Annotated in this window: 226 protein-coding genes, 5 tRNA genes and 3 pseudogenes (2 of these 234 cut by a window edge); 137 read left to right on the top strand and 97 right to left on the bottom strand. The window is 62.4% G+C overall.

Annotated features, from left to right (window positions below):
- From ppsA to N430_RS02730, 8 genes are all read left to right on the top strand, one after another.
- Positions 1-1313 carry the 3' portion of a phosphoenolpyruvate synthase gene (gene ppsA, locus N430_RS02770; RefSeq protein ID WP_110631088.1) on the top strand. 1063 nt of this gene lie to the left of the window's left edge, so 1313 of the gene's 2376 nt are visible here — the last part of the coding sequence; its start codon lies off the left edge, out of view; its stop codon occupies positions 1311-1313.
- A gap of 101 nt (positions 1314-1414) precedes the next feature.
- Positions 1415-2407 carry an alpha/beta fold hydrolase gene (locus N430_RS02765; protein WP_256592048.1) on the top strand — a complete coding sequence of 331 codons (993 nt, stop codon included), beginning with the start codon at positions 1415-1417 and terminating at the stop codon, positions 2405-2407.
- A 213-nt stretch (positions 2408-2620) separates the two neighbouring features.
- Positions 2621-3112: a ribonuclease E activity regulator RraA gene (gene rraA / locus N430_RS02755; protein ID WP_054883439.1), complete on the top strand. Its 492-nt coding sequence runs from the start codon at positions 2621-2623 to the stop codon at positions 3110-3112.
- 27 nt (positions 3113-3139) lie between these two features.
- On the top strand, positions 3140-4135 hold the full coding sequence (locus N430_RS02750; RefSeq protein WP_110631097.1) for a zinc transporter ZntB: 996 nt from the start codon (positions 3140-3142) through the stop codon (positions 4133-4135).
- Positions 4136-4228: 93 nt separating this feature from the next.
- On the top strand, positions 4229-4492 hold the full coding sequence (locus tag N430_RS02745) for a CrfX protein (RefSeq protein WP_110631100.1): 264 nt from the start codon (positions 4229-4231) through the stop codon (positions 4490-4492).
- Between the two features lie 2 nt (positions 4493-4494).
- Positions 4495-5319, top strand: coding sequence for a mechanosensitive ion channel domain-containing protein (locus tag N430_RS02740; RefSeq protein ID WP_110631103.1), 825 nt, complete (start codon positions 4495-4497; stop codon positions 5317-5319).
- Positions 5320-5432: 113 nt separating this feature from the next.
- Positions 5433-5999 carry an RNA polymerase sigma factor SigX gene (gene sigX, locus N430_RS02735; RefSeq protein ID WP_033696348.1) on the top strand — a complete coding sequence of 189 codons (567 nt, stop codon included), beginning with the start codon at positions 5433-5435 and terminating at the stop codon, positions 5997-5999.
- Positions 6000-6109: 110 nt separating this feature from the next.
- Entirely contained in the window at positions 6110-7147 is a 1038-nt protein-coding gene (locus N430_RS02730; RefSeq protein WP_110631106.1) for an OmpA family protein, read from the top strand.
- Positions 7148-7224: 77 nt separating this feature from the next.
- Here the strand turns inward: N430_RS02730 and N430_RS02725 are convergent, their stop codons facing one another.
- From N430_RS02725 to N430_RS02710, 4 genes are all read right to left on the bottom strand, one after another.
- Positions 7225-8892, bottom strand: a complete 1668-nt coding sequence (locus N430_RS02725; protein ID WP_110631109.1) for a bifunctional protein-serine/threonine kinase/phosphatase — start codon at positions 8890-8892, stop codon at positions 7225-7227.
- Positions 8893-8901: 9 nt separating this feature from the next.
- The gene (locus N430_RS02720; protein WP_110631112.1) at positions 8902-10113 is read right to left on the bottom strand and encodes a NarK/NasA family nitrate transporter; all 1212 of its coding nucleotides are present in this window, start codon (positions 10111-10113) and stop codon (positions 8902-8904) included.
- A gap of 156 nt (positions 10114-10269) precedes the next feature.
- Positions 10270-10845 carry an ANTAR domain-containing response regulator gene (locus N430_RS02715; protein WP_110632488.1) on the bottom strand — a complete coding sequence of 192 codons (576 nt, stop codon included), beginning with the start codon at positions 10843-10845 and terminating at the stop codon, positions 10270-10272.
- Between the two features lie 11 nt (positions 10846-10856).
- Positions 10857-12059, bottom strand: a complete 1203-nt coding sequence (locus N430_RS02710) for a CmpA/NrtA family ABC transporter substrate-binding protein (RefSeq protein WP_110631115.1) — start codon at positions 12057-12059, stop codon at positions 10857-10859.
- A gap of 127 nt (positions 12060-12186) precedes the next feature.
- Between N430_RS02710 and N430_RS02705 the strand changes: the two genes are divergently transcribed.
- Positions 12187-13212, top strand: coding sequence for a quinone-dependent dihydroorotate dehydrogenase (locus tag N430_RS02705; RefSeq protein WP_110631118.1), 1026 nt, complete (start codon positions 12187-12189; stop codon positions 13210-13212).
- A gap of 96 nt (positions 13213-13308) precedes the next feature.
- On the opposite strand, the gene rmf is transcribed toward N430_RS02705, so the two are convergent.
- Positions 13309-13524, bottom strand: coding sequence for a ribosome modulation factor (rmf, locus tag N430_RS02700; protein WP_079227119.1), 216 nt, complete (start codon positions 13522-13524; stop codon positions 13309-13311).
- A 563-nt stretch (positions 13525-14087) separates the two neighbouring features.
- Between rmf and rlmKL the strand changes: the two genes are divergently transcribed.
- Both rlmKL and N430_RS02690 read left to right on the top strand, forming a co-directional pair.
- Positions 14088-16280 carry a bifunctional 23S rRNA (guanine(2069)-N(7))-methyltransferase RlmK/23S rRNA (guanine(2445)-N(2))-methyltransferase RlmL gene (gene rlmKL / locus N430_RS02695; RefSeq protein ID WP_110631121.1) on the top strand — a complete coding sequence of 731 codons (2193 nt, stop codon included), beginning with the start codon at positions 14088-14090 and terminating at the stop codon, positions 16278-16280.
- A gap of 94 nt (positions 16281-16374) precedes the next feature.
- Positions 16375-18768 (top strand): diguanylate cyclase, encoded by a 2394-nt coding sequence (locus N430_RS02690; protein ID WP_110631124.1) that lies wholly within the window; start codon positions 16375-16377, stop codon positions 18766-18768.
- Between the two features lie 106 nt (positions 18769-18874).
- Here N430_RS02690 and dacB read toward each other — a convergent pair whose 3' ends face one another.
- Positions 18875-20338 carry a D-alanyl-D-alanine carboxypeptidase/D-alanyl-D-alanine-endopeptidase gene (gene dacB, locus N430_RS02685; RefSeq protein ID WP_110631127.1) on the bottom strand — a complete coding sequence of 488 codons (1464 nt, stop codon included), beginning with the start codon at positions 20336-20338 and terminating at the stop codon, positions 18875-18877.
- A 187-nt stretch (positions 20339-20525) separates the two neighbouring features.
- Between dacB and N430_RS02680 the strand changes: the two genes are divergently transcribed.
- Positions 20526-20870: a YggL family protein gene (locus N430_RS02680; protein ID WP_027919421.1), complete on the top strand. Its 345-nt coding sequence runs from the start codon at positions 20526-20528 to the stop codon at positions 20868-20870.
- 38 nt (positions 20871-20908) lie between these two features.
- On the opposite strand, the gene N430_RS02675 is transcribed toward N430_RS02680, so the two are convergent.
- The 6 genes from N430_RS02675 to N430_RS02650 all read right to left on the bottom strand — a co-directional run bounded on the left by N430_RS02675 (position 20909) and on the right by N430_RS02650 (position 27877).
- Positions 20909-24508 carry a transporter substrate-binding domain-containing protein gene (locus tag N430_RS02675; RefSeq protein WP_110631130.1) on the bottom strand — a complete coding sequence of 1200 codons (3600 nt, stop codon included), beginning with the start codon at positions 24506-24508 and terminating at the stop codon, positions 20909-20911.
- An 8-nt stretch (positions 24509-24516) separates the two neighbouring features.
- Positions 24517-25137 (bottom strand): response regulator transcription factor, encoded by a 621-nt coding sequence (locus N430_RS02670; RefSeq protein WP_110631134.1) that lies wholly within the window; start codon positions 25135-25137, stop codon positions 24517-24519.
- Positions 25138-25417: 280 nt separating this feature from the next.
- Positions 25418-26749: a deoxyguanosinetriphosphate triphosphohydrolase gene (locus tag N430_RS02665; RefSeq protein ID WP_110631138.1), complete on the bottom strand. Its 1332-nt coding sequence runs from the start codon at positions 26747-26749 to the stop codon at positions 25418-25420.
- A gap of 103 nt (positions 26750-26852) precedes the next feature.
- Entirely contained in the window at positions 26853-27182 is a 330-nt protein-coding gene (locus tag N430_RS02660) for a hypothetical protein (protein WP_110631141.1), read from the bottom strand.
- Positions 27179-27553, bottom strand: coding sequence for a phage holin family protein (locus N430_RS02655; RefSeq protein WP_110631144.1), 375 nt, complete (start codon positions 27551-27553; stop codon positions 27179-27181). Before N430_RS02655 ends, N430_RS02660 begins: the two co-directional genes overlap by 4 nt.
- Positions 27554-27562: 9 nt before the next feature.
- A complete protein-coding gene (locus N430_RS02650) occupies positions 27563-27877 on the bottom strand; it encodes a YqjD family protein (RefSeq protein WP_110631147.1) in 315 nt (104 codons plus the stop codon).
- A 320-nt stretch (positions 27878-28197) separates the two neighbouring features.
- Here N430_RS02650 and N430_RS02645 point away from each other — a divergent pair, with 320 nt between their 5' ends.
- The 5 genes from N430_RS02645 to N430_RS02625 all read left to right on the top strand — a co-directional run bounded on the left by N430_RS02645 (position 28198) and on the right by N430_RS02625 (position 31576).
- On the top strand, positions 28198-29406 hold the full coding sequence (locus tag N430_RS02645; protein WP_110631150.1) for an ammonium transporter: 1209 nt from the start codon (positions 28198-28200) through the stop codon (positions 29404-29406).
- Positions 29407-29482: 76 nt separating this feature from the next.
- Positions 29483-29722, top strand: coding sequence for a glutaredoxin family protein (locus N430_RS02640; RefSeq protein WP_110631153.1), 240 nt, complete (start codon positions 29483-29485; stop codon positions 29720-29722).
- Positions 29723-29830: 108 nt separating this feature from the next.
- A complete protein-coding gene (locus tag N430_RS02635; protein ID WP_110631156.1) occupies positions 29831-30262 on the top strand; it encodes a D-Ala-D-Ala carboxypeptidase family metallohydrolase in 432 nt (143 codons plus the stop codon).
- Between the two features lie 70 nt (positions 30263-30332).
- Positions 30333-30662: a transcriptional regulator gene (locus tag N430_RS02630; protein ID WP_110631159.1), complete on the top strand. Its 330-nt coding sequence runs from the start codon at positions 30333-30335 to the stop codon at positions 30660-30662.
- 29 nt (positions 30663-30691) lie between these two features.
- Positions 30692-31576, top strand: a complete 885-nt coding sequence (locus N430_RS02625; protein ID WP_110631162.1) for a pseudouridine synthase — start codon at positions 30692-30694, stop codon at positions 31574-31576.
- Between the two features lie 156 nt (positions 31577-31732).
- Here the strand turns inward: N430_RS02625 and N430_RS02620 are convergent, their stop codons facing one another.
- Entirely contained in the window at positions 31733-33298 is a 1566-nt protein-coding gene (locus N430_RS02620; RefSeq protein WP_110631165.1) for a PAS domain-containing methyl-accepting chemotaxis protein, read from the bottom strand.
- A 307-nt stretch (positions 33299-33605) separates the two neighbouring features.
- Entirely contained in the window at positions 33606-36347 is a 2742-nt protein-coding gene (acnA, locus tag N430_RS02615; protein WP_110631168.1) for an aconitate hydratase AcnA, read from the bottom strand.
- Between the two features lie 222 nt (positions 36348-36569).
- Between acnA and rlmM the strand changes: the two genes are divergently transcribed.
- From rlmM to pdxB, 3 genes are all read left to right on the top strand, one after another.
- Complete coding sequence (rlmM, locus tag N430_RS02610) at positions 36570-37634, top strand: 23S rRNA (cytidine(2498)-2'-O)-methyltransferase RlmM (RefSeq protein ID WP_110631171.1); 1065 nt, start codon at positions 36570-36572, stop codon at positions 37632-37634.
- A 359-nt stretch (positions 37635-37993) separates the two neighbouring features.
- Positions 37994-38236 carry a sulfurtransferase TusA gene (gene tusA / locus N430_RS02605; protein ID WP_110631174.1) on the top strand — a complete coding sequence of 81 codons (243 nt, stop codon included), beginning with the start codon at positions 37994-37996 and terminating at the stop codon, positions 38234-38236.
- Between the two features lie 60 nt (positions 38237-38296).
- The gene (gene pdxB, locus N430_RS02600) at positions 38297-39439 is read left to right on the top strand and encodes a 4-phosphoerythronate dehydrogenase PdxB (protein ID WP_110631177.1); all 1143 of its coding nucleotides are present in this window, start codon (positions 38297-38299) and stop codon (positions 39437-39439) included.
- A 169-nt stretch (positions 39440-39608) separates the two neighbouring features.
- Here the strand turns inward: pdxB and N430_RS29405 are convergent, their stop codons facing one another.
- Positions 39609-39782, bottom strand: coding sequence for a PA1571 family protein (locus N430_RS29405; protein WP_165837330.1), 174 nt, complete (start codon positions 39780-39782; stop codon positions 39609-39611).
- A gap of 204 nt (positions 39783-39986) precedes the next feature.
- Between N430_RS29405 and N430_RS02595 the strand changes: the two genes are divergently transcribed.
- The 6 genes and pseudogenes from N430_RS02595 (at position 39987) to N430_RS02575 (ending at position 46253) form a co-directional block, all read left to right on the top strand.
- Complete coding sequence (locus N430_RS02595; protein ID WP_110631180.1) at positions 39987-41750, top strand: ABC transporter transmembrane domain-containing protein; 1764 nt, start codon at positions 39987-39989, stop codon at positions 41748-41750.
- Between the two features lie 189 nt (positions 41751-41939).
- Positions 41940-42623, top strand: a pseudogene (locus N430_RS29900) (methyl-accepting chemotaxis protein); the annotation flags it as partial.
- 165 nt (positions 42624-42788) lie between these two features.
- Positions 42789-43556 (top strand): methyl-accepting chemotaxis protein, encoded by a 768-nt coding sequence (locus tag N430_RS29895; protein WP_371922753.1) that lies wholly within the window; start codon positions 42789-42791, stop codon positions 43554-43556.
- 271 nt (positions 43557-43827) lie between these two features.
- Positions 43828-45411 (top strand): malate dehydrogenase (quinone), encoded by a 1584-nt coding sequence (gene mqo / locus N430_RS02585; RefSeq protein ID WP_110631186.1) that lies wholly within the window; start codon positions 43828-43830, stop codon positions 45409-45411.
- 269 nt (positions 45412-45680) lie between these two features.
- Positions 45681-45947, top strand: coding sequence for an AlpA family transcriptional regulator (locus N430_RS02580; RefSeq protein WP_256577325.1), 267 nt, complete (start codon positions 45681-45683; stop codon positions 45945-45947).
- Complete coding sequence (locus N430_RS02575) at positions 45948-46253, top strand: helix-turn-helix domain-containing protein (RefSeq protein ID WP_110631189.1); 306 nt, start codon at positions 45948-45950, stop codon at positions 46251-46253.
- 65 nt (positions 46254-46318) lie between these two features.
- Here the strand turns inward: N430_RS02575 and N430_RS02570 are convergent, their stop codons facing one another.
- On the bottom strand, positions 46319-46624 hold the full coding sequence (locus N430_RS02570; RefSeq protein ID WP_158288774.1) for an addiction module antidote protein: 306 nt from the start codon (positions 46622-46624) through the stop codon (positions 46319-46321).
- A 372-nt stretch (positions 46625-46996) separates the two neighbouring features.
- On the opposite strand from N430_RS02570, the gene N430_RS29630 reads away from it, so the two are divergent.
- The 6 genes from N430_RS29630 (at position 46997) to N430_RS02545 (ending at position 51210) form a co-directional block, all read left to right on the top strand.
- Positions 46997-47200 carry a hypothetical protein gene (locus N430_RS29630; RefSeq protein ID WP_095064889.1) on the top strand — a complete coding sequence of 68 codons (204 nt, stop codon included), beginning with the start codon at positions 46997-46999 and terminating at the stop codon, positions 47198-47200.
- Complete coding sequence (locus tag N430_RS29210; protein WP_133248818.1) at positions 47188-47445, top strand: hypothetical protein; 258 nt, start codon at positions 47188-47190, stop codon at positions 47443-47445. The genes N430_RS29630 and N430_RS29210 overlap by 13 nt, the downstream gene beginning before the upstream one ends.
- A gap of 91 nt (positions 47446-47536) precedes the next feature.
- Positions 47537-47827, top strand: coding sequence for a hypothetical protein (locus N430_RS29625; RefSeq protein WP_110631197.1), 291 nt, complete (start codon positions 47537-47539; stop codon positions 47825-47827).
- A complete protein-coding gene (locus tag N430_RS02555; protein WP_110631201.1) occupies positions 47820-48698 on the top strand; it encodes a toprim domain-containing protein in 879 nt (292 codons plus the stop codon). Before N430_RS29625 ends, N430_RS02555 begins: the two co-directional genes overlap by 8 nt.
- A gap of 64 nt (positions 48699-48762) precedes the next feature.
- Entirely contained in the window at positions 48763-50571 is a 1809-nt protein-coding gene (locus N430_RS02550) for a DUF927 domain-containing protein (RefSeq protein WP_371922752.1), read from the top strand.
- Positions 50572-50907: 336 nt separating this feature from the next.
- Positions 50908-51210: a hypothetical protein gene (locus N430_RS02545; protein WP_110631204.1), complete on the top strand. Its 303-nt coding sequence runs from the start codon at positions 50908-50910 to the stop codon at positions 51208-51210.
- Between the two features lie 763 nt (positions 51211-51973).
- Here the strand turns inward: N430_RS02545 and N430_RS02540 are convergent.
- The 4 genes from N430_RS02540 to N430_RS02525 form a co-directional block, all read right to left on the bottom strand.
- Positions 51974-52633, bottom strand: coding sequence for a hypothetical protein (locus N430_RS02540; RefSeq protein ID WP_110631207.1), 660 nt, complete (start codon positions 52631-52633; stop codon positions 51974-51976).
- Positions 52626-53852 (bottom strand): tyrosine-type recombinase/integrase, encoded by a 1227-nt coding sequence (locus N430_RS02535; RefSeq protein ID WP_095064899.1) that lies wholly within the window; start codon positions 53850-53852, stop codon positions 52626-52628. Before N430_RS02535 ends, N430_RS02540 begins: the two co-directional genes overlap by 8 nt.
- 166 nt (positions 53853-54018) lie before the next feature.
- Positions 54019-54095: transfer RNA gene (locus N430_RS02530), tRNA-Pro, on the bottom strand.
- A gap of 79 nt (positions 54096-54174) precedes the next feature.
- Positions 54175-54396 carry a YgdI/YgdR family lipoprotein gene (locus tag N430_RS02525; RefSeq protein ID WP_110631211.1) on the bottom strand — a complete coding sequence of 74 codons (222 nt, stop codon included), beginning with the start codon at positions 54394-54396 and terminating at the stop codon, positions 54175-54177.
- A 168-nt stretch (positions 54397-54564) separates the two neighbouring features.
- On the opposite strand from N430_RS02525, the gene moaB reads away from it, so the two are divergent.
- Both moaB and glp read left to right on the top strand, forming a co-directional pair.
- Positions 54565-55104, top strand: coding sequence for a molybdenum cofactor biosynthesis protein B (gene moaB, locus N430_RS02520; RefSeq protein WP_110631214.1), 540 nt, complete (start codon positions 54565-54567; stop codon positions 55102-55104).
- A complete protein-coding gene (gene glp, locus N430_RS02515; RefSeq protein ID WP_110631217.1) occupies positions 55088-56314 on the top strand; it encodes a gephyrin-like molybdotransferase Glp in 1227 nt (408 codons plus the stop codon). Before moaB ends, glp begins: the two co-directional genes overlap by 17 nt.
- Here the strand turns inward: glp and N430_RS02510 are convergent.
- Together N430_RS02510 and N430_RS02505 are read right to left on the bottom strand one after the other, a co-directional pair.
- Positions 56303-57550 (bottom strand): glycosyltransferase family 4 protein, encoded by a 1248-nt coding sequence (locus tag N430_RS02510; RefSeq protein ID WP_110631220.1) that lies wholly within the window; start codon positions 57548-57550, stop codon positions 56303-56305. The two genes, glp and N430_RS02510, sit on opposite strands and share 12 nt — an antisense overlap.
- A 51-nt stretch (positions 57551-57601) precedes the next feature.
- Positions 57602-59056, bottom strand: a complete 1455-nt coding sequence (locus N430_RS02505) for a mannose-1-phosphate guanylyltransferase/mannose-6-phosphate isomerase (protein WP_110631223.1) — start codon at positions 59054-59056, stop codon at positions 57602-57604.
- 307 nt (positions 59057-59363) lie between these two features.
- Here N430_RS02505 and yegS point away from each other — a divergent pair, with 307 nt between their 5' ends.
- The gene (yegS, locus tag N430_RS02500; RefSeq protein ID WP_110631226.1) at positions 59364-60251 is read left to right on the top strand and encodes a lipid kinase YegS; all 888 of its coding nucleotides are present in this window, start codon (positions 59364-59366) and stop codon (positions 60249-60251) included.
- Here the strand turns inward: yegS and N430_RS02495 are convergent.
- From N430_RS02495 to N430_RS02485, 3 genes are all read right to left on the bottom strand, one after another.
- Positions 60235-60894: a response regulator transcription factor gene (locus tag N430_RS02495; protein ID WP_110631229.1), complete on the bottom strand. Its 660-nt coding sequence runs from the start codon at positions 60892-60894 to the stop codon at positions 60235-60237. The genes yegS and N430_RS02495 overlap by 17 nt on opposite strands.
- Positions 60891-61781, bottom strand: a complete 891-nt coding sequence (locus N430_RS02490) for a sensor histidine kinase (protein WP_110631232.1) — start codon at positions 61779-61781, stop codon at positions 60891-60893. The genes N430_RS02495 and N430_RS02490 overlap by 4 nt, the downstream gene beginning before the upstream one ends.
- Positions 61782-62168: 387 nt before the next feature.
- Positions 62169-62678, bottom strand: coding sequence for a histidine kinase (locus tag N430_RS02485; RefSeq protein ID WP_110631235.1), 510 nt, complete (start codon positions 62676-62678; stop codon positions 62169-62171).
- Between the two features lie 350 nt (positions 62679-63028).
- Between N430_RS02485 and N430_RS02480 the strand changes: the two genes are divergently transcribed.
- Positions 63029-63964 (top strand): chemotaxis protein CheV, encoded by a 936-nt coding sequence (locus N430_RS02480; protein WP_110631238.1) that lies wholly within the window; start codon positions 63029-63031, stop codon positions 63962-63964.
- 56 nt (positions 63965-64020) lie between these two features.
- Positions 64021-64824: an MOSC domain-containing protein gene (locus N430_RS02475; RefSeq protein WP_110631241.1), complete on the top strand. Its 804-nt coding sequence runs from the start codon at positions 64021-64023 to the stop codon at positions 64822-64824.
- A 59-nt stretch (positions 64825-64883) separates the two neighbouring features.
- On the opposite strand, the gene N430_RS02470 is transcribed toward N430_RS02475, so the two are convergent.
- Positions 64884-66812: a transglycosylase SLT domain-containing protein gene (locus tag N430_RS02470; RefSeq protein ID WP_110631244.1), complete on the bottom strand. Its 1929-nt coding sequence runs from the start codon at positions 66810-66812 to the stop codon at positions 64884-64886.
- Between the two features lie 222 nt (positions 66813-67034).
- Here N430_RS02470 and N430_RS02465 point away from each other — a divergent pair, with 222 nt between their 5' ends.
- Complete coding sequence (locus N430_RS02465) at positions 67035-68963, top strand: ATP-binding cassette domain-containing protein (RefSeq protein ID WP_110631247.1); 1929 nt, start codon at positions 67035-67037, stop codon at positions 68961-68963.
- Between the two features lie 57 nt (positions 68964-69020).
- On the opposite strand, the gene N430_RS02460 is transcribed toward N430_RS02465, so the two are convergent.
- Positions 69021-69461, bottom strand: coding sequence for a universal stress protein (locus tag N430_RS02460; protein WP_110631251.1), 441 nt, complete (start codon positions 69459-69461; stop codon positions 69021-69023).
- Between the two features lie 110 nt (positions 69462-69571).
- Here N430_RS02460 and N430_RS02455 point away from each other — a divergent pair, with 110 nt between their 5' ends.
- The 7 genes from N430_RS02455 to N430_RS02425 all read left to right on the top strand — a co-directional run bounded on the left by N430_RS02455 (position 69572) and on the right by N430_RS02425 (position 77879).
- The gene (locus N430_RS02455) at positions 69572-70009 is read left to right on the top strand and encodes a hypothetical protein (protein WP_110631254.1); all 438 of its coding nucleotides are present in this window, start codon (positions 69572-69574) and stop codon (positions 70007-70009) included.
- Between the two features lie 472 nt (positions 70010-70481).
- Positions 70482-72629 carry a fatty acid oxidation complex subunit alpha FadB gene (fadB, locus tag N430_RS02450; protein ID WP_110631257.1) on the top strand — a complete coding sequence of 716 codons (2148 nt, stop codon included), beginning with the start codon at positions 70482-70484 and terminating at the stop codon, positions 72627-72629.
- Between the two features lie 31 nt (positions 72630-72660).
- Complete coding sequence (gene fadA, locus N430_RS02445; RefSeq protein ID WP_110631260.1) at positions 72661-73836, top strand: acetyl-CoA C-acyltransferase FadA; 1176 nt, start codon at positions 72661-72663, stop codon at positions 73834-73836.
- 79 nt (positions 73837-73915) lie between these two features.
- Positions 73916-74167 (top strand): DUF1653 domain-containing protein, encoded by a 252-nt coding sequence (locus N430_RS02440; RefSeq protein WP_110631263.1) that lies wholly within the window; start codon positions 73916-73918, stop codon positions 74165-74167.
- A 100-nt stretch (positions 74168-74267) separates the two neighbouring features.
- Positions 74268-76880 (top strand): type I DNA topoisomerase, encoded by a 2613-nt coding sequence (gene topA / locus N430_RS02435; protein ID WP_110631266.1) that lies wholly within the window; start codon positions 74268-74270, stop codon positions 76878-76880.
- A gap of 199 nt (positions 76881-77079) precedes the next feature.
- A complete protein-coding gene (locus N430_RS02430; protein ID WP_110631269.1) occupies positions 77080-77595 on the top strand; it encodes a DUF6586 family protein in 516 nt (171 codons plus the stop codon).
- Positions 77596-77645: 50 nt separating this feature from the next.
- On the top strand, positions 77646-77879 hold the full coding sequence (locus tag N430_RS02425) for a hypothetical protein (RefSeq protein WP_004376430.1): 234 nt from the start codon (positions 77646-77648) through the stop codon (positions 77877-77879).
- A gap of 39 nt (positions 77880-77918) precedes the next feature.
- Here the strand turns inward: N430_RS02425 and sulA are convergent, their stop codons facing one another.
- Both sulA and lexA read right to left on the bottom strand, forming a co-directional pair.
- Positions 77919-78395, bottom strand: coding sequence for an SOS-induced cell division inhibitor SulA (sulA, locus tag N430_RS02420; protein WP_110631272.1), 477 nt, complete (start codon positions 78393-78395; stop codon positions 77919-77921).
- Positions 78396-78408: 13 nt separating this feature from the next.
- Positions 78409-79017: a transcriptional repressor LexA gene (lexA, locus tag N430_RS02415; RefSeq protein WP_110631275.1), complete on the bottom strand. Its 609-nt coding sequence runs from the start codon at positions 79015-79017 to the stop codon at positions 78409-78411.
- A 212-nt stretch (positions 79018-79229) separates the two neighbouring features.
- Between lexA and N430_RS02410 the strand changes: the two genes are divergently transcribed.
- From N430_RS02410 to nagZ, 3 genes are read left to right on the top strand one after another with little or no spacing between them, the layout of a single operon-like run.
- Positions 79230-79937 carry a TetR/AcrR family transcriptional regulator gene (locus N430_RS02410; protein WP_110631278.1) on the top strand — a complete coding sequence of 236 codons (708 nt, stop codon included), beginning with the start codon at positions 79230-79232 and terminating at the stop codon, positions 79935-79937.
- A 40-nt stretch (positions 79938-79977) separates the two neighbouring features.
- Positions 79978-80502 carry a L,D-transpeptidase gene (locus N430_RS02405; protein ID WP_110631281.1) on the top strand — a complete coding sequence of 175 codons (525 nt, stop codon included), beginning with the start codon at positions 79978-79980 and terminating at the stop codon, positions 80500-80502.
- A 22-nt stretch (positions 80503-80524) separates the two neighbouring features.
- Positions 80525-81523, top strand: coding sequence for a beta-N-acetylhexosaminidase (nagZ, locus tag N430_RS02400; RefSeq protein WP_178083366.1), 999 nt, complete (start codon positions 80525-80527; stop codon positions 81521-81523).
- A gap of 120 nt (positions 81524-81643) precedes the next feature.
- Here nagZ and N430_RS02390 read toward each other — a convergent pair whose 3' ends face one another.
- The 3 genes from N430_RS02390 to mfd are packed head-to-tail and all read right to left on the bottom strand — an operon-like array spanning position 81644 to position 88988.
- Positions 81644-84952 carry a DEAD/DEAH box helicase gene (locus N430_RS02390; protein WP_110631287.1) on the bottom strand — a complete coding sequence of 1103 codons (3309 nt, stop codon included), beginning with the start codon at positions 84950-84952 and terminating at the stop codon, positions 81644-81646.
- Positions 84953-84956: 4 nt separating this feature from the next.
- Positions 84957-85529 (bottom strand): CsiV family protein, encoded by a 573-nt coding sequence (locus N430_RS02385; RefSeq protein WP_110631290.1) that lies wholly within the window; start codon positions 85527-85529, stop codon positions 84957-84959.
- 9 nt (positions 85530-85538) lie between these two features.
- Complete coding sequence (gene mfd / locus N430_RS02380; protein WP_110631293.1) at positions 85539-88988, bottom strand: transcription-repair coupling factor; 3450 nt, start codon at positions 88986-88988, stop codon at positions 85539-85541.
- A 168-nt stretch (positions 88989-89156) separates the two neighbouring features.
- Between mfd and N430_RS02375 the strand changes: the two genes are divergently transcribed.
- From N430_RS02375 to sthA, 3 genes are all read left to right on the top strand, one after another.
- Positions 89157-90620, top strand: coding sequence for a glyceraldehyde-3-phosphate dehydrogenase (locus tag N430_RS02375; protein ID WP_103449827.1), 1464 nt, complete (start codon positions 89157-89159; stop codon positions 90618-90620).
- A 228-nt stretch (positions 90621-90848) separates the two neighbouring features.
- Positions 90849-91847, top strand: coding sequence for an FAD:protein FMN transferase (locus N430_RS02370; protein ID WP_110631295.1), 999 nt, complete (start codon positions 90849-90851; stop codon positions 91845-91847).
- Between the two features lie 202 nt (positions 91848-92049).
- Entirely contained in the window at positions 92050-93444 is a 1395-nt protein-coding gene (gene sthA, locus N430_RS02365; RefSeq protein WP_116583633.1) for a Si-specific NAD(P)(+) transhydrogenase, read from the top strand.
- 48 nt (positions 93445-93492) lie between these two features.
- On the opposite strand, the gene N430_RS02360 is transcribed toward sthA, so the two are convergent.
- Together N430_RS02360 and N430_RS02355 are read right to left on the bottom strand one after the other, a co-directional pair.
- Positions 93493-94209, bottom strand: a complete 717-nt coding sequence (locus N430_RS02360; RefSeq protein ID WP_110631301.1) for a glycerophosphodiester phosphodiesterase — start codon at positions 94207-94209, stop codon at positions 93493-93495.
- A 30-nt stretch (positions 94210-94239) separates the two neighbouring features.
- Complete coding sequence (locus tag N430_RS02355) at positions 94240-94824, bottom strand: PilZ domain-containing protein (protein ID WP_103449831.1); 585 nt, start codon at positions 94822-94824, stop codon at positions 94240-94242.
- 93 nt (positions 94825-94917) lie between these two features.
- On the opposite strand from N430_RS02355, the gene N430_RS02350 reads away from it, so the two are divergent.
- Genes N430_RS02350 through N430_RS02340 form a run of 3 tightly spaced genes read left to right on the top strand, consistent with a single transcriptional unit; the run spans position 94918 to position 98160 of the window.
- Complete coding sequence (locus tag N430_RS02350; RefSeq protein WP_110631304.1) at positions 94918-96168, top strand: lipoprotein-releasing ABC transporter permease subunit; 1251 nt, start codon at positions 94918-94920, stop codon at positions 96166-96168.
- Positions 96169-96175: 7 nt separating this feature from the next.
- Positions 96176-96859, top strand: coding sequence for a lipoprotein-releasing ABC transporter ATP-binding protein LolD (gene lolD, locus N430_RS02345; RefSeq protein WP_176506135.1), 684 nt, complete (start codon positions 96176-96178; stop codon positions 96857-96859).
- Positions 96860-96918: 59 nt separating this feature from the next.
- A complete protein-coding gene (locus N430_RS02340) occupies positions 96919-98160 on the top strand; it encodes a lipoprotein-releasing ABC transporter permease subunit (protein WP_110631307.1) in 1242 nt (413 codons plus the stop codon).
- Between the two features lie 120 nt (positions 98161-98280).
- Here N430_RS02340 and N430_RS02330 read toward each other — a convergent pair whose 3' ends face one another.
- Together N430_RS02330 and cinR are read right to left on the bottom strand one after the other, a co-directional pair.
- Positions 98281-99624 carry a heavy metal sensor histidine kinase gene (locus tag N430_RS02330; RefSeq protein ID WP_178083361.1) on the bottom strand — a complete coding sequence of 448 codons (1344 nt, stop codon included), beginning with the start codon at positions 99622-99624 and terminating at the stop codon, positions 98281-98283.
- Entirely contained in the window at positions 99624-100304 is a 681-nt protein-coding gene (cinR, locus tag N430_RS02325; protein WP_085674789.1) for a two-component system response regulator CinR, read from the bottom strand. Before cinR ends, N430_RS02330 begins: the two co-directional genes overlap by 1 nt.
- A gap of 265 nt (positions 100305-100569) precedes the next feature.
- Between cinR and N430_RS02315 the strand changes: the two genes are divergently transcribed.
- On the top strand, positions 100570-101097 hold the full coding sequence (locus N430_RS02315) for a plastocyanin/azurin family copper-binding protein (protein WP_110631312.1): 528 nt from the start codon (positions 100570-100572) through the stop codon (positions 101095-101097).
- Positions 101098-101165: 68 nt separating this feature from the next.
- Entirely contained in the window at positions 101166-101996 is an 831-nt protein-coding gene (gene queF, locus N430_RS02310; protein WP_110631315.1) for an NADPH-dependent 7-cyano-7-deazaguanine reductase QueF, read from the top strand.
- Positions 101997-102035: 39 nt separating this feature from the next.
- On the opposite strand, the gene N430_RS02305 is transcribed toward queF, so the two are convergent.
- Positions 102036-102299, bottom strand: coding sequence for a DUF4404 family protein (locus tag N430_RS02305; RefSeq protein ID WP_103449838.1), 264 nt, complete (start codon positions 102297-102299; stop codon positions 102036-102038).
- 123 nt (positions 102300-102422) lie between these two features.
- Positions 102423-102986 (bottom strand): phosphonoacetaldehyde phosphonohydrolase-related protein, encoded by a 564-nt coding sequence (locus tag N430_RS02300; protein WP_103449839.1) that lies wholly within the window; start codon positions 102984-102986, stop codon positions 102423-102425.
- Positions 102987-103175: 189 nt separating this feature from the next.
- Between N430_RS02300 and N430_RS02295 the strand changes: the two genes are divergently transcribed.
- On the top strand, positions 103176-103883 hold the full coding sequence (locus tag N430_RS02295; protein WP_110631318.1) for a VacJ family lipoprotein: 708 nt from the start codon (positions 103176-103178) through the stop codon (positions 103881-103883).
- Between the two features lie 51 nt (positions 103884-103934).
- On the opposite strand, the gene N430_RS02290 is transcribed toward N430_RS02295, so the two are convergent.
- On the bottom strand, positions 103935-104234 hold the full coding sequence (locus N430_RS02290; protein ID WP_110631322.1) for a PilZ domain-containing protein: 300 nt from the start codon (positions 104232-104234) through the stop codon (positions 103935-103937).
- 270 nt (positions 104235-104504) lie between these two features.
- On the opposite strand from N430_RS02290, the gene rssB reads away from it, so the two are divergent.
- Complete coding sequence (gene rssB, locus N430_RS02285) at positions 104505-105689, top strand: two-component system response regulator RssB (RefSeq protein ID WP_110632499.1); 1185 nt, start codon at positions 104505-104507, stop codon at positions 105687-105689.
- A complete protein-coding gene (rssC, locus tag N430_RS02280; RefSeq protein WP_027919583.1) occupies positions 105686-106168 on the top strand; it encodes an anti-sigma factor antagonist RssC in 483 nt (160 codons plus the stop codon). The genes rssB and rssC overlap by 4 nt, the downstream gene beginning before the upstream one ends.
- A 61-nt stretch (positions 106169-106229) precedes the next feature.
- Here the strand turns inward: rssC and N430_RS02275 are convergent, their stop codons facing one another.
- The 4 genes from N430_RS02275 to dusA form a co-directional block, all read right to left on the bottom strand.
- Entirely contained in the window at positions 106230-106685 is a 456-nt protein-coding gene (locus tag N430_RS02275; protein WP_110631326.1) for a transposase, read from the bottom strand.
- 150 nt (positions 106686-106835) lie between these two features.
- Entirely contained in the window at positions 106836-108677 is a 1842-nt protein-coding gene (locus N430_RS02270) for an alkaline phosphatase D family protein (protein WP_110631329.1), read from the bottom strand.
- A 95-nt stretch (positions 108678-108772) separates the two neighbouring features.
- A complete protein-coding gene (gene tal, locus N430_RS02265; protein ID WP_110631332.1) occupies positions 108773-109699 on the bottom strand; it encodes a transaldolase in 927 nt (308 codons plus the stop codon).
- Positions 109700-109992: 293 nt separating this feature from the next.
- Entirely contained in the window at positions 109993-110970 is a 978-nt protein-coding gene (dusA, locus tag N430_RS02260; RefSeq protein WP_110631334.1) for a tRNA dihydrouridine(20/20a) synthase DusA, read from the bottom strand.
- A gap of 134 nt (positions 110971-111104) precedes the next feature.
- Between dusA and N430_RS02255 the strand changes: the two genes are divergently transcribed.
- Positions 111105-112229: a tyrosine-type recombinase/integrase gene (locus N430_RS02255; RefSeq protein WP_110631337.1), complete on the top strand. Its 1125-nt coding sequence runs from the start codon at positions 111105-111107 to the stop codon at positions 112227-112229.
- Here N430_RS02255 and N430_RS02250 read toward each other — a convergent pair.
- From N430_RS02250 to N430_RS02200, 10 genes are all read right to left on the bottom strand, one after another.
- Positions 112226-112501, bottom strand: a complete 276-nt coding sequence (locus tag N430_RS02250) for a pyocin activator PrtN family protein (protein ID WP_110631340.1) — start codon at positions 112499-112501, stop codon at positions 112226-112228. The two genes, N430_RS02255 and N430_RS02250, sit on opposite strands and share 4 nt — an antisense overlap.
- The gene (locus tag N430_RS02245) at positions 112498-113082 is read right to left on the bottom strand and encodes a hypothetical protein (RefSeq protein WP_110631344.1); all 585 of its coding nucleotides are present in this window, start codon (positions 113080-113082) and stop codon (positions 112498-112500) included. Before N430_RS02245 ends, N430_RS02250 begins: the two co-directional genes overlap by 4 nt.
- 178 nt (positions 113083-113260) lie before the next feature.
- Positions 113261-113464: a hypothetical protein gene (locus N430_RS02235; RefSeq protein ID WP_110631350.1), complete on the bottom strand. Its 204-nt coding sequence runs from the start codon at positions 113462-113464 to the stop codon at positions 113261-113263.
- Positions 113457-113753, bottom strand: coding sequence for a hypothetical protein (locus N430_RS29620; protein WP_256592042.1), 297 nt, complete (start codon positions 113751-113753; stop codon positions 113457-113459). Before N430_RS29620 ends, N430_RS02235 begins: the two co-directional genes overlap by 8 nt.
- A complete protein-coding gene (locus N430_RS02225; RefSeq protein WP_110631353.1) occupies positions 113750-115576 on the bottom strand; it encodes a DNA cytosine methyltransferase in 1827 nt (608 codons plus the stop codon). Before N430_RS02225 ends, N430_RS29620 begins: the two co-directional genes overlap by 4 nt.
- Entirely contained in the window at positions 115573-115827 is a 255-nt protein-coding gene (locus N430_RS02220; protein ID WP_110631356.1) for an AAA family ATPase, read from the bottom strand. Before N430_RS02220 ends, N430_RS02225 begins: the two co-directional genes overlap by 4 nt.
- Positions 115824-116342: a hypothetical protein gene (locus N430_RS02215; RefSeq protein ID WP_110631359.1), complete on the bottom strand. Its 519-nt coding sequence runs from the start codon at positions 116340-116342 to the stop codon at positions 115824-115826. Before N430_RS02215 ends, N430_RS02220 begins: the two co-directional genes overlap by 4 nt.
- A gap of 91 nt (positions 116343-116433) precedes the next feature.
- Positions 116434-116673 carry a pyocin activator PrtN family protein gene (locus N430_RS02210; RefSeq protein ID WP_110631362.1) on the bottom strand — a complete coding sequence of 80 codons (240 nt, stop codon included), beginning with the start codon at positions 116671-116673 and terminating at the stop codon, positions 116434-116436.
- Positions 116670-117179, bottom strand: a complete 510-nt coding sequence (locus N430_RS02205) for a hypothetical protein (RefSeq protein WP_110631365.1) — start codon at positions 117177-117179, stop codon at positions 116670-116672. The genes N430_RS02210 and N430_RS02205 overlap by 4 nt, the downstream gene beginning before the upstream one ends.
- A 288-nt stretch (positions 117180-117467) precedes the next feature.
- On the bottom strand, positions 117468-118286 hold the full coding sequence (locus N430_RS02200; RefSeq protein ID WP_110631369.1) for a helix-turn-helix transcriptional regulator: 819 nt from the start codon (positions 118284-118286) through the stop codon (positions 117468-117470).
- Positions 118287-118838: 552 nt separating this feature from the next.
- Between N430_RS02200 and N430_RS02190 the strand changes: the two genes are divergently transcribed.
- From N430_RS02190 to N430_RS02170, 6 genes are all read left to right on the top strand, one after another.
- The gene (locus N430_RS02190; protein ID WP_110631375.1) at positions 118839-119327 is read left to right on the top strand and encodes a phage regulatory CII family protein; all 489 of its coding nucleotides are present in this window, start codon (positions 118839-118841) and stop codon (positions 119325-119327) included.
- Positions 119320-119523, top strand: coding sequence for a TraR/DksA C4-type zinc finger protein (locus N430_RS02185; protein ID WP_110631378.1), 204 nt, complete (start codon positions 119320-119322; stop codon positions 119521-119523). The genes N430_RS02190 and N430_RS02185 overlap by 8 nt, the downstream gene beginning before the upstream one ends.
- Positions 119520-122291 (top strand): bifunctional DNA primase/polymerase, encoded by a 2772-nt coding sequence (locus tag N430_RS02180; protein ID WP_110631380.1) that lies wholly within the window; start codon positions 119520-119522, stop codon positions 122289-122291. The genes N430_RS02185 and N430_RS02180 overlap by 4 nt, the downstream gene beginning before the upstream one ends.
- Positions 122288-122620, top strand: a complete 333-nt coding sequence (locus N430_RS29400) for a hypothetical protein (protein WP_146232688.1) — start codon at positions 122288-122290, stop codon at positions 122618-122620. The genes N430_RS02180 and N430_RS29400 overlap by 4 nt, the downstream gene beginning before the upstream one ends.
- Positions 122617-123162 (top strand): hypothetical protein, encoded by a 546-nt coding sequence (locus N430_RS02175; protein ID WP_256592041.1) that lies wholly within the window; start codon positions 122617-122619, stop codon positions 123160-123162. Before N430_RS29400 ends, N430_RS02175 begins: the two co-directional genes overlap by 4 nt.
- A 204-nt stretch (positions 123163-123366) precedes the next feature.
- A complete protein-coding gene (locus N430_RS02170; RefSeq protein WP_110631383.1) occupies positions 123367-123714 on the top strand; it encodes a phage holin family protein in 348 nt (115 codons plus the stop codon).
- Between the two features lies 1 nt (position 123715).
- Here the strand turns inward: N430_RS02170 and N430_RS02165 are convergent, their stop codons facing one another.
- The gene (locus N430_RS02165) at positions 123716-124159 is read right to left on the bottom strand and encodes a hypothetical protein (RefSeq protein ID WP_110631385.1); all 444 of its coding nucleotides are present in this window, start codon (positions 124157-124159) and stop codon (positions 123716-123718) included.
- Between N430_RS02165 and N430_RS29205 the strand changes: the two genes are divergently transcribed.
- The 27 genes from N430_RS29205 to N430_RS02035 all read left to right on the top strand — a co-directional run bounded on the left by N430_RS29205 (position 124158) and on the right by N430_RS02035 (position 146839).
- The gene (locus N430_RS29205; RefSeq protein WP_133248817.1) at positions 124158-124388 is read left to right on the top strand and encodes a hypothetical protein; all 231 of its coding nucleotides are present in this window, start codon (positions 124158-124160) and stop codon (positions 124386-124388) included. The two genes, N430_RS02165 and N430_RS29205, sit on opposite strands and share 2 nt — an antisense overlap.
- Before the next feature lie 178 nt (positions 124389-124566).
- Positions 124567-125148 carry a terminase small subunit gene (locus N430_RS02160; protein WP_110631388.1) on the top strand — a complete coding sequence of 194 codons (582 nt, stop codon included), beginning with the start codon at positions 124567-124569 and terminating at the stop codon, positions 125146-125148.
- A gap of 4 nt (positions 125149-125152) precedes the next feature.
- On the top strand, positions 125153-127201 hold the full coding sequence (locus tag N430_RS02155) for a phage terminase large subunit family protein (protein ID WP_110631392.1): 2049 nt from the start codon (positions 125153-125155) through the stop codon (positions 127199-127201).
- A 1-nt stretch (position 127202) separates the two neighbouring features.
- On the top strand, positions 127203-127409 hold the full coding sequence (locus N430_RS02150; protein WP_110631394.1) for a phage head-tail joining protein: 207 nt from the start codon (positions 127203-127205) through the stop codon (positions 127407-127409).
- Entirely contained in the window at positions 127406-128896 is a 1491-nt protein-coding gene (locus N430_RS02145) for a phage portal protein (RefSeq protein WP_110631397.1), read from the top strand. The genes N430_RS02150 and N430_RS02145 overlap by 4 nt, the downstream gene beginning before the upstream one ends.
- Positions 128893-130050, top strand: a complete 1158-nt coding sequence (locus N430_RS02140) for a head maturation protease, ClpP-related (RefSeq protein WP_110631400.1) — start codon at positions 128893-128895, stop codon at positions 130048-130050. The genes N430_RS02145 and N430_RS02140 overlap by 4 nt, the downstream gene beginning before the upstream one ends.
- A complete protein-coding gene (locus tag N430_RS02135) occupies positions 130047-130394 on the top strand; it encodes a head decoration protein (RefSeq protein WP_110631403.1) in 348 nt (115 codons plus the stop codon). The genes N430_RS02140 and N430_RS02135 overlap by 4 nt, the downstream gene beginning before the upstream one ends.
- A gap of 62 nt (positions 130395-130456) precedes the next feature.
- Positions 130457-131452: a major capsid protein gene (locus tag N430_RS02130; protein ID WP_110631406.1), complete on the top strand. Its 996-nt coding sequence runs from the start codon at positions 130457-130459 to the stop codon at positions 131450-131452.
- 2 nt (positions 131453-131454) lie between these two features.
- Positions 131455-131769, top strand: a complete 315-nt coding sequence (locus N430_RS02125; protein ID WP_110631409.1) for a hypothetical protein — start codon at positions 131455-131457, stop codon at positions 131767-131769.
- A complete protein-coding gene (locus N430_RS02120) occupies positions 131766-132428 on the top strand; it encodes a hypothetical protein (RefSeq protein WP_110631412.1) in 663 nt (220 codons plus the stop codon). Before N430_RS02125 ends, N430_RS02120 begins: the two co-directional genes overlap by 4 nt.
- The gene (locus tag N430_RS02115; protein ID WP_110631415.1) at positions 132421-132954 is read left to right on the top strand and encodes a hypothetical protein; all 534 of its coding nucleotides are present in this window, start codon (positions 132421-132423) and stop codon (positions 132952-132954) included. The genes N430_RS02120 and N430_RS02115 overlap by 8 nt, the downstream gene beginning before the upstream one ends.
- Positions 132951-133511 carry a phage baseplate assembly protein V gene (locus tag N430_RS02110; protein WP_110631418.1) on the top strand — a complete coding sequence of 187 codons (561 nt, stop codon included), beginning with the start codon at positions 132951-132953 and terminating at the stop codon, positions 133509-133511. The genes N430_RS02115 and N430_RS02110 overlap by 4 nt, the downstream gene beginning before the upstream one ends.
- Before the next feature lie 42 nt (positions 133512-133553).
- A complete protein-coding gene (locus N430_RS02105) occupies positions 133554-133787 on the top strand; it encodes a hypothetical protein (RefSeq protein ID WP_256592038.1) in 234 nt (77 codons plus the stop codon).
- 3 nt (positions 133788-133790) lie between these two features.
- Positions 133791-134117: a GPW/gp25 family protein gene (locus N430_RS02100; protein WP_110631421.1), complete on the top strand. Its 327-nt coding sequence runs from the start codon at positions 133791-133793 to the stop codon at positions 134115-134117.
- Positions 134114-134995 (top strand): baseplate J/gp47 family protein, encoded by an 882-nt coding sequence (locus N430_RS02095; protein WP_110631424.1) that lies wholly within the window; start codon positions 134114-134116, stop codon positions 134993-134995. The genes N430_RS02100 and N430_RS02095 overlap by 4 nt, the downstream gene beginning before the upstream one ends.
- A complete protein-coding gene (locus N430_RS02090; protein ID WP_110631427.1) occupies positions 134995-135603 on the top strand; it encodes a phage tail protein I in 609 nt (202 codons plus the stop codon). The genes N430_RS02095 and N430_RS02090 overlap by 1 nt, the downstream gene beginning before the upstream one ends.
- Positions 135596-137968 carry a phage tail protein gene (locus N430_RS02085; protein ID WP_110631430.1) on the top strand — a complete coding sequence of 791 codons (2373 nt, stop codon included), beginning with the start codon at positions 135596-135598 and terminating at the stop codon, positions 137966-137968. The genes N430_RS02090 and N430_RS02085 overlap by 8 nt, the downstream gene beginning before the upstream one ends.
- A gap of 9 nt (positions 137969-137977) precedes the next feature.
- Positions 137978-138400: a phage tail assembly chaperone gene (locus N430_RS02080; protein ID WP_110631433.1), complete on the top strand. Its 423-nt coding sequence runs from the start codon at positions 137978-137980 to the stop codon at positions 138398-138400.
- 84 nt (positions 138401-138484) lie between these two features.
- Positions 138485-139663, top strand: a complete 1179-nt coding sequence (locus tag N430_RS02075) for a phage tail sheath family protein (RefSeq protein ID WP_110631436.1) — start codon at positions 138485-138487, stop codon at positions 139661-139663.
- Between the two features lie 12 nt (positions 139664-139675).
- Complete coding sequence (locus N430_RS02070; protein ID WP_110631439.1) at positions 139676-140185, top strand: phage major tail tube protein; 510 nt, start codon at positions 139676-139678, stop codon at positions 140183-140185.
- A 33-nt stretch (positions 140186-140218) separates the two neighbouring features.
- A complete protein-coding gene (locus N430_RS02065) occupies positions 140219-140521 on the top strand; it encodes a phage tail assembly protein (RefSeq protein WP_165837329.1) in 303 nt (100 codons plus the stop codon).
- A 126-nt stretch (positions 140522-140647) separates the two neighbouring features.
- A complete protein-coding gene (locus tag N430_RS02060; protein WP_110631442.1) occupies positions 140648-143560 on the top strand; it encodes a phage tail tape measure protein in 2913 nt (970 codons plus the stop codon).
- A 9-nt stretch (positions 143561-143569) separates the two neighbouring features.
- The gene (locus N430_RS02055; RefSeq protein WP_110631444.1) at positions 143570-144415 is read left to right on the top strand and encodes a phage tail protein; all 846 of its coding nucleotides are present in this window, start codon (positions 143570-143572) and stop codon (positions 144413-144415) included.
- Positions 144390-144596, top strand: coding sequence for a tail protein X (locus tag N430_RS02050; RefSeq protein ID WP_110631447.1), 207 nt, complete (start codon positions 144390-144392; stop codon positions 144594-144596). Before N430_RS02055 ends, N430_RS02050 begins: the two co-directional genes overlap by 26 nt.
- Before the next feature lie 58 nt (positions 144597-144654).
- The gene (locus N430_RS02045; RefSeq protein ID WP_110631450.1) at positions 144655-145707 is read left to right on the top strand and encodes a phage late control D family protein; all 1053 of its coding nucleotides are present in this window, start codon (positions 144655-144657) and stop codon (positions 145705-145707) included.
- A 23-nt stretch (positions 145708-145730) separates the two neighbouring features.
- Entirely contained in the window at positions 145731-146282 is a 552-nt protein-coding gene (locus N430_RS02040) for a glycoside hydrolase family 19 protein (RefSeq protein WP_110631453.1), read from the top strand.
- Positions 146279-146839: a lysis protein gene (locus tag N430_RS02035; RefSeq protein ID WP_110631457.1), complete on the top strand. Its 561-nt coding sequence runs from the start codon at positions 146279-146281 to the stop codon at positions 146837-146839. Before N430_RS02040 ends, N430_RS02035 begins: the two co-directional genes overlap by 4 nt.
- Here N430_RS02035 and N430_RS02030 read toward each other — a convergent pair.
- The gene (locus tag N430_RS02030; RefSeq protein WP_110631460.1) at positions 146836-147372 is read right to left on the bottom strand and encodes a hypothetical protein; all 537 of its coding nucleotides are present in this window, start codon (positions 147370-147372) and stop codon (positions 146836-146838) included. The two genes, N430_RS02035 and N430_RS02030, sit on opposite strands and share 4 nt — an antisense overlap.
- A 185-nt stretch (positions 147373-147557) precedes the next feature.
- On the opposite strand from N430_RS02030, the gene N430_RS02025 reads away from it, so the two are divergent.
- Positions 147558-148352, top strand: coding sequence for a DNA adenine methylase (locus N430_RS02025; RefSeq protein WP_110631463.1), 795 nt, complete (start codon positions 147558-147560; stop codon positions 148350-148352).
- A 34-nt stretch (positions 148353-148386) separates the two neighbouring features.
- Here N430_RS02025 and N430_RS02020 read toward each other — a convergent pair whose 3' ends face one another.
- From N430_RS02020 to N430_RS01975, 10 genes are all read right to left on the bottom strand, one after another.
- Complete coding sequence (locus N430_RS02020; RefSeq protein ID WP_110631466.1) at positions 148387-148662, bottom strand: hypothetical protein; 276 nt, start codon at positions 148660-148662, stop codon at positions 148387-148389.
- Between the two features lie 6 nt (positions 148663-148668).
- Positions 148669-148998, bottom strand: coding sequence for a helix-turn-helix transcriptional regulator (locus N430_RS02015; RefSeq protein ID WP_110632514.1), 330 nt, complete (start codon positions 148996-148998; stop codon positions 148669-148671).
- A gap of 238 nt (positions 148999-149236) precedes the next feature.
- Entirely contained in the window at positions 149237-149905 is a 669-nt protein-coding gene (locus N430_RS02010; protein ID WP_110631470.1) for an HNH endonuclease, read from the bottom strand.
- Positions 149902-151167: an AAA family ATPase gene (locus N430_RS02005; protein ID WP_110631473.1), complete on the bottom strand. Its 1266-nt coding sequence runs from the start codon at positions 151165-151167 to the stop codon at positions 149902-149904. The genes N430_RS02010 and N430_RS02005 overlap by 4 nt, the downstream gene beginning before the upstream one ends.
- Positions 151168-151643: 476 nt before the next feature.
- Positions 151644-151877: a hypothetical protein gene (locus tag N430_RS02000; RefSeq protein WP_110631475.1), complete on the bottom strand. Its 234-nt coding sequence runs from the start codon at positions 151875-151877 to the stop codon at positions 151644-151646.
- A gap of 287 nt (positions 151878-152164) precedes the next feature.
- The gene (locus N430_RS01995) at positions 152165-153421 is read right to left on the bottom strand and encodes an ATP-binding protein (protein WP_110631478.1); all 1257 of its coding nucleotides are present in this window, start codon (positions 153419-153421) and stop codon (positions 152165-152167) included.
- A 420-nt stretch (positions 153422-153841) separates the two neighbouring features.
- Positions 153842-154282, bottom strand: a complete 441-nt coding sequence (locus tag N430_RS01990) for a type II toxin-antitoxin system YafO family toxin (RefSeq protein ID WP_110631481.1) — start codon at positions 154280-154282, stop codon at positions 153842-153844.
- Between the two features lie 15 nt (positions 154283-154297).
- Positions 154298-154801 (bottom strand): hypothetical protein, encoded by a 504-nt coding sequence (locus N430_RS01985; protein WP_110631484.1) that lies wholly within the window; start codon positions 154799-154801, stop codon positions 154298-154300.
- 155 nt (positions 154802-154956) lie between these two features.
- Positions 154957-155559 (bottom strand): phosphatase PAP2 family protein, encoded by a 603-nt coding sequence (locus tag N430_RS01980; RefSeq protein ID WP_110631487.1) that lies wholly within the window; start codon positions 155557-155559, stop codon positions 154957-154959.
- Positions 155560-155708: 149 nt separating this feature from the next.
- Positions 155709-157466 (bottom strand): phosphoethanolamine transferase CptA, encoded by a 1758-nt coding sequence (locus N430_RS01975; RefSeq protein ID WP_110631490.1) that lies wholly within the window; start codon positions 157464-157466, stop codon positions 155709-155711.
- 457 nt (positions 157467-157923) lie between these two features.
- On the opposite strand from N430_RS01975, the gene N430_RS01970 reads away from it, so the two are divergent.
- The 13 genes from N430_RS01970 to N430_RS01915 all read left to right on the top strand — a co-directional run bounded on the left by N430_RS01970 (position 157924) and on the right by N430_RS01915 (position 170344).
- On the top strand, positions 157924-158181 hold the full coding sequence (locus N430_RS01970) for a hypothetical protein (protein ID WP_110631493.1): 258 nt from the start codon (positions 157924-157926) through the stop codon (positions 158179-158181).
- 204 nt (positions 158182-158385) lie between these two features.
- Entirely contained in the window at positions 158386-158634 is a 249-nt protein-coding gene (locus N430_RS01965; RefSeq protein WP_371922754.1) for a hypothetical protein, read from the top strand.
- On the top strand, positions 158619-158672 hold the full coding sequence (locus N430_RS29890) for a hypothetical protein (RefSeq protein WP_371922751.1): 54 nt from the start codon (positions 158619-158621) through the stop codon (positions 158670-158672). Before N430_RS01965 ends, N430_RS29890 begins: the two co-directional genes overlap by 16 nt.
- A gap of 165 nt (positions 158673-158837) precedes the next feature.
- The gene (gene sfnG / locus N430_RS01960; protein WP_110631496.1) at positions 158838-159932 is read left to right on the top strand and encodes a dimethylsulfone monooxygenase SfnG; all 1095 of its coding nucleotides are present in this window, start codon (positions 158838-158840) and stop codon (positions 159930-159932) included.
- Between the two features lie 162 nt (positions 159933-160094).
- A complete protein-coding gene (locus N430_RS01955; protein ID WP_110631499.1) occupies positions 160095-160694 on the top strand; it encodes a DUF2491 family protein in 600 nt (199 codons plus the stop codon).
- Between the two features lie 12 nt (positions 160695-160706).
- Positions 160707-161132, top strand: coding sequence for a DUF350 domain-containing protein (locus tag N430_RS01950; protein WP_054883523.1), 426 nt, complete (start codon positions 160707-160709; stop codon positions 161130-161132).
- A gap of 16 nt (positions 161133-161148) precedes the next feature.
- Positions 161149-161883 (top strand): DUF1190 domain-containing protein, encoded by a 735-nt coding sequence (locus N430_RS01945; RefSeq protein ID WP_110631502.1) that lies wholly within the window; start codon positions 161149-161151, stop codon positions 161881-161883.
- A gap of 2 nt (positions 161884-161885) precedes the next feature.
- Positions 161886-163043, top strand: a complete 1158-nt coding sequence (locus N430_RS01940; protein ID WP_110631505.1) for a glutathionylspermidine synthase family protein — start codon at positions 161886-161888, stop codon at positions 163041-163043.
- A 255-nt stretch (positions 163044-163298) separates the two neighbouring features.
- Complete coding sequence (locus N430_RS01935; protein WP_110632517.1) at positions 163299-163781, top strand: formate dehydrogenase subunit gamma; 483 nt, start codon at positions 163299-163301, stop codon at positions 163779-163781.
- Positions 163775-165334 (top strand): NADH-quinone oxidoreductase subunit NuoF, encoded by a 1560-nt coding sequence (locus N430_RS01930; protein WP_110631508.1) that lies wholly within the window; start codon positions 163775-163777, stop codon positions 165332-165334. Before N430_RS01935 ends, N430_RS01930 begins: the two co-directional genes overlap by 7 nt.
- Positions 165331-168201, top strand: a complete 2871-nt coding sequence (gene fdhF, locus N430_RS01925) for a formate dehydrogenase subunit alpha (RefSeq protein WP_110631512.1) — start codon at positions 165331-165333, stop codon at positions 168199-168201. The genes N430_RS01930 and fdhF overlap by 4 nt, the downstream gene beginning before the upstream one ends.
- Positions 168198-168401 (top strand): formate dehydrogenase subunit delta, encoded by a 204-nt coding sequence (locus tag N430_RS01920; protein ID WP_110631515.1) that lies wholly within the window; start codon positions 168198-168200, stop codon positions 168399-168401. Before fdhF ends, N430_RS01920 begins: the two co-directional genes overlap by 4 nt.
- Before the next feature lie 137 nt (positions 168402-168538).
- On the top strand, positions 168539-170344 hold the full coding sequence (locus tag N430_RS01915) for an ABC transporter ATP-binding protein/permease (protein ID WP_110631518.1): 1806 nt from the start codon (positions 168539-168541) through the stop codon (positions 170342-170344).
- A 109-nt stretch (positions 170345-170453) separates the two neighbouring features.
- Here the strand turns inward: N430_RS01915 and N430_RS01910 are convergent, their stop codons facing one another.
- Positions 170454-171158, bottom strand: coding sequence for an SOS response-associated peptidase family protein (locus N430_RS01910; protein ID WP_110631521.1), 705 nt, complete (start codon positions 171156-171158; stop codon positions 170454-170456).
- A 102-nt stretch (positions 171159-171260) separates the two neighbouring features.
- Between N430_RS01910 and N430_RS01905 the strand changes: the two genes are divergently transcribed.
- A complete protein-coding gene (locus N430_RS01905; protein WP_110631524.1) occupies positions 171261-171692 on the top strand; it encodes a LexA family transcriptional regulator in 432 nt (143 codons plus the stop codon).
- 6 nt (positions 171693-171698) lie between these two features.
- On the opposite strand, the gene N430_RS01900 is transcribed toward N430_RS01905, so the two are convergent.
- Positions 171699-172901, bottom strand: coding sequence for an MFS transporter (locus N430_RS01900; protein ID WP_110631527.1), 1203 nt, complete (start codon positions 172899-172901; stop codon positions 171699-171701).
- A 136-nt stretch (positions 172902-173037) separates the two neighbouring features.
- On the opposite strand from N430_RS01900, the gene umuC reads away from it, so the two are divergent.
- Positions 173038-174312: a Y-family DNA polymerase gene (umuC, locus tag N430_RS01895; RefSeq protein ID WP_110631531.1), complete on the top strand. Its 1275-nt coding sequence runs from the start codon at positions 173038-173040 to the stop codon at positions 174310-174312.
- Positions 174313-174413: 101 nt separating this feature from the next.
- On the opposite strand, the gene N430_RS01890 is transcribed toward umuC, so the two are convergent.
- The 7 genes and pseudogenes from N430_RS01890 to N430_RS01860 form a co-directional block, all read right to left on the bottom strand.
- Positions 174414-174728, bottom strand: a complete 315-nt coding sequence (locus tag N430_RS01890; protein WP_110631534.1) for a DNA-binding transcriptional regulator — start codon at positions 174726-174728, stop codon at positions 174414-174416.
- Complete coding sequence (locus N430_RS01885; RefSeq protein WP_178083360.1) at positions 174715-175035, bottom strand: transcriptional regulator; 321 nt, start codon at positions 175033-175035, stop codon at positions 174715-174717. The genes N430_RS01890 and N430_RS01885 overlap by 14 nt, the downstream gene beginning before the upstream one ends.
- Positions 175036-175161: 126 nt before the next feature.
- Positions 175162-175331 (bottom strand): annotated as a pseudogene (locus N430_RS01880) (ArsB/NhaD family transporter); the annotation flags it as partial.
- 143 nt (positions 175332-175474) lie between these two features.
- Entirely contained in the window at positions 175475-175951 is a 477-nt protein-coding gene (locus tag N430_RS01875) for an RES family NAD+ phosphorylase (protein WP_110631537.1), read from the bottom strand.
- Entirely contained in the window at positions 175951-176427 is a 477-nt protein-coding gene (locus tag N430_RS01870; RefSeq protein WP_110631540.1) for an antitoxin Xre/MbcA/ParS toxin-binding domain-containing protein, read from the bottom strand. Before N430_RS01870 ends, N430_RS01875 begins: the two co-directional genes overlap by 1 nt.
- 76 nt (positions 176428-176503) lie before the next feature.
- Positions 176504-177595 carry a pyridoxal phosphate-dependent aminotransferase gene (locus N430_RS01865; protein WP_110631543.1) on the bottom strand — a complete coding sequence of 364 codons (1092 nt, stop codon included), beginning with the start codon at positions 177593-177595 and terminating at the stop codon, positions 176504-176506.
- Positions 177596-177692: 97 nt separating this feature from the next.
- Complete coding sequence (locus N430_RS01860) at positions 177693-178274, bottom strand: biliverdin-producing heme oxygenase (protein WP_110631546.1); 582 nt, start codon at positions 178272-178274, stop codon at positions 177693-177695.
- A gap of 81 nt (positions 178275-178355) precedes the next feature.
- Here N430_RS01860 and N430_RS01855 point away from each other — a divergent pair, with 81 nt between their 5' ends.
- Both N430_RS01855 and N430_RS01850 read left to right on the top strand, forming a co-directional pair.
- On the top strand, positions 178356-179336 hold the full coding sequence (locus tag N430_RS01855; RefSeq protein WP_110631550.1) for a hypothetical protein: 981 nt from the start codon (positions 178356-178358) through the stop codon (positions 179334-179336).
- Between the two features lie 113 nt (positions 179337-179449).
- The gene (locus N430_RS01850; RefSeq protein WP_110631553.1) at positions 179450-179989 is read left to right on the top strand and encodes a histidine phosphatase family protein; all 540 of its coding nucleotides are present in this window, start codon (positions 179450-179452) and stop codon (positions 179987-179989) included.
- A 27-nt stretch (positions 179990-180016) separates the two neighbouring features.
- Here N430_RS01850 and N430_RS01845 read toward each other — a convergent pair whose 3' ends face one another.
- From N430_RS01845 to N430_RS01835, 3 genes are all read right to left on the bottom strand, one after another.
- A complete protein-coding gene (locus N430_RS01845) occupies positions 180017-180382 on the bottom strand; it encodes a hypothetical protein (protein WP_110631556.1) in 366 nt (121 codons plus the stop codon).
- Between the two features lie 64 nt (positions 180383-180446).
- A complete protein-coding gene (locus N430_RS01840; RefSeq protein ID WP_110631559.1) occupies positions 180447-181232 on the bottom strand; it encodes a sulfite exporter TauE/SafE family protein in 786 nt (261 codons plus the stop codon).
- 102 nt (positions 181233-181334) lie between these two features.
- Positions 181335-181946 carry a helix-turn-helix domain-containing protein gene (locus tag N430_RS01835; protein WP_110631563.1) on the bottom strand — a complete coding sequence of 204 codons (612 nt, stop codon included), beginning with the start codon at positions 181944-181946 and terminating at the stop codon, positions 181335-181337.
- A gap of 115 nt (positions 181947-182061) precedes the next feature.
- Between N430_RS01835 and N430_RS01830 the strand changes: the two genes are divergently transcribed.
- The 3 genes from N430_RS01830 to N430_RS01820 are packed head-to-tail and all read left to right on the top strand — an operon-like array spanning position 182062 to position 184713.
- Entirely contained in the window at positions 182062-183192 is a 1131-nt protein-coding gene (locus N430_RS01830) for an FAD-binding oxidoreductase (RefSeq protein WP_110631566.1), read from the top strand.
- Positions 183193-183210: 18 nt separating this feature from the next.
- A complete protein-coding gene (locus tag N430_RS01825; RefSeq protein WP_110631569.1) occupies positions 183211-183588 on the top strand; it encodes a RidA family protein in 378 nt (125 codons plus the stop codon).
- 60 nt (positions 183589-183648) lie between these two features.
- Positions 183649-184713 carry a hypothetical protein gene (locus tag N430_RS01820; protein WP_110631572.1) on the top strand — a complete coding sequence of 355 codons (1065 nt, stop codon included), beginning with the start codon at positions 183649-183651 and terminating at the stop codon, positions 184711-184713.
- 43 nt (positions 184714-184756) lie between these two features.
- Here N430_RS01820 and N430_RS29885 read toward each other — a convergent pair whose 3' ends face one another.
- The 3 genes and pseudogenes from N430_RS29885 to N430_RS01810 form a co-directional block, all read right to left on the bottom strand.
- Positions 184757-185497, bottom strand: a complete 741-nt coding sequence (locus N430_RS29885) for a methyl-accepting chemotaxis protein (RefSeq protein WP_371922750.1) — start codon at positions 185495-185497, stop codon at positions 184757-184759.
- Between the two features lie 117 nt (positions 185498-185614).
- Positions 185615-186643 (bottom strand): annotated as a pseudogene (mcpA, locus tag N430_RS29880) (methyl-accepting chemotaxis protein McpA); the annotation flags it as partial.
- 143 nt (positions 186644-186786) lie between these two features.
- On the bottom strand, positions 186787-187665 hold the full coding sequence (locus tag N430_RS01810; RefSeq protein ID WP_110631578.1) for a LysR family transcriptional regulator: 879 nt from the start codon (positions 187663-187665) through the stop codon (positions 186787-186789).
- A 100-nt stretch (positions 187666-187765) separates the two neighbouring features.
- On the opposite strand from N430_RS01810, the gene N430_RS01805 reads away from it, so the two are divergent.
- Complete coding sequence (locus tag N430_RS01805; RefSeq protein ID WP_110631581.1) at positions 187766-188194, top strand: PACE efflux transporter; 429 nt, start codon at positions 187766-187768, stop codon at positions 188192-188194.
- Between the two features lie 117 nt (positions 188195-188311).
- Here the strand turns inward: N430_RS01805 and N430_RS01800 are convergent, their stop codons facing one another.
- From N430_RS01800 to folD, 7 genes are all read right to left on the bottom strand, one after another.
- The gene (locus N430_RS01800; protein WP_110631584.1) at positions 188312-189376 is read right to left on the bottom strand and encodes a hypothetical protein; all 1065 of its coding nucleotides are present in this window, start codon (positions 189374-189376) and stop codon (positions 188312-188314) included.
- A 58-nt stretch (positions 189377-189434) separates the two neighbouring features.
- Complete coding sequence (locus N430_RS01795; RefSeq protein WP_110631588.1) at positions 189435-190115, bottom strand: GntR family transcriptional regulator; 681 nt, start codon at positions 190113-190115, stop codon at positions 189435-189437.
- A 16-nt stretch (positions 190116-190131) separates the two neighbouring features.
- On the bottom strand, positions 190132-190836 hold the full coding sequence (locus N430_RS01790) for a FadR/GntR family transcriptional regulator (RefSeq protein ID WP_110631591.1): 705 nt from the start codon (positions 190834-190836) through the stop codon (positions 190132-190134).
- 44 nt (positions 190837-190880) lie between these two features.
- Entirely contained in the window at positions 190881-192191 is a 1311-nt protein-coding gene (locus N430_RS01785; RefSeq protein WP_110631593.1) for a C4-dicarboxylate transporter DctA, read from the bottom strand.
- Between the two features lie 294 nt (positions 192192-192485).
- Positions 192486-192977 carry an Lrp/AsnC family transcriptional regulator gene (locus tag N430_RS01780; RefSeq protein WP_110631597.1) on the bottom strand — a complete coding sequence of 164 codons (492 nt, stop codon included), beginning with the start codon at positions 192975-192977 and terminating at the stop codon, positions 192486-192488.
- Between the two features lie 75 nt (positions 192978-193052).
- Positions 193053-194117: an ornithine cyclodeaminase gene (locus N430_RS01775; protein WP_110631600.1), complete on the bottom strand. Its 1065-nt coding sequence runs from the start codon at positions 194115-194117 to the stop codon at positions 193053-193055.
- A gap of 211 nt (positions 194118-194328) precedes the next feature.
- Positions 194329-195183 carry a bifunctional methylenetetrahydrofolate dehydrogenase/methenyltetrahydrofolate cyclohydrolase FolD gene (folD, locus tag N430_RS01770; RefSeq protein WP_054883547.1) on the bottom strand — a complete coding sequence of 285 codons (855 nt, stop codon included), beginning with the start codon at positions 195181-195183 and terminating at the stop codon, positions 194329-194331.
- A gap of 270 nt (positions 195184-195453) precedes the next feature.
- On the opposite strand from folD, the gene N430_RS01765 reads away from it, so the two are divergent.
- The 4 genes from N430_RS01765 to N430_RS01750 all read left to right on the top strand — a co-directional run bounded on the left by N430_RS01765 (position 195454) and on the right by N430_RS01750 (position 195910).
- A tRNA-Arg gene (locus N430_RS01765) sits at positions 195454-195530 on the top strand.
- A gap of 43 nt (positions 195531-195573) precedes the next feature.
- Positions 195574-195649 (top strand) — tRNA-His (locus N430_RS01760).
- 56 nt (positions 195650-195705) lie between these two features.
- Positions 195706-195790, top strand: a tRNA-Leu gene (locus tag N430_RS01755).
- Between the two features lie 44 nt (positions 195791-195834).
- Positions 195835-195910 (top strand) — tRNA-His (locus N430_RS01750).
- Positions 195911-196005: 95 nt separating this feature from the next.
- On the opposite strand, the gene N430_RS01745 is transcribed toward N430_RS01750, so the two are convergent.
- Together N430_RS01745 and N430_RS01740 are read right to left on the bottom strand one after the other, a co-directional pair.
- Positions 196006-196311 carry an XRE family transcriptional regulator gene (locus N430_RS01745; RefSeq protein WP_110631603.1) on the bottom strand — a complete coding sequence of 102 codons (306 nt, stop codon included), beginning with the start codon at positions 196309-196311 and terminating at the stop codon, positions 196006-196008.
- Positions 196308-196661 carry a type II toxin-antitoxin system RelE/ParE family toxin gene (locus tag N430_RS01740; protein ID WP_110632523.1) on the bottom strand — a complete coding sequence of 118 codons (354 nt, stop codon included), beginning with the start codon at positions 196659-196661 and terminating at the stop codon, positions 196308-196310. Before N430_RS01740 ends, N430_RS01745 begins: the two co-directional genes overlap by 4 nt.
- A 204-nt stretch (positions 196662-196865) precedes the next feature.
- On the opposite strand from N430_RS01740, the gene N430_RS01735 reads away from it, so the two are divergent.
- From N430_RS01735 to N430_RS01705, 7 genes are all read left to right on the top strand, one after another.
- Positions 196866-197165, top strand: a complete 300-nt coding sequence (locus tag N430_RS01735; RefSeq protein ID WP_110631606.1) for a DUF6388 family protein — start codon at positions 196866-196868, stop codon at positions 197163-197165.
- Positions 197166-197412: 247 nt separating this feature from the next.
- Positions 197413-198726: a trigger factor gene (gene tig / locus N430_RS01730; protein WP_085674683.1), complete on the top strand. Its 1314-nt coding sequence runs from the start codon at positions 197413-197415 to the stop codon at positions 198724-198726.
- A 91-nt stretch (positions 198727-198817) separates the two neighbouring features.
- Positions 198818-199459: an ATP-dependent Clp endopeptidase proteolytic subunit ClpP gene (gene clpP / locus N430_RS01725; protein WP_003259400.1), complete on the top strand. Its 642-nt coding sequence runs from the start codon at positions 198818-198820 to the stop codon at positions 199457-199459.
- A 108-nt stretch (positions 199460-199567) separates the two neighbouring features.
- Positions 199568-200851, top strand: coding sequence for an ATP-dependent Clp protease ATP-binding subunit ClpX (clpX, locus tag N430_RS01720; RefSeq protein ID WP_060507985.1), 1284 nt, complete (start codon positions 199568-199570; stop codon positions 200849-200851).
- A 169-nt stretch (positions 200852-201020) separates the two neighbouring features.
- Positions 201021-203417: an endopeptidase La gene (gene lon, locus N430_RS01715; RefSeq protein ID WP_110631609.1), complete on the top strand. Its 2397-nt coding sequence runs from the start codon at positions 201021-201023 to the stop codon at positions 203415-203417.
- A 152-nt stretch (positions 203418-203569) separates the two neighbouring features.
- Positions 203570-203842: a nucleoid-associated protein HU-beta gene (gene hupB, locus N430_RS01710; protein WP_054883552.1), complete on the top strand. Its 273-nt coding sequence runs from the start codon at positions 203570-203572 to the stop codon at positions 203840-203842.
- 183 nt (positions 203843-204025) lie between these two features.
- Positions 204026-205897 carry a SurA N-terminal domain-containing protein gene (locus N430_RS01705; RefSeq protein WP_110631612.1) on the top strand — a complete coding sequence of 624 codons (1872 nt, stop codon included), beginning with the start codon at positions 204026-204028 and terminating at the stop codon, positions 205895-205897.
- Positions 205898-205963: 66 nt separating this feature from the next.
- Here N430_RS01705 and N430_RS01700 read toward each other — a convergent pair whose 3' ends face one another.
- On the bottom strand, positions 205964-207004 hold the full coding sequence (locus tag N430_RS01700) for a patatin-like phospholipase family protein (RefSeq protein WP_110631615.1): 1041 nt from the start codon (positions 207002-207004) through the stop codon (positions 205964-205966).
- Between the two features lie 165 nt (positions 207005-207169).
- Here N430_RS01700 and N430_RS01695 point away from each other — a divergent pair, with 165 nt between their 5' ends.
- The 3 genes from N430_RS01695 (at position 207170) to N430_RS01685 (ending at position 209122) form a co-directional block, all read left to right on the top strand.
- On the top strand, positions 207170-207448 hold the full coding sequence (locus tag N430_RS01695; RefSeq protein WP_103448165.1) for a hypothetical protein: 279 nt from the start codon (positions 207170-207172) through the stop codon (positions 207446-207448).
- A gap of 14 nt (positions 207449-207462) precedes the next feature.
- Positions 207463-208230, top strand: coding sequence for a CHAD domain-containing protein (locus tag N430_RS01690; RefSeq protein WP_110631618.1), 768 nt, complete (start codon positions 207463-207465; stop codon positions 208228-208230).
- A gap of 94 nt (positions 208231-208324) precedes the next feature.
- Positions 208325-209122: an acyl-CoA thioesterase II gene (locus tag N430_RS01685; protein ID WP_110631620.1), complete on the top strand. Its 798-nt coding sequence runs from the start codon at positions 208325-208327 to the stop codon at positions 209120-209122.
- A gap of 3 nt (positions 209123-209125) precedes the next feature.
- On the opposite strand, the gene N430_RS01680 is transcribed toward N430_RS01685, so the two are convergent.
- From N430_RS01680 to N430_RS01670, 3 genes are all read right to left on the bottom strand, one after another.
- Positions 209126-209494: an Mpo1-like protein gene (locus tag N430_RS01680; protein ID WP_110631623.1), complete on the bottom strand. Its 369-nt coding sequence runs from the start codon at positions 209492-209494 to the stop codon at positions 209126-209128.
- Positions 209495-209593: 99 nt separating this feature from the next.
- Positions 209594-211072 carry a methyl-accepting chemotaxis protein gene (locus N430_RS01675; protein ID WP_110631626.1) on the bottom strand — a complete coding sequence of 493 codons (1479 nt, stop codon included), beginning with the start codon at positions 211070-211072 and terminating at the stop codon, positions 209594-209596.
- A gap of 88 nt (positions 211073-211160) precedes the next feature.
- Positions 211161-211958 (bottom strand): TatD family hydrolase, encoded by a 798-nt coding sequence (locus N430_RS01670; RefSeq protein WP_110631629.1) that lies wholly within the window; start codon positions 211956-211958, stop codon positions 211161-211163.
- A gap of 158 nt (positions 211959-212116) precedes the next feature.
- Between N430_RS01670 and N430_RS01665 the strand changes: the two genes are divergently transcribed.
- From N430_RS01665 to greB, 4 genes are all read left to right on the top strand, one after another.
- Positions 212117-213523 (top strand): transglycosylase SLT domain-containing protein, encoded by a 1407-nt coding sequence (locus tag N430_RS01665; protein ID WP_110631632.1) that lies wholly within the window; start codon positions 212117-212119, stop codon positions 213521-213523.
- A 113-nt stretch (positions 213524-213636) separates the two neighbouring features.
- Positions 213637-214071, top strand: coding sequence for a DoxX family protein (locus tag N430_RS01660; protein WP_110631636.1), 435 nt, complete (start codon positions 213637-213639; stop codon positions 214069-214071).
- A gap of 225 nt (positions 214072-214296) precedes the next feature.
- On the top strand, positions 214297-214605 hold the full coding sequence (locus tag N430_RS01655) for a hypothetical protein (protein ID WP_103448157.1): 309 nt from the start codon (positions 214297-214299) through the stop codon (positions 214603-214605).
- Positions 214606-214616: 11 nt separating this feature from the next.
- Positions 214617-215090, top strand: coding sequence for a transcription elongation factor GreB (gene greB / locus N430_RS01650; RefSeq protein WP_110631638.1), 474 nt, complete (start codon positions 214617-214619; stop codon positions 215088-215090).
- Between the two features lie 125 nt (positions 215091-215215).
- Here the strand turns inward: greB and N430_RS01645 are convergent, their stop codons facing one another.
- Complete coding sequence (locus N430_RS01645; protein WP_110631643.1) at positions 215216-217723, bottom strand: ABC transporter permease; 2508 nt, start codon at positions 217721-217723, stop codon at positions 215216-215218.
- On the bottom strand, positions 217723-218406 hold the full coding sequence (locus N430_RS01640) for an ABC transporter ATP-binding protein (RefSeq protein WP_110631646.1): 684 nt from the start codon (positions 218404-218406) through the stop codon (positions 217723-217725). Before N430_RS01640 ends, N430_RS01645 begins: the two co-directional genes overlap by 1 nt.
- A 10-nt stretch (positions 218407-218416) precedes the next feature.
- Here N430_RS01640 and N430_RS01635 point away from each other — a divergent pair, with 10 nt between their 5' ends.
- The 3 genes from N430_RS01635 (at position 218417) to N430_RS01625 (ending at position 220471) form a co-directional block, all read left to right on the top strand.
- Complete coding sequence (locus N430_RS01635; protein ID WP_110631649.1) at positions 218417-219022, top strand: arylesterase; 606 nt, start codon at positions 218417-218419, stop codon at positions 219020-219022.
- A gap of 58 nt (positions 219023-219080) precedes the next feature.
- Complete coding sequence (locus tag N430_RS01630; RefSeq protein ID WP_027919636.1) at positions 219081-219362, top strand: hypothetical protein; 282 nt, start codon at positions 219081-219083, stop codon at positions 219360-219362.
- Positions 219363-219493: 131 nt separating this feature from the next.
- Entirely contained in the window at positions 219494-220471 is a 978-nt protein-coding gene (locus tag N430_RS01625; protein WP_110631653.1) for a L,D-transpeptidase family protein, read from the top strand.
- A 137-nt stretch (positions 220472-220608) separates the two neighbouring features.
- Here the strand turns inward: N430_RS01625 and N430_RS01620 are convergent, their stop codons facing one another.
- Entirely contained in the window at positions 220609-220860 is a 252-nt protein-coding gene (locus N430_RS01620; protein ID WP_003250288.1) for an Lpp/OprI family alanine-zipper lipoprotein, read from the bottom strand.
- 521 nt (positions 220861-221381) lie between these two features.
- Here N430_RS01620 and N430_RS01615 point away from each other — a divergent pair.
- On the top strand, positions 221382-221663 hold the full coding sequence (locus N430_RS01615) for a GNAT family N-acetyltransferase (protein ID WP_027919638.1): 282 nt from the start codon (positions 221382-221384) through the stop codon (positions 221661-221663).
- A gap of 65 nt (positions 221664-221728) precedes the next feature.
- On the opposite strand, the gene N430_RS01610 is transcribed toward N430_RS01615, so the two are convergent.
- Positions 221729-222492 carry the 3' portion of a 3-deoxy-7-phosphoheptulonate synthase gene (locus tag N430_RS01610; protein ID WP_110631655.1) on the bottom strand. It continues 313 nt past the right edge of the window, so only the last 764 of its 1077 coding nucleotides appear in the window; the start codon falls outside the window, past its right edge; it ends in the stop codon at positions 221729-221731.

The following is a 222492-nucleotide window of genomic DNA, read 5'->3' as shown; positions in this document are numbered from 1 at the left end:
TGCTGGTCGAAGGCCGCGCCATCGGCCAGCGCATCGGCGCCGGCAAGGTCCGCGTGATCAACGACGTGTCCGAGATGGACAAGGTGCAGCCGGGCGACGTGCTGGTGTCCGACATGACCGACCCGGACTGGGAACCGGTGATGAAGCGCGCCAGCGCCATCGTCACCAACCGTGGTGGGCGTACCTGCCACGCGGCGATCATCGCCCGTGAGCTGGGCATCCCGGCCGTGGTCGGTTGCGGCAACGCCACCCAGGTGCTCAAAGACGGCCAGGGCGTGACCGTATCCTGCGCCGAAGGCGATACCGGCTTCATCTTCGAGGGTGAGCTGGGCTTTGACGTCAAGCAGAACTCGGTGGACGCCATGCCGGAGCTGCCGTTCAAGATCATGATGAACGTCGGCAACCCGGACCGCGCCTTCGACTTCGCCCAACTGCCGAACGCCGGTGTGGGCCTGGCGCGTCTGGAATTCATCATCAACCGCATGATCGGCGTGCACCCCAAGGCGCTGCTGAACTACGCGGGTCTGCCTGCCGACCTGAAAGAAAGCGTCGACAAGCGCATCGCCGGCTACAACGACCCGGTCGGCTTCTATGTCGAGAAGCTGGTCGAGGGCATCAGCACCCTGGCGGCGGCCTTCTACCCGAAAAAGGTCATCGTGCGCCTGTCGGACTTCAAGTCCAACGAGTACGCCAACCTGATCGGCGGCAAGCTGTACGAGCCTGAAGAAGAAAACCCGATGCTGGGCTTCCGCGGCGCCTCGCGCTACATCAGCGAGTCGTTCCGTGACTGCTTCGAGCTCGAGTGCCGTGCGCTGAAGCGCGTGCGCAACGAAATGGGCCTGACCAACGTCGAGATCATGGTGCCGTTCGTACGCACCCTGGGTGAGGCCAGCCAAGTGGTCGACCTGCTGGCCGAAAATGGTCTGGCCCGTGGCGACAACGGCCTGCGCGTGATCATGATGTGCGAGCTGCCGTCCAACGCGATCCTCGCCGAAGAGTTCCTCGAGTACTTCGACGGCTTCTCGATCGGTTCCAACGACCTGACCCAGCTGACCCTGGGCCTGGACCGCGACTCGGGCATCATCGCCCACCTGTTCGACGAGCGTAATCCGGCCGTGAAGAAGCTGCTGGCCAACGCCATCCAGGCGTGCAACAAGGCCGGCAAGTACATTGGCATCTGCGGCCAGGGCCCATCGGACCACCCAGACCTGGCCAAGTGGCTGATGGAGCAGGGCATCGAAAGCGTGTCGCTGAACCCGGACTCGGTCCTCGAGACCTGGTTCTTCCTGGCTGAAGGCCAGGGCGCGGCCTGATGCGGTAAATTGCGGGGGGCGTCTGGCGTGCCCCCGCCTGGTTATTTCCAGGGCGAGTTCCAGTGATGGATCCCGCCCTTTTTTGTGCACCAAGCAACCTTATGCAAAGCAGCAGCAACCTTTTTCCCGTGGCCTTGCTCAGTGCCGAGCGCCGCGGTGACCTCAGCGAAGACGTGTACCGGATCAAGGCCGGCAACAGCCCTGACCCCACCGTAGAGCTGGCCATTACTCGTCTGGGGTTGGCTGATCAAGGCCGGCCCCACGGTGTGCCGGTGATTTTGCTGCATGGCAGCTTCTCCAACCGGCGCTTCTGGTACTCACCCAAGGGCATTGGCCTTGGGGCCTATCTGGCGCGGGCCGGGTTCGACGTGTGGATCCCGGAGATGCGTGGCCACGGCCTGTCACCGCGTAACCGCAACTGGAAACACAACAGCGTGGCCGACTATGCCCGCGACGACCTGCCGCTGATCGGTGCGTTCGTGCGTGAGCAGTCTGGCCAGACGCCGCACTGGATTGGTCACTCCCTGGGCGGCACCACCTTGGTGGCAGCCTTGGGTGGCGGCTTTCTCAAGGCCGAGCAGGTGGCCAGCGTGGCGCTGTTCGGCACCCAGATCAGTCGTGTCTATTGGCCGCTCAAAGTGCCACCGCTGACCTGGGGGGCGAAACTGCTGCTCAAGCGCTGGGGGCAGATTTCCGGGCCGCGGTTCAAGCGTGGGCCGGAGGACGAGCCGATTGGCCTGGCCCTTGAGAGCATGCGCTGGCATGGCCTGTTCGGCCGCTTTGGCGACAAGCAGAACGACTGGTGGGCGGGGCTGGCCGACGTGGATGTGCCGGTGCTGGCGGTGGCCGGCGCGGGGGACTTCCAGGACCCGGTGTGGGCCTGCCGAAAGCTGTTCGATCAGCTGGGTGGCGAGCGCAAGCAGTTCCTTCGGCTGGGCCGTGAAGAGGGTTTCGAGGCCTTTGGGCATGTCGACATGCTGGTGAGCAAGGCGGCGCAGGCGCAGGTCTGGCCGTTAGTGGAGCGCTGGTTGCGCGATCCGCTGTTGCCGGTGCATGAGTCGACGGTGGTGCACGAGCCGGTGCCTGCCAGTTGAATTTGCTTCATCTGTTCTGGCCTCTTCGCGGGCAGCCCGCTCCCACAGGGATAGCACTGCTCTCAAGGGCTGTGAAGTCCCTGTGGGAGCGGGCTGCCCGCGAAGAGGCCAGAACAGACAAAACACGACCGCTCAGTCTTGGATGACTGCAACGGCTTCTACGGTGTAGCCTTGGCCGATACCCGCTTTCGTTGTGACTGACAGGAGCTTCCCATGCAGCATTACGTAACGCCCGACCTGTGTGATGCCTACCCGGACCTGGTTCAGGTGCTGGAACCGATGTTCAGCAACTTCGGTGGTCGTGATTCCTTCGGTGGCCAGATCGTCACCATCAAATGCTTCGAAGACAACTCGCTGGTCAAGGAGCAGGTCGAGCTCGATGGCAAGGGCAAGGTTCTGGTGGTCGACGGCGGTGGCTCGCTGCGCCGTGCGCTGCTCGGCGACATGCTCGCGGAGAAGGCCGCCAAGAACGGCTGGGAAGGCTTGGTGATCTACGGCTGCGTGCGAGACGTCGATGTACTGATCCAGACCGACGTTGGTGTGCAGGCACTGGCCAGCCACCCGATGAAAACCGACAAGCGCGGCATCGGCGACCTCAACGTGGCCGTGACCTTTGCCGGTGTCACCTTCCGCCCGGGCGAGTACCTGTATGCCGACAACAACGGCGTGATCATTTCGCCAAGCCCGCTGAAAATGCCGGAGTGACGCGCAGTACGCGCTGATGGAGCTTTGATGTTCGAGGAAGACAACGCGCAGTGGGGGCTGGTGCATGCCCTGGTGCTCGATGGTAAAGGCGGCGCGCGTTCGATTGCCCGGACCGAGCTGGACGACCTGCAACTGCAGCCACAAGAAAGCCTGTGGCTGCACTGGGATCGCAGCCATCCGCAAACCCGCACCTGGTTGCTGCAAGACAGTGGCCTGAGCGAGTTCGCCTGCGATCTGCTGCTGGAGGAAAACACCCGGCCACGGCTGTTGCCGCAGGCCGGTGAACAGATGCTGCTGTTTCTGCGCGGGGTCAACCTCAACCCGGGCGCCGAGCCCGAGGACATGGTTTCGGTACGCATCCATGCCCAGGCGCAGCGGGTCATTTCGCTGCGTTTGCGGCCGTTGCGTGCCAGCGATGAGATCCTTCAGCAGCTTGAAGAGGGCAGGGGGCCGAAATCGGCGTCCGAACTGCTGTTGTTGATGGGCGAACTGCTGACTGAAAAAGTCCAGAGCCTGGTCAGCGACCTCTCGGAACTGGTCGACGACGAAGAAGAAAAGGTCGAATCCGACGAACGGTATTCGCCGGAGCATGGCAGCCTGCAGCAGATTCGCCGCCGCGCCGCAGGGCTGCGCCGGTTCCTGGCGCCACAGCGGGAGATCTACGCCCAGTTGTCGCGCAGCAAATTGAGTTGGTTCTGCGATGCCGACGCCGATTACTGGAACGAGCTGAACAACAGCCTGATCCGCTACCTCGAAGAGCTCGAACTGACCCGCGAGCGGGCAGCGCTGGTACTGGAAAGCGAAGACCGCCGGCGCAGCGAGCGGATGAACCGGACCATGTACCGCTTCGGCATCATCACCTGCATCTTCCTGCCCATGAGTTTCATTACCGGGCTGCTCGGCATCAACGTCGGCGGCATTCCGGGGTCGAGCAACCCTTATGGCTTCCTGCTGGCCTGCATCGTCGTGCTGGGCCTGGCGGTAGGGCAGTGGTGGTTGTTCCGGCGGTTGCGCTGGGTATGAACATGCCGAGTCATCCTGAAACATTCGTTCCACTGCGATGTGTGACCCATCGCCCGGCCACCTCGTCTCTGAGTGACACTGCGCGAGGTGCCCATGCACGATCCGTTTGAACAATCCCTGCGTGACCTGCTCAACGCGTCGCCCTCTGGTGAGGAGCGAGACGATGCCGCGTGCCTGGGTCGCGTGCTGAAAACCGCCAACCGCCAGGTCGGTGCCGGTGATCTGTTCAGCCTGCTTGGTCGTTGGAGCCAGGCGCTGCTGATCGCCGTGAACAATGGCTCGGCGCACGTTGCGCCGGTGCGTCGACACTCTACCCGCAACGCTGCCACTGGCAGCAAAGCAGATAAGGCCGATTGAATATGGAACTCGATCTCTGGACCCAGAGCCTGGTCACTGCAATGACCGCCCTATGGACCAAGGTAGCGAACTTCATCCCCAACCTGTTCGGCGCGCTGGTCGTGGTGCTGCTCGGTTTCGTGGTGGCCAAGCTGCTCGATACACTGCTTTCCAAACTCCTGGCCAAGTTTGGCCTGGACCGCCTGATGGCTGGCACCGGTGCGACCAAGATGCTGGGCCGTATCGGCATCCAGGTGCCGATCTCGACCCTGGTCGGCAAGATCGTCTACTGGTTCGTATTGCTGATCTTCCTCGTCTCTGCTGCGGAATCGCTGGGCCTGGAGCGCGTTTCGGCAACGCTCGACATGCTCGCCCTGTACCTGCCCAAGGTGTTCGGCGCAGCCCTGGTACTGCTGGCCGGCGTGCTGCTGGCGCAGGTAGCCAACGGCCTGGTGCGCGGCGCGGCCGAAGGTATCGGCCTGGAGTACTCTGCGGGCCTGGGGCGCATCACCCAAGGCCTGGTGATCATCATCAGCATCTCGGTGGCCATCAGCCAGCTGGAGGTCAAGACCGACCTGCTCAACCACGTGATCGTCATCGGGCTGATTACCGTTGGTCTGGCCGTTGCGCTTGCCATGGGCCTTGGCAGCCGCGAAATCGCCGGGCAGATCCTGGCCGGCATCTACGTTCGCGAACTCTACCAGGTCGGCCAGCAGGTGCGGATTGGAGAGGTTGAAGGAATGATCGAAGAGATCGGCACGGTCAAGACGACGCTGTTGACCGATGATGGCGAACTGGTGTCGCTGTCCAATCGCGTGCTCCTCGAGCAGCGAGTCAATAGCCGCTAACCGCACAAAAGCTGTTAATGTATGCCGCCGCGAAAATCGCCCCATGGGGCTGAGCGGCGACATTGACCTGACTGTCGGCCAGATCCGTTTTGAATAAAGTTCATTCGCCGCCCATGCGTTACGACCCCCGCGAACTCACCGACGAGGAGTTGGTGGCGCGTTCGCATGAGGAGCTGTACCACGTAACCCGCGCCTATGAGGAACTCATGCGGCGCTACCAGCGGACCCTGTTCAACGTCTGTGCGCGTTATCTGGGGAACGACCGCGACGCTGATGATGTCTGTCAGGAAGTGATGCTGAAGGTGCTGTACGGTCTGAAGAACTTCGAGGGCAAGTCCAAGTTCAAGACCTGGCTCTACAGCATTACCTACAACGAATGCATTACCCAGTACCGCAAGGAGCGTCGTAAACGCCGGTTGATGGATGCCTTGAGCCTGGACCCTGTAGAAGAGGCGTCCGAAGAGAAGGCACCGAAACCGGAAGAAAAAGGCGGGCTGGACAAGTGGCTGGTGCATGTGAACCCGATTGACCGGGAAATCCTGGTGCTGCGTTTTGTCGCGGAACTGGAATTTCAGGAGATCGCCGATATCATGCACATGGGCTTGAGCGCAACGAAAATGCGCTACAAGCGCGCGCTAGACAAGCTTCGTGAGAAATTTGCAGGTTTGGATGAAACTTAGTCCCTTGTAAATATCTCTAACGAATCGGCGAGTTCTGCTAGACTTGCCGTCGAGTTGTCCCCCGGATGTTGGTGGGACTGCTTAACTATCACCAGATGGGGATTTAACGGATGAAATTGAAAAACACCTTGGGCTTGGCCATTGGCTCGCTCGTCGCAGCTACTTCGTTCGGCGTTATGGCTCAAGGCCAGGGCGCAGTCGAAATCGAAGGCAACGTGACCAAGCAGTACTACGACAGCGAACGTAACTTCAAGAACGACGGCACCAACCCTGGTGTTCGCCTGGGTTACTTCCTGACCGACGACGTATCCCTGGACCTGGGCTACAACGAGACTCACAACGCTCGTGGCGATGACGGCAACAAAGACATCAAAGGTTCCAAGGCCAAGCTGGACGCTACCTACCACTTCGGTACCGTCGGCGACGCTCTGCGTCCGTACGTTTCCGCTGGTTTCGCTCACGAGAGCCTGGGCCAGGCCACTCGTAGCGGCCGTGACCACTCCACCTTCGCCAACGTTGGCGCTGGCGCCAAGTGGTACATCACCGACATGTTCTTCGCCCGTGCCGGCGTTGAAGCCAACTACAACATCGACAGCGGCTACACCGAGTGGGGCCCAAGCGTTGGTGTGGGTCTGAACTTCGGTGGCAGCGGTGGCAAGGTTGCTGCTGCTCCAGCCCCAGTTGCTGAAGTCTGCTCCGACTCCGACAACGACGGCGTGTGCGACAACGTCGACAAGTGCCCAGACACCCCAGCCAACGTTACCGTTGACGCTGATGGCTGCCCGGCTGTTGCCGAAGTCGTTCGCGTTGAGCTGGACGTCAAGTTCGACTTCGACAAGTCGGTCGTCAAGCCAAACAGCTACGGCGACATCAAGAACCTGGCTGACTTCATGAAGCAGTACCCACAGACCACCACCGTGGTTGAAGGTCACACTGACTCCGTCGGTCCAGACGCCTACAACCAGAAGCTGTCCGAGCGTCGTGCCAATGCTGTGAAGCAGGTTCTGACCCAGCAGTACGGTGTTGAGTCCAGCCGCGTTCAGTCGGTTGGCTACGGCGAAACCCGTCCGGTTGCCGACAACGCCACCGAAGAAGGCCGTGCTATCAACCGTCGCGTTGAAGCTCAGGTAGAAGCCCAGGCCAAGTAATTGGTTTGAAGCTTCAATGAAAAACCCGGCCTCGGCCGGGTTTTTCTTTGCCTGCAGTTTGTGGTTTCAGGGTGCGTTCAGCCCTTGAACAGGGCGAACAGCAGTATCAGGTTGAACACCAGGGACAGCAGGGCCAGGGTGCGCCAGACCTTCAACGGTTCACGTTCCAGCAGCGGACGTGGGCGGCTGGGCAGCTCCTGGCGGTCACCGCGTTCGAGTAACAGCAACCATTGTTCGGCGGTTTCGAAGCGTTGCGCCGGGTCCGCTGCCACGGCTTGCAGCATGTTGTGCTGCAGCCATTCGGGCAGGTCGGGGCGGTAGCGGGAGGGGTTTATGGCCTGACCAAAGCGCGGGCGCTGGAAGGCCTCGATCTCCCCGTAGGGATAATGCCCGGTCAGCAGGCGATAGAGCGTGACACCGACGGCGTACAGGTCCTGGCGCGGGCTTGGTGGCTGGCCTTCGAAGGCTTCCGGGGCGATGTACGAGGGCGTGCCGGGCAATTCGTGCAGCGGGTCTTGGGACAGGCCCGGGCAGTACGCCAGGCCGAAGTCCAGCAGGCGCAGCTGGCGGTCATCGCCCAGGTGCAGGTTTTCCGGTTTGATGTCGCGGTGCAGCAGATTGCGCCGATGCAGCACACCGACGGCCTGCAGCATTTGGCGGGCGATTTCCAGCCACTGGGCCAGCGCTAGCGGGCCATGTTCGTTGAGGTGCGCGGCGAGGGTCTTGCCGCTGTGTTCGCGCATCACGTAGTACAGGTGCTGGCGCTGGCTCGCGGGGTGCAGCTCGGGGAAGTGCCGGCCAGCGACCCGGCGCAGGAACCACTCTTCCAATAGCAGTCCCTGGGCGGCACCGGGTTCTTGTTCGCGCTCGCCGGGCAGGGTTTTCAGCAGCCAGGGTTGGCCTTGGGCATCGCGCACGCGGTAAAGCAGCGATTGGCGACTGTGTGCCAGGCGCGTCTCCACTTGCCAGTTATCAAGTGCCTGACCCGCGCGCAGCGGGCCCGGCAATGGCCACTGCTGCAGTTGCACCAGGGTGTCGCCGAGGTTGGCCGTGCCCAGTTGCTCGACCCGTACCAGCAAGGCACTGGCGTTGTCTTGGCTGCCGTTGTGATGGGCGCTGGCAACCAGGGTGTCGGCGGCCGACTGCAGGTCGGGTTGCTCGCGCAGTACGGCCTGAATGTGCTGATCGCCAAGGCTGGCCCAGACGCCGTCACTGAGCAGCAGGTAGCACTCGCCAGCTTGCAGCTCACCGTCCAGGTAATCGACCAGCAGGTGCTGGTCCAGGCCCAGTGCGCGCTTGAGTACGTGCTGCATGCCTGGCTGGTCCCAGACGTGGTCTTCGCTCAGGCATTGCAGGCGCCCGGCGTGCCAGCGATAGGCTCGGCAATCGCCCACGTGCGCCAGGGTGAAGCGGCGCCCGCGCAGTACCAGGGCGCTCAGTGTGGTCAACAGCGGCTGGTTGCCTTGGGCGCGCAACCAGCGGTTCTGTGCCAACAGCAGGCGGTCCAGGGCCTGGGCCACTCCCCAAGTGGCAGGCGTGGCGTAATAGTCCATGGCCAGTGCCTGCAGGCTGGCGCGGGCTGCCAGGCCACCGTCGGCGCACTGGCTGACGCCATCGGCAAGGGCGAACAGATAGCCCTTGCTGGCGGCCAGCTCTGGCGCCGGCGTGACCAGGCGCAGAGCGTCCTGGTTCTCCGTGCGCGGCCCGGTGGCGCTGGCCTGGGCGAAGCTGAGTTGCAGGCTCATCGCCGTGCCTCAGACCCGTGCAGCGGTAACTGCTGCCGAGCCCCAGGTGGTGCGCCAGCGTTGCTTGACCCCATGCAGGCCGAACCAGGCGAGCAGGCCGAGGCTGGCAAACAGCCACAGGCCCAGCTGATAGTCGCCGGTGTGCTGCTTGATGGCACCGAGCCCTGCCGCCAGCAGGAAGCCGCCGATGCCACCGGCCATGCCGATCAACCCGGTCATCACGCCGATCTCCTGGCGGAAGCGTTGTGGTACCAGCTGGAACACTGCGCCATTGCCAGCGCCGAGGCCGAGCATGGCACTGACGAACAGCGCCAGGGCGGCTGCAGCACTCGGCAAGTTGAAGCCGACTGCCGCGATGCAGATGGCGGCCACACTGTACATGCCGAGCAGGGTGCGGATGCCGCCGAAGCGGTCGGCCAGGGCGCCACCCAGCGGGCGCATCAGGCTGCCGGCGAACACGCAGGCGGCGGTGTAGTAGCCGGCGCTGACCGGGCTCAGGGCGTACTGGTCGCTGAAGTAGCCGGGCAGGGCGCTGGCCAGGCCGATGAAGCCGCCGAAGGTGACGCTGTAGAAGAACATGAACCACCAGCTGTCACGGTCGCCCAGGGCTTTGAGGTAGTCGGCTGCCGCCTTGGGCTTGGGCCGTTGCGGCGCATTGCGGGCAAGCAGGGCGAAAAGCGCCAGGGTCAGCAGCAGCGGGAGCACGGCAAAGCCGAACACGTTGTTCCAGCCAAACGCGGCAGCCAGCACCGGGGCCAGCAGGGCGGCGAACACCGTACCGGAGTTGCCCGCACCCGCGATACCCATGGCCTTGCCTTGGTGCTGTGGTGGATACCATTGCGAGGCGAGCGGCAGCGACACGGCGAACGAGGCGCCGGCCACACCGAGGAACACGCCCAGCAGCAGGGCTTGCTCATAGGTGTGCACGCCCAGGTACCAGGCGCTGGCCAGGGCGACGATGACGATCACCTGGCCGATCAGGCCGGCGGTCTTAGGCGACAGGCGATCGACCAGCACACCCATGACGAAACGCAGCACGGCACCGGCAAGGATCGGCGTGGCCACCATCAGGCCGCGCTGCTGGGCGCTCAGTTGCAGGTCGGCGGCAATCTGGACCGCCAGCGGGCCAAGCAGGTACCAGACCATGAAGCTCAGGTCGAAATACAGGAACGCGGCGAACAGCGTGGGCACATGCCCGGATTTCCAGAAGCTGGTACTCATCGAACACCTCACTCGGCAATGCAACGGAAACGAAAAAGACGCCGCTACCCGGTCCACTGGCGTGGAGGGGAGAGCGACGTCTTTGTCGGGAGTTTTATGAGGCAACCGCCGTTGGCTACCGGTGAACTATCTTCAGCAAGAGCTGGGCCAACTCGATCAGCCGAGCATTTCATGCATGGCAATGATCTGCTCGGCCACCTGAATGAGCTTCTGCTGTCGGCTCATGGCTTGCCGGCGCATCAGGGTGTAGGCCTGTTCCTCGTTGCAGTCCTTCATCTTCATCAGCAGCCCCTTGGCCTGCTCGATGCGCTTGCGCTCGGCCAGTTGCTGATCGCGCGCCAACAGCTGGGCCTTGAGCGCCTGGTCGCTCTCGAAGCGCGCCATGGCTACATCGAGAATGGGCTGCAGACGCGCCGCATGGATGCCTTCGACGATGTAGGCGCTGACCCCGGCCTGGATCGCCTGGCGCATCACCGCCGGATCATGCTCGTCGGTGAACAGCACAATTGGCCGTGGCTGGTCGCGACTGACCAGGACCACCTGTTCCATCACGTCGCGGTCGGGTGAGTCGGTATCGATCAGCACCACGTCCGGGCGCACCGTTTCGACGCAGGCCGGCAGGTCGATGGTCAGGTCTGGCGCCTCGATCACTTCGAATCCCGCTTCACGCAATGCGGCCTTGAGGCGGCCAACCTTCTTCTGGGTATCGTCTATCAGCAAGATGCGCAGCATGGCCATGGCCCTCACAGACCGATCCGGGCATCGGGCATTTCGCCCAAGGCGTGCAGGCGGAAACTGCGGGCGTAGGCATACGGATCGCTGCCGTCCCAGCGTGTACCGTCGATCAGCAAGCTGCTGCGCATTGCCGACGCAGGGCAGGGCACGCCGAGAGCTTCAGCGGCCTCTCGGTACAGCTGCAATTGCTGCACCTGGCGAGCCACGCCGAGGTAGTCGGGGTCGTCGCGCAGCAGGCCCCAGCGGCGGAATTGGGTCATGAACCACATGCCGTCCGACAGGTAAGGCAGGTTGGCGCGGCCTTGGTCGAACAGGCGCAGGGCGTGGCGGTCGTGCCAGGCGTTGCCCAGGCCGTCCTGATAGTTACCCAGCAGGCGCGGCTCGACGTTCTCGAGCGGTGTGTCGAGGTAGGCGCTGCCGCTGAGCAGTTGCGCGGTGCTGCGCAGGTTCTGCGGGCTCTGTTCGATGAACTGGCTGGCAGCGAGTATCGCCTTGATCAGTGCGCGTGCGCTGTTGGGGTAGTGCTCGACGAAGGTGCGGGTGCTGGCCAGTACCTTCTCCGGGTGATCGGGCCAGATCGATTGGCTGGTGGCCAGGGTGAAGCCCTGGCCCTGGCTGACGGCGGCGGCGGCCCAAGGCTCGCCGACGCAGAAGCCGTCGATGCGCCCGGCCTGGATATGCGCCGCCATCTGGGCCGGAGGCACTACCACGCTGGTGACGTCGTGCAGCGGGTGGATGCCCTGGCTGGCCAGCCAGTAATACAGCCACATGGCGTGGGTGCCGGTGGGGAAGGTCTGGGCGAAGGTCAGCCGTGCGCCATGCTGGTGCACCTGTTGCGCCAGTGCCTCAGGGCTGGTCACGCCCTTGCGCTGCAGGGCCGGCGACAGGTTGATGGCCTGGGCATTCTGGTTCAGCCCCATGAGCACTGCCATGTCGCTGGCCGGCACACCGCCGATGCCCAGATGCACGGCGTAGACCAGGCCGTACAGGCAATGGGCGGCATCCAGTTCGCCGCTGGCCAGCTTGTCGCGCAGGCCGGCCCAGGAGCCCTGGCGTTTGAGATTCAGGGTCAGGCCGTGCTGCTGGGCGAAGCCCTGGGTGGCGGCGACCACCACCGAGGCGCAATCGGTCAGGGCCATGTAGCCGATGTTGAGGCTGGGTTTTTCCGGCGCGTCGCTGCCGGTTACCCAGGCCAGAGGTGCTGTATTCACGAAGGTTCTCGCCTGTACTGAAGAGGCTGTTGGCAGGGGAAGTAGCAACCCATGTGCCAAGCCCCTGTCATGCCGGGCGCGCGCTGGCTATAATCGCTGCCTCACTCACCCCGAGCCTTGCCCGCCCATGTATACCCTGGCCCGCCAGCTGCTGTTCAAGCTTTCCCCGGAAACCTCCCATGACCTGTCCCTGGACCTGATCGGCGCCGGTGGCCGGCTTGGGCTCAACGGCGTGCTGTGCAAGCAGCCGGCCGCGTTGCCGGTGACCGTGATGGGCTTGAACTTCGCCAACCCGGTGGGGCTGGCGGCGGGCCTGGACAAGAACGGCGCGGCCATCGACGGCTTTGCCCAGCTGGGCTTCGGCTTCGTCGAGATCGGCACCGTGACCCCGCGTCCGCAGCCGGGCAACCCCAAGCCACGGTTGTTCCGCCTGCCGCAGGCGACGGCAATCATCAACCGCATGGGCTTCAACAACCTGGGCGTCGATCACCTGCTCGAGCGGGTGCGGGCTTCGCGTTATGACGGCGTGTTGGGCATCAACATCGGCAAGAACTTCGATACCCCGGTCGAGCGGGCGGTCGACGACTACCTGATCTGCCTGAACAAGGTCTATACCGAAGCCAGCTATATCACCGTCAACGTCAGCTCGCCGAACACCCCGGGCCTGCGCAGCCTGCAGTTCGGCGACTCGCTCAAGCAGCTGCTCGATGCCCTGGCCGAGCGCCGTGAGCAACTGGCGGCCGAGCATGGCAAGCGCGTGCCGCTGGCGATCAAGATCGCTCCAGACATGAGCGACGAGGAAACCGCACTGGTCGCCAGCGCGCTGATGGAGTCTGGGATGGATGCGGTGATTGCCACCAACACCACCCTGGGTCGCGAAGGTGTCGAAGGGCTGGAGCATGGTGGCGAGGCCGGCGGTCTGTCGGGCGCGCCCGTGCTGGAGAAGAGCACGCACATTGTGAAGGTGCTGGCGGGCGAGCTGGGTGGCAAGCTGCCGATCATCGCCGCCGGTGGCATTACCGAAGGCCGCCATGCGGCAGAGAAGATCGCTGCGGGTGCGAGCCTGGTGCAGATTTACTCGGGCTTCATCTATAAAGGCCCAGCGCTGATCCGTGAAGCGGTGGATGCGATCGCGGCAATGCCCAAGGCCTGAAGGCGGGCATAAAAAAGGGCCCCTTCAAGGGGCCCCTGGGCCGAAGCCCGCCGCCCGGATAGGGCGCGCATGGTAACTCGAATTCAGTGTCCTCGTTCAGCCAACGGCGTGATTTTCGTTGAGTCTATGGATGCCAGCGGTGCCAGTCATTCCGTCCCAGTTATCGCCGCGACCTTCGCGCCAGCCGTTGATCCAGGCTTGGCGAACTGAAGGAAGAGTAAAGGGGCAAAGTTCGCGGGATTTGCCGGTGACCCCGTATTGGTAGCCACGTGAATATGCTCTTTCCAACGGATCACGCTTAAGTCTTCTCATAGGGTGTTGCCCTCACTTGTTGACTGTAATGTCCCGTCGGCCTCTCCGAGGCCGGGCAGAGTCTTTCTGCCGGTTTTGCGCTCGCTGCCGGCGTGGCGAGCTGAAGGTGCCGCCTCGTTGCGAAGCGGCCTGAGACCAGTTCTATCGAATGCAGGTCACCGTGTGAATGATCGATTTGTCATAAGCACGTAACCTTTCCAAGGGTGAGGGGATAAGTAAATAAATGCGACTCAACCTTGTTTGACGTTGAGCCCGCTATGATCGGGGTTTGCCGAACCTTGACGTCATTTCGCCAGCGTTGCGCCGGGATGACAGAAATATTTGGTAATGCGACGAAGGGTCACACGTACCCCGACGTCGACGGAAATTATTGGTACTGCCTGATGATCTAAGCTGTTTTTGCCCCCTGGCGAGCAGCGGATCGATCAGGCGGCCCGGCCCCCCAGCTGCGCTGATGCAGCGGGGAAGGCCACTCGGACGCTTGCTGGAAGGGCGTTCGGGCAAACATCGGCAAGGCGATGCGTCGCCTCGTCACTTACATAGCCCAAGGCGCTGGAATACTCATGTCGGACCGTTTCGAACTCTATCTCACCTGCCCCAAAGGCCTGGAAGGCCTGCTTGCCGAAGAGGCCCGAGGCCTCGGCCTCGATGATGTGCGTGAGCACACCTCGGCCATTCGCGGCGCCGCCGACATGGAAACCGCCTACCGCCTGTGCCTCTGGTCGCGCCTGGCCAACCGCGTGTTGCTGGTGCTCAAGCGCTTCTCGATGAAGAACGCCGACGACCTCTACGATGGCGTGCACGCCGTCGACTGGGCTGACCACCTGGCTGCCGACGGTACCCTGGCAGTGGAATTCAGCGGCCATGGCTCGGGCATCGACAACACCCATTTCGGTGCGCTCAAGGTCAAGGACGCGATCGTCGACAAGCTGCGCAACCGTGAGGGCCTGCGCCCGTCGGTGGAAAAGGTCGACCCGGATGTGCGCGTGCACCTGCGCCTGGACCGTGGCGAGGCGATCCTCTCGCTCGACCTGTCCGGCCATAGCCTGCACCAGCGCGGTTATCGCCTGCAGCAAGGCGCTGCGCCGCTGAAGGAAAACCTCGCGGCTGCGGTGCTGATCCGCGCCGGCTGGCCGCGCATTGCTGCCGAAGGTGGCGCCCTGGCCGACCCGATGTGCGGTGTCGGTACCTTCCTGGTGGAGGCGGCGATGATCGCCGCCGATATTGCGCCCAACCTCAAGCGTGAACGCTGGGGCTTCAGTGCCTGGCTCGGCCATGTGCCGGCCACCTGGCGCAAGGTTCACGAAGAGGGCCTGGCCCGCGCGCAAGCGGGCCTGGCCAAGCCGCCACTGTGGATTCGCGGCTACGAAGCCGACCCACGGCTGATCCAGCCGGGGCGCAATAACGTCGAGCGTGCCGGCCTGGGCGACTGGGTGAAGATCTATCAAGGTGAAGTCAGCACCTTCGAGCCACGCCCGGACCAGAACCAGAAAGGCCTGGTCATCAGCAACCCGCCATACGGCGAGCGCCTGGGTGACGAGGCCAGCCTGTTGTACCTCTACCAGAACTTTGGCGAGCGCCTGCGCCAGGCCTGCATGGGCTGGGAAGCGGCGGTGTTCACCGGCGCACCGGAGTTGGGCAAGCGCATGGGCATCCGCAGCCACAAGCAATATGCCTTCTGGAACGGCGCGTTGCCGTGCAAGCTGTTGCTGTTCAAGGTCCAGCCTGACCAGTTCGTCACCGGCGAGCGCCGCGAGGCCCAGGCCGACAATGGCGAGGTCCGCCGCCCAGCGGCGGTTGCCAGCGAGCCGGCACGCCTGTCGGAAGGCGCGCAGATGTTCGCCAACCGCCTGCAGAAGAACCTCAAGCAGCTTGGCAAGTGGGCCCGCCGTGAGCAAGTTGACTGCTACCGCTTGTACGATGCCGACATGCCGGAGTATGCCTTGGCAGTTGACCTCTACCAGGACTGGGTACATGTGCAGGAATACGCAGCCCCGCGCTCGATCGACCCGGACAAGGCCCAGGCACGCCTGCTCGATGCCCTGGCGGCGATCCCCCAGGCCCTGAACATCGACCCGCAGCGTGTGGTGCTCAAGCGTCGCGAGCGCCAGAGCGGTACTCGCCAGTACGAGCGCCAGGCCACCGAAGGTCGCTTCCAGGAAGTGAACGAAGGCGGCGTCAAGCTGCTGGTCAACCTCACCGACTACCTCGACACCGGTTTGTTCCTCGACCACCGCCCGATGCGCATGCGCATCCAGCGTGAGGCCAACGGCAAGCGCTTCCTCAACCTGTTCTGCTACACCGCCACGGCCACCGTGCACGCGGCCAAAGGCGGTGCACGCAGCACCACCAGCGTCGACCTGTCGAAAACCTACCTGGACTGGGCGCGGCGCAACCTTTCGTTGAACGGCTTCTCCGAGCGTAACCGCCTGGAGCAGGGCGATGTCATGGCCTGGCTGGAAGCCAATCGCGACAGTTACGACCTGATCTTCATCGACCCGCCGACCTTCTCCAACTCCAAACGCATGGAAGGGGTATTCGACGTCCAGCGCGACCATGTGCAACTGCTCGACCTGGCCATGGCTCGCCTGGCACCGGGTGGCGTGCTGTATTTCTCCAACAACTTCCGCAAGTTCCAGCTCGATGAGCATGTGAGCACGCGCTATGCGGTGGAGGAAATCAGCGCCCAGACCCTGGACCCGGACTTCGCCCGCAACAACCGCATTCACCGCGCCTGGCGCCTGCAATTGCGTTAATTCGACGAGGCGCATTGCGTGCCTAATGGCCAATAGCTATAACTCAGCACAGGGCCAGAGAATTCGCAGGACGCTGACGTGATGAGATCGATCTATGTCGAAGTGGGGCGTGCGTGCGAAGGTGCTGGGCCTGTGCAGCGAGGCGATGGCTGCCTGGGCGGTGGCGCTGGTCGCGTTGGTGGCTGGCGTCCTGCTGTCGGCCGGCTTGGCGCTGGCCGCGCAAGCGTTCTACAAGCAGCAGTTGCGCCAGCGCTTCGAACTGCTGGCCAGCGAGCGACATAGCCGCATCGCCGAGCGTTTCGACGACCAGGAGCAACGCCTGGATGGCTTGCGGCGCTTCTTCAGCTACTCCAACGAAATCACCCCGAGCGAGTTCGATGGCTACGCCCGGCCCCTGCTGCAGCGGACCCAGGCCTATTCCTGGGCACCGCGGGTCGAGGCTGGGCAGCGGCGCGAGTTCGAGCGCCAGGCCAGTGCCTGGTTGGGGCAGGATTACCTGATCCGCGAGGTGGATGGCGCCGGTAACTGGCACCCTTCGCCTCCGCGTGCCTATTACTACCCGGTGCTCTATACCCAGGCCGAGCTCATGCAGGGACAACCCTACGGCCTCGACCTGCGCAGCCAGCCGGCCCGCGAGCAGACCTTGGAGCGGGCACTGCAGCCAGCCAGCATGGCGGTTTCCGAGCCGCTGGACATGCTCAACATTGCCCCCGAGCTTGCCCGCGGGTTGCTGATGGTCGCACCCGTGTTCTCCGATGCACGGCCGGATGGTCCCCCCGCGGGTTATGTCATGGCCTTGCTGAACATGCGCCAGTTGGTCACTGAGGGCCTGCCGGTCGCTGCGGATGACAACCTGGTGGTGCGCATCATCGACCCGAGCGGGCGCAATGGCCATGAAGTGTTGTTCGATTCGCAGAACCCGGTGGCGGCACAGGCCTTGGTCAGCACGCAGTTGCTGCACCTGGCCGACCACCACTTCCAGCTCGACATTCGCCCGAGCCAGGCATTCATGCAGGCCAACCAGTCCGCCGCCGCGTTGGCCGTGGGGCTGCTCGGCGGTTTGCTGAGCCTGCTGCTGAGCGCGCTGCTGTACAACCTGTTCAGCCAGCGCCAGCGTGCCTTGACCCTGGTCGAGCAGCGTACGGCGCAGCTGCGGGTCAGCGAGCAATCGTTGCGTGAGACCCACAACCAGTTGCGCAGCGTACTGGATGCCGCAACTCAGGTGGCCATCATCGCGACCAGCCTCAAGGGCGAGGTCAGCACCTTCAACGCCGGTGCTGAACGCATGTTGGGCTACTCGGCCAGCGAGGCCATTGGGCACCTGCAGCTGGAAGACCTGGTGATGCCTGAAGAGCTCAGCCAGCGTGCCCATGCCTTGAGCCTGCGCTATGGGCGGCATATCGCCGGAGGCCAGGCGATGTTCGCCGAGACCATCCAGGACAGTGGCGGCGAACCGGGCGAGTGGACCTTGGTGCGCAAGGATGGCAGCCATTTGCTGGCCAACATGCTGGTGACTGCCGTGCTCGATGAGCAGGGGCTCTGGGTCGGCTACCTGGCGATCTGCATCGATGTCACCGAGCGGCGCCGCGTGCACGAGGCCTTGGCCCTGCGTGACCGCTTGCTGGAGAAACTCAGCGCGGAAGTGCCGGGCGGCATCTATCAATACCAGCTGGATGCCGATGGCCACTCATGTTTCCCCTATGCCAGCCAAGGGTTGTTCGACATCTACGAGGTCGACTTGCAGGTGCTGCGCGAGGATGCCACGGCGGTATTCGAACGCATTCACCCTGATGACCTGGAACGGGTGCGCCGTTCGGTGCGTTATTCCGCCGAACACCTTTCACCATGGCGTGAAGAGTACCGGGTGCGCTTGCCGCGTGCCGGGTTGCGTTGGGTGCGCGGCGAGGCAACGCCGGAGGTCGGCGAAAATGGCTGCACGCTATGGCATGGCTACCTGACCGATATCTCGGACCTCAAAGGGGTGGAGGAAGAGTTGCGGGCGCTGTCGGTGACCGATGCGCTGACCGGTATTCATAACCGCCGCTATTTCCAGGAACGGCTGAAGGTCGAACTGGACCGCGCCCAGCGTGATGAGCTGGACCTGGCGGTAATCATGCTCGACATCGACCATTTCAAACGGATCAACGATCAATACGGCCACGCCGTGGGTGACCATGTGCTGCGCAGTTTGTGCCAGCGGATTGGTCAGCGCTTGCGCCGCACCGATGTGTTCTGCCGACTGGGTGGGGAGGAGTTCATGGTGCTGTGCCCGGGCAGTAATGCCGAGCAGGCGCGGATGCTGGCCATGGAATTGTGGCAATGCTTACGCAGCGTGCCGGTCGAAGGGGTCGGCAAGGTAACTGCGAGCTTTGGCGTGGCCGGGTGGCGGCAGGGGGAGGGGGCGGATGCCTTGCTGCTGCGGGCGGATGCCGGGCTGTATGCGGCCAAGCAGGCCGGCCGGGACCGGGTAGAGTCAGAACTGGCCTGATGCCTGCCCCGGCCTCTTCGCGGGACAAGCCCGCTCCTACAGGTTTACCACAGTCTTGTAGGAGCGGGCTTGCCCCGCGAAGAGGCCGGAACAGGTTATCGAAGCATCATTGAGCGGCTGCAGTTGTGCTGTTGTTCAGCTTCGGCTGGCGATACAGGTCCAGTAGCACCTGGTCGAGCACCTGCGAGGCACCCCAGGGCTTCGGATCATTGAGGATCGCCGCCACCGCCCAGGTATTGCCGTTGCTGTCGCGGCTGAAGCCGGCGATCGCCCGTACGGTGTTGAGGGTGCCGGTCTTGATGTGCCCTTCGCCGGCCATGGCGGTGCGCTTCAGGCGTTTGCGCATGGTGCCATCCATTCCCACCAGTGGCATCGAGCTCATGAACTCGGCGGCGTACGGGCTGTTCCACGCCGCTTGCAGCAGTGCCGCCATCTCGCGGGTGCTGACCCGCTCGGCACGCGACAGACCGGAACCGTTCTCCATCACCAGGTGCGGCGCGGTGATGCCTTTCTTGGCCAGCCACTGGCGCACCACGCGCTGCGCGGCCCGGGCGTCGTCGCCGTCGGCGTCGGTGCGGAACTGTGCACCAATGCTCAGGAACAGCTGCTGGGCCATGGTGTTGTTGCTGTACTTGTTGATGTCGCGGATCACTTCCACCAGGTCGGGCGAGAAGGCCCGGGCCAGTAGGCGAGCGCTTTTCGGCACGTTCTCGATGCGGTCCCGACCCTGGATGCTGCCACCCAGCTCGTTCCAGATGGCCCGTACGGCGCCGGCAGCGTAGGTCGGGTGGTCAAGCAGCGACAGGTAGGTCTGCGAGTTGCAGCCATCGCCCAACTGGCCGGTGACAGTCACGCTGATGCCGTCGGGTTGCGGCACCGGGTTGTAGCGTACGTCGCCGGTGCACTGCTTAGAGGCCACGGCCTTGACCTGGTTGTCGATGCGGATGCTGGCGATTGGTGGCTCGACCGCGACGGTGACCTTGCCGCCGTCGTTGCGGGTAACGAAGCGCAGGGCCTTGAGATTGATCATCAGCGAGTCTGGCTTGACCAGGAACGGCTTGTTGACGTCGCCGCCGTCATCGTCGAACTGCGGCAGGTTGGGCTGCACGAAGTGGCTGCGGTCCAGCACCAGGTCGCCGGTAACGGTGCGTACGCCATTGGCGCGCAGGTCACGCATCAGCAACCAGAGTTTTTCCATGTTCAGCTTGGGGTCGCCGCCGCCCTTGAGGTACAGGTTGCCATTGAGCACGCCGTTGCTCAGGGTGCCGTCGGTGTAGAACTCGGTTTTCCACTGGAAGGTGGGGCCGAGCAGTTCGAGGGCGGCGTAAGTGGTGACCAGCTTCATGGTCGAGGCCGGGTTGACCGATACATCGGCGTTGAACACGGTGGCTGAACCTGGGCCGTTCAGCGGCAGCATGACCAGCGACAGTGCACTGTCCTGAAGCTTGTTGGCCTTGAGCGCCTGTTGGACTTTCGGCGGCAGCGAGGTATTGACGGCGGCAGCCTGGCTGGGCAATGCAAGCGGCAGCAGCAGGCCGGCGAGAACGAGGGGGCGGAGCTTTTTGATCATATGGATTAAATACCCTGCGGACGAGGGAAAAAGACAATGGGGCTGTAAGAGATGATCACCCCAGGATGAAATATAGAGCGCATTATGCCCCAAGCGCAGCGTTCATGCGCCACGTTCGACGGAAAAGCGCCTTTGGAGCGTGGAAACTGGTAAAGTGCCGCGCGTTAATACTCAAGAGGATTGTTTCATGGCTACCAACCGTTCCCGTCGTCTGCGCAAGAAGCTGTGCGTTGATGAATTCCAGGAGCTGGGTTTCGAACTGAACCTGGGTTTCAAGGAAGACCTGTCTGACGAAGCCATCGATGCCTTCCTCGACGCTTTCCTGGCAGAAGCCATGGATGCCAACGGCCTGGACTACGTCGGCGGCGATGACTTCGGTCTGGTTTGCCTGGCCAACCGTGGTTCGGTCAGCGAAGAGCAGCGCGCCACTGTCGAAGCCTGGCTCAAGGGCCGCAGCGAACTGACCACCATCGAAGTCAGCCCGCTGCTGGACGCCTGGTATCCGGAAAAGCCGATCAACCCGGCTTCCTGATCCGTGCTTGAGCGGCGCCCCGCGCGGGCGTCGCTCAGTCAAGCCTTGGCCAGTTCCCTGGCCAGTGCTTTCTCCACTCGGCGCATATGCCGAGCCAGTACCTGCCGCTGCAGTTTGATGCAGGCTGCAGGCGCACGTTGTTCCTCCAGGGCCTCGCAGGCCTTCATCATGCCCTTTGCTTCCAGCAGCCGTGCCGCGCTGAGGATCTTGTGTGCCTGCTCTTGAATCTCGGCGGCTTGATGCTGGGGGTCAAGGCTCATGAGCAGTGCGAGGTCTTCCTGCAGGCTGGTGTGCACGGCGGTGAGAAAGCGGGTACGGCTTTGGTCGCTGTTGCCGACGATGCTGGCCAGGCCCGCCAGGTTGAACAGTGGGGCATTGGCTTGCTGTCGCCGGGGTGCGATCTTGGCCAGGCATTGGCTGAGGGTACGCAGGCTGATGGGCTTGAGCAGGCAATCGTCCATGCCGGCGCTCAGGCACTTTTGCCTGACTTCGGGTTGCGCGTTCGCCGTGTAGCCCAGGATGACGCAACGCGGGCGTCCGCTCTGGCGTTCCTCACTGCGCACGGCGGTGGCTAGCTGGTAGCCGTTCATATGCGGCATGTTGCAATCGAGCACCAGTACGTCGAACGGCGCTTCTCGCCATTTGTCCAGGCCTTCGCGGCCATTGCTGGCGCTGGCATGGCTGAGCCCAAGGTAGCCCAGTTGCTGCGCCATCAGCATCAGGTTGGCAGGGTGATCGTCGATGACCAGCACTTTCAGGTCGGGTGCAGGGGCTTCGACTGCTTCCACTTCCAGTACGGGTGACGCCGGGGCATCGACGCGTTCCAGCGGCATCATCAGGCGAACCTGTGTGCCTAGCCCTGGCATGCTCTTGATGCTCAGGTTGCCGCCCATCATCTCGCACAGGCTGCGGCAGATGGCCAGGCCCAACCCAGTGCCTGCCCGCGCACTCTGGCTGTGTGGGTTGGCCTGGACGAACGGATTGAACAGCCGCAGCAGGTCATCGTCATGAATGCCCATGCCACTGTCACGTACTTCAAGCTCCAGCGTTGGAGGTACGTCAGGGCCTTCCTCGTGCAAATCGAGCGTGACGTGGACCTGCCCTTGCTCGGTGAACTTGATGGCATTGCTGATAAGGTTGGACAGAATCTGCTTGAAGCGCAGTGGGTCGAGCAACCCATGGCCGCGGGCATTGGAGCTGATACTGATGTTCAGGGCCAGGCCCTTCTCCCGGGCCTGGCCATCGAACACACGGCCAACCGACTCGACCAGTGCAGCGGGATCGACCGCTTCCGGACTGAGGGACAGGTGGCCTGACTCGATACGCACGATGTCCAGGATATCGCCGATCAGGCCAAGCAGGTCCCTGGCCGAGTGGTGGGCGACCTCCAGAGAGGTGGGGTCCACCTGCCCTTGCAGGGCGCGCCTCAATGCCAGTTCGAGCATGCCGATGACCGCGTTCATCGGTGTACGGATCTCGTGGCTGATGGTGGCGAGGAAGGTACTCTTGGCGCGGTTGGCGTCGTCGGCCAGGCGCTTGGCATCGCGCAACTCCTGAACCAGCTTGCGGCGCTCGCTGATGTCGATCCAGCCGCCAATGATCCCTTGCACTTTGCCCAGCGAATCACGATAGGGCAGGATCCAGTGGTAGATGGTGATTTCCCTATCCCTGAAGCGCAAAGGGCGGTCGATGATCAGCGGCACGCCGGCAGCCATCACCTGTTGGTAGTCGGCCTGGATCTGGCGCGTGTTCTCGGCGTCCGCGAACAGGCTCTCATCCAGGCGCCTGCCAATCACGTCTTCAAGGCGGGACTGGACGGCTTGGAGGTAGCTGGCGTTGCAGCTTTGCAGGTGGCCTTCCCGGTCGCGCACATACATGGGGTGCGGAGTGCCGTTGAGCAGCGCACCCATGAACTCCAGCTGATCGTTCAGGGCGCGTTCGGCGCATTCACGCTGTTTGATCTGCCCCCGCAGGCGGGCGTTCCAGATCAGTGCCAGCAACAGTAATACGCCAGTGCCCAGCAGCACCTGCAGGATCACGCGGCGCAAGGCCCGCCAGTTGGCGTCTTCATGCAGATCGTAGCCGCGCCAACGGTTGTTTATCACCCCCAGCTCTTCCGGCGAAATACTCAGCAGGGCCTTGTCGAGGATCGAGGCAAGCGGCATGTCCTGTTCGCTGGTGGCCATGGCGAAGATCGCCGGCTCGCTGCCCACCGTGCTGCGAATGATCAGGCCGGTATTGCCGGCCAAGGCGTGGTTGGCATCGATCAAGGGGGTGATCACGGCGTCGACGGCGCCACTGTTGAGCAGCGCGACGGAAAAATAGGGGCTCTCGGTCTCGATCCAGCCAACCTGTGGGTAGCGGGTTGCCAGCAAGTCGTCCAGGTTGCTGTAACGGGAGATGGCAACGCGGTGCCCGTTCAGTTGCTGCAGTGAACCGTACTGTTCATCTTCGGCGCGGGTGACCAGCACCTGTGGGCTTTCGAGGTATGGCCGGCTCAGGCGCAGGTGTTGGTTGGTGGTGCCGTCGCTGGCAAGTGCGGCGATCATGTTCACGTGGCCGTTTTCCAGCCGGGCGAGCATATCGGCGATGCCATTGGCCCGCTGGACCTCAAAGCGCAGGCCGGTGCGCAGGCGTATCAAGTCCAGCAGGTCGGCGGTTATCCCGCGAAAATGGCCATTGCCATCGAAATAGGAAAGGGGGGCCGCCGTTTCGTCGATGGCGACCTGCATGATCGGGTGGCTGAGCAGCCACTGCTCTTCTTCTGGCGTCAACTGGAGCTGGCGATCACTCAGCAGCAGGTCACTTCCAGCACTCCAGCGCTTGAGAATACTGGTGCGCACGGCGCTCGACTGGCGGTCGAGGGTGGCATTGACCAGTTCCTTGAGCTGCACATCTTCGGCGCGCATGGCAAAACTGAAACCGAAGTGCTCGTGCTGGCCGAAATTGGCCATGCGCAGGCGTGGCAGGTGCCCGCGATTGAGCTGGTAGTGGGTCGAAATGGTATCGCCGATGAACACGTCGGCCTGGCCAAAAGCCACGGCGTAGAGCGCTTGGGTGGCGGAACCGAAGGCCAGCACATCGGCCTTGGGGTAGGCGGCATGGACTTCCTCCTGGGGCAGGTAGTGGTAGAGCATGCCCAGGCGCATGCCATTCAGGTCACCATTGAGGGCACGCGATTCATCCTCCCGCGTGACCAGCACGGGCTGGTCAACCGCATAAGGGTGTGAAAGCGTCAGCCCTTCGGTTGCCGCTTCGTAACCATTGGCGCTGCCGAGCAGGTCGATGTCCCCGCGCTTGAGCGCCTGCAGTGCTGCCTGCCTGTGGGGGTAGCGCATGACCTGGATCGGCAAGTTCAGCGCCCTGCCGATCAGGCTGGCATATTCGGCGGTGAGGCCTTGGTAAATTTGCCCGCCACTGGTGATGTCGAAGGGCGGATAGTCGGGCGCCGAAGTGCCCAGAATCAGGGCATGCCGGCCTTGCAGCCATTGCCGTTGCTGTTCCGTCAACTGCGGATGCAGCGGCATCGTCGAAGAGCGGGCCAGCAGGGTATAGGGCACGACTTCAGGGGGTGAGGCCTGCGCCAGGCCGCAGGCCAATGCCAGGGCAAGCCCCAGGCAGGCGATCAATTGCACCATCGAAAACCTCAGACCAGCGCGTTGCGTTTGGCCATTTCGATCAGGTCGACCAAGGTGTCGACCTGCAGTTTCTGCATGAGCCGCTTCTTGTAGGTACTGACGGTCTTGTTACTGAGGAACATGCCTTTGGCGATCTCCTGGTTACTGCGACCTTGGGCGAAAAGTTGCAGGACCATGAGTTCCCGATCGTTAACAAGTCGGAAAAGTCGCAAATCGGAGTCCGCTGTTTCGTGATTGCTGTGAATGGCCTGACTAGGGAAGTAGTTGTATCCGGCGAGTACGGCCTTGATTGCACTGAGCAGTTCGCTCAGGTCTTCCTGCTTGCATACGTAACCTGCCGCGCCCGAGTGCATGCAGCGCACGGCGAACAGCGCCGGGGACTGTGCGGTGAGGATCAGGACTTTCAGCGGCAGGGCCATGGCCTGGAAGCGCGAAAGGACTTCAAGGCCGTCGAGTTTGGGGATGCTGATGTCCAGAATGACCAGCTCAGGCTGGGTCTCACGAATCAACTGCATGGCTTCCACGCCGTTGTCCGATTCGCCTACGACCTTGTAGTTCTGGTTTTCAAGCAACATGCGGACAGCCAAGCGGATGACGGGATGGTCATCGACAATAAATACAGTATTCATATTCAGGTTTCCTGCGGCGGAAGACGAAGGCAGGAGGCACCTTACCCCAGTTGCAACTCGACAGGGGTACGCAGTAGGGAGATTGGCTATATATGGGAAACGGCTTACAGCTGAGTTCAATTTTGGCTACGAAGTGTAAGGATATGCTTCGTCGTCAAAGGTGTTTTGGCAACTTTTCATTAGCCTGTTTAGTTGCTGTTTATTGAGCAGGCTTTGTTTGTAGGAAGTTTCTTAACGTCAAGCGCCGCTCGGTACTGCACCGGGCGACGCTGCCGTATTTTCAGGACGGGCTTGAGCGCCCGGTCATTTCCCGGGCCATCTCGCTGGCATAGCTGTCGGTCATGCCGGCAATGAAATCGATCATGCGCAGGAACGCCTTGTGCAGCGAGTCTTGAGGGGTGGGTGCATTGTTGCCGATCAGATCGAGCACGCGGCGGCTCTTGAACGAAGGAGTGCGTCCGCCGTGTTGTTCCAGGGCGGCACCGCAGAACGTGTTGAGGAGGATTTCCAGCGTGGTGTAGGCGCCTATCTCATGCAGCGTCTTGCGCTTGTCCTGGAAGATCTTGTTGCGTGCCATGTCCTTGGCCTGCAGTACGCAGCGCTTGGCCGGGCCGTGCATGTGCTCGACCAGGTCACCGCTCAGGCACCCGCTCAGCAGTGCCTGCTGCTGTTCGACGAAGGCGCGGGCAGCGGCATTGGTCAGATGCTCGATAGCCTTGCCACGCAGTATCGCCAGTTTGCGTCGCCGGGAGTCGGCAGGGCCAAGCTGGCGATAGGTTTCCGGCAAATCGTCACCGACCAGGTCGAGCAACAGCGCCTCGACTTCGGCGTAGTCCAACAGCTCCATCTCCACGCCGTCTTCCAGGTCGATCAGGGCGTAGCAGATGTCATCTGCCGCCTCCATCAGGTAGACCAGCGGGTGGCGGGCCCAGCGTTGTTCTTCGAGCAACGGCAGGCCGAGCTTGCGGGCGATCTGTTCGAGCAGTGGCAGTTCGCTCTGGTAGCAGCCGAACTTGTGCTTCTTGTAGCCGAGGGCATCGGCGTGTCGGGCAGTCCAAGGGTACTTGAGGTAGGTGCCGAGGGTGGCGTAGGTGAGCCGGGTACCGCCATCGAACTGGTGGTACTCGAGCTGGGTGAGCACGCGAAAGCCTTGGGCATTGCCTTCGAAGTTGAGGAAGTCGGCGCGCTCGTCGTCGCTCATGTCGTCCAGCCAGCCGCGCCCGGCGGCCTGCTGGAACCAGTGGCGAATGGCGTCTTCACCGGAGTGGCCGAACGGCGGGTTGCCAATGTCGTGAGCCAGGCAGGCCGACTGCACGATCATGCCCAGGTCGCTGGGCTCGCACCACTCAGGCAGGCTGTCGCGCAGTGTTTCGCCCACGCGCATGCCCAGCGAGCGGCCAACGCAGCTGACCTCCAGGGAGTGGGTCAGGCGCGTATGGATATGGTCGTTGCTGGAAACGGGATGGACCTGGGTCTTGCGCCCGAGGCGGCGAAAAGCCCCTGAGAAGATGATCCGGTCATGGTCTTTGTGGAAGGGGCTGCGGCCCAGTTCTTCGGCGCTGTAGAGTGCTTTGCCGAGGCGTTCGCGGGTGAGCAGGGTGTGCCAGTCCAAGGCGCGGTCTCCTGTCGATCGAAGGGTATAGCTTCCGGGGTCGTGAGCAGGCGTGCAAGGGGCAAGTGGAGACCGGCCCTGTGGGATCAGGGCCGGAGGGCGTTCAAGGGCGACGGTTGCCCTGCAGGTAGAGGCGCACCAGCGGCAGCAGGCTGCTGCCCAAGCGGACCAGGCGGCTCAGGTTACCGCTGCGTACCCCTTTGCCGGTCAGAAAGCCCAGCGCCACGACGGCGCCGATGCCCCACAGCGGCGCATGCTTGATACCCAACCCGTCATTCAACGAGCTGCCCATGCCGCGCAGGCGCTGCAAGGGTTGCATCAGCTGCCCGGACTCATGGCGAATCTCCTGGCGGTGCATTTCCATGCGCAGGCGCAGCAGCGCCTTGCGCAGTTCCCGTGGATTACGGGTGTTCGGCAGTTCAGGCAGGCTCATGGCAACAGGCGCTCCCGGTCCTTGGCCAGTTCTTCGAGGGTCGCACCAAAGGGTGATGACTCATCGAACACTGCAGCTTTCAGGCGCAGGCCGCAATACAGCGCCGCTGCGCCATAGAAGACGCACAGGCCAATGATGCCTGCCAGGCGATAGCTGTCCCACAGCAGCACCAGCAGCAGGCCGGACAACGCTGTCAGCAGCAGCAGCGCGAACACCAGCGCCAGGCCGGCAAACAGCAGCAGGCTCAGGGTGCGTGCTTTCTGTTCCTGCAGTTCGATGCCGAACAGTTCGATGTGGCTGTGCAGCAGCCCCAGCAGCGCCGCGCCCAGGCGTTTGCCCGAGGCGCTGGTGCCAATGCTGTCATTGTCCATGGGGGCTCCTCAGCGCCGATTGGCCAGCAGGCCGATCAGCAGGCCGACGCCTGCGGCAATACCAATGGCCTGCCAGGGTTTTTCCTGGACGTACTGTTCGGCGCTGCCGAGGGCTGCCTGGCCGCGCTCACGCACCGAGTCCTGAGTCAGTTGCAAGGTTTCACGGGCCTGGGTCAGGCGATCGTGGATCTGCTCGCGCAGCTCGTCGGCCTGGTCGCCCGCCAGATTGGCGGTATCGGCCAGCAGTCGCTCGGTATCGCGAACCAAGGCCTGGAAGTCAGCCATCAATATCTCTTGTGCAGTCTTTGCCGATTTGCTGGCCATGGGGCTCTCCCTATGCAGGTATGCAGGTATGTAGGTCATTCGAGTGATCGGGTGTGTGGAAGGTTCATTAGCAGCGCTGGTATGGGCCTTGCTAATGAGATTTGCCACAACGCGGGGCGTAACCCGGGGCGGTGCGCCGAACCAGGGCGTCGACCCTGGCGGATACCGATAAACCTTAACCCAATCCACGACAAACCCAAGAAAAAACCACGCAGGCCGCGCCCGGTTCGGCAAAACAGGGCAAAAGCTGGCACCGATTCGGTGCAGGGATGCAGGTTCTTGAACTGTCCTGGTGCTTTTTCAGCAGGTCTGCCTCTTTCATGGAAAACATGCACAGCGCGATGGACTCCCTCGTCCACGGCTCCAACACCCTGTTCATCCTCATGGGCGCCATTCTGGTGCTCGCCATGCACGCCGGCTTCGCCTTTCTCGAAGTGGGCACCGTGCGCCACAAGAACCAGGTCAATGCGCTGTCGAAAATCCTCAGCGATTTCGCCATCTCCGCGTTGGTGTATTTCTTCATCGGCTACTGGATCGCCTATGGCGTGAATTTCCTGCAGCCTGCGTCGCAGCTGGCTGCCGACCACGGCTATGCGCTGGTCAAATGCTTCTTCCTGCTGACCTTTGCTGCCGCGATTCCGGCAATCATCTCGGGGGGGATTGCCGAACGTGCGCGCTTCGCGCCGCAGCTGTGCGCCACCGCGCTGATCGTGGCGTTCATCTATCCCTTCTTCGAAGGCGTGGTGTGGAATGGCAATTTCGGCGTGCAGGCTTGGCTGCAGGCGCGCTTCGGTGCGCCATTCCATGACTTTGCCGGCTCGGTGGTGGTGCATGCCATGGGCGGCTGGCTGGCGCTGGCGGCGGTGCTGTTGCTGGGCGCTCGGCGGGGGCGCTATCGCGACGGCCGTCTGGTGGCCTTTGCACCGTCGAGCATTCCGTTCCTGGCGTTGGGCTCGTGGATTCTCATCATCGGCTGGTTCGGCTTCAACGTGATGAGCGCCCAGACCTTGCAGGGTGTCAGCGGCCTGGTAGCGATCAATTCGTTGATGGCCATGGTCGGCGGCACTCTGGCAGCCTTGCTGGCCGGGCGCAACGACCCGGGCTTCCTGCACAACGGGCCGTTGGCCGGGCTGGTCGCAATCTGTGCTGGCTCTGACCTCATGCACCCCATTGGTGCGCTGGCCACCGGCCTGGTGGCGGGGGTGCTGTTCGTCTGGAGTTTCACCGCCGCGCAGAACCGCTGGAAGATCGACGATGTGCTCGGTGTCTGGCCGCTGCACGGTTTGTGCGGCCTGTGGGGAGGTATTGCCTGCGGTGTGTTTGGCCAGGTGGCACTGGGTGGTATGGGCGGGGTTAGCCTGCTCAGCCAGCTGTTGGGCAGCCTGGCAGGCGTTCTGGTCGCACTGGTTGGTGGTTTTGCCGTGTACGGCCTGATTCGCCAGGTGCATGGCCTGCGTTTGAGCCATGAACAGGAGTTCCAGGGCGCAGACCTGTCGCTGCACCGGATCGGTGCCACCAGCCAGGATTGAGCAGGGTCAGGTGCAGAGGGGGCAGGACGGACTTAGAATAAGCTTCTTCCTAAAGCCAAATCGGGTCTTGCCCTCCATGCTGCCTGAATGCCAACTCTTCGGTACCCTCGGGTGCCACTTGTGCGAAGTGGCCGAAGCCGAGCTGATGCCCTTTGTTGAACACGGCTTGCTGATCGAGTTGGTCGACATCGCCGATGACCAGGCATTGTTCGAACGGTATGGATTGATCATACCGGTGTTGCGGCGCAGCGATACTTCGGCAGAACTGCACTGGCCATTCGATGCCGAACAGGTAGTGGCCTTCCTCGCCCAGTGATGGGCAGCGGGAATACTTGCCCTCGTGCATGGCCTGCAGGCCAGAAATGAAGATGACGGACCGTTGAATGGTCATCGGTCCTTTTGCATTTTCATCGAGAGCCCCGCCATGCTGATCACGCCACATTTTGCCCTGGAAGAAATGATTACTTCGCAAGTTGCCGCGAGAGAGGGGTTGGACAACACCCCTACGCCTGAAATCCTGAGTAATTTGCGCCTGCTCTGCCAGGTGCTCGAGCAGGTCCGGGTGCTGTTCGGTCGCCCCCTCATCGTCAGCAGCGGATACCGCAGCGCGAGGGTCAATGCACGCGTCGGGGGGGCGCGCGACAGCCAGCACCTGAAAGGCCTGGCTGCGGACTTCACCGTCATCGGCATCGACAATCGGGAAGTGGTCAGGCAGGTCAGCAAGAGTGACCTGGCGTTCGACCAGTTGATCCTGGAGTTCGACAGCTGGGTTCACCTGTCGGTATCGGCGGCCGCGCCGCGCCGCGAGGTGCTGACCATTCGCAAGGGTACGGGCTATCTGCCAGGCCTGCAGTAGCGTTCGAACGATTGACGCAGCGGTATCGCTCTTCGTATGCTGTATATAAATACAGTGTCGAGGTAAAGCCATGCTCAACGTCGAGCAACTCAAGTACAGCGTCAACCGCATGCCGGTGGAGCGGGTGTGCGACGCCGTGCTGGAATTGCGCCTCGAAGGCCTGGTCACCGATGACCGTACGCCATTTGGCAAGGTGCATTTCAACACGTGTTTTGCAGAGATCGAGGCCTTGTTCCAGCGTGCCGGTTACCACCGGGGCCTGGATGTCGTGGGTTACCAGGGGCTGGTCTATGCACTCTATGATCCTGGGCGTTGGGAGCCTGTGCAGGTGCTGCGCTGCTTGAAGGCGCACAGTGAAGGGATGGTCGAGGCTGGTTGGGGTGCCGGGCTTGGGGGATAATGCCCGGCTTTGATTGCCCGAGCCTTGCCATGACCACGCCTTTCGACCCCGCCCACCAGCAAGCCAGCACGGTCTGCCTGCCACCCGGCAACTGGGCGACGGTGCTCGATTGCCTGTGTGACCATTTCAAGGCCATCGAGCGCACGCAGTGGCTCGATCGTTTCGCCCGCGGCCGGGTGCTCGATGCCGAGGGCAGGGCGATTGCCGCCGACTTGCCGTACCGTCGCGGCATGCGCCTGCACTATTTTCGCGAGGTGCCCAACGAGCGGCCGATTCCGGTGCAGGAAACCATCCTGCATGTGGATGAGCACCTGGTGGTGGCCGACAAACCACACTTTTTGCCGGTGACGCCAACCGGTGAATACGTCGAACAAACCCTGTTGCGTCGCCTGATCCGCCGCCTGGACAACCCGCATCTGGTGCCATTGCATCGCATCGACCGGCACACCGCCGGGCTGGTGTTGTTCTCTGCCAATCCACAGACGCGCAGTGCGTATCAGCGGTTGTTCCCGGAGCGGCGGATCGACAAGCGCTATCAAGCCATCGCTGGTGCCTTGCCGCAGCATGTATTCCCCTTGGTGCACAAGAGTCGCCTGGTGCATGGCGAGCCGTTCTTCCGCATGCACGAAGTGCCAGGCGAACCTAACAGTGAGACCTTTGCCGAAGTGCTGGAGAAGCAGGGCGAGTTGTGGCGCTACGGGCTGTCGCCGGTAACGGGCAAGACCCATCAGTTGCGTGTGCACATGGCGGCGTTGGGGGCGGGGATCTGCAATGACCCGTTCTATCCCGAGTTGCTCAAGGAAGAGGACGACTATCAGCGGCCATTGAAGCTGCTGGCGCAGAGCTTGCGATTTGCCGATCCGTTGACCGGCGAGGACCGCTACTTCGAGAGCCGGCTGACACTGGACTGGTGATGCGCCTGTGCGCGATCTGTGTAGGAGCGGCCTTGCGTCGCGAAAGGGCTGCAAAGCAGCCCCAAATATTTGCCCTACTGCAAGATCGCTGGGGCTGCGTTGCAGCCCTTTCGCGACGCAAGGCCGCTCCTACAGAGATCGCGCAGGCGTCGGCCGTTAGCGGTTAAACCGCTCCACCAGCGAATACTGGCTGCCGGCAGTGCTGGTCAGCTCTTCGCTGAGCAGTGCCGAATGTTGCGCCTGTTCGGCTGTCTGGTCGGCCAGCTGGGCGATGGTGCTGATGTTGCGGCTGATCTCGTCGGCCACTGCCGTCTGTTCTTCAGTAGCGGCGGCAATCTGGGTCGCCATGTCAGTGATATTGGCCACTGCTTCGCTGATCCCGACCAGTGCCTGGTCGGCCTGCATGACGCGGTCAACGCCTTCCTGGGCCTGGCGGTGACCGGTTTCCATGGTCAGCACGGCGTTGTTGGCTGTTTGTTGCAGCTTGGCGATCAGGCCATGGATCTGCCCGGTCGATTCGGCGGTGCGCTGGGCCAGCTGGCGTACCTCGTCGGCGACCACGGCAAAACCACGGCCCATCTCGCCGGCGCGGGCCGCTTCGATGGCGGCGTTGAGCGCCAGCAGGTTGGTCTGATCGGCGATGCCCTTGATCACATCGACCACGCCACCGATCTCGTCACTGTCCTTGGCCAGCTGGGTCACGGTCTGGCCGGTTTCGCCCACGGCGGTCGACAGGCGCTCGATGGCGTCGCGGGTTTCCCCGGCGATCTGCCGGCCCTGGCTGGTCAGGCGGTTGGCTTCCTGGGTAGCGTCTGCGGTGCGTTGCACGTGGTTGGCCACTTCCTGGGTGGTGGCGGCCATCTGGTTGACGGCGGCGGCGACCTGTTCGGTCTCCACGCGCTGGCGCTCCAGGCCAGAGGAGCTCTTGTGCGCCAGGGCATCGGACTGGCGCGCCTGGTCGCTGAGGTGCTCGGCGCTGTCCTGCAGGCGGGTCAGGCAGGTCTTCATGCGTGCGTCCTGGCTGAGCATGGCCATTTCCAGGCGAGCCTGTACCCCACGGCTGTCGGTGTACATCTGCGCGATCAGCGGGTCGGAGGTGGTCTGTTCGGCCAGGCGCAGCAGGCGCTTCAGGCCTCGCTGCTGCCAGCCCAGGCCGAGCAGACCGAGCGGTACCGACAAACCGGCGGCCAGTGCGAAGCCCCACGAGTGACCGAGCCAGTTGCCAATCAGGAAACCGACCTGGCTGATCAGGATGAACGGCAACCAGTCCTGCAGCACCGGCAGCCAGCGATCGCGGCGCGGGATGGCGGTCTTGCCATCGTTGATGCGCTGGTACAGGGCTTCGGCACGGCGGATCTGCTCGGCGGTAGGCTTGACCCGCACCGACTCGAAGCCGACGACCTGGTTGTTCTCGAAAATCGGCGTGACGTAGGCATTTACCCAGTAGTGATCGCCGGATTTGCAACGGTTCTTGACGATGCCCATCCACGGCAAGCCTTGCTTGAGGGTTTGCCACATGTGGGCAAACACCGCAGTCGGCACATCGGGGTGGCGCACCAGGTTGTGGGGTGCGCCAATCAGCTCTTCGCGGGTGAAACCGCTGATCTCGACGAATGCATCGTTGCAGTAGGTGATCACACCCTTGGCATTGGTGGTGGAGATCAACCGCTGGTGGGCAGGGAAAGTCCGTTCCCTCTGGGTAATCGGCTGGTTGTTGCGCATGAGCTGAATCGTCCGTAAGGCTTTCGACAGATATCGGCAAGCCACTGGTTTTATTGAATGGATATTTAATTTACTTGATCTAGGGCAATTGGCCATCACTGCGAATGCAGTAAGGGAGAACGAGGTCCGGCGCTGAGAATGCGGCTTATATACCCACGTTTATGACTGTTAGATGACAAATCGGGCCAATGATGACTGAGCGGCCACTAAAGCGCTACTGTCAAAGGCTGACTTTTCTTGTGGTCATGTGCATCGAGCGCCGCAGGTGCGGCGCTTGATGCAAAAGGCGTTGAGCGGGCGGGGGCGATCAGGTGCGAATCATCTGCCGGAGCACATAGTGCAAGATCCCGCCTGACTTGAAGTATTCCACTTCATTGAGCGTATCGATCCGGCATAGCACCTCGATCTGTTGCTGTTGCCCATCCTCACGGGTAATGCGCAGGGGCAGGCTCATGCCCGGTTTGATCTGCGCGCCACCGAGCCCAAGCAAGTCGATCTGTTCCTTGCCGGTCAGCGCCAATTGCTTGCGATCCTGGCCGGCCTTGAACTGCAGCGGCAGCACGCCCATGCCTACCAGGTTGGAGCGGTGGATGCGTTCGAAACTCTCCGCCAGCACCGCCTTGACCCCCAGCAGGTTGGTGCCCTTGGCCGCCCAGTCACGGCTGGAGCCGGTGCCATATTCCTGGCCGGCGATTACCACCAGCGGCGTACCTTCGGCCTGATAGCGCATGGCAGCGTCATAGATCGACAGCTTCTCGCCGCTGGGCACATGCACGGTGTTGCCACCTTCCTCGCCCGCCAGCATCTCGTTGCGGATGCGGATATTGGCGAAGGTGCCGCGCATCATCACCTCGTGGTTGCCGCGCCGTGAGCCGTAAGAGTTGAAGTCCCGGGGCTCCACCCCCTTGCTGCGCAGGTAACGCCCGGCCGGGCTGTCAGCCTTGATGTTGCCCGCAGGGGAGATGTGGTCGGTGGTCACCGAGTCGCCGAGCAGGGCGAGGATGCGTGCGCCGTGGATGTCCTTGATTTCGGGCAGCGGCCCGCCGATGTCATCGAAGAACGGTGGGTGCTGAATGTAGGTGGAACTGTCCTGCCAGACGTAGGTCGCCGCCTGCGGTACTTCAATGGCCTGCCATTGCGCATCACCGGCGAAGACTTCGGCGTATTCCTTGTGGAACATGGCGGTGTCTACCTTGGCCACGGCGTCGGCAATTTCCTGTTGGCTTGGCCAGATATCGCGCAGGTAGACGGGCTGACCGTCCGTGCCCGTTCCCAGTGCATCCTGGGTCAGGTCCACGCGTACGCTACCGGCCAGCGCGTAGGCCACCACCAGCGGTGGTGAAGCCAGCCAGTTGGTCTTGACCAGCGGGTGCACGCGGCCTTCGAAGTTGCGGTTGCCCGATAGCACCGAAGCGACCGTGAGGTCGGCACTGCCGATGGCTTTTTCGATAGCATCGTCCAGTGGTCCGGAGTTGCCGATGCAGGTGGTGCAGCCATAACCGACCAGGTCGAAGCCAAGCTGGTCGAGGTAAGGGGTAAGCCCCGCAGCCTTGTAATAATCGGTCACCACCTTGGAGCCGGGGGCCAGCGAACTCTTGACCCAGGGTTTGCGCTGCAGGCCTTTTTCCAGGGCCTTTTTCGCCACCAGGCCGGCCGCCATCATCACGCTGGGGTTGGAGGTGTTGGTGCACGAGGTAATCGCTGCGATCACCACGGCGCCGTCGCGCAGGGTGTAGGTCTGTCCGCCATGGCTGTAGTCGATTTCGCCAGCCTGATCGGCGTTGCCAACGGCTACACCACCCCCGCCTTCACTCTCCAGGCGGCCGACCTCCTTGGCCAGCGGCTTGGGTTGCAGTTCGATAAAGTGATCGAAAGCCTGGCCGACCTGGCCCAGGGCAACCCGGTCCTGTGGCCGCTTGGGCCCGGCCAGGCTGGCTTCGACGTCATGCATGTCCAGGGCCAGCGTGTCGCTGAACAGCGGTTCCTGGCCAGGCAGGCGCCACAGGCCTTGTTCCTTGCAATACTGTTCGACCAGTTGCACTGTTTCGCTTGGGCGGCCGGACAGACGCAAGTAGTCGAGGGTGACCTCATCGACCGGGAAGAAGCCACAGGTCGCACCGTATTCCGGTGCCATGTTGGCGATGGTCGCACGGTCGGCCAACGGCAGGTCGGCCAGGCCGTCGCCGTAGAACTCGACGAACTTGCCGACGACGCCTTTCTTGCGCAGCATCTGCGTCACGGTCAGCACCAGGTCGGTGGCGGTGATGCCTTCGCGCAACTTGCCGGTAAGCTTGAAGCCGATCACTTCGGGGATCAGCATCGACACCGGTTGGCCGAGCATGGCCGCTTCCGCCTCGATGCCGCCCACGCCCCAGCCGAGCACGCCGAGGCCGTTGATCATGGTGGTGTGCGAGTCGGTGCCGACCAGAGTGTCGGGGTATGCATAGGTGCGGCCATCTTCGTCGCGGGTCCATACCGTGCGCCCGAGGTATTCCAGGTTGACCTGGTGGCAGATACCGGTGCCCGGCGGTACTACGCGGAAGTTGTCGAATGCACTCTGGCCCCAGCGCAGGAAGGCGTAGCGCTCGCCATTGCGCTGCATTTCGATGTCGACGTTCTGGGTGAAGGCCTGTGGCGTGGCATAGCGGTCGACCATCACCGAGTGGTCGATGACCAGGTCCACCGGCGACAGCGGGTTGATCCGCTGCGGGTCACCGCCGGCCTTGGCCATGGCGGCGCGCATGGCGGCCAGGTCGACGACTGCGGGCACACCGGTGAAGTCCTGCATCAGCACCCGCGCCGGGCGGTACTGGATTTCACGGTCGGAGCGGCGCTCCTGCAGCCAGTTGGCGAGGGCGCGCAGGTCATCGGTGCCGACGGTCTCGCCGTCTTCCCAGCGCAGCAGGTTTTCCAGCAGTACCTTGAGCGACATGGGCAGGCGCTGCAGGTCGCCCAGCTTCTGGCTGGCTTTGGCGAGGCTGTAATAGTGATAGGTGCGGTCAGCCACCTGGAGGGTCTTGAGGGTGTTCAGGCTATCGAGCGAGGGCATTGCCAACTCCTTGTGCGGCGGGGCCCGGCACGGCTGGTCATGGCCGGTGCCACCGCGCTGTTTCGGCCCGCACGGCACGGACCTGGCTGAATGGTCAGGTTAGCTCCGTTTGGTGCCCCTGACTCTTTTCTGGACCGGCGGGGCATGTCGCAGGTTCCGATCTTCCTTTATTATCGCCGCCCTGCCGGCGCCCGTAGCGCGCCAGCCGTAGTGGAGTGAAAGATGAATACCCTGTTCATGCATTGCCGGCCCGGTTTCGAGGGTGAGGTCTGCGCCGAGATCAGCGAACATGCCGCCCAGCTGGGTGTAGCCGGCTATGCCAAGGGCAAGCCGCAGAGTGCTTGTGCCGAGTTCGTCTGTGCCGAGGCCGAAGGTGCCGAACGCCTGATGGCCCAACTGCGTTTCGCGCAGCTGATCTTCCCGCGCCAGTGGGCGCGAGGCACGTATATCGAATTGCCGGAAACCGATCGCATCAGCGTGCTGCTGGAGCATCTGGCCGGGCAACCGGTATTTGGCAGCCTGTGGCTGGAAGTACTGGACAGCAACGACGGCAAGGAACTGTCGACCTTCTGCCGCAAATTCGAAGTGCCGTTGCGCAAGGCCCTTGAAAAGGCGGGCCGTCTGGTCGACAACGCCAGCTTGCCGCGCCTGCTGCTGACCTTCATCAGCGGCCGCCGGGTATTCGTTGGCATGGCCGAGGTGAACAATAGCGCGCTGTGGCCGATGGGTATCCCGCGCCTGAAATTCCCCCGCGAGGCGCCCAGCCGTTCGACCCTCAAGCTGGAAGAGGCGTGGCACCAGTTCATCCCGCGTGAGCAGTGGGAACAGCGCCTTGGCGACGACATGAAGGGTGTCGACCTGGGTGCTTCGCCAGGCGGCTGGACCTACCAGCTGGTGCGCCGTGGCATGCTGGTCACCGCCATCGACAATGGACCGATGGCCGAGAGCCTGATGGAAACCGGGCTGGTAGAGCACCTGATGGCGGACGGTTTCACCTGGCAGCCAAAGCAGCCGGTGGACTGGATGGTCTGCGATATCGTCGAGAAACCGGCGCGTACCACCTCGCTGATCGAGACCTGGCTGGGAGAGGGGCTGTGCCGTGAGGCCGTGGTCAACCTGAAATTGCCGATGAAGCAGCGCTATGCCGAGGTGCGCCGGTTGCTGGACCGCATGGAGGCGACGTTCAAGGCGCGCAAGGTCAAGGTGTCGATTGCCTGCAAGCAGCTGTATCACGACCGTGAGGAAGTGACGTGCCACCTGCGCAGGCTTGATTTGAAACCGCGTTGATGTTGCCAGGCGCAAGTCTTGAGTGCTTTGTCTGCGTCGAAACCGAGCGCCGCCCGCGCGGCGCATCGCGAGCTGCGCTCGCTCCTACGTTTGTTTCGGGCCAATTATTCCAGTGAGATTTGCGCGCGAGCGCTTTGGCGCATGGCGCGATATCGCGGCGTACCAACAAGGCGGTCGCGCGCGCCTGTCACAGGCGTTACTGGCCAGAAACAAACGTAGGAGCGAGCGCAGCTCGCGATGCGCCGCGCGGGCGGCGCTCGATCTCAACGCACACGCACACTTAAGCCATGCACCAGCGCTCCACCTCTTGGTCGACACGACCGGATGCGCCACAATAGCGATCATTTGCGGAGCCCCCCATGACTGATTTCACCCCCGATGCCATCCTCGACGCCACCGGCTTGAATTGCCCCGAGCCGGTGATGATGCTGCACCAGCACGTACGCAACCTGGCCGCTGGCGGCCTGCTCAAGGTCATCGCCACCGACCCGTCGACCCGCCGTGACATCCCCAAGTTCTGCAACTTCCTCGGCCACGAATTGCTCGAGCAGCAGGAAGAAGCCGGCACCTACCTGTACTGGATCCGCAAGAAAGCCGACTGAACCGCGCTGGAACACACCTCACGTAGCGCCTACACTGCGCTCCCCAGACAGGAGAGCGCCATGCTGATAGTTGCCGACGAGAATATCCCGCTGCTCGATGCCTTCTTCGAAGGCTTCGGCGAGATCCGCCGTTATCCCGGCCGCAGCCTCGACGCCGCCAGCGTCAAGGACGCCGATGTGCTGCTTGTGCGCTCGGTGACCAAGGTCGACCGGCAACTGCTCGAAGGCAGCAAGGTGCGCTTTGTCGGCACTTGCACCATCGGCACCGACCACCTGGACCTGGACTACTTCGCCGAAACCGGCATCCACTGGCGCAGCGCACCCGGCTGCAATGCCCGTGGCGTGGTCGATTACGTACTGGGCAGCCTGCTGACCCTGGCTGACCTGGACGGCGTGGCACTGGCGCAACGCACCTACGGGGTGGTCGGCGCCGGTGAAGTGGGTGGCCGCCTGGTGCGAGTACTGCACGGCTTGGGCTGGAAGGTGCTGGTCTGCGACCCGCTGCGCCAGGCAGCCGAGGGCGGTGATTTCGTCAGCCTGGCGACGATCCTTGAACAGTGCGATGTGATCAGCCTGCACACTCCGCTGCAGCGCGGCGGCGAACATCCGACCTGGCACCTGCTCGGTGAAGCGCAGCTGGCGCAGCTGCGCCCCGGTGCCTGGTTGCTCAACGCCAGCCGCGGGCCAGTGGTGGACAACTCGGCGCTACGCGAGCTGCTGCTGGATCGCGAAGACGTGCACGCGGTGCTCGATGTCTGGGAAGGCGAGCCACAGGTCGACCTGCAATTGGCAGACCTGTGCACGCTGGCCACGCCGCACATTGCCGGTTATAGCCTGGATGGCCGCCAGCGCGGCACGGCGCAGATCTATCAGGCCTTGTGCCGATATCTGGGAGAGGCCGAAAAGGTGCAGCTGGCCGACCTGCTGCCACCTTCGCCGTTGGCGCAAATCGAGTTGGACGGCACGGCGGAGCCTGCCTGGGCCCTGGCGGCGCTGTGCCGGGCGGTGTATGACCCACGCCGTGACGATGCCGATTTCCGTCGCAGCCTGAGTGACGATGTGGCCGAGCAGCGGGCGGCGTTCGACCAGTTGCGCAAGCAGTATCCACCGCGCCGGGAGATCGAAGGGCTGGCGGTGCGTGTGAGGGGCGAGGCGCCGCAGTTGGCGCAGATGGTCAATGCCCTGGGCGGCGTGTTGGCCTGATTGCCCGATAAGCCTGCACTGGCCCCTTCGCGGGTAAACCCGCTCCCACAGGTTTATCACTGCATTGAGGTGAGTGATGTCTCTGTGGGAGCGGGTTTACCCGCGAAGAGGCCAGTACAGGTAAAAACAAAAAACCCGGCATATAGCCGGGTTTCAAAGCATTCTTGCTTCAGCCGTGGCGTACTTTCTTAACGCGGCTGTCTTCCAGCTCCTTGCAGGCCTTCTGGATCATCTGTTCGGTGATCTCGATCTCGCGGCCCTGGGCGTCGATGATCGAACCACAGGCCTTGGGTTGTGGTTTGCTCTGCGGTTTCACGGTGTCGCTGCCATGTTGCAAGCTCATTGAATATCTCCTCATCAGGTTCAGGCTCAGGTTAACCCTGCGCCGTGACTGGCCTGTTACAAAAGTTATCGTGTGCACCAAGGCCTGCACAGTCCAGCAGAAAGCGCGGCAAAGCTCCAGAGACCTGTTAGATCGATGGGTTATAGGCACTGCCTGCGTGGATGAATGGTAGTCTTCAATCTTCCGGCTTTTCTGGTTCATGTCATGCCCGATTCGGCTTCCTCTCGCCAACGCCGTGCCCTGCGCCTGGCCTGGCAGTTCATGCGTCCGTACCGTCGCCAGGCGCTGCTGGCCCTGCTGGCGCTGGTGGTCACCGCCGGCATCACCCTGTCCATGGGCCAGGGTATCCGCCTGCTGGTCGATCAGGGTTTCATGACCCGCTCGGCGCACCAGTTGAACCAGACCATCGGCCTGTTCCTGGTGCTGGTGCTGGCCCTGGCGGCAGGCACGTTCAGCCGCTTCTACCTGGTGTCGTGGATCGGCGAGCGCTGCGTTGCCGACATCCGCCGCGCGGTCTTCGATCACCTGGTGGGCTTGCACCCGGGCTTTTTCGAGGATAACCGCAGTTCCGAGATCCAGTCGCGGCTGACTGCCGACACGACTTTGCTGCAGTCGGTGATCGGCTCGTCGTTGTCGATGTTCCTGCGCAATGCGCTGATGGTGATCGGTGGTGTGGTGCTGCTGTTCATCACCAACCCCAAGCTCACCAGCATCGTGGTGGTGGCATTGCCGCTGGTGTTGGCGCCGATCCTGCTGTTTGGCCGGCGGGTGCGCAGCCTGTCGCGGCAGAGTCAGGACCGGGTGGCCGATGTCGGCAGCTATGTGGCCGAGACCCTGGGGCAGATCAAGACCGTGCAGGCCTACAACCACCAGGCCCGCGACCGCGAGCTGTTCGCCGGTACGGTGGAGGCCGCATTTGCCGTGGCCCGGCAACGTATCGCCCAGCGTGCCTGGCTGATCACCCTGGTGATCGTGCTGGTGCTGGGCGCGGTTGGCGTCATGCTGTGGGTGGGCGGCATGGATGTGATCGCCGGGCGCATTTCCGCAGGGGAGCTGGCCGCGTTCGTGTTCTACAGCCTGATCGTCGGCAGTGCCTTTGGCACCCTCAGTGAAGTGATCGGCGAGTTGCAGCGCGCTGCAGGGGCTGCCGAGCGTATCGCCGAGCTGCTGGCGGCGAACAGCACGATCCTGGTCCCTGAGGTTCCCGAGGCGCTGGCACAACAGCGTGTCAGCGGACGCATCGAACTGCAGCAGCTGACCTTCGCCTATCCCTCGCGGCCATCGGTGGCGGCCATCGACCACCTCAGCCTGGCCATCGAACCAGGCCAGACCGTGGCGTTGGTGGGGCCGTCGGGGGCGGGCAAGTCGACCTTGTTCGACCTGCTCTTGCGCTTCTACGATCCGCAGCAGGGGCGCATCTTGCTCGACGGCCAGCCGATCACGGCGCTGGAGCCTGACGACCTGCGCCGCCAATTCGCCTTGGTGGCACAGAACCCGTCACTGTTCCGCGGCACGGTTGAGGCCAACATCCGCTACGGTCGACCCGAGGCGACTCTGGCCGACGTCGAGGCGGCAGCCCAGGGCGCCCACGCCGACGAATTCATCCGGCAACTGCCACAGGGTTACCAGACGCCGCTGGGCGAGGGCGGCATTGGCCTTTCCGGTGGCCAGAAGCAGCGCCTGGCAATTGCCCGGGCGCTGTTGGTGGATGCGCCGATCCTGCTGCTCGACGAAGCCACCAGCGCCCTCGATGCGCAGAGCGAGCACCTGATCCAGCAGGCCCTGCCGAGCCTCATGGCCGGGCGTACCACGCTGGTCATCGCGCACCGCCTGGCCACGGTGCAGCATGCCGACCGCATCGCGGTGATCGACAAGGGGCGTGTGGTCGCGGTCGGCACGCACCGGCAGCTGATCGAAGAAAGCCCGCTGTACGCTCGTCTGGCCGAACTGCAGTTCACCACGGGCTAAGTGTCGTGCAGCTGTAACATTTCTGTAGCAATTGCCTGAGAGTATTGAATTCAACTGTTGCGTAAGTGCTCGACCTGGCTGCTATCGATCGATGGCAGCTTTTTTTTGGCCTGCGAACGAGGACAAGGATGTCTGTCGCGGCGCTGCAACGGCGCGCCGTTTCCTTATTCCTTGTTCCCGAGATCCGCGATGTTGCGTAAATCACTCCGAGTGCAAATTCTCACCCTGCTGGGCGGCAGCCTGGCGGCGATGCTGCTGATCGCCCTGGTGTGCTTCCAGTTCCTGTCCTCCAGCGTGCGTGGCTATGGCGAACTGGTGGACGGGCCGCTGCGGGCGTCGCAATTGATCGATGAAGCCAACCTGCAGTTCAAGATCCAGGTGCAGGAATGGAAGAACGTGCTGCTGCGCGGTCGCCAGCCGGCCGAGCTGGACAAGTACTGGCAGCAGTTCCAGGCCCGCGAGCAGCAGGTTCAACAGTTGCTTGGGGAACTGATCGACAGCAGCGATGCCAAGCTCAAGGCACCGCTGCAGCAACTGCGTGACAGCCATCGCCAACTCGGTCAGGCCTACGAACAAGGGCGTCAGGCATTTCTGGCGGCCGGTGGCGACCCGGTAGCCGGTGACCAGGCGGTGAAGGGCGTGGACCGGGCGGCCAGCGAGCAGATGAGCGCGCTGGTCGAGCAGCTGCGCGCCGAAGCCCGTGGCCGTGCCGCCGAGATCAATGCCGGTGCCGAGCGCACCGTGTGGCTGGGCGTGCTGGTGATGCTGGGGTCGGCATTGCTGGTCGGCCTGCTCAGCCTGTGGCTGCTCAACCGCAGCCTGATCGAGCCGATCCGCCAACTGATCGAATACGTGGCGCAACTCAGCCAGGGCCACTTCGCCGCCCGCGTCGACAGCCGTCGTGAGGACGAACTGGGCCGTCTGGCGCGCGCCGCCAATACCTTGCGCGACTTCCTCGCCGAGACCGTTGGCCGCCTCAAGGACAACGCCCAGGAGCTGGAAGGCGCCAGTGGCCAGTTGCGCAACATAGCCGGTGACATGGCCCGCGGTACCCACGACCAGTTCCAGCGCACTGACCAGGTGGCCACGGCCATGCACGAGATGTCCGCCACGGCCCAGGAAGTGGCCCGCCACGCCGCCGAGGCCGCACGTGCCGCCGACGATGCCGACCACAGTGCCCAGGCGGGGGAACAGGTGATGCAGCAGACCATCGACATCATTGGCGTGGTCAACCGCGAGATCGCCGGCACCGCTGCAGTGATCCGCGACCTGGAGAACGACAGCTCACGCATCGGCAAGGTGCTGGAAGTGATCCGTGGCATTGCCGAGCAGACCAACCTGCTGGCGCTCAATGCCGCCATCGAAGCGGCCCGTGCGGGTGAGGCCGGGCGTGGCTTTGCCGTGGTCGCCGACGAGGTGCGCAGCCTGGCCCAGCGCACGGCGGCATCGATCGCCGAGATTCACCAGATCATCGAAGCCGTCCAATCGGGGGCGGTGGAGGCGGTCAAGGCCATCGAGAGCGGCCAGCAGCGCAGCGAGGAGGGCGCCGAGCAGGTGCAGCAGGCCGGGCAGATGCTGCAACGGATCACCCTGGCGGTGGAGGCGATCCGCGACATGAACCGGCAGATCGCCACGGCGGCCGAAGAGCAGACCAGCGTGGCCGAAGACATTTCGCGCAACCTGATCGAAATCACCCGCATTGCCACCGCCAACCAGGAGGCGGTGCAGCATACCGAGCAGGCGGGGCAGCGCCTGCATGGGTTGTCGGGGCAGTTGGGTGAGGTCACCTCGCGACTCACTGCCTGATAGATTGATGGGGGCGCTTCGCACCCCTTTCGCGACACAAGGCCGCTCCCACAAGGGATCGCATATTCCTGTGGGAGCGGCCTTGTGTCGCGAAAGGGGTGCGAAGCGCCCCCAAGGGGGAAAACCGCCATCTGGCAGGTTCAAACCCTTCCCACTGTGGCGGAATGTCGCCATGCGACCCGCTGTCACACCCGTATTCATTGGCCCTGACCCAGTTGGCACGCTCCCTGCTCCGTGCGGCGCGCGTGTACACAACAACTGGACAACATCAATGAAGAAATTCCTGCTGACGTTCCTCTGCCTGGGCGTCATCGGCTGCTCCAAACCCGAAGAGCCTGCGAAGACCGTCGATGTGCTGCTGATTGGCGGCGGCATCATGAGTGCGAGCCTGGGCACCTACCTTACCGAGCTGGAACCGAACTGGAAGGTCGGCGTCTACGAGCGCATGGACCAGGTCGCCGAGGAGAGCTCCAACGCCTGGAACAACGCCGGTACCGGCCACTCGGCGTTCTGCGAGCTGAACTACACCAGCGAAGGCAAGGACGGCAGCATCGACATCAGCAAGGCCGTCGGGGTCAACGAGCAGTTCGAGATCTCCAAGCAGTTCTGGGCCTACCAGGTCGAGCAGGGCGTGCTCAGCAACCCGAAGTCGTTCATCAACAACGTGCCGCACATGAGCTTCGTCTGGGGTGACGAGAACATCGCCTTCCTGCACAAGCGCGTTGCCGCCTTGCAGCACAGCTCGCTGTTCCGGGGCATGGAGATCAGCGAAGACCACGAGCAGATCCGCAAGTGGGTGCCGCTGGTGATGGAGGGGCGTGACCCGCAACAGCGAGTGGCCGCCACGCGCATGGCCATCGGTACCGACGTGAACTTCGGCGAGATCACCCGCCAGCTGTTTGCCTCGATGACCCGCAACCCGAACGTCAAGCTGCACCTGAGCCATGAGGTGCGCGATATCGTGCGCAACGCTGATGGCACCTGGAAGGTGGTGGTGGCGGATCTTGCCCATGGCGGCAAAGAGTCCAGCGTCAATGCCCGGTTCGTGTTCATCGGCGCCGGTGGCGGTGCGCTGAAGCTGCTGCAGAAGTCGGGCATCCCGGAGGCGGACGGTTATGCCGGTTTCCCGGTCGGTGGCCAGTTCCTGATGACCGACAACCCGGACATCGTCGCTCGGCACAAGGCCAAGCTGTATGGCAAGGCTTCGGTCGGGGCGCCACCGATGTCGGTACCGCACCTGGACACCCGCGTGATCGATGGCCAGGAAGTGTTGCTGTTTGGTCCGTTCGCGACCTTCTCCACCAAGTACCTCAAGCACGGCTCACTGCTGGACATGTTCGCCTCGCTGACCAGCCACAACATCCTGCCGATGGTGAACGCCGGGATCGATAACTTCGACCTCAGCACCTATCTGATGGGCCAGCTGATGCTAAGCTTCGACGACCGCATGCAGGCCCTGCGCGAGTACTTCCCCAACGCCCGCAACGAGGACTGGAAGCTGCTGCAGGCTGGCCAGCGCGTGCAGGTGATCAAGAAGGACCCGGTACTCGGTGGCATCCTGCAGTTCGGTACCGAAGTGGTGGCTGCGCAGGATGGCAGTATCGCCGCGCTGCTGGGCGCTTCGCCGGGCGCCTCGACGGCCGCGCCGATCATGCTGACGGTGCTGGAGAAAACCTTCAAGGACCGCATCAAGACGCCGGAATGGCAGGCGCGCCTGAAGGACATCGTGCCGAGCTATGGGCAGAAGCTGAACAACGACATCGAGCTGACCAACCGCACCCGTGAGTGGAGCAGCTCGCGTCTGCAGTTACTGTATGTGCCGGTGCAGGCGGAACAGGTGACAGCGGTCGACTGATTTCCGAGGGACAACAAAAAGCCCGCGCAAGGCGGGCTTCTTGTTGAAATTCTGGTCGGAGAGACAACGTTCTAACAGTGACTTTAAACTACTGATATATATAGGCTTTTAGCTTTTGTGTTTGTTTTGGCATACACGCTGGCATACAGGGCGCTTGGTGCTGGCTAGGGTGTACCCCCAAAAAAGGAGGACAGGGGGACACTTGCGGGGGAGGACACCCCAGCTGTTCATATCGGTTCCGTACCAATCGACACCAATACGGAGCACGTATGCAAGTAGCCAATTCACAACCCGCCCAGTCGTTAGCCCACAGTTGCTTTGATTCCAGCGCCATCTTGATCCGCATGCCCGAGATTGAGGGAATGACGGGGCTTTCCCGCACATCGATCTATCGCCGCCTCCGCGATGACCCCACCTTTCCCAAGTCTGTGCCGTTGAGCAATAGCAAGATGCGCGGCGCGCCGGTTGCCTGGGTACTAGCTGAGGTTCAGGAGTGGGTTCGCCAACGCATCGCTATGCGAGGGGAGGCGGCCTAAATGACGCTCAAAAAAAAGGCCGACCAACAGGCCAGCCTCCAAATTAATTTGCCCTCGCATGCTACCACCAGCGCAGTCCAACGCGCGCGACTTCTTGCCCGATTGCAAGCTGTCGCAGTGGATACCATTACAGCCAGACGCGAGCTGAACATCATGATGCCCGCCGCGAGGATCAAAGAGCTGAAAGAGCTTGGGCACAACATCCAGCGCCACCTCATCACCACAACGGATGAACAAGGCCGCACTCATCGCAGGGTTGCACAGTACTACCTTTGCCCCACAACAGCTGTCGAGGTTGAAGCATGAGACCTGCCCTCCACCTAAACGACTCTGGTATTCCGAGGCGTACGTTTATGGCTGAAAGAAAGCCCTCACTCTTTCACGATAGGGCTATCAGCACTGACCTGTATGCCAAGCGCCATGGACACTTTGATGAGTGTCGCCACTGTGAGCGGCCCCTCGCCGTTCAATTCTCTGTAGAGCCTTTTGACACTAATACCAGTCTCACTAGCCAATTGGTTCATGCTTCGAGCACGGAGAATAGTTACAAGCGCATCTGCGACAACGCTGGTGTCTCCGTCACATTCCTCCAGCGAAAACTCCAGATGCATGATCATTTTCTCATCGTTATCGAGAAGCTGCGCAGCATCCCATTTTTGGATTTGCGTGTTATCCACAAGTGCCTCCTGGGGCGGAAAAAAAGCTTGAGTACTTCCCGGCTGGAGGGAGGGCATGCCGCTCAGGTACGTCGAAGCAAGTACCACTCACCCCCAAGCCTTGCCAATCGCACTCGACAACAGTATGGTGCGCCCGTCGTCACATTGCTGGTGACCGGGCGTAGGAACCCGTACAACGAAAGGCGCATCAGCGCCCCAAGTCCATTGTGTGGCGTTTTTTCATGCGCTCGACAATGCTCTATGGCGGCCACGTGTGGGCAGGCTTACGCCTGGCCGGCGTCCTTTCGTGCCGGTATTCCTACCCCACACGTAGCCGCCACCCAATCCCGTAGGAAGGACGGTTGCGGCTCCAGTCAACGAAAGGAGCTACAAATGTCCGTTCTCGTATCGTACACATCTGCCATCCGCGCACTTGCCCACCGCCGCAAGGCCTTGATCGCTCTTCGCGCCGACTTAAATCTGTCCGATCGGCTCAAACGCTATAACCATCATATGAGCACCGCTCGCGCGTTGGATCTGCACGACAGTAAATCGACACTTGTCCGGAATCAGGAAATTTCGTCATGGGTGGTGTGAAGGCTTTCACTGAAAATTCAAGAGCCAGCAGCACTATTGCGCCAGACGACCTGGGCAAACGCGCCCCTTACCTGCCCACCCCATCTATCGACGTAGATAGTTTTTCTCAGCTGAGAGAGGTTTGTGCCGAGTTGCGTGAGTATTACGAACTTGAGCGTTGTTCTGGGCGAGCATCCTGGCTTTCGGAAATATTGGAAGATGTTGAAGCGATAATTGTTCGACTCAAGCCATCGCAGACACAGTAGTACCCCCTCTGCGTTTCTTTTGCGTATGCGCCCAGTTCCCGGGCTGGGCGCTGAACGATTGATACCGACGGTCTTGTAACGGAAAACCATCATGCCCCTTAAACCCTGCTCAAAAGTGGGAACGGCGAAGACTTGCCTGAAGAAACCCACTGAGCTGTTTTATGTCACCCATCCAAAGGCGCCTAAGGCGCTGCTGGGGCCTTTCTTGAGCGAGCCCGACGCGGAGTGCGGGCGCGTAGTTATGCGTAGCGCGGATACCCAGATAACAGCTTGTCTCATTGATACGTTAGACGACCTAGCCTACCGGCACGCCGTGAATAATGGCCAAGTCTGCCGGGCTTTTGCTAGCGCTGATCAACAAGGGTCTAAGCCCAATGACTGATGCCACGATCCTTTTCCGTGATGTGCTCCAGTCGGTTTATGGACCGCTCTACTGGGAGCCTGTGGCCGATGGCAACATTCACCGCTTTCACGTTCCTGGCGACAAATCGGGCACGCTCAACGGCTGGTACGTCCTGTATCTGGATGGCATCGCCTCCGGCGCGTTCGGAAGTTGGAAGCTTGGGGGCGCCAGCACCTGGAGCAGCCGCGAACCAGCTGACCACCGCGAGGCCGAACAGATACGTCAGCGAATCGAGCAGGCTCGGCGCCAGCGTGAAGCCGAGCAGCAACGGCGACAGCTCAAGGCGGCGGCAACTGCCCAGCGCTGGTGGAGTGGCGCACGCCGCGCCGACCCCTCGCACGCCTACTTAATCGCAAAAGGCATTCGCCCCCATGGCTTGCGCCAGCGCGGTGATGAGTTGCTGGTGCCGTTGTACGCCGGTGGCATTCTGGTGAACCTGCAACGGATTGCCCCAGGCGGCGTAAAGCGCTTCCTATTTGGTGGCCGGATCAAGGGCGCCTATTCACTTCTGGGGCGTATTACACAGGGCAAGCCGCTGTGCATCTGTGAAGGCTGGGCGACGGGGGCAACGCTTCACAAAGGTGGCTACACCGTCGCCTGCGCCATGAATGCCGGGAATCTCACACCGGTTGCACTGGCGCTTCGATCCGAATACCCCGGCACGGAAATAGTAATTGCGGGCGACGATGACCGTCAGACCAAGGGCAACCCTGGTCGCACCGCCGCCAATGCCGCCGCCGTCTTGGTAGGCGGCCTGGTGACGTTTCCAGATTGGCCCACCGGCGCTCCCGACACTCTGACTGACTTCAACGACCTCCAACATTGGGAGGCCAGTCATGCCGGCGAATAGCGTAACGCGCGTAACTGTCGACCTAGGCGGAACGGCAGGAGCAATTGACGGTACCGCCCCCGCGATCAGTGCTGCCCAAGCGGCCAAGGTCTCGGCCAAGTTCCTGACGTGCACCCTCCCTACCATTCTGCCTGAGCGCCCATGTTGGGGTGTGTATGAGCACTGGGTGACAAATGAGAAAGGCCGCAGGCTCAAACCCGGTGTGTACTGGCATGGCTTCAAGCGCAGCGCTGGCGACGATGAAGGCGACGACGACAAGGCCGACCGCCCGATCACTGATGAGTGGATCGCCACGCCGGTAACAGTCGCCGCCCGCACCACCAACAGCGACGACGGCAGCGAAGGTCGGTTTCTGCGCCTGCTCACCGACAGCGGCCCTAAGGAATGGATTATTCCCATGGAAGTGTTCGGCGGGAGCGGCGAGGACGCCAGGCGAACGCTGTTCGGTATGGGCGTCATCATCGCCTTGAAGAAGCGTGGCCAGTTCATGGAGTACCTGCTGGACCAGCGCCCTGCAGTAGTGTTTGCCACCACCTGCCGCCCCGGCTGGCATGAGTCGGGCGCCTTTGTACTGCCTGGGCGCACCATTGGCAGCGACAAGGTGCGCTACCAGGCCAGCGCCAAGGGACAGAACCTGTTCAGTGTGCGCGGTAGCCTGGAGGGCTGGAAGGTCGAGGTTGCGGCCAAGTGCGAGGGTAACCCGGTACTGACCTTGGCAATCGGCTGCGCCCTCGCTGGCCCGCTGCTGAGCCTGGTGGGCGTGCTGGGTGGTGGTGTTCACCTGGTGGGCGACAGTTCCAGCGGCAAGTCGCTGGCGCAACTGATCGGCTCATCCGTATGGGGCGACCCGGGCATCTTCGCTGCGTCCTGGGACATGACCAAGGGCGGACTGGAGATTGAGGCATCCAGCCGCAACGACACCATGCTGCCCTTGGACGAGATCAAGCGGGCCGACCCCAAGCGCGTTCAGGAAATGGCCTACTCGCTCGCCAACGGCCAGGGCAAGGGCACCATGACCCGTGACCGGGAGGCCCGCGGCAAGCTGAGTTGGCGCTTGCTGGCGCTTTCCAGTGGCGAGCGCTCCCTGTCCGAGCACGCGGCTATCAGCGGTAATGCCGCCCATGCTGGTGCTGAGCTGCGAATGGTCGACGTGAACGCCGGTACCCGCACGCACCGTGCTTTCGATGAATTGCACGGTCTGGAGGGCGCCGACTTCCACCGCCAGCTCACGGTGGCCGTAGGAGCGAACCACGGACACATCGGGCCGGCCTTCGTGGAGAAGCTGCTGGCCAGCGATGACCGCCCCGGGCTGCTCGAGGACTTCGCCGGCATCCGCGCCCAGTTCGTGGAAGACAACGCCCAGGCCGGGCGGGTGGCTGATCGCTTCGCGGTGATCGCGCTGGCGGGCGAAATGGCCATTGCCTACGGCCTGCTGCCGTGGACGCCGGGCACGGCTCTGGCCGACTGCCAGTTGCTGTACGGCGAGTGGCTGAGCCGAGTGGGTGGTGGTAATGCCGAGGACCGCCAGATCCTGGCCGGCATCCTCGACTTCATCGACAAGCACGGAAGCAGCCGGTTTTCGGATGTAGAAGACCAAACGCCGGACACCAAGGTGTTCAACCGCGCCGGGTACTGGGAGGTGGTAGGCGCCAAGCGGCTGTACCTGTTCAATAAGTCTGCACTGATCGAGGCCGCCCACGGGCATGGGCTGGCGCGTGTCGTGAAGGCGCTGGAGGGCGCTTGTGCTCTCGCCAAGCACGATACCGACCGGGACAGCCGCAGGACTAAGAAGTACCGCCTACCTGCTGGTGGGTCTGCCCGCTTGTATGTGATCGATCCCGACGCAATGGATAGCGAAGGCAGTGGCCTATGACTGTCATCACCACCCAGTGCCAATGCCCAAATTCACAGGAACCTAAAAACGCGGGGAACAGGGGGAACGGGGGAACAGCCAGCAAATACGCGGTCTGTAGTCGTTCCCCCTTATTGAAGTGTTGGGGAACAGGGGGAACGCAACCATGTTTCTGAATATAAGCACCAGTGGTGCAGCTTCTGTTTGGTTATCACCGTTCCCCAGTTTTTCGGGTGGGGAACAAGTACCCCCTCTAGAGGCTCCAGAAACACTGGTTGTTCCCCGCGGTCCCCTGTTCCCCCGATTTTTTTTCACAGACACATTTGGGCGTTATGGGCGTTCGGGTGAGGCGACGCCATGAGTCTTCTTTCCGACCTGCTCAATCGCATGCCGCCGAACGCTGCTGGCGCTGGCAAACCACCCATGGCGAAACGCTCCTTGGATCGTCCGCGCCTGGTGCTGGTCGAGCCTGTGCAATTGCCGGCCAGCCCATACACCAACGCTGCCAATGCCACCCCTGAATGGCGCCAGGCCCGCGACCAGTACATCAGCCATGTAATGACCTGCCGGCGGTGCTATGCGCCTGGTGGCCGCTATTGCCTGATAGGCGCCGACCTGCGAGCCACCTATGACAACATCCCCATGAAAGCCGAGCGATGAGTTAAAGGCTCGCGATACGGCTGACACCCGCTCGTTGGGAGCATTGCCCAGGTCAGCTGCTGACGGATGACTCTGGGGGATCGTGCTGGCGCTTGGGGGCGGCTGCTGGATGCGCGGCCAGCATTCCCAATCTGGTCACCCGCAAGCGTACTGGCAGTGCCGTAGGTGCGCGACACCAGCCTTTGAATGCCCTACACTTGCCCGGAGCCGACGCCCTGGATTGTGATCAGGGGAACTTCGGTTCCATAAGGCGATGTTTGGCGCAATCGGATGCCCTGAATAGTGATCAGGGGAACGTCGGTTGAGCCGTCATCGCCTTTTCTTTTGGCTTGTCGGCGCTGTCTCCAGTCGCTGACGCCGGTGCCCCGCCAATCCCCTGCAGGCGTTCCTAGCCACTCGCCTGCTGGCCAACACTTCGTCGCTGCCCTCTCGCATTTAGCACCTGCAGGCCGACACACCGCTGGTGCGAGCCACCCCGCGCCTTGAGCACACAGCCCAGGCCAACTCGCCCGCGGCGCACGTCACGGAGATCGGGCGTCTCGGGTGGCCACCACCTGCTTGTTAAGGTTGGTCCGGGTTTTGGCCCGTGTATAGAGGGTAGAAAATAGCGCTATTCTAACGACTCGTCCCATAGCCACGGGGTGCGGCCTGGCCGGGAGCATTAACAAAGTTGCTAATTTTGGTTAAGGGTCTGCCAAGGTTAGCTAAGCAATGCTCTACCACCACCGGGCTGCGCATTCGTGACATCGCGATTTGGTGCGCACTATTCACCGCCGACGATTTTTCCGCTTGCCCTGAGGCGCCCCCATGTTTTCGTAAATGAGCTGTCGGTGAACAAATCGGCTCGGCCAGACAACTTGGCGAACACAGCTTTCTTGACGCCTGGGTGGCCAGCCGGCCGGCTGGGGAGCGCCCCAGGGTCGTGGCCAAGCTCCCGTATCGCCTCAAGGACCATAGCCTCTTGAGTGGCGGTCCTGGGCCGAGGCTTCACGGATCTGGGCTGCTCAAAATCTTTGGCGCGCTCGAGGTACTTGATACTCTGCATAGGAATCAGCAGCTCGGTAATGGAGAGGGTTTCTTTCCAATTATCCAGGTGGCCTGGCGCAAGCTGGATAATGTCCTCTGGAGCTAATCCCTGGCCGGTGAGTAACTTGAGGTAGACCTCGGGTTTTGATCCTAGAGCGAAGGTTGGATGAGGAATTTCCTCTTGGATCATCAGTCTCGAAATGGTTTCTGTAAGCGCCCGGACTGGGCCGTAGTAATCCATTGACGGCCTATCGAGACTAGGGTGTTGAACGATCGTCCCATCGAACATGTACCAGGTCGGAAACCTCATTATCATGCCGTGCTCGAGTATTTGCCGGCGAGTTACGCCCCATCGCTCGGCTAATTCATCGACGCTCAGGAAAAGTGGCTCAATCATTCGTTTTCGCTTCGGTCGAGCCAGATGCCAATGTATCCAGGTGATCGGCGTACCACTGCATCATCGCGCGGCGCTGGTCGATGTACTGGGCCTTGTTGTATACGGCAGCGACGCCATCCTCAGCGTGAGACAGTTGGGCCTCAACGTGATCCTTGAGGAACCCCTGTTCTCTCAGGATCGTGGATGCAATGTGTCGGAAGCCATGGCCGGTCTGTCGACCGCCGTACCCAAGGCGAGAGAGGGCCATGTTGAAAGTCATGTTGCTAAGGGCTTTGGTGCGGTCATTGCGGCCCGGGAACAACAATGGATACGCGCCGGTGAAGCGATAAAGCTCGCGTAGGGCTTCAATCGCCTGGCGGGGCAGGGGCACCACATGGTCGCGCCGCTTCTTCATTCGCGCAGCGGGAATGCTCCAGTTCCCGATATTCAGGTCAAACTCTGCCCAGGACGCTTCCCGTAGTTCGCTTGGGCGAACGGCCAGCATCGTGAGCAGTCGCAGGCCCTGCGCAACGATCTTTGAGCCGCTGTAGGCACGTATGGCACGCAGCAAGGCCGGTAGCTCATCCGTCTGCACATGGGCATAATTTTCCGCCTGGCGCGTCTGGAGAAACTTGTGAAGGCCCTCCACCGGGTTGTATTCGGCTCGCCCGGTGACGCGAGCAAGGTCGTATGCCTCTTTGCAAAAGCGCCGGATATTGCCGGCTTGGTCGATGATGCCTTTCTTCTCCAGGCCTCGGAAAAACTCCATCCACTCCATGGGCGAGATATTCGTGTATGGCCGAGTGCCGAAGACCGGGAAGACATGGAGCTCCAGCGCGCCGATGATCCGCTTCGCAGTACCGGGCTGCCACCCTGTGCGGCGAGACTGGAACCATTCCCTGCCGAGCAGTTCGAACGTGTTGGTCGCTGCCTGCCGCTGAGCGGCCTGGCGCTCGCGCTTAGCCACTACTGGGCTGGTGCCGGCGGAGATATCCTTGCGAAGGGTGGCGGCCTTGTCTCTGGCCTTAGCGCCAGTGGTTTCGGGGAAGGCTCCGATTCCGACCCATGACCATTTGCCATCAGGTTTTTTGTAGCGCAATTCCCACGATTTCAGTCCGTTTGGCTTAACGCGGAAGTAAAGGCCGCTGCCATCATGCTCGCGATATACAGATGCCTCGGGCTCAAGGCTTGAGAGGGTAGTGTCGGCGAGAGGCCGTCGCTTGATCTGACTACGCTTCACTGGTGTATGCCTCAGGTTCGATTAACTGGAGCGAATACACGCCAGCATACACGGCGACACGACATGGGGCGATACAGTATGGTACAGCGTGAAACGACAAAGCCCGCACGGGGCGGGCTTTGTAGGGCGTTTCTCGCGCAGATTGAAACTGGCTGAAACAAGGAGCTGGTCGGAGAGACAGGATTCGAACCTGCGGCCTTCTCGTCCCGAACGAGACGCGCTACCTGGCTGCGCTACACTCCGATGACCAAAATCCTACTGCATAGCATTTTTGCCGGCAAGCCCTTGCTGTTGAAAGGGCTTATCCGCCAGAACACCCGGGTCAGAGCTCCTTGACGGTGCGGATCTGGTCCTTGTTCAGGCGCGTGCGCTTGCCGTCGAGCTGTTCGAATTCGTAGAAACCGGAGTCCTCGTCATAGGAGGGGGTATCCACTGCCTGGATTTCGCGGCCGTCGTTCAGGGTGATCACGGTCGGCGATGCGCAGCCAGCGAGGGCGCCAAGGCCCAGGGCGAGCAGGAAGGCGGGAAGGGTCCGTTGAATCATCGTGTTTCTCCAGTGCGATGGTGCAAGATGACTTTATGACGCAGGGCGTCCACGCAAGTTCCTTTTACATTCCAGCATAGCCGCAAGCCTGGGTTATTGACCTGTGACGGCCTGCACGGCTGCCTGTGATATAACTGCGCCCATCCCCTTTCCCTGCGACGGACACCCATGAAAGCCAAGGCAGATACCCCCTTCGTGGCGCTGAACATTGCCGTGCTCACGGTCAGCGACACCCGCACCTTTGAAACTGACACCTCCGGGCAGACCTTCGTCGAGCGCCTCACCGCCGCTGGCCACACACTGGCCGCACGCGTGCTGCTCAAGGACGACCTGTACAAGATCCGCGCCCAGGTCGCTACCTGGATCGCCGACGACAGCGTGCAGGTGGTGCTGATCACTGGTGGTACCGGCTTTACCGGCCGTGACAGCACGCCAGAAGCTGTCGCCTGCCTGCTGGACAAGCAGGTTGAAGGCTTCGGCGAACTGTTCCGGCAGATTTCCGTGGCCGACATCGGCACCTCCACCGTGCAATCGCGCGCCCTGGCCGGCCTGGCCAACGGCACACTGGTGTGCTGCCTGCCGGGCTCGACCAATGCCGTGCGCACCGGTTGGGACGGCATCCTCGCCGAGCAGCTGGATGCCCGCCATCGGCCGTGCAATTTCGTCGCCCACCTGAAACAGGCACCGGCCTGTGACAGCCGTGGCTGAGGCCCCCGCTGCCCGGCCACTGATGCCGGTGGAAGAAGCCCTGGAGCGCCTGCTGGCGCTGGCCGAGGCCGCGCCAATCACGGAAACCGAAAACGTCTCGCTGGCCGAGGCCGAAGGCCGCGTGCTGGCCACCGAACTGGTGGCCACGCTCGACCTGCCACCGTGGCCGAACAGTGCCATGGACGGTTATGCCTTGCGCCTGGCCGATCTGCAGGGTGAGCCTTTGCCCGTCAGCCAGCGGATCTTCGCCGGTCACGCACCTGAACCTTTGCAGCCCGGCACTTGCGCCCGGATCTTCACCGGTGCGCCGATGCCGGCAGGTGCCGACTGTGTCGAGATGCAGGAAAACACCGAGGTGCTGGACGATGGCCGGGTGCGCTTCCTCGAAGCGCTGACGCTTGATCAGAACGTTCGCCCGCAGGGCCAGGAAACCCGCAAGGGCGAGCAGGTGATGGTCGCTGGCACGCGGCTCGGCCCTATCGAACTGGGCCTGGCGGCAACCCTTGGCCATGCGCAGTTGCAGGTGGTGCGGCGGGTACGGGTGGCGGTGCTGTCCACTGGCGATGAGCTGGTCGAGCCTGGCCTGCCACTGGGCCCAGGGCAGATCTACAACAGCAACCGGCGTTTGCTGGTCAGCTGGCTGCAGCGGCTGGGCTGCGAAGTGCGCGACATGGGCATTCTTCCCGATGACCTGGAACGTACCCGCGAGTGCCTGGGTAGCCTGGGCGATGTCGACCTGATCCTCTCCACTGGCGGCGTCTCCGTGGGCGAGGCTGACTACCTGGGTGCTGCACTGCGCGAAGCGGGCGAGCTGGCGTTGTGGAAGCTGGCGATCAAGCCTGGCAAGCCGCTGACTTTCGGGCATTACCGCGGTGTGCCGGTGATCGGCCTGCCCGGCAACCCGGCCTCGACCCTGGTCACTTTCGGCCTGTTGACGCGGCCCTACCTGCTGCGCCGTCAGGGCGTGGCCGATGTCACGCCGCTGCGTTTCGATGTTCCGGCGGGCTTCGAATGGACCAAGGCCGGCACCCGCCGCGAATACCTGCGTGCGCGCATCGACAATGGCCAGGTGCGCATCTACAAGAACCAGAGCTCCGGTGTGCTGCGCAGCGCGGCCTGGGCCGAGGGGTTGGTGGAAGTGCGTGAAGGCAGCACGCCGAAGCCGGGCGACAGCGTGCCGTTCATACCGCTGAGCGAACTACTCGGCTGAGCGACCGAGCCAGTCGCCACCGCCTTGGGTGGCGTCGGCCGGTGCCGACTGGGTCAAGCGCATGTGCACCGTTTCCAGTTGCTGGGCGGCCACGCTCCAGTCGTGACGATTGCGGGCGAACTGGCGGCCGGCCTCGCTCAATTGGCACATGCGCCACGGCTGGTTGAGCAATTGCGTGACCAGCAGCGCCAACTGGTCACCGTCGTCACTGCCCAGGTAATGCTCGCCGTTATTGGCAGCCAGGCCTGAAACGCCTTTGCCGGTGCTGATCACCGGCAGCCCGGCGGCCATGGCTTCGAGGATCTTCACCTTGGAGCCACCGGCATAGCGCAACGGTGCGAAGAACAGCGCGGAACGCCGTTGCAGTTCGCGCAGGTCAGGGCGATAGCCGACCCATTCGATGCGAGGGTCGTTCCAGCGCAATTTCCAGCTAGCTGGCAGGGCATGCCCGGCGATGGCCAGGCGTACCGCCGGGTTGCTCATCCACACCTGGGGCAGGATTTCTTCCAGGGCCCATTCGATGGCCTCGACATTGGCGGCGTACTCGAAGTTGCCCACGAACAGCAGGCGCTGGCTGTGCAGGGCCGGGTGGACGTGCTGGTAGTAATCGCAATCGACGCCGTTGACCACCACATTGACCGGGCGGCCGCTGACCTGGCTGATCAGCTCGGCATCATGCGGGCTCACCGCCACCACTTCGGTGGGCTGGCGGAGCACGCGCTGTTCCCAGCGCCGGTAACGCCAACGGTCGAAGGCGTTGAGCGGGCGCAGCCACAGCGGCAGGCGGTCATGGCAGGCGGCACCGGTCACTGACTCCAGGTTGTGCTCGCTGAGCATGTAGGGCAACTCGCGTGCCTGCAGGGCTTTTTCGAAAGGCTGGAAGCTGTAGCTGTGTTCGATCTGGATGACGTCCCAGGGTTCGTCCAGCAACTGCTCGAACTGGTGCCGCAAGCCTGGCGCCAGGCCATTGATGATGGCCCGCATCGGGTAGTCGATGATCGGCGAGGCGAGCAGGTTGAGCGGGCTGTGCAGGGGGCGCCGGGGCAGCACGATCAAGCGATCGAGCAAGGGTTCGAGGGCTTCGCGGGCGGCATCGCACAAGGGGATTTTCGACTGGACCAGCAAGGTGATCCGGTGGCCCTGCTGCGCGAGGGCGCGCAGCAGGTGGTATTGCCGGGTCTTGCTGCCGCTGGTGGTGGGCCAGGGCAGGTAGGGCAGAGTCCAGAGAATGCGCATGAACCGGAAACCTCGCTGAAGGCTGCGGACAAAAAACGCGTCCGCCAGCCCTCAGCCGATGGCTGCCGCCGGGACGCGTCCGTAAATATCAGTAAAGCGCACGATGTCATCTTCGCCCAGGTACTCGCCGCTCTGGACTTCGATCATCACCAGGTCGATCACGCCGGGGTTGGTCAGGCGGTGCGTGCGGCCGGGTTTGATGAAGGTCGACTCGTTGGTGTCGAGCAGAAACTCTTCTTCGCCGTTGGTCACGCAGGCCATGCCGCTGACGATGATCCAGTGCTCGCTGCGGTGATGGTGCATCTGCAGCGACAGCGATTCGCCAGGGCGCACCATGATCCGCTTGATCTTGAAGCGCGGGCCTTCCTCGAGCACGGTGTACATGCCCCAGGGGCGGGTGACGGTGCGGTGCAGGCGGTAGGCTTCATGGCCCTGGTGCTTGAGCTGCTGGGCGATCACCTTGACCTCCTGGCTGCGCGCGGCGTCGGCGATCAGCAGGGCGTCAGGGGTGTCGATGACGATCAGGTTGTCCAGGCCGACTGCACCGACCAGGCGCTTTGGTGAGTCGATGTAGCAGTTGGTCACGTCGTGCAGCACCGCTTCACCGTTGCAGTGGTTGCCGTCGTCGTCGGTGTGGCGCAGTTCGCGCACGGCCTCCCAGCTGCCGATGTCGCTCCAGCCCAGTTCGCAAGGCACCACGGCAACCTTGTCGGAGCGTTCCATCAAGGCGTAGTCGATGGAGATGTCCTCGGCCAGGGCGAAGCTGTCCGGGTCCAGTTCCACCTGCAGCGCCTTGTCGCCCTCCTTGGTCGCGCTCTGCTCCAGGCAGCAGGTCACGCAGGCCAGCAGTTCCGGGGCATGCGCCTGCAGTTCGGCGAGCACGGTACCGGCACGCAGGCAGAACATGCCGGCATTCCACAGGTGGCGGCCGCCTTCGAGGTAGTCGCGGGCGGTGAGGGCATCGGGCTTCTCCACGAAGCAGGTGACCTGATGCGCATGCTTGCCGATTGCCTCGCCCTGCTCGATGTAACCGAAGCCGGTTTCGGCGCGGCTGGGCAGCAGGCCGAAGGTGACCAGCCAGCCCTCGTTGGCCAGTTGCCGGGCGTGCTCGACGGCGGTGGCGAAGGCCTCGGCCTCCTGGATCAGGTGGTCGGCCGGCAACACCAGCAGCACGCTGTCGGGGCCGTAATGCCTGGCGCAGTGCAGCGCGGCTGCCGCGATCGCGGGGGCGGTGTTGCGGCCGTTGGTTTCCAGCAGGTAGTCGAGGGCGAGGTTGTCGGGGTTGACCTGGCGGTACTCGTCCTGGGTGCGGAAGAACACTTCGCGGTTGGTCACCGTCAGTACCCGCTCGACGCCCGGGAGCGCCGCAGCGCGGATGAAGGTTTTCTGCAGCAGGCTCTGGCCATCGGGCAAGCGCATGAAGGGTTTGGGCATGGCTTCGCGAGAAACCGGCCATAGGCGGGTGCCGGCTCCGCCGGCGATGATGCAGGGGATCAGAACGCTCATTTCACAGCCTCGACTCTAGGCGCTGGTTACAGCGCAGTGAAGGGGAACTTCGCGACCTGTCACGGTTTTGGCGGAAAAGTCAAAAAACCGACTTTTCACTGCTGCTTCGTCCATGAAGGCCAAATATTTGTCGATCATGCGCCCGATGAGAAAAGCTTTCAATGATATTTATGTGAATCTGGCTGTTTTTTGTTCGTCCTTGCTCCCGGTCAATGGGCGATGTAGAGCTGTTTTGCCTACGCTGTGCAGCATTCCGGCCCTGTTTGTGGTCGAGATCTGGACTGAACCAAGCCCACGGAGACGTGTGATGCCAAAGCGCAAGGCAATCTTGATCCTGCATGGCAAGCAGGCCATGAACGAAGCGGTGCGCCAAGCCGTGAGCGCTCTGCGCGAACGTGGCTGGACGCTGGATGTGCGGGTGACTTGGGAAGGTGGCGATGCCCAGCGGCTGGTAGGCGAAGCGCTGGCGGCCGGGTACAGCCACGTCATCGCTGGCGGTGGTGACGGCACCTTGCGTGACGTCGCCGAAGCCATGGGCCAGGCGCGCAGCGAAGCCAGCCTGGCGCTGCTGCCGCTGGGAACGGCCAATGACTTCGCCAGGGCCGCCGGCATTTCGCTGGAGCCTGCCGAGGCCCTGGCATTGCTGGACGTGCCACCCAGGCCGATCGACCTGGGCCAGGTGGGTGACCAACTGTTCCTGAACATGGCCACAGGCGGTTTCGGCAGCCAGGTTACCGCCAGCACCTCTGAAGACCTGAAAAAAATGCTTGGCGCCGCGGCCTACTTGTTCACTGGGCTGTCGCGCTTCAGCGAGCTGCAGGCCGCCTCGGTCGAGCTTTCTGGGCCGGGGTTCGACTGGCAAGGCGACCTGCTGGCGCTGGGGATCGGCAATGGTCGCCAGGCCGGCGGTGGGCAAGTGTTGTGCCCGGACGCGCAAGTCGATGATGGCCTGCTGGATATCGCGATCCTGCCGGCGCCCCAGGAAATGGTAGGCGCACTGCGGGATTTGCTGGCGGGTGAGGGGCTGTTTGTGCGGGCGCGTTTGCCATGGGTCGAGATCACCTGCTCGCAGGGGCTGGACATCAACCTCGATGGAGAGCCCCTACAGGCCGACAGCCTGCGCTTCACGGCGGTACCGGCGGCGTTGCGCCTGCACTTGCCAGCGAATTCACCGCTGATCAGTCATCCAGGCTGATGATCTTCTCGCGCACGGCGAACAGGACCAGGCCAGCCACGTCATAGATCTGCAGGCGCTTCATGATCTGCGAGCGGTGGGTTTCTACGGTCTTGATCGACAGGCCGAGGCCGGCGGCAATTTCGCGGGTGGACTTGCCGCGCACGATCAGGCGCAGGATCTCCAGTTGCCGTGCGGTGAGGTTGTGGCGGTCGATGCCAGACGGCTTGCCGTGCTGCGCACGCATCAGTGCCTGGTTGATCACCGTATGGGCGATGGCCGGGCTGAGGTAGCGTTCGCCATTGCGCAAGGCAATCAGGGCCTGCTCCAGTTCGGTAGCGGTGGCGTCCTTGAGCAAGTAACCGTGGGCGCCACTTTCCAGTGCTCGCATGATCAGGTCCGGATCGGTATGCATGGACAGGATCAGCACCTTGCAGGTGTTGCCCGTGGCGCGCAGCTGAGTGAGGGCATCGAGGCCGCTGGTCGAACGCATGGAAATGTCCAGCAGGACGATGTCGGGTGCCAGTTGCTGAACGTGCTCGAGCAACTGATCGCCGTCATCGGCTTCGCCGACCACGGTGTAACCAGGGATATCGGAAACCAGGGCACGGACCCCGGCACGGATCAGCGAGTGGTCATCCACCAGCAGCAATCTACAGGTCATGATGAAGCGGTAGTCCTGGCGCGTTCATGGGTACGGGGTGGCCACGGGAACAGCACGTCGATCGTCGTGCCCAGGCCGAGCTGACTGGTGATCGCCAGGCTGCCGTTGAGGGCGGTGGCGCGCTCCTGCATGCCGGCCATGCCGCGCTGGCCTGCCTCGGCCGGATTGGCGACCGGGAGGAAGCCCTGGCCGTCGTCCTGGATCGACAGGGCAAGCCCTGCTGCGCTGCGCTGCAGGCGGATGGTCAGGTTGCGAGCCCGGGCATGGCGCAGCATGTTGGTGACCGCCTCCTGGGTGATGCGAAACGCCGCCATCGCGACCTCTTCGCTGATGCCGCCCAGGCGTTGATGGCATTCCAGGCTCCAATGCACGTCGGTGCTTGCCAGGGTGCGTACCAGGTGTGCCCGCAAGCTGGCCTCGAGGCCAAGGCTGGCCAGTTGTCGTGGGTTGAGAATGGCAGAAACGTCGCGCACCTTGCTCAGGGTGTCTTCGAGGGTGCTGCGCAGGCTGCCACAGTGCACCTGCAAGTCGTTCGGTACACGGCGTTGCAACCATTCCAGCTGCATCTTGGCGGCGGTGAGCAGCTGGCCGATGTCGTCGTGCAGTTCGCGGCTCAGGTGCTGGCGCTCGCTCTCCTGGACCTTGAGCATGCGCCCGGCCAGCTCCGCCGGGCGCAGGCTGATCGACTTGGCGCCGTGGCTCAGGTGCCAGCAGACGCCAAACGTGGCCACCAGTTGCAGCAGCAACAGGCTGGCAGGCATGTCGTGCCCACCGGCAAACAGGAGCAGGTTGGCAAGCAGGGACACCACGCACAGCATGGCCGTCGCCCAGCGCAGCAAGGTGGCGCGTGAACGGCAGCGCAGAGATATCTTCAAGCGTGGGAACATAAAATTGAGAAGCCACTGAAGTCTTGCTGATGGGGGCCGTGCATAGCTCTTGGCAGAGGCTTTGGCGTTGTGCTTGCAACAAAAGACGAGCGCGGTTTGATGCGATACAGAGGGGCCGGCCAGCATTTGTTTGCGCGCATCTTAACACTTCGGTTCAATTTGGTCGCGGCTGGGTAATGCTATGAAACCTCAGCAATTCCGGGCTCGGGAGAGTGGCTCGGCAGGGCTGCGAGGTGTCAAAGTGCCACTATCTGATCGGTTGATGATGGCCGCAAGTTCAACTTGCAATAGACCGCTCAAATATCAGGGCCTGAACTAGTGTAGAACTCCACAAGTTCGGCCTGCTTTGCAGTTCTAACCATTGCTTAGTTGCGCGTGCCACGCCGGTTAGTGGCGCTGCGCGGACCAGCGGGTTGCAGAGCTGGCCGCAACCGTGGAATGCGGATGCACGCAGTTGCTGCCGTTGTCGTTGCAGGACGCACACGTTTGCGGCAACGGTTGATTCAGGGCAGTTGCCAGTTCGCTGAGTAGCGTCACCTGCTCGCAGGTATCGAGGGCGAGCCGGCCGGTGTGTACGTCGACCAGTTCCAGTTGCCAGGCCAGCAAGGTCAGGCAGGCGTTCAAGGTGGGCAGCGCTGCGTTGTCCAGACACTGTTGTTTACAGGCCGGGGCGAGCAACTGGTGCAGAACGCTTGCATAGTGGGCGACCTCGAGCAGGCCCAAGGTGCTGGCGCGTCGGGCCAGGTTCTGGAGGGCGTTGTCCAGGCAATGGCAGGCGTCCGGGTCATTGCTGATCAATTCAAGATGCTGCAGGCATTCCTGGGACTGGGTCAGCAAGACCTGGGCATCCAGCAGGAAGTCCTGCAGGGTGTCGATGTTGGAGACGCTGCTGTCCATCAAGTCACTCCGGCGCGTTGGGCTGGAGCAGGGGATGGCCACGCCATGTCGATCGCTAGCAAAAGCCTGACTCCATTCATGCAGTGAGAATGGCGTCACATTAATGGCTAAAGGATATCGCGAACATCAGGTTGCACCTGATTGCTCCTAGGGGTTTCCCTGATGGCGTCTAGGGTGCGACAGGTTGCACTGGAATGGATCCAAGCTGGGCATGTCGCAGTAAAGCATGATGCTAATGTGATATCAATTGCCCTGCAGGGCATTTTTACGCGAGGGTCAAGATGCCCGGGAATGCGCCGATATAGAACGGATCATTTCCAATTTTTCGACACAACCCTGGGGTTATTCCAATGGCTGGCATTCTCGACACGGTAGACCAACGCACGCAGCTGGTGGGTGAGAACCGTCTGGAAATCCTGATGTTCCGCCTGGCCGGTCGCCAGTTGTTCGCGATCAACGTTTTCAAGGTGCAGGAAGTACTGCAGTTGCCCAAGCTGACCCTGATGCCGCAGCGCCACGCATTCGTCTGTGGTGTGGTCAACCTGCGTGGGCAGACCCTGCCGGTGATCGACCTGTCCCAGGCGATCGGCATGCGCCCGCTGCAGCCAGGGCCGGACAGCACCATCATCGTCACCGAGTACAACCGCTCGGTGCAAGCGTTCCTGGTGGGTGGCGTCGATCGCATCGTCAACATGAACTGGGAAGCCATCATGCCGCCGCCTTCCAGTGCCGGACGCCAGCATTACCTGACCGCCATCACCAAAGTGGACGACAAGCTGGTCGAAGTGATCGATGTGGAGAAGGTGCTGGCCGAGATCGTGCCTTACAACGCCCGGGTCTCCGGCGACAAGCTGGCCGACCCGGTGCTGGCGCGCGCGCGTGGCCGTGAAGTGCTGCTGGTGGATGACTCCAGCGTGGCCCTGGCGCAACTGCGCGATACCTTGTCGCAACTCGGGGTGAAACTGCACGTGGCCAGTGATGGCCTGAAAGCCTTGCGCCTGCTCAAGGGCTGGGCCGATGCCGGGGAGGATGTCTGCGAGAAACTGCTGATGGTCTTCACCGATGCGGAAATGCCCGAGATGGATGGCTATCGGTTGACCACCGAGATTCGTAGCGATGCGCGCCTGCGCAAGCTCTACGTGGTGTTGCACACCTCCTTGTCGGGCAGCTTCAACGAGTCGATGGTGAAAAAGGTAGGTTGCGACAATTTCCTCTCCAAGTTCCAGCCTGATCGCCTGGTCGATGTGGTCAAGCAGCGCCTGCTGCTGGACACCCGCAACGCGTGATCCCGCTGTCGGCCAGGTATAAGCTTGGCTTTTGACAAGGCATGAGGCAGGCAGGGATGTTTCTCAGTGAGTTGTATCGATACCCGGTGAAGTCGGGGCAGGCGCAATGCCTGCAGGGTTCGCCGGTGGGTCTTCTGGGGCTGCAGGGTGACCGACGCTGGATGGTCGTCGAGGAAGAGAACGGACGCTTCCTCACCCAGCGAGCCTGGCCGCAACTGGGCCAGCTGAGGGCTAGCGCGAGCGAGGCTGGCGAGTTGCTGCTTGAGCTACCCGGGCAAGCGCCACTGCGTGTGGTGGTGCCCGGCGCTGACGATGCGCTGCGCGGTGTAACCATCTGGCGCGATACCTTGCGCGTACCGGACGCGGGCGGTGAGGTGGCCGCCTGGTTGTCGCAATGGCTCGGCAAGGCGGTACGCCTGGTGCATTGCCCGGAGCAACGGGCGCGCTACCTGCCCAATGGTTACGGCCTGAACAGCGACCGTGCGGCTTTCCCTGATGGCTTTCCGTTATTGCTGATCGGGCAGGGTTCGCTGGACGAGTTGAGCCGGCGGATTGGCCGGCCCATGGAGATGCTGCGCTTTCGACCGAACCTGGTGGTGCAGGGGGCTGAGCCGTTTGCCGAGGATGGCTGGAAGCGGATTCGCATTGGTGCGCTGGAGTTTCGAGTGCTCAAGCCCAGTGTGAGGTGCATTTTCACCACGCTCGATCCAGCGACCGGAGAGCGCAGTGTCGACCGCGAGCCGTTGACGACCCTGAAGACCTTCCGCGAGAGGGAAGGGGATATCCTGTTTGGGCAGAACCTGGCCGTGGATGGCAGTGGTTGGCTTGAGGTGGGGATGGAAGTCGAAGTGCTCGAATAACCTGTGCCGGCCTCTTCGCGGGCAAGCCCGCGAAGAGGCCGGTGCAGCCTTAGCAGCAATCACATGTCATCAAAATACCGCTCATGCCAGTCCACCAGCGGCTGAGGCACATTGAGCTTCTGCCCGTAGATCACCGAATACGACAGCACGTTCTGCACATACTGGCGCGTTTCGTCGAACGGGATCGATTCCACCCACACGTCGAAGCTCAGGTGCTTGGCGCCCTTGAGCCACTGCCGCACGCGCCCCGGGCCGGCGTTGTAAGCTGCGGACGCCAACACCCGGTTACCGTTGAACTGGCTGTGCACCTGGCTCAGGTAGGCTGCACCGACCTGAATGTTTTTCTCCGGGTTGAACATCTGCTGCGGCGAAGCCAGCGGGATGCTGAACTTGCGTGCGGTTTCCTTGGCAGTGGCCGGCATCACCTGCATCAGGCCGCTGGCACCGACGCTGGAGCGGGCATCCTCCATGAAAGCGCTTTCCTGGCGGGTGATGGCGAACACCCAGCTTGAGTGCAGGCCGCGCACCTTGGCTTCACGCACCAGGGTGTCGCGATAGGCCATCGGGAAGCGGATATCCAGGTCGTCCCAGTACTGCGCCTGGCTGATGGTGCGGATGGCCGGGAAGTACCAGTGCATGTCGTAGGCAAGGCGTGCCTGGGCGACCATCTCGTCGCGGGTGAAGTGGCGGCTGACGTGGTACCACTCGCGGCGGCCTTCGACGACCTGGCCGCGGGCGTGGAATTCCAGGGCGCGCTGGATGCCCGGGGTGTTGCGCACCTTGTTGACCAGTTGCGGGCTCAACAGCAGTGGCTTGTTGTTCAGCTGATAAGGGGTTTTTGCCCGGTCAGCCGCGAGGAAGCCGTAGAAGTCACGCTCGCGCGCCACATTCTTGTACAGCAATGGAATCTGCGGGTTGTTCGGCTGGGCCAGTTCCAGGCTGCGTGCCTGCCAGTACTTCCAACGGTTGCTGCTGGCCAGGTCCTGCGGCAGGCGACGGGTCAGCTCGTAGGCGTCCTCCCAGCGGCCCAGGCGCAGCAGCAGGCGCAGGCGCCATTCACTGACCGTGTTGTCGCGCAGTTCGGGGTCGTAGCGGGTCATCAGGTCCAGCGCGCGCGGGTCGTAACGACGGGCCAGGGTCAGGCCGATCTCGCGGGCGATGGCGACTTTCTCGTCGCGCGAGAAGTGCATGCGCTGGGCGTAGTCGTCGAGCATCTCCATGGCGCGGTCAGGGTCCTGACGGGCAAGGCGGCGCAGGCCGAGGCTGACCACGTCGGACATGGCCTCGTTGGCCGGGGTGAAGCGTGACGGCTGGTTCAGCAGCTCGGGCTTTTGCGCCACGTCGATCAGCAAGCGGCCCTGCGGCCCGAGTGTGGTCAGGCCCTGCACCAGGCTGTTGGCCAGCGAGTAGTTGCGTGCCTGGGCAGCGAGCTTGGCACGGTTCCAGCGCTTGGCCTCGGTCAGCTGGCCTTCTGCGGCCCACATGCCGAACAGGGTGTCGCAGGCTGCCGGTTGCGTCTTGCCGACGTTCCACAGTTTTTCGGCGCTGGCGAAGCCTTCGGTGCGCTGGCCATGGCTCAACTGGTACTGGCCGTTGAGGCAGTCCAGTTCAGTGAAATTGAGCTTGGGGTCATAGTACTTGACGAAGGTATTCCACTCGCCGCGCTCGGCCAGCCAGCGCAGCCAGCGCAACTTCATCCAGTTGGCCTGGGGCAGGTCGCCGTGCTTGGCCAGGAAACCTTCGATTTCCTCGTTGCTGGCGGTCTTCAGGCGCGCGGTCAGTTCGTCGTACGCCAGGTACGGCGTGAGCGGGTAATCGCGCAGTTGCTGGGCGTAGCGCAGGTAGGGGCCTTTGTCGCCCTTGGCCAGCGCACGCTTGGCCTCGTCGTAGTATTGGCGTTGCGTGGAAAGGTCGGTGGCCTGCGCCGCACTGACGGTGGCGGCGGTAAGCAGCAGGCAGGAAGCAATCTGTAACAGGCGGCTGCGCATGATACGTCCGGGCAGTTGAACCATGGGGAAGTGACGGCGAAGCCAGCACTGTTGAAATCTGATTGCCTTAGCTTAGCCGTTTGCCGGCGGCGGGTGATAGCGCTGTGCTTGTAACCGGGCGTTAACGCCGACCGGGTGTCGCCAAGCCCCTGCGCGGTAGTCAACTTAATGCCGGAAAGGGCCAAGTCAGGTAGAATGCGCGCCCGCTTTCTGGAGACGAACATGACCCTGCTCAAATTCAGCGATGTGTCCCTCGCATTCGGCGCGATGCCGCTGCTGGACAAAGTGTCCTGGCAGATCGCCCGTGGCGAGCGGGTGTGCATCATCGGCCGCAACGGCACCGGCAAGTCGAGCATGCTGCGCCTGGTCAAGGGCGAGCAGAAGGGCGACGACGGCGAGATCTGGCGCGCGCCTGGCCTGAAGATCGGTGAGCTGCCACAGGAGCTGCCGGTTGCCGACGAGCGCACGGTGTTCGATGTGGTCGCCGCAGGCCTGGATGGTGTTGGCGAGTTGCTGGCCGAGTTCCATCACCTGAGCCAGAACATCCAGGGCGATGAAGATCTGGAAAAGCTCATGCACGTCCAGCACGAGCTGGAGGCCCGCGACGGCTGGCGCCTGCAGCAGGTGGTGGAAAGCACCCTGAGCCGCCTGCAACTGCCTGCCGACAAGACCCTGGCCGAGCTTTCCGGTGGCTGGCGCCGCCGCGTACTGCTGGCCCAGGCGCTGGTGTCCGAGCCTGACCTGCTGCTGCTCGACGAACCGACCAACCACCTGGACATCGGTGCCATCGCCTGGCTCGAAGAGGCGCTGCGTGGCTTCAACGGCGCCGTACTGTTCATCACCCACGACCGTTCCTTCCTGCAGAACCTTGCCACGCGCATCCTCGAACTGGACCGCGGCGGCCTGATCGACTGGAACGGCGACTACGCCAGCTTCCTGGTGCACAAGGAGGCCGCGCTGGCCGCCGAAGAAACCGCCAATGCGCTGTTCGACAAGCGTCTGGCCCAGGAAGAGGTGTGGATCCGCCAGGGCATCAAGGCCCGCCGTACCCGTAACGAAGGCCGCGTGCGTGCGCTCAAGGCCTTGCGTGTTGAGCGCGGCGAGCGTCGCGAGCGCCAGGGCAAGGCCAACATCCAGATCGAGGCGGCGGACAAGTCCGGCAAGCAGGTCATGGTGCTGGAGAGCGTCAGCTTCCATCACGCCGATGGCCCGCTGCTGGTCAAGGACTTCTCCATGGTCCTGCAGCGCCAGGACCGTATCGGCCTGCTGGGTGCCAACGGTACCGGCAAGACCACCCTGCTGAAGATGATGCTCGGTGACCTGGAGCCTACCGCAGGCAAGGTCGAGCGCGGCACCAAGCTGGAAGTGGCCTACTTCGACCAGATGCGTCACCAGCTCGACCTGGAAAAGACCGTCATCGACAACCTCGCCGAAGGCCGCGACTTCATCGAGATCGATGGCCAGAACCGCCATGTGCTGAGCTACCTCGGCGATTTCCTGTTCAGCCCGCAGCGTGCGCGTACGCCGGTCAAGGCGCTGTCCGGTGGCGAGCGTGCGCGCCTGCTGCTGGCCAAGCTGTTCAGCAAGCCGGCCAACCTGCTGGTGCTCGACGAACCGACCAACGACCTGGATGTGGAAACCCTCGAGCTGCTCGAAGAGGTGCTGTCCAACTACAAGGGCACCGTGCTGATGGTCAGCCACGACCGGGCTTTCCTCGACAACGTCGTCACCAGCACGCTGGTGTTCGAAGGTGAGGGCAAGGTGCGCGAGTACGTCGGTGGCTATGAAGACTGGATTCGCCAGGGTGGTTCGGCGAAGCTGCTCGGCGTGACCGAGAGCAAGGGCGGCAAGTCCGAGCTCAACAGTGCCGTGGTCGAAAAGCCGGTGGAAGTGGCAGCACCTGCGCCAGCGGCGCCGGTGGCGGATGCCTCGAAGAAGAAGCTCAGCTACAAGCTGCAGCGCGAGCTGGAAATGCTGCCGGGGCAGATCGACGAGGTCGAACAGCGCATGGCCGAAGCGCAGGAAGAAGTGAACGCTGCTGGCTTCTATCAGCGGCCGATTGCCGAAACCTCGGCAGTGCTGGCCAAGATCGAGAAGCTGCAGGGTGAGCTGGATGCGCTGGTAGAGCGGTGGGCTGAGCTGGAAGGCTAATCAGTCCTCACTGGCCTCTTCGCGGGCTTGCCCGCGAAGAGGCCGGTACAGGCTAAATCATTCTTTCTTCTGCAGTCGCACCGCCAGCACATCGCACGGCGCCCCGTGCAGCACGTCATTGGCGGTGGAGCCCAGCAGCAATGCCAGGCCGTGGCGGCCATGGCTGCCGACCACGATCAAGTCGCACTTCTGATCCTTGGCCAACTGGTGAATTTCCTGGCGCGGCTGGCCGTAGGTCAGGTGCGAGTCGCCACGGTTGATGTCGGGGTACTTGTTGAACAGGCGGTCCATGCGCTCTTTGGCCTGGTCGAACTGCTGCTGTTGCAGTTGCGACAGGTCCATCGGCACGTCGCCGCCAAAGGCCATGGCCATCGGTTCGACGATATGCACCAGCGAGACCTTGGCACCAGTGGGTTCGGCGAGCTTCATGGCACGCTTGATCACCGGGTCGCATTCTTCGGTAAGGTCGACGGCGACCAGAAGATGTTCGTAGGACATGAGCTGTACTCCTGACAATCGCGATAGTAGAAGTATGGTCGCTTTCCGGCAGGTCATCCGTGAATACTGAGTAACCCGCTCATTTGCAACGCTTTATGGAATCTACAGATATGACGGTATGGCTGGTTGTGTCAATCCTTGCGCTGATTCTCAGTCCGCTTTCCTGGCTGCGCCTGTCGCGCAAACAGGGGCAGCAGATGAGCCTGCGCCTGGCGGCGCGGCGCATGGGCCTGGCCATGCAACTGGCACCGCAGCAGTGGCCGCACTGGTTCGAGCAGGAGCCGCCGAGCCCGTGCCCGCAGTACCACCGCGGGCGCCGTCGGGGGCATGAAGACAGCTGGTGCTACTGGCAGGTCAGCCCTGGCGTCTGGTTGAACCAGTGGAAGGAAGTGTGCGAAGAGTCGCGCCTGAACGAGGTGTTCGCGCGCCTGCCGGAGACCGTCTACAAGGTCGAGGCCGACAAGCGCATGATCGCCCTGTACTGGAGCGAGCGCGGTGATGAATCTGTATTGCAGGATATTGCCCACGCCTTCGACACCCTCGCGTGATGCCCTACAACGACAAAGCGGCAACCCGGTAGCTACCAGGTTGCCGCTTTGTCGTTTCTGCAGCGCAGAAAAGGCCAGGCAGGCCGGGAAATTCTTGAAAGCAGTCGCAGTGTAGCCATTCCCTGGCCGGTTGCATGAAAAAATTGCAGCCCCGGCCGCTTCCTTGTGGTCAATCGCTGACATGAATGATCGGCAATCACTGTCATCATGTTTTGCCCCCTGGCGATAGAAAATGACCGCAAAGTCGCGTTTTCACCCCGTTCGGGAGCATTTGACAACGCCGATCATTTCGGAGAATGTGTGCATACCCAAATCAAACGGGCGTATGAATTGAGCGTTTGTATGTCATATCGCTCATACAGAATCCCGACTAGCGCGCTGACGGGTGTGCCTGGGGCAAGGGCGGCAAGACCTACTCTTCCACCAGCGATCGGCGTGTACAGTTCAGCTTCCATATCGTGGAGATCAGTTGATGATTTACGAAGGTAAAGCCATCACGGTTAAGGCTCTTGAAAGCGGCATCGTCGAACTGAAGTTCGACCTCAAGGGTGAGTCCGTCAACAAGTTCAATCGCCTGACCCTGGACGAGCTGCGCCAGGCCGTCGACGCCATCAAGGCCGACGCCTCGGTGAAAGGCGTGATCGTCAGCAGTGGCAAGGACGTGTTCATCGTCGGCGCCGACATCACCGAGTTCGTCGACAACTTCAAGCTGCCCGAGGCCGAACTGGTTGCCGGCAACCTGGAAGCCAACCGCATCTTCAACGCCTTCGAAGACCTCGAAGTGCCGACCGTGGCGGCCATCAACGGCATCGCCCTGGGCGGCGGCCTGGAAATGTGCCTGGCGGCCGACTACCGGGTCATGTCCACCAGCGCCAAGATCGGCCTGCCGGAAGTCAAGCTGGGCATCTACCCAGGCTTCGGCGGCACCGTGCGCCTGCCGCGCCTGATCGGCTCGGACAACGCCATCGAGTGGATTGCTGCCGGCAAGGAAAATCGTGCCGAAGACGCCCTGAAAGTCGGCGCTGTCGATGCCGTGGTCGCCCCTGAGCTGCTGCTGGCCGGCGCGCTGGACCTGATCAAACGCGCCATCAGCGGCGAGCTGGACTACAAGGCCAAACGCCAGCCCAAGCTGGAAAAGCTCAAGCTCAACGCCATCGAGCAGATGATGGCCTTCGAAACCGCCAAGGGCTTCGTTGCTGGCCAGGCTGGCCCGAACTACCCGGCGCCGGTCGAAGCCATCAAGACCATCCAGAAGGCTGCCAACTTCGGCCGCGACAAGGCTCTGGAAGTCGAGGCCGCCGGCTTCGCCAAGCTGGCCAAGACCTCGGTTGCCGAAAGCCTGATCGGCCTGTTCCTGAATGACCAGGAGCTCAAGCGCAAGGCCAAGGCCCATGACGAAATCGCCCACGACGTGAAGCAGGCCGCCGTACTCGGCGCCGGCATCATGGGTGGCGGTATCGCCTACCAGTCTGCGGTCAAGGGCACCCCGATCCTGATGAAGGACATCCGCGAGGAAGCCATCCAGCTGGGCCTGAACGAGGCCTCCAAGCTGCTCGGCAACCGCGTCGAGAAAGGCCGCCTGACCCCGGCGAAAATGGCCGAGGCACTCAACGCCATTCGCCCGACCCTGTCGTACGGCGACTTCGCCAACGTCGACATCGTCGTCGAAGCCGTGGTCGAGAACCCGAAGGTCAAGCAAGCGGTGCTGGCCGAAGTGGAAGGCCAGGTGAAGGAGGATGCGATCCTCGCTTCCAACACCTCGACCATTTCCATCAACCTGCTGGCCAAGGCGCTCAAGCGCCCGGAAAACTTCGTCGGCATGCACTTCTTCAACCCGGTGCACATGATGCCGCTGGTGGAAGTGATCCGTGGCGAGAAGTCCAGCGAAGTGGCGGTCGCCACCACCGTGGCCTACGCCAAGAAGATGGGCAAGAACCCGATCGTGGTCAACGACTGCCCGGGCTTCCTGGTCAACCGTGTGCTGTTCCCGTACTTCGGTGGTTTCGCCAAGCTGGTCAGCGCTGGCGTCGACTTCGTGCGCATCGACAAGGTCATGGAGAAGTTCGGCTGGCCGATGGGCCCGGCCTACCTGATGGACGTGGTCGGCATCGACACCGGCCACCACGGCCGCGATGTAATGGCCGAAGGCTTCCCGGACCGCATGAAGGACGAGCGCCGCTCGGCCGTCGACGCCCTGTACGAGGCCAACCGCCTGGGCCAGAAGAACGGCAAGGGCTTCTACGCCTACGAGACCGACAAGCGCGGCAAGCCGAAGAAAGTCTTCGATGCAACCGTACTGGATGTGCTCAAGCCGATCGTCTTCGAGCAGCGTGAAGTGACCGACGAAGACATCATCAACTGGATGATGGTGCCGCTGTGCCTGGAGACCGTGCGCTGCCTGGAAGATGGCATCGTCGAAACCGCCGCCGAAGCCGACATGGGTCTGGTCTATGGCATTGGTTTCCCTCCATTCCGCGGTGGTGCGCTGCGTTACATCGACTCGATCGGTGTGGCCGAATTCGTTGCCCTGGCCGACCAGTACGCCGACCTGGGGCCGCTGTACCACCCGACCGCGAAGCTGCGTGAAATGGCCAAGAACGGCCAGCGCTTCTTCAACTGAGTGGTCAACGAGCTAGAGCGAGAGATTTGATATGAGCCTGAATCCAAGAGACGTGGTGATTGTCGACTTCGGTCGCACCCCCATGGGCCGCTCCAAGGGTGGCATGCACCGCAACACCCGCGCCGAAGACATGTCCGCGCACCTGATCAGCAAGCTGCTGGAGCGCAACGACAAGGTCGACCCGAAAGAAGTCGAAGACGTGATCTGGGGCTGCGTCAACCAGACCCTGGAGCAGGGCTGGAACATCGCCCGCATGGCGTCGCTGATGACCCAGATTCCGCACACTTCGGCCGCCCAGACCGTCAGCCGCCTGTGCGGCTCGTCGATGAGCGCGCTGCATACCGCTGCCCAGGCGATCATGACCGGCAACGGCGATGTCTTCGTGGTCGGCGGCGTCGAGCACATGGGCCACGTCAGCATGATGCATGGCGTCGACCCCAACCCGCACATGTCGCTGCACGCGGCCAAAGCGTCCGGGATGATGGGCCTGACCGCCGAGATGCTCGGCAAGATGCACGGCATCAGCCGTGAGCAGCAGGACCTGTTCGGCCTGCGTTCGCACCAGCTCGCCCACAAGGCGACGGTCGAAGGCAAGTTCAAGGACGAGATCATCCCGATGCAGGGCTATGACGAGAACGGTTTCCTGAAGGTCTTCGACTTCGACGAGACCATTCGCCCGGAAACCACCCTTGAGGGCCTGGCGTCGCTGAAACCGGCGTTCAACCCGAAAGGCGGTACCGTCACTGCCGGTACTTCGTCCCAGATCACCGACGGTGCATCGTGCATGATCGTCATGTCCGGCCAGCGCGCCATGGACCTGGGCATCCAGCCACTGGCGGTGATCCGCTCGATGGCGGTAGCCGGTGTCGACCCGGCGATCATGGGCTACGGCCCGGTGCCAGCGACCCAGAAAGCCCTCAAGCGCGCCGGCCTGACCATGGCCGATATCGACTTCATCGAGCTCAACGAAGCCTTCGCCGCACAGGCCCTGCCAGTGCTCAAAGACTTGAAAGTGCTCGACAAGATGGATGAGAAGGTTAACCTGCACGGCGGCGCCATCGCTTTGGGCCATCCGTTCGGTTGCTCCGGTGCACGTATTTCCGGCACCCTGCTCAACGTCATGAAGCAGAACGGCGGTACTCTGGGCGTGGCGACCATGTGCGTCGGCCTCGGCCAAGGTATCACCACTGTCTTCGAACGCGTCTGATCGCGTTGCGGGACAGCAGCCGGGGCCTTGTGCCCCGGTTTTTGTTTTTTACAGAATTTGTTTCAAGAGGAAGGGCGACATGCAGATACAACCAGGCGTATACCGGCATTACAAAGGGCCTGAGTACCGTGTCTTCAGTGTTGCACGGCACTCCGAGAACGAAGAGTGGATGGTCTTCTACCAATGCCTGTATGGTGATTACAGCTTCTGGGTGAGGCCGCTTGCGATGTTCCAGGAGTCCGTTGAGGTTGACGGCGAGCAGGTGCCGCGCTTTGCTTTGGTCAAGGCCGAAGAAGGGCTCCCTGAGCTGGCAGGCAAGTCGCAAGTGTGATCGACCACGCTTGACCTCACTCTTTTGCCACTATATATAGCGGTGCCGCGTCCGGCACCTGACGCGTTTTTCATCTTCAGATTCAGGAATACTCCGATCCATGGGCAAATCGCTGGTCATTGTGGAATCCCCGGCCAAGGCCAAGACCATCAACAAGTATCTGGGCAACCAGTACGTGGTGAAGTCGAGTATCGGCCATATCCGAGACCTCCCCACCAGCGGTTCGGCCAGCGCAAGCAAAGAGCCGGCCGCCAAGCGTGGCAAGGCTGCTGCGGGTGAGGCTCCGGCGCTGTCGCCGAAAGAGAAGGCCCGTCGCCAACTGGTGACGCGCATGGGTGTCGACCCCGAGCACGGCTGGAAAGCCAAGTACGAGATCCTTCCCGGCAAGGAAAAGGTGATCGAAGAGCTGCGCCGCCTGGCCAAGGATGCCGACACCATCTATCTCGCAACCGACTTGGACCGCGAAGGGGAAGCCATTGCCTGGCACCTGCGCGAAGCCATCGGGGGTGACGACACCCGCTACAAGCGCGTGGTGTTCAACGAAATTACCAAGAAGGCGATCCAGGAAGCGTTCTCGCAGCCTGGCGAGCTGGACATCGACCGGGTCAACGCCCAGCAGGCGCGGCGCTTCCTCGACCGCGTGGTGGGCTACATGGTCTCGCCGCTGCTGTGGGCCAAGATCGCCCGTGGCCTGTCTGCCGGCCGTGTGCAGTCGGTGGCGGTGAAGCTGGTGGTCGAACGTGAGCGCGAGATCCGTGCCTTCGTCCCGGAAGAGTACTGGGAAGTGCACGCCGACCTCGGCACCGCCAAGAACGCCAAGGTGCGCTTCGAAGTGGCGCGCGAGAAGGGCGAAGCCTTCAAGCCGCTGAACGAAGCCACGGCCATGGCCGCGCTGGAGAAGCTCAAGGCTTCCAGCTACAGCGTGATCAAGCGCGAAGACCGCCCGACCAGCAGCAAGCCGTCGGCCCCGTTCATCACCTCCACCCTGCAGCAGGCCGCGAGCAACCGCTTGGGCTTCGGGGTGAAGAAGACCATGATGATGGCCCAGCGTCTGTACGAAGCGGGTTACATCACCTACATGCGTACCGACTCGACCAACCTGTCGGCCGACGCCCTGGACATGGCACGCAGCTACATCGAGCGCGAGTTCGGCAAGCAGTACCTGCCGGAAGCCCCGCTGGTGTATGGCAGCAAGGAAGGCGCCCAAGAGGCGCACGAGGCGATTCGCCCTTCCGACGTCAACACCCATCCGACCAAGCTCAGCGGCATGGAGCGGGACGCAGAGCGCCTGTACGAGCTGATCTGGCGCCAATTCCTGGCCTGCCAGATGCCGCCGGCGCAATACCTGTCCACCAGTGTCACCGTGGCTGCTGGCGATTTCGAACTGCGTGCCAAGGGCCGTATCTTGAAGTTCGACGGTTACACCCGTGTGCTGCCACAGCAGAGCAAGCCGGGCGAAGATGACGTGCTGCCAGAAATGGCCCAAGGCGAAGCGCTCAAGCTGATTCAGCTCGACCCGAGCCAGCACTTCACCAAGCCGCCAGCGCGCTTCACTGAAGCCAGCCTGGTCAAGGAAATGGAAAAGCGCGGTATTGGCCGCCCGTCGACCTACGCGGCGATCATTTCCACCATCCAGGACCGCGGTTACGTCACCCTGCACAACCGCCGTTTCTACTCCGAGAAAATGGGCGATATCGTCACCGAGCGCCTGTCGGAAAGCTTCTCCAACCTGATGGACTACGGCTTCACCGCCGGCATGGAAGAGAACCTCGATGACGTGGCCCAGGGCGAGCGTGACTGGAAGAACGTGCTCGACGAGTTCTACGGCGACTTCAGCAAGAAACTGCTGACCGCCGAGTCTGCCGAAGGTGGCATGCGTGCCAACCAGCCGACCATGACCAACATTCCGTGTAAGGAATGTGGCCGGCCGATGATGATCCGCACCGCTTCCACTGGCGTGTTCCTCGGTTGCTCGGGTTACAGCCTGCCGCCGAAAGAGCGCTGCAAGGCCACCGTGAACCTGGTGCCGGGCGACGAGATTGCCGCGGATGACGAGGGTGAATCGGAATCGCGTGTGCTGCTGGGCAAGCACCGCTGCCCGATCTGTGCCACGGCGATGGATGCCTACCTGCTGGACGAGAAGCACAAGCTGCACATCTGCGGTAACAACCCGGATTGCGCTGGCTACGAGATCGAAGAGGGCAGCTACCGCATCAAGGGCTACGAAGGGCCGAGCCTGGAGTGCGACAAGTGCGGTAGCGAGATGCAGCTCAAGACGGGCCGTTTCGGCAAGTTCTTCGGTTGCACCAACCCGGCGTGCAAGAACACCCGCAAACTGCTCAAGAGCGGTGAGGCAGCACCACCGAAGATGGACAAGGTGGAAATGCCGGAGCTCAAGTGCGAGAAAGTCGACGATACCTATGTGCTGCGTGACGGCGCTTCGGGGCTGTTCCTGGCTGCCAGCCAGTTCCCGAAAAACCGCGAGACCCGTGCGCCACTGGTGTTGGAGATCGTGCCGCACAAGCACGAGATCGATCCGAAGTACCACTTCCTGTGCGACGCGCCGCAGAAGGACCCGGAAGGTCGCCCGGCGGTGATTCGTTACAGCCGCAAGACCAAGGAGCAGTATGTGCAGTCCGAGGTCGATGGCAAGCCGACCGGCTGGAAGGCGTTCTACGACGGTGGTAGCTGGAAAGTCGAAGACAAGCGCTGATCCTTCAGTGCTGTAATTGGGGCTGCTTTGCAGCCCTTCGCGGCGGTTCGGCGTCCCGACAAGCCCGCTCCCACAAGAGATCGCGTTCTCCTGTGGGAGCGGGCTTGTCGGGACGCCGAACCGCCGCGAAGGGCCGCAAAGCGGCCCCAATCATTTATGATGCAGCTATCCGCCTCGCAGCCTTACGGAGGGCACTGAAATGGCCCAGGAACTCTATACCCGCACCAACCAGAAACTGTTCTTCGCAGGCCTCGCCCTGGAGTCGATGGCCAAGGCCGAGCAGAGCCAGGCCATGAACGCCCAAGGCCTGGTCCAGGCCGAGCGTGAGTCGGCGCTGTTCCACCTGTACGGCGCACTGCTGGGGCTGTGTCATGAAATCGGTGGTTTCTACCGCCTGCCCGTGGTGGCTTCGGTCGAGCAAGCGCTCGCCGACGACGCGCTGAACAACATTGCCATTCCTGAGGTTGCGGAGATGCTTGAGCTGGTTCGTCAGCGCGAAACCTGGTTGGCGCAACTGCTCAGTGCTTATGCCGATTTGTTCCGACCACCGGTCGCGAAAAAAGCACCCAAAACTGACGTCACCCAACCGCTGATTCAGGCCGTCAATCTCGATGAGCCCGAGCACCCAGCGCTTTCGCGGGAAGAGTTGGAAAGCTGGCGCAATAACCTTAAAGGCTTGGTGAGACGTTTCCGCGACGCGTTGAGTGAGTGCTGATAGCCGCAACGGCTGGTACACTAACGGCCTTTCGTGGAGAACTGCCCTATATGTCTACGTCGTTTCTGGAAATTGTCGAGTTGCCTGATGGCCGTATCGAGCTGCGTCGCGCCGAGGATGAAGGCTCCCTGGTAACCCTGGATTTCTCGGAAGACGCCAAGGCGTTCCTGCAGGGCCAACATGTAGAGGTTGCCAAGGCCATGCTGAGCGTTGGCGTGCAGATGGCAGGTCGCCTGATGGATGGTGAGCTGGAGCGCGACGAAGGGCCGCGCGTGCTGCACTAAAGCATCTGCTTGTACTGCTTCACAGGCAAAGCCTGAACATCAGCCGAGGCGGATGTTCAGGCTTTGTGCGTTTCCGGCGCTGGCTGCGCGTAGCAGTTGTTGGCGAGCGTTGGCGTTGACGCTGCCAAGCCAGCTGACGACCGTGTGGCTGCGGCCCAGGCGCAGCGCTTCGCAGGCCAGTTGCAGCGCGCTCTGATTGCCGCGGGGGTGCAGCAGCAGGATCCGTTCGCGGTTAAGCCCGGCATCGCGCAGCCAGGCCTGGGTCAGGCTGGCGGGCGGGGCGATCAGTGTCAGCCAGCGCGCTTCTTCCTCTTCGCTCAGTTCACGCAACACCGGCGCCAACAGGCTCTGGCAGTGTTCGGGGGCGCCACGCAGGGAGAGCTCGCTGAACAGCTCCGGATGGCTGCTCTTGCGTGCCTGCTCGCTGGCCTTCAGGCCTGGCAGTACCGGCTGGGCGAGGAACGCTTCGAACAGCGGAAGCTGGACCTGCTGATGTGCTTGGATCGACTGCTGCATGACGCCTCCTGGATCAGCGGCGAATGACGCCGACACTCAAGCCCTCGATCACCAGTTCCTGTTCTTTCAGGTCGACTTCGATGGGGGTGAACTCGGGGTTTTCGGCGATCAGCCAGACCTTGCTGCCTTCGCGCTTGAAGCGCTTGACGGTCACTTCATCACCGATGCGGGCGACGACGATCTGGCCGTTACGGGCCTCGCGGCAGGTGTGTACTGCCAGTAGATCGCCGTCGAAGATGCCGACGTCCTTCATGCTCATGCCGTGCACGCGCAACAAATAGTCGGCAGGGGGGTGGAAGAAGGTCGGGTTGATGTTGCAGGATTGCTCGATGTGCTGCTCGGCGAGGATAGGGGCGCCAGCGGCGACTCGGCCAATGATCGGCAAGCCGTTCTCTTCGGCCTTGGCTTCAAAGCCCGGAATACGGATGCCACGGGAAGCGCCCGGGGTCATTTCGATCGCGCCTTTGCGGGCAAGGGCCTTGAGGTGCTCCTCGGCAGCGTTCGGCGACTTGAAGCCCAGCTCCTGAGCGATTTCCGCACGCGTCGGTGGGAAGCCGTTGTCTTCGAGGCAGCGTTTGATAAAGGCCAGGATCTCGGCTTGGCGTGGCGTCAGTTTCAACATGGCAGGCGCTCTGTCTTTTTATACAGTGACTGGAATTATATACAGTGCTGGATGCGCTGCAAGCACAAAGCAACGGGAAATACGCAGGATGACGCTTGCAGCCTGCAGTCTGGCGCTTTTAAATGGCGACCGCCCGGTCACCGAGCCTTGACATAAGCAGGGCTGAAACGTATGTTTCAAACACCTGTTTGTCTCTGTCTGGCGGAGTAGTGATGGCCCAATCTGAAACCGTTGAACGCATCCTCGATGCTGCCGAGCAGCTGTTCGCGGAACGAGGCTTCGCGGAAACCTCATTGCGGCTGATTACCAGCAAGGCCGGGGTCAACCTCGCAGCGGTCAACTATCATTTCGGCTCGAAAAAGGCCCTGATCCAGGCGGTATTCTCGCGTTTCCTCGGGCCATTCTGTGCCAGCCTCGAACGCGAACTGGAGCGGCGTCAGGCCAAGCCCGAGCAGAAGCCCAGCCTCGAAGAGCTGCTGGAAATGCTGGTGGAGCAGGCGCTGGTCGTGCAGCCACGCAGCAACAACGACCTGTCGATCTTCATGCGCCTGTTGGGCCTGGCCTTCAGTCAGAGCCAGGGCCACCTGCGGCGCTACCTCGAGGACATGTACGGCAAGGTGTTCCGCCGCTACATGCTGCTGGTCAACGAAGCCGCGCCGCGCATTCCGCCGCTGGAGCTGTTCTGGCGCGTGCACTTCATGCTCGGTGCTGCGGCGTTCAGCATGTCGGGGATCAAGGCGTTGCGCGCCATTGCCGAGACCGATTTCGGCATCAACACGTCGATCGAGCAGGTCATGCGCCTGATGGTGCCGTTCCTGGCCGCCGGCATGCGTGCCGACAGCGGCGTCACCGACAACGCCATGGCCAGCGCCCAATTGCGCCCGCGCAGCAAGAGCGGCAGCACCACCGCCAAGGCCTGAAGGCTGGGCGGGGCAGGGCGCTTCGGCTAAGCTAGCGCCCATGCCCGACCTCGATTTCCTGCACATCTCCCTCGCCGACCAGTGCCTCTACGGCTTTGCCCAGGGCCAGCTGCGCGTGCGCCTCGCAGTCTCCACCGCACGCAATGGCGCAGGCGAGCGCAATGGCTCGGGCTGCACGCCACGCGGGTTGCACCAGGTGCGTGCAATGATCGGCGCAGGCTTGCCAGTCAATGCCGTGCTGCAAGGCCGGCGCTGGACCGGGGAGGTCTGGTCGCCGGCATTGCATGCGCAGTATCCCGGGCGTGACTGGATCCTGACCCGCATTCTCTGGCTCAGCGGCTGCGAGCCGGGCATCAACCGCCTGGGCAGTGTCGACACCTTTCGCCGCTACATCTATCTGCACGGCACGCCAGACACGGAACCCTTGGGCGTGCCGCTGTCCCATGGCTGCATACGTTTGCGCAACACCGATCTGCTTGGCCTGTTCGAGCGCGTTCCGGCACATTGCCCGGTGCGCATCGACGAGGCCGCCTGCCCCCAGTGGGCTTCACTGAATCTGCAATGAAGGATTGCCTATGACCGCCAGCCTGCAAGGCTCCCTGATGGTGGATATCGCCGGTAAATGGCTGACTGCCGAAGATCGCCAGCTCCTGCTCCAGCCGCAAGTGGCCGGCCTGATCATCTTTGCCCGCAACATCGACAGCCCGCGCCAGGTGCGCGAGCTGTGCGCCTCGATCCGCGCCATCCGTCCCGATCTGATCCTGGCGGTCGACCAGGAGGGCGGGCGAGTCCAACGCCTGCGTCAGGGCTTCGTGCGCCTGCCAGCGATGCGTGCCATCGCCGACAATGCCAATGCCGAGTACCTGGCCGAGCAGTGTGGCTGGCTGATGGCGACCGAGGTGCTGGCTGTCGGCCTGGACCTCAGCTTCGCGCCGGTGCTCGACCTCGATCACCAGCGCAGCGCGGTGGTTGGCAGCCGTGCCTTCGAAGGTAACCCGGAGCGTGCCACACAGCTGGCCGGCGCGTTTATTCGTGGCATGAATGCAGCGGGCATGGCGGCCTGCGGCAAGCACTTCCCGGGGCATGGCTGGGCGGAGGCGGATTCGCATGTGGCGATTCCTACCGACGAGCGCAGCCTCGAACAGTTGCGCCAGGCGGACCTGGTGCCGTTCTCCCGTCTCAGCGGGCAGCTGGCAGCGGTGATGCCTGCGCATGTGATCTATCCGCAGGTCGACAACCAGCCAGCCGGGTTCTCGCGGCGCTGGCTGCAGGACATCCTGCGCGGCGAGCTGGGCTTTGACGGGGTGATATTCAGTGACGACCTGTCCATGGCCGGTGCGCATGTGGTCGGTGATGCCGCCAATCGCATCGAGGCGGCGCTGAGCGCCGGTTGCGACATGGGCCTGGTGTGCAACGACCGGGCGGCGGCGGAGCTGGCGCTGACTGCGGCGCAGCGCTTGAAGGTCAAGCCGTCGCCGCGGATTGCGCAGATGCGCGGGCGTGGATTTGCGCGTACCGATTATCGCCAGCAGCCTCGCTGGCTGGAGGCCCTGGGGGCCTTGAAAGACGCACAACTGGTCGATTGACTTCGTCGGCCCCTTCGCGGGCAAGCCCGCTCCCACAGAGGTGGCGTCGGCCTTGAGAGCAGCGCAATTCCTGTGGGAGCGGGCGTGCCCGCGAAGAGGCCAGTACAGGAAAAACCGGGCTTAGCGCCCCCGCTTGCCAGGCAAGGGGGCAAACAGCGCCTCAATCTCATCATCCCCCAGCCGCCACTGCCCCGCCTGCCCACCGTCGAGCAGGCTCGCCGCCAGCGCGGCCTTCTCCTGCTGCAGCGCCTGGATCTTCTCTTCCACCGTCCCCCGGGTAATCAGCTTGAACACGAATACCGGCTTGTCCTGGCCAATCCGGTAGGCGCGGTCGGTCGCCTGGTTCTCGCTGGCCGGGTTCCACCACGGATCGAAGTGGATCACGGTGTCCGCAGCGGTGAGGTTCAGCCCCACGCCCCCAGCCTTGAGGCTGATCAGGAACACTTCGCTGTCCCCCTGCTGGAACTGTTGCACCGGCGTGCGCCGGTCGCGGGTGTCGCCGGTGAGCAGGCTGTAGCGGATCTTGCGCTTTTCCAGCTCCTGCTCGATCAGTGCCAGCATCGAGGTGAACTGCGAGAACAGCAGGACCCGGCGCCCTTCACTGAGCAGCTCTTCGAGCATCTCCAGCAGCGCGCCCAGCTTGCCCTTGTCGGCCTGGTTGCCCTTGGTCTCGACCCCTTTGACCAGGCGCAGGTCGCAGCACACCTGGCGCAACTTGAGCAGGGCGTCGAGGATCACGATCTGGCTACGCGACGCACCATTGCGGGCGATTTCGTCGCGGACTTTCTTGTCCATGGCCACGCGCACCGCTTCGTAGGTGTCGCGCTGGGCGTCGCTGAGCTCGACCCAGTGGACCATTTCGGTCTTGGCCGGCAGCTCGGTGGCCACCTGTTCCTTGGTGCGGCGCAGCAGGAACGGGCGCACCCGGCTGACCAGGTGGGCCAGGCGTTCGGCGTCGCCATGGCGCTCGATCGGGGTGCGGTAATCCTGGTTGAAGCGCTTCACGTCGCCCAGCCAACCGGGCATGAGGAAGTGGAAGATCGACCACAGTTCGCCCAGGTTGTTTTCCATTGGCGTGCCGGTCAGGCACAGGCGCTGGTTGGCCTGCAGCTCGCAGACGGCGAGGGCGGCCTTGCTGGTGCTGCTCTTGATGTTCTGCGCCTCGTCCAGTACCAGCACATGCCAGGCTTGCGCTCGCAGGTGTTCCAGGTCGCGCGGCACCAGGGCGTAGGTGCTGAGCACCAGGTCGTATTCGTGCAGCTTGGCGAAGTGCTTGCTGCGACCCGGACCGTGCAGGGCCAGAACGCGCAGGTCTGGGGCGAAGCGTTGGGCTTCGTCGAGCCAGTTGGGCACCAGGCTGGTGGGCATCACCGCCAGTGCCGGAGCGGTCAGGCGCCCGGACTGTTTTTCCAGCAGCAGGTGGGCCAGGGCCTGCAGGGTCTTGCCCAGGCCCATGTCGTCACCGAGGATGCCGCCGGTGCCCATTTCGCGCAGCGCCTGCAGCCAGTTCAGGCCCTGCTGCTGGTAGGGCCGCAAGGTGGCGTTGAGCCCGCTCGGCACTTCGACCTGCAGGTCGCGGGCATCGCGCAGGCGCCGGCCGAGGTCGCGCACATGGGCGCCGCCCTCCCAGTGCAGCGGCAGGTGCTCGATGTCGTTCAGGCGTGCGGCGTCGGCGCGGTCCATGCGCAGGGTCGGGCCGACCACATCCTCGTGCAGGTACAGCTCGCCGAGGGTGCCCATCACTGCCTTGATGCGGCCATAGGGCAGGGCGACGCGAAGCGCCGGGCTGTCCAGGCGGCCGCGGTTGAGGTCGATCAGCAAGTGCTCGTCGTCGCTACGCCGCGCCAGCTCGCTGGGGCGCAGCAGTTCGGGGTTGCTGCGCAGCAGTTGCAGCACAATCGGCAGCAGGCTGTGGCGCTGGCCTTCTACCACGATGCCCAGCTCCAGATCGAACCATTCATGCCCTGGCGCTTCGTCGATACTGGCGTACCAGTCGTCCACCTCCTGCAGGTTGAAGGCGAAGTCGCGGTGGATGTCGATGTCCCAGCCAGCCTCGCGCAAGCGTGGCAGGCCGTCGCGGGCGAAGCGCAGCCAGGCCTCGTCGTCGGACAGCTGGAGCATCTCGCCAGCGCTGTCGGGCAGGGCCTTGCTCTGCCGGGTGGCGGGCTTGAAACCAAGGTCGCGCAGCACCTTGCGCAGTGCCTGCTCGGCCTGGGGCTGGCGGCGGATGCGCTGGCTGGTGGCATCGACCAGGCGGGTCAAAGGCTTGTCGTCGCTGCCGCTTGCGCGCAGGCCGTCGTAGTCGAACGCCAGTGCGGCGCGGTGCTGCATCTGCCGTTGCATGCGCCCGGTCTTGGGCATGTAGGCACTGAATTCGAGGCTGCCGAGGGTCAGATGAGGCTTGGGGTGGATATCGTCGATCAATTGCACGTCTACGGTCGTGGGCGTGGGGACCCGGTGATTCAGGGCTTTTAGCTTGTGGCTGAGGGGCACCACGAGGTGTTCCGGCACATCGGGCGCGATCGTCAGCTGCATGGCGATGTGCGGGTCCAGGGTGTGCTCGACTTTGCCGACTTCCCGGGTCATGACATCGAAATAGTAAAGCGGTAGCAACGGTATGACGCAGAGCAACCGTTCTTCGCCGCAGAACCAGACGCCTCGGTAGTTGCCATTGTCCAGGCGCACCCATCGAAACTCGGCAGGGCGTGCAGCGCCTTCCTGAAGTAGCGGCAAATCGACGTCAAAAAACATCCGGCCGGTTTCCAGGGCGCGCTGGAACAACTCACCCCCTTCCTGGCCTTTGAGCGGATAGCCACGGTCCTGGTAGCCGCCCTGATTGAGTGCGGACAATAAACGCAGGATGCGGATGTCCTCATCCGTGACGAAACGCGGCGGTTCGTACAGGAATTCGTAAAGAGATTGGACGCGGCTGTAGCGGATGCCATCTTCGGTGCGCGTGCCCTTGCGCACCTGCAAGGCGCAACCTGCACCCTCGGTCAGCTGGAGCTGATAGCACACCATGCGGCCGCGTTTGTCTTGCGAGTCGGCGGTTCTAGGTGGAGCCTGTTCCAGGTCGGTCAGCCAGCGCTGCAGTTCAGCGGGCAATGTGCCCTGGCTTTGCACAGGTGTGGAGTACGGATCACTCAGTAAAAAGAGCGCGGCTGCGCAGTGTTTGCAGTTGTGCCCCACCGGGCAGCTGCACTGGCCGCGCACGTGGCAGCGGCCGTTAACGGCACTGACAGTGATGGTTTGCCGATAATGGTTGCCTTCGCTCCCCTTGCAGTTGGCCTCGATGATCGCCCCCGAGCAGGTTTCGACCTCGACCTTGCCTTCTTCGGCGTACCGTTCGGCACGCTTGAGGGTTGCCTGGCTGAACGATTGGGTCCAGTTCGGATACTCGTTCAGCAACGCCAAGGCATCATGCTTCATCGGCTTACTGCTCCATCATCTCCGGGTCCATCACTGGCATCTTCGGCGTGCCCGGTGGCGTGACCTTTAGCAGCAGGGCCAGGTGGCCGCCATCAAGGAAGGTCAGCTGGCCGCCTTTCATGTTGCTGTTGCTCTGCTTGAACTGCTCGCTTTGCAGCACGTTACCGTTGCTGTCGAGCTGGTTGACCCAGAAGTTGGCCTCTACGCCGATGAAGCGGCCGGAGGTGATGCTCAGGTTGCCTTCGATGGGGAAGTGGCCGAACTGCTCGGCACCGTCGCCCAGGGCGATGCGGCTGGTGTCGCTGCTGACCGGCTGTTGCCAGGCCTTGTGCAGCAATACGGTGTAGTCGGCGGTGGCCTGCAGCCGGGTGGCCTCGTCCTGCAGCGCCAGCGGGCGTTCGGCACCCTTGTCCAGGCGCGGGGCGCCCGCGCTCCAGTCTTCCGGGGCGAACGGGCTGGTGAAGGCGGGCACGCTGTTCTGCCGCACCAGGATCATTTCCACCTGATACATCCCTTCGGCAAAGGCGGCTGGCGCGAATAGCGCGAGCAGCAGGGTCAGGCAACGGATGGCACGCATGGATCTTCCTTAGGCAGGCTGTGGGGTCAGGCGCTCGAACAGCGCCTCCAGGGTATTGAAGCGTTCTTCGGGGCGTTCCATCGGTACCAGGAAGCGGAACTGCGTCGCGCCTTCGAACTTGTAACGTTTGGGCTGGCCCTGGATCAGCTTGATCAGGGTCAGCGGATCGACCGGGGTCTCGGCCTCGAATTCGAGCTTGCCGCCGTTGGGGCCGGCGTCGACCTTCTTGATGCCGAGGGTTTCCGCCTGCAGCTTGAGCTGGGTCAGGCGCATCAGGTTCTTGGTCGGCTCGGGCAGCAGGCCGAAGCGGTCGATCATCTCCACTTGCAGGTCCTTGAGGCCTTCTTCGTCGGCCGCCGAGGCGATGCGCTTGTACAGGATCAGGCGCGCATGCACGTCGGGCAGGTAGTCCTCGGGGATCAGCGCCGGCAGGCGCAGATTGATCTCCGGGCCGCCACCGAGCGGCTGCTCGAGGTTGGGCTGGGTGCCCTTGCGGATGGCCTTGACCGCGCGTTCGAGCATTTCCATGTACAGGGTGAAGCCCACCGCCTGGATCTGCCCGCTCTGGCCTTCCCCAAGCAGCTCACCGGCACCGCGGATTTCCAGGTCGTTGGTGGCCAGCACGAAGCCGGCCCCGAGGTCCTGGGTGTTGGCGATGGCCTCCAGGCGCTTTTCGGCGTCGGCGCTGATCTTCTGCCGCTGCGGCGTCAGCAGGTAGGCGTAGGCCTGGTGGTGGCTGCGGCCAACCCGGCCGCGCAGCTGGTGCAGCTGGGCCAGGCCGAACTTGTCGGCGCGCTCGATGACGATGGTGTTGGCGCTGGGCACGTCGATGCCGGTCTCGATGATGGTCGAGGCGATCAGCACGTTGAAGCGCTTGTGGTAGAAGTCGCTCATCACCTGTTCCAGTTCGCGCTCGCGCATCTGCCCGTGGCCGATGCCGATACGCGCTTCCGGGACCAGTTCGGCCAGTTCCGCGGCGCACTTCTCGATGGTTTTCACATCGTTGTGCAGGTAGTACACCTGGCCACCGCGCAGCAGCTCACGCAGCAGCGCTTCCTTGACCGTGCTCTTGTTCTGCTCCATGACGAAGGTGCGCACCGACAGGCGCCGCGCCGGCGGGGTGGCGATGATCGACAGGTCGCGCATGCCCGCCACCGCCATGTTCAGCGTGCGCGGGATTGGCGTGGCGGTCAGGGTGAGGATGTCCACTTCGCTGCGCAGGGCCTTGAGCTGCTCCTTCTGGCGCACGCCGAAACGGTGTTCCTCGTCGATGATCGCCAGCCCCAGGTCCTTGAAGCGCACGTCATCCTGCAGCAGCTTGTGGGTGCCGATGAGGATGTCGATCTTGCCCTCGGCGAGGTCGGCGGCCGCAGCGGCCACTTCCTTGGCGGACTTGAAGCGGCTCATCACCTCGACCTTCACCGGCCATTCGGCAAAGCGGTCGCGGAAGCTGTTGTAGTGCTGCTGGGCGAGCAGGGTGGTTGGCACCAGCACCGCCACCTGGCGGCCGCTGTGCACGGCGATGAAGGCGGCGCGCATGGCCACTTCGGTCTTGCCGAAGCCGACGTCGCCGCATACCAGGCGGTCCATCGGCTTGGGTGCCAGCATGTCGACGCGCACTGCCTCGATTGCGGCTTGCTGGTCGGGGGTTTCCTCGAACGGGAAGCCTGCGCTGAAGGTGGCGTAGTCGGCGGCCGGGTCGGCAAACGCATAGCCCTTGCGCGCGGCGCGGCGGGCGTAGATGTCGAGCAGCTCGGCCGCCACGTCGCGAACCTGTTCGGCGGCCTTGCGCTTGGCTTTCTGCCAGGCTTCGGAGCCCAGCCGGTGCAGCGGCGCCAGGGCGTCATCGCTGCCGGTATAGCGGGCGATCAGGTGCAGGTTGGCCACCGGCACATACAGCTTGGCGCCCTCGGCGTATTCCAGGGTGAGGAATTCGGCGGCCTGGCCGTCGATCTCCAGGGTGGCCAGGCCCAGGTAGCGGCCCACACCATGGTCGATGTGCACCACCGGTGCGCCTTCGCGCAGCTCGGTGAGGTTCTTGATGACCGCGTCGTTGGCCGCCTCGCCGCGTTTTTCGCGGCGTCGGCGCTGCATCACGCGCTGGCCGAACAGCGGGCTCTCGGCGACCAGGGCGATGGCCGGGTCTTCCAGCAGCAGGCCGTCATCGAGCGGGGCGATGGTGATCGCCAGGCGTTCGCGGCCGGTAATGAAATCGGCCCAGCTGTCGACCGTCTGTGGGCGCAGCTTGAGGCGTTCGAGCAGCTCCAGCAGCACCTCGCGGCGGCCCGCCGATTCGGCGGTGAACAGCACGCGGCCGCTGAACTGATCGAGGAATTCTGCCAGCGCTGCGAGCGGCTGGTTGGCCTTGGCTTCGATGGCCAGGTTGGGCAGGGCGCGTGCGGGGAAGCGCTCGCGGCCGGCACCCGCTTCGATGTCGTCGGCGCTGACCACCACCCGTGGCCACTGCTTGAGCTGGGCGAAGCAGTCTTCCACGGGCAGGAACAGTTCGGCCGGCGGCAGCAGTGGGCGGGTCAGGTCGCCACGGCGTTCTTCATAGCGCCCGCGCACGTCGTTCCAGAAGTGCTCGGCCGCCTGCTCGACGCCTGGCAGCGAGAACACCTGGGTGTCGGCGGGCAGGTAGTCGAACAGGGTCGAGGTTTCTTCGAAGAACAGCGGCAGGTAGTACTCGATACCGGCAGGGATGATGCCGCTGGCCAGGTCCTGGAAGATCGCGCTGCGGCGGAAGTCGACATCGAAGCGCTCGCGGAAACGCGCCTTGAAGCGGGTCACCTCTTCCTTCTGCATGGGGAACTCGCGTGCCGGCAGCAGGCGAATCGAGTCAACCTTGTCGATTGAACGCTGGGTCTCCGGGTCGAAGGTGCGCAGGGTCTCGATCTCGTCATCGAACAGGTCGATGCGGTAGGGCAGCTTGCTGCCCATCGGGAACAGGTCGATCAATGCGCCACGCACGGCGAACTCGCCATGCTCGTAGACCGTGTCGACGCAGCGGTAGCCGGTGGCTTCCAGGCGCGTGCGCATCTGCTCGACATCGATGGTCTGGCCCACGTCCAGCACCAGGCTGCTGCCCAGCAGGAAGCGTGTGGGGGCCAGGCGGTGCAGGGCGGTGGTGATCGGCACGACAAGAATGCCGTGGCTCAGCTCCGGCAGCCGGTAGAGGCTGGCGATGCGTTGGGAAATGATGTCCTGGTGCGGCGAGAACAGGTCGTAGGGCAGGGTTTCCCAATCGGGAAACGGCAGCACCGGCAGTTCCGGGGCAAAGAAGCGAAGTTCCTGTTCCAGACGATCGGCCGCCTGGCTATCGGCGGTCAGCAGCAGGGTGAAGCGGCCCGCGCTGCTGGCGGCCTCGGCGATGGCCAGGCTGAGGGCGGCCCCGGGCAGGTTGCCCCAGGTTTGTTTGCCGGCCGTGGCCGACATTTGCGGAAGGCGCAGAACTGACACGGGAGAATGCACTCCAAGCGTTGCGGCAAAGAGATCGATTGTACCGGTGACGGTGCCTGCTGTCAGGCTTCACAGGCCATGAACAGCGGGCTTTGCCATCGGCGACAGGCGCTCATTGCCGGTTACGCGCAGGGGCGTCATAATGTAGCCCCTTTTTTCTGTCCCTACATGTGGAAGGTTCCCGTGACTCAGAAGCCCGACCAGTGTCTTGGTGAGTGGATTGATCGTGAAGCTCTGGCTGAAGCGATGATCCCGCTTATCGGTCAGCTCTACCGCAACAACAACGTGGTGAGCTCGATTTATGGCCGCAGCCTGATCAACCGTTCGGTTATCTCGATCCTCAAAGCCCACCGCTTTGCGCGTCACCGTCAGACCGACGAGACCGAACTGTCCGTACACGAGACATTCCCCCTGCTCAAGGCCATGAGCGAGCTGAAACTGGGCGCCGCTTCGGTCGACCTGGGCAAGCTGGCCAACAAGTTCAAGCAGGAAGGCAATGGCCGTACTGCCGAGCAGTTCGTCCGTGAAGAGCTGGCCGACGTGGTTGGCCAGCAGAACGCTTCGGCCCGCAAGGGTACCGACGTCGTCCTGTACGGCTTCGGCCGCATCGGCCGCCTGCTGGCGCGCATCCTGATCGAGAAGACCGGTGGCGGCGACGGCCTGCGCCTGCGTGCCATCGTCGTGCGCAAAGGCGCCGAGAACGACCTGGTCAAGCGTGCCAGCCTGCTGCGCCGTGACTCGGTGCATGGCCCGTTCGATGGCACCATCACCATCGACGAAGCCAACAACACCCTCACCGCCAACGGCAACCTGATCCAGATCATCTATGCCAAGAGCCCGAGCGAAGTCGACTACACCCAGTACGGCATCAACAATGCGCTGATCGTCGACAACACCGGTGTATGGCGTGATGCCGACGGCCTGGGCCAGCACCTGGCCTGCCCGGGCGCTGCCCGCGTGATCCTCACCGCACCTGGCAAGGGCGCGCTGAAGAACATCGTGCACGGTATCAACCACGGCGACATCACTGCCGATGACAAGATCATCTCGGCAGCTTCGTGCACCACCAACGCCATCGTGCCGGTGCTCAAGGCCATCAACGACCAGTACGGCATCGTCAACGGCCACGTCGAAACCGTTCACTCGTTCACCAACGACCAGAACCTGATCGACAACTTCCACAAGGGCAGCCGCCGTGGCCGTGCCGCGCCGCTGAACATGGTCATCACCGAAACCGGCGCCGCCACCGCTGCCGCCAAGGCACTGCCAGTGCTGAAGGGCAAGCTGACCGGCAACGCCATTCGCGTTCCGACGCCGAACGTTTCGATGGCCATTCTCAACCTGAACCTCGAGAAGCCGACCACCCGCGACGAGATCAACGAGTACCTGCGCCAGACCGCCATGCACTCGGAACTGCACAAGCAGATCGACTACGTCAGCTCGCAGGAAGTGGTTTCGACCGACTTCGTCGGTTCGCGCCACGCCGGTGTGGTGGATGCCGAGGCGACCATCGCCAACGACAACCGCGTTGTCCTGTACGTCTGGTACGACAACGAATTCGGCTACAGCTGCCAGGTCGTTCGCGTAATGGAAGAGATGTCGGGTGTGAACCCGCCAGCGTTTCCACGCTGATTCGCTTGTAAGCGCATGAAAAAACGGGAACCTTCGGGTTCCCGTTTTTTTGCCTGGCATTTTCTGTGCTGGCGCGGTCATTGTGGGAGCGGCCTTGTGTCGCGAAAGGGGCGCGCAGCGGCCCCAGGATATGAGTGTCACATCAGAAAGTGCGGGGCTGCTGCGCAGCCCTTTCGCGACACAAGGCCGCTCCCACAAGGCCGGTGTTGCTAATCGAGAGTCCGACCTTTGCGCACAGCCCTCCTTTTCGTCTTGATGCTCCTGACCGCCTGCAACCAAGGCCCGACCCTGGAACGCCTGGGCGGCCCGACCATGGGCAGCAGCTACAGCATCCAGTACGTCCGCGAACCTGGCGGCCCGGCACCGGCCCAGGTCCAGTCGGCGGTCGAGAGCCTGCTCAACGACATCGATCAGCATTACTCGACCTACCGCGACGACTCCACGGTCAGCCAGTTCAACCTGCTGCCCGCCAACCAGTGCATGGCCTTGCCGCCCGATATGCTCGAACTGGTCGCCTTCGGCCAGCACCTGGCCGACTTGAGTGATGGCGCTTTCGACCTCACCGTCGAGCCGCTGCTCGACCTCTGGGGCTTCGGCCCGCAGGCCCGCCACGAACAGGTCCCCGGCCCGCAGGCCCTGGCCCAGGCTCGCCAGCGCGTCGGTTATCATCACCTGCGCGTCGACGGCCAGGCATTGTGCAAGGACGCCCCGGTCCAGCTGGACTTCAATAGCATCGCCGCCGGCCACGCCGTCGACCTGATCGCCGAGCGCCTGCGCGCCATGGGCGTGTCCAGTTTCGTCGCCGAAGCCACCGGTGAGCTCAAGGCCGTAGGCCGCAAGCCCGACGGCAGCGCCTGGCGCATCGCCCTGGAGTTGCCGCGCGAAGATCGCCAGATTGCCCGCCAGATCATCCCGGTCAATGGCCTGGGGGTATCGACCTCGGGTGACTATCGCCACTATTTCGAGGAGAATGGCCGGCGCTATTCGCACACCTTCGATGCCCGCCTGGGGCGCCCGGTCGATCACGACCTGGCCGCGGTCACCGTGCTCGATGCCTCGGCGCTGCAGGCCGATGGCTATTCGACCCTGCTGTTGATCCTGGGGCCGGAGCGCGGCTGGGACTTCGCCGTGGCCCATGATCTGGCTGCGGTTTTGGTGACTCGGGCCGAGGGTGGCTTCGTCTCCCGAGCGACCCCTGCATTCGAGCAGGCGGTGAAAGGCGATTGAAAGCGTTGGCAGGGATGATCGCCGCCAGGGATCGGTGAATGACATGTAGTGCAGGCAAAATTGGCCTACGACGCGACCAAGGGTTAATGTGCGCGGCGTTCACGCTTGATTAGACTGCACCCGAATTTTCTCATGACGCCCCGGCGGCATGATCGAGTCCCGCGGGTAACCGTAACCCCGGGCCAGTTCTGAAGGAGTACGCATGGCTGTCTACAACTACGACGTAGTGGTGCTGGGTTCCGGCCCGGCCGGTGAAGGCGCGGCAATGAACGCCGCCAAAGCGGGGCGCAAGGTGGCAATGGTCGACAGCCGCCGTCAGGTCGGCGGCAACTGCACCCACCTGGGCACCATCCCGTCCAAGGCGCTGCGTCACTCGGTGCGGCAGATCATGCAGTTCAACACCAACCCGATGTTCCGTGCCATTGGTGAGCCGCGCTGGTTCTCCTTCCCTGACGTGCTCAAGAGCGCCGAGAAGGTCATCGCCAAGCAGGTTGCGTCGCGCACCGGCTACTACGCCCGTAACCGCGTCGATGTGTTCTTTGGTACCGGCAGCTTCGCCGACGAGCAGACCGTCGAAGTGGTCTGCCCGAATGGCGTGGTCGAGAAACTCAACGCCAAGCACATCATCATCGCCACCGGCTCGCGCCCATACCGCCCGGCTGACATCGACTTCCACCACCCGCGCGTCTACGACAGCGACACCATCCTCAGCCTCAGCCACACCCCGCGCAAGCTGATCGTCTACGGCGCCGGCGTGATCGGTTGCGAATACGCTTCGATCTTCAGCGGCCTGGGCGTGCTGGTTGAGCTGGTCGACAACCGCGGCCAGCTGCTGAGCTTCCTGGATTCGGAAATTTCCCAGGCGCTGAGCTACCACTTCAGCAACAACAACATCACCGTGCGCCACAACGAAGAGTACGAGCGCGTCGAAGGCCTGGAAAACGGGGTGATCCTGCACCTGAAGTCGGGCAAGAAGATCAAGGCCGACGCCTTGCTTTGGTGCAACGGCCGTACCGGCAACACCGACAAGCTGGGCCTGGAAAACATCGGCATCAAGGTCAACAGCCGTGGCCAGATCGAGGTCGACGAAGCCTACCGCACCACCGTGCCGAACATTTACGGCGCCGGTGACGTGATCGGCTGGCCGAGCCTGGCCAGTGCCGCCCACGACCAGGGCCGTTCGGCCTCCGGCAGCATCGTCGACAACGGCAGCTGGCGCTTCGTCAACGACGTGCCGACCGGCATCTACACCATCCCGGAGATCAGCTCGATCGGCAAGAACGAGCAAGAGCTGACCCAGGCCAAGGTGCCGTACGAAGTGGGCAAGGCGTTCTTCAAGGGCATGGCGCGCGCGCAGATCGCCGGCGAGCCGCAAGGCATGCTGAAGATCCTGTTCCACCGCGAAACCCTGGAAATCCTCGGCGTGCACTGCTTCGGCTACCAGGCTTCGGAAATCGTTCACATCGGCCAGGCGATCATGAACCAGCCGGGTGAGCAGAACAATCTGAAGTACTTCGTCAACACCACGTTCAACTACCCGACCATGGCCGAAGCCTATCGGGTAGCTGCCTACGACGGCCTGAACCGGCTTTTTTGAGCGGCTCCGGCCGGTGGCCTGAGCCGGTCGGGGAGACCGATTTCAGCCCTACCCGAGGGTGGTCTTGGCCAAACCGGGAAAGTCTGTAATCAGGCTGTCCACGCCAAAATCAGCGAGCCGGCGCATCAGTGCCGGTTCGTTGACCGTCCACACCGACACATGCAGACCCTGGCCCTGGGCTTTGAGCAGGCGCTCGGGGGTGCACAGTGTCCAGTTCAACGCCAGCAGCTCGCAGCCGTAGTTCTGCGCGACCTTCAGTGGGTCGAGCCAGGCGTACTCGGCTACCAGCCCGCGTTTCACATCCGGTACCAGTTCTTGGGCCGCGCCCAGCACTTCCCGTGAACTGGAGGTGATGGTCACCTTGTCCAGCACGCCGTATTGCTGCGCCAGTTCGCGGATCGCCAGCACGGTGGTGGCGGCGCGGGTGCGCGAGGCGCTTTTGACCTCCAGTTGCCAGTGCTCGAACGGGCACTTCTCGAACAGCTCTTCCAGCTTCGGAATAGGGCAGGGCTGCACGTGGCCCGGGCCACCCTTGCGCGCATCGATCTTGATCAATTCGGCAGCCGGATGCTCGACCACCTTGCCGCGTCGGCCGGTGGTGCGCTTGAGGGTGGGGTCGTGGATCACCATCAGCTCGTTGTCGGCCGACAGGTGCAGGTCCAGTTCGCAGCGGTTCACGCCGTGGGACAGGCACTGCTGAAAACTCTTCAGGGTATTTTCGGGGGCTTCGCCCTTGGCGCCGCGGTGGCCGTAGATCAGGGTCACGTTCGTTCCTTCAAATCAGGGGAATAGGGCTCAGGAGGCGGGGCCGTCTTGTTCCAGCTGCTGGCGCCGTTGCTGCTGTTGGCGTTGCAGGATGTAGCGGGCCAGCAGTTGTCGTTGGGCATCGGTCATGTCGGTGAATTCCGTGCCGACCTCGAAATCGCCGTCCGGGCGCGGGTCACAATGGGTGACCTTGCCGCGCAGCAGCAAGCCGTGGGCGCGTGGCATCAGCACCATCTTCACCTTCACCCGGGTGCCAGGGGCGATCTGCTGGGGTTGTGCGAACTCGATGCCACCTTCGGAAATGATCACCCGTTGTGGCTGGCCGATTTCGCCGAGCAGGGTTTGCGCGACCACTGCACTGAGCAGGTCGAGGCGTTTGTTCTGCGCCCGCAGGAAGGCTGCCAGGGTGCGGTCCTTCTCGCTCAGCTGGCGCAGCAGGTGCTGCGACTCGAAGTCGGACAGGTGCAGCTCGCTGAGCAGGTTGAACAGCGGCGAATCATCCTGCAACAGTTCTGCTTCAAGGGCTTCGGCCGCGCTGAGGGGGCTGATTTCCAGTGCGATCCGATCTTCGATGCGGTAGTATTCGCGGCGATCTTCTTCGTCTAATGTCGTCATGGCGAACCCATGGTTGCGGCGGTGGTCCGAGTGTAAAGCCGCCGTAGGCGCCTCGCCACAAGGACGTTCCCTTTCATCCGAACAAGCCCCGACATGTTCAGACCTCTTTTCGCATTCATCGGTACGCGTTACACCCGTGCCAAGCGCCGTAACCACTTCGTCTCGTTCATTTCCCTGACCTCGATGATCGGCCTCGCCCTGGGCGTGGTGGTGATGATCGTGGTGCTCTCGGTCATGAACGGTTTCGACCACGAGATGCGTACCCGCGTGCTGGGGATGATCCCCCACGCCACGCTGGAGAGCGGCCAGCCGATCAACGACTGGTCTGCCCTTGCCCAACAAGTAAAGCAGAATCCGCAGGTGCTGGCGGTTGCCCCGTACACGCAGATGCAGGGCCTGCTGACCCATGACGGCAAGGTGCAGAAGGTGTTGCTCAATGGCATCGACCCGGCGCGCGAGCGCGAGGTGTCGATCATCGACAATTTCATTCAGCAAGGCAGCCTCGACAAGCTGGCGCCCGGCGAGTGGGGCATCATGATCGGCGACAAGGCCGCGGCCAAGCTGGGCGTCGCCATCGGCGACAAGCTGACCTTCGTCGCCCCCGAGGTCAGCGTGACCCCGGCCGGCATGTTCCCGCGCATGAAACGCTTCACCGTGGTCGGCACCTTCCACGTTGGCGCGGGCGAGATCGACGGTTACCTGGGCCTGACCAACATCACCGACCTGTCCCGCCTGCACCGCTGGAAGCCGGACCAGGTGCAGGGCCTGCGCCTGAAGTTCGACGACCTGTTCCAGGCGCCGCGAGTGGCCTGGAGCATCGCCCAGCAGCTGGGCGACCAGGAGTACTACAGCCGCGACTGGACCCGTACCCACGGCAACCTGTACCAGGCGATCCGCATGGAAAAGGCCATGATCGGCCTGCTGTTGCTGCTGATTGTCGCGGTGGCGGCATTCAACATCATTTCCACCCTGGTGATGGTGGTCAACGACAAGCGCGGCGATATCGCCATCTTGCGCACCCTGGGCGCCACGCCTGGGCAGATCATGCTGATCTTCATGGTCCAGGGCACGGTGATCGGGGTGATTGGCACCCTGATCGGCGCCGTGGTCGGGATCGTCGCCGCGTTGAACGTCAGCGCGGCAATTGCCGGCATCGAGAAACTGATCGGGCACAAGTTCCTCAACGCCGACGTCTACTTCATCGATTACCTGCCGTCGCAGATCCAGGCCCAGGACGTGTACATGGTCTGCGGTGCGGCGCTGGTCCTGAGTTTCTTCGCCACCCTGTACCCGGCCTGGCGTGCGGCCCGCACCCAGCCTGCAGAGGCGCTACGTTATGAGTGAGTCGCGCATGAGTGATAAAGCCGTTCTGAGTTGCCGCAACCTGGGCAAGTCCTACGACGAGGGCCCGGAGTCGGTGCAGGTGCTGTCCGGGCTCAACCTGGAGCTGCACGCCGGTGAGCGCGTGGCCATCGTCGGCAGCTCCGGTTCCGGCAAGAGTACCTTGCTCAACCTGCTCGGCGGCCTCGACCGGCCGACCCAGGGCAGCGTGTGGCTGGCCGGCGAGGAGCTGTCGGCCCTCGGCGAGCGCGCCCGTGGCCTGCTGCGCAACCGTGAGCTGGGCTTCGTCTACCAGTTCCACCACCTGTTGCCAGAGTTCACCGCCATGGAGAACGTGTGCATGCCGCTGCTGATCGGCCGCACCGCCATCCCGGAAGCCCGTGAGCGCGCCGAAGCGCTGCTCAAGCGCGTCGGCCTGGGCCATCGCTTGCACCACAAGCCGGCCGAGCTGTCCGGTGGCGAGCGCCAGCGCGTGGCGATCGCCCGCGCCCTGGTCAACCGCCCGGGCCTGGTGATGCTCGACGAGCCGACTGGCAACCTTGACCACCACACCGCCCAGGGCATCCAGGAACTGATGCAGGAGTTGTCCAGTGCGTCGCGCACCGCCTTCCTGGTGGTGACCCACGACCTCAACCTGGCGCGCCAGATGGACCGCGTACTGAAGCTCGACGACGGCCACCTGGTGGCGATCTGACCGAGTGCACGGGGTGGCCGCGCCGCCCCGTTTTCCCGTTTTAATTGGGTGTTTCCAACATGTTCAGACCCTTGCCCATCTTCATCGGCGCGCGCTACACCCGGGCCAAGCGCCGCAACCACTTCATCTCGTTCATTTCGATGACTTCGATGATCGGCCTGTCGCTGGGCGTGCTGGCGATGATCGTGGTGCTGTCGGTGATGAACGGCTTCCAGCGCGAAATGAGCTCGCGCATTCTCGGCCTGGTGCCGCATGCCTCGATCCTTGGCGTGCAGCCGCTGGACGACTGGCGCAAGGCGGCCGACGCTGCGATGCAGAACCCGGCCGTGATGGCTGCAGCGCCGATCACCGAGATGGAAGGCATGCTCTCGTACAAGGGCGCGATGCAGCCGATCCAGGTCAGCGGCATCGACCCGGCCGAGGAAGATAAGGTCTCGATCGTCGGCCAGCATATCGTCCAGGGCCGCCTGCAGGACCTGCAGCCGGGTGAGTACGGCGTGGTCATCGGCGAACTCACCGCGCGGCGCTTCCGCCTCAACACCGGCGACAAGCTGACCCTGATCGTGCCGGAAATCAGCAAGGAACCTGGCGGCATCACCCCGCGCATGCAGCGCCTGACCGTGGTCGGCATCTTCAAGGTCGGTGCCGAGCTGGACGGCTCGCAGGCCTACATGCACGTGGCCGATGCCGGCGAAATGCAGCGCTGGGCGCCGGGCCAGGTACAGGGCGTGCGCCTGAAACTGCATGACCTGTATGCCGCGCCGCAGGTGTCCAAGGCGATCGCTGCGAGCTTGGGCGATGGCTACCGTGCCGATGACTGGTCGCACACCCAGGGCAGCCTGTTCAGCGCGATGAAGATGGAAAAGACCATGATCGGCCTGTTGCTGCTGATGATCATCGCGGTGGCGGCATTCAACATCATCGCCACCCTGGTGATGGTGGTGAACGACAAGGGGCCGGACATCGCAATCCTCCGTACCCTGGGCGCCACGCCGGCGCAGATCATGGGGACGTTCATGGTTCAGGGCAGCCTGATCGGCATTGTCGGCACTTTGATCGGTGGGGTGCTCGGGGTGATTGCTGCGCTCAATGTCAGCCAGATCGTCGGCTGGCTGGAGCGGGTGAGCGGGCAGCACATCTTCACTTCCGATGTTTACTTCGTCAGCAGCTTGCCGTCCGAGTTGCAGGGCGGGGATGTGCTGATGATCTGTGCTGCCGGCCTGGTGATGAGCTTCCTGGCGACCATCTATCCCGCATACCGGGCTTCGCAGGTGCAACCGGCGATTGGCCTGGCAGTTTGAGGCTCACGCCATCCTTGTGGGAGCGGGCTTGCCCGCGAAAAGGGCCCCGCGGTGCATGGCACGGGCTTCGCCCGTGTTCGCGGCGGTTCGGCGCTCCGACAAGCCCGCTCCCACAGGGGCCTACTGAGCCTCAGGTAATTCGATAATGAACTTGGTCCAGCCACCCTGGCTTTCCGCCTTGATGCTCCCGCCATGGGCCTGCACGATCGACCGGGTAATCGCCAACCCCAACCCCGCATGCTCGCTGCTACCTTCCCGCCGCGCCGGGTCCACCCGGTAGAAGCGATCAAACAGGCGCGGTAAAGCCGCCGCTTCGATTGCCGCCCCGGTATTGGCCACGCAAATCCGCAATCCCGGTTCCAGCGTCACCCGTATCTGCCCGCCCGCCGGCGTGAAGCGCAGGGCATTGTCGAGCAGGTTTGACAGGGCCCGGCGCAACATATGCCGGTCGCCCTGCAATACCGCCTCGCCTTCGCGCAGCAACTGCACCTCATTGTCCTCAGCCAACGGCGCGTAATATTCCAGCAGCGCGTCCACGTCATCGTGCAAGGCCAACGCCGCCTGCCCCGGCACCAGCAGGCCGTGGTCGGCCTTGGCGAGGAACAGCATGTCGTTGATCATCTGCGCCATCCATTGCAACTCCTCGAGGTTGCCATGCAGTGCCTCGCGGTAGTCCTCCAGGCTGCGCGGGCGGGTGAGGGTGACCTGGGTGTGGGTCAGCAGGTTGGACAGCGGCGTGCGCAGTTCGTGGGCGATGTCGGCGGAGAACGCCGACAGGCGCTGGAAGGCGTCGTCCAGGCGTTGCAGCATGGCGTTCACGGTAGTGGCCAGCTCCGCCAGTTCCTCGGGCATCTGTGCCACCGGCAGGCGCGTGGTCAGTGAACGTGCCGAGACGCTGGCGGCCACCTGGCCCATCTGGCGCAAGGGGCGCAGGCCACTGCGTGCGGCCCAGGCACCGAGCAGGGCAGTGGCCAGGGCCGACAGCCCGACGGTGAGCCAGATCAGGCGCTGCATGCCTTGCAGGAAGTGCTGGTGATGGGTGATATCGAGAAACAGCGTCAGTTGCGCAGCCGTCTGAGCGTCTGGTGGCACTGCCAGGCTTCGATAATCGACGCCGTCTGCGTGCAGGGTCGTCAGCCCGGGCGATGACGGAGTGCCTGGCAGGCCGTCGCGGCTGGCAAACCAGATTTCCCCGTCGCGGCCATTGATGCGCAGCGCCAGGTCAGCCTGGTGGCTGAGCTCGTTGCGCAGGGCTGGCAAGCGGCTTTGCAGATCGTCAGGGCGCTTCAGGCCGGCGAGCTGGCTGCGAAACAGGGACAGGCGCGACTCCAGCAGTTGCTGGTCCAGTTCGACGAAATGCTGCTCGCTGGCACGGTTGAACAGCAGCCCTGCGCCCAGCGACACGGTGGCGGTACAGGCGGCAAACAGCAGCGCCAGGCGCGTGCCGAGGGAAAGCCGGCGCATCAGTCGTGGCGCTCTTCTAGCACGTAGCCCATGCCGCGTACGGTATGGATCAGCTTGTTCGGGTGCGGGTCGTCGATCTTCAGGCGCAGGCGGCGTACCGCCACTTCGATCACATTGGTGTCGCTGTCGAAATTCATGTCCCACACTTGCGAGGCGATCAGCGATTTGGGCAGCACCTCGCCCTGGCGGCGCAGCAGCAGTTCGAGCAGGGCGAACTCCTTGGCGGTCAGGTCGATGCGTGTGCCGGCCCGTTCGGCGCGGCGGCGGATCAGGTCCAGGCGCAGGTCGGCGAGGGTCAGGGTGGTGTCCTGGCTGGGGCTGGCGCCGCGGCGCAGCAGGCTGCGTACCCGGGCCAGCAGTTCGGAGAAGGCGAAGGGTTTGACCAGGTAGTCGTCGGCGCCCAGTTCCAGGCCGTGCACGCGGTCTTCGACGGCGTCGCGGGCAGTCAGGAACAGCACCGGGGTGTCCAGCCCGGCAGTACGCACGGCCTGCAGAATCTGCCAGCCGTCACGCCCGGGCAGCATCACGTCGAGGATCAGCAAGTCGTGGTCGCCGGTCAGGGCCAGGTACTGGCCGGTCTCGCCGTCGGTGGCCAGTTCGGTGGCGAAGCCGGCTTCGCTCAGGCCCTGGCTCAGGTACTGGCCAGTGCGGGCCTGGTCTTCGACGATCAGCAGTTTCATGCTCAATCCACAATCAGAGGGTTGACGCGGTTCCCTGTGGGAGCGGGCGTGCCCGCGAAAAGGGCGCTGCGGTGTATGGCACGGGCTGCGCCCGTGTTCGCGGGCTCGCCCGCTCCCACAGGGAAGGGCGACACCCGTGGGATGAAATGATACGTGACGATGCGCCTGCTCGCCCAAGCTGACAAAGTTGTAATCTTCCCGTCAGCTAAGCGCCAGCCGTGCCTTTCTAGAGTGGTCTCATCCCGTTGTGATTTTCGGAGTCATCATGAAACACCTGTTCATCGCCGCCGCGCTAGCGCTGGTCAGCCTGCCCACCCTGGCCGGTGAGGCGAAAACCTTCGCTTTCGGCGAGCCCGCCCCGGCAGCCAAGGCCACTCGCACCGTCGAGGTAGTGCTCAAGGACATCGCCTTCGAGCCCAAGAGCCTGCACGTGAAGGCGGGCGAGACCGTGCGTTTCGTGGTAATCAACGAGGGCAAGCTGCCCCATGAATTCAACCTCGGTGACAAGGCCATGCATGCCGAGCACCAGAAGGAAATGATCGCCATGCAGGGCAAGATGTACAACGCGGCCATGCAGCATGAGGGCATGGACCATTCGCAGATGGGCCATGCGCCCGCCAAACCGATGGATCACGGTGCCCACGGCCACGACGGCGGCAACACCGTGCTGGTGCAGCCTGGCCAGCGCGCCGAGCTGACCTGGACCTTCCGCAAGTCGGCGCCGATCGAGTTCGCCTGCAACGTGCCGGGGCATTATCAGGCCGGTATGGTCGGAGAGCTGACCATCGAGTGACTTGCACTCCAAGGCGGGATGCAAAACCGGTAGACTAGAGGCAATTTCGAACCTCCAGGTCAGTTTCCATGCATCCCGCCGCCGAACATTCTCCGCTGGGCAAGTCCAGCGAATACATCGCCACCTACACGCCTTCGTTGCTGTTCCCGATCCCGCGTACGGCCAAGTGGGCTGAGCTGGGCGTGACTGCCCAGACCTTGCCGTGGCAGGGCGTGGATTACTGGAACTGCTTCGAGCTGTCGTGGTTGCTGCCGTCGGGCAAGCCGGTGGTGGCCATCGGCGAATTCGCCATCCCGGCCGATTCGCCGAACATCATCGAATCGAAGTCGTTCAAGCTTTACCTGAACTCATTGAACCAGACCAAGTTCGCCTCGATCGGCGAGCTGCAGGCGTGCCTGGAGAAGGACCTTTCAGCGGCCGCTGGCAAGCCGGTAGGTGTGCAGGTGCGTACCTTGTCGGAGGTGGAGGCGCAGGGCGTGGTTGCCTTGCCTGGGCAGTGCATCGATGCGCTGGATGTGGCGATCGATAACTACGAGCAGCCGCAACCTGAACTGCTGAACTGCAACCCGGAGCGCATTATCGAAGAAACCGTACACAGCCACTTGCTCAAATCCAACTGCCCGGTGACCGGCCAGCCCGACTGGGGCAGCGTGGTGGTGGAGTACAAGGGCAGGGCGCTGGACCATGCCAGCCTGCTGACCTACCTGATCAGCTTCCGCCAGCATGCCGACTTCCACGAGCAGTGCGTGGAGCGGATTTACCTGGATTTGAAGAACCTGCTGGAGCCTGAGCACCTGACCGTGTATGCGCGGTATGTGCGCCGGGGTGGGCTGGATATCAATCCATACCGCAGCACCGGGGCGATCAGCCCGGCGAATCTGCGCCTGGTTCGTCAGTAAGTTCTGTGTAGTTGGGGCCGCAAAGCGGCCCCAGTTGTTTCAGATCCCCATGCTATGCAGCGAGTTGGCAATGCTGCGCAGGGTGGCGGTCAAATCCGGGTGGTCGGCCTCGAAGCGCTCGATCGCCAGGTTCACCCCGTCGACCACGTTGTTGTCCGGCGTGGCTTCCTCGAGCTTCAACTGCGCTTCGATCTGCCTGGCCTCTTCGTGCAGGGCGGCCAGTTCTTCATCGGTAAGCGGTACGTTGCGGTCCAGTTGCTCGCGCAGGCTGTTCAAGCGCTCTTGCAATTCGCGGGCAGGCATTGGCTGTTCTCCATCAATGGCTTGGCAAGGCATGGACCTCAGCGAAGCGGCAAAGGTTCTCGCCTGTCTCCTAGCGTAATCCACTCGCTGGCGCTTTGCATGATCCGCATCAATGGGCCTGTGTCAGGGTTTTTCGCCCTTGCTGCAGCGCAGGGCGATGTCGGCAAGGCAGGTGTCCAGTTCATCGAGGTGGTCGATTACCGAATGCACGCCCAGGCTGAACAAGGCCAGGGTGGCCTTGCCGCGGGCCAGATCCTGCTCTTGCTGGGTCATGGCCTGCCATTGCCTGGAGGAGAGGTCGCACGACGGGCTGCAGGCCGCCAGGCCCACTGTCCACAAGCCGGCGTTGAGGCCTGACTGCAAGAGCTTGGGTTCACCGCTGACCAGCACGCAACCTTCCAGGCGTTCGCTGTCCAGGCTCATCAATGCCTGCCAGCAGGCATTCGGCGCCGGCCAGCGCACACCGTTGACCGAGTGGCCCGGCAGCCAGTCTGGCAACACGGTGGCCAGGCGCCTGCTCTGCAGGCTGCTCAAGTCGTCCAGCCAGATGCACGGCACCTGCGCGTGGCGCAGGCCAGCCAGCGTTTCGAGGGCGCCAGGGGCGGGCAGGGGGCTGCCGTCGGTGGCCTGGACCAGGCAGCCGCGCAGGCCGAACAGCACAGCGGTAATGGCGGGTGCAGCGAGCATGGTAACGTCCCTGAAATAATCCGCAGGCTATTCGACGATTGTTACCGTGCTGTGACGGGCAACAGTTGTTCACAATTTATTGAGCAAAAATGTGTAAAGCTGTTTATCAGCGTGCAAGGCTCTATACTGCCGCGGTACAGCAGCGCACCCGTTGCGCTTGCGGCCGAGAATTTCGATGGAGAAACATCTATGCGTAGGATCGGTGCCGGTGTGATCGAGCGAGTCACCCAGGCCTTTGTCTGCGCCAGCTTGCTGCTGGCGCCCATGGCAGCCACTCAGGCCGCCACCGAGGAAGATCCTTGGGAAGCGGTCAACCGACCGATTTTCCGTTTCAACGATACGATCGACACCTATGGCCTCAAGCCATTGGCCAAGGGCTACCAGTGGGTCACCCCGCAGTTCTTGCAGGATGGCATCCACAACATGTTCAACAACGTTGGCGATGTCACCAACCTGGCCAACGACGTGCTGCAATTCAAGCCCCATGCAGCGGGCGTGGATACCGCGCGGCTGATCGTCAACACCGTGTTCGGCCTTGGCGGCTTCTTTGACGTCGGCACCAAGATGGGCCTGCAGCGCAACGACGAAGACTTCGGCCAGACCCTCGGCCACTGGGGCGTGCCCAGCGGTCCATACGTCGTGATCCCGCTGCTCGGCCCGAGCACCGTGCGTGACGGCCTGGCCAAGTACCCGGACACCTACACCGAACCCTACCGCTACATCAACGATGTGCCGGTGCGTAACTCGATCTTCGCCCTGAACGTGGTCGATACCCGGGCCAGCCTGCTGTCGGCCGAGAAGCTGATCCAGGGTGACAAGTACATCTTCATTCGCAATGCCTACCTGCAGAACCGCGAGTTCAAGGTCAAGGATGGCGAAGTCGAAGACGACTTCTGATCCGTGCTGGCATGAAAACGGCGACCTTCGGGTCGCCGTTTTTGTTACAGCTCAATGCATGGCCAGGATGCGCAGGCCGAGTTTCTGCTGCCCATCAGGTTGGTCGGCGATCCACACCACCTCGGTGCTGGCGTGCAGGCCCTTGAGGGCCGGGTGATCGGAGTCGATGTGCACCTCCAGGTGGTCACCGACCTTGAATTGCTGCGGCGCCTGCACCTGCATGCCGCCGCTGGAAAGGTCCAGGCACACCGCCGCGATGACCTGCCCCTCATGCAGCAGGCTGACCTCGGTGTCGATGCGCATGCGGATGAAATCGCGTTTCTCGCTGTGGTTGGAGGGCGTATGAGGCATGCTGCATCCTTCCCAATAGGTTGTACTGGTTGGCGTTTTTATAACTCTCGGTGATTTACCCTGTAAAGAGCAGCGAACTCGACCGACGTATGCTTGAAACGCCTGGCGGATGGGAGTACCGTCTGCGCCTTACGAGGTATCTCGACTGGTTGCCTGAGCCGCGTTCTTGGCCTACAACTCAAGTAGAGCGTTACCACAGAGTATTCCAGCAGTTGGATGTCAGCCTTGCAGACGCCCCTGCACCCACCCAAATCGGCGCCGTTCGCCCACATGCAGAAAATCAGTGCAACGCTGCTGATCATCGATGATGACGACGTGGTCCGTGCGAGCCTCGCCGCCTATCTGGAAGACAGTGGCTTCAGTGTCCTCCAGGCCGGTAATGGCCAGCAGGGGCTCCAGGTCTTCGAAGAACACCAGCCCGACCTCGTGATCTGTGATCTGCGCATGCCGCAGATGGGCGGCCTCGAACTGATCCGCCAGATCAGCGAGCGCGCGCCGCAGTTGCCGGTGATCGTGGTGTCGGGTGCCGGCGTGATGAGCGACGCGGTCGAGGCCTTGCGCCTGGGCGCCGCCGACTACCTGATCAAGCCGCTGGAAGACCTGGCCGTGCTCGAACACTCGGTACGCCGGGCGCTTGACCGTTCGCGCCTGGTCCTGGAAAACCAGCGCTACCGCGACAAGCTGGAAGCGGCCAACCGTGAACTGGAAGCCAGCCTGCACCTGTTGCAGGAGGACCAGACCGCTGGTCGCCAGGTGCAGATGAACATGCTGCCGGAAAGCCCCTGGAAGCTTGGCGAGTTCACCTTCGAGCACCAGATCATCCCGTCGCTGTACCTGTCGGGCGATTTTGCCGACTACTTCCGCGTGGATGAGCGGCGCATTGCCTTCTACCTGGCCGATGTCTCCGGGCACGGTGCGTCGTCGGCGTTCGTCACGGTGTTGCTGAAGTTCATGACCACGCGGCTGTTGTTCGAATTCAAGCGCAGCAGCAAGCTGCGCGAGTTCAAGCCTTCGGAAGTGCTCAGCCACATCAACCGCGGCCTGATCAACTGCAAGCTGGGCAAGCATGTGACCATGGTCGGTGGCGTGATCGACGAAGAAACCGGCCTGCTAACCTACGCCGTGGGCGGCCACCTGCCGCTGCCGGTGCTGTATACCCCGGGCCAGGCCCGCTACCTGGAAGGCCGCGGCCTTCCGGTGGGGCTGTTCGACGAGGCGACCTACCAGGACCTGGTGATCGAGTTGCCGCCGCAGTTCAGCCTGAGCCTGATGTCCGATGGCATTCTGGACCTTTTGCCGGGGCATACGCTCAAAGATAAAGAAGCTGCCTTGCCGGAGATCGTCAATGCAGCGGGTGGTAGCCTGGATGGGCTGCGCCAACGATTTGGATTGGCTACGCTTGGGGAGATGCCGGATGATATCGCCCTATTGGTGTTGAGCAGGAACCTTCAATGAGTACCGGTAGAATCCAGTTCGCCGAGCAGAGCGGTACCTTTGTACTGAAATTCGTCGGTGAGGTGCGCCTGACCCTGTGTTCGGCGCTGGATGCGACGATCGAGAAGATTTTCACCGCGCTGAACTTCTCGACCATCGTCATCGACCTGACCGAAACCGAAAGCATCGACAGCACCACCCTGGGCCTGCTGGCCAAGCTGTCGATCCTGTCGCGGCAGAAGGTGGGCCTGTTGCCGACCGTGGTGACCACCAACCCGGACATTTCGCGCCTGCTGCAATCCATGGGCTTCGACCAGGTGTTCAACATCGTCGACCGCCCGGTGCCGCGCCCCGAGTGCCTGACCGACCTGCCGTCGCAGGATCAGAACGAGGACGTGGTGCGCTCCAAGGTACTGGAGGCGCACAAGATTCTCATGGGGCTCAATGACTCCAACCGCGAAGCCTTCCATGACCTGGTGAATGCGCTGGAGCGGACCTGATCCCTTTCGGTATGACACGGTCATTGTAGGAGCGGGCTTGCCCCGCGAAAGGGCCATCAGCTCATACCCAGATCGCATCCCAGTGTGGGTAGTCCCCTGACCGTGTCACCAGTCCAGCCCTTATCGGATTGGCGATAATGTACCTGGCGACTTCCTGCACATGCTCTTCTCGGCGCAGCGCTCGGTCGTAATACCCTGCTTGCCATATTTTGCGGCGCGCCATGCCAGCTTGATAAAGCGCATGGCTACTGCATGATTTGAACCGGCGCATCAGATGGCACAGGGTTCCAGTTTGCAGTTCAATCAGCCAATGCACATGGTCAGGCATGACGACCCACGCCAAAGATTGGGTCAAGCCATCCGTATCTGTTTTCCGCAGTTGATGAATGACGGCGCGGGCAAAGCGCATCTGAGTAAAGATGCGTTGTCGCTGATGGGTGACAGTAGTGAGCAGATAAAGCCCACCCGGTTGAGAAAAGCGGCCACGGCGCAGGAGGTGGTTGTGGGCACGATCCATGTGATATCCCTTGATGAGCGTTCAAGCGAAACATAGTTCAGGTCGCCGTGGCGTGAAGCAGGTAATGGTTGCTAGATATTGGTTGCCAGTACTGGCCCTTTCGCGGGGCAAGCCCGCTCCTACAGGAATCGCGTAGCCGCCAGGTGACTTTTAATCCTGCTGTGCAAACTCGGTCGCCTCGCTGCCATCCGCGCTCAACTGGAACACCCGCGCCGGCCGCCCTTGCTCATCGAACAGCACCTGCCCCAACCCCGCCCCATTCCACAGCCGCTCCCCGGCCTTGCTGCGGCTGGGCGTGCGTGGCACCACCTCCATCTGCCGGCGCTTGGTGAACCAGTTCAGTGGTGAGCGTGGCGAATACAGCCAGCGGTTGAGCCTGTCCAGCACGTCCAGCAAGCGCCGTGGGAACTCGTTCTTGATCCCGCTGCTGGTTACCTGCCACAGGTGCGGGCTGCGCTGGCGGTGGCGGATCAGTACCTCGTAGACGAACGAATAGTGCACATCGCCCGAGAGGATCACGTAGTGCCCCGGCGTGCGCGAATGGCGGAAGATGTTCAGGATCACCTGCGCCGCGCCACGGTGGGCCATCCAGTTCTCGGCATCCACCAGCAACGGGTAGCCCAGCCAACTGAACACCTTCTGCACGGTTTCGATCAGCTTGACGCCAAAGATCGGTGCCGGTGACACGATGATTGCCGAGGGGTGGTCCAGCAGCGCCTGCTGCAGTTCGCACAGCGCTTCCCAGTCGAGCAGGCCGGACGGCTTGCCCAGGTCGCTCTCGCTGCGCCAGCGGCGGGTGCGGGTGTCCAGCACCAGCAGCGGCGGGTCGCTGGGCAGGCTGTACTGCCAGCCCTGGAAGCGCAACAGTTCGCCGATCAGCTCATCCTGCTGCCGGGTTAGCGTCTGGCACTGGCCGACTAATGTGTTGCAGCCATCCGGATCGTTGCCCCAGGCCTGGCACAGCAGATAGCCCAGCAGCGCATTGCCGATGATCCGGCGCGAGAAGGGGTGGCCGTAAGCGGTTTCTTCCCATTGCGCCGAGAGGTTCCAGTCATCGGTGATGTCGTGGTCATCGAAGATCATCAGGCAGGGCAGGTGGGCCATCACCCGTGCCACGTCGCCCAGGCTGGCGGCGAAGGCCTCGATCAGCGGCAGTTCCTCGCGATAGCGTGCCTGGTCCTGCTGGCTCAGACCGGCAGGCATGCCCAGATCTACCAGGCGCCAGGGCGCGGGCGCCCACACCAGTAGGTACATGGCCATGACCTCGGCGAAGGTCACCAGATGGTTGTCGGCGTTGCTGGAGGAGAAGATCGGCTTGCGCTTGCCGCCGAAGAAGCGTTCGCGCAGCGATTCGTTGCTCTCCTGGGCAGGCAGCAGGTCGGCGCGGTGGTAGTAGCTGGCTGGATGGCGGTAGAGCGCCTGGCTGTCGGCGACCACCGCGCCATCCAGCGCTTCGTCGAACAGCCCCAGGCGCTCGATCAGCGAATGGATGGCACGCAGCATCGGGCCGGCGACGTCGTCGGCGTAAACCTGGTCGCCGGTCATCAACAGTACGGCCGGGCGGTCTTCCGGTCGTTTGCAGGCCTGTAGCAATCGGTCGGCGCAGAGCAGGCCGTCGGCGGCCGGGTGATGCGGTTTGCGACAGGAACCGTGCAACAGCTGGTCGAGGCGGTCGCGCAGCACCAGGCTGGGGCGATGGCTGCCAGGGTAGAGCAGGTATGGGGCCCAGTCGGCGATGCCCTGGCCGTCGATCAGCAGGTCGTACTCAATGGCGACGTTGCGCGGCAGGGGCTCGGCAAAGTGAATATCCAGCAGGTGGATGAAGGCGCGCTGGCCGACTGCAACGACTTGGCAATCGACCGTGGGGGTGCTGTCGATGATGAATTCGGGTTGCAGGGGTTGGCTGCCGACCAGCCAGATGGCCAGCCTTTGCGGTTCAAGGCGGCGCAGTACCGGGCCGGCGAGTACGAGGGGCAATGGGGAAGAGGTCATGTTGCCTTTGGGTTCAGAGCGCGTTCAAAGCCCGCTAAAACAAACGGGCGGAAAATGCTGAACATTTCCCGCCCGCCTGGCAAACGTTAGATGTATCAGGCTTTTTCAGCCATCAACTTCTCGAGTTTTTCCTGATCCCGGGCAAACTGGCGAATGCCTTCGGCCAGCTTCTCGGTGCCCATGGCATCCTCGTTCATCGCCCAGCGGAACTGGCTTTCGCTCAGCACCTGCTTGGCTTCACCGGCATTGCCTGGTTTGAGAATCCGCGGCAGCTCGCCCTGGTCGCTGCCCAGCTTGTCCAGCAGGTCCGGGCTGATGGTCAGGCGATCGCAGCCGGCCAGTTGTTCGATCTGGCCGAGATTGCGGAAGCTGGCGCCCATGACCACGGTGTCGTAGCCATTGGCCTTGTAGTAGTTGTAGATGCGCGTGACCGACTGCACGCCCGGGTCTTCGGCGCCGACGTAGTCCTGGCCGGTGCTCTTCTTGTACCAGTCGTAGATACGGCCCACGAACGGCGAAATCAGGAATACGCCAGCGTCGGCGCACGCCTGGGCCTGGGCGAAGGAGAACAGCAGGGTCAGGTTGGTCTGGATGCCTTCCTTTTCCAGCTTCTCGGCGGCGCGGATGCCTTCCCAGGTGGAGGCCAGCTTGATCAGCACGCGGTCTTTCGACACGCCTGCGGCTTCGTACAGGCCGATCAGCTGGCGCGCTTTGTTCAGCAGGGCCGGCTCATCGAACGACAGGCGTGCATCCACCTCGGTGGAAATGCGCCCCGGAATGACCTTGAGAATGCCCGCGCCCACGGCCACGGCGAACTTGTCGCAGGCCAGGTCGACATTGCCCTTGGCATCGGCCTTAACCTGCTTGAGCAGCTCGGCGTAGCCCGGGATGGCAGCGGCCTTGAGCAGCAGAGACGGGTTGGTGGTGGCATCGACCGGCTTGAGGCGGGTGATGGCATCCAGGTCCCCGGTGTCGGCAACCACGGTGGTGAACTGCTTGAGTTGTTCCAGCTTGGAGGTCATGGGCGTGCTCTGTCCTGTGCATTTACTCGACATTACCCGAGGCCCGACGGGCGCTCAAGAGGCCAGTGGGGCGGGCAGAATTGCCGAAGGTGATGATTCGAGTCAGCAGCTGGCGCGAGGTTCCCCAAGCCACTCTAGATGTGGCGTGTATCCCGTGTAGGAGCGGCCTTGTGTCGCGAAAGGGCTGCAAAGCAGCCCCATCAATCTATGCATTGACGCCAGGACCGAGGGGCCGCTTTGCGGCCCTTTCGCGACACAAGGCCGCTCCTACAGGACGGTGCCGGGCTAGAGAATCACCGCCCCTGCATCAACTCCGCCGCCTGATCGAACACCTTCAGCGGCTCCGCCGCCTTGTGAATATCCGCCGACAACAACTGCCGGAACCGCCGCGCCCCCGGGAACCCCTGGCCAAGCCCCAGAATATGCCGGGTGATGTGATGCATCGCGCCACCACTCTCCATGTGCGCCACGATATAAGGCCGCAACTGCTCCAGTGCCTCGCTACGGCTCACCACCGGCGCTTGGCTGGCAAACAGCTGCTGATCCACCTCGGCCAGCAGGTAAGGGTTGTGGTACGCCTCACGCCCCAGCATCACGCCATCGAAGGTCTCAAGGTGCGCCTGGCATTCCGCCAGGGTCTTGATCCCGCCATTGAGCACGATCTCCAGGTCCGGGAAGTCCGCCTTCAACTGCGCGGCCACGTCGTAGCGCAGCGGCGGGATCTCGCGGTTTTCCTTCGGCGACAGCCCCTCGAGAATCGCGATCCGCGCATGCACGGTAAAACTCCGGCAGCCGGCATCACGCACCTGGCCAACGAAATCGCACAGCTCGGCATAGCCGTCGCGGCCATTGATGCCGATGCGATGCTTCACCGTCACCGGCGTGGATACCGCATCCTGCATGGCCTTCACGCAATCAGCCACCAGTGCCGGGTGGGCCATCAGGCAGGCGCCGATCATGTTGTTCTGCACCCGGTCGCTCGGGCAGCCGACATTCAGGTTGACCTCGTCGTAGCCCGCTTCCTCGGCCAGCTTGGCGCAGGCGGCCAGGTCGGCCGGCACGCTGCCGCCCAGCTGCAGGGCCAGCGGGTGCTCGGAGACGTCGTGGCGCAGGAAACGGTGGGCGTCGTTGTGTAGGAGGGCGCCGGTGGTGACCATTTCGGTGTAGAGCAGGGTTTGCTTGGAGAGCAGGCGCAGGAAGAACCGGCAGTGCCTGTCAGTCCAGTCCATCATCGGCGCAACGCTGAAGCGGCGGGATGGCTCAGGGCGCATGGTTTCTGGCTTAGCGTCTGATTTTGCGGTGTTTTCGTTCAACGTGTTTCTTACCGATTTTCGGGGGTTTTGGGGCATTTTTACCAAGCGCTTGGTACAATGTACCAATCGAATCAGGACGTGTACCAATTCTCATGGCAACGATCAGACCCCGTAAGAAGGCCGACGGCACCATCAGCTACACAGCTCAGATCCGCATCAACCGCGACAAGGTGACAGTCTACCAAGAGAGCCAGACGTTCGCCCGCAAACAGGCGGCGGTGGCCTGGGCGAAGCGACGGGAAACAGAGTTGGCAGAACCTGGTGCAATCGAGCGGGCTAGCCGGGTAGGGCACACGATTAAGCAGATGATCGACCGCTACCTGGTCGAGGCCGAGAAAGCCCGGCCGCTGGGCGAGACGAAGCGGCGTACGTTGAATGCCATCAAGAACAGCTACCTAGGTGAGAAGGTCGACTCAGACATCACCCAGCAGGTGCTGGTGGACTACGCCTTGTGGCGAATGAGTGCTGAAGGTGGAGGAATCAAGCCGCAGACGGCCGGCAATGATATGGCGCATCTGGGGTCGGTTTTGTCCCTGGCCCGCGCGGCTTGGGGCTATGAGATCGATCCGCAGGCAATGCCGGATGCGCGCCTCGTGCTGAAGAAGTTTGGTTACAACCTGAGAAGCCGAGAGCGGGATCGTCGGCCGACGTTGGAGGAGCTCGACAAGGTGCTGGAGCACTTCTTCGAGATGCTTCAGCGTCGACCAAGCGTCATCCATATGCCCAAGGTCATGGCGTTCGCGATCTTCTCGACACGCCGGATGGATGAGATCAGCCGTATCCTGTGGGACGATCTGGATGAGCACCGACAGGCGGTGAAGGTGCGGGATATGAAAAACCCCGGGCAGAAGATCGGCAATGATGTCTGGTGCTACTTGCCGGATGAGGCTTGGATCATCGTGCAGAGCATGCCTCGAGAGTGCCCCGAGATATTCCCGTACAACACGGATTCAATCGGCACGGCCTGGTCCAAGGCATGCAAGATGAAAGGGATCGAGGATCTGCACTTTCATGACTTGCGCCATGAAGGGGTGAGCCGGCTGTTTGAAATGGACTGGGACATCCCGAGGGTTTCGAGTACGTCTGGTCACCGCGATTGGAATTCATTGCGGCGTTATACCCACTTGCGAGGGCGAGGGGATCGCTACACGGGCTGGAAGTGGTTGGATCAAATTATCCAGGCGCCGGTTAAACTCGGCGCCCGGGTTGATAGTTAACTGGCTCGGTAGGTTCTATTCAGCTGCGCGCATTCTTTGCGTGCAGCATCTCGTTGTTGATCCAAGTACATCGCCAAGTCGGCCAGGTGTATGCCCTTCGCACTTTTCTGGCTGGCCTCAAGTCTGGTGATGGGTAACTGAATCTGACCAGCGAGCACTTTGCGCTGGAACATGTCTGGGGTCAGGTGTGTGAAGTAGTCAGTGCACACCTGGTCAATCGGAATGATGGCGAGGCCGTTGTATTGCGCCATCAGCATGAATGCTGTGTTCATTGAAGCACCTCCAAAACAGCGCTGTGATGGAAGGTGCGGGGTTTATCGGTCTTGCAATTCTTTCCGTAGATGTAGCCAGGGCGAGACCACCAGGCTGCGCAGTGGCCTGTCACCTCAACTTCAATCTTGTTCCCGCCAGCATTGATCATCAGCCGGCTGCCATTTGGATAGATACGTCTTACTGCTGCCAGCAATCCGACCTGTGCCATCAGCAATTCGTTATCAGCCGCCTTCGCTGCGCAGAGGGCCTTCGAAGTGGGTGAACTGCCGGGGTAGATGTTGCTGTCGGGCGTGCCGCCCTCCGCTTTGTTGAGGTCGCGTCCGCCCACTGCACCGACGCAGGGCGTGCCGGAGAGCATGATGCTGATCTCGGGCTTGCAGCCCTCGGCGTTCATCGGGCGGTGGCGCTGGTACTCGCGTTCCTCGCCGTCTACCGTGCCTGCTTTGTAGCCAGCCAGGAACACCAGATAGTCGTTATGCGTGCGCATGTCGGCGAAGCCGGTCTTGTCCTTCTTCAGTTCGCGCTCGCCCAAGCCAAGGGGGTTGAGGCTGACGAACACGTCTCTCGGATCGGTGTTCATGATTTGCGCCCTCGCATGATGATGAAGCCAGCGGCTTGACGGGTCTTGGAGCATTGGTCGTGATTGCCCTTCACGCGAGCCTTACCGCAGATGTCGCAGATGAACGACATGGCGGGGCGTAGCATCGTCTGCATACCCTTGCGCGTGCGGGTGGTCGGTGTGTAGGTCGATGTGTCAATCACAGCGAATACCTCTCATGGACTCGGCGAGCGTTCGGGCTGAGGGCCAGGTGCTCAAGGTTTGTGGCGCTGTTTACAGTCGGTAACGTGTCTGTAGCAGTGGGGTGGGCGGCGCTGCTGCAATACAGCTTGACCAGGGTGGCGATCAGCGCCACGGTGAGCGCGAGGCTGACCAGCTGCCAGGTGCGTGTTGGGTTAGGCATGTTGACGGCCCTCGTTGAGCTGGCTGAGCACCTGTTTGCTGGCTAGTTGGAACAGTTCGTTGGCGGATACTGGTGTGACGGACTGCTCGCAGTTGCACACGGCGTCAAACCGAGTGCGGTACAGCCCGGCCTGGCCGAGCCAAGCGACGGCGTTGTGTTCGGCGTTGGACACTGGGCAGCCGTGGGCTTCAGGGACAGTGCCTTCGTGGGTGCGCCTGCACTTCCTGCAGTGATACAGGCCGCCGTCGTCGGCCTCGCTCATGTACCAATCATGGCGGTGCGTGCTCATGCGGCCTCCTGCTGGTATAGGTCGATCAGGTCTTTCGCGTTGGCGGCGATCAAGTCTTCCGCTTCGTCAGGGCAGACGCTGTTGCCGATCAGGCGGATCTGGTCGGTGTTCTTGATGGCGCGCCATTCCAACAGGCCGGTTTCCTTGTTCTCGAACAGGCCGCGATCAAGGATGTAGTCGGGGCTGAAGCCTTGTGCGAGCTTCAGTTCCGGGGCCTTGAGCATACGCAGGGTGAAATCGACCAAAGCATGCTCGCCGAGTAGCACCAGATCGACCAGCTCGGGGAAGTGCTCCGGCAGGTACTTGTGCAGGAAGTGTGCGCACTTGCGGGCCTTTGCCAGAAGTTCTGGCGGCAGGATCGCGGCGGGCACTTGGACAACGGTGACCAGCGCCATGCGTTCCTTGGTCGGCAGGGTGTGCATCGGTTCGCCCATGTCCTGCCACTGCCCGCCGGTGCCGTAGTACTTCACCAGGTAAGCACTCGCCAGGCGCTGGTTGGTGCCGCGCCCGAGAATCGTGCTCAGTGGCACCTTGGCTGCTCGCCCGTCTCCCTTGTAGAAACCGCCGTTGGCCTGCTCGAAGTGGCATGCAGCGACCGCGTGGTGGCCGCTGCCGGTGGTCAGGGCATTTACAGGGTGGTCCATGCCGCTACCAGTGGAGCCTTTGCGCAGGGTGACCATCGACGCGGTAACCAATGCTTGCTCGCCTCGGTTCGCCCCAGTGATCGTCCGGGTGGACTCAGAAACGGGGTAGCCCGAACGGTCCCCTTGATGGGTGAGGTGGGTCAGGTGGGCTGCGGCCAGGGCGAAATGGCCGCCCTTGATCTGGGCCACCTGAGTGCGCAGCGGCTCGCCGGCGCTGAAAGTTCGCTGCGTGCTCGCGTTGGCGAACTCGGTGAGGCTTGCGGCGGCCAGCTGTTGCTCGTCCAGCTGGAGCACGAAAGGCTGCTCGGCCATGACGGTGTGGCGCCAGAAACCCTTGGCCACCCGCCTGCAGGTGTTGTCCACCAGCGGGCGTTTGCGGGCGAACAAGCTCTTGCCCAGGTCGGAGAAGTCGATGCACTCGGCGGCGGTGCGCCAAGGCAATTGGCCTGGTTTCGGGTTCTCGTGCCGCTTCGGCTTCGTCCAGACGATGGGGCGGCCATCCGTGCGGCCGATGAGGAACAGGCGCTTGCGGATGGTGGGGGAGCCAGCGTTCGAGGCGCGGCGCTCACGCCACTCCACATTGCAGCCCAGGCCGCGCACCAGTGCTTCCATGGGTATCCACTGGCCGATGCAGGCCATGATCTCGGCCATGTCGGGGTGATCGGCGCTCAGGCCGCTGGTGAGGCAGGCGACGAACGCCTTGAACGTGCGACCCATTTCCGACTTGATCGGCTTGCCTTCGTCGTCCAATGGCCCCCAGGCCTGGAACTCTTCAACATTCTCCATCAACAGCAGGCGTGGGCGAGTGGCGAAGACCCAGCGAACCACAACCCATGGTAGCGAGCGCACTGCCTTACTACGTGGTGCGCCGCCCTTGGCCTTGGAGAAGTGGCGGCAGTCAGGGGACGCCCACAAGATGCCCACGGGCTGGCCGCCGGTGGCTTCCAGCGGGTCGACCTCGTAGATGTCGCTGATGTAGTGGCGGGTGTTGCGGTGGTTCGCGCGGTGAACCGCGATTGCGATGGGGTTGTGGTTGATGGCGATGTCAGGGTCGCGGTACACGCGGGCGCCGCCGCTGCTGGCCCCGCCGGCACCGGCGAACAGATCCACGTACAGCTCGCGCTGGAAGGGCAGGGCTTGCTGCTGCGCACCTTGTATGTCGATCAGGGCGGCGGTCATGCTGTCGCTTCCTGTTGGCGGGTGATCTGCATGGCCTGGTCGAAGGTCATCACGCGGCCATCGAAGTACCAGGCGGGATTGTTAGCGTTGGTCAGCACCAGGGTGTCCAGCAGCGGTACAGGGGCGCCAGCGTCCCAGTTGTCGAGGATCTGGCTAAGGCCGAGCGCTTTTGCGATGGCCGGGGCGTTGGTGGTCTTGCCGCATCCGGCGGGGCCGTGAAAGAGGCAGCTGCGAGCGGTCTTAGTAGTCATGCTGCAGCTCCTGCTGTAGCGGCGCTGGTCGGGGTGCTGCGCAGTTGGGCGTGGATGCGCTTGGCCAGATCGTCAATGACGTCAGCCTGGGCGCCTGCGCGCGTTGCCTCGGCATCGGTCTTCAACGCTTTGAAAGTGCGCTGAGCCAGGCGCATCGTGGACGAAGCGCTGACCAGCTTCTCGTAGTCCGCCTTGGTCACCGCGAGCCCTGTGTACGACATGATTCGGGCTTCAAGCTCCCTGATGCTTGCCTTGAGCGCGGTGATGCTGGCTCGGCGCGCGGCAAGCTCCACATTTCCGGTTTGCTGAGTGCGCAGCAGCTCTGCGCGGAGATCGTCCAAGGCCTGTTTGGCTTCCTTGAGTTGCAGGTTCAAGGTCTGGTCGTGGAAGGTTTTACCGGCCTCGAAGCCCCGGGCATAAGCAAGTCTGCGTGCTTTGGCGATCAAGAAAGGAAGGATGATCAGGGTGATAATCCAGCCGATACCAGCGGCGAGTGCGTACTGATGTGGTTGCATGTGCTGTGCTCCAAAGTGCCCAGCACCGGCCGGTGTTGTGGTGATGGCCTGGTGCTGGATGCGATGCCCCTGATGGCCGGGGCCGCCTCTGCTATGCCGTCTGCTTCGCTTGGGTGTCGAGGTAGTCGGCGAGGTCGTGCAGGTAAATCACGTACTGCGCTCGGGCTGAGTGGTGCAGCTTTGTAGGCTTCAGCCCAATCTTTCCGGCGTTGATCAACTCCCTGAACCGGCGGTCTGTCTTGATGTGGGGGAAGTAGTGCTCACGCACCGCAGTTAATGTCGGGCAGGGAGTTGTCCACTGCTTGCGTAGCTGCCCAAGCGTGTCGGTCATGGGTGCTCCCCACGCCCCACGGGGATTTGGCCGAGCTTGGTGCGCACTGCTTCGGCCAGCGCGGTCTTGCAGCTGCCGTATGCAGTCGCGTAGACCTCTCCCTGATCGTTGGTCACAACGGTGCCGAAGGGGCGGTGCTCGTCGGTTGTGGGAGTGATGTAGGCATGCAAGCCTTCTGGTAATACCTGGCTCACATAGTCCAGCGCTTCCATCAGGGCGATAGCGCGCTGGATCTGTTGTCCTGACTCAGTTCGGCCATTGGCCACGTCCTGCAGAAAGTCGCGCAGGGACATGTACTTGGTCGAGTCGCCGCGGCGCAGCGTGATCGAGCCCGTGAACGGACCGAAGCGGACCTGTAGGTGATGATCGCGGTCGTCGTTCTCCACCTGGATGTGAGCATCAACGATGGTTTCAGGGCGTCGCAGCGGGCAGGTGGCGCTGCCGCCGTGCTCCAACGTCCCTTCCAGAAGCATCACTCGACGCAGATTGATGGTGAATTCGTTCATGCCTCACCCCCATTGGGGATGGCGCGGACATGACCGGCAGGGGAGACGACTAAGCGAAGCCCGGTAGAGCGTTGAAAGGCTTCAACGGTTGAGGGGCGACTGCAGGTGGTTGGGTGCAAATAGATGTTGCATGGTGTGGATGTGGTGTGTGCCATAGCTAATTCCTGTGGTGAGAGGCGCTACGGCACAGAAATTAGTCTGGCTAATATTAGCTGTCAATCTTTTTTGGATGAGCAGAACTGATTGGGCAAAAAAAAGGCCGCGCAAGCGGCCTTCGGGGGAGGGGGTTTAGAGCAGCACTGAGTACCAGAAAACCTGGCCTATGATGCGGATGTGTTCGCTTGCGTACTGAGCATCGTAGTGCTCATCAGGGTACTCACTTGCGTTGTAGCTACGAAGCCTGATTCCGCCACCTGGTTGCCGGTAAAGAAGTTTTACGCGGAGGAGCCCATCGTGGTCCAGGGCATACATTTTCCCATCGATGATGGTTTTGGCATCCGTGTTGACGCCTACGGTACTGCCATCTGGAAGCACCGGCTCCATGCTATTGCCCTTTACCGGAACGCAACCTGCGGCACTAGGATCCACATTTTTCTTCCGTAGGGTCCGCTTTCCGAAGCGAAGCTTCCTGCCATTAGTTTCCAGCATTACTGCAGATCCGGTACCGGCGGAGACTTCCACCTCTTGAAAGAAAGGAATCTCGACTTCGTCAGGACCGAGAGGCGTCTCATCATCCCAGACCTCGATTGGGTCGAGTGCCCAGTGGTGCATGGAGGCCTGTGATTTGGGCTTCGGGTGTTCGATGTGTAGCCCATGATGCTCTTCAAGAAGGCGAGGGCTAACCTCTTTCGGGTCAAAGGAAAGTACACCCGCAAACTTCATAAGTGCGGACAGGTTGAGCGCAATCTTGGCATTCATGTACTGGCTGACCACGCTCTGGCCGGCCCATCCGCACAGGTCGGCAATCCGTTCCTGGTTGAGGCTAGGGTCGGATCGCTTCCGGTCCTGATAAATCTTTTTCAGGCGTGCCGCTTCTTCTTTGCGCACGCTTTCGTCTGCCTCGTGAGGCGCTGTGGCATTGGAGCCTTGGTGGGGATCTTGTCTCATGCCTTCGACTGTATAAGCGTGGCTGTTATTTTCAAAACAGTCAGGCGTCTTTTTTCGTTGCTCGAAAAAAGAAGTCAGGCTAATATCTCGATCAGGCCTCACTGAGGATTTAAGGATGGAAGACAAGATAGGTGTGCCCTTACGCGAGTTTGCAGAGAGGCGTACTCAGCCACAGCTAGCTGAGCTGCTTGGAGTTTCCCAGAGCGCGGTATCACAGATGCTCAACTCGAAGCGAGATATCAGGGTGCGTTGCGATGGGGAGGGGGGATACGAATTCATAGAAATCCGCCTGCTCGGCAAGCGGCGCCGCCCTGCAGAAAGAAAGGATCGTTGAACTGGGGCCTCTCACCACAAGAATCTCCCCAGCTCAACGTTGACGGTGCGTAGCACCGTAAAGCCCGCCATCCGGCTGCCTCTCACCACAAGATTCGCCGGATGACTAGAACCGCGTGAAATGCCCGCACAGCACGCAAAGCACAACACATCGGTCGTATTCACAGGATAGGACGTTGAAAGCCCTGTGACTACACCGTAAACCGAGGATTTACGGTTATGAGTCGCGTTGATCTATTGCCGGACGCCGGTCCGGTCCTCGCATTGCGCCAGGCGCTCTATCGCGCTGGTCGCGACTATCACGGCGGCATCACCAAACTGGCCTTCGATATGGTCATGGACGTGGATGCCCTGCAGAAGAAACTTCACCCCACCGAAGAGCGTCGCTGGCCCAGCCCGGACGAGATTGAAGAGATCGTCCGCTGGACTGCTGATCCACGGCTGCTTGATGCGCTCGTCCGCCCGGCAGGTGCCGTCTGGTACCGCCCGGAGCCTGTCCCAGCGACCAATGAAGCCCTGCAGGCGGTAGCGAAGCTGCTCGAAGAGTCCAGCGAGTTTGTCGGTACTTTGCACGACGGCGCCGCTGACAACGTATGGACAGCTGCCGAAGTGCTCGACCTTGAGCAGCGCGGCATGGATGTGATCCGCCAGGTGCTGGCCATCATGGCGGGTGCCCGTCAGGCCATGGAGGACGAAGCTCATGGCTGATGTGATCGATGTGGCCAACGACCAGGCCGACTACCACCTGCAGGTGGCGCTTCAGCGCCGCGTTCGTCCAGCGATTAGGCCGAGCGCGCAGTTCTGCGAAGACTGCGATGAACCAATCCCGGAGGTGCGGCAGCAACTGGTGGCGGGGTGCGAGACTTGCATCAGCTGCCAGGAACTGCGGGAGCGCCGCAGATGAGCGAGCGCCCAACCTCTATCACAGCTGATTGGGCGCGGCGGTACATTGAAGCCTTCGATCTCGCCTTGGTTCCGATTGAACCAGGCGAGAAAGGGCCGAAGGGTGCTGGCTGGAATAAGCCTGGTGGCTACTTCACGGACGCCTCGAAGGCTGAGGCGTTTTGGACTGCGAGCCCGAACCACAACCTCGGTGTTGTGCTTGGGCCGAGTCGTGTCTGTTCGCTGGATGTTGATGATGTCGAGCTGACCCGGCAGGTACTGCAGCAAACGCTTGGGCTCGATGTCGACGCACTCGCTGATGCGTATCCCACCTCTGTGGGCAACCCCGAACGATTCCGCGTGATGTTCCGCGTTCCTGAGGGAGTGGAGCTGAGTCGCCACGCCTTGGTTTGGCCAAACAAGAACGATCCAGATGGCACTATCTACAAAGGGCTCATGGTGCAAGTGAAGGCTGCCATGGACGAGGGTGATACAGGCCGCGAGGCGGCTTTCCGCATGGCGGCTGAGCCGTTTAAAAAAGTCACGGTTTTCGAGCTGAGGGGCGGTTTGGTGCAGGACGTATTGCCGCCATCCATCCACCCAGGTACTCGCAAGCCTTACACATGGCGTACAGCGCCGACTGCAGACGGTTTGCCAGAGTTGCCGGCCGACTTGTTGGCCATCTGGCAGGATTGGGATGAGTTCAAGCCGAAGGGGGAGGCTGTTTGCCCTTGGAAGCCGAAGGCGGCAACGCCTGCCCCTGAAGTTCGTCCCCTGGCCAAGTCTTTGCCAGCTGCAGCTCGATCTGGTGACCGGCTCCCCGAGGTCATCCATGAATTCAACCGCGTCCATGACATCGCCACGATGATTGAGGCGCATGGTTACAAGCGCGTCGATGGGAAGTGGTTGAGCCCACACAGCAGTTCAGGGCTGCCAGGTGTAACCATCAAGGATGGCAAGCTCTACTCGCATCACACTTCTGACCCGCTGGCCAACGGACACAAGAATGATGCGTTTGATGTGTTCTGCATCCTGATGCACGACGGTGATCAGAAGGCGGCGACCAGGGCGGCTGCTCGGATCCTCGGTATTGACGCGAAGTCCCGTCCGCCTGCGCCGCCGCCATTGGGTGAGCTTCCCCATGCCCCATCGGTTGTCGACCAGACCGAGCTGCCTCCGCTTGCCGACAGCGATGCCGAGCAGCTTCCCCACGCCCCATCGGACGTTGAAGCGCCCAGCTCGGCCGCCTCCTCGGCCTCCGGGGGGGAGGGGGCGGATGGTCTTGTGCTGAAGAGCGCCATGCGTCGATTCGCCCTGGTCGAGGGATCCACTAACGTGTGGGATCTCGACAAAGGCCAGTCGATGAAGCGCGCCGGGTTCGAGGCGCTGGTTGGCAAGCCCCTCGTTAAGCAGTGGATGGAGCGGACAGACAAAAAGCTGATGTCGCTCGACCAAGTGAAAGAGCTGGAGCAGGTTAAAAGGTTGGCGGCTAAGAAGGGCGGCGCCCTGAAGCTGGATCCCATTGAGCGGTACGTTTACATCGACGGCACCAAGGATGTCTGGGATCGGGAGAAGAAGCGCCGTATCCCTGAAGGCGCGGTCAAGATGGCCTTGGGTGACGAATACAAGTGGTGGCTGAACAGCCAGGATCGCCGTGTTGTCGACGTGGACCACATCGTGTTCGATCCGACCATGACCAAAGATCCGGCCATCTACATCAACACCTTCGAGGGTTTGCCGCTCGAGCCCGTGCGTAATGACGCGGCCTGCGAGAACTTGCGCTGGCTGATCTCATTCCTGTGCAACCACGATGCGGAGGCGCTTGAGTGGCTCATCAAATGGCTGGCTTATCCGCTGCAGCATATGGGCGCGAAGATGGACACGGCGATCCTGTTCCACTCCACCATGGAGGGCTCTGGCAAAAGCCTCATGTTCGCGGACGTAATGGGCGAGCTGTATGGGCAGTATGGTGCGACGGTCGGGCAGACCCAGTTGGAAGGCAGTTTCAACGCCTGGCAGAGCCGCAAGCTGTGGGCGGTGTTTGAAGAGGTTGTCAGCCGCGACCAGCGTTACAACCAGGTAGGCAAGATCAAACACATGATCACTGGCAAAACGGTGCGCATGGAGTCGAAGTTCATCAACGGTTGGGAAGAGGCCAACCATATGAACTCGGCGTTCCTCAGCAACGAGATCATGCCGTGGCCGATCAGCGAAGACGACCGCCGGATGCTGGTGATGTGGCCCCTTGAGACGTTACCGCCGGAGCGCCAGAAAGCGATCAGCCGGGAACTGGCGAATGGTGGAGTGGCTGCCTTGTACGGCTGGCTGCTTGATGTCGAGCTGGGAGAGTTCAACCAGCGTACGCGACCACCCAAGACCGAGGCTCGCCAGCGCTTGGTCGAGTTGAGCCGCACTGCTTGGCAGACCTTCTTCTATCTCTGGCGTGCTGGTGAGTTGGGGCACGGCCTGTGGGGCTGTGCGCTGACAAGCGATGTGTACGCCATGTTTGCCGAGTGGTGCTCGCACAACCGGGAAGGCGTGATGAGCCAGACGAAGTTCTCACTGATGCTCAGCGCGAAGGTTGAGAAGACCCGTGCGATCCCTTGGACCGATGGCAATAACCGACGATTCGCCGCGTTCTTCTTTCCTGACGATGGTGATCCTTCCCTGCCCCCATCTATGAAGTCGGCCGAGCTGGGCAAGAACGTCGTCGAGTGGCGTGCCAGGGCGAAGTTGGCTGGCTGGAACGTTGATGGCTGGGACCACGTGAAGAGGGTGCTCGCGGCATGACTACCTCTATTTGTGTGTTGGGTGTGTTGGGTTTGTGTCGGGTTGGATCGGTCTACCCAACACAGTCGGATTACCCAAAATCATTGGCTTGCACGGGTGGTGTGTTGGGTGTGTTGGGTTTGTCCACGCACGCGCGCGTGCGCGTAATTATTTGCACTGCCATCAACGAAGAAAAAAATCTCTATGCGAGAACCAATAAACCCAACAAACCCAACACACTCAACACACTTTCATCTAATCAACTGATTTCGTTGGGTTTTATTTGTGTTGGGTTTGTGTCGGGCCTTGGCAATGTGTGTTGGGTACAGGTTTGGGGGGAATCGCAATGAGCATGGATCAGGAAGTGGGTCCTCTACTGCGGGTCACGCAGCACGAGATCGATATGGCAGAGCTTATTGATCCTGCCGAGCGCCTGCGCCTGGTGGGGGAACTGATGCACCACTGGGGAGAACAGCGTCGCCTGGTTGGGCTTAAGGCGAGTCTGGGTAGCCAGATGGGGACAATCATGGAATGGAAGGGGGCTGCGCCTCGCGGTGGCGCGTCGGGTCATCGCATCCTGGTTGCCGGTGCCGGCATGAATCACTCAGCAGCAGAAGTAGATGCTGCTGTCATCCAGTTGGGGCGGCGAGACAAGCGGGGGGAAACGTTGGCAAAGCTGGCGGAGATGCGCTACGTCCTGGGCTTCACCATTCGGGAGCAAATGCGGGTGGTTGGGCTGGCGGAAGACGCAGATCGCACCTATCGCAACTGGGTAAAAGCCCTGCATCTGCAGGTGTTTGCAATCCTTGCGGCCCGCGCTGGTCGCGTCCGGCAGCAAACCGTTCGTCGGGTCACTATGCGCCGAGCGTGCGCCGAAGGTGCGCCGAAGTAGCGCCGAAGCGGATAACCGAAAACCGCCCCTTTTCGGTTTTTCCGGTGGCCTGTAAAAAGTCACCACGATGTGAAAAGTGCGCTTAGGCGCTGACCCAACAAGCACTGTGCTGTGCAACCCGCCCCGATTTATCGGTGCATCGAGAACCCTGCCAATTGGCGGGGTTTTCTTTTTCCGGCGCCGTGCTTTGCCAATGAGGCTTACATGAACAGCGAGCAACAAGCGTTAGCCGAACTGCCGATCTGGATGGTGATAGTGCTGTCCCTGGTCGGCGGTGTGTCGGGAGAGATGTGGCGGGCGGACAAGGCGGGTGCTCGCGGTTGGGGGCTGATTCGCCGGTTGGCTCTGCGCTCGGGTGCCTGCGTCACCTGCGGGCTGTCGACCAACATGCTGCTGTACGCCCTCGGTGTTTCGGTATGGGCGGCGGCGGCGGTTGGTTGCCTGACCGCGATGGCGGGCGCCGATGTGGCGATCAACCTCTACGAGCGCTGGGCCGCCAAGCGGCTGGGCGTCAGCGAATTGGCTCCGCCCAGTCGCCCTAGCGTCGAGTGAGTTAAACCGGTAATCCCAGATGCGCTGACACAAGACGGGAGCCGACCGAAAGTACCTCGCCTGCCAGACTGCCAAGGATGTTTTTGGTGCCGCTCTTTGTGGCGTCAACCAGTTGGTCGCCTAAGGATGGCCCTTTGGTAAGGCTAGAGGGAACAGCTTTGAGGGCCTCAAGGCCTTTAGCGGTCAGTACGACCTCTTCAAAGCCTGCGTAATCCAGTTTCTTTTTAAAGCGCAGATACCCCGCCTCTGATAGCCACTCGACACAAGCGAAGAAAAACTCCCCGTTCTGATTGGGGAAGTCTCCCTGTGCATGCTCATCGTAAGAGAAGCCATCGTCCAGGAAGTCCTTGATGAGTAGGTAATCCGGTACTGGGAAGTTTTCATAGAGAGCACCAAACACCCGACCGGTGATCTCATCAAATTTCTGAATGTTGGAGGTGGTCATGTCCTTGACTCCTGAAGAAGAGAAAAACAGCCCCCAAACCTGGGAGCAAGTGGTGCGTCACATCGACATGCAGGTGCGTCGAGATTGCGATTTTCCGCGTGCGAGACATTACTGGCACAAGACTTTGGAAGAAACCCCCAAAGAAGCGCTTGTACAAGCATTGAGCATGGCGTTGGCCACCGGCCGCTACCAAGAGAAGCCACGTGGCCGGTGTTGTCGGTGTTGCTGATGCCTCGCGAACACCGGAGACCCACGGGCTGCTGGCCAAGGCCGGGGACCCTGGTGATATGGCGGGGGTACGGGACCGGAAACCCGCGCTTCTTTGTTAGCGGGAGGTTCACCAGCTTAGTGAACTGCGGTGAACTGGTTAACCCCCTGAATTCATTGGGTGAACTGGACGTTTCGACATGACCCACCTGACGAAATCGGAGTTCGCCGCCCGGCACGGATGGTCGAAATCCTACGTTTCCAAACTGGCCAAGCAGGAACGCTTAGTGCTGACCGACGATGGCAAGGTCGACGTCGAGGCCACTGAGCTGCTGCTGGCCGAGTCCGCCGATCCGAGCAAGGCAGCTGTCGCTGCCCGGCATGAGGAGAACCGCGTCGAGCGGGATGTTCGAAGCCAGCTCCAGCCCGGCCTCGGCCCACTTGCGGTGCCCCAGCCGGATCCGTCACCCGGCGGGGCTCACAACTTCCAGAAAGCGAAGGCGCACCGCGAGTACTACCTCGCCCAGCTGGCCGAAGCTGAGTTCAACAAAGTCCAGGGCAGCCTGGTCGAGCGTAAAGCAGTGGAAGATGCGGCTTACATGGCGGGCCGGATGCTGCGCGACCAGTTATTCGGGCTCGCGCCGCAGCTCGCCGCCGAGCTGGTGGGTATGAGTGACCCTTGGGAGATCGAAAAGCATCTCGCCGGCGCCTTCCGCCGCGTTCTAACCGAGGTCAGCAAGATGAGCGACGCCGACCTCAATCAAGCCATCACACAGAGCTGAGCCTATGCCCACCGGATACGCAGACGGTGCCGAGGTGTACCGCGAAGCGTATTGCCGAGGGCTGACGCCTGACCCCGAACTGTGGGTTGATGAATGGGCGGACGAGTACATGCGGATCCCGCGTGATACCGGCGCCGCCGAACCCGGCAAATATCGCACCGCACGCACACCTTACGCACGTGAACCGATGCGCTGTCTTTCTCCCGCGCACCCGTGCAAGCGAGTGGTGACCAAGGTTGCCTCGCAGCTGATGAAGACGCAGATCGCCCTGAATTGGATCGGCGCCCTGATCCACATGGCACCATCCAATATCCTGACGCTGCTGCCCAGCCTGGGTCTGGCCAAGCGCGTGTCATCCCGGATCGGCAAGACAATTGACGCAACGCCAGAACTCAAGTCGCGCGTTGCGGCTAACCGCTCCAGGGATGCCCGTAACACCATGGACACCAAAGAGTTCGAGGGTGGCACGTTATACGCCACCACTGCGGGCTCAGCAGCTAACCTGTCGGAGCTGTCGGCTCGGTATGTCTACGGTGATGAGGTCGACCGCTGGGACGTTGACGTCGACCAAGAGGGCGATGGCATCAAGCTGGCTGAAGCGCGGGGCAGTACCTTCGGCCGCAATGCCAAGTTCTATTTCTCCAGCTCCCCGCTCATCAAGGGGGCCTCGCGGATCGATGATCTGTTCATGATGGGGGATCAGCGGCACTACTACGTACCGTGTCCTACCTGTGGGCACATGCAGGTCTTGAAGTGGGAGCGCCTGCTTTACTCCCCTGACTTCAGCACTGTGCATTACCAGTGCGAAGGGCCTGAGTGTGATGTGCTGATCGAGGAGCACCATAAGGCAGAGATGTTGGCCAAGGGTGAGTGGCGAGCCCATGCCCAGGGCGATGGCGAGACAGTGAGCTTCCACCTCAATGCGCTCTATGCACCATTGGGTTGGCATTCTTGGACCATGCTGGCCCGCGAGTTCGAGGGGGCAAAGCGTGCCCAGGATCGCGGCGATCTTGAGCCCATGCAGGTGTTCTACAACACCAGGCTTGCAGAGGTCTGGGACAGCGCAGTCGAGCAGACTAAGGCCGAGGTGCTGCAGGCCCGGGCGCTGCAAGAAGACTACTTCCTTGGCACCCTGCCCGTGGGTGCGCTTGCCTTGACGGCCTCCGTCGATGTTCAGGCCAACCGCCTGGAGCTGATGGTGATGGCCTGGGGGGCAGGCATGGAGCGCTGGGTGGTTGATCACCAGGTGATTCCCGGCGATCCGGCCGATGAGCGTACCTGGTCGCTGTTGGACGAGCGGCTTAAGGTTCGGTACAGGCATCCCTGTGGCGTTAGCCTCGGCATCCTGGCCACCGGTATCGACTCTGGTGGTCATCACACCCATGAGGTCTACCAGTTCACCCGCGTGCGCCGCTGGCGCAACGTCTTCGCGCTCAAGGGGGCAAGCAAACCGGGTCGCCCTGTGATCGCCCAGCGCCCGTCGCAAGTAGACGTCACCTGGAAGGGCCAAACCGAGCGTAACGGCGCGGAGCTTTGGATCGTTGGTACCGACACGGCCAAGGACTGGATTTACAACCGCTACAGCTTCGACAAAGGGCCTGGTGCGTTGCACTTCGCCAAGGACCTGCCCGACGAGTTCTTCCAGCAGTGCGTGGCTGAACGAAAGGTCGCCCGCTACGTGAAGGGCTACAAGCGGATTGAGTGGGTCAAGGGCAAGGCCGAGCGCAACGAGGCGCTCGACCTGATGGTGTACAACCTGGCCATGGCCAACTTCCTCGGCCTCCACCGCTACGGCGAACAGGACTGGAACAAGCTGCGGCAGGCGCTCGCGCAGGCCAACTTGTTCGAGCAGGGCGAACCGGAGCCAGCCCGGCCTCAGGCCAGTGAGCCTGAAACCGACGACCAGGACGAAGAGAGCCATTCCTCGGCCCCTGTGTCTGTTCCGGTCAAGCGCACCGAACCGCCATCACCGCCACAACCGGCGGCTCCAAGGGCCGCGCCCCAACCCATGCAACGCCGCAGCTCCAGCAGCGGCTACCTGAAGAGACGCTGACATGGCCTACACAAAAGCACACCTCGACGCTGTCGAGCGGGCGATTGCGCGCGGTGAAAAGATCGTTCGCTACTCGGACCGTACCGTCGAGTATCGAACGGTGGACGAGCTCATCAAGGCTCGCGACTTGATCCGCGCTGAGCTGACGAATGCCGCCGGGCCACGCTCCCGCGTAGTGCGCGTATTCCACGGAGGCAAGGGGCTGTGAGTGGACGCTACTTATCCCTCGGTCGTTCGGGCATCCTGGTGCCCGAGCGGATCAAGGCCAGCTACGAAGGCGCCGCCGAGGGACGGCGCTCATCAGGATGGGATGCGCCGGATACCGGCGTGAACAGCCTGATCATGCCGGCCTTGCGCAACCTGCGCTCCCGCTCCCGCAGTGCGGTGCGCAATGACCCCTACGCCGCCAACGTGATCGACAAACGCGTCAGCAACCTGATCGGTACTGGCATCACGCCGCACCCGCGACTGCTCGACAAGGCGATCCGCAAGGTAATGCAGGAACTGTGGGAGGACTGGGTGGATGAGGCGGATGCCGATCAGCTCACTGACTTCTATGGCTTGCAAGCACTGGTGGCACGCACGGTAGAGCAATCGGGTGAGTGCTTCATTCGCCTGCGCCCGCGTCGGCTGGAGGATGGCTACGTTGTGCCGCTTCAGCTGCAGTGCCTATCGCCGGAGTTTGTCCCCCACGACAAGTTCGAAATGACCCGCTTCGGCAACGTCATACGGGCCGGCATCGAATTCAACGCCATGGGCCGGCGCGTGGCCTACTGGTGCTATCGCAACCACCCCAGCGATAAGACCTCGCTGAATGTGGGCTACAACCAGCTGGTGCGGATCCCGGCCGAGCAGATGCTGCACGTGTTCGAGCCTCTGGAGCCCGGCCAGCTTCGCGGCGTGCCGCGTTTGGCGCCTGTCTTGAAGCGTCTACGCAGCCTGGACAACTTTGACGACGCGGTGCTGTTCCGCCAAGAGGTGGCCAACCTGTTTGCCGGCTTCGTTCGCAAGCCGGCACCGGATGGCCCGCCGCAACTTGATCCGCTAACCGGGGCACCGGTCAAGTACGACCGCGACGGATTCACCCCGATGGTGGGACTGGAACCCGGCACGATGCAGGAGCTGCTGCCTGGTGAGCAGGTCGAGTTCTCGGACCCGCCAGACGCTGGGAATAACTACCCCGACTTTATGCGGCAGCAGCTGATGGCCGCTGCTGCGGGGTCGGGACTGCCCTACGAACTCATGACCGGCGACATGCAGGGCGTGAACGACAGGGCAATCCGTGTGGTGCTTACTGAGTTCCGGCGCCGGCTGGAGCAGCTTCAGTTTCAGGTCTACGTCCATCAGCTGTGTCGACCGGTGCGCAGAGCCTGGATGGACATGGCGGTGCTAGCCGGTGCGCTCGACCTAGCGGACTACGCGCAGCGGCGCCGCGAGTACCAGCGTACCCGTTGGGTGCCCCAAGGCTGGGCCTACATCCACCCGGTGCAGGACGTTCAGTCTCGCAGCATGGAGATCGCTGCAGGCTTTGCGTCGCGTAGTGAGGTCTGCCTACGCAACGGTACGGATGCGGAAGTGGTCGACGAAGAAAACGCCGCCGATATCGCCCGGGCGAAAGCCCTGGGCCTTAACTACAGCAGCTTGCCGGCCGTCGAGGATGACCCCGACGAGTCCAGCGACAAGGGGAAGAAATGAAAAAGTTGATGCCGTTCCGCATCTTCAACAAGGCGTCTTCGGTACAGAAAGTCGAAGACCAACACTGGTACAAGATCAGCGCGGCGGCTGAGAATCGGGGCGATGCCAAGACTGACGCCACGCCCATCGAGATCTACATCTACGGTGAAATCGGCGGCTGGGGCATCACCGCGAATGAATTCATTCAAGACCTGAAGGCGATCGATGATGGTGTTTCCCCGGTGGTGGTGGCGTTCAACACCATCGGCGGCGATCTGTTCGACGGGCTGGCCATTCACAATGCGTTGAACCGGCTGGGCGAGCGCTGCACAGCTCGTGTCGACGCGCTGGCGGCCAGCGCGGGTAGCGTCGCTGCGTGCGGAGCCTATCGCTTGGTGATGGCTTCGAATGCAATGCTGATGGTGCACAACCCGTGGACATGGACCAGCGGCGATGCCGAGGACTTGCGGCGGGTGGCTGACGTTCTCGACCAGACTTTCGAGGCGATCATCGCGGCTTACAAGGCCAAGGCGCCGGACATCGACGACGCCGAGCTACGGCGCATGGTCAACGATGAGACCTGGCTGACCGCACAAGAGGCTCTCGCGCTGGGCCTGGCCGATGAAGTGGGCAACGGGGTCGAGGTCAAGGCGTGCCTCGGTCAAGGTGCCGCGATGAAGCGATACCGGCAGACGCCGAAGGCGCTGCTGGATCAGTTGGCCGAACAGCCGGAAGCTACGGGCAGTGACCCGACAGCCCCGACCGAGCCTCCAGCCCCTGACCCAGGCGACTCGACTGCGCTGGCATTGATGATCACCCAGGACTGCGCCAAGGCAGGGATCAGCAACCTGGTCGAGCCGCTCATCGCTTCCACCAAGCTGACGGACGCGGCCACGGTGCAGGCCGCGTTGAAGCGTGCCAAGGGCATCCACAACCTCTGCGTGTCGGCCCGGCTGCCGGAACTGACCGCCGAATACGTTAAGGCAGGCCTGGAGCCTGATGCAGTGCGGGCGCGGCTATTCGAGAAGCTTGTCAGCTCCGGCAAGGGCTTCGAAATCGACAACAGCCTGCCCCCGGCCGACGACGAGCAAGAGACGGTCAAAGCGCAGCTACCCAACCCAACCGACATCTGGGCTGCCCGCCGGCAGGCCGCCACAAAAGGAGCACGAGCATGAGCACCATCCAACAGGAACCGGTCCACGCCGGTGAGTTTCTGCTTTCTGAAGGTGCGGGGAAGATCTCTCGCGAAGCCATCAACATCGTCGCCGGTCCGGCTCTGGTCGCTGGCCAGCTGCTCGGCCTGGTGACGGCAAGCGGCGAGTTTGCGCCCTACAACCCAGAGGCTGAAGACGGTAGTGAGAACGCGGTCTGCATTCTCTTCGCCCCCCTCGGTGAGTCGGATGTCTCGCGACGTGGGCGCGCTGTGGTGCGGCTGGCCGAGGTCACCGAAGCCCTGTTGACGGGCCTCGACGGTGATGCGGAAAAGTCACTGGCGGCGAGTTTTATCATCCTGCGTTGATCTGACCCTTTCTTTTCTCCCAACCCCGCCCTGAGCGGGGTTCTTACTTTCTGGAGTACACCATGGCTGAGATTGCCATTTTTCAAGACGATGCCTTCGGCGTTGCTGCCCTGACTGCGGCCATCAACGAGCAGGAATATGTGCCAGGCCGGCTGGCGGCTCTGGGACTGTTCCGCGAAGAGGGCGTCCAGACCCTGACCGTTCAGATCGAAAAGGACGGCGATACGCTCGCTCTGGTGCCTGCTGGTGAGCGCGGAACCTCTGGCCTTGTGGTCGGTGGTAGCAAGCGGAAGCTCATCCCCTTCAACACCATTCACCTGCCGCAGCGTTTCTCGATCAAGGCTGACGAGATCCAGGGCATTCGTGCGTTCGGCTCCACCACTGAGCTGCAGGCCGTTCAGGCGGTAGTAAACAAGCGGCTGGGCAAGGCGCGGAGCCAGCTGGACGCTACTCACGAGTATCACCGCATGGGCGCAGTTAATGGCCAAGTGCTCGACGCCGACGGCTCGTCGGTGCTGCTGGACATCTACAAAATGTTTGGGGTCAACCGACAGTCGCTGGCGATGGGCCTCAACGATCCGAACACCAACATCCAGGCTCAATGCGTTGACGCGTTGGATATGCAGGAGGACGCGCTCGGCAATGTCACCACCACCGGGGCGCGTGCGTTCTGTGGCAAAACTTTCTGGAAGAAGCTGATCGCTCACCCGTCGGTGGTCGAGACCTACAAGGGCAGCCAGCAAGCCGCCGCCCTGCGGGGTGATGGGCGAGAGGGCTTCGAGTTCGGCGGCATCAGCTGGGAGCGCTATCGCGGCAAGGTCGGCGGCAAGGCCTACGTGCCCGATGACGAGGCCCGCCTGGTGCCAGAGGGTGTCTCGGATCTGTTCCTGTCGATCTACGCGCCGGCGGACTACATCGAGACCGTCAATACAGAGGGCTTGCCGTACTACAGCAAGATCGAGGAAATGCCTTTCGGTAAGGGCATTGACGGTGAGGCCCAGTCCAACCCCTTGCACATCTGCACCCGCCCTCGCACCGTCATCCGCTTGACGATCTGACCATGGCCTTCCGTGAACTGCTGGCCGACGTTGACGACACCGTTTTCGAGGTGTTGGGCGATCCGGCGCAGATCGAGGGGCGCGAGGTGCTCGGCATGTTCTCCGCGCCCTGGCTCCAGCCCAAGCTCGGCCAGATTCGCACGGCCCTGCGTGAGCCGCACCTGGTGATCCGGGTCGGTGACAACGCAGGGGTCGAGGCTAGGCAGAAGGTGTTCATTGATCTACCGCCTGAGGATGGCGGTGGAAATTACACGATCGTGGCGATCGAGCCGGGCGGTGATGGCCTGGTCACACTTGTGCTGAGGAAAGCACCATGAGTGTTGGCAGCTACCACAAGCAGTCGGCCCTCGGCGGGATGATCTCGCTGCGGGTCGACCCGCAGGACTTGAAGGCCTTTCAGGACTTCGCGCAACTGTTCCCCAAGGCGGTTGCGGCGGCGCAGCGGCGGGCTATCAACAAGGTTCTCCGCTGGCTTCGGACGCACATCGCTCGCGATGTAGGGCGTCAGGAGCGCATTGCAATTGCCGCAGTGCGGCAGCGTCTTAAGGCGTTCCCGGTTTCCAGTAATGGGCTGGGCCGCTTGTGGTTCGGTATCAACCCAATCGAAGCCAGTCGGGCTGGGCGGCCGCGACAGAGCCGCTCGGGTGTGTCGGTGGCAGGGCGACGCTACGAGGGCGCGTTTTTCAAACGTGTCTATGGCGGCAGCCCAGACATCTGGATTCGGACGGCCAGCAAGCACTTCGACGCTAAGGACTACCCCGACAGCGAAGTCTCAGGTGGCGGAGGTCGCAGTTCTGGTTGGATCTCAGAGAACGACAGCCGCTTTCCCTTGGCCAAGGCGAAGATCTCGCTGGATGACACCCGAGCGCACTTCGAGACCTGGACCAGTAAAGCGCACGAGCGCCTGCAGGTAGTGATGGAGCAGGAAATGAACTTCGAGCTGCAAAAGTATTTGCGGAGGTCGGGCAATGGATGACGATCCGATACCTCTCGGGCAGGTGTTCGCTGCCATGGAGGAACACATCAAGGTAGCGATCCCTGGCTTGGCCTATGTCGGGACCATGCCGGAGGGACTCAGGACGATCACACCGCCGGCAGTGGTGATCGAGCTGGCGGGGTTCGAGGCGGCAGAAAAGGATCCAGGCACGGGCGAGGTCGCGGTGGAGGCGCGGTTCGAGGCCCGCGTGATCGTTGGGCAAGAGGAGGCGAACTGTCTGCACGTGGCGGCATTCGTTGCTGCGCAGCTGGCAGTGCTTCTGCGTATGCAGTCCTGGGGCTTGCCAGTGGAGTTTGCCGAATTTGTCCGTGCGGAGCGGGACTGGACTCGCCCTGAGCTGGATGGCTATGCCGTTTGGGTCGTGGAGTGGGTGCAGGTTATCTATCTAGGCGTCGAGGAATGGCCATGGCCTAACCAGCCGCCTGGCGGTTTGGTGTTTGGCTTCAGCCCTGACACTGGTCCCGGCAGCGAACATCAGTACCAGGCGCCGGAGGACATGGCATGAGTTACACATCCGCCCAGCATGACCGCATGTTGGCCTGCTTGGTGATCCCCTGCACGGTGGTGGCTGTTGACCTGGCTGCGGCGCGTGTGCGCGTCTCGGATGGCGGTAACTGGACGAGCGCCTGGGTTCGCTGGCACGCGCAGGCTGCCGGCAAGGCCCGTCACTGGCGGTCGCCGAGCTTGGGCGAGCAGGGCGTGCTGGTCAGCCCGAGCGGCGAGCCGGCGCAGGGCACCTTCGTGGCAGGCTTGTACGGGAACGCCGGTGACCAGCCAGACAACCGCGACCATGTCGAAATCTGGCGTTTTGATGATGGTGGTTCCCTGGTCTACGACTGGGCGGCCAGCAGTTACACCATCAAGGTGCCGTCCGGCACGGTGACCATTGAAGTTGGGAGCACCAAGGCGGTCCTCACCGACGACGCCATCACGGCCGAGTCAGCGAGCATCACCTTGACCGGTAATGTAAAGATCGTGGGGCCTCTGCAGGTCACAGGCGACATCAACGGTGGCGGCCGGATTATTGATACGGCCGGCAACACGGCCAACCACAAACACTGAATCGAGCCCGCAGATGCGGGCTTTTTCGTATCTGGAGGACACATGGCCAAAGCAGAAAATGAGGTGACCGTTGAGGTGGAGGGGCAGGTGATCGTCGCGGCACCGGAACCGGCTAAGCCGATCACTTTCCGGGACAAGGAGTACACGGAACGCGTACTGCTCATGCCGAACTTCCGAGAATTGCGAGTCACGGGTGCTCGGGTGGTGGTGATGGGTGATGACTCGGCGGCCATCGCTTACCTCCGCAAGCGCCCCGACTTCGAGCAGCAGGGATAGCCCATGATCGGACTGGATCGCCGCACCGGGCAGCCGCTCTCCGGCGTCGCCCACCTGAAACAGTCCATTGAGGACATTTTGACCACGCCCGTCGGCAGTCGGCGCATGCGCCCGGAGTACGGCAGTAGCCTGCGCCGTTACGTCGACCTGCCCGTTAACGAGGGCTGGAAAAGCGCGGTACTGGCTGAGGTGGCGCGCGCCCTGGGGCGCTGGGAGCCGCGTTTGCAGCTGGAGCGCGTGCGCGTGGTGGCGGTGCTGGGCGGGCAGGTCACCCTGTCGCTGTCCGGTACCTATGTGGGTGACAGCGTGGTGATCGAGGTAAGCGCATGAGTACCATTGACCTGTCCCAGTTGCCGACGCCGCAAGTGCTGGAAGACTTGGATTATGAGCAGCTGTATCAGGACGACCTGACCACCTTCAAGGCGCTGATGGGCGACAACTGGAGCGCGAACCTTGAGAGCGACCCGGTCACCAAGCTGCTGGAGGTCGGGGCCTACCGCAAGCTGCTCAACCGCTCGCGGATCAACGATGCCGCTAAGGCGCTGATGCTGGCTTACGCCAAGGGCTCCGACCTCGATCAGCTGGCCGCCAACGTCAGCTTGTCGCGGCTGGTGGTCCAGGCCGAGGACCTGACGGCGGTGCCGCCGGTGGCCAAGGTGATGGAAGTCGACGACGCCCTGCGTGAGCGGGTGCAGCTGGTGTATGAGGGGCTGACCACGGCCGGCCCGCGTAACAGCTACATCCTGCATGCGCGCAACGCCTCGGGCCTGGTGGCCGACGCCACCGCCGAAAGCCCGACGCCGGCCGTGGTGCATGTCACGGTACTGGGCTTGGAGGGCAACGGCACGGCCTCGGCCGAGCTGCTGGCCACGGTGGGCGACTATCTGAACGACGACGATGTGCGGCCGGTGGCGGACCGGGTGATTGTGCAGAGCGCCGAGATTCTGCCGTATCAGATCAACGCCAAGCTGTACATGGCGAGCACCGGGCCGGAAAGCGAGGGTGTGCTGGCCCTGTGCAACGCGCGCCTGGCCGAATGGATCAACCCACGCCGACGGCTGGGGGTTGAGGTCGCCCGTTCGGCGGTCGACGCCCAGTTGCATATCGACGGGGTCAGCCGCGTCGAGTTGACCGGCTGGTCTGATATCCGTCCGAGCAAGTCGCAAGCGGCCTGGTGCACGGGGTTTACGGTCGAGCGGGGTGACTGATGAGCAGCCTGTTACCGATCAACCGCACGCCGCTGGAGAGCGCCCTGGAGGGTGCTGCCGACGAAGACCTGGCGATCATGTTGCGCCGCCTCTACAACCCCGACACCTGCCCGACCGAGCTGCTGTTTCTGCTGGCCTGGGCGTGGTCGGTCGACCGCTGGGACGACCGGTGGTCAGAGGCGGTCAAGCGCTCGGTGATTCGCTCGTCGTTCTACATCCATGCGCACAAGGGGACCATCGGCGCGTTGCGCCGGGTGGTCGAGCCGTTCGGCTACCTGATCGAGGTCACCGAGTGGTGGCAGACCGTGCCCCAGGGCGTGCCGGGCACCTTCGCGCTCAAGGTCGGCGTGGCTGAGGAGGGCATCAGTGAAGAGACCTATCAGGAGCTGACGTGGCTGATTGACGACGCCCGCCCGGTCAGTCGGCACATGACGGGCCTGGCCATCAGCCTAGAAACCACCGGTCGCCTCTATCTCGCCCCGTCGGTGTACGACGGCGACGAACTCACCGTGTACCCGCCGCAAGCGGTTGACCTGGAGGTCACCGGCGAGATTGGCGGTGGCGGCCGCGACCACACTATTGACTATCTGGAAGTTAACTATGGTTGACCAGACTTCACAGTTTTACGCGATCTTGACCAATGTCGGGGCCGCCAAGCAGGCTAACGCGGATGCGCTGGGCGTTCCCTGGACCTTTAGTCAGATGGCGGTCGGCGATGGCAATCCGACCGGCCTGGAGAATCCACCGCACCCGATGCCGGTGGCCACGCAAACCGCGCTGCTCAACGAGTGGCGCCGTGCACCGCTCAATCAGTTGAAGGTCGACCCGAGCAATGCGGCGATCATCATCGCCGAGCAGATCATCCCGGCCGACGTGGGCGGCAAGTGGATTCGTGAAATCGGCTTGTATGACGCCGCTGGCGACCTGGTGGCGGTGGCCAACTGCCCGCCGACCTTCAAGCCGCTGCTCAGTCAGGGCTCTGGTCGCACCCAGGTGGTACGCCTCAATCTGGTCATCAGCAATGCCAGTAACGTGCAGCTGAAAATTGACCCGTCGGTGGTGCTGGCAACGCGCGAATATGTCGACAGCCGGCTCACCGAGGAACTCAGCAAGCTGGATAACAAGCAATCGGTGCGCGCGGCCACTACGGCCAACATTACCCTGTCGGGTCTGCGGACGGTCGACGGTGTTGTGCTGGCGGCCGGCGATCGGGTGCTGGTCAAGAACCAGACGCAAGCCAAGGAAAACGGCCTGTATGTCGTGGCGGCGGGTGCCTGGTCGCGCGCCTCGGATGCGGATATCAGCGCCGAGGTAACGCCGGGACTGGTGGTGGCGGTCGAGCAGGGCACGACCCTGGCCGACACTATCTGGCAGCTGATCACCGATGCCCCGATTGTGCTGGGCACCACGGCGCTGACCTTCCGTGACATTACCGATGGTTTCGCCCGCCTTATGTCGCCGGCCTTCACCGGTACGCCAACCGCCCCAACGCCTGCGCAGTTCGACACGACGCCGGTGGTGGTCAACGCCGCGTTTGTGAAGCGCATGGGGGTGGAGTATGCCGGCTATTCGAACTATGCAGCCTCGACCGCCCTGGCGCTTTCTGAGGTCGGCAAGTTGGTGGCCTTTGCCAATGCGGCCACCCCCATGACGGCCACGCTGCCGACTGGTGGCACCATCACGCCAGGCGCTACGGTGACGTTGCTGTGTGGCCAAGGCACGCTTACGGTCACGGCTGCTGCCGGCGATTCGATTGATGCGGTTGGGGTGCCTGGCGACGTTGTCATGGGCCAAGGCGATACCGCTGAATTCATTCGCAACGGCTCCCTGTGGCGCCTGATCGGCGGTACGGCGCTGCTGCGCTACTCGGCCATCATGCAGGGCGAAACCTGGCTCACCCCGGCGCAGTTCGACAACACCAAGAAGCTGGCCACCACCGAGTTTGTGCAGCGCGCGCTCGGCAGCTTTTCAGGGGCGGTGACGTATGGCGCTAACGTCACCCTGACCAAGGCCGACGTCGGCAAGGTCATTCGTTTGTCGGGTACGGGGTACACGGTAACCCTGCCATTGGTCTCTACGCTGGTGGAAGGCGCCTCGCTTGCTATTCAGCATTCCGGCACCTCGGGTACTCAGACGGTGGTGGTGCAAGGTGGCGACGTCATCGATCCAGGCGCTGGCCTGGTTACGTCACTGACGTTGAACATGGGCGATACCGCAATATTGGTGCGTGCCGGCGGCAGTTGGGCGCTAATCAGCGGTAGCGCAGCGCTCAGCTATGTGGATCGGCCCACCCTGGCGCAGTTCGACAGCAGCCGCCAGTTGGCGACCACCGAGTTTGTCCAGCGCGCCCTGGGCAGCTTCAGCGGCTCCACCAGCATTGCCGCCAGCCGTGCGCTGACCGCTGCTGACATTGGCAAGCGCATTGAGTTGGCGAACGGCGTTATGGTCACGCTGCCGGACACCTCGACAGTGCCCCAGGGAGCGACTGTGTTGATTTCAGCAGGGCCAACGGCGACCACGGCGCGCGTCACTGTTGCCGCCAGCGATCAGTTGGCAATGAACAACCTGTCAATGGCGGTGCCCTACACGCTCGCCGCTGGCGGCGACTTCCTGGCCATTCGAGAATCCAACGTATGGCGCTGCCACTTCGGTACTGAGCCGCTGCGCAACTCGCCGTTGTTCGCTGCCTCTTTTTCGGTCTCGGGTTACTCCAAGATGCCCAATGGCGATGTCGAAATGTGGGGCATGACTGGCGGCTCCGCGCCGGGCGCGATCACCCCGGTGACCTTCCCAATGGCATTCCCTAACGCGTGCCATAACATCCAGATGACCTATGTGGACTCTGGCACGCAGTCACCCGCCAGCCGTGGCGGCCCTGTCCAGGTGGGTAGCTATTCCAAAACGGGGTTCAACTACTCCCATTCGGGCAGCAGCAGTGCCGCCCAGCATTTCTGGCGCGCCAAGGGCAGCTAAAGGGGTCATATGAAGGTTTATTTTGCACCGGATGGAGGCTTCTACAGCCTCGACTTTCAGGGCTATGTGCCGGCAGGATCGGTCGAAGTGACGGCTGAGGATTACAGCGCCCTGCAGGCCGGACAGCTGCAGGGCAAGTGGATCGTGGCGAATAGCCAAGGCTATCCGGTGCTGCAGGCGCCGGAGGAGACGCCGGGCTATCTGGCCTCGGTTGAACGCGGCTGGCGTGACATGCAGCTGGCCGCCACGGACAGCCTGGTGGTCCGGCATCGCGACGAGTTGGAGGAGGGCGTGGCCACCACGCTGACGACTGAGCAATACGCCGAGCTGCAGGCCTATCGACGCGGCCTGCGTGACTGGCCTGACTCGGGCGAGTTTCCGCTGACAAATCATCGGCCGGCGACCCCGGCCTGGCTCGCTGAGCAAACTTAAGACGCCCCGCACTGACGGGGCGTTTTCTTTTCTGCTGTACCACCTGGCCCTGCTCTGCGGGGCCTTCTTGTTTCTGGAGAGTCTATGAGCGGTTTCTTTCACGGCGTTACCGTAACCAACGTCGACACCGGCGCGCGCAGCATCGCCTTGCCGTCGTCCTCGATCATTGGTCTGGTCGACACCTTCACTCCTGGCCCTGGTGCTGACGGCACCCCGACCGCCAAGGCCAATGACCTGGTGCTGATTACCAGCGAGCGCGAGGCGGTGGCCGCCTTCGGGGCCAACTCGGCGATCACCAAGGCCTGCCGGGCGATCTACACCCGCGCCAAGGCGGTGATCGTCGCCTGCGGCGTGGCCAAGGTCGAGGACGCGGCCGCGCAGATCTCGGCGATCATCGGCGGCGTGCTGGCCGATGGCACCCGTACCGGCCTGCAGGCGCTGCTGGACGGCAAAAGCCGCTACAACGCCCAGCCGCGGCTGTTGGTGACCCCCAAGCACAGCGCGACCCAGGCCGTCGGCACCGCCCTGGTGGCGCTGGCCGACAAGCTGCGCGGCATCGCCATCATCGACGGCCCTGGCACCACTGATGAGGCGGCCATGGCCTACGCCGCCGAGTTCGGCGCCAAGCGCGCCTTCATGGTCGACCCTGGCGTGAAGTACTGGGACACCGACGCCGAGGCGACCGTGAACGCGCCGGCGTCGGCCTGGGTGGCCGGCCTGTTCGCCTGGACCGATAACGAGTACGGCTTTTGGGCCTCGCCGTCGAACAAGGAATTCGTCGGCATCACCGGCACCACCCGCTCGGTGGAGTTCCTCGATGGCGACGACACCTGCCGGGCCAACCTGCTGAACAACGCCAACATCACCACCATCATTCGCGATGACGGCTACCGCCTGTGGGGCAACCGCACGCTGTCGAGCGATCCGAAGTGGGCCTTCGTCACCCGCGTGCGCACCATGGATATCGTCATGGACGCGATCCTGTACGGCCACAAGTGGGCGGTAGACCGCTCGATCACCGCGACCTACGTCAAGGACGTGACCGAAGGCCTGCAGGCGTTCATGCGCGACCTCAAGAACCAGGGCGCAATCATCAACTTCGAGGTGTACGCCGACACCGAGCTGAACACCGCCAGCCAGCTGGAGCAGGGCAAGGTGTACTGGAACATCCGCTTCACCGATGTGCCGCCGGCCGAGAACCCGAACTTCCGCGTCGAGATCACCAATCAATGGCTGACCGAAGTCCTCGACTCGGCCGCATAAGGAGCGCTTCACATGGCAATGATTCCCGAAACCCTGGCCAACCTGAACCTGTTCGTCGACGGCATCAGCTTCCAAGGCGACGTACCCAGCCTGACCCTGCCCAAGCTCACCCTCAAGATGGAGGAGCACCGGCCGGGCGGGATGGACATGCCGGTGGAAATGGACCAGGGCATGGAGAAGCAGGAGGCCGCCTTCACTACCACCGGTGTGCGCCGCGAATCCCTGAAGTTCTTTGGCCTGGCCGACGGTACCGCGTTCAACGGCACGTTCCGGGGCGCCTTCAAGGGGCTCAAGGGCAAGATCAACCCGGTGGTCGTCACCCTTCGCGGCAGCTTGAAAGAGATCGACATGGGCGACTGGAAGGCCGGCGATAAGGCCGAGATCAAGCACAACGTCAGTCTGACTTACTACAAGCTCGAGGTCGACGGGCGCACGGTCTACGAGATCGACGCCCTGGGCATGAAGCGTGTCATCGACGGCGTCGACCAGCTGGCCGCGCAGCGCACTGCGCTCGGCCTGTAACCCCCATTCCTCACGAACTCAAGGACATACCCAATGGCTATCAAGAAATCCATCCCCGCTTGGCTGAATGTGTCTGCTGACCGCGTCACCATCACCCTGAGCAAACCTTCCGAAATGAATGGCGTGCAGGTCGATGCCCTCAGCTTGCGTTCGCCGACCGTGCGCGACATCCGTGCTGCCCAACAGGGCGCCGGCGAGGATGACGAACAGCGCGAACTCAACCTGTTCGCTTCGCTTGCTGAAGTCGGCGTCAAGGACCTGGAAGGCCTGGCCCTGAAAGACTACAGCCGCCTGCAGACGGGTTACTTTCGCCTGGTGCAAGACGACGACGTTTGATGCTGACAAGCAGAAGCGGCTGGCCAGACGGCTGGCCGCAGAGCTGAATTTCTCGGCCGCTGAGATATCGGGCATGTCCTTCGGGGACATGCTCTGGTGGCTCGCCGACTGAGCAGGGGGTAGCTGATGGCAAAGATGAAGTTAGCCCTGGAGATTGGAGGTTCTGTCGCGGGGTCGGTCGGTGCCGCGTTCAAGGACGTCCAGGGTCGTATCCAGAAGCTTGAGCAGACGAGCAACAAAGCCAAGGTGCTCAAGGGCACCATTGGCGACACCATCAAGCTGCAGGCTGAATGGAAGCGGGCGCACGACACCGGTGCTGCCGGGGCCGACAAGCTACTGCGCAAGCTCAACGGCAACTTGGAGTCGCTGCGCAAGCAGGGCGTCGAGGTCGGCCGGCTCAGCCGCGAGTATCAGCGGTTGGCGCGTGATGCGAAAAGTGCCGACCTGCAGCTGAAAGGGCATCAACAGATCAACGCCGGCAAGTCGTCATTGAAGACCAACGTGGGGGCCGCTGCCGCAGGGGTGGGCCTGACCGCCATCCCGACCAAGATCAGCGCGGACTACCAGGCGATCATCCGCGACATCGCGATCAAGGCCGATGCAGTCAACAAGCCCGAGGAAGTGCAGCTCAGCCGCACGGTGATCCAGACGGCGAAGGACACGGGCATGGGCCGTAACGAGGTGGCCGACCTGATCAACCAGCTGGTCGGCGCCGGCATGGAGCTGGACAAGGCGATGGCCTACGCGCCGACGGCGGCCAAGTTCGCCATCGGCCAGGGTGCCTCAGGCGTCGACACGGCCAGCATGATCATGGCGCTGCAGCAGAACGCCAAGATCACCGATCCCAAGGTGATGGAGCAGGCACTGGAAGCCATCGCGTATCAGGGTCAGGCGGGAAGCTTTGAGGCCAGCGACATGGCCAAGTGGTTCCCGCAGCTGCTTGCAGGGATGGAGAAGAACGGGATCACCGGCATGGCTTCGGTTTCGTCCTTGGGCGCAATGCTGCAGGTGCAGATGAAGACCGCCGGCAGCTCGGACGAGGCAGCGAACAACTTCAAGAACTGGATGGAGAAGATCGGCTCCGGTGATGTGGTCAAGGCCTATAAGGATGTGGGCATCGACTACCAGGCGTCGCTGAACACGGGCCTGCAGAAGGGTATGAACGTCATTGAGTCGTCCATGGCCCTGGCCATGAAGTACGTCGAGGCGACCGACCCGGCGAAGGCCAAAAAGATGAAGGAAGCCCAGGCCAACATCGAGAAGGAAGTCGACCCGGAGAAGGCCAAGGCAGCACTGGAGGCTTTGGAGAAAACCCTGCGCACTGGCGATCTGTTCGCTGACATGCAGGTTAAGGCAGCCCTGACCGCGTATGCGCAGAACCGTGGGCTGTACAGCCAGCTGAAGGCCGACTCGCAGAACGCGACAGGGATTCTGGACAAGAACCTGGCAGAACGCCGCGAAACGTCGTCGCAGCGCTGGGCGGAGCTCGGCCAGGCCTGGAGCGATTCGATGCGCAGTGTGGGTGATGCCATCCGGCCGGCGACTGACGCTGTGGCCCAGGGGCTGACGGCGATTGTTCAAGCCATGACGACGCTGTCGGACAAGTTCCCAGCAGTGATCATGGGGCTTGCTGGCCTGGCGGCAGCCGTCAGCGCGGTGCTAACTGCCCGTGGCGGGCTCAAGGTTTTGCGTGGCGCATATAACGTGGCCCGGGGGCGGACTTCGCGCACCCGGCGCGGCGGCAAGGAAATGGACACGCCGGGCGGGTTGCCGGTGCGCAAGACTGGAAACCCTCTGGTTGACGCGGGCTTGGACGCGCTGGGCCAAGGACTTGGTCTGCCAGCCAGTAATGACCCGCCGGGGAGTTTAGGAAGCGAGCCGCAGCGGGTCTTTGTGGTAAACGCCGATGCCTTTGGCCGGCTGGGCGGTAGTGTCGCTGAAGCAGGGCCTCGTGAGCCTGGCAGTCGCCGGGCGCGCCGTCGTCGCCGTCGTCTTGCCGGGGCGCTCGCTGATCCCCGGCGCGCTCCAACTACGCCGCCGCGAGTAGCCCCAGTCAGTGCACCGCATGTTCCTCAGCCTGCACCTAAGGTTCCTCCGGTGCATTTGCCGTCGGCGCCGGCCATGCCCACCCTAGTTGGTACAAGCAGCATAGCGGGGGAGTTAGGTGGAGTTGCGCGTGCTGTGCACAGCGTACGTGGCGTAACCAAGGCGCTGTCGAAGGTGCCCGGTGGCAAGCTGATCGATGCAGTGCCAGGGGTGCTCGATGTTGCGATGAACGCCGAAACCCGTGATGAGAAGGCAGAGGGCTACGGTGGTCTGGCTGGCGGCGTGGCCGGTGCCTGGGCAGGTGGCGCCTACGGGGCAACGGTCGGCGCGACGGTTGGTTCTATCGTGCCGGTCCTCGGCACCGCCGTCGGCGGCGCTGTGGGTGGGGCCATTGGCATGGTGCTGGGCGGCCTTGGGGGAGAGTCTATCGGTGGTTGGCTGGGTAAAAAGCTGTTCGGCGATGATCCGGCGGAGCAGATTGCCCAGGAAAAGCCCAAGACCAAGGAAGCCCCGATGGTTGAGGTGCCGGTACTTGGGGCGGCAGTCGCCAAGACGCCGGCAGAGAAGGTTGCCGCAGACAAGCACAAAGCCACGGAGGCGCCGAAGGTCGACGCTCCGCCGCTCGGTGCAGCTGTGGCGAAGGCTTCGCCGGTGGCATCGCCTGAGGCGCCGACTCAGGACAGGCAGCCAGGCCCAGCACCTGGTGCGGTGGTGCGCGCACTGGTCAAAGAGTCACCTCCGCCAGTGCCGGCGCAAACAGCCCCAGTAGCAGCCAAGCCGGCCGAGAAGACGAAAGCCGAACCGGCCAAGGTCGACCAGAGCTTCGCCATCGCGCTGACCATGCCGGTGACCGTGCAGGGTGATGTTAAGGACCCGTACCAGCTGGTACGCGACATGGATGCACCGCTGCGCGCCCTGTTTCAGTCCCTCCAGCGCGAACTGGCGGCCCGTCAGGCGTCGATTCAGCTGTTTGACGCTGCTCACATTATCTAAGGAGGTGCCATGGCCTACATGGAGCTACTGACATCTTCGCTGTCCTCATTGGTGGCAGCGGGGGTGGCGGGGCGAACGACGCTCGACGGTATGTTGGGTCCATTGACGGGCGCGGTCAGCGATATGACCGGCGCAGCGGCAGAGCTGGAGAGCCTGCCGGTCATCGGTCCGGCATTGGGCGAGAAGCTGCAGCGCACCATGCGCGCCATCAACGTGACGCAATCGACCGTAGGTCAGGTGGCGGCGAAGTACAGCCAGGTCGTATCGGCGGCATCTCAGGTGCAGGAGCGCATGGGTTCTTTCAAGGAGCAGGCCAGCAAGGCTAGTGCGGCGGTGAACCGAATCGCCGGATCGATCAGCCCAAGCCTTAGCAACGTCCTCCCCAGCAGTGGGCTGGGCGTAGACCTCACCCCGGCGGCTGCAGCAGTGACGCCTTTCCCACACCTGCTGATCATCCAGCCCTTAGATCCCAAACTTCAGCCCTACTACTTCAACCTCGACACCGCCGCTTTCGACGAGCTGACGCGCAAAACTGCGTTTCGCTGGGCTGGTCAGGAGCGTCTGACGCGCTCCATTGCACAGCAGGCTGTGGGGCAGGGCGAGGATAAGCTGACGATCAAGGGGGCCATCTTCCCGCTCCACAAGGGCGGCATCGGCCAGCTGGGTGAGTTGCGCAGCATTGGCCGACGCTTGCAGCCGGTGACCCTGACCACGGGATACGGCGAAGTGCTGGGCACTTGGTGCTTGCTGAGCGTCGATGAGGAACAGGGGGCGCTGCTTGCTGGCGGCATCCCTCGCAAACAGGGCTTCAACCTGGAGTTTGTCAGCTATGGCAATGACCTGCAGAACGTCTGACGGTGACTTGCTCGACACGATGTGCCACGCCTATTACGGCACGCTGATTGGCACCGTGGAGGCGGTGCTGCAGGCCAACCAAGGGCTGGCCGAGGAGCCTCAACCATATCGCGCAGGGCTGTTGATCAAGCTGCCCGATCTGCCGGTGGTTGAGGTTGAGGAGGTCACGTTGTGGGATTGATCCCGCGAAGCATCACCAGCCCCGCTCCGGCGGGGTTTTTCATATCTGGAGCAACCCTATGAAACCGACATATCAGATCGTCGCAGATGGCAAGGACATCACCGCGCTGATCAACGACCGCCTGGTGTTGCTTCGCACCTCGGACAAACCTGGTGTGGACTCGGATGACTTCGAGCTGCAGATCGATGACCGCGATCAGGCTGTCACGTTGCCGTCTCGCGGCGCGAAGGTTGAGATCTTCCTGGGCTATTCAGGGCAGGCCTTGGCGCGGCTGGGTAGTTACACCGTGGACGAGATCGAGGTCACCGGCCCGCCAGACACCATCACGCTGCGCGGGAAGGCCAGCGACATGCGGGGCAGTGGTAAGACCACGCGTAGCGGAAGCTGGGAGGAAGTGTCGCTGGCCAAGATCGTCAGCGACGTGGCCGCTCGCAATGGCTGGGAGCCAGGGTGCACGGTGGAGACGAAAGTGCCCCGCGTCGACCAGCGCGACGAGTCCGACTTTAACTTCATCACCCGCCTGGCCAAGCAGTACGACTGCACAGCGAAGGTGGCCAGCGGCAAGTTGTTGGTGCTACCGCGCCAAGGCGGCCAGAGTGCGAGCGGTAAGGCGCTGACCATCGTCACCATCAGCCGTTCGGATGTGAGCCGCTACTCGTTTCGCCTGGGCGACCGCAACACGCAGAAGGCGGTGAAGACGCAGCACCAGGACAAGAAGACCGGCAAGTTGGTGGTGGTCCAGCTGGACAACGACGACGCCCCAGATGGCCTGCCGGGTGTGCACACCGACCGGCATATCTACCCCGACAAGACCGCTGCCCAGCAGGCCGCCAAGGCCCGCCTTGCCGCATTTAACCGGAGCACTGCCGGCGTGCGCCTGGAAATGGTCGGCCGTACGGACCTCTTCGCTGAGCGAACCATCAGTGCCCAAGGCTTCAAGAATGGTCTCGACGGCGAGTACCTGGTGGACAGCGTGGAGCATGTCTTCAGCGCGGCCGGTTGGTCGACCACTGTGGAGTGCAACGGCGGCAAAAAGGGCAAGGCGAAGGCCAAAGGCAAAAAGAAGAAGGCGGACAAGCCGCTGCGTACGGTGGAAGTGTCCCCGACCTAACCCACGATCACTGGAGAAAAGCTATGCCTATCAACGAAAAACAGTTGCAGCAGATCCTCCCGAACGCCGGCCGCAAAGCCGGCGTTTTTGTTCCCGGCCTCAATGCCACCATGGGCAAGTTCGCCGTGATCACGCGCCTGCGCATGGCAGCATTCATCGCCCAGGTGGGACATGAGTCGGGCCAGCTGCAATACGTGCGTGAGCTCGGTAATGACAAGTACCTGTCGAAATACGACACCGGCAGCCTGGCGAAGCGTCTGGGTAACACGCCTGAGGCTGATGGCGACGGCCAGTTTTACCGTGGCCGCGGACTGATTCAGGTCACCGGCCGATACAACTACGAGGCATGCAGCGAGGCCCTGTTCGGTGACAGCCGCCTGCTCAATACCCCTGAACTGCTGGAACAACCGGTTTATGCCGCGATGTCGGCCGGGTGGTTCTGGCAGAAGGAGGGCCTGAACAGCCTGGCGGACAAGGGTGACATGCTGGCCATCACGAAGCGGATCAACGGCGGTACCAACGGCCTGGATGATCGCATGGCCATCTACAAGCGAGCCCTTGAGGTACTGCAGTGAGTGCCTGGGGCGGTCGTCTGATCGCCTTGGCGGTCCTGGTGCTCGCATGCGCCATCGGCGCCCGGGCAGCCTGGGTGTGGCAGGCCAACACGTATGGGAAGCAACTCGCCGAGCAGGCCGCTGATTATGGCGAGCAGCTGGCGAAGAAAGATCGCGCATACGGCCGTGAGCGCGAGGAGGCCGCCTCGGCGGCGCTCAATCAATTGGAAGAGCAGCAAGGTGCGCGCCGCGCTCTGGAGGCTCGCCTGCAGGATCAGACCAAAACGCACTGGAGGGAAATGAATGATGCTCAACAAGCTCAGGCTCGTCTGCGTGACCGGCTTGCTACCGCTGATCTGCGGCTGTCAGTCCTTGTCGACGCCGGAGCCCTTGCCGCCCAGGGTTGTGATGGTGGGGTGCGAGAAGCCTCCAGCGCCGGAGGCGTGGTACATGGAACCGTACGCGCCCAACTTGACCGAGCGCATGCTCAACGAATTATCGCCATCACCGATGAAGGTGACCGGGGACTGATCGCGCTGCAGGCCTGTCAGGCATATGTTTCAGCTCTAACCCGTTAATCTTTAGTGCGTTTAATATTTAACTTCAGAGGGTTCTTATAAGCTTTATGTTCGGTGCGCTGCATTACTTCGTTCCTGAACATAGACATGGTGCAACTGAAAATTAATGGCATCACCGCCATCCAGTAGAGCATTGAATATTGTTTGGTGGTAGGCTTTGTTACTGCTTCCGGTAATAGTAAGACACCAATCGCAACGCCTGCCCCAGTTCTTAGGATGGTTTGAAATCCAGTCCCAGCATCTGCAATGATCCTGTGAATAAAGTTGAACGCCAGCTTGCCCCGGTCCGAACCGAATCTAACCAAATACTTAATTATGAGCAAAAGCGCGTAGGGGGCCAGCATCCATGCGTAGTAATCAATCAGCGGCCCGATGGCCAAAAGTCCTGAAACCATCTCGTCTAGCATTTCTGAGCTTTTGCTGAACAAGTAGATAGGAAATGTTCCAAGTAAGACTGCTAGCGAAAGCTCTGTTGGAAGTTGCTGAATGAGTTTTAGAGTATCTTCTTTGAAGTTTTTAGTTCTCTTTCCCATACCCGTTCCTTGAGGACTCGCTATGTAACTGTAAAGAGAGGCGAGCCGGGTGGATGCGTCAACATCCAGCCCAGCCCGCCGAACCCGCAGACCCTTCCTGCAAGTCCAGCCGTGGCCCCTGCCTTGTGCACAAAGCTCGGCGAGCCTAACACCTGTTTATCCATACAGTAAAGACTTGCATACCTATGACCTATCCAATCATCCCCTGGATGGGTGGCAAACGCCGCCTGGCCGACCGCTTGATCCCTATCTTTCCCCCTCATGAATGCTATGTCGAAGTCTTCGCCGGCGGTGCCGCGTTGTACTTCATGCGCCCCCAGCCGGCTCCGGTGGAGGTGCTGAACGATCTCAACGGTGACCTGGTCACCCTTTATCGCGTTGTGCAGAACCACTTGGAGGAGTTCGTCCGCCAGTTCAAGTGGGCGCTCAGCTCCCGCCAGATCTTCGAATGGCAGAAGATGACGCGCCCGGAGACGCTGACCGATATCCAGCGTGCCGCCAGGTTCTTCTACCTGCAGCAGCACGCATTCGGCGGCAAGGTCACCGGGCAGACCTTCGGTACCGCCACCACAGGGCCGGCCATCAACCTGCTGCGCATCGAGGAGAACCTTTCAGCTGCATGGCAGCGCCTCGCTGGCACCTACGTCGAAAACCTGTCCTGGCTCGCCTGCGCCGAGCGTTACGATCGAGCGCACACGTTCTTCTACATGGACCCGCCTTACTGGCAGACCGCCGGCTACGGTGTGGACTTCCCCTTTGAGGAGTACGAGCGCATGGCCGACTTCATGCGCCGGTGCAAGGGCAAGGTGATGGTCAGCATCAACGATCACCCGGACATCCGGCGCGCCTTCGACGGCTTCCACTTCGAGTACCTGGATATCCGCTACACCAACACGAACCAGCGGCAGGGTAAGGCTGAGATGACCGGCGAGCTGGTGATCATGAACTGGCAGCCTGCCTCGCTTGGCGGTTTGTTTTGAGGCCCTGCGGCAGCCTGGAGTAGTGCCGGATCTGCTACGGATGCGCGTCGCCGGCCAGCTCGGCCAATCGCTGGCTGGCGAGGTTATCGACAAGGATCTCTATTCGTTCAATGTCATAGCGTGCGATGACATGTCCCATGTCGAGGCCGAGACAGGCGCCCTGTGCATTGGCCTGAGCGATCAGGCAGTTCACAGGGCTGCTGGCAGCTTCGATCGATGCGAGGAGCAGGCGAAAACGCCGCTGGATGTCTGGCGGTAGCACCAAGCCCGGTGTCAGTTCTCCACTCGGAAATCGGTAACGCTGAGGCATGGCTGTTTACTCGAGTAGGTGGTAGTCACGGCGGCTGCGTGGGTCCCTCGTTGAACCACGACAGTTTTCTCCAGTCATTGGAGGGTGTCCGGGTAAGAAAATTAGCCCCTCTGCCTCGAAGGCGAATGCCAAGGCTTGCATTGTGACCGGACGTAGCTCTGCTCCGTTTTCGATGGCTCTTATCGCTGCTCTAGAAACGCCAGATCTGAATGAAAGGGCTTCAACACTCCAATCTAACCGCGCTCTGGCCTGCGCGCAGTGGGCGCTTTGAAAACCATTGGGTAGGTGATCAATGCACCAGGCAATGATCTCAAGCTCTTCGTCTTCCTGAGCCACTCGTATCGGCTCAAGGGTAGTCAGATCGTCGGACACTGGAAACCCTCTGTACTGTATGTATGAACAGTATAGGGTGGAAGAAGGTTATTGCATAGGTAGGAAAGGGCCTTGGACTGGCCGCGTATCTACCTCCACCCAAGGCCGTGTGAGTTGGAACGGTCATTTGAGGTGACCTGAGCGCTGTATCTGATCGGTTATCATGCCTATAAATGCAGCGCTTCAGAGCATGATTAGCAACTCAATTGAAGATGTCGGCAGGTAGTTTAGGCTTCATGGCATCTATTAAACTTTTCGCAACCGCCGAATACTGAGATTTATTTGAGCACTCATTACTTAGCAGGTCGTTATAAATAGCCTTCTTTGCCTGTATAGGAAGGTCGTTACGGAGTATGGTGTCAAAGATATGCATTACCTTCTGCACTTTTTCGGTTCTCGTGAGAATCAGAGCGGGTCGGTTTAAATCAAGAAGCGTAATGCTCGAGATACCTTCTGGAGTGCCAAGTGGATATGCTATGCCTCCTGTGAAATATATGTGATCACAAGGGTCTATGGCGTAGGGGTCAATGATATATTCAAGAGTTGGATCGCGGTTGGTCTTATTCTGGTTGCATATTTCACATGCAAGGGTCAAGTTTGACCATTCGAACTGCCTAGAAGGGTCGAGAGATTTAGGGAAAATGTGTTCAACATCGCCGTGATGAATGTGTTTTAATTTGCTCTCACAATATGCGCATTTGCCATTTGTTTCTTCTTCGAGTCTGGCTTTGATGTCTTTGTGTCGGTAACGAGATTTTTCTGTATTGGTGGGGGCTTCACCTTTCTCAATTTTTTCAAGAATAGTGTTAGTCCAGTTATTGAAGTTGTCTGTCAGCACTTGAGGCGCTTCGAGCTTTGTGAGCTTTATCATGGTTGGCGATCCGCTGCCATCTTCAATGCCTCTGGATAATACTCACTCAAGCCTGCTTGCTCCAAGTCATTTCTTAAGCGGGCAATCCCTTCTGCAGTTATGCTTTGTGCTGTGAAACTTGAAGTGATAGTGCGCAAATCGTTTTCTGCCCACTGCGGAAGAGAGATCGGGACACCTAATACGTCTCGCAGGATTTCATTGGCCGTAGCCGCGCGCGAGTCTAGATTAAGTCTGACTGAGCGGACTTTTGAGCTGCTAAACTCGGGTGTTGCTATTTCTATATCTTCATTGACATAGTGTAGAGCATATACGGTGCTATCTTTCACTGAAGACACCATGAACGGGCTGTGCGTAGCTATTATGAACTGAGCATTCGGGAAGGCTGCTGTGAGTCGCGAAAGCAAAGTTCTTTGCATAGACGGGTGTAGATGGTTTTCAGGCTCGTCAAGAAGTACGGTGAACTCACTTTTGTTGATGGAATATAAGAATATTTGCCATGCAAGATCAAGGAGGGACATCAAGCCGCCTGATGCGGCATCTATCATGAAGTCACCGGTTTTTGTGACTAATACAACATCCGGGATTCGAACGTTTATATCAATGAAGCCGATTGATGGTGGCAAAACTTCTGATAGCACATTCTTGAAGCTCTGGAATAGTGCAGCCAGCTCTTCGTTTTTTTGAACGAACTCATTGCCTGCACCAAACATAGCCATCGAAATTATCGTTTCTTTCATTCTGAATACAGTTGAATATTGGCTGTATCCATTGGAGAATTTGTTTATTATTTCGGAGTTGTAATTGTTGAAAGCTTGTTCGGCGCTGATTGCGGTTGTTGGAATGGATGTTATGGCCTGGTAGTTTTGGACTGGGCGGTGAGAATTGATGCTGATGCCATAAATTTGCTGTTGCATGTTGAAATGGGTTGCGTACTGCGCTGAATCAGCTGAGGGTATTAATATGTCGGAGATGATTTCGTTGCTGTAGCTGAGCTTGCCGACATCAAACATGTTTGTATGGTTATTGTGTCTCTGTAAGGCCTTGAAGAAGCCTGTTTTATATACGAAAGAGGATTGCCCCAAGACTTTGGTTGGTGTGGCTAAGAGGTAGTGGTTCCAACCAAAATGTTGCGATAGAAGCTTAAGGATCGTTGTCTTTCCTGCTCCGTTCGCACCAGTGATAATCGTCATCTTAGGGTGGAAGTCAATTTCTACATCTGAGAATTGACGCCAGTTATAAAGCTTCAGATTATCGAATTTCATCAGATTTTACCGTGGCCTGCTGGCTATGAAGTTTAGGGGAGTTTCTCATTGCCGGATCGTGGCATGGGGTTTTAACTTTGTCCATTGGTTGGGGCAAGCGCGGACGCGCCGAACGCGTAAAATGCACCCAAATCCGAATTCACTGGGGTTTGGGAGCTTGCTCCCACTGCAACGCACTCGGGGTGTGTCCAGCACCCAAACCCTGTTGAAAGGACAGCAGTCCGTCATGGGGGTTGCCGTTTGCATCGTCCGAGCTCCGGTGACTGTGTTGATAGGACGATGGTAGCTGCACATGGCGAGTTGCCATTCAAGGCGCTGAGGTGCGTCCGTTCTTAGAGCATTTTTAGGGCAGCATTAGGGCCGCATTAGGCCGCAATAAGCCTAAACGACCTTGATTGTCGGCAATGTCTTAGGGCCTAAGGCGGCCTGTCGCGCAGTCCGGGCGGATTCAAATCCCTATCCCCTCTGGAGGAGAATCAATGCAGGGTCTGTTTAGAGCGTTGTTTTTGGATGAGGTAATCCAGGAAAGCTCGCACCTGTTCCAGCTCTAGATCCCTGGTTCGTCCGGGTCGATCATCCACTATGATCGAGTTCCTCACTCGTTCGAGAACTTGTAAGTCTGTTAAAGCGTCGAGCTCGGCCGCAGAAAGTTTAGGGTTATTAGCCAACACTATGGCGCGCAGCTCTTCCATTGATTGGTCGTGTCTCATCGACAATCTCCTTTTGCCAGCCCAACAATTATAGGCGTTCCACAATCGCAGTGATTTAACCGCGATCAGTGGTTGGGTCGGCTTGCGTGGAGAGAGGGCAAGGGGCCCAACGGGGCAAAAATGGGGCAAGCCATACGCCATTACATGCCAATCCAAGCCCATGCATCGGATCATGCCAGAATGTATAAAGGCGCCCAAGCCTTGATTCAGTGGGGCTTGGGCGCCTTGTCATGTTCCTACTACAGAACAATTGGTGTGCGCAGCAACGCGACTGTTTCTCAGTTCTATCAGCTAAAAATCTCGCCCCATCGGATGTAGAAGAGCAGGTATGGGTCCCGAATGTCGAGCACGTCGTTATCGCCGTCCCATTCAATGATGTTCTCACCGGCAGAGTCGTTAGCAATTTTCGCCATGTGGCTGCAGGCGCCGGTGATGCTCGAACCGCTAGGGGTTTGAGCGACGCAGAGAGACTTAACCCGCGCAACAAGATCATCGTAACGCAGCGTCAGCTGGGGTGGATCGATGGCAAGGCACTTGATAAGAAGAGAATATACGTCGCCGTTACTGCCATCCTTCAGTGCGTGGCTGATGCGATCAGAGCCACGGACGCGTGGTCCTTCCATCATTTTATCAACGACGGAGCTGTAATCGGTCGAGAGAACAGTACTCTTGCAGATACGCTCAAGCAGGCTTTGATCGTTTGGAATGATGTGAGTCGTATCAACCTTTTCTCTAACACCTGTCGCGTAGCAAGAGTTCAGGCACAGATACTGCATCAACTGAGGAGAGCCGGCGGCCTGGTCAGCGAGCACCCGGATCATGTTCGCATCGCACGTAATGCCAAGCTCTGCGAAGCCCTTTTGTGCAATTTTTTCCAGAAGGTCGGTGGTCCAGTAACCGAAGTCGATGGAAACGATGCGGCCGCGCAGGTCGGGATTGCTTCGTATGACATCGTCCGCGTGATAGGGAACAGATGCGACGATAAATTTTACATTGCTGCGGATGGCTTCTTTGATTTGTTTCGCGATTTCCGATTGCACTTCTCGGGGGATGTAGTGGAAATCGTCAATAAAGACCGTGAGGTCTTGGTCTGCCAACTCCTGAATCAGGAGTTGTAGGTAGTCAATAGTAAGGTTCGTTGTGATGGCATCTGCATCGGTTGAGGCGTGATTTGCTGCCAGTTCAGCGCTCGCTTTTGCAACAAAAAGGCTACCGGTCGCGCTTCCCTTGGCTGAAAAGCCATTGGTTGTAGAGGCGGTTTTGGTCTGGGTGACAGGAATTTCGGTGCCCAGCAAATCGAAAACTCGCTTCCACAATGAGTCGACGGAAGTAATGCCTGCGCCAGTAACCTGAACAATCTTGTCCTTACCAATCGCCTCTTCAATGAAAACGGTTTTCCCGGACTTCGAAGGGCCCGACACAGAGATCAGCATTGATCCAGTGTCAAGGGCATTCTCTAAGGCCTCACGCTTGCCCACCAAGTGATCATCTACAAACGTGTAGCTAGGGAAACGGCCTGGAGTAAAAATGTCTCTTGCTTTCATGGGCTATCCGTGCAGGGCGGTTCTGTGCTGATAGAGAGATTGAAGTAGCCGCACGATGCACTTTTGTGAGCGCGTTATCAACAGTCGGATAGCTCCGCGGGGTGAGAATTTTAGGGTCGTTGGTGGCACGGTTGGTACAAAATTGGTACGCGTCGACACAGGTTGCGTCAGATGCCTCGTAAATCAAGGCCTGTGAGTAGAGTTTGCCCAATCCATCATCGGTGCAACGCTGAAGCGGCGGGACGGCTCAGGGCGCTGTGCTGCTGGGTTTATAGCGGAGGCTTGGGGCATTTGAGACACGTGTTGAGTACCAGGCTCTGTGGGGCGGAGCGAGTGGGGGTATGGAATTGGCGTAGTCTACCAATTCGGCGTGTCTAGCGTGTGAGGTGGTGATCGTTGGTGATTTTCACACCTTAGCAATCAGTTAGCCTCTCGCCATTCCTTGGCAAGGCGCGCCAGATAACGCATGGCGGTGTCATCGCGAGCTTTGTTATGAGCATCTGGCCAGAAAAATGCGAGCAATAGGTATCGATCCTCGTATAACTCGCCAGGCACATACAGTAACGCTGCATCCTCTCCAGGCTTGCCCGCTTTGCAAACTCTATCCCGCTGCGGCACATTTCTGGGGAAGACGGCGGGCGGAATTCGTATATGAATGTGCATCATGCAGGCTTGGAGTGCCAGAGGCGGCTGTGTGTAAGGTACGTCGCGTCCAAACACGGAGGGGATGGATTGCCGTCCAGATTCGATGTAACGCTGGAATTCGCTTTTCAAACGCCCCGATAAGCCAGGATGCTTTGCGTCGATTGGCGCGAAAAAGGCTTCGAACGTCTCAGGATGGAAAGCAACCTCAATCGACATCCGTTTGCCGTTCCCTCAGGCCAGGTGGCCAAGCCTGAGTGTGGTGTGATCAGCCAGGTCACGAAGACCCTCGCCACTCAATTCACTCTGGAAAACGTCCGGGGTGATGGAAAACTGCTGATAGAGCCCATGGATGGCAACCATTCTGGTCCGCACCTTGGCCACAGCTCGGCGTAGCGCCAAATGCTCGGTGTTGAACGCTGTGGGCACGTTGGCACCGTTCAGGTCATTTTCCAGCTGCCTGACAGCCTTGAGCAACTCGATGTTCTTGAGGTACTTGCCTTCGTCGAATGTATCCGCATTCACGAGGGTTGCGACGGTTTTAGCGTAGATCGAATCCAGTTCGAGCCATCCCTCAGTGACTTTGGCTATGACGCTGCCGAGGTTCGAAAGGCCCGACACAGGCGCGCTTGCTTCCCGAACCTCACGGGTGCCAGCCTGGCGTGACAAGGTGGAATAGTCACCGACCAACGCGAGCGCGGCGACGATGAGTGCCGGTGCTGCCGCTTTGATTGCCATGTGAACCTCCATTTGCCCTGCTGACTCGCTATATTCGGAAGGCGATTATCGACCTCAGCGGACGAGAGTCAATTGATGGCGCGCCACGAAATTGTAAAAACGATAAACGTGGCGGTCCGGGCTGCTGCAGTAGAACCGAGCGATGAGGCTAGGGTTCAGCCCCGCAGCCAACCCGCCCTGATCGGCACCGCCATCAGGCTGCGGTAGCGCCGCTCCGCCGAGTCAGTGACAGGCCGACCGATACGTCGCCAGATTGGCGAGAACCCTGAATATACCAAGCACGAAACAATCACCGCCCCCACCATATCGAGCGGAAAGTGCACCCCCAGAAACACCCGCGCCCAGGCCACGCTCAAACCGGTCAGCAAAATGACCACCCCCCACCCCGACAAACCATCCAGCAGCAAGGTCAAGCCCATGCAGGCAAACACGGTCATATGATCGCTAGGAAATGACGAATCCGGCGCATGCAGCATCCAGTTATGCCCCAGCCCGATCATGAACGGCCGTGGATGCGGCCAGACCGCCCAGATGACCTGATTGACGACCAACGCAATCACCGTAACCAAGGTCGCCTTGAGTACCAGCCTGCGTTCCCCACGGTGCCCCCACAGCCAGAACCCCAGCATCAACACGGGTAGGAGAAAGATCAGGCCCTTGGCAATGCCGATGGCGAGCAGGACCAGCCACTGCGGCGTATCACCGCCCCCGTTGATCAGCAGGAAGAGGGAACGGTTGAATGTTTCGAGTTCGCCCATGATGTATGTCCCCGCCGTGCATTCACGCGCTGTTTCAATTTCAATTAAAGCCGCTTGCGCGCATTGCACAGCGGCCGACAAGCAAAAAAGCCGATGGCGCGATCAGAGATATCGCCATCGGCTTTCAGACGTCTGTATCTGTCCGTGAGCTACTTCTGGTCGTTGGCCGCCGTCTGTTGAACCTGCTCCGCCTTGTCCTGCGGCAACAGGTCGAACTCATGCAACCCATCCTTGCGGTACGGGTCGCCAATCCAGCGTGGCGTTGGCGCGAACTGCGCGTTCACCAGGCTCTTGGCCGGCTCGTACTTGTCGTAGCTCAAGCCTGCCAGATCCGACAGCGTATGAATCAGGTGCGAGCTGCTGTAGGGGCGGTTGGCCATCGACTGCAAGTCCCGTGGGTGCTCGGCCTGCCAGCTCGGCGAAGTCCACAGCAGGAACGGCACGGTGTACATCGGACGGGTCGGCGCGCCTTCGTTGCGGCCCAGGCGGTCGTGGTTGCCGGAGCTGTACACGTCTTCGCCGTGGTCGGACAGGTACAGCAGGAAGCCGTTCGGCGTGGTCGCTGAATACTGCTTGATCAGGCTCGACACCACGAAGTCGTTATAGCGCACCGCGTTGTCGTAGTAGTTGTAGGTTTCCACTTGGTCATCGGTCAGTGCAGCCGGCGCACCTTTGCGATCGGTGAAGTGCTGATAGGCATCTGGGTACCGGTAGCGGTAGTCCATGTGCGTGCCCAGCAGGTGGACGATGATGAGCTTCTTCGGCGCCGGGTCTTTCAGGGCCTTGTCGAACGGTGGCAGCACCACTTCGTCGTACTGGCTGGCGTTCTGGTTGCGCTGGTTGTTCAGGTACACCTGCTCGTCGGTCTGCTGCGAGAACGTGGTGAGCATGGTGTTGCGCTTGGTCATGGTCTGCTGGTTGGTGATCCAGAAGGTCTTGTAGCCTGCCTGTTTCATCAGGTTGATCAGCGACGGGTCGGTGAGGAAGCGGTCAGGGTGCTCCTCGTCACCGAAGGTGAGGATCTGCTGCATCACCTCGATGGTGTAGGGGCGCGGGGTGACCACGTTCTTGAATACGGTCAGGCTCTTGTCGGTAGCGGCCAGGGCATCCAGGTTGGGGGTGGTGTCGCGGTTGTAGCCGTACAGGTGCATGTGCTCGCGGGTGGTCGACTCACCAAGCACCAGCACCAGGGTGCGCGGGGCATCGCCGCTGCTGTCCTGGAGGTTTTGCAAAGGGGGCAGGGCGGCGTTCTGGGCCAGCAGTTTCTGCATGTTGTTCAGCTGCTGCAGGTATTGGCGGTAGCCGACTACCAACTGCCAAGGCACGGCGGGTTCCATGCGCTGCTGCACTTTCTCCGCCGCATCGGCGAAGTTGCGCTCCTGGGTGACCATTTGCTTGTAGAACGGCAGCACCAGGTTGGCGACCAGCAGCAGCACCACCACCGGGATGCGGCTGCGCAGGCGCAGGGTGACCGGGCGCACACGCGTCCACAACAGCACGGCACCCACCGTGTAGGCCAGCAGACCGAGCATCAGGCCAATGCTGAAGTACTGACTGAAATATTCGCCCGCTTCGGCGGTGTTCGACTCGAACATCACGAAGATGACGCTTTGCGAGAATTCCTGGTGGTAGATGCCGAAGTAGCTCAAACCCACCAGCGAGGCGGCCCACAGAACCACGCCGATGACGGCAGCGAGGGTGCGGGTGAGGCGTGGCAGCAGCAGGACCGGGACGAACCACAAGGTGCTGAGGAACAGGGCATCGCGGAAACCGGCGAAACCGGTGGTGCCACTGAACAGCAGAAGCGCCTGGGTGACGCCTGAGAAGTACCAGAAGAACAGCAGGAGCCAGCCCAGGCCGGCCCAGTCCACGCGCTTGGGCGCGGATGGGGATGCGGTGTTTGCCACGTGTGCCTCGTAGAACCATGGCGGCAGCCATAAAGGATGGGGCTGCCGGAAAGGCAGAGAGGCTAGAGGGCGGATCGTGAAAATTACGTTAACGAAATATGGAAGAAATCTTAACAAAGCATTACGAGAGGGCGGGGAGTGGCTGGTTTCTACAAATGAAGAAACAGATTTTTCCTCTGGCTTGTAGGACGCGTCTGAATCAGTCTTTGGGGCATTGTGGTGGGGAAGTGAGCTCCATAGGCTGGCGGTGCCGTTGCAAATTCAATGGCCGGGTCTGCAAGCCTGTCGAAGCCTCAGAATTCGTGCTCACCGTGTTCAATGGTGGCTGTGTATGGGTGACCCTTGTGGTCAGCCGGGATTCTTGAGGCCTCGGTCTTGCAGGCCCGTATGCAGCCGCCACCCATTTCTCTGCAAGCGATGGGCAGTGGTATCTCTCACAACGCCTCGAGATATGACCATGCTCAAGATTGTTCCTGATCCACCCTTCACCCCCGACGCCTCCCACTACCTCGAAGATACTCTGGTCGAGGCCACCGAATACCTGCTCTGCGGCCTGGCCGTGGCCCACCAGTCCGTCACCACGTTGCCCAAGTCGCCCGCCACCGTCATGACCCTGTCGATGATCCATGAGATGGAGGCCGTGCTCGCGTTGCTGGAGTCGGCGATTGCGCAGGTGCAGTTGAAGCGGCCACGGCAGGGGCACACGTTGCACTGACTTTACAGGTAATGAGACGAACTCGAAGCCAGCGCGGTCTTTGTGGGAGCGGCCTTGCGTCGCGAAAGGGCCGCAAGGCGGCCCCCGGATCCTGGCATTGTCGCAACCATTGCCGGGTCTGCTTCGCAGCCCTTTCGCGACGCAAGGCCGCTCCCACAAAGGCTGCGCAGTGGCTCGATTTCAGCGTTGTTAAGAGGATTGAGAATGGACAAGGAACTCCCCGAAGCAACCGCCAGGCTTGGCGTCACCGTCGGCTCGGCCACCTGCCTGGAAGGCGTGGCCAAAGGCAAGCGCCTGTTCCGCGTGGAACCCGGCAACTGCTGCGACCACACCATGGCGCAGGCCTCTGTACTGATGGACTGCTCGCGCCGCGCCTCCTTCATTGGCGTGATGGAGACGAACCCGCACTGGTCTGGGCCTCGCACTACCTGTGCGAGATGGCCAAGGCACTGATGGACGATGCGCACTTGGGGATGCTCAAGCACCACTGAAACACTGTTGCCCGTGCAACAGCAGGTCAGCAGCTTGCTCCGCCAGCATGCAGGGCAGATTATCAGCCCTTTCGACCAAGTCTCTGACCTGCATGGCATTTTCACCCTGGCACGGTTGCTGCTCCGCTCCCTGCACACTCTCAAGTCCTGCCAAGGAGCACCCGCATGAGCCAGCAACCGATCAAATTCGCCTACTGGGTCCCCAACGTCAGTGGCGGCCTGGTGGTCAGCGCTATCGAGCAACGCACCAGTTGGGACATCGACTACAACCGAAAGCTGGCGCAGATCGCCGAACGCGCTGGTTTCGACTACGCCCTGTCGCAGATCCGCTTCACCGCAGGCTACGGCGCCGACAACCAGCATGAGTCGGTCACCATCAGCCACGCCTTGCTGGCGGCCACCGAGAAGCTCAAGGTCATCGCCGCCATTCTGCCAGGCCCGTGGAACCCGGCGCTGGCGGCCAAGCAGCTGGCCAGCATCGACCAGTTCACCAACGGCCGTGTCGCCATCAACGTGGTGTCGGGCTGGTTCAAGGGCGAGTTCCATGCCATTGGTGAGCCGTGGCTGGACCATGACGAACGCTATCGCCGCTCCGAGGAATTCATCCGGGCGCTCAAGGGCATCTGGACGGAAGACAACTTCACCTTCAACGGCGACTTCTATCGCTTTCGCAACTACAACCTCAAGCCCAAGCCGCTGCAGCAGCCGCACCCGGAAATCTTCCAGGGCGGCAGTTCGCGGGCGGCGCGGGACATGGCGGCGCGGGTCTCGGACTGGTACTTCACCAACGGCAATACGGTCGAAGGGATCAAGGCCCAGGTCGACGACATCCGTGCCAAGGCCGCTGCCAACGGGCATTCGGTGAAGATCGGGGTGAATGCCTTCATCATCGCCCGCGATACCGAGGAGCAGGCGCGGGCGGTGTTGCAGGAGATCATCGACAAGGCCAACCCCGAGGCGGTGAAGGCTTTTGGGCATGAAGTGAAGCATGCCGGCTCCGCCAGCCCGGAAGGTGAGGGCAACTGGGCCACGTCCAGCTTCGAGGACCTGGTGCAGTACAACGACGGCTTCAAGACCAACCTGATCGGCACGCCACGGCAGATTGCCGAGCGCATCGTGGCGTTGAAGGCCGTCGGGGTGGACCTGATTCTGTCCGGTTTCCTGCATTTCCAGGAGGAAGTAGCGTACTTCGGCGAGCAGGTATTGCCATTGGTGAGGGCGCTGGAGGCAGAGAAAGCAGAGGTGCAAGCTGTCGCTTGAACTGCGCAGCACGCTGGGGGCATCACCGGCAAGCCGGCGATGAGGTAGTAACATCCCATTTCCAGCGACAAGACTGCTCACACCATCAGTGTTGGCCCTGGTGGTGAAACCCGTTAAGGTGTCGCCCCCAGCAAGGAACGCCGCGACCCCAGGGAGTAGTTGATGTCGCTTTTCAATCGGGCCAGCCCGCCTTTCGGCCTTCGCAATGGCAGTACGTTCACACCTGCCCGAACGCTCGAGCCGTTGCTCGACGGTTACTCTGAACTTCAGCTCCCCGGCCCGGAAACGGTGTGGGCTTGCGGCGAGGTCGACCTTGGCCAGTCCGTACGCCTGTTGCGTTACTACCTGGACAACGAAGATTACTGGCTGCAAGTGCTGATGCACGGCAGCCAGCCGGGCGATATCGTGCTGTTCGGCTACCACAGCGCCATTGCCGTGCGCGACGATGCACACCGGCAGTATCTGGTCGGCTGCCTGTCCAAAGTCGGCCTGCCGATCTACACGCATGATGGCTGCCTCTACTCCCGCCAATGGGGCCAGGCCCAAGGGCAAGCTGAACTGGTCCAGTTCCATGAGCAGGTGGTCAGCCCGCAGGCCCGTTATGGCGTCCGGCACTTGTCGATGCTTTATGCCCGCGACACGGGCTTGCCCGACCGCCGCGAATTCCTGCTGTTTTCCCTCGAAGAAGATGAGCACGGCGCGCTCACCTTCACCACCTCGCTGGGCGTCACCCTGTTTCCCACGGACTTCAACGTAACCTGACAAGGACTCACCATGCTCGACGCGCTTCGCCTGTCACTCAATGCTTCGGCAGTGACCGGTTTCATCCTCTATATCAGTGTGGCGCTGCTGCTGTTCTGGCTGTTCCAGTTCATCTACACGCGCATCACGCCCCACCGCGAGTTTTCGCTGATCCGCGAAAACAATCCGGCGGCGGCCATCGCCCTGGGTGGCTCTTTGATCGGTTTCTCGCTGCCTGCCAGCAACATCATCGCCTACAGCGTGAGCATTCTTGATTTCGTCGCTTGGGTGGTGATCGCGGCAGTGGTGCAGTTGCTCGCCTTCGGCCTCACCAGCCTGGTGTTACGTGATTTGTCCAGGCGCATCGCCAAGGGTGAACTGGCTGCGGCCATCTACGCGGCCAGCGTGGCAATCAGCGTGGGCTTCCTCAACTCGGCCTGCATGACGCCGGCGGCCTGACGTGCAAGGAGCTCCCATGAAGCCCCCTATTCGACGCAGCTCCGTCAAGCTGGTGCTGGCCAGCTCGCTGCCGCTGGCACTGACCGCTTGCGGCCCGCAGGAAGAGCTGTACACGGTCACCCAGCAAAGTAATTACGACAGCGTTGCGGCCTGCGTCGCCGACAAGGTGCCGGAACCCGCCTGCAACGATGCCTTCAAGCGGGCGCTGGCGGATTACCAGCGCAATGCGCCGACGTTTTTCACCAAGGCGGAGTGCGAAGCGCAGTTCACCCCGGACGGTTGCCAGATTACCGTTGGTGGCCGCTACATGCCGCGCATGAGTGGCTTCGAGCTGCAGACCAGTGCTGAGGTGACGCAGTCTCAACTCGACGCGGGTTATGCCCAGGGCGGAGGCTATGGCCATGTGGCCACTGCCGCGGTGGCCGGCATGCTGCTTGCGCAGATGGGCAACAGCGCCGGCCGTCACTACAACGCGCAACCGTTGTATGCCTATCGCGACGGAGCAGGCCAGCGGCATGGTTTGCTTGGCCAGCGTTACGGAGCCACGGGTGGCGGTATTCAGCGGGTGAAGCAGGACGAAGAGAGCAGCAGCTCTTCGAGTGGCGGAGGGGGTGGTGGCGGCTATGGCGGCTCAAGCCGCAACGAGTCGCGTTCGGCGACTTCGGCCTCGGTCACGCGCGGTGGCTTTGGCGGCCAGGCCACTGCGCGCAGCGGTTGGGGTGGCAGGTCCGGCAGTTTCTTCGGGGGGTAGGCATGCACAAGGTCGAACTGGCGGAGCGTCCCGACTGGCGCACGACAGCCCTGCGCGAGGGCTTTGCCTTTCACACGATCGACGGCGAGCGTTACTGGGACGAACGTGGGTACTACCAGTTCAGCGAGGCCCAGGTGGTTCATGACCTGCAAACCCCGACCGCAGAGCTGCACGCGATGTGCCTGGACGCGGTAGGGCGCATCGTCGAAAGCGAAGCACTGATGGCGCGCCTGGCGATTCCGCCAGCCTTCTTCGATCTGGTGCGCCGCTCATGGCTGGAGGGGCAGGCGCACCTCTACGGGCGTTTCGACTTCAGCTACGACGGCACCGGCCCGGCAAAGTTGATCGAGGCCAACTACGACACGCCTACCTCGCTGTATGAAGCTGCGGCCTTCCAGCTGATCTGGCTGGAGGAACAGATCCAGCGGGGTGTTCTGCCCGCCCAGGCCAGTCAGTTCAATACTCTGGCCGAAGACCTGGTGCAGGCATTTGCAGCGATGCCGGGGCATGGCGAGTTCCATTTTTCGACCATCTCCGGTTCGCTGGAGGACCGCGGCACCACCGACTTCCTGCGCAAGATGGCCGAGCATGCCGGCATCCGTACCTGTCATATCGACCTGGAGGACATCGGCCTGGACGGTGAGGGCCGCTTCGTCGACCTGCAGGGGCAGGCGATTGTGCGGCTGTTCAAGCTGCATGCCTGGGAGCACATCTTCCACGAGGATTTCGGCCAGGCGATTGCCGGGTGCGACACGCAGTTTGTCGAACCACCCTGGAAGGCGTTGATTTCCAACAAAGGCATTCTGCCGTTGCTCTGGGAGTGGCATGAAGGCCATCCGAACCTGTTGCCGGCCTTTGTCGACGACAGCCCGCAGTTGCCGGTGCCCAAGGGCTGGGTACGCAAGCCGTATTTCTCGCGGGAAGGGGCCAACGTGGATATCCGCACCGTCGAGGGGGAGCGGGTTTTCGAGGACGGGCCATACGATGATGCGCCCTACATTCTGCAGGGGTTTGCGCCGCTGCCGAAGTTTGGTGACAGCTATACCCTGATCGGCTCCTGGGTGGTTGGGGGCAGGGCTTCGGGGATTGGCATCCGCGAGGATGATTCGTTGATTACCAAGGACAGTTCGCGGTTCTTGCCCCATGTGGTGATCGGCTGAGGAGGCCAGCAACACCCGCACAAACCTCAGGTCGGTTTCAGGATGCGCCTGGTCGCTCGCACACAACCTTACGGCCAAACAAGTGCCATGCTTAAAGGATGCCCATGAGTCCAGTGCGCGCAGACGCACGGCCATCGGCAAGGAGGCCTCCGCGCCCACGCCAGCCGTGACGTGGCCGGTGTGCCGCAGCAGAACACGCCGGTTACCCGCCACCACAATAATTCTGGCGGGGACCGTGATGCCGAGGTCCGCTGTATGCCTGATGAACTGCTTCACCTGCCGGTAATCCAGAACATCCTGACCCGCGAGAAGGACACCCCCGGCGCGTTGTTGCCGATCCTTCACGCCCTCCAGGACGCTATCGGTTTCATCCCCGATGCTGCCGTCCCTGAAATCGCCCATGCCCTCAACCTCAGCCTCGCCGAGGTGCGCGGGGTGATCAGCTTCTACCACGACTTCCGCACCACGCCGCCTGCCCGTCACACCTTGCGCCTGTGCCGCGCCGAGTCGTGCCAGAGCCGTGGCAGTGAAGCCCTGGCCGCGCAACTGCGCGAACAGCTGGCGCTGGACGATCATGGCACCAGCGCCGACGGTGCCATCAGCTTGCGCCCGGTGTATTGCCTGGGTGCCTGCGCCTGTTCGCCGGCGCTGGAGCTGGATGGCCAGGTGCATGCGCGGCTCACCCCTGAGCGCCTGCGGGCGTTGGTGAACGGTTGCCTGGAGGGTGAAACATGCTGAAGTTGTTCATACCCTGTGACTCGGTCGCCCGTGCAGTCGGTGCCGATCAGGTCGCTGATGCAATCAAGGCCGAGGCCGAACGTCGCCAGCTGCCCATCGAGATTCACCGCACCAGCTCGCGTGGCCTGTACTGGCTGGAGCCGCTGCTGGAATGTGAAAGCAGCGAAGGGCGCCAGGGTTTTGGTCCGGTGACCCCGGCAGACGTGCCTTCGCTGCTTGACGCCCTGGCCGGTGAGCCCGGCGGTCATTCGCTGGCGCTTGGCCCGGTCGAAGAAATGGCTTATCTGAAAACCCAGCAGCGCCTGCTGTTCGCCCGCGCCGGTATCACCCGCCCGTTGTCGCTGGACGACTACCGCGCCCACGGCGGCTTCAAGGGCCTGGAAAAGGCGGTGGCGATGGATGGCGCCGCCGTGGTCGCAACCGTGCTCGATTCCGGCCTGCGCGGTCGGGGCGGCGCGGCGTTCCCGGCCGGTATCAAGTGGCGCACCGTGCGCGACGCCAAGGCAGGGCAGAAGTATGTGGTGTGCAACGCCGACGAAGGCGACTCCGGCACCTTCGCCGACCGCATGCTGATGGAGGGCGACCCTTTCCTGCTGATCGAAGGCATGATCATCGCCGGCCTCGCTGTCGGGGCCGACAAGGGTTACATCTATGTCCGCTCGGAGTACCCCGACGCCATCCGCGTGCTCAACCAGGCGCTCGCCGTCGCCCGTGATGCTGGTTACCTCGGCAGCAACGTGGCCGGCAGCGGTCAGGCCTTCGACCTGGAAGTGCGGGTGGGGGCTGGTGCCTATATCTGCGGCGAGGAAACCGCGCTGCTCGAATCCATCGAAGGCAAGCGCGGCATCGTTCGCGCCAAGCCGCCGCTGCCCGCGCTCGAAGGCCTGTTCGGCCTGCCCACGCTGGTGCACAACGTACTCACCCTGGCCTCGGTACCGACCATCCTCGCCGAGGGCGCGGCGTTCTACCGCGATTTCGGCATGGGCCGCTCGCTGGGCACCATGCCGTTCCAGCTGGCCGGCAACATCCGCCACGGCGGCCTGGTGGAACGCGCCTTTGGCCTGACCCTGCGCGAGCTGGTGGAAGGCTACGGCGGCGGCACCGCCAGCGGCCGCCCGCTCAAGGCTGCGCAGGTTGGCGGCCCTCTCGGCGCCTGGGTGCCGCCCAGCCACTTCGATACCCCACTGGATTACGAGGCCTTCGCTGCCATGGGCGCGATGCTTGGCCACGGCGGCGTGGTGGTGGCCGACGACACCCTGAACATGGCCAGCATGGCGCGCTTCGCTCTGCAGTTCTGCGCCGAGGAATCCTGCGGCAAGTGCACCCCGTGCCGGATCGGTTCGACCCGTGGCATGGAGGTGGTCGACCGGCTGATCGCGACCAGCGACTTCACCGAGCGCCATGACCAGGCCCTGCTGCTGCGGGACCTGTGCGACACCATGCAGTACGGCTCGCTGTGCGCCATGGGCGGCATGACCGCCTACCCGGTGGCCAGCGCCCTCAAGTATTTCCCCGCCGATTTCGGGCTGACCACCACGGAGGCCGCACAGTGATCAATTACTTCGATCCCGAGACTGACCTGGGCACGCCAGCCCGTGAAAGCGACGTGCAAATCAGCCTGAATATCGACGGCCGCAGCATCAGCGTGCCGGCCGGCACCTCGGTGATGCGCGCCGCCGCCATGCTCGGCACCAGCATCCCCAAACTGTGCGCTACCGACAGCCTCGAAGCCTTCGGCTCTTGCCGCATGTGCATGGTGGAAATCGAAGGTATGCGTGGTTACCCGGCCTCGTGCACCACGCCGGTGTCCGAAGGCATGGTGGTACGCACGCAAACCTCACGTCTGGCCGACCTGCGCCGCAACGTGATGGAGCTGTACATCTCCGACCACCCGCTGGACTGCCTGACCTGTTCGGCCAACGGCAACTGCGAACTGCAGACCGTTGCCGGCCAGGTCGGCCTGCGCGAGGTGCGCTACGGCTATGACGGCGCCAACCATCTGGCGGAGAAGAAGGACACCTCCAACCCATACTTCGACTATGAGCCGAGCAAATGCATCGTCTGCAGCCGCTGCGTGCGTGCCTGCGAAGACATCCAGGGCACCTTCGCCCTGACCATCACCGGGCGCGGTTTCGACTCGCGGGTAGCGGCGGCCGGCGGCGACAACTTCCTGGCTTCCGAATGCGTGTCGTGCGGCGCCTGCGTGCAGGCCTGCCCGACTGCGACGCTCACCGAGAAGAGCCTGGTTCAGCTTGGCCAGCCCGAGCGTGCGGTGATCACCACCTGTGCCTACTGTGGCGTCGGCTGCTCGTTCCGCGCCGAGATGAAGGGTGACCAGCTGGTGCGCATGGTCCCGGACAAGAACGGCGGCGCCAACCACGGCCACGCCTGCGTCAAGGGCCGCTTCGCCTGGGGCTATGCCACCCACCCCGACCGCATCACCAAGCCGATGATCCGCAAGCGCCTGGAAGACCCATGGCAGGAAGTCAGCTGGGACGAGGCGGTAACCTACGCCGCCAGCGAGTTCCGCCGTATCCAGCTCAAGTACGGGCGCGATTCCATCGGCGGCATCACCTCCAGCCGCTGCACCAACGAAGAAGCCTACCTGGTGCAGAAACTGGTGCGCACAGCGTTCGGCAACAACAACGTCGACACCTGCGCCCGGGTTTGCCATTCGCCGACCGGCTATGGCCTGAAGCAGACCCTCGGTGAGTCGGCCGGTACCCAGAGCTTCGACTCGGTGATGCAGGCCGATGTGATCCTGGTGATCGGCGCCAACCCCACCGACGCCCACCCGGTATTCGGTTCACAGCTCAAGCGCCGCCTGCGCCAGGGCGCACGGCTGATCGTCATCGATCCACGGCGCATCGACCTGGTCGACTCGCCCCACGCCCGCGCCGACCTGCATCTGCAGCTGCGCCCTGGTACCAACGTGGCCATGCTCAATGCCCTGGCCCATGTGATCGTCAGCGAGGGCCTGCTGGCCCAGCGTTTCATCGACGCCCGCTGCGAAACGGAAGACTTCGCCCGCTGGCGCGACTTCGTCAGCCTGCCGGAAAACGCCCCGGAAACCCTGGGGCCTGTATGTGGCGTGCCCGCCGAGCAAATCCGCAGCGCCGCCCGGTTGTACGCCACCGGTGGCAATGCGGCGATTTACTACGGCCTGGGAGTGACCGAGCACAGCCAGGGCAGCACCGCGGTCATGGGCATCGCCAACCTGGCCATGGCCACCGGCAACATCGGCCGCGAAGGGGTAGGGGTGAACCCGCTGCGCGGGCAGAACAACGTGCAGGGCTCCTGCGACATGGGCTCGTTCCCCCATGAGCTGCCCGGCTACCGGCACATCTCCAACGAGGGCGTGCGCGCCGAGTTCGAGCAGGCCTGGGGCGTGACCCTGCAACCTGACCCGGGCCTGCGTATCCCCAACATGTTCGAGGCGGCGCTGGATGGCAGTTTCAAGGCGCTGTACTGCCAGGGCGAGGACATCGCCCAGAGCGACCCCAACACCCAGCACGTCACCGCCGCCCTGCGCGCCATGGAGTGCGTGGTGGTGCAGGACATCTTCCTCAACGAGACGGCCAAGTTAGCCCACGTGTTCCTGCCGGGCAGCTCGTTCCTCGAGAAGGACGGCACCTTCACCAACGCCGAGCGGCGTATCTCGAGGGTGCGCAAGGTCATGGAGCCACTGGCTGGCAAGGCCGACTGGGAGGCCACCGTGGCCCTGGCCAATGCCCTGGGCTATCCAATGAACTACCGCCACCCGTCGGACATCATGGACGAAATCGCCCGCCTGACGCCGAGCTTCCACCGCGTCAGCTATGCCGAGATCGACCGCCATGGCAGCCTGCAATGGCCGTGCAACGACGCCGCCCCGGACGGCACCCCGACGATGCATATCGACCAGTTCGTGCGCGGCAAGGGGCGCTTCATGCTGACCGGTTATGTGCCCACCGACGAGAAGGTCAACAACCGCTTCCCGCTGTTGCTGACCACCGGGCGCATTCTCAGCCAGTACAACGTCGGCGCCCAGACCCGGCGCACTGCCAATACCGCCTGGCACGATGCCGACCGCCTGGAGATCCACCCCAACGACGCCGAAAGCCGTGGCATCCACGACGGCGACTGGGTCGGTATCGGCAGCCGCGCGGGGCAGACCGTGCTGCGCGCCAAGGTCAGTGCGCGGGTGGCCCCGGGGGTGGTGTACACCACTTTCCACTTCCCCGAGTCCGGTGCCAACGTGATCACCACCGACAACTCCGACTGGGCCACCAACTGCCCGGAATACAAGGTCACCGCGGTGGAGGTGGTGAAGGTGTTCCACCCGTCGGAGTGGCAGAAGCGCTACCAGGACTTCAGTGACGAACAGCGGCGCCTGCTCAAGGAGCGTCGCACTGCGGAAAAAGCCGAGGTACGCCGATGAGCAGCGACAACCTGGTCAAGATGGCCAACCAGATCGCCCACTATTTCGACAGCGAGCCAAACCGGGCGCTGGCGGTGCAGGGGGTGAGGCAGCATCTGAACAGCTTCTGGACACCGGCCATGCGCCAGCAGCTGGGGGCGTGGATTGCCGACCATGGTCAGGAAGGGCTGGATGCCAAGGTGGTGGAGGCCCTGGCCTAGCGCTGGCCTGTACCGGCCCTTTCGCGGGCTTGCCCGCGAAGAGGCCGGCACAGAAAAAATGAAATGTCCGTCATTTATGCAAGACGAATCCCACCGCAATGCTACGCTCGCGGAAACACTCGTGACGGATATTTCCTATGGACATGAACTGGCACCAGGCCCTGCAAGAGAGCCTGAGCTGGCTTGCAATCGCCTCGTTCATCACCCTCATCGGCTTCACCGCCGCTGCTTCACTGGCCGTGCGCTACACGCGCTGGGGCAGCCAGTTCTGGCAGTTGGCGGGGCCGTACTTCACCTTCCGGCGCAGCTGGCGGCCGCTGCTGGTGTTCGGCCTGCTGCTGGTGCTGACGCTGTTCTCGGTGCGCCTGAACGTACTGTTCTCGTTCTGGTACAACGGCTTCTATAGCGCCCTGCAGGCCCTCGACCAGACGGCCTTCTGGTACCTGCTGGGGGTGTTCGCGGTGCTGGCCACCATCCACGTGCTGCGTTCGCTGTTCACTTTCTACGTGACCCAGGCGTTCAGCATCCAGTGGCGGGTGTGGCTGACCGAGCGCCTGACCGGCGACTGGATGAAAGGCGACGCCTACTACCGCGGCCGCTTCCTCGCCGAACCGGTGGACAACCCCGACCAGCGTATCGAACTGGATGTCAGCGCGTTCGTCAGCAACTCGGTGTCGCTGGCCCTGGGCGCGGTCAGCGCGCTGGTTTCGCTGGTGGCCTTTACCGGCATTCTCTGGGGTCTGTCGGCACCGCTGATGGTGGCGGGGTACGAGATACCCCGGGCGATGGTGTTTGCGGTGTACATCTATGTGCTGATCGCCACCTGGATTGCCTTCCGCCTCGGCCAGCCGTTGATCCGCCTGAACTTCCTCAACGAAAAGCTCACGGCGAACTTCCGTTATGCGCTGATGCGCCTGCGCGAGAACGCCGAGAACATCGCCTTCTACCAGGGCGCACCGGTCGAACGGGCGACCTTGCTCGGGCGCTTCGGTGCACTGATCGTCAACGTCTGGGCGCTGGTGTTCCGGAATTTGAAATTCAGCGGCTTCAACCTCGGCGTCAGCCAGGTGGCCGTGGTGTTCCCGTTCATCCTGCAGGCGCCACGCTTCTTCAGCGGGGCGATCAAGCTGGGTGACGTGATGCAGACCTCCCAGGCGTTCGGCCAGGTGCAGGATTCGCTGTCGTTCTTCCGTGAGTCCTACGACACGTTCGCCCAGTACCGCGCCACCCTCGACCGTCTGACCGGTTTCCTCGATGCCAACGACCAGGCCAGCGCGCTGCCGCGGGTGCTGACCGAAGACCAGCCACGGGCGCTGGACATCATCGGCCTGCAGGTGCTGCGCCCGGACGGCCATGCGCTGATCGCCGACCTCGACCTGCGCCTGCACGGTGGCCAGGCGCTGCTGATCAAAGGGCCGTCGGGCAGCGGCAAGACCACCTTGCTGCGCGCCCTGGCGGGCCTGTGGCCGTATGCCGAGGGCGAGGTCCGGCGGCCGTTGGGCACCCAGGCGTTGTTCCTGTCGCAGCGGCCTTACCTGCCGCTGGGCGACCTGCGTACTGCCATTGCCTACCCGGCCGACAGCCAGCCGGAGGACGAAGCCCGTATGCAACAGGCCCTGCGCGAGGTCAACCTGGCGCACCTGGCCGAGCGGCTGGCGGTGAACTGCGACTGGTCGAACATCCTGTCGGTCGGTGAACAGCAGCGCCTGGCGTTTGCCCGGGTGCTGTTCAACCGGCCACAGGTGGTGTTCCTCGACGAGTCCACCTCGGCGATGGACGAAGGGCTGGAGCATGCGATGTATGCGTTGCTGCGCAAAGAGATGCCCGAGACCTTGCTGGTGAGCGTGGGGCATCGCAGTACCCTGGCCGACTTCCATACCCATCGGCTGGAAGTGGACGGGCAGGGCGGCTGGGCGCTGCGCCAGCAGGAAGCCCTGGCCTAACCGGTACTGGCCCCTTCGCGGGCAAGCCCGCTCCCACACAGCTCAAGGCTTGCGCGGTATCTGTGGGAGCGGGCTTGCCCGCGAAGAGGCCAGTACCGGCAGCACAACTTCAGGGCTGATGCTCGGCATCCAGCATCACAATCAGCTCAGCCCCTTCATTCCTCACATTCCCCACGTCCTTGCCCACCGCAAACCACTCGAACGCCTCCACCGGCAAACACTGCTCCCGCGCCAGGCGCTCAGCCTCCTCGGCAGGTACCTCAGGGTCGATCCACATCCGCGCATGCTCCGGGCTCAGCACCAAGGGCCGGCGATCATGGATATCGACCATCCCCGCATCGCTGGCAGCGGTGATGATGACGAAGCCATCCCCCTCGTTCGGCTCCATCCCCGCATGCACCTCGGCCAGCGCCGCCATGAACATCGGTGCCTGGCTTTTCAGGCGAATGAACCAGGGCTGCTTGCGCTTGGGGTCCTGCGGGTCGGCCACCCACTCGTACCAGCCATCGGCCATCACCAAGGCTCGCCCTTGCGGCCAAAGGGCCTTGAAGAATTTGCCGGTGGTCACCGTCTCGACCCGCGCGTTGATCGGTGCCGGCCGTTTACCCGTGGCCCAGAACGGTGCCCAACCCCAGTGGCAAGGGTCGATGCGCAGGCCATCGGTGGCGTGATGCAGGATCAGTACGCGGCTGCCGGGGGCGACGTTATAGCGGCCGATCGGCACGTTGTCGTAGCCGCTGATCACGTCCTGCTCGGCATCCAGCTCACGCAGGTAGTCGGCCAGGCCCTGGTACTGGGCGAAGCGTCCACACATGGCATGTACCCCCACTTGTCGAAATATCCTACGGCGAAATTGACCGGATACTCGCTACGGCGTTTACTGTATATCTATACAGTTCAATATCAAGGCCGTCGCATGACTTCCATCCTGGGTCCCATCACGGGCGGCAGTGCTGCCGTGCCGCGCTACCTGTTCCGTGTCCCGGCGGGCTTTCCGTCGCCAGCCGCCGACCACATGGAGCAGCCCATCTCGCTGGACGAACTGCTCAACCTGCGCGCACCGCACATCTATCTGGTCAGGATAGACGGCGACAGCATGCAAGGCGCCGGTATCTTCGACGGCGACCTGGTGCTGGTCGACCGCTCGATCGAGGCGCGCCATGGCCATATCGTGATCGCCGCGGTCAACGGCGAGCCGCTGTGCAAGCGCTTGCAGCGCGTCGCCGGGCAAGTGCTGCTGCGCTCGGAAAACCCGCGTTATGCGCCACGCTACATCATGGAGGGTGACGACTTCATGATCTGGGGCGTGGTGACCTTCAGCGTGCGTAGCCATGACCCGTCAGCCTGAACGGGCTTAGCGCAGCCACTTCACCCCGACGAGGGTGGCAGTGGCAAAACCCGCCCCGACCAGGAAGGTCGCCTGGAATCCGGCGCCATCCCACAGCAACCCGGCCACCACGCTGGCGACCAGCAGCGCCACCCCGGTCAGCAGGTTGAACAGGCCGAATGCCGTGCCGCGCAGGTTGGCCGGCGCACTGTCGGCGATCAGCGCGGCGAAGATGCCCTGGGTGAAACCCAGGTGCAGGCCCCAGGCGGCAACCCCTAGTGCCAGCCCGGTCCAGCTTGGCAGCAGGGCCAGCAGCAGGTCGGCGGCGATCAGCAGGCCCAGGCCCATCATCAGCACGCCACGGCGGCCGAGGCGGTCCGACAGCGCACCGGCCGGGTAGGCCGACAGTGAATAGACCAGGGCCATGAGCACCAGCACCGCGGGCGCCCACAACGGCGCCAGGCCCATGTCCTGGGCGCGCAGCAGCAGGAATGCCTCGCTGAAACGGGCCAGGGTGAACACCATGGCCAGGCCGGTCAGCCGCCAGTAGGCCGGGCCCAGGCGTACCAGTTCATGCAGCGCCAGTGGCGAGCGCACCGGCCGGGCGCTGGGCGCCGTCTCGGGCTCGCGGACGAAGGCAACGAGAATGTACACGGCCACGAACGCCGGGATCACTGCCACCCAGAACACCGTCTGGAAATGACTAGCGGTCAGCCACATCAGCACGATCGCCAGCAACGGGCCGAGGAACGCACCGACGGTGTCCAGCGTCTGGCGCAGTCCGAAGGCCGCGCCGCGCAGTTCGGGCGGGGTCACATCGGCCACCAGCGCATCGCGGGGCGCACCGCGGATGCCCTTGCCGATACGGTCGACGAAGCGCGCCGCCGTCAGCCATTCCAGCCCGGAGGCCATGGGGAATACCGGCTTGGTCAACGCGCCCAGGCCGTAGCCCAGCACCGTCAGCAGCTTGCGTTTGCCGAGGCGGTCGCTGAGCGCACCGGAGAAGACCTTGGTGATCGACGCGGTAGCCTCGGCGATGCCCTCGATGAAGCCGACGGCAACCACCGACGTGCCGAGCACGGTGACCATGTACAGCGGCAGCAGGGCGTGGATCATTTCCGAGGAAATGTCCATGAACAGCGACACGAAGCCCAGCGCCCAGACGCTGCGGGGGATCTTCGGCAGGGCTTTGGCGGTGGTGCTGTGCTCGGTCTTTTCGGCGCTGCGCATCGGGAGCCTCGGCGCGGTTGTCACAGTTCGAAATGTAGGAGTTCGCACGCAGGATGCAAATCGGATGAGTGGCGGGAGGCATTGGTGGGAGGTTGTGATTTACTGTATATAAATACAGTATTGTTGGCGCTACCCGATGAATCGCACCCCTGTCTTTGCCCTGATCGACTGCAACAGTTTCTACGCCAGCTGCGAGCGGGTGTTTCGCCCCGACCTGCAGCGCACGCCCATCGTCGTGCTCAGCAATAACGACGGCTGCATCGTCGCCCGCAGCGTCGAGGCCAAGCCGCTGGTGAAGATGGGCCAGCCGTACTTTCAGGTGAAGGACCTGCTGCGTCGGCACGGGGTCGTGGCGTTCTCCTCCAATTATGCGTTGTACGGCGACATGAGCCAGCGGGTGATGACGGTGATCGAGGGCATGGTCCCGGCGCTGGAGGTGTATTCCATCGACGAGGCCTTTGCCGACCTGGCCGGCATGCCCGGCGATCTGGAGCGCCTTGGCCGGGACATCCGCGCGCGGGTGTTCAAGCACACCGGCATCCCGGTGGGGGTGGGTATCGCCGGTACCAAGACCCTCGCAAAGTTGGCCAATCATGCAGCCAAGCGCTGGTCGGTGCAGAGCGGTTGGGTGGTCGATCTGCGCAAACCGCTGCTTTACGAGCGGGTGCTGAAACGCTGTGATGTGTCCGAAGTCTGGGGCATCGGCAAACGCCTTACGGCCCACTTGCAAGCGATGGGCATCCGCACCGCCTGGGACCTGTCCCGCGCCAACCCCGGCCTGCTGCGCAAGACCTTCAGCGTGGTGGTGGAAAAGACCGCCCGCGAACTGGCCGGCACGCCTTGCCTGCACCTGGAGGAGGTCGACCCGCCGCGCCAGGAAATCTGCTGCAGCCGCATGTTTGGCCAGCGCTTGACCGACCTCGCGCCGCTCAAGGAAGCCGTGGCCACCTACGTGATGCGCGCAGCGGAAAAACTGCGTAAACAGCGCTCGCTGGCGCAACGGATGCGGGTGAGTATCCGCACCGGCATGTTCAACCCCGAAGAGCCGCGCTACGCCAACGGCGTAGTAGTGCAATTGCCGTATCCGACCGATGACGAGCGGCTGCTGACACGCATGGCGCTGGAGGCGGTGGAGCGGGTGTATCGCGAGGGGTTTCGCTACAGCAAGGCCGAGGTGTTGCTGATGGAGTTGTGCCAGCGCGGGGAGGTGACGGGTGATCTGTTTGCGCCGACGCAGAGCGTGAAGGCCGAGCGGGTCATGCAGGTGATCGACGGCGTCAACGGACGTTGGGGGAGGGGGACACTGCGCAGCGCGGCGGTGCCGGCAGCGGCGCAGTGGGCGATGCGCAGGGAATTGATGAGTGCGGGGTTTACCACGCAGATGGCCGGGTTGTGGCGGGTCAATCCTTGAGTTCGCGCTGTACCTGTGTACCGCAACAGCTTTCAGTCGGGCGCAGCCGCTTCGCGCAGGTTCAGGGAAGTGGGGTTGATGAGGCGAGGGCCGAAAGCCAATTAACGGGCCTGAAGAACCTCACGAAACACATCCGGGCGAGAAGCCGCAATGTGCAGAAGAGAGCGGGCGGCCCCGGATGGTGTACGCCGACCTTGCTCCCATTCCTGAAGCGTACGCACCGAGACGCCCAGTAGTTCGGCAAACTTGAGCTGGGAAAGCCCGGTCCTGCTGCGTGCCTCAGCTGCCTCGGTCAATTCCACCTGGCGCACAGCACCATAGCGGCCAGCCTTCACATCGCGGATGGATTCCAGCAGTTCCTCACCGATGTTGCGAGTAGCATCGCGCAGCATCAATTCTTTTTCAGTCAGGGGCATGGTTGAGCTCCTTCGCAATCTTGCGCAGTACGTGCGCGGGTATGTTCTCGGTGGCGCTCTTGCCGTAGATCAGCAGGGCAACCAGAGCGCCGTTGGCAAGCTGGGCGGTGTAGATGACACGGACGGCACCTCGCTTGCCTATGCCGTCCAGGCTCCAACGTACCTTGCGGCATCCACCTGAGCCGGGAATCACTGCACCTGCGTCAGGGTCGTTGGCGAGATAGGACATGAATGCCCCGTGCTCTTCCTCCGTCCAATAGTCGGGCCATTGCCTAGAGAATAGTGGCGCTTCAATGATCGTCAGCATACTTCATCCCTACGTCTTTGACGTAGATATTTTGCTTTGCCTACCTGAGATGAAGAAGCGGGAGGTTGTATCGAGGGGTTGCTGAGGGTCGCGGTTTGGTCAGAGATCGCAACAGTCCTGGCAATCTCAAAGACTTAACCGCACTGCCAGCGCCGCCAAGGTCACCAGCAACACAGGTACTGTCGGCAGCACGCCAACCTTGAAGTAATACCCCAGCCAATCGTCATGCCCCTGCGCGCCAGTACATGCAGCCACAACAAGGTCGCCAGGCTGCCGATCGGTGTAATCTTCGGCCCCTGTGCGCGGCAAGGCCGTTCAGCAGGTGGGTCAGCGAGTCGGTCAGGCCGGCATTGCGCAGCCCGTAGAACACCAGGTGCGTGCTCCAGCACGAACAGCCCGGCCCATTAAGATCAGTGCAGCTGGGAGCATGAGCAGCGCATCACTGGTTGCGGGCGCCTACTTGGAACATCCGTGGGTCGTACATGAAGTCGTACATTTCAACCACCTGGATCTGGCTCACCGCTGGGTGGCTGGGGTTGATCACGATGTTGCGTTCCAGCGGCAGGATGGCAGATGGGACGATCAGCCCAAGGTGGCTGCTCGACTTCAGCCAGGCAGTGCCGAACTCCATGCTTGGGCGGTCGGCAGGCAGGCTGGCCCAGCCTTCGGGCAGGTCCGCCGCATCGACGTGCAGATACAGCGAAGTCTCTGCAGGTAGCTCGAAGCAGGTGATCTTCAAGGGCACGGTGGGTTCGCCCGCCGCATGTACAAAGGTTTCCAGGCAACAGATTGCCGGCGTCATGCCCATGTATACGGCCGGTACGTCTTGATCGTTCCAGCGGCCGCCTTCGATGGCCGCGCCCTTGCCGCTCAAGTCGGTGGCGCGTATTGCCTTCGCGATTCGCCACCCCCGCATCAGGCAACCCCGCCCCATTCCAGGGCCTGCAGTACCCGGCGCACCTGCTTGGCGCCGATTTCGGTTTCGCAGAGCAGGATCGGCGCAACATCACCCAGGGCCTTGTTCGGCTTCGATAGCCACTGTGCAGCAGCCTCGCGGCTCTCGAAGACTTCCTCGGCCTGATGGGACACCGAGGCGATGCGGTCCAGGCGTTCGGAGGCGACGGTATCGAGCACTTCGTGTTCTCGAACGCGCCGCTCCAGCGTGGAGATCGAGGCATTGAGCAGCAATGCCAGGCTGGATTCTTCGAGGTTGAAGGTGTAGCGCACGGCTCGGAAGAGGTGGGCAGAAAAGCCGCGCTTGATCTGCACCAGTCGCTCCGACTCCCTGAGTGCAGAGCGGCTGGCGCTGAATGCCCAGAATTCGTCGATGCCAGAACTGCGCACATCTTCTTTGGCTTTTTCGTGACGCCGTTGGGCGATTGAAGTGCTCATCACGCCTCCGTCAATTGACTGATTTTTTTCGTCAAATGAAGTATAGGCTTGTCGGGCACTCCATTGCATCTACCTTTCAGCCGGCGGTCACCCTGGCAAAGGCTTGCCGAAAGCGCAGCATGTCCTGCTCGTCGCCGACACTGACCCGCACCCAGTTCGGCCAGCTCGGCCACACCCGACCGACCAACACGCCGTGTTTGGCCAACCGGTCCACCACCGGCTGTGCCGGGCCGCGCATGTCGATCATGAAACAGTTGGTCTGCGACGCCGTGCAGCGCCAACCGCGCTCGCTTAGCCAGGCAATGGTGTGGTCGCGCAGGCGGGCGTTTTCGGCTTTGCGCCGGGGCACCAGCTGCGGGTCGCCAAGGCTCGCCAACCCGGCCAGCAAGGTCGAGGCAGCGGCTACGTTGTCGCCGTCATACACTTCCAGGCGCTCCAGCAGCGGGGCCTGGCCGATGGCCAATCCGAGGCGCGCCCCAGCCATGCCGTAGAGCTTGGAAAACGTCTGCAACACCAGCAACTGCGGGTGCTCCTTGACCAGGCTGATGCAGCTCTGGGCATCGCTGAAATGGATGTAGGCCTCGTCTACCAGCACCACAGTGCCGTCGGGCGTGTGCTTGAGCAGACGTTCGATATCGCGCCGCGGGGTGAGCGTGCCGGTGGGGTTGTTGGGGTTGCACAGGTAAATCAGCCCGGGGGCGCTGTCGGCCGCCAGCATGGCATCAATATCATGGGCATGGCGCGCATCCAGGGCTACCGCGTGTACGGCACTGCCATGGCCGTGGGCGGCCTCGGCGGCCGCTTCATAGGAAGGTTCGGCGAGCACCAGGCTGCGTGGGCCGGTGAAGGCCATGACGGCGTGCTGCAGGGCCAGTTTCGAGCCACAGAACACCTGGACCTGCGATGAGGCCAGGCCATGTTCGGCAGCGAAAGTGTCGATCAGGCGGTACTGCGCCTTGTACGGGTAACGCCCGCATTGCTCGATGCCGTCACGCATGGCCTGGCGGGCAGCGGGGCTCGGGCCCCAGGGGCTTTCGTTGTAGTTGATGCGTACCGGGCCTTGGCCGGCGTCTGACGCAACGGAGGCTTCACCGGCCCAGCCCAGTTGGCCAAGCAGCGGCAGGGCCATGCCCAGGCCCACCAACGAGCGACGTGTCATATCGGTCATGAAGCGACTTCCTTGTTGTCATTGGATACAACAAGTAACGAGAGTCGGCGCTGGTAATTCATGGTGGCAAAACGCCGAATAACCCCTGGTCAAGGCTCTAATTCAATACATTGCGCTGGCCGAGCCACTGTTCGAAATGGGTGAACGTGTCGATGGCGGCCTGTACCGTGGTGGCCTGCGCCGGCCCTTCAGCCGACGCCTGGCCAAGCCGCTCGAGGAAGCTGCGCCAGTAGCTGCCGGTCAGCGGCCCGTATACATCGAGAAAAGCGGCACCGCTGTCGTGGCCGATGCCCAGGCGTTCGGCCATCGCCCGTTTGAGCACCTGGCCACCCAGGGTCGAGCCCTCCAGCACATACATCACGCCCAGCGCGCTGGCTTCGTCGTGAATGGCCGGCAGTGCCTGGCACAATGGCAGGGCGTCGATGTCGGCTTCGCTCAGCTTCAGGGCCTGCAGGTCACGGGCCAAGGTCGCGGTCTTGCGGCGTTCTGGCCCCTGATAATCGCTCAGGGAATGCTCCAGGGGGGCATGAAAACCGTAGTAGGCCTGCAGCAGGCGACGGTAGGCAGCACTGTCGAAGCCCGGGCTGAAGAAGGGCAGGCGGGCTTCCAGCGCCTTGTGGCAGTCGCGGGTGCCTTCACGCAAGGCGAGCAGCAAGGGGCTGGTTGAGGTGGCGGGCATCGATCTGGGGCTCTGGTGGCATTTCAATAGGTTAGTGCGACAATCTTAGCGTTGTGCCCAGTTCAGACAAGGAGTCGGCAGGTGTTTTGGTTCATCGTTGTAAATTATGTGCTGTTGGCGGGGGCAATACAGGTCAGCAGCAGCTGTATCAAGGTGCCCTTGTTTGTGCGCACGCAAAATCGGCACGTGCCGTGGAAAATCAACTACAACTTCCGACAGTGGGTTGGCAATGAATGGTTGGCACTGAGCATTTGCACCTGTTTGCTAGCGATATACTGGCTGATGTGGCTGCAATGGCTAGGTGTAGAGATCAAGCTTTTTGCAAGGCTGATTTTTGTATGTTTGAGTCTGTGTTCCCTGATTCTTGCCGTCCGTTTGTTGGGGCTGGTGGCCTTCTATAAACGTAACAGTGGTTGGCTGACAGCGCTTGCTGCGCTGGTCACACTAGGTCTTGGTCTGGCGGCGAGTGCAGAGGCCGATGCGTTTATTCTGGGGCAGATTCGAATGGATGCCGGCAGGTTTCCGGTTGCCCAGAAGCTCTTGACCTTCATCCATATCATTTATGCCTGGTTGCTACCCGGAAGCATCTTTCTAGTACTGCTGATCTGGTTGGGGGCGCTTCTATTCGCAATGCTCGATACCCGTTCAAGGGAGCGTATGAAGCGTGAGCCCGGCACAGCAATCTGTATGAACCGGTATCGTCCAACCGGGGCCTGGCGCAAGCAGCGTTGGGTGAATGGATCCTGCCAGTTGGGCCTACTCTATACGGCTGCCGTCATTTTGAGTTTTTCTCAACTGGCCGGCGTGAGTTTGCGCCAGTTGCAGCATGAAGCCTTGGTATATGCATCATTTCATCTAGGCCCGGAGGACTGCGGTTTCGTGGGGTTTGAGTCGGGTACCAGGCTGGCACTGGTGGCCGAGCATGAAGTCATGGTTGCACGCCCGGTCAAGCAAGGCTACCGCTACCAACATCAGGCTTGCGAACTGCGAACGGTTGAGCAGGTAGAAGCTGATCGCGTCAAACGTATTCGTGATGCGAAGGCGCGTGACGACTTCTTTTAATGCAGCCAAGTACGATGTATTGCAGCGCGGCCTCTTTCAGGTCAAGACATTGTTGCGAGAGCTATCAACTGGCATGCTCAGGCTGTCAATCCCATTCACCCGAAGAGCCCTCGTTGAAAGCCATACGCCTGACCTTGATTAGCCATGGCCTGACACGGGCCCAAAAAAAGGGCCAATTTCATCAAGCCGATGACAGCATCATGCCGTTGAACGGCTTGCCGCCCCCCCTTTTGCCCGACGTGCAAGTGCTGACTGCGCCGGAGCGGCGTGCCGTTGAAACGGCCGCGTGGTTTTCACCTCTGGCGAAGGTAGCAATGGCGTTAGCAGATTGTGATCTGGGGCACTGGCAGGGGCTAACGCTGAAGCAACTGCAAGAGGAGGCGCCAGCCGAACTTGACGCGTGGCTTCGCGACCCCTTCAGTGCGCCTCACGGGGGAGAGTCGTTTGATCAATTACGTCAGCGCATGGCTCTCTGGCTTGAGGCATTCACATTGCAGGGCGACTGGATGGCGTTCACCCATCCGTTAGTGATGCGAGCCGTTTTGATGAACGTGTTGGACTGCTCGCCTGCGGCTTCAGATCGAATCGATATCCTGCCGCTTTCTCGATTGCATTTGAGCTTTTCCGGACGCTGGCGTCTGCGATTTACTTGATCTCTCACCGTCGGCAATCAAGGAAACTTACTTGCGATATTGTTTGTTCATCAAAGGTCCATGGACCAGAAACTGTGGATTGCTGAGCGCCGTCTCAACTGCCTGGCCCAGATCCTGAATTCGTTGTGCAGGTTCAATTTGCTCATGAGCGAAAGCTGTTCGGCTGGAGGCGTCCAGCGAACGCCCGTGTGATTTGCACCAGTCGCAGAAGGCTTTTGGGGTGGTCAGGACCCTTACTGGTTCATGGCCCTCCTGACGCAGGTGTCGTTCAAGCGCAGTCGCTTCCTTGAACCATGCAGCGAACTTGCGATGTTGTTCGTTCGCATCTTCATACAGGTTTTGAAAAGCTCTATACCGATGCGCGTCCTCGTACCAGAACACTCCGACCTTCATAATCATCTCCTGCTTGGCGGTTCTCGCTACCAGATTAGGACGATTCGGGGCAGGTCGCACATTCTCAAAACGCCAGTTTATAGCCGATCAGCAACAGCATGGTTGCCAGGCAGGGGCGCAGCACGCGGTCGGAGATGCGTCCGGTGAGGTGGCTGCCCAGGTAGATGCCCGGCAGCGAGCCCAGCAACAGGTAGCCCAGCAGGGACCAGTCCATGTTGCCCATGCCGGCGTGGCCGATACCGGCAACCAGGGTCAGGGGTACGGCGTGGGCGATCTCGGTACCGACCAGGCGACGGGTGGCCAGGAACGGGTAGAGCAGGAACAGCGCCACGGTGCCCAGGGCGCCGGCACCGATCGAGGTCAGGGTAACCATCACGCCCAGCACCACGCCGGTCAGCACGGTGAGGGTGTTCAGGCTGCGGTCGCTGAGGTGATAGTGGTCACCGGCGTGACGGCTGGCGAACGCTTGCAGGCGCGACTTGAACAGGATCGCCAGGGCAGTGAGGATCAGCACCACCGCCAGGCCTTGCTTGATGATGGCGTTCAGCGCCGTGGTGTCGGTGTGCAGGGTGCTGAGGAACCACAGGGTCAGGGCTGCGGCCGGCACGCTGCCGAGGCTGAGCAGGCCGGTGATTTTCCAGTCGATGTTCTTCTGCCGGGCATGCACCCAGACGCCACTGCCCTTGGTGATGGCGGCATACAGCAGGTCGGTGCCCACGGCGGTTGCCGGGTTGATACCGAACCACAGCAGGATCGGGGTCATCAGCGAGCCGCCGCCGACGCCGGTCATGCCGACGATGAAGCCCACAACCAGTCCGGCAATGGTGAAACCGAAAGATCCTACATCCATACGCTACTCGACTGCCCAGCTTTGCCCGTTATCGGATGGGTGCCAGCATATAGGGAGTTTTTATAGCCAAATAGACTTGTTCGTTATTAGGTTATAACCGCGTCAGCGATCGGTCATGACCACCATCACATGGGCATCGCCGCCATCCTCGCTTTCCGACAGGTAGATGTGCCCGACCTGGCTGTCAAAATAAGCCGTTTCCTGTGGCCCGATGCTGACGGCCTCGCCGGTTTCGAATTCGATGCGCACCCGGCCGCTCAGCACCACTGCGAACTCCTGGCCTGGATGGCGGATAAAATCGTCGAACTGGCCGCGTTCGCGAGCGATGATGCGGGCGTAGGCGGGGGTCATGCGCCGCTCCGGGAAGGCCCCGGCGATCGGGTGGTAATCGTAGGTGCCAGTGGAATATCCGGCAGCGGCGGGCAACGAGTCGACCACCACGGTCACTGGCGCCGCCACGGCCTCCGCCACCGCGCCGCTGGCGCGGAACAGATGGGCAATGTCGACATTCAGGGCGCGCGCGGCAGCGGCCAGTTTTTCGTAGCTCACCGAAACCTGCGCCAGTTCCATCTTCGACAAGGTCGACACCGGCACGCCACTGAGCTCGGACAATTGCTTGAGAGTCATCTGGCGTGCCTTGCGCACCTGGCGCAGGCGCCCGCCGACTTCGGCGCGGTCTAGCAAGGGCAGGGCAGCGGTGCGGGCATCAGGCATTCGCGGGTCTCGGCATACGTCATGGGTCGCGCATCTTAACTCGCGCGCTTGCATGTTCCGAAATTCTCATATATTAGAATTCTCATAAATGATAATTCGCGCAGCAGGAGCGTGCATGACCCAGATCTACGACACCCTGATCATCGGCGCCGGTATCGCTGGTGCCTCGCTGGGCTATCGCCTGGCCGGTGAGCGCCGCGTGCTGTTGCTCGAACGCGAAACGCAACCGGGCTACCACTCGACCGGGCGCTCGGCCGCGATGTTCATGGAGGCCTACGGAACACCGCAGATCCAGGCCCTGACCCGCGCCAGCCGAGCCTTCTACGAAGCGCCGCCAGCAGGTTTCTGCGAGCACCCGTTGCTCGAACCGCGGGGCTGCCTGTATGTCGCCAGCCATGAACAACGCGAGCTGCTTGAACACACCCACGCGCAGAACCTGGCCAACGGCACAGCGGTCAGCCTGCTCGACCGCGACGCGGCGCTGGCGCTGGTCCCCAGCCTGAACGCCGACAGCCTGGCCGGTGCGGTGCATGAGCCGGGCGCCATGGACCTTGACGTGCACGCCCTGCACCAGGGCTTCCTGCGTGGCTACCGTGCTGCCGGTGGCGAGTTGCGCTGCAACGCCGAACTGCTCCGGGCCCGCTACGTCGATGAGCTGTGGCAGGTGGAGCTGGCCGATGGCAGCCAACTGCTGGCGCACACCCTGGTCAATGCCGCCGGTGCCTGGGCTGACCGGGTGGCCGATCAGTGTGGCGTGGCCCGCGTCGGCCTGCAGCCGTGCCGGCGCAGTGCGTTCACCTTCCCTGGCCCGGCCGACCAGGACTTTGCCCGTTGGCCAGCGGTGATTGGTGTCGACGAGAGCTTCTACTTCAAGCCCGACGCCGGCCAACTGCTGGGCTCACCGGCCAATGCCGACCCGGTCGAGCCTCAGGATGCCGCCCCCGAGGAGCTCGATATCGCCCTGGGCATCTACAACATCGAGGCCATGACGTCACTGTCCATCCGCCGCCCCAGCCACACCTGGGCGGGCTTGCGTTCGTTCGTCGCCGACGGCGACCTGGTGATCGGTTTCGATCGGCAGATGCCGGCGTTCTTCTGGCTGGCGGCGCAAGGTGGCTATGGTATCCAGTCGGCAGCCGGTGCTTCACGCCTGGCCGCCGACTTGCTGCTCGGGCAAGCGTTGTGCCCGAGCCTGACCGCCCAGGGGGTGGCGCCCGAGCGCCTGTCCCCGGCACGTTTCCAGTAACCCTGAAAGGAGTTTGTCATGAGCAATCAGATCCAGCGTTTCCCTAGCAGCTTGCCGTTCCCGTTTTCCCGTGCGGTGAAGGCGGGCGGTTTCCTGTTCCTGTCTGGCCAGGTGCCGATGAGCCCCGCTGGCGAGGTGGTGCGCGGTGATATCCAGGCCCAGACCCGCGCCGCCTGCGAACGCATCGCCGAGAGCCTGGAGGCGTGCGGGGCGCGCTTCGACCAGGTGGTCAAGGTGACGGTGTGGCTGTCGTCGATGGACCACTTCGCCGGTTTCAACGAGGTCTACAAAGCGTTCTTCGGCGCCGCGCTGCCGGTGCGTTCGACCGTGGCGTCGGCGTTGGCGCTGGGCGTGGATGTGGAGATCGAAGTGCAGGCATTCGTCGGCGAAGGCTGAGCCAGCCGCAGTTCGCGGCCAAGCCCTGTGGGGCCACAACAACAATAACCAGAGGTTCACATGCAAGAACAACTGAAGATCGCCGGGGCCTTCGTCGGCGTGATCGTGGGGGCGGGCTTTGCGTCCGGGCGGGAACTGCTGTTGTTCTTCGTCGACTTCGGCCTCTGGGGGCTGTTGGGCGCCCTGGTCAGCGCGGCGCTGTTCACCTTCCTCGGCATGGCCCTCGCCGGGCTGGGCAACCGCCAGCGCGCCACTTCGCACAAGGATGTGATCCAGGCCATCTGCGGGCGCCATCTGGGCTTGTTCGTCGATTGGCTGATCACCTTCTTCATGTTCGCCGTGACCGTGGTCATGCTGGCCGGTGGTGGAGCATTGCTGGAGCAGCAGTTCGGCATTCCGGCACTGACCGGCAGCGTGCTGGTGACGCTGCTGGTGGTGGCGATCGTGTGCCTGGATGTGCGCAAGGTCATCGTCGCCATTGGTGCCATTACCCCGTTGCTGATCCTGGTGGCCTCGGCGATTGCCCTGTACGCGGTGTTCACCCGCGGGCAGAGCCTTGCCGCGCTCGACCAGCTGGCCAGCCAGCAGCAGGCGGGCACCCGGCACTGGTTGCTCGGGGCGTTTTTGTATGTGTCCTACAACATCGTTGCCGGGGCACCGATCCTGGCGATCCTCGGCGGCTCGGCCAAGGGCGAGAAGGCCGCAGTATGGGGCGGCCTGCTCGGGGGCGCTGCGCTGGGCTTGCTGATGCTGGTGATGAGTGCCGGGCTGTTGTCGCGCCTGGACAGCGTGGCCGACTTGCCCATGCCGATGCTGTCGATTGCCAATGAAGTGTCGCCGCTGCTGGGCGTGGTGATGTGCCTGATCATCTTCGGCATGATCGTCAACACGGCGGTGGGCACGCTGTTCTCGTTCCTGTCGCGGCTGCTGCCGGCGGGCACGGCGAAGTTCCGCTGGGGTTCGGTGGTCACCGGGGTGGCGGCGTTCGTCTGCAGCCTGGTGGGGTTCATCAGCCTGGTGGGCGAGGTGTATCCGCTGTTCGGCTATCTGGGCTTTGTGCTGATGGCGGCGGTGTTGCTGGCCTGGGTGCGGCGGGGCAGGAGCGGCCAGGCGGTGGCCGCCTAGCGCGCAATCCCCTCGTCGGCGAGCGCCGACGAGGGGCGCTGCATCAGATGCGGAAGCTGCCCACCAGCTGCTTCAGGCGCCCGGCCTGCTGCGCCAGGGCATCGCAATGCTGCAGGGTCTGGTTGAGGTTCTCCACCCCTTGCTGGTTGAGCGCGTTGATCTGGGTGATGTCCAGGTTGAGGCTCTCGACCACTGCCGTCTGTTCCTCGGTCGCCGTGGCCACCGACTGGTTCATGCCGTCGATTTCGCCGATGCGCTGGGTCACGCTGGCCAGGCGTTCGCCGGCCTGGTTGGCCACCTGCACGGTCTGTTCGCTCGATACCTGGCTGGTGTTCATGGTGTGCACCGCCTCGCGCGAGCCTACTTGCAGGCTGGTGATCATGCGGTGGATTTCTTCGGCCGATTCCTGGGTGCGGTGTGCCAGGTTGCGGACCTCGTCGGCAACCACGGCAAAGCCGCGCCCGGCCTCACCGGCACGGGCGGCTTCGATGGCGGCGTTGAGCGCCAGCAGGTTGGTCTGCTGGGAAATGCCCTTGATCACGTCGAGGATCTTGCCGATCTCGTCGGTGCTGGCATTGAGGGTTTCGATCTGTTCGCACGACTCGCTGATGCGCTGGGACAGCGCGGTCATGGCGTTGATCGCCTGCTCGACCACCTCACGGCCGCCATGGGCCTGGTCACTGGCGCCGCTGGCATGTTGCGAGGCATCGGCCGCATTGCGGGCGATCTCCTGGGTCGCAGCGCCCAGCTGGTTGATGGCCGCGGCCACGCTGTTGGTGCGCATGCTCTGTTCTTCGGAGCCGATGATCGAGGCGTTGGAGGCATTGACCACTTTCTCCGACAGGTCGTGCACCAGGCGGGTAGCCGAAGACACTTCGCTGATCGAGGTGTGGATACGCTCGACGAAGCGGTTGAACGAGCTGGCCAGCTCGCCGAATTCGTCCTTGTGCTGCACGTCGAGGCGGCGGGTCAGGTCGCCTTCACCTTCGGCGATGTCGCGCATTGCGCGGCCCATGGTGGTCAGCGGGCGCATCAGCACCGGGATCAGCAGGCCGAGCAGCACGGCGATGGCGACCACGGCAATGAGCATGGCGATGATCGCCGAGGTGCGGAACTGGCTGATGGCGGCGTAGGCCTTGTCCTTGTCGATCGACAGGCCGATGTACCACTGCGCCGACGGCAGGCCGGCGACCGGGGCGAAGGAGATCAGCCGTTCCTCGCCGTTGAGGGTGACGTCCTGCATGCCGGCCGTCACGCGCAGGCCGCTGCCGGGGTAGATGTCCTTGAGGTTCTTCATCAGCTGGTCCTTGTCCGGGCTGACGATCACCTGGCCACTGCTGTCGGCGAGGAAGGCGTGGCCGATGCCGCCGAAGTCGACCGAGTTGATGATCTCGACCAGGGTGTCGAGGGTCAGGTCGCCACCTACCACGCCGATCAACTCGCCGTTGCGCTTGCTTTTCACCGGTACCGCGATGGTCACCATCAGGCCACCGACGGCGCCCTGGTAGGGGGCGGTGAGCACGGTCTGGCCGGCGCTGACCGCGCTGCTGTACCACGGCCGCTGACGGGGGTCGTAGCCGGCCGGCATCTGCGTGTCTGGGCGCTGGGTGAACACACCGTTTGCCTGGCCCAGGTAGGTGAAAAGGAAGTTTCGCGTGTAGGAAGGCTGCTCAATCAGCCCCCCCAGGGTCTCTCCTGCCCCTTGTTCGGCAATGTCCTGCGCCAGGTTCTCCAGCACCAGAATGCGCCCGCTCATCCAGTTCTGCACGCTGCTGGCGGTCAGCGCGCCAGCTTGTTGCACGGACGATTCGATGTTCTGGCGAAGGGTGTTGCGTTGCAGATAATCGTTGTAGAGCGTGAACAGCGCAAAGGCCAGCACCACGACACCGCAGGCGCTGAGGAGGATCTTGTGGCGAAATTTCAGGTTCATGTTTCGAGACCTTGAGCCATGGAGGGGAGGGCGCCGCGCGCTTGTGGCGCGATGGCGGGGCCTGTCTCCTGGCATATCGGCTTGGCCGGTAAAAGGTTGAAACACTTACCTATTTTCTTTGGTTCAGGTCGACGGACGGTGGATCAGCCGGTGGCCATCAGGTCGATCAGCAGGCGCGCGCCTTGGCGCAGAGGTTGCTGCTTGCGCCAGAAGGCGTGGATCGGCAGCTGCAGTTCGTTGCGCGTGTTGTGAAATTGCAGGCGCACCAAACGCCCGGCATCGATGAGTGGCGCGACCCGGGCCAGTGGCAGATCACCCCAGCCAAGGCCGGCTTCGACCATCTGCAGGGCCAGGTCGAAACTGTCGGTGGACCAGTGCGTGGCGCCGATCAACGGGCGCGGATCAAGCAGCGGCAGGTCGCGGCTGCGCACCAGGATCTGGCGCACATTGACCAAGTCTTCGAGGTAGTGGATTCGGTCCTCGAGCAGGGCCGGGTGACCCGGCGACAAAGTGGCCACCAGCGACTCCATGCCGATGTGCTGGAAGCTGCGGCGGGCATCGACCTGCAGGCCGGCAAAGGCCACGCACAGGTCGGCGCGGCCGCTGTCGAGCAGGTGCAGGGCTTCTTCCTGCGGGGCGCTGAGCAGCTGGATGTCGAGCAGCGGGTAGCGTGCACCGAGGCTGGCAATGGCCGCCAGCAGCGGGCGATGGTCGATATCCGGGACAACGGCAAGGGTCAGGCTGCTTTCCAGCCCTTGGGAAAGCTCCAGTGCATGCACCTGCAGCAGGCCCAGCTGTTCGGCGATCAGCCGTGCATGGGGTTCCAGTGCCAGGGCCTGGGCGGTGGCGCGGACCTCCCGTGAGCCGCGCTCGAACAAGGTGTAGCCCAGTTCGGCTTCAAGGTTGCCGATGGCCATGCTCACCGCCGAGGGCACGCGCTGCAGGGCGCGGGCAGCGGCGGAAAACGAACCGCGGTCGAGCACGGCGAGAAACAGCTGGATGTTGTCGCTGGAAAAATTCATGGCAGCCTCCTGTCAATCAATCTGAAAGCTGCTGACTTTTTCTGTCAAGCGGATTGAATCATCCTTGCGCCTCATCGCATTTCGACACATGAGGTAACCCGTGCAGGGCGTCAAACGCAAACTGGTCTACGTGACCTTCTATGAACTGATCGGCCTGTGCATGTCGACGCTGGGGCTGGCCTACCTGTCGGACACCCAGGCTTCGCACACCGGGCCGCTGGCGGTGATGATCACCACCATCGCCATGCTCTGGAACCTGATCTACAACAGCCTGTTCGAGTACTGGGAGAGCCGCCAGGCCAAGCGTGGACGCAGCGTGGCGCGGCGGGTGGCGCATGCCGTCGGTTTCCAGCTGACCTTGGTGGTGTACCTGATTCCGCTGATTGCCTGGTGGCTGGACATGAGCCTGCTGGAGGCGTTTCTGGTGGACCTGGCGTTCATCGTTCTGATCCCGTGCTACACCTTCGCCTACAACTGGGCGTTCGACCGGATCTTTGGCTTGCCGACTTCGGCCATGGCCGCCGCCTGAGGTGACATGCCCTGTCCCTTTCGCGGGCTCGCCCGCTCCCACAAGATTTCCACTGCAGCAAGGCCTGTGCAATACCTGTGGGAGCGGGCAAGCCCGCGAAAGGGCCGGTACAGGAGGCTAAGGCAGGCGAATCAGCAAAGGCTCCTGTTGTGCCGGCGCTTGCCGCAGTTCGGTCTGCTGTTCCATGGATGGCTGGGGCATAGTGGCCAGCAGGCTGTCCTCGACCTGCCCAGACAGGTAGTACACCCCCGCCAGGGCGCCGCTCTGGCGGTTCTCCATCAGCTCCTGCCATTCCTGGTTGAGTGCCACATTCAGGATCACCCGCAACTGCTCGATCATCTGTGGCTGGTCACGGTTATGGGCCATGATGCCGTAGCCGGTCGAGACAATCGAAATCATCGCCCCGGCCACCTTGCCCACGGCACTGGCCACGGCGCTGGCGATGCCGCGCGGGGCCAGGGTGGCGCCGATTTTTTCGCTGGCATCAGTCGCCACCGACGACAAGCCCGCGTCGGTTCTGCCGGGGCCTTTGGCGGCCTGCTTGTGCAAGTGGTCACGCAACGCCAGCCAGGCCGGTTGCTGCTCCAGCGACTTGGCCCGCAACAACTCATACAGCGAGGCATTGCGGGCGGGCGGAGGCCCCAGGTGGATGGCCGGGATGCGGTTCAGGCGTTGGCTGATTTGCTCGGGGGCGGCGTTGTAGCGCTGGATGATGGCGTGCAGTTGCTGGCCGAACAACTGTATATACAGCTCGCAGGCACGATCGCGGATGCCCTCGGGGTTGATCTGTTCGGCCACCGGTTCGATGACCCGCTGGTGGTACTGCTCCTGCAGGTACAGCGCCAGGCGCTTTTCCGCGGGCTCGCGGCCCTCGCCGCTGTCGAGCTTGTACCAGGCGACCTTCATGGTCAGCCACTGCTGGGTCCAGTAGCCGGTGAACCAGGGGATGAAGTCTTTTTCGGTGCGTTGCTGCACCTGCTCCTTCCATACCCGCATCGAGCGCCGTGCGTAGTCGTTGGCAGAGCCCGCGGCGCCGGCCGAAGCCTCGATCAGCTCCTGATCGATGCGCTGCCAGGCGGCAGGGTCGAGCACCGCCGGCGGGGGCGGGGCAGGCGGGCGTTTGCCGGCGCAGCCGACGATGGCCAGCAAGAGGCACACTAGAACCAGGACTCGTCGGCTCACTCGGCTGCCTCCCGGGGGTAGAGGCTGGGTGGTTATCCGAGTATAGGGCGGCTCCGGCTCAGTCGAGGTCGAGTTTGTCTTCCAGGCGGTCGAGGTGCTCATGCATTAACGCCAGTGCCGCCCCCGCATCACCGGCTTCTACAGCATCGATGATCGCCGCATGTTCCTCCCAGGCGCAGTGGTCGCAGCAAGGCGATTCATAACGGGCGATGATCAACGAGGTCATCGGCACCAGGCCATTGAGAAACCGCGCCAGCGGCTCATTGGCCGCTACCTGGGCGAGCTTGAGGTGAAACTCGCCACCCAGGCGGATGGCGGCGCAGCGCTCGCCGCGCTCATGGTGCTGGCGCTCGCGCTCGACCAGCTGGCGCAGCTGGCGGATCTGCACGGGCCGTGCACGCTGCGCGGCCAGGCTGATCAGGGTGGTTTCGGCCAGGCGCCGGGCGCTGAGCACCTGGCGTGCCTGCTCGGGGTCGGGTGCAGCCAGGTGGGCAGTGTGGCTGGGGCGCTGCACCACCACTTGTTGGTCCGACAGGCGCCCGAGCACCCGGCGGATCACCGTGCGGCTGACCCCGAAGGCATTGCCCAGGGCCTGTTCGGGCAACAGGCTGCCAGGCGGCAGGCGCTGCTCGAGGATCGCGTCGAACAGGCGCGGGTAGATCTGCTCGGCCGACAGGCGAGTCTCGCCGGCGGCGAGCAGGGCAGGCAGGCGGGGGGCGGCGTGGGCGCAGGCGGTCATGGTCGCTCTCCAAGGGTCATTGGCCGGGCTGGTCGTCCGGGATGTTGAGTTGAATGCCCATGCGCTCGCCTTCGGCAAGAATGTGCTGGCGCATCTGGGCGCTGGCCTGGGCGCTGTTGCGTTCGCGAATGGCGCGCACCACGGCTTCGTTTTCCTTGAGCCGGGCGGCCAGGTGCTCGGGCGAGTTGCGCAGCATGCTGGCGCTTTGCTTGAGGGCGTTGCCAGTCTGCTGCACCACGCTCTGGAAGATCGGGTTGGTGGTCAAGGCGAACAGCGCTTCGTGGAAGGCGATGTAGGCCTTGACCCCGGCTTCGCTGTCATCAGCTTCCAGGGCTTCGCGCATGTCCATCAGGGTCAGGCGCAGCTGGCCGATGTCCTGGCTGTTGGCCGATTGCGCGACCAGGCCGACGATGAACGGTTCGAGGGTGTAGCGCAGCTCCAGTACATCGGCCAGGCTGGCCGCTGCGGCGCTTTCGCTGGCCGGGTCCTGGGGCGCAGCCTCGGCATCGAGCACCAGCACCCCCTTGCCCGGCAGTGCACGTACCAGGCCCAGGGTTTCCAGCACGGTCACCGCTTCGCGCAGGCTGGGGCGGCTGATGCCCAGTTGTTCGGCCAGTTCGCGCTGGCCGGGTAGCATGTCGCCGGAGCGCCACTGGCCACGGGCCAGGGCCTGGCGCAGTTTTTCCACCACTGAGTTGACGACGGTCGATGAGCTGATCACGTTTCGCTCCTGGAAGGGCCGGCGTCAACGCCGGCCACGTTCGCTCAGAATTCCTGTTGATGGGGGTTGGCTGGCTTGCGTGGCGCCGGGGCGAAGCCGGGTTTGCCATCGAGCACGTTCTGCGCACGTTCCAGGTCGATGTCCTTTTCCCAGCGGGCGATGGCCACGGTGGCCACGCAGTTGCCGATCAGGTTGGTCAGTGCCCGGCCAATGCCCATGAACCAGTCCACTGCCAGTACCAGCACCAGGCCCACCACCGGAATCGCCGGCACGGCGGTCAGGGTAGCGGCGAGGATCACCAGCGCCGAGCCTGGGATGCCGTGAGCCCCCTTGGAAGTCACCAGCGACACCAGCAGGATGGTCAGCAGGTCGGTCATCTCCAGCGGCGTGCCGGTGGCGTTGGCGATGAACACGATGGCCAGGGTCAGGTAGATGGAGAAGCCGTCGAGGTTGAACGAGTAGCCGGTGGGGATGACCAGGCCGACGGTGGAGCTGCCGATGCCCAGGTGTTCCAGCTTGCGCATGATCTGCGGCAGCACGGCGTCGGACGAAGCGGTGCCGAGCACGATGGTCAGCTCTTCACGCAGGTACTTGATGAACGGCAACAGCTTCAGACCCGACACGCGCATCACGGTACCCAGCACGATCAGCACGAAGCCGGCGCAGGTCAGGTAGAACAGCGCCACCAGGCCGCCCAGGTGCTGCAGCGATTCCAGGCCGTACTTGCTGGTGGTGAAGGCGATGGCACCGAACACGCCGATCGGCGCCAGGCGCACGATCATGCCCATGATGCGGAAGATCACGTGGCTCAGTTCGTTGATCAGCCGCGAGATGCCGGCGGCCGAATCGCCCACCAGGTTCAGCGCGCTGCCGAACAGTACCGAGAACAGCAACACCTGGAGGATGTTGTTGTCGGCGAAGGCACCGACCACCGAGGTCGGGATCAGGTCCATGAAGAACGCCGTGGCCCCATGGATGTGCTGGCCGCGCTCGGCCAGGCTGCTGGCGTCGGCGCTGGACAGCTGATCGAGGTGGATGTTGGCGCCACTGCCGATGCCGCTGCTGAAGGCGAACACCAGACCGATGACCAGCGCGATGGTGGTCAGCACTTCGAAGTAGATCACCGATTTCAGGCCGATGCGCCCGACCTTCTTCAGGTCGCCAGCGCCGGAAATGCCACTGACCACCACGCAGAACACGATCAGGCCGATGAGCATCTTGATCAGCTTGATGAAGCCGTCGCCGAGGGGTTTGAGCTGCAGGGAAAGGTCGGGGAAGCTGAGGCCGCAGGCGATGCCGAGAGCAAGGCCGAGCACAACTTGCAGGAAGATCGAACGCGAGCACCATTTGAGCATGGGAGAGATCTCAGATCGGTGTCCTTGCTTCGGTGCCGCACGGGGCGAAAGAGCGCAGGACTTAATTATTGTGGTCTTACCGGTTTGTTCAGCGCGGAGTCATAAAAGCGCGAAAAACCCGACTTTGCAAGGGTTTTTGGCCTTACCGGTCTGACCAGTTGTGGGGCGTTTACGCTGGCCGGGCTCTAGTTCGGTGCATGGGAGGGTACAGCTGCCCCCTCGCGGAGGGTGAATCAGGGCGCTGGCCAGCGCGAAGGGGATATTTGCAATCCGTTTGCCAACTACTGGGGCCGGTTACAGCCCCAGTGGCGGGGCCATGTGCTTGACTGCCGCCAGTTCCGGGTGCGCCACCAGCTTGTCGATATGCAGCGCATCGTCGTTCATCCAGCTTTCGCTGAGCACCCGGTAGTGCTCCATGTCACGGCAGCGCAGGCGCAGGCTGTAGTCGAAGTGGCCGCTGATCAGATGGCATTCGTAGACCTCCGGGCAAGCCAGCATGGTGGCTTCAAAGGCCTTTTGCGCAGCACGCCCGCTCTGGTTGGACAGGGCCACCAGCACCAGCAGCGACAAGCCCGGGGCGAGCTTCTGCAGGTCGATGATGGCGCCGTAGCCGCGGATCACGCCCCGCCGCTCAAGCTTGCGCACGCGCTCCAGGCAGGGGCGTGGGGTGAGGTGGACCAGGCTCGAGAGCTTTTCGAAGGTGATGCGCCCGTCGTGGCGCAGCACGTCGATGATGGCTTCGTCGATGCGGTCCAGAGGTGGGGCGTTGGCGTCCTTGGTGTCCATGCACAGGGCTTCTTTCGGAAGGGGGCATGGACAGGGTAGGCGTAAACCGGGGCCGCTGCGCAGCCCCAGGGTGCATCAGGCGCAGGCGGTGTCTGCCTTGCGCATCGAGCGTACGCCAATGACTCGTGGCTGCAGCAGCGAGTAGAGGTCTTTCGGATCCTCCAGCTTCGGCACCAGCGCGATGTCCTGGCCAATGCCCAGCATGCGCGTGGTGTCCAGCACATAACGCAGGGCCGAATAGTCTTCGAGGGCAAAGCCGACCGAGTCGAACAGCGTGACCTGTTCGGCATGCTCGCGGCCCTGAACAAGCCCGGCGAGCACCTGCCAGAACTCGACTACCGGCGAATCTGCAGGCATCTGCTGAATCTCGCCTTCGACCCGGCTCTGCGGTTCGTATTCGACAATCACTCGCGCCTGTTCGACGATGTCGCGGTGCAGTTCGGTTTTGCCTGGGCAGTCGCCGCCGACGGCATTCAGGTGCATGCCAGGCTCGATCATCTCCGGGGTCAGGATGGTTGCATAGGCCTTGTCGGCCGTGACCGTGGTGACAATGTCAGCGCCGCGTACCGCTTCGGCAACCGAGTTGGCGATGCTCAGCTTCAGGCCGGGGCGGCCGGCCAGGTTGGCCACCAGCTTGGCCGAGGCCGTCGGGTCGATGTCGTACAGGCGGATCTCGTCGATGCCCACCAGGGTATTGAAGGCAATGGCCTGGAACTCGCTCTGCGAGCCGTTGCCGATCAGCGCCATGCAGCGGCTGTCCTCCCGCGCCAGGTAGCGGGCGGCCAGTGCCGAAGTGGCCGCGGTACGGATCGCTGTGGTCAGGGTCATCTCGCTGAGCAGCAACGGCGTGCCGGTGTCGACATCGGCCAGGGTGCCGAAGGCCATTACCGTGGGCAGGCCATGGTGCGTGTTCTTCGGGTGGCCGTTGACGTACTTGAAAGCGTACAGGTCGGCATCGGACACCGGCATCAGCTCGATGACCCCACCGGGCGAGTGATTGGCCACCCGGGCGCACTTCTCGAAGGCCTGCCAACGCAGGTAGTCCTGGCGAATGTACTCGGCCATCTCCACCAGGCAGGTGGCCAGGCCTTTGCGGTTGACCAGGCGGGCGAGGTCTTGCACATCGATATAACGGGTCATGAGGGGTCTCCTTGCGGCGACGCTTCCAGTGAGGGCTCTGGAGATATTGTCGGGCGCGGAGCGAAGCGATGCTGGCTGAAACGGGGTGTGCTGGCAGCGGGGGTGGCTGATATTGCGCAGCTGGCAGCCGAATCGGCTGTGCTGCCTGCGGTGAACCGCGGGGATAAAAAAACGGCACCTCCAAGAGGTGCCGTTTTCATGTCACGCGGTACTACTTGTGCAGCTCTTCCGCCGCATACAGCGTGTTTTCCAGCAGGCAGGCGCGGGTCATCGGCCCGACACCGCCCGGAACCGGCGTGATCCAGCCGGCACGCGGCAGGGCAGTCTCGTAGACCACGTCGCCGACCAACTTGCCATCTTCCTGGCGGTTGATGCCGACGTCGATGACGATGGCGCCTTCCTTGATCCACTCACCCTTGACCAGGCCAGGCTTGCCGGCGGCCACGACCACCAGGTCGGCACGGCCGACGTGGCCGGCCAGGTCCTTGGTGAAGCGGTGGCAGACGGTCACGGTGCAACCACCCAGCAGCAGCTCCATGGCCATCGGGCGGCCAACGATGTTGGAAGCGCCGACGATGACCGCATTCATGCCGTACAGGTCCTGACCGGTGCTTTCCAGCAGGGTCATGATGCCTTTTGGCGTGCACGGGCGCAGCAGCGGGATGCGCTGGGCCAGGCGGCCGATGTTGTACGGGTGGAAGCCGTCGACGTCTTTGTCGGGGCGGATGCGCTCGAGCAGCAGTGAAGCGTCCAGGTGCGCCGGCAGCGGCAGCTGCAGCAGGATGCCGTCGACGGCCGGGTCGTCGTTGAGGCGGTCGATCAGCTCGGTCAGCGCTTGCTGCGTGGTCTCGCTGGGCAGGTCGAATGCCTGGGAAATGAAGCCGACCTCTTCGCAGTCCTTGCGCTTGTGCGAGACATAGACTTGGGAGGCGGGGTCGGTGCCGACCAGGATCACCGCCAGGCCCGGCGTGCGCAGGCCTTGCTGGCGACGCTCCTCGACACGTTGAGCGATCTGCTTGCGCAGGTTGGCGGCGATCGCCTTGCCATCGATTAGGTGTGCAGTCATAGACGCGTGATTAACCATCGAGAAAGGAACAATAAAGAGGGCGCATTCTCGCACGACATCGCCCAAGGGCAAAGGCGGGTGGTCGGGCAAATCCCCTAACCCCTTAAATAATTTAAATTTTTTCGAGAAAGGTGTTGACGACCTGTAGGCTCGCCTATAAGATTCGCCGCACTTGTCGGGCACAGCCTAGCACTGGTTGGCGAGGTCGGGCAGAATGAGTGGTTTAGCAGTTACCTGTTAACGGCTTGTTCGGTTAGGCTTCACGCTTAAGCGCCCGTAGCTCAGCTGGATAGAGCATCCGCCTTCTAAGCGGATGGTCGCAGGTTCGAGTCCTGCCGGGTGCGCCATATAGGCAGCTTGGGCAAGCAAGTAAGGCTGTAATGCAATATGGTGGGCGTAGCTCAGTTGGTAGAGCGCTGGATTGTGATTCCAGTTGTCGTGGGTTCGATTCCCATCGTCCACCCCATATTCGACGAAGGCGCCTTTGATTGAATAATCTGGCGCCTTTGTTTTAAGCGTTACGCGGACGTGGTGAAATTGGTAGACACACTGGATTTAGGTTCCAGCGGCGCAAGCTGTAAGAGTTCGAGTCTCTTCGTCCGCACCATGCTTCTGTAAGGCTGTATCGCAACACTGCAACACCGCAATATGGTGGGCGTAGCTCAGTTGGTAGAGCGCTGGATTGTGATTCCAGTTGTCGTGGGTTCGATTCCCATCGTCCACCCCATATTTTTCGAAGGCGCCTTGATCGTGAGATCGGGCGCCTTTGTTGTTTCTGCGCGGCGTCAGCGGGTGGGCAGCCAGCACTGCCCGGTTGTCTGGTCAGGGATGGGCTGGAATCTGGTCGGGTATGAGGCGTACTTCCACGCGTTGCCCCAGTGCGCGAGCGGCGCTGGCCAGCGTGGCCAGGGTCATGCCGGGGTCGTTCTGGTCCAGTGCCCGGTCGACGGCTGTGCGGCTGGTGTGCATGCGCTCGGCCAGGATCTTCTTGGTGACGTTCTGGTTCTTCATGGCTTCGGCGATCTGCCAGGCAATCACGCGCTTGAGTGCTGCGGCGCTGACTTCCTCTGCCAGTTTCTGTTCGGTGAGAAAGTCGTCGAATCCGGAGCCGATGTGTGGGTTGGTCATGTGTATTTCTCCAGGGCTGCTTTGCGCTGTCTGGCGGTTTCCAGTTCGAAAGCCGGTGTTTTCTGGCTTTTCTTGATAAAGCCGTGCAGCAGTACCATCGTGCTTCCGGAGACCGTGAACAGTACTCGCGCAATGGTGTTGTCCAGGTCGATCCTGGTTTCCCATAGTCCTTGGTCCAGCTTTCTGGCCAGGGGCATGCCGAGTGGCCATCCGATCTGGACCGTCATGATTTGGGTGCCGATCATTCTCTTGTGCCCGCGGGGCAATGAAATGAGCCAGTCGCGAACAGGTTCGTTGCCTGCTTCTGTGCGGTAGAAGCAGGCTTCCAGTGTTGGTGGTTTTTCGCTCATGGAAGTGTACCAAAAAAGGTACTCCATTCAAGTGAAGTCAGAATCTGCTGCCCAGAGGCTCATTCCCTGATGGTGGTAAGAACCATCTGAGGTTAAGGGATATCGCTTTCCGCCCTTGTAATCCTCTGGTGGCACCCCAATAAAAGCTGTTAGATTTCAGCCGGTTGAAACACCGGCCCATTTGGCCGGCAGAGGAACACCCCGATGATTGCAAAAGAAGCCCGCCAGGCCCTGGCGTTGCAGCGCTTTGCCGAAGCCAATCCGCAACTGCTCGAGGAGATCCGCGAGCTGGATGCGCGTGAGCAGGCCCAGCAGATCGAGTGGGCATTCGAGGATGCCGCCGATGAGCAGGGCATTCAGCCCTGGGAGCTGGCGCTGCAGTTGATCGCCGAAAGCCCCGAGCAGCTGGAGGCCATGCGCCTGGAGACCCATCGCGAAGTGGCTGAGGCGCTGGGTATGGAGTGGGAGGAGTACTGCCAGTTCAATGAGATCGATCCTGAATAAGCGGGTCGCTTTCAAGCTGGCGGTTGTTTGACAAGGTATTTCGGTTGTGTGCCACCCATCGGGGGTACGCAGCTCTCTATATAAGAGGCTCGGCACTTCACCGTGCGGGCCATGCAAGTTAATCGACCGGCGAGGTTTCCCGTCGTCCCGGGTGGGGTGACTTCTGGTGCGTGACTCACTAGAATGTTTGCCCTTGATTCTGGAGTCGGGCTATCGCCGGCTAACGTCTGTGCAACGAGGAATATCCATGCAAGTTTCTGTTGAAAACACTTCCGCTCTCGAGCGCCGCATGACCATCGCCGTTCCGGCCGAGCGCGTCGAGAACGAAGTCAACAAGCGTCTGCAGCAGACTGCCAAGCGCGCCAAGGTCGCGGGCTTCCGCCCAGGCAAGGTGCCGATGAGCGTGATCCGTCAGCGTTTCGAAGCCGATGCCCGTCAAGAGGCCTTCGGTGACCTGGTTCAGGCTTCCTTCTACGAAGCCATCGTCGAGCAGAAGCTGAACCCGGCTGGCGCTCCGGCCGTTGAGCCTAAGTCCTTCGAAAAGGGCAAGGACCTGGAATTCGTTGCCATCTTCGAAGTGTTCCCAGAGTTCACCGTTGCCGGCTTCGACTCGATCAACGTCGAGCGCCTGAGCGCCGAAGTGGCTGACGCCGACCTGGACAACATGCTGGAAGTCCTGCGCAAGCAGAACACCCGCTTCGAGGCCGTCGAGCGCGCTGCGCAGAACGACGACCAGGTCAACATCGACTTCGTCGGCAAGGTCGACGGTGAAGTGTTCGCCGGTGGTTCCGCCAAGGGCACTCAGCTGGTACTGGGTTCCGGCCGCATGATCCCAGGCTTCGAAGATGGCCTGGTTGGCGCCAAGGCTGGCGAAGAGCGCGTTGTCAACGTGACCTTCCCAGAGGACTATCAGAACCTGGACCTGGCTGGCAAAGCCGCCGAGTTCACCATCACCGTCAACAGCGTATCGGCCCCTGTGCTGCCAGAGCTGAACGAAGAGTTCTTCGCCCAGTTCGGCATCAAAGAGTCGACCCTGGAAGGCTTCCGCACCGAAGTTCGCAAGAACATGGAGCGTGAACTGCGTCAGGCGATCAAGACCAAGGTCAAGAACCAGGTCATGGACGGTCTGTTGGCCGCCAACCCGATCGAAGTGCCAAAGGCACTGCTGGAAAACGAAGTCAACCGTCTGCGCGTCCAGGCTGTTCAGCAGTTCGGTGGCAACATCAAGCCTGAGCAACTGCCGGCCGAGCTGTTCGAAGAGCAAGCCAAGCGCCGTGTGGTGCTGGGCCTGATCGTCGCTGAAGTGGTCAAGCAGTTCGAACTGAAGCCAGACGAAGGCAAGGTTCGCGAAATGATCGAAGAAATGGCTTCGGCTTACCAAGAGCCTGAGCAGGTCATCTCCTGGTACTACAAGAACGACCAGCAACTGAACGAAGTCCGTTCGGTTGTGCTGGAAGAACAAGTTGTAGATACTGTTCTGCAGAAAGCGACTGTGACCGACAAGTCGGTCTCGTACGAAGACGCCGTTAAGCCAGCACAGGCTCCTGCCGCCGCTGAGTAACAGGCTTCTCTCGTAGGAAACCCCCACAAGCCAGCCTTCGAGCTGGCTTGTGCGTTATCAAGCCATGACTATTTGGGAGTGAGCGCAGGACATGTCCCGCAATTCTTATATTCAGCAGAGCTCTGACATCCAGGCCGCAGGCGGCCTGGTCCCGATGGTTATCGAGCAGTCCGCCCGTGGCGAACGTGCCTACGACATCTACTCGCGCCTGTTGAAGGAGCGAGTGATCTTCCTGGTTGGCCCGGTAGAGGATTACATGGCCAACCTGGTAGTGGCGCAGCTGCTGTTCCTTGAAGCGGAAAACCCGGACAAGGATATCCATCTGTACATCAACTCCCCGGGCGGCTCGGTGACTGCAGGCATGTCGATCTACGACACCATGCAGTTCATCAAGCCGGACGTCTCGACCATCTGCATCGGCCAGGCCTGCAGCATGGGTGCGTTCCTGTTGGCCGCTGGTGCCAAGGGCAAGCGCCACTGCCTGCCGAACTCGCGCGTGATGATCCACCAGCCACTGGGCGGTTTCCAGGGCCAGGCCACCGATATCGAGATCCACGCCCAGGAAATCCTCAATATCAAGGCGCGCCTGAACGAGCTGCTGGCCTACCACACCGGCCAGGATCTCGAGACCATCAAGCGTGACACCGAGCGTGACAATTTCATGAGCGCCTCGCGCGCGGCCGAGTACGGCCTGATCGACTCGGTGTACGACAAGCGGCAACTGGCCTCCTGATCCCAGGTGCCAGAGCAGGTAGGTGCGGAAAGCGCCTACCTGCGGACTTGAAAAAGCCCGCAATTGCCTTCATCTTGTGTTGCAAGCCTACCGGATTGGATCGATCGAATGACTGACACCCGTAACGGCGAGGACAGCGGCAAATTGCTTTATTGCTCCTTCTGCGGCAAAAGCCAGCACGAAGTGCGCAAACTGATTGCCGGGCCCTCGGTATTTATCTGCGACGAGTGCGTCGACCTGTGCAACGACATCATCCGTGAGGAGGTGCAGGAAGCCCAGGCCGAAAGCAGCGCGCACAAATTGCCTTCGCCGAAAGAAATCAGCGGCATCCTGGACCAGTACGTCATCGGTCAGGAGCGCGCGAAGAAGGTGCTGGCTGTAGCGGTGTACAACCACTACAAGCGCCTGAACCAGCGTGACAAGAAGGGCGACGAAGTCGAGCTCGGCAAGAGCAACATCCTGCTCATCGGGCCTACCGGCTCGGGCAAGACCCTGCTCGCCGAAACCCTTGCACGGCTGCTGAACGTACCGTTCACCATTGCTGACGCCACCACCCTGACCGAAGCCGGTTATGTGGGTGAAGACGTCGAGAACATCATTCAGAAACTGCTGCAGAAGTGCGACTACGATGTGGAAAAGGCCCAGATGGGCATTGTCTACATCGACGAAATCGACAAGATCTCGCGTAAGTCGGACAACCCGTCCATCACCCGCGACGTTTCGGGCGAAGGCGTGCAGCAGGCGCTGCTGAAGCTGATTGAAGGCACCGTTGCTTCGGTACCGCCGCAGGGCGGCCGCAAGCACCCGCAACAGGAATTCCTGCAGGTTGATACCCGCAACATCCTGTTCATCTGCGGTGGCGCCTTCTCCGGCCTGGAAAAGGTCATCCAGAACCGCTCCACCAAGGGTGGCATCGGTTTTGGCGCCGAAGTACGCAGCAAGGAAGAGGGCAAGAAGGTCGGTGAATCGCTGCGCGAAGTCGAGCCGGACGATCTGGTCAAGTTTGGCCTGATCCCTGAGTTCGTCGGCCGCCTGCCGGTGCTGGCGACCCTCGACGAGCTGGACGAGGCTGCGCTGATGCAGATTCTCACCGAGCCGAAGAACGCCCTGACCAAGCAGTACGCCAGGCTGTTCGAGATGGAAAGCGTTGACCTCGAGTTCCGCACCGACGCCCTCAAGGCCGTCGCACGCAAGGCCCTGGAGCGCAAGACTGGCGCCCGTGGCTTGCGTTCGATCCTCGAAGGCGTGCTGCTCGACACCATGTACGAAATTCCTTCGCAGAAGGATGTCAGCAAGGTGGTGATCGACGAGAGCGTCATCGAAGGCACTTCGCAGCCGCTGATGATCTACGAGAACAGCGAGCCGCAAGCCAAGGCTGCGCCCGACGCCTGATTTCAGGTAAATGCCGGGTGATGGCAGCAAGCAAGAAAGAAAGGGGCCTACGGGCCCCTTTCTGCTTTTCCTATGCAAGCGCTTGTAATTTCCCAAGCGTGCCCCCACATTAGGTCCAAGCATCATTTCCACCGGTTTCCGGCCATAAGGCCGCTGTAGAGGCGAAATCATGAAGACCACCCTCGACTTGCCTCTTTTGCCATTGCGCGATGTCGTCGTCTATCCGCACATGGTCATCCCACTGTTCGTGGGGCGTGAGAAGTCTATCGAAGCCCTTGAGGCCGCGATGACGGGCGAAAAGCAGATCCTGCTGCTGGCCCAGAAGAACCCCGCCGATGACGATCCAGGCGAAGACGCCCTGTATCGGGTCGGTACCGTCGCTACCGTATTGCAACTGCTGAAGCTGCCCGATGGCACTGTCAAGGTGCTGGTCGAGGGCGAACAGCGCGGTGCGGTCGAGCGCTTCACCGAAGTAGAAGGGCACATCCGTGCCGAAGTTTCCCTGATCGACGAAACCGACGCCGCCGAGCGCGAGTCGGAAGTCTTCGTGCGCACGCTGCTGTCGCAGTTCGAGCAGTACGTGCAGCTGGGCAAGAAAGTCCCTGCCGAAGTGCTGTCGTCACTGAACAGCATCGAAGAGCCTGGGCGCCTGGTTGATACCATGGCCGCGCACATGGCGCTGAAGATCGAGCAGAAGCAGGAAATCCTCGAAATCGTCGACCTGGCGACCCGAGTCGAGCACGTGCTGGCCCTGCTGGATGCCGAGATCGACCTGTTGCAGGTTGAGAAACGTATCCGTGGCCGGGTCAAGAAGCAGATGGAGCGCAGCCAGCGCGAGTACTACCTGAATGAGCAGATGAAGGCCATTCAGAAGGAACTCGGCGATGGTGACGAAGGCCACAACGAAGTCGAAGAGCTGAAAAAGCGCATCGAAGCCGCTGGCCTGCCGAAAGACGCCATGGCCAAGGCCCAGGCCGAGCTGAACAAGCTCAAGCAGATGTCGCCGATGTCTGCCGAGGCCACCGTGGTGCGTTCGTACCTCGACTGGCTCGTGCAGGTGCCGTGGAAGGCCCAGAGCAAGGTGCGCCTTGACCTGGCCAAGGCCGAGGAGATCCTCGATGCCGACCACTATGGCCTGGAAGAGGTCAAGGAGCGCATCCTCGAGTACCTCGCCGTGCAGAAGCGGGTGAAGAAGATCCGCGGCCCGGTGCTGTGCCTGGTGGGGCCGCCTGGCGTGGGCAAGACCTCGCTGGCCGAGTCGATCGCTGCCGCGACCAATCGCAAGTTCGTGCGCATGGCCCTGGGCGGTGTGCGTGACGAGGCCGAGATTCGTGGTCACCGTCGTACCTACATCGGTTCGATGCCTGGCCGCCTGATCCAGAAAATGACCAAGGTGGGTGTGCGCAACCCGTTGTTCTTGCTCGACGAGATCGACAAGATGGGCAGCGACATGCGTGGCGACCCGGCCTCGGCACTGCTGGAAGTGCTCGACCCGGAGCAGAACCACAATTTCAACGACCACTACCTGGAAGTCGACTACGACCTCTCGGACGTGATGTTCCTGTGCACCTCGAACTCGATGAACATTCCGCCGGCGTTGCTCGACCGCATGGAAGTCATCCGCCTGCCGGGTTACACCGAGGACGAGAAGATCAACATCGCGGTCAAGTACCTGACGCCCAAGCAGGTCAAGGCCAACGGCTTGAAGAACGAAGAGCTGGACATCGACGTCTCGGCGATTCGCGACATCATTCGTTACTACACCCGCGAAGCCGGTGTGCGTGGCCTGGAGCGTCAGATCGCCAAGGTTTGCCGCAAGGTGGTCAAGGAACATACCGGGCAGAAACAGGTCAAGGTCAAGGTCACCAGCGAGCAGCTCGAGCACCTGCTGGGCGTGCGCAAGTTCCGCTATGGCCTGGCCGAGCAGCAGGACCAGATCGGCCAGGTCACCGGCCTTGCCTGGACCCAGGTGGGCGGCGAATTGCTGACCATCGAGTCGGTGGTCATCCCTGGCAAGGGTCAGCTGATCAAGACCGGCTCGCTGGGTGATGTCATGGTCGAATCGATCACTGCCGCGCAGACCGTGGTCCGCAGCCGTGCCCGCAGCCTGGGGATTGCCGCCGACTTCCACGAGAAGCACGACGTGCATATCCACATGCCTGAAGGCGCCACGCCGAAGGACGGCCCGAGCGCGGGTATCGGCATGTGCACCGCGCTGGTGTCCGCGCTGACGCAGATTCCGGTACGCGCCGATGTGGCCATGACCGGCGAAATCACCCTGCGTGGCCAGGTATTGGCCATCGGCGGGTTGAAGGAAAAACTGCTGGCAGCACACCGCGGCGGGATCAAGACGGTGATCATTCCCGAGGAGAATGTTCGCGATCTGAAAGAAATTCCGGAAAATATCAAACAGGATCTGCAGATCAAACCGGTCAAATGGATTGACGAAGTCCTGCAAATTGCGCTGCAATACGCCCCGGAGCCCTTGCCAGATGTGGCTCCGGAGATTGTCGCGAAAGATGACAAACGCGACGGCGATGCTAAGGAAAGAATCAGCACGCATTAGTAGTTTTTGGCTGGGGGGCTTTCCTTGACAGTTTTTTCGGGGCCTTGCTATAAAGCGGCACGCTATTGTCAACAGGCCACCCAGCGCACGTTTCATAAGCTTTTCATTACATACTTAGAAACAAACTCAATAGAGAAATAAGGGGACTTAGAGTGAACAAGTCGGAACTGATTGACGCTATCGCTGTATCGGCTGACATTTCCAAGGCTGCCGCCGGCAAAGCTCTGGACGCTGTGATCGACTCCGTGACTGGCGCCCTGAAAGCAGGCGACGACGTCGTTCTGGTTGGCTTCGGTACCTTCTCGGTCAAAGAGCGCGCCGAGCGCACCGGCCGTAACCCACAAACCGGCAAGGCGATCAAGATCGCTGCTGCCAAGGTTCCAGGCTTCAAGGCTGGCAAAGGCCTGAAAGACGCCGTCAACTAAGTCGTCTCTTTCAGCCGGACCCGGCCTGGCCAGGTCCGAGCACGCTGATGGCGGGCCGCAAACGTTCCCGCCTGACACGTTTGCTAAGAAAAGGCGCATCCTCGGATGCGCCTTTCTTTTATCAGGATTCTACCCACGCTCCGCGGTTGTCGACGCAGTGGTACAGCCGTTTCTGGGGGACGCATGCTGCAAAATATCAGGGACAATTCACAAGGTTGGATTGCCAAGACCATCATCGGCCTCATCGTCGTGTTGATGGCGTTGACCGGCTTCGAAGCCATTTTCAAGGCCGCCACCCACAGCCAGGACGCGGCCAAGGTAAACGGCCACACCATCAGCCAGAACGAGCTGAGCCAGGCCGCCGACATGCAGCGCCGTCAGCTGATGCAACAGCTGGGCAAGGATTTCGACCCAGCGCTGCTGGATGACAAATTGCTGCGCGAGTCTGCGCTCAAAGGGCTGATCGATCGCAAACTGCTGCTGCAGGGTGCTGAAGACGCCAAGTTCGCCTTCTCCGAAGCCGCACTGGATCAAGTGATCCTGCAGACACCGGAATTCCAGGTCGATGGCAAGTTCAGCGCTGATCGTTTCGACCAGGTCATCCGCCAGATGGGCTATGGCCGCATGCAATTCCGCGACATGCTCGGGGAAGAGATGCTGATCGGCCAGCTGCGTACCGGCATCGCCGGCAGCAGCTTCGTCACCGACCAGCAGGTCGACGCCTTTGCCCGCCTGGAAAACCAGACCCGCGATTTCGCTTCCCTGACCTTCAAGGCCGACCCGGCCGCGGTCAAGGTCAGCGATGACGAGGTCAAGGCGCATTACGACCAGCACGCCAAGGAGTTCATGACTCCCGACCAGGTGGTCATCGACTACATCGAGCTGAAGAAGTCGGCGTTCTTCGACCAGGTCAAGGTCACCGACGAAGAGCTCAAGGCCCAGTACGAGAAGGAAGTCGCCAACCTCGCCGAGCAGCGCCATGCCGCGCATATCCTCATCGAGGTCAACGACAAGGTCACCGACGCCCAGGCCAAGGCCAAGGCCGAAGAGGTCGAGCAGCGCCTGGCCAAGGGTGAAGACTTCGCCAAGCTGGCCAAGGAGTTCTCCCAGGACCCAGGTTCTGCCAGCAATGGCGGTGACCTCGGCTTCGCCGGCCCGGGCGTATATGACCCGGCCTTCGAAGATGCCCTGTACAAGCTCAACGACGGCCAGGTATCGGCCCCGGTGCGTACCGAATTCGGCTACCACCTGATCAAGCTGCTGGGCAAGCAGGCGCCGGAAATTCCGAGCTTCGCCAGCCTGAAGGACAAGCTGACCCGTGACCTGAAGACCCCGCTGGTCGAGCAGCGTTACGTCGACGCCAGCAAGCAGCTGCAGGATGCTGCCTACGAGGCTTCCGACCTGGCCCAGCCGGCCCAGGACCTGAATCTCAAGGTGCACACTTCCGCGCCGTTCGGCCGCGAAGGCGGCGAAGGCATTACCGCCAACCGTGGCGTGATCCAGGCTGCGTTCTCGGAAGAAGTGATGGATGAAGGTGCCAACAGCACCGCCATCGAGCTGGACCCGGAAACCACTGTGGTGCTGCGCGTCAAGGAGCACCGCAAGCCGGAGCAACTGCCGCTGGAAGCCGTGGCCAAGAACATCAGCGAACACCTGGCCAAGGAGAAGGCGACTGCCGAACTCAAGACCAAGGCGGACAAGCTGATTGCCGGCCTGCGTGACGGCTCCATCGCTGCCGCTGGCGCTCACGACGGCCAGCAATGGAAGACCCACGAAGCCGTGACCCGTGGTCAGGACGGTATCGACCCGGCCGAGCTGCAAGCGCTGTTCCGCCTTGCCAAGCCGCAAGCCAAGGACAAGCCGGTCTACGGCAGCGTGGTCCTGGCCGACGGCAGCCTGGTCGTGCTGCAGCTCAAGGGCGTCAACGAAGGTGCCGCCGCCAGCGACGACGAGAAGCAGCAGATCCGCCGCTACCTCGCATCGCGTGCTGGCCAGCAGGACTTTGCGGCCTACCGCAAGCAGCTGGAAGGCACAGCCGACATCACCCGTTACTGAGTGATGGATGCATGATGAAACAGGCCGCGCGATGCGGCCTGTTTCATTTCTAGCACCCGTACCGGCCTAGCGTTTCCTGCCTTCGTAATTATCCAGCGTATCCCGCGCAATCTCTCGCCCCAGCGCAATCAGTTCAGGCGCCTTGTAGAACTCGAAGAACCGGCACACCCGCTTGGGCACGTTGATCAGCACATCCGGCGGATAGCCGGCAATCTTGTACTGTGCCAGTGACGTCTGCATCACCTCGAAGCTCTGGTTGATCAGGTCGAGCAGCGAGGCCGGCCCGACGTTGTCGATGATGAACGAGCCGGTCGCCGACTTCGGCGCGCCTTCACGTTCGGGCGCAGCGGCGGGTTGCTGAGCCTCCGGGTCGGCAGTGTCGGCCAGCCAGGGGTTGGGTGGTGCCAGCCCTTCGGCGACGATCTCCTGCTCGATGCGAATCAGCTCTTCGGCCGGCTTGCGCCGAAATGGCAGGCGCGAGCCCAGTGAGCTGAGCAGGGCGTCGAAACGCATCTTGAAGGCGGCGGGCCGCTCGATCACCGGCAGTTGATACTGCTTCTGGTTGGTGGCGTTGAGATTGACCGCGATGATCAGGTCACAATGGCTGGACACCACCGGGACGATCGGCAGCGGGTTGAGAATGCCGCCGTCGACCAGCATGCGGTTGCCCTGCATCACGGGTGTGAACAGGCTTGGTATCGCCGCCGAGGCGCGCATGGCCTGATGCAGGCAGCCTTCCTGGAACCAGATTTCCTGCTGGTTGGTAAGGTCGGCCGCTACTGCTGTGTAAGGGATGCGCAGCTGCTCGATGTTCATGTCGCCGACAATCTTGCGAATCTGGCCGAACACCTTGTCACCGCGGATGGCACCAAGGCGAAAGCTGACGTCGACCAGGCGCAGCACGTCCAGGTAGTCCAGGCTTTCGATCCAGTTGCGGTATTCTTCCAGTTTGCCTGCCGCGTAGATACCGCCAATTACCGCGCCCATGGAGCAGCCGGCGATGCAGGCGATGTCGTAGCCGCGCCGTTCGATTTCCTCGATCACGCCGATATGGGCATACCCACGAGCGCCCCCCGATCCCAACACCAATGCCACGCGTTTGCTCATGAGCGATCCCCGGCTGGTACAACCATGGTCCTACAATGCACTCATCGCTGCCTGTGCTTCAATCCAGACTGCGCTGAACTACTCTAAGCAAAGCATATCGAGCCTGGCACTTTTCAGGTGTATGGGCGTCGAACAGCCACTCTTTTGACCTTTGAGGTATTACTGATGAAAGCCTGGATCTGCCTTCCATTGATTGCCCTGGCCCTTGCAGGCTGCGCGGGCAAGACGGCCTACCGCGAAAGCTGCGCGACTCAGCTCGATGGCGCCTGGAAGGAGCTGGACCTGGCCAAGGCCGAAGGGTTCGCTGGCACCGTCAGCTATTCCAAGGCCCTGTCGTTGCTGACCGGCGCCAAGACGCAGCAGCAGTTCGAAGGCTACGAAGGGTGCACCCACAAAGCCGAAAAGGCCCGCTTCTACATTCGTGAGTCGCGCGCCGGGCGCTGACCAAGGAGCGACACATGTCCGCCATGCTCGATCATGTCGTTGCCCAGTTGCTGACCTTGCAGGTACGCCTGCTGGCCTGTCGTGAGCGCCTGGCTGCGGATACCGACAGCGAGGCCCTGCACGACCTGCGTACCAACCTGCGGCGCCTGCGTAGCCTGTTGCGGCCGTTGCAGGGGCTGCCGGGTGTGGAGCAACTGGAGGAGGCGGCCAGTTCGTTGGGCACATTGACCACGCCTCTGCGTGATCGTGAGGTGCTGGCTGCCGAGCTCATCGGGCGCGGCCATGCCGAAGCCGGGCAGCGACGCCTGGCGGGGCGCGACAGGACATTCGCCAGCGTTGCCGCCAGCCCGCAGCTGACCCGGGTGCTGGCGATCGTCGATGCGTTCCCGCTGTTCTTGCGGGCAGCAGAGCGCGAGGGGCTGGCCAAGTTGCTGGACAGGCGTGTCGACAAGCGCCTGGTCAAGCAGTGGCACAAATTGCGTGAGGCCCTGCAAGACCCGGCCCATGATCGCCATCGCCTGCGCCTGCTGATCAAACGGGTGCGCTACGGCGACGAGGCGTACCCGCAACTCGATCATGCCGGCAAGAAACTGCAGCGCCTGCTGAAGAGGGCTCAGGGCGATCTGGGTGACTGGCACGATCGCCTGCAGTGGTTGCTGCAGGCCAAGGATCACCCGGACCTGGCGCCTTGCAAGTTGGATTGGGAGCAGGAACTGCACGAGGCTGAGCGCACCGCCGATGTCACCCTTGATGCGCTGCAGGCCGCGCTCAAGCGACGTTAGCCCGGCAAATGACCGATATGCGGGCTGATCGGCCGGGGTTTGCTGGCTAGTATTGGCGGACCTTTTGCTACAGGTAAGCGCCAGGAGCCGGCCGATGAATTTCAACCAACTGCTAGACGCCGTGCGGGAAAACCCCGACGCGGTCAGCATTCCGCCCAGCTGGGCCCAGGGGCGCGCCGTGTTCGGCGGCCTGATGGCGGCCATGGTTTATGAAAGCATGCGCCTGAAGCTCACCGATGATCGCCCGGTGCGCTCGTTGGCCATCAGCTTCGTCAGCCCGGCGGCTGCGGATGTACCCATCCGTTTCGAGATCGAGGTGCTGCGTGAGGGCAAGGCGGTCAGCACGCTTTTGGGTCGGGCCATTCAGGAAGGCCAGGTGGTAACGCTGGTACAGGGTAATTTTGGTGCGGGTCGGCCATCGGTGGTCGATGTTGCCGCTGCACCCGCCGTGGAAATGAAACCGCTTGAGCAGGCCGCGCCTGAGTTACCTTACATCAAGGGCGTCACCCCGGAGTTCATGCGCCATGTCGCCTTGCGCTGGGCGGTGGGTGGCCTGCCATTCAGTGGCAATCCATCGCGCCACATGGGCGGCTGGGTGCGCCTGCGCGATGTTGCCGAAGAACAGGTCAACGAAGCGCACCTGCTGGCGCTGGTGGATGCCTGGCCACCGAGCCTGATGCCATTCCTCAAGCAGCCTGCAGCGGGCAGTACGTTGACCTGGACCATCGAATTCATCCAGCCGACGGCAACGCTGTCAACGCTGGACTGGTGCTATTACCGTGTCGAGACCGAACATGCGCGTGATGGCTACGGCCACGCGGCGGCAGCATTGTGGAGTGCCGCAGGAGAGCTGCTGGCCCTGAGCCGGCAGACCGTTACGGTCTTCGCCTGATCATCACCGCCGGTGCTTGTGCCGCTCACGCCAGGCTTTCCACCAGGCACCGCTGAGAACGAAGCGCGGGAACGTGACGAACTGCTCGGTCAGCAGCCGCTGTACGGCGTCCTTGCGGTTGGCGAACGGTTCGGGCTGTTCGGCTTCCAGTCGATGCCCGTGGCGCTGCAGGCCCAGGCCCGCGATCAGGGCGATAACGCCGACGGCGATCTGGCCCAGGTCCAGGGCGAACAGGCCTGACAGCACCAGCAGGGCGCCGAGGATGAACAGCGGCACGGCAATCAGGTGCAGCACCAGGTTGGTCGGGTGCCGGTGATTATGGTGGTAGCCACGCCATTGCCAGGCGTGCAGATTGGGCAGTCGTTTGCTCATGGGCAGCTCCTCGCGATGTGGGTCGCGCTGTTTGTTACAGGCATGCCCAAAGCTTAGTGCTGCCCCGGTTACGGGGCCAATCGAGGCTGGCTATGGCGACTATAGCTTGAGCTGGCCAATGGCCTTGCTCAGCTCGCCGGCCAGGGTCGCCAGTTGACTGCTGGTGGTGGCCGAGCCCACGGTCTGCTGCACGGTCTGTTCGGTCACATCGCGGATGCTCACCACCGCACGGTTCATTTCTTCGGCCACCTGGCTTTGCTGCTCGGCGGCGACGGCAATCTGCGTGTTGCTCTCGCGCATCTGCGCGACCGCATCAGTAATCTCGGCCAGCGCCGCACCGGCCTCTTGCGCCTGGCGGACGCAGTCGTCGGCTTTGTAAGAACTTTCCTGCATGAACTCCACGGCGTCACGGGTGCCGGCCTGCAGGTCGGCGACCATGCGGGTGATTTCGTCGGTGGACGACTGCACGCGCTTGGCCAGGTTGCGTACCTCGTCGGCGACCACGGCAAAGCCACGGCCCAGGTCGCCAGCGCGGGCCGCTTCGATGGCGGCGTTGAGTGCCAGCAGGTTGGTCTGCTCGGCAATGCTGTGAATGACCCCGACCACGCTGTTGATTTTCTGGCTGTCGTCGGCGAGCTGACGAATCATTTCAGCGGTTTGCTGAACGCCACTGGAAAGCCCGGAGATTGAGCCCTGTACCCGGTTGACCACTTCCTTGCCGCTGCCAGCGAGGGTGTCGGCGGTCTGCGACAAGTCGCGAGTGGCGCCAGCATGCTGGGCAATATGGTGCACGGTGGCCGACATTTCATTGATGGCCGTGGCGGCCTGGTCGGTCTCGCTCTGTTGGCCGAGCATGCCATGGCGCACTTCGTTCATGCTCGCGGCCAGGCGTGCGGCACCGGAGTCCAGCTGCGCCGCGGTGTCGGCGACAGTGCTGACCACGCGGTGGTAGGTGGCCTGCATCGCGTTGAAGGCGCCGGCCATCTGGCCCACTTCATCGCCGCAGGCCAAGGGCACGCGGGCTGACAGGTCGCCGGTCTTCTCCACGTGCAGCATCACGTCCTTGAGGGTGTTGAGCTGGCTGAGCAGGAAGCGGATCAGCAGCTGCGAGGCGCCGAGCATCGCCAGCATCAGGATCAGCACGCAGAACGCGTAGTTGCTGAAGCGGTCGAAGAACACCTGGCGCAGGCTCGGTGCTGCTGCCAGCACGGCCAGTTGTTGGTCGCCATGGCGCAGTACCTGGGCGCCGCGCAGCGGGTTGTCGCCGAGGATCCAGGCCGCCGGCAGGGCGACCCAGCCTTGCCCATTGGCCAGGGCTTCGAGGTTTTCACCCGCGTAGGTCGGGGTTTGGCCGGGTTGCCAGGTGATCAGGTTGGCCTGGCGGGGCAGGGGCTGCCCGGTGGGCCAGGCGGCCAGTAGTTCGGCTTGGGCTTGCGCCTGGGCCTGCGCGGCATCGGCGCGGGCACGTTGCTCCAGGTGCACCGCATACAGCACCAGCAGCAAGGTCGTGACGAAGGCCACCGCGTTGACGGCCCAGAATTTGTACTTCAGGGAAATATTGCTAAGCCAGGCACCCATGGGTAGGTCTTCTCTGAGTTGAGCGGAAACATTATTGGCAAGGTGCCATCATTGTGCCCGCGCACTCGAGAACGGTTCATGACATGCGTCAAGGAAGCTGGAAGAAGGCCTTGGCCGTGGCGCTGGTGTGCTGGGCGCAGTGTTCGATGCGCTCGTTGCGGTGCAGTGCCACTTCGCGCAGCACCTCGGTCAGGTAGGCCGGTTCGTTGCGGCCGTTTCTCGGCTTCGGTCGCAGGCTGCGTGGCAGCAAGTAGGGCGCGTCGCTCTCCAGCATCAGCCGGCCTTCGGCAATATTGCCCACCAGCGCATGCAGGTGGGTGCCGCGACGCTCGTCACAGATCCAGCCGGTGATGCCGATGTGCAGGTCCATGTCCAGGTAGGCGAACAAGGCTTCGCGCTCACCGGTGAAGCAATGCACCACCGCGGCTGGCAGGTGGTCGCGGTAATCCTTGAGGATGGCCAGGAGGCGCTCGCTGGCATCGCGTTCGTGCAGAAACACCGGCAGGCGCAGTTCGGCTGCCAGGGCCAGCTGGGCCTCCAGGGCCTTCTCCTGCAGCGTGCGAGGGGAGAAGTCGCGGTTGAAGTCGAGCCCGCATTCGCCTACGGCACGCACGCGAGATTCAGCCAGCAACTGGCGTAGTTGCCGCTCACTGGTGCCATCCCAGGACTTGGCGTCGTGTGGGTGCACGCCAGCTGTGGAGAACAGGTGCTGGCCGTCGCCATCGAGTTGCTGGCACAGCTCCAGCGCCTGCTCGCTGACCTCCAGGCTGGTGCCGGTCAGGATCATCTGTACCACGCCGGCTTCGATGGCGCGCTCGACGATGGCGGCCTGCTGGTCGTGGAAACTGCTGTTGGTCAGGTTGACGCCGATATCGATCAGTTGCATGGTGCTACCTCGTGCCGCGGGGCGGCCAGCATAGCAAAAAGCGTGATATTCGGAAAAAACCAAGAACTTCAGGCGTTTGCCGTGGTCTTTTACCGTCATTTCTCACGACCGCGCGTACCACCATGGCTGCCGCCCACCGACCACGGACACGATTTCGCATGCTGCGATACCTGCTGACCCTGTTGCTGATGCTTGGGCTGACGACGGTCGGTCCGGCTTATGCACGGCTGCCGGGGCCACAGCAGAACGTGCCGGCGAAAACGGCACGTGACCTGCAGCAGATCCGCAGCACCAAGGTGCTGCGAGTGCTGGTCAACCAGAGCCGCAACAGCTCCGGTGAAATCAAGGGCGAGCCGGTGGGTATCGAGTATTACCGCCTGCGCGGGCTTGAGCATTACCTCAATGCCCGGGCCGGCGATGGCCAGCAGATCAGCCTGAAGATCATTCCACGCGCCAAGGAGCAACTGCTGGGTGCCTTGCAGCGCGGTGAGGGGGACCTGGCCGCACCGGGCGAACTGCTCGACCCGGCGGTAACGGGTGGCGTCAACAGCAGTGCACCGGTACTGGACCAGGTGCCGTTGCTGCTGGTCGGGCGCAACGGTGAGCGCAGCTATACCCGCGCCGAGCAGCTCTCCGGGCGTACGGTGGCATTGACCAGCGCCAGTGCGGCAGGTGCAGTGATCCAGCAGCTCAACCAGCAGCTGGCGCTGCGCAAGCGGGCGCCGATCAAGATCGAATGGGTCGATTCGACCCTGGCGGTGGAAGATGTGCTGGAGATGGTCCAGGCCGGTATCTATCCGTTGACCATGGTGGAGCGCCCGATCGCTCAGCGCTGGGCCAGGGTCATGCCGAAGCTGCGCCTGGACACCCGCGTGCAGTTGGGGCAGGCGCAGGCCATGCGTTGGTACGTGCGGCGTGATGCAACCATGCTGCTGGCCACGGTTGATCGCTTTCTGCAGGGTTATCGCGCGCCAGAAAACCAGGATGCGGCCTTCGAGCGCATCTACCGGCGCCAGTACCGTGTGCACAACCCATTGGCGCGCAAGGACCGTCAGCGCCTGAACGCACTGCGCCCGGTGTTGCAGAAGCATGGTGAGGCGCAGCAGATCGACTGGTTGAACCTGGCGGCCCTGGCCTTCAAGGAGTCCACCCTGAACCCTGCCGCACGCGGCAGCGGCGGGGCACACGGCCTGATGCAGATCACCCCGTCGGCTGCGCAACGGGTGGGGGTCAGCGACACCGGCTCGGTCGATGGCAATGTCCAGGCCAGTGCGCGCTACCTGGCGCTGATCCGCCGGAAGTTCTTCGCCAGCCCGCAGATCAATGAGCGTGAGCGCATGGCGTTTGTGCTGGCGGCCTACAACCTTGGCCCGGAGCGGGTCCAGGCCATGCGTGCCGAGGCCCGCAAGCGCGGCCTCAACGGTAATCAGTGGTTCTTCCAGACCGAGCGCATCGCCATGGAGCAGGTCGGCATGGGGCCGGTCAATTTCGTCAACAGCGTCAACAAGTACTTCCTGGCGTTCAATCGGGAACGCCCGGCACTGGAGCGTGTGGTCAGTCGCTGACAAATCGATTTTGTCGATTGTTATGTTGGGTTTTTTGCGATTTTCATATCAGATGAATTGATTATGATGGCACCCATCCCAACACAACTTCCCAGTTTCAAGGACGCTTCGAAATGAACAACGCAATCAGCAAACTGCTCTCCACCCGCGCTGGCCTGGGCCTGAGCGTGATCCGCATCCTGGTCGGTGTGATCTTCATGGCGCACGGTGCGCAAAAACTGTTCGGCCTGTTCGGCGGCTACGGCCTGGAAGGCACCGGCCAATGGATGGAAAGCATCGGCCTGGCGCCGGGCTACCTGATGGCGCTGTTGTCCGGTAGCGCCGAGTTCTTCGGCGGCCTGGCCCTGGTGATCGGCCTGCTGGCCCGTCCGGCAGCACTGGCACTGACGGTGACCCTGGTGGTGGCGATCTTCTCGGTGCATATCAACAACGGCCTGTTCATGTCCAACAACGGCTATGAGTTCGCCCTGGCCCTGTTGGCCGGCACCGTGGCGGTCCTGATCGAAGGTGCGGGGCGCTTCTCCCTTGACCGCCTGATCGCCCGCTGACAGTTAACAAACTGCAAGCTGCAAGCCCCAAGCCGAACGCATTTCAGCTTGGGGCTTGCAGCTTGCGCCTTGTCGCTCTAGCATACCGCCTGCGCCGATTTAAACAGCTACTTGCGGGGCGCAGGACTGGCCCCCTCTCCGGGTCATCCGAAATACCGCTAAAGCGCTGGTTCGGTGACGCCTCCACCGCTGCCCAGCGGGATTCGCGAGGCGGAGAGAAACTCCATGAGTTGTCCACGTACCAGTGTCTGTTTGAGCCCATTGCCTGCCAGCCAGGCTTCCCGCACACCGCGCATCCTGCTCGGTGGCCAGCATCAGCCCACGCTCTTGCGTCACCTTGAAGGCTTGTCGCGCCGCAAGGGCCAGGCCCGCGCCTTTCTCATCCAGTTTGCCGAAGATGCCTGCCGCCTGGAACAGTTCGGCAACGATCGCTTCGACCTGGCGGTGATCCAGGCACCCGCCCGGGAAGACGCGGCCGAAGTCATCGGCCAGCTTACCCGCATCGCGCGTCAGGGCCTGATCACCCGACGCTGAGGAGCGCGCCGTTGAGCACCAACATCATTACCACGGAAGGTCACGAGGCCCTGAAGAAGGAGCTGGACCATCTGTGGCGAGTGTATCGCCCGGAAATCACCCAGAAAGTGACCTGGGCCGCTTCGCTGGGTGACCGCAGCGAAAATGCCGACTACCAGTACAACAAGAAGCTGTTGCGCGAGATCGACCGCCGGGTCCGCTATCTGCGCAAGCGCCTCGAGGACGTGAAGGTGGTCGCCTACTCGCCGCAGCAGGAAGGCAAGGTGTTCTTCGGTGCCTGGGTCGAGATCGAGAACGATGACGGCGAGACCATGAAGTTTCGCATTGTCGGGTATGACGAGATCTATGGCCGCAACGACTATATCTCGATCGACTCACCGATGGCCCGGGCCCTGCTCAAGAAGCAGGAGGGCGACGAAGTGGTGGTGAACACACCGACGGGCCAGGCGACCTGGTATGTGAACAACATTCACTACGGGCAATGAATCAATGTTGCCTGTGCTGGCCTCTTCGCGGCTAAAGCCGCTCCCACAAGTACAGCGCGGGGCTGGAAGCTGGTGATGTACCTGTGGGAGCGGCTTTAGCCGCGAAGAGGCCAGCACAGGCGCCATCAACTTTCCCGTAGTACCGCCAGTGGGCTGGCATTCAGCGCTCGTCGAGTGCCCAGGACACCTGCCCCACCCACCAGCAGCGCCCCGACCAGCGGCAATACCAGCAGCCACGGATGTGGGCTCCACTGCAGGTCGAATGCATAGCGATACAGCACCAGGGTAATCAACTCGCACCCCAGCGCCGCCAAGGCGCCACTGGCTGCCCCCAGCAAACCGAACTCGATGCGCCGAGCCTTGACCAACAAGGGGCGCGCGGCGCCCAGTGCCCGCAGCAAGGCGCCTTGGCGAATCCGCTCGTCCAGCGTCGCCTGCAACCCGGCGAACAACACGGCAAGCCCCGCCGCCAGCACGAACAGCAACACATATTCGACCGCCAGGGTGACCTGGGCGAGGATGCTGCGCAGCTGCTCGAGCAAGGCATCGACCTGCAGGATGGTCACCGCTGGGAAGGCCCGCGACAGCGCAACTACGTCCAGGTCATGGCCTGGGGCCAAGTAGAAGCTGGTCAGGTAGGTGGTTGGCAGCCCTTGCAGGGTGCCCGGCTGGAAGATCATGTAGAAGTTCGGCTGAAAGCTGTCCCAATGCACGCTGCGCAGGCTGCTGACGCGCGCCTGGCGTTGCTCGCCGCCAATGTCGAAGGTCAGCAGGTCGCCCAGTTGCAGCTTGAGGCTGGCGGCCAGTTCGGCCTCGACCGACACACCGGGGAGTTCATCGCCGGCAGGCAGCGCCTGCCACCAGCTGCCTGCGCTCAGCACATTGCCCTCTGGCAGGTCGGCAGCCCAGGTCAGGCTGAGGTCGCGCTGTACGGCTCGCTCGCCAGCGGAGTCCTTGCTGACGATCTGCTGCACCGGTTGATCGTTGATCTGAATCAGCCGGCCCGGTGTCACCGGGTACAGCGGTGCCGAGCTGGCATTTACCTCGTGCAGTCGCTGGGCGAACGGTTCGCGGTCAGCGGGCAGGATATTCAGGGCAAAGTGGTTGGGCGCATCTTTGGGCAGTTGTGCTTGCCAGGTGTCGAGCAATTCTGCCCGCAGCAGCGCAACCAGGGCCATGGCCAGCAGGATCAGGCCAAAGGCCAGGGCTTGCCCGGCAGCCGCCATGGGGTGGCGCAGCAACTGGCCAAGCCCCAGGCGCCAGGTCAGTGGTGCGCCAGCAAGCGCCTTGCGCAGGCTTTGCAAACCGAGCAACAGCAGCCCGCCCAGCAGCAGCGCAGCCATCAGGCCGCCACCCAGCAGGGCGAAGGTCAGCAGCAGGTCAAGGCTCAGGCGCCACATGATCAGGCCTAGGGCGAGGAGGGCGGAGCCATACACCAGCCAACTGCTCGGCGGCATGGGTAGCAGGTCGCGGCGCAGTACGCGCAACGGGGGTACCTGACCCAATGCGGCCAGCGGCGGCAAGGCAAAGCCGGCCAGGGCCACCAGGCCGGTGGCGATGCCGGCCAGCGCCGGAATCACACCGCCAGGCGGCACTTCGCTTGGCAGCAAACCGTGCAGCAGGTTGAACAGGCCAAGTTGCGCCAGCCAGCCAAGCAGGGCGCCAGCCAGCGCAGCCACCAGGCCTAGCATTGCCAGCTGCAGGCAGTAAAGGCCTAGCGCTTGGTGCCGCGATAGCCCCAGGCAGCGCAGCAAGGCACTGGCATCCAGGCGACGCGCAGCGTAGCGGCTGGCCGACAGCGCCACGGCGACGCCCGCCAGCAGCACGGCCACCAGGCTGGCCATGTTCAGGTAGCGCTCGGCTTTGCCCAGGGCGCCGCCGATCTGACGGTTGCCATCGCGGGTGTCGAGCAGGCGCTGGTTGGCGGCAAGGTTCTTTTCCACCGCCTGGCGATACTGCACGAGGGCTTCGGTATCGCCGCGCCACAGGTCGCGGTAGCTGACCCGGCTGCCGGGCTGGATCACCCCGGTGGCCTGCAGGTCGGCCAGGTTCATCATTACGCGGGGCGTCAGGCTGTAGAAGTTGTTGGCACGGTCTGGCTCGTAGGTCAGCACGCGGCTCATGTGCAAGGTCTTCATGCCGACGTCGATGCTGTCGCCGATCTTCAGCCCCAGGGCCGCGAGCAGGCGAGGTTCGACCCAGGCTTCTCCAGGTGCCGGGCCGCCCCCAGGGGTTTCCTCGGCATAGGGCGCGGCGGCACTGCGCACCTGGCCGCGCAATGGATAGGCACCGTCGACCGCCTTGATGCTCGAAAGCTGGATGCCGGCATCGCCGCCCACCACGCTGGTGAACTCCACGACCTGGGCATGCCGCAGCCCTAGTGCCTGGCCCTCGCTGAGCTGTTCTTCACGAGCCGGCGCGCTGCCTTGCACTACCAGGTCCGCGCCGAGGAACTCGCTGGCGCGCAACTGCATGGCGCCATTCAGGCGGGCACCGAAATAACCGATGGCGGTACTGGCGGCAACCGCCACCAGCAGGGCAAAGAACAGTACGCGCACTTCGCTGGCGCGGAGGTCGCGCAGCAGCTGGCGCAGGGCCAGGCCGCACAGGCGGGACAGCGGCATGTGCTTCATCAGGCCTCCACCGGCGCCACCAGGCGGCCTGCGTCCAGGCGGATCTGGCGCCGGCAGCGCCGGGCCAGGCGCTCGTCATGGGTGACCAGCACCAGGGTGGTGCCGCGCTCCTTGTTCAGCTCGAACAGCAGGTCGCTGATGCGCTCGCCGGTATGGCTGTCGAGGTTGCCGGTGGGTTCGTCGGCGAACAGCACTGCCGGCTGTGCGGCGAAGGCGCGGGCGATGGCGACCCGCTGCTGCTCGCCACCGGAAAGCTGGCGCGGGGTGTGGGTCAGGCGCTTGCCCAGGCCGACCCGCTCCAGCAGGGTGCGGGCGTGCTCGCGAGCGTCGCGCCGACCGTCCAGCTCCAGCGGCAGCATCACGTTTTCCAAGGCATTGAGACTGTCGAGTAGCTGGAACGACTGAAAGACGAATCCGACATGTTCGGCGCGGACCCTGGCGCGCTGGTCCTCGTCCAGCGGGCCGAGGTCGTGACCGGCGAGGATGACTCGGCCGGCGCTGGGGCGGTCGAGGCCGGCGAGCAGCCCGAGCAGGGTCGACTTGCCCGAGCCGGAGGCACCGACGATGGCCAGGCTGTCGCCCTGGGCGAGGTCGAGGGAGAGGGCGTGGAGGATGGTCAGGTCACCTTCCGCGCTGGGGACCACTTTGCTAAGGTTCTGCGCAACGAGAATGCTGGGGCCCATGGAGAATCCGATGCGAATGTGGTGGTTGAGTGCCGGTCTGGCCCTGTATTGCCTGGCCCAGGGCGCGGCGGCGGGAACATTGCTGGTTGTCGGCGATAGTATCAGCGCCGGTTTTGGCCTGGATACCCGCCAGGGGTGGGTCTCTTTGTTGCAGACCCGGCTCAAGGACGAAGGTTTCGACGATCAGGTGGTCAACGCGTCGATCAGTGGCGACACCAGTGCAGGTGGCCAGGCGCGGCTGCCGGCGCTGCTTGCAGCGCACAAGCCGCGCCTGGTGGTGCTGGAGTTGGGCGGCAATGATGGCCTGCGCGGGCAGCCGCCGCAGCAATTGCAACAAAATCTTGCCTCGATGATCGAGAGTGCCCGCCAGGTGGGGGCCAAGGTGCTGTTGCTGGGCATGCGCCTGCCGCCGAACTACGGCGTGCGCTATACCACGGCCTTCGCCAACGTCTATGAACAGCTGGCAACGGAAAAACAGGTGGCGTTGGTGCCGTTCTTCCTTGAGGGTGTAGGCGGTGTGCCGGGGATGATGCAGGCCGATGGCATCCATCCGGCACAGGGTGCCCAGCAGCGATTGCTGGAAAATGCCTGGCCGGCGATAAAACCCTTGCTGTGACGCTTTAAACGGGGCCGGCTTTCGGCTAATGTTGCGCCCCCCGTTTCGAGAGCCCCCGATGCCGCGCCCTGCCTGGTCCTTGTTTGCCTATCAACTGATCGAGCCCGATGAGCAGCTCGACCTGTTCGCTTGCCAGGAAATTCGCGTCCACCTCGTGGCCCGTCAGCTCGAACTCGGCGTGCCGGTCGATCGCACCTTGTGTGGTGGCCTGCTGCCGGCGCAGCCGCGCTGGTCCGGTGTGCCTCGCAGCATCTACCGTGACGGGCGCCTGTGCGACCTGTGCCGGGCGATCCTCGATGCCCAGCGCCGCGGCATGCGGCCGGTCTGGCCCGAACTCTGAAGTGAATGGCAGGTGCGTGATCGCGCGCACCTTTCATCATCTGAAACGCTTGTAAGGCGCCAATGCCTCCCGCTTGCAGCGAGGCGGGTGTACAATCGTGCTTCTTGACTACCTTTCGAAGGATTTACCGGATGTTGCCGCGCTTTCCCGCCGTCACCCGTTGCCTGTCCCTGGCCGCCCTGCTGGTAGCGGGCCCCGCTGCTGCGCTGGAACTGCCACTGCCACCACCCGGTGAAGACGTCGTTGGCCAGGTCCAGACGATCAAGGCCAAGTACGAGGACACCTTTGCCGACATCGGCACTGCCAACGACCTCGGCTATCTGGAGATGATCGCCGCTAACCCGGGTGTCGACCCGTGGCTGCCGGGCGCCGGCACCGAGATCGTCCTGCCGACCCGCTACATCCTGCCGCCGGGGCCGCGTGAAGGCATCGTCATCAACCTGGCCGAATACCGCATGTACTACTACCCGAAAGGGCAGAACGTGGTGCATACCTTCCCGCTGGGCATCGGCCGTGAGGGCTGGGGGTCGCCTGTGGCGATGACCAAGATCACCGCGAAGACGCCGAACCCGACCTGGACCCCACCCGCGTCGATCCGTGCCGAGCACGCTGCGGACGGTGATATCCTGCCGACGGTCGTGCCTGCTGGTCCAGACAACCCGCTCGGGCCCTTCAAGTTCACCCTGGGTGTGCCGGGCTACCTGATCCACGGTTCCAACAAGAAGTTCGGTATCGGCATGCGCACCAGCCATGGCTGCTTCCGCATGCTCAACAATAACGTGCTTGAACTGTCGAAGATGGTCCCGGTGGGGACGCCGGTGCGCATCATCAACGAGCCTTACAAGTTCGGCATCAGTGGTGGCAAGGTTTACCTCGAGGCGCACACGCCACTGGACGATCATGGCAACCCGTCGGTGGTCGACAAGCACACGGCGGTCATCAATGCGTTGCTCAAGCGTGAAGACCTGGCCAACAATCTGCGCATGAACTGGGACATGGTGCGTGACGTGGTTGCCGCAGAAGACGGTATGCCGGTGGAAATTGCCGTGCCTGTCAATAACCAGGGTGCCGCACCCATGGTTTCGAGCATCCCGCCCGAACTGCAGTAACGCTTTTGCAACACCTCCGGGGCCCGCTCAGGTTAACAACCTGATGCGGGCCTCTTCGTTTCGGGGGAGGCTTTCGCTCAGGCAATAAAAAAGCCGACCCACAAGTGGGTCGGCTTCATAACAATCCGTGAGGACTATTACTTGCGGCTGGCTTTGTCCAGCATACGCAGAGCGCGCTCGTTGGCTTCGTCAGCAGTCTGCTGAGCCTTCTGAGCGGCTGCCATTGCGTCGTCAGCCTTACGGTAGGCTTCGTCAGCACGGGCTTGAGCGCGAGCTGCTGCGTCTTCAGTCGCAGTCAGACGAGCTTCGGTTTCTTTGGATACGCTGCTGCAACCGGTAGCCAGAACTGCGGCCAGAGCCAGAGCAGAGAATTTCAGAACGTTGTTCATCGTGTTCCCCTTCAAGGACTTTCTATTAAATAGCCATCTCTCGGAAAAGAGAAACTGGCCGGCGTACATAGTACCCATTACTTGTAGTAAGTAAACTGACAGAGCGCAAGAACTGCAAAAAAAATGTTGCCAAGGGTCACGCCGACAAGATTTGCGGGGGTTTTGTGAAAAAACCGTGTAGCGGGCGCAAGCGATTGTAGTACAGGAACTTTTTTGTTGAACTAAGGGTGACTTTAACTGTCTCTCGGCGTCTTAAGCACAACAACATCCGGTTGCTGTTGCAGGGCGTGATTGCTGTTGCGGGGCGTGCCAGCTCCCGACGTGGCTTCCTGCTACTTTTTAACGCTGGCCACCTTGAGCAATCCCGCTTGCGGCGCCTACTATTTGGGGGTGCCCGGCCGGTCGAACGATTGCTGTCGGCTGATGGTCCAAGGGGCAAGAGGTGGCGTTGAGGTTCCTCCGCCGGATAAACCACATCGGTTAAGGTAAGGGTCTGCCAGAAAGACCTGCGAGGAGTAGTGATGAGTGAAACGCTGACCATCCACCATGACCAGGCCGGTCATCAGTTCGAAACCAACGTGGACGGTCATCGTGCCTACCTGACGTACATGGACCTGGGCAAGCAGACGCTGGACATCTATCGCACTTTCGTGCCCAACGCCCTGCGTGGCCGCGGGATCGCAGCAGCGCTCACCGAGAAGGCCCTCGAGTACGCCGACCAGATGGGTTACACGGTGATCCCTTCCTGCTCGTACGTTGAACGCTACATGGAGCGTCAGCAGCGTCACTCGAGCAAGGCCTGAACGGGCAACAAGCGTCAGATACGAAAACGCCGGGCAATGCCCGGCGTTTTCTATTGCGCTGAAGCTCAGCCGCGCTTGCGCTGTGGCAGCACATCCTTGAGCTTGGCGTGCATGCTGCGCAGGGTTTTCTCAGTGGCCGACCAGTCGATGCAGGCATCGGTGATCGACACGCCGTACTGCAGTTCGTCGAGGTTTTTCGGGATCGACTGGCAACCCCAGTTCAGGTGGCTTTCAACCATCAGGCCGATGATCGACTGGTTGCCTTCGAGGATCTGGTTGGCGACGTTCTCCATGACCAGCGGCTGCAGGGCCGGGTCTTTGTTGGAGTTGGCGTGGCTGCAGTCGACCATGATGTTGGGCTTGATCTTGGCCTTGGCCAGGTCCTGTTCGCACAGGGCGACACTGACCGAGTCGTAGTTCGGCTTGCCGTTGCCACCACGCAGCACCACGTGGCCATACGGGTTGCCCTTGGTGGTGACGATCGACACGCCGCCTTCCTGGTTGATGCCGAGGAAGCGGTGCGGCTTGGACACCGACTGCAAGGCGTTGATGGCCACGGTCAGGCCGCCATCGGTGCCGTTCTTGAAGCCGACTGCCGAGGACAGGCCCGAGGCCATCTCGCGGTGGGTCTGCGATTCGGTGGTGCGGGCGCCGATGGCCGACCAGCTGATCAGGTCCTGCAGGTACTGCGGGGAGATCGGGTCGAGTGCTTCGGTGGCGGTCGGCAGGCCCATTTCGGCCAGGTCCAGCAGCAGCTGGCGGCCAATGTGCAGGCCGTCCTGGATCTTGAACGAGTCATCCAGGTACGGGTCGTTGATCAGGCCTTTCC

The organism is Pseudomonas sp. CC120222-01a (assembly GCF_003097235.1).
Lineage (GTDB): Bacteria > Pseudomonadota > Gammaproteobacteria > Pseudomonadales > Pseudomonadaceae > Aquipseudomonas.
Note: the sequence above shows the minus strand (reverse complement) of the source record. Positions and strands in the feature narration are given on the sequence as shown.

Bases quoted from the DNA above. Each gene is read 5' to 3' on its own strand.
- N430_RS02765 (WP_256592048.1), top strand. From the start codon at position 1,415: ATGCAAAGCAGCAGCAACCTTTTTCCCGTGGCCTTGCTCAGTGCCGAG.
- rraA (WP_054883439.1), top strand. From the start codon at position 2,621: ATGCAGCATTACGTAACGCCCGACCTGTGTGATGCCTACCCGGACCTG.
- N430_RS02750 (WP_110631097.1), top strand. From the start codon at position 3,140: ATGTTCGAGGAAGACAACGCGCAGTGGGGGCTGGTGCATGCCCTGGTG.
- N430_RS02745 (WP_110631100.1), top strand. From the start codon at position 4,229: ATGCACGATCCGTTTGAACAATCCCTGCGTGACCTGCTCAACGCGTCG.
- N430_RS02740 (WP_110631103.1), top strand. From the start codon at position 4,495: ATGGAACTCGATCTCTGGACCCAGAGCCTGGTCACTGCAATGACCGCC.
- sigX (WP_033696348.1), top strand. From the start codon at position 5,433: ATGCGTTACGACCCCCGCGAACTCACCGACGAGGAGTTGGTGGCGCGT.
- N430_RS02730 (WP_110631106.1), top strand. From the start codon at position 6,110: ATGAAATTGAAAAACACCTTGGGCTTGGCCATTGGCTCGCTCGTCGCA.
- N430_RS02725 (WP_110631109.1), bottom strand. From the start codon at position 8,892: ATGAGCCTGCAACTCAGCTTCGCCCAGGCCAGCGCCACCGGGCCGCGC.
- N430_RS02720 (WP_110631112.1), bottom strand. From the start codon at position 10,113: ATGAGTACCAGCTTCTGGAAATCCGGGCATGTGCCCACGCTGTTCGCC.
- N430_RS02715 (WP_110632488.1), bottom strand. From the start codon at position 10,845: ATGCTGCGCATCTTGCTGATAGACGATACCCAGAAGAAGGTTGGCCGC.
- N430_RS02705 (WP_110631118.1), top strand. From the start codon at position 12,187: ATGTATACCCTGGCCCGCCAGCTGCTGTTCAAGCTTTCCCCGGAAACC.
- rmf (WP_079227119.1), bottom strand. From the start codon at position 13,524: ATGAGAAGACTTAAGCGTGATCCGTTGGAAAGAGCATATTCACGTGGC.
- rlmKL (WP_110631121.1), top strand. From the start codon at position 14,088: ATGTCGGACCGTTTCGAACTCTATCTCACCTGCCCCAAAGGCCTGGAA.
- N430_RS02690 (WP_110631124.1), top strand. From the start codon at position 16,375: ATGTCGAAGTGGGGCGTGCGTGCGAAGGTGCTGGGCCTGTGCAGCGAG.
- dacB (WP_110631127.1), bottom strand. From the start codon at position 20,338: ATGATCAAAAAGCTCCGCCCCCTCGTTCTCGCCGGCCTGCTGCTGCCG.
- N430_RS02680 (WP_027919421.1), top strand. From the start codon at position 20,526: ATGGCTACCAACCGTTCCCGTCGTCTGCGCAAGAAGCTGTGCGTTGAT.
- N430_RS02675 (WP_110631130.1), bottom strand. From the start codon at position 24,508: ATGGTGCAATTGATCGCCTGCCTGGGGCTTGCCCTGGCATTGGCCTGC.
- N430_RS02670 (WP_110631134.1), bottom strand. From the start codon at position 25,137: ATGAATACTGTATTTATTGTCGATGACCATCCCGTCATCCGCTTGGCT.
- N430_RS02660 (WP_110631141.1), bottom strand. From the start codon at position 27,182: ATGAGCCTGCCTGAACTGCCGAACACCCGTAATCCACGGGAACTGCGC.
- N430_RS02655 (WP_110631144.1), bottom strand. From the start codon at position 27,553: ATGGACAATGACAGCATTGGCACCAGCGCCTCGGGCAAACGCCTGGGC.
- N430_RS02650 (WP_110631147.1), bottom strand. From the start codon at position 27,877: ATGGCCAGCAAATCGGCAAAGACTGCACAAGAGATATTGATGGCTGAC.
- N430_RS02645 (WP_110631150.1), top strand. From the start codon at position 28,198: ATGGAAAACATGCACAGCGCGATGGACTCCCTCGTCCACGGCTCCAAC.
- N430_RS02640 (WP_110631153.1), top strand. From the start codon at position 29,483: ATGCTGCCTGAATGCCAACTCTTCGGTACCCTCGGGTGCCACTTGTGC.
- N430_RS02635 (WP_110631156.1), top strand. From the start codon at position 29,831: ATGCTGATCACGCCACATTTTGCCCTGGAAGAAATGATTACTTCGCAA.
- N430_RS02630 (WP_110631159.1), top strand. From the start codon at position 30,333: ATGCTCAACGTCGAGCAACTCAAGTACAGCGTCAACCGCATGCCGGTG.
- N430_RS02625 (WP_110631162.1), top strand. From the start codon at position 30,692: ATGACCACGCCTTTCGACCCCGCCCACCAGCAAGCCAGCACGGTCTGC.
- N430_RS02620 (WP_110631165.1), bottom strand. From the start codon at position 33,298: ATGCGCAACAACCAGCCGATTACCCAGAGGGAACGGACTTTCCCTGCC.
- acnA (WP_110631168.1), bottom strand. From the start codon at position 36,347: ATGCCCTCGCTCGATAGCCTGAACACCCTCAAGACCCTCCAGGTGGCT.
- rlmM (WP_110631171.1), top strand. From the start codon at position 36,570: ATGAATACCCTGTTCATGCATTGCCGGCCCGGTTTCGAGGGTGAGGTC.
- tusA (WP_110631174.1), top strand. From the start codon at position 37,994: ATGACTGATTTCACCCCCGATGCCATCCTCGACGCCACCGGCTTGAAT.
- pdxB (WP_110631177.1), top strand. From the start codon at position 38,297: ATGCTGATAGTTGCCGACGAGAATATCCCGCTGCTCGATGCCTTCTTC.
- N430_RS29405 (WP_165837330.1), bottom strand. From the start codon at position 39,782: ATGAGCTTGCAACATGGCAGCGACACCGTGAAACCGCAGAGCAAACCA.
- N430_RS02595 (WP_110631180.1), top strand. From the start codon at position 39,987: ATGCCCGATTCGGCTTCCTCTCGCCAACGCCGTGCCCTGCGCCTGGCC.
- N430_RS29895 (WP_371922753.1), top strand. From the start codon at position 42,789: ATGGCCCGCGGTACCCACGACCAGTTCCAGCGCACTGACCAGGTGGCC.
- mqo (WP_110631186.1), top strand. From the start codon at position 43,828: ATGAAGAAATTCCTGCTGACGTTCCTCTGCCTGGGCGTCATCGGCTGC.
- N430_RS02580 (WP_256577325.1), top strand. From the start codon at position 45,681: ATGCAAGTAGCCAATTCACAACCCGCCCAGTCGTTAGCCCACAGTTGC.
- N430_RS02575 (WP_110631189.1), top strand. From the start codon at position 45,948: ATGACGCTCAAAAAAAAGGCCGACCAACAGGCCAGCCTCCAAATTAAT.
- N430_RS29630 (WP_095064889.1), top strand. From the start codon at position 46,997: ATGTCCGTTCTCGTATCGTACACATCTGCCATCCGCGCACTTGCCCAC.
- N430_RS29210 (WP_133248818.1), top strand. From the start codon at position 47,188: ATGGGTGGTGTGAAGGCTTTCACTGAAAATTCAAGAGCCAGCAGCACT.
- N430_RS29625 (WP_110631197.1), top strand. From the start codon at position 47,537: ATGCCCCTTAAACCCTGCTCAAAAGTGGGAACGGCGAAGACTTGCCTG.
- N430_RS02555 (WP_110631201.1), top strand. From the start codon at position 47,820: ATGACTGATGCCACGATCCTTTTCCGTGATGTGCTCCAGTCGGTTTAT.
- N430_RS02545 (WP_110631204.1), top strand. From the start codon at position 50,908: ATGAGTCTTCTTTCCGACCTGCTCAATCGCATGCCGCCGAACGCTGCT.
- N430_RS02540 (WP_110631207.1), bottom strand. From the start codon at position 52,633: ATGATTGAGCCACTTTTCCTGAGCGTCGATGAATTAGCCGAGCGATGG.
- N430_RS02525 (WP_110631211.1), bottom strand. From the start codon at position 54,396: ATGATTCAACGGACCCTTCCCGCCTTCCTGCTCGCCCTGGGCCTTGGC.
- moaB (WP_110631214.1), top strand. From the start codon at position 54,565: ATGAAAGCCAAGGCAGATACCCCCTTCGTGGCGCTGAACATTGCCGTG.
- N430_RS02510 (WP_110631220.1), bottom strand. From the start codon at position 57,550: ATGCGCATTCTCTGGACTCTGCCCTACCTGCCCTGGCCCACCACCAGC.
- N430_RS02505 (WP_110631223.1), bottom strand. From the start codon at position 59,056: ATGAGCGTTCTGATCCCCTGCATCATCGCCGGCGGAGCCGGCACCCGC.
- yegS (WP_110631226.1), top strand. From the start codon at position 59,364: ATGCCAAAGCGCAAGGCAATCTTGATCCTGCATGGCAAGCAGGCCATG.
- N430_RS02495 (WP_110631229.1), bottom strand. From the start codon at position 60,894: ATGACCTGTAGATTGCTGCTGGTGGATGACCACTCGCTGATCCGTGCC.
- N430_RS02490 (WP_110631232.1), bottom strand. From the start codon at position 61,781: ATGTTCCCACGCTTGAAGATATCTCTGCGCTGCCGTTCACGCGCCACC.
- N430_RS02485 (WP_110631235.1), bottom strand. From the start codon at position 62,678: ATGGACAGCAGCGTCTCCAACATCGACACCCTGCAGGACTTCCTGCTG.
- N430_RS02480 (WP_110631238.1), top strand. From the start codon at position 63,029: ATGGCTGGCATTCTCGACACGGTAGACCAACGCACGCAGCTGGTGGGT.
- N430_RS02475 (WP_110631241.1), top strand. From the start codon at position 64,021: ATGTTTCTCAGTGAGTTGTATCGATACCCGGTGAAGTCGGGGCAGGCG.
- N430_RS02470 (WP_110631244.1), bottom strand. From the start codon at position 66,812: ATGCGCAGCCGCCTGTTACAGATTGCTTCCTGCCTGCTGCTTACCGCC.
- N430_RS02465 (WP_110631247.1), top strand. From the start codon at position 67,035: ATGACCCTGCTCAAATTCAGCGATGTGTCCCTCGCATTCGGCGCGATG.
- N430_RS02460 (WP_110631251.1), bottom strand. From the start codon at position 69,461: ATGTCCTACGAACATCTTCTGGTCGCCGTCGACCTTACCGAAGAATGC.
- N430_RS02455 (WP_110631254.1), top strand. From the start codon at position 69,572: ATGACGGTATGGCTGGTTGTGTCAATCCTTGCGCTGATTCTCAGTCCG.
- fadB (WP_110631257.1), top strand. From the start codon at position 70,482: ATGATTTACGAAGGTAAAGCCATCACGGTTAAGGCTCTTGAAAGCGGC.
- fadA (WP_110631260.1), top strand. From the start codon at position 72,661: ATGAGCCTGAATCCAAGAGACGTGGTGATTGTCGACTTCGGTCGCACC.
- N430_RS02440 (WP_110631263.1), top strand. From the start codon at position 73,916: ATGCAGATACAACCAGGCGTATACCGGCATTACAAAGGGCCTGAGTAC.
- topA (WP_110631266.1), top strand. From the start codon at position 74,268: ATGGGCAAATCGCTGGTCATTGTGGAATCCCCGGCCAAGGCCAAGACC.
- N430_RS02430 (WP_110631269.1), top strand. From the start codon at position 77,080: ATGGCCCAGGAACTCTATACCCGCACCAACCAGAAACTGTTCTTCGCA.
- N430_RS02425 (WP_004376430.1), top strand. From the start codon at position 77,646: ATGTCTACGTCGTTTCTGGAAATTGTCGAGTTGCCTGATGGCCGTATC.
- sulA (WP_110631272.1), bottom strand. From the start codon at position 78,395: ATGCAGCAGTCGATCCAAGCACATCAGCAGGTCCAGCTTCCGCTGTTC.
- lexA (WP_110631275.1), bottom strand. From the start codon at position 79,017: ATGTTGAAACTGACGCCACGCCAAGCCGAGATCCTGGCCTTTATCAAA.
- N430_RS02410 (WP_110631278.1), top strand. From the start codon at position 79,230: ATGGCCCAATCTGAAACCGTTGAACGCATCCTCGATGCTGCCGAGCAG.
- N430_RS02405 (WP_110631281.1), top strand. From the start codon at position 79,978: ATGCCCGACCTCGATTTCCTGCACATCTCCCTCGCCGACCAGTGCCTC.
- N430_RS02390 (WP_110631287.1), bottom strand. From the start codon at position 84,952: ATGAAGCATGATGCCTTGGCGTTGCTGAACGAGTATCCGAACTGGACC.
- N430_RS02385 (WP_110631290.1), bottom strand. From the start codon at position 85,529: ATGCGTGCCATCCGTTGCCTGACCCTGCTGCTCGCGCTATTCGCGCCA.
- N430_RS02375 (WP_103449827.1), top strand. From the start codon at position 89,157: ATGTGGAAGGTTCCCGTGACTCAGAAGCCCGACCAGTGTCTTGGTGAG.
- sthA (WP_116583633.1), top strand. From the start codon at position 92,050: ATGGCTGTCTACAACTACGACGTAGTGGTGCTGGGTTCCGGCCCGGCC.
- N430_RS02355 (WP_103449831.1), bottom strand. From the start codon at position 94,824: ATGACGACATTAGACGAAGAAGATCGCCGCGAATACTACCGCATCGAA.
- N430_RS02350 (WP_110631304.1), top strand. From the start codon at position 94,918: ATGTTCAGACCTCTTTTCGCATTCATCGGTACGCGTTACACCCGTGCC.
- lolD (WP_176506135.1), top strand. From the start codon at position 96,176: ATGAGTGATAAAGCCGTTCTGAGTTGCCGCAACCTGGGCAAGTCCTAC.
- N430_RS02340 (WP_110631307.1), top strand. From the start codon at position 96,919: ATGTTCAGACCCTTGCCCATCTTCATCGGCGCGCGCTACACCCGGGCC.
- N430_RS02330 (WP_178083361.1), bottom strand. From the start codon at position 99,624: ATGCGCCGGCTTTCCCTCGGCACGCGCCTGGCGCTGCTGTTTGCCGCC.
- cinR (WP_085674789.1), bottom strand. From the start codon at position 100,304: ATGAAACTGCTGATCGTCGAAGACCAGGCCCGCACTGGCCAGTACCTG.
- N430_RS02315 (WP_110631312.1), top strand. From the start codon at position 100,570: ATGAAACACCTGTTCATCGCCGCCGCGCTAGCGCTGGTCAGCCTGCCC.
- queF (WP_110631315.1), top strand. From the start codon at position 101,166: ATGCATCCCGCCGCCGAACATTCTCCGCTGGGCAAGTCCAGCGAATAC.
- N430_RS02305 (WP_103449838.1), bottom strand. From the start codon at position 102,299: ATGCCTGCCCGCGAATTGCAAGAGCGCTTGAACAGCCTGCGCGAGCAA.
- N430_RS02300 (WP_103449839.1), bottom strand. From the start codon at position 102,986: ATGCTCGCTGCACCCGCCATTACCGCTGTGCTGTTCGGCCTGCGCGGC.
- N430_RS02295 (WP_110631318.1), top strand. From the start codon at position 103,176: ATGCGTAGGATCGGTGCCGGTGTGATCGAGCGAGTCACCCAGGCCTTT.
- N430_RS02290 (WP_110631322.1), bottom strand. From the start codon at position 104,234: ATGCCTCATACGCCCTCCAACCACAGCGAGAAACGCGATTTCATCCGC.
- rssB (WP_110632499.1), top strand. From the start codon at position 104,505: ATGCAGAAAATCAGTGCAACGCTGCTGATCATCGATGATGACGACGTG.
- rssC (WP_027919583.1), top strand. From the start codon at position 105,686: ATGAGTACCGGTAGAATCCAGTTCGCCGAGCAGAGCGGTACCTTTGTA.
- N430_RS02275 (WP_110631326.1), bottom strand. From the start codon at position 106,685: ATGGATCGTGCCCACAACCACCTCCTGCGCCGTGGCCGCTTTTCTCAA.
- N430_RS02270 (WP_110631329.1), bottom strand. From the start codon at position 108,677: ATGACCTCTTCCCCATTGCCCCTCGTACTCGCCGGCCCGGTACTGCGC.
- tal (WP_110631332.1), bottom strand. From the start codon at position 109,699: ATGACCTCCAAGCTGGAACAACTCAAGCAGTTCACCACCGTGGTTGCC.
- dusA (WP_110631334.1), bottom strand. From the start codon at position 110,970: ATGCGCCCTGAGCCATCCCGCCGCTTCAGCGTTGCGCCGATGATGGAC.
- N430_RS02255 (WP_110631337.1), top strand. From the start codon at position 111,105: ATGGCAACGATCAGACCCCGTAAGAAGGCCGACGGCACCATCAGCTAC.
- N430_RS02250 (WP_110631340.1), bottom strand. From the start codon at position 112,501: ATGAACACAGCATTCATGCTGATGGCGCAATACAACGGCCTCGCCATC.
- N430_RS02245 (WP_110631344.1), bottom strand. From the start codon at position 113,082: ATGAACACCGATCCGAGAGACGTGTTCGTCAGCCTCAACCCCCTTGGC.
- N430_RS02235 (WP_110631350.1), bottom strand. From the start codon at position 113,464: ATGCCTAACCCAACACGCACCTGGCAGCTGGTCAGCCTCGCGCTCACC.
- N430_RS29620 (WP_256592042.1), bottom strand. From the start codon at position 113,753: ATGAGCACGCACCGCCATGATTGGTACATGAGCGAGGCCGACGACGGC.
- N430_RS02225 (WP_110631353.1), bottom strand. From the start codon at position 115,576: ATGACCGCCGCCCTGATCGACATACAAGGTGCGCAGCAGCAAGCCCTG.
- N430_RS02220 (WP_110631356.1), bottom strand. From the start codon at position 115,827: ATGACTACTAAGACCGCTCGCAGCTGCCTCTTTCACGGCCCCGCCGGA.
- N430_RS02215 (WP_110631359.1), bottom strand. From the start codon at position 116,342: ATGCAACCACATCAGTACGCACTCGCCGCTGGTATCGGCTGGATTATC.
- N430_RS02210 (WP_110631362.1), bottom strand. From the start codon at position 116,673: ATGACCGACACGCTTGGGCAGCTACGCAAGCAGTGGACAACTCCCTGC.
- N430_RS02205 (WP_110631365.1), bottom strand. From the start codon at position 117,179: ATGAACGAATTCACCATCAATCTGCGTCGAGTGATGCTTCTGGAAGGG.
- N430_RS02200 (WP_110631369.1), bottom strand. From the start codon at position 118,286: ATGAGACAAGATCCCCACCAAGGCTCCAATGCCACAGCGCCTCACGAG.
- N430_RS02190 (WP_110631375.1), top strand. From the start codon at position 118,839: ATGAGTCGCGTTGATCTATTGCCGGACGCCGGTCCGGTCCTCGCATTG.
- N430_RS02185 (WP_110631378.1), top strand. From the start codon at position 119,320: ATGGCTGATGTGATCGATGTGGCCAACGACCAGGCCGACTACCACCTG.
- N430_RS02180 (WP_110631380.1), top strand. From the start codon at position 119,520: ATGAGCGAGCGCCCAACCTCTATCACAGCTGATTGGGCGCGGCGGTAC.
- N430_RS29400 (WP_146232688.1), top strand. From the start codon at position 122,288: ATGACTACCTCTATTTGTGTGTTGGGTGTGTTGGGTTTGTGTCGGGTT.
- N430_RS02175 (WP_256592041.1), top strand. From the start codon at position 122,617: ATGAGCATGGATCAGGAAGTGGGTCCTCTACTGCGGGTCACGCAGCAC.
- N430_RS02170 (WP_110631383.1), top strand. From the start codon at position 123,367: ATGAACAGCGAGCAACAAGCGTTAGCCGAACTGCCGATCTGGATGGTG.
- N430_RS29205 (WP_133248817.1), top strand. From the start codon at position 124,158: ATGTCCTTGACTCCTGAAGAAGAGAAAAACAGCCCCCAAACCTGGGAG.
- N430_RS02165 (WP_110631385.1), bottom strand. From the start codon at position 124,159: ATGACCACCTCCAACATTCAGAAATTTGATGAGATCACCGGTCGGGTG.
- N430_RS02160 (WP_110631388.1), top strand. From the start codon at position 124,567: ATGACCCACCTGACGAAATCGGAGTTCGCCGCCCGGCACGGATGGTCG.
- N430_RS02155 (WP_110631392.1), top strand. From the start codon at position 125,153: ATGCCCACCGGATACGCAGACGGTGCCGAGGTGTACCGCGAAGCGTAT.
- N430_RS02150 (WP_110631394.1), top strand. From the start codon at position 127,203: ATGGCCTACACAAAAGCACACCTCGACGCTGTCGAGCGGGCGATTGCG.
- N430_RS02140 (WP_110631400.1), top strand. From the start codon at position 128,893: ATGAAAAAGTTGATGCCGTTCCGCATCTTCAACAAGGCGTCTTCGGTA.
- N430_RS02135 (WP_110631403.1), top strand. From the start codon at position 130,047: ATGAGCACCATCCAACAGGAACCGGTCCACGCCGGTGAGTTTCTGCTT.
- N430_RS02130 (WP_110631406.1), top strand. From the start codon at position 130,457: ATGGCTGAGATTGCCATTTTTCAAGACGATGCCTTCGGCGTTGCTGCC.
- N430_RS02125 (WP_110631409.1), top strand. From the start codon at position 131,455: ATGGCCTTCCGTGAACTGCTGGCCGACGTTGACGACACCGTTTTCGAG.
- N430_RS02120 (WP_110631412.1), top strand. From the start codon at position 131,766: ATGAGTGTTGGCAGCTACCACAAGCAGTCGGCCCTCGGCGGGATGATC.
- N430_RS02115 (WP_110631415.1), top strand. From the start codon at position 132,421: ATGGATGACGATCCGATACCTCTCGGGCAGGTGTTCGCTGCCATGGAG.
- N430_RS02110 (WP_110631418.1), top strand. From the start codon at position 132,951: ATGAGTTACACATCCGCCCAGCATGACCGCATGTTGGCCTGCTTGGTG.
- N430_RS02105 (WP_256592038.1), top strand. From the start codon at position 133,554: ATGGCCAAAGCAGAAAATGAGGTGACCGTTGAGGTGGAGGGGCAGGTG.
- N430_RS02100 (WP_110631421.1), top strand. From the start codon at position 133,791: ATGATCGGACTGGATCGCCGCACCGGGCAGCCGCTCTCCGGCGTCGCC.
- N430_RS02095 (WP_110631424.1), top strand. From the start codon at position 134,114: ATGAGTACCATTGACCTGTCCCAGTTGCCGACGCCGCAAGTGCTGGAA.
- N430_RS02090 (WP_110631427.1), top strand. From the start codon at position 134,995: ATGAGCAGCCTGTTACCGATCAACCGCACGCCGCTGGAGAGCGCCCTG.
- N430_RS02085 (WP_110631430.1), top strand. From the start codon at position 135,596: ATGGTTGACCAGACTTCACAGTTTTACGCGATCTTGACCAATGTCGGG.
- N430_RS02080 (WP_110631433.1), top strand. From the start codon at position 137,978: ATGAAGGTTTATTTTGCACCGGATGGAGGCTTCTACAGCCTCGACTTT.
- N430_RS02075 (WP_110631436.1), top strand. From the start codon at position 138,485: ATGAGCGGTTTCTTTCACGGCGTTACCGTAACCAACGTCGACACCGGC.
- N430_RS02070 (WP_110631439.1), top strand. From the start codon at position 139,676: ATGGCAATGATTCCCGAAACCCTGGCCAACCTGAACCTGTTCGTCGAC.
- N430_RS02065 (WP_165837329.1), top strand. From the start codon at position 140,219: ATGGCTATCAAGAAATCCATCCCCGCTTGGCTGAATGTGTCTGCTGAC.
- N430_RS02060 (WP_110631442.1), top strand. From the start codon at position 140,648: ATGGCAAAGATGAAGTTAGCCCTGGAGATTGGAGGTTCTGTCGCGGGG.
- N430_RS02055 (WP_110631444.1), top strand. From the start codon at position 143,570: ATGGCCTACATGGAGCTACTGACATCTTCGCTGTCCTCATTGGTGGCA.
- N430_RS02050 (WP_110631447.1), top strand. From the start codon at position 144,390: ATGGCAATGACCTGCAGAACGTCTGACGGTGACTTGCTCGACACGATG.
- N430_RS02045 (WP_110631450.1), top strand. From the start codon at position 144,655: ATGAAACCGACATATCAGATCGTCGCAGATGGCAAGGACATCACCGCG.
- N430_RS02040 (WP_110631453.1), top strand. From the start codon at position 145,731: ATGCCTATCAACGAAAAACAGTTGCAGCAGATCCTCCCGAACGCCGGC.
- N430_RS02030 (WP_110631460.1), bottom strand. From the start codon at position 147,372: ATGGGAAAGAGAACTAAAAACTTCAAAGAAGATACTCTAAAACTCATT.
- N430_RS02025 (WP_110631463.1), top strand. From the start codon at position 147,558: ATGACCTATCCAATCATCCCCTGGATGGGTGGCAAACGCCGCCTGGCC.
- N430_RS02020 (WP_110631466.1), bottom strand. From the start codon at position 148,662: ATGCCTCAGCGTTACCGATTTCCGAGTGGAGAACTGACACCGGGCTTG.
- N430_RS02010 (WP_110631470.1), bottom strand. From the start codon at position 149,905: ATGATAAAGCTCACAAAGCTCGAAGCGCCTCAAGTGCTGACAGACAAC.
- N430_RS02005 (WP_110631473.1), bottom strand. From the start codon at position 151,167: ATGAAATTCGATAATCTGAAGCTTTATAACTGGCGTCAATTCTCAGAT.
- N430_RS02000 (WP_110631475.1), bottom strand. From the start codon at position 151,877: ATGAGACACGACCAATCAATGGAAGAGCTGCGCGCCATAGTGTTGGCT.
- N430_RS01995 (WP_110631478.1), bottom strand. From the start codon at position 153,421: ATGAAAGCAAGAGACATTTTTACTCCAGGCCGTTTCCCTAGCTACACG.
- N430_RS01990 (WP_110631481.1), bottom strand. From the start codon at position 154,282: ATGTCGATTGAGGTTGCTTTCCATCCTGAGACGTTCGAAGCCTTTTTC.
- N430_RS01985 (WP_110631484.1), bottom strand. From the start codon at position 154,801: ATGGCAATCAAAGCGGCAGCACCGGCACTCATCGTCGCCGCGCTCGCG.
- N430_RS01980 (WP_110631487.1), bottom strand. From the start codon at position 155,559: ATGGGCGAACTCGAAACATTCAACCGTTCCCTCTTCCTGCTGATCAAC.
- N430_RS01970 (WP_110631493.1), top strand. From the start codon at position 157,924: ATGCTCAAGATTGTTCCTGATCCACCCTTCACCCCCGACGCCTCCCAC.
- N430_RS01965 (WP_371922754.1), top strand. From the start codon at position 158,386: ATGGACAAGGAACTCCCCGAAGCAACCGCCAGGCTTGGCGTCACCGTC.
- sfnG (WP_110631496.1), top strand. From the start codon at position 158,838: ATGAGCCAGCAACCGATCAAATTCGCCTACTGGGTCCCCAACGTCAGT.
- N430_RS01955 (WP_110631499.1), top strand. From the start codon at position 160,095: ATGTCGCTTTTCAATCGGGCCAGCCCGCCTTTCGGCCTTCGCAATGGC.
- N430_RS01950 (WP_054883523.1), top strand. From the start codon at position 160,707: ATGCTCGACGCGCTTCGCCTGTCACTCAATGCTTCGGCAGTGACCGGT.
- N430_RS01945 (WP_110631502.1), top strand. From the start codon at position 161,149: ATGAAGCCCCCTATTCGACGCAGCTCCGTCAAGCTGGTGCTGGCCAGC.
- N430_RS01940 (WP_110631505.1), top strand. From the start codon at position 161,886: ATGCACAAGGTCGAACTGGCGGAGCGTCCCGACTGGCGCACGACAGCC.
- N430_RS01935 (WP_110632517.1), top strand. From the start codon at position 163,299: ATGCCTGATGAACTGCTTCACCTGCCGGTAATCCAGAACATCCTGACC.
- N430_RS01930 (WP_110631508.1), top strand. From the start codon at position 163,775: ATGCTGAAGTTGTTCATACCCTGTGACTCGGTCGCCCGTGCAGTCGGT.
- N430_RS01920 (WP_110631515.1), top strand. From the start codon at position 168,198: ATGAGCAGCGACAACCTGGTCAAGATGGCCAACCAGATCGCCCACTAT.
- N430_RS01915 (WP_110631518.1), top strand. From the start codon at position 168,539: ATGGACATGAACTGGCACCAGGCCCTGCAAGAGAGCCTGAGCTGGCTT.
- N430_RS01910 (WP_110631521.1), bottom strand. From the start codon at position 171,158: ATGTGTGGACGCTTCGCCCAGTACCAGGGCCTGGCCGACTACCTGCGT.
- N430_RS01905 (WP_110631524.1), top strand. From the start codon at position 171,261: ATGACTTCCATCCTGGGTCCCATCACGGGCGGCAGTGCTGCCGTGCCG.
- N430_RS01900 (WP_110631527.1), bottom strand. From the start codon at position 172,901: ATGCGCAGCGCCGAAAAGACCGAGCACAGCACCACCGCCAAAGCCCTG.
- umuC (WP_110631531.1), top strand. From the start codon at position 173,038: ATGAATCGCACCCCTGTCTTTGCCCTGATCGACTGCAACAGTTTCTAC.
- N430_RS01890 (WP_110631534.1), bottom strand. From the start codon at position 174,728: ATGCCCCTGACTGAAAAAGAATTGATGCTGCGCGATGCTACTCGCAAC.
- N430_RS01885 (WP_178083360.1), bottom strand. From the start codon at position 175,035: ATGCTGACGATCATTGAAGCGCCACTATTCTCTAGGCAATGGCCCGAC.
- N430_RS01875 (WP_110631537.1), bottom strand. From the start codon at position 175,951: ATGCGGGGGTGGCGAATCGCGAAGGCAATACGCGCCACCGACTTGAGC.
- N430_RS01870 (WP_110631540.1), bottom strand. From the start codon at position 176,427: ATGAGCACTTCAATCGCCCAACGGCGTCACGAAAAAGCCAAAGAAGAT.
- N430_RS01865 (WP_110631543.1), bottom strand. From the start codon at position 177,595: ATGACCGATATGACACGTCGCTCGTTGGTGGGCCTGGGCATGGCCCTG.
- N430_RS01860 (WP_110631546.1), bottom strand. From the start codon at position 178,274: ATGCCCGCCACCTCAACCAGCCCCTTGCTGCTCGCCTTGCGTGAAGGC.
- N430_RS01845 (WP_110631556.1), bottom strand. From the start codon at position 180,382: ATGAAGGTCGGAGTGTTCTGGTACGAGGACGCGCATCGGTATAGAGCT.
- N430_RS01840 (WP_110631559.1), bottom strand. From the start codon at position 181,232: ATGGATGTAGGATCTTTCGGTTTCACCATTGCCGGACTGGTTGTGGGC.
- N430_RS01835 (WP_110631563.1), bottom strand. From the start codon at position 181,946: ATGCCTGATGCCCGCACCGCTGCCCTGCCCTTGCTAGACCGCGCCGAA.
- N430_RS01830 (WP_110631566.1), top strand. From the start codon at position 182,062: ATGACCCAGATCTACGACACCCTGATCATCGGCGCCGGTATCGCTGGT.
- N430_RS01825 (WP_110631569.1), top strand. From the start codon at position 183,211: ATGAGCAATCAGATCCAGCGTTTCCCTAGCAGCTTGCCGTTCCCGTTT.
- N430_RS01820 (WP_110631572.1), top strand. From the start codon at position 183,649: ATGCAAGAACAACTGAAGATCGCCGGGGCCTTCGTCGGCGTGATCGTG.
- N430_RS29885 (WP_371922750.1), bottom strand. From the start codon at position 185,497: ATGCGCACCAACAGCGTGGCCGCGGCCATCAACCAGCTGGGCGCTGCG.
- N430_RS01810 (WP_110631578.1), bottom strand. From the start codon at position 187,665: ATGAATTTTTCCAGCGACAACATCCAGCTGTTTCTCGCCGTGCTCGAC.
- N430_RS01795 (WP_110631588.1), bottom strand. From the start codon at position 190,115: ATGACCGCCTGCGCCCACGCCGCCCCCCGCCTGCCTGCCCTGCTCGCC.
- N430_RS01785 (WP_110631593.1), bottom strand. From the start codon at position 192,191: ATGCTCAAATGGTGCTCGCGTTCGATCTTCCTGCAAGTTGTGCTCGGC.
- N430_RS01780 (WP_110631597.1), bottom strand. From the start codon at position 192,977: ATGGACACCAAGGACGCCAACGCCCCACCTCTGGACCGCATCGACGAA.
- N430_RS01775 (WP_110631600.1), bottom strand. From the start codon at position 194,117: ATGACCCGTTATATCGATGTGCAAGACCTCGCCCGCCTGGTCAACCGC.
- folD (WP_054883547.1), bottom strand. From the start codon at position 195,183: ATGACTGCACACCTAATCGATGGCAAGGCGATCGCCGCCAACCTGCGC.
- N430_RS01745 (WP_110631603.1), bottom strand. From the start codon at position 196,311: ATGACCAACCCACACATCGGCTCCGGATTCGACGACTTTCTCACCGAA.
- N430_RS01740 (WP_110632523.1), bottom strand. From the start codon at position 196,661: ATGAGCGAAAAACCACCAACACTGGAAGCCTGCTTCTACCGCACAGAA.
- N430_RS01735 (WP_110631606.1), top strand. From the start codon at position 196,866: ATGATTGCAAAAGAAGCCCGCCAGGCCCTGGCGTTGCAGCGCTTTGCC.
- tig (WP_085674683.1), top strand. From the start codon at position 197,413: ATGCAAGTTTCTGTTGAAAACACTTCCGCTCTCGAGCGCCGCATGACC.
- clpP (WP_003259400.1), top strand. From the start codon at position 198,818: ATGTCCCGCAATTCTTATATTCAGCAGAGCTCTGACATCCAGGCCGCA.
- clpX (WP_060507985.1), top strand. From the start codon at position 199,568: ATGACTGACACCCGTAACGGCGAGGACAGCGGCAAATTGCTTTATTGC.
- lon (WP_110631609.1), top strand. From the start codon at position 201,021: ATGAAGACCACCCTCGACTTGCCTCTTTTGCCATTGCGCGATGTCGTC.
- N430_RS01705 (WP_110631612.1), top strand. From the start codon at position 204,026: ATGCTGCAAAATATCAGGGACAATTCACAAGGTTGGATTGCCAAGACC.
- N430_RS01700 (WP_110631615.1), bottom strand. From the start codon at position 207,004: ATGAGCAAACGCGTGGCATTGGTGTTGGGATCGGGGGGCGCTCGTGGG.
- N430_RS01695 (WP_103448165.1), top strand. From the start codon at position 207,170: ATGAAAGCCTGGATCTGCCTTCCATTGATTGCCCTGGCCCTTGCAGGC.
- N430_RS01690 (WP_110631618.1), top strand. From the start codon at position 207,463: ATGTCCGCCATGCTCGATCATGTCGTTGCCCAGTTGCTGACCTTGCAG.
- N430_RS01685 (WP_110631620.1), top strand. From the start codon at position 208,325: ATGAATTTCAACCAACTGCTAGACGCCGTGCGGGAAAACCCCGACGCG.
- N430_RS01680 (WP_110631623.1), bottom strand. From the start codon at position 209,494: ATGAGCAAACGACTGCCCAATCTGCACGCCTGGCAATGGCGTGGCTAC.
- N430_RS01675 (WP_110631626.1), bottom strand. From the start codon at position 211,072: ATGGGTGCCTGGCTTAGCAATATTTCCCTGAAGTACAAATTCTGGGCC.
- N430_RS01670 (WP_110631629.1), bottom strand. From the start codon at position 211,958: ATGCAACTGATCGATATCGGCGTCAACCTGACCAACAGCAGTTTCCAC.
- N430_RS01665 (WP_110631632.1), top strand. From the start codon at position 212,117: ATGCTGCGATACCTGCTGACCCTGTTGCTGATGCTTGGGCTGACGACG.
- N430_RS01660 (WP_110631636.1), top strand. From the start codon at position 213,637: ATGAACAACGCAATCAGCAAACTGCTCTCCACCCGCGCTGGCCTGGGC.
- N430_RS01655 (WP_103448157.1), top strand. From the start codon at position 214,297: ATGAGTTGTCCACGTACCAGTGTCTGTTTGAGCCCATTGCCTGCCAGC.
- N430_RS01645 (WP_110631643.1), bottom strand. From the start codon at position 217,723: ATGAAGCACATGCCGCTGTCCCGCCTGTGCGGCCTGGCCCTGCGCCAG.
- N430_RS01640 (WP_110631646.1), bottom strand. From the start codon at position 218,406: ATGGGCCCCAGCATTCTCGTTGCGCAGAACCTTAGCAAAGTGGTCCCC.
- N430_RS01635 (WP_110631649.1), top strand. From the start codon at position 218,417: ATGCGAATGTGGTGGTTGAGTGCCGGTCTGGCCCTGTATTGCCTGGCC.
- N430_RS01630 (WP_027919636.1), top strand. From the start codon at position 219,081: ATGCCGCGCCCTGCCTGGTCCTTGTTTGCCTATCAACTGATCGAGCCC.
- N430_RS01625 (WP_110631653.1), top strand. From the start codon at position 219,494: ATGTTGCCGCGCTTTCCCGCCGTCACCCGTTGCCTGTCCCTGGCCGCC.
- N430_RS01620 (WP_003250288.1), bottom strand. From the start codon at position 220,860: ATGAACAACGTTCTGAAATTCTCTGCTCTGGCTCTGGCCGCAGTTCTG.
- N430_RS01615 (WP_027919638.1), top strand. From the start codon at position 221,382: ATGAGTGAAACGCTGACCATCCACCATGACCAGGCCGGTCATCAGTTC.